This is a genomic window from Cohnella sp. GCM10012308 (assembly GCF_042649185.1).
GTDB lineage: Bacteria > Bacillota > Bacilli > Paenibacillales > Paenibacillaceae > Cohnella.
Window position 1 is genome coordinate 229,626 of sequence record NZ_JBHRYU010000001.1, and the last position, 230,686, is coordinate 460,311.

General features: G+C 59.4%; 205 protein-coding genes, 3 pseudogenes and 1 riboswitch (2 of these 209 only partly in view). Of the genes and pseudogenes, 39 read left to right on the forward strand and 169 right to left on the reverse strand.

Going from position 1 to position 230,686, the window contains the following annotated elements; genetic code table 11:
• The 10 genes from ACFOTD_RS01110 to ACFOTD_RS01155 form a co-directional block, all read right to left on the reverse strand.
• Window positions 1–1,275, reverse strand: the 5' portion of a protein-coding gene (locus ACFOTD_RS01110) for a 5'-deoxyadenosine deaminase (protein ID WP_378114896.1). Its footprint begins 69 nt before the window's first position; 1,275 of the gene's 1,344 nt are visible here — the first part of the coding sequence; the start codon lies at window positions 1,273–1,275; the stop codon falls past the left edge of the window.
• A gap of 46 nt (window positions 1,276–1,321) precedes the next feature.
• Window positions 1,322–2,935 (reverse strand): PucR family transcriptional regulator, encoded by a 1,614-nt coding sequence (locus ACFOTD_RS01115; protein WP_378114898.1) that lies wholly within the window; start codon window positions 2,933–2,935, stop codon window positions 1,322–1,324.
• Between the two features lie 291 nt (window positions 2,936–3,226).
• On the reverse strand, window positions 3,227–4,441 hold the full coding sequence (locus tag ACFOTD_RS01120) for an amidohydrolase family protein (protein WP_378114900.1): 1,215 nt from the start codon (window positions 4,439–4,441) through the stop codon (window positions 3,227–3,229).
• A 27-nt stretch (window positions 4,442–4,468) separates the two neighbouring features.
• The gene (locus ACFOTD_RS01125) at window positions 4,469–5,236 is read right to left on the reverse strand and encodes a maleate cis-trans isomerase family protein (protein WP_378114902.1); all 768 of its coding nucleotides are present in this window, start codon (window positions 5,234–5,236) and stop codon (window positions 4,469–4,471) included.
• On the reverse strand, window positions 5,233–6,591 hold the full coding sequence (locus ACFOTD_RS01130) for a RidA family protein (protein WP_378114904.1): 1,359 nt from the start codon (window positions 6,589–6,591) through the stop codon (window positions 5,233–5,235). The genes ACFOTD_RS01125 and ACFOTD_RS01130 overlap by 4 nt, the downstream gene beginning before the upstream one ends.
• 88 nt (window positions 6,592–6,679) lie before the next feature.
• A complete protein-coding gene (locus ACFOTD_RS01135; RefSeq protein WP_378114906.1) occupies window positions 6,680–7,510 on the reverse strand; it encodes an alpha/beta fold hydrolase in 831 nt (276 codons plus the stop codon).
• A gap of 14 nt (window positions 7,511–7,524) precedes the next feature.
• Entirely contained in the window at window positions 7,525–8,730 is a 1,206-nt protein-coding gene (locus ACFOTD_RS01140) for an aromatic ring-hydroxylating oxygenase subunit alpha (RefSeq protein ID WP_378114908.1), read from the reverse strand.
• Between the two features lie 54 nt (window positions 8,731–8,784).
• A complete protein-coding gene (locus ACFOTD_RS01145; RefSeq protein WP_378114910.1) occupies window positions 8,785–10,122 on the reverse strand; it encodes an amidohydrolase family protein in 1,338 nt (445 codons plus the stop codon).
• A gap of 22 nt (window positions 10,123–10,144) precedes the next feature.
• Entirely contained in the window at window positions 10,145–10,882 is a 738-nt protein-coding gene (locus ACFOTD_RS01150; RefSeq protein ID WP_378114912.1) for an SDR family NAD(P)-dependent oxidoreductase, read from the reverse strand.
• On the reverse strand, window positions 10,879–11,742 hold the full coding sequence (locus ACFOTD_RS01155; RefSeq protein WP_378114914.1) for a C45 family peptidase: 864 nt from the start codon (window positions 11,740–11,742) through the stop codon (window positions 10,879–10,881). The genes ACFOTD_RS01150 and ACFOTD_RS01155 overlap by 4 nt, the downstream gene beginning before the upstream one ends.
• A gap of 335 nt (window positions 11,743–12,077) precedes the next feature.
• On the opposite strand from ACFOTD_RS01155, the gene ACFOTD_RS01160 reads away from it, so the two are divergent.
• Window positions 12,078–12,995 (forward strand): methyl-accepting chemotaxis protein, encoded by a 918-nt coding sequence (locus tag ACFOTD_RS01160; RefSeq protein ID WP_378114916.1) that lies wholly within the window; start codon window positions 12,078–12,080, stop codon window positions 12,993–12,995.
• A 319-nt stretch (window positions 12,996–13,314) separates the two neighbouring features.
• Here the strand turns inward: ACFOTD_RS01160 and ACFOTD_RS01165 are convergent, their stop codons facing one another.
• The 17 genes from ACFOTD_RS01165 to ACFOTD_RS01245 all read right to left on the reverse strand — a co-directional run bounded on the left by ACFOTD_RS01165 (window position 13,315) and on the right by ACFOTD_RS01245 (window position 32,219).
• A complete protein-coding gene (locus ACFOTD_RS01165; RefSeq protein WP_378114918.1) occupies window positions 13,315–14,964 on the reverse strand; it encodes a helix-turn-helix domain-containing protein in 1,650 nt (549 codons plus the stop codon).
• A complete protein-coding gene (locus tag ACFOTD_RS01170; RefSeq protein WP_378114920.1) occupies window positions 14,948–15,949 on the reverse strand; it encodes an ABC transporter substrate-binding protein in 1,002 nt (333 codons plus the stop codon). Before ACFOTD_RS01170 ends, ACFOTD_RS01165 begins: the two co-directional genes overlap by 17 nt.
• Before the next feature lie 203 nt (window positions 15,950–16,152).
• On the reverse strand, window positions 16,153–17,016 hold the full coding sequence (locus ACFOTD_RS01175; protein WP_378114922.1) for a hypothetical protein: 864 nt from the start codon (window positions 17,014–17,016) through the stop codon (window positions 16,153–16,155).
• Between the two features lie 252 nt (window positions 17,017–17,268).
• A complete protein-coding gene (locus ACFOTD_RS01180) occupies window positions 17,269–18,792 on the reverse strand; it encodes a DHA2 family efflux MFS transporter permease subunit (RefSeq protein ID WP_378114924.1) in 1,524 nt (507 codons plus the stop codon).
• Entirely contained in the window at window positions 18,785–19,237 is a 453-nt protein-coding gene (locus ACFOTD_RS01185; RefSeq protein ID WP_378114926.1) for a MarR family winged helix-turn-helix transcriptional regulator, read from the reverse strand. The genes ACFOTD_RS01180 and ACFOTD_RS01185 overlap by 8 nt, the downstream gene beginning before the upstream one ends.
• Before the next feature lie 218 nt (window positions 19,238–19,455).
• The gene (ftsY, locus tag ACFOTD_RS01190) at window positions 19,456–20,454 is read right to left on the reverse strand and encodes a signal recognition particle-docking protein FtsY (RefSeq protein WP_378114928.1); all 999 of its coding nucleotides are present in this window, start codon (window positions 20,452–20,454) and stop codon (window positions 19,456–19,458) included.
• Between the two features lie 114 nt (window positions 20,455–20,568).
• Window positions 20,569–24,144 (reverse strand): chromosome segregation protein SMC, encoded by a 3,576-nt coding sequence (gene smc, locus ACFOTD_RS01195; protein ID WP_378114930.1) that lies wholly within the window; start codon window positions 24,142–24,144, stop codon window positions 20,569–20,571.
• Window positions 24,125–24,892 (reverse strand): ribonuclease III, encoded by a 768-nt coding sequence (gene rnc / locus ACFOTD_RS01200; RefSeq protein WP_378114932.1) that lies wholly within the window; start codon window positions 24,890–24,892, stop codon window positions 24,125–24,127. The genes smc and rnc overlap by 20 nt, the downstream gene beginning before the upstream one ends.
• Before the next feature lie 131 nt (window positions 24,893–25,023).
• Window positions 25,024–26,265 (reverse strand): beta-ketoacyl-ACP synthase II, encoded by a 1,242-nt coding sequence (fabF, locus tag ACFOTD_RS01205; protein WP_378114934.1) that lies wholly within the window; start codon window positions 26,263–26,265, stop codon window positions 25,024–25,026.
• Window positions 26,266–26,638: 373 nt separating this feature from the next.
• Window positions 26,639–26,872: an acyl carrier protein gene (gene acpP, locus ACFOTD_RS01210; RefSeq protein ID WP_090117455.1), complete on the reverse strand. Its 234-nt coding sequence runs from the start codon at window positions 26,870–26,872 to the stop codon at window positions 26,639–26,641.
• 132 nt (window positions 26,873–27,004) lie between these two features.
• Window positions 27,005–27,757, reverse strand: a complete 753-nt coding sequence (gene fabG / locus ACFOTD_RS01215; protein WP_378114936.1) for a 3-oxoacyl-[acyl-carrier-protein] reductase — start codon at window positions 27,755–27,757, stop codon at window positions 27,005–27,007.
• Between the two features lie 64 nt (window positions 27,758–27,821).
• Window positions 27,822–28,751 carry an ACP S-malonyltransferase gene (gene fabD, locus ACFOTD_RS01220; RefSeq protein ID WP_378114938.1) on the reverse strand — a complete coding sequence of 310 codons (930 nt, stop codon included), beginning with the start codon at window positions 28,749–28,751 and terminating at the stop codon, window positions 27,822–27,824.
• A gap of 26 nt (window positions 28,752–28,777) precedes the next feature.
• A complete protein-coding gene (locus tag ACFOTD_RS01225; protein WP_378114940.1) occupies window positions 28,778–29,764 on the reverse strand; it encodes a beta-ketoacyl-ACP synthase III in 987 nt (328 codons plus the stop codon).
• 11 nt (window positions 29,765–29,775) lie between these two features.
• A complete protein-coding gene (plsX, locus tag ACFOTD_RS01230; RefSeq protein WP_378114942.1) occupies window positions 29,776–30,765 on the reverse strand; it encodes a phosphate acyltransferase PlsX in 990 nt (329 codons plus the stop codon).
• Window positions 30,762–31,355: a transcription factor FapR gene (gene fapR, locus ACFOTD_RS01235; protein WP_378114944.1), complete on the reverse strand. Its 594-nt coding sequence runs from the start codon at window positions 31,353–31,355 to the stop codon at window positions 30,762–30,764. Before fapR ends, plsX begins: the two co-directional genes overlap by 4 nt.
• A 99-nt stretch (window positions 31,356–31,454) precedes the next feature.
• Window positions 31,455–31,628 carry a 50S ribosomal protein L32 gene (gene rpmF / locus ACFOTD_RS01240; RefSeq protein WP_090117460.1) on the reverse strand — a complete coding sequence of 58 codons (174 nt, stop codon included), beginning with the start codon at window positions 31,626–31,628 and terminating at the stop codon, window positions 31,455–31,457.
• A gap of 66 nt (window positions 31,629–31,694) precedes the next feature.
• Window positions 31,695–32,219 (reverse strand): YceD family protein, encoded by a 525-nt coding sequence (locus ACFOTD_RS01245; RefSeq protein WP_378114946.1) that lies wholly within the window; start codon window positions 32,217–32,219, stop codon window positions 31,695–31,697.
• 154 nt (window positions 32,220–32,373) lie between these two features.
• Between ACFOTD_RS01245 and ACFOTD_RS01250 the strand changes: the two genes are divergently transcribed.
• On the forward strand, window positions 32,374–33,609 hold the full coding sequence (locus ACFOTD_RS01250; protein ID WP_378114948.1) for a nucleotidyltransferase: 1,236 nt from the start codon (window positions 32,374–32,376) through the stop codon (window positions 33,607–33,609).
• 98 nt (window positions 33,610–33,707) lie between these two features.
• Here ACFOTD_RS01250 and ACFOTD_RS01255 read toward each other — a convergent pair whose 3' ends face one another.
• The gene (locus ACFOTD_RS01255) at window positions 33,708–34,163 is read right to left on the reverse strand and encodes a GNAT family N-acetyltransferase (RefSeq protein ID WP_378114950.1); all 456 of its coding nucleotides are present in this window, start codon (window positions 34,161–34,163) and stop codon (window positions 33,708–33,710) included.
• Window positions 34,164–34,354: 191 nt separating this feature from the next.
• Between ACFOTD_RS01255 and ACFOTD_RS01260 the strand changes: the two genes are divergently transcribed.
• Window positions 34,355–35,629, forward strand: coding sequence for a sporulation protein (locus tag ACFOTD_RS01260; RefSeq protein ID WP_378114952.1), 1,275 nt, complete (start codon window positions 34,355–34,357; stop codon window positions 35,627–35,629).
• A gap of 84 nt (window positions 35,630–35,713) precedes the next feature.
• On the opposite strand, the gene coaD is transcribed toward ACFOTD_RS01260, so the two are convergent.
• The 6 genes from coaD to ACFOTD_RS01290 all read right to left on the reverse strand — a co-directional run bounded on the left by coaD (window position 35,714) and on the right by ACFOTD_RS01290 (window position 39,463).
• Window positions 35,714–36,232: a pantetheine-phosphate adenylyltransferase gene (gene coaD, locus ACFOTD_RS01265; RefSeq protein WP_378114954.1), complete on the reverse strand. Its 519-nt coding sequence runs from the start codon at window positions 36,230–36,232 to the stop codon at window positions 35,714–35,716.
• Window positions 36,233–36,796 carry a 16S rRNA (guanine(966)-N(2))-methyltransferase RsmD gene (gene rsmD / locus ACFOTD_RS01270; RefSeq protein WP_378114956.1) on the reverse strand — a complete coding sequence of 188 codons (564 nt, stop codon included), beginning with the start codon at window positions 36,794–36,796 and terminating at the stop codon, window positions 36,233–36,235. It abuts the gene before it with no gap.
• Between the two features lie 548 nt (window positions 36,797–37,344).
• Complete coding sequence (locus ACFOTD_RS01275; RefSeq protein ID WP_378114958.1) at window positions 37,345–37,497, reverse strand: hypothetical protein; 153 nt, start codon at window positions 37,495–37,497, stop codon at window positions 37,345–37,347.
• Window positions 37,498–37,571: 74 nt separating this feature from the next.
• Window positions 37,572–38,453: an N-acetylmuramoyl-L-alanine amidase gene (locus tag ACFOTD_RS01280; RefSeq protein WP_378115677.1), complete on the reverse strand. Its 882-nt coding sequence runs from the start codon at window positions 38,451–38,453 to the stop codon at window positions 37,572–37,574.
• A 24-nt stretch (window positions 38,454–38,477) separates the two neighbouring features.
• On the reverse strand, window positions 38,478–39,179 hold the full coding sequence (locus ACFOTD_RS01285) for a hypothetical protein (protein ID WP_378114960.1): 702 nt from the start codon (window positions 39,177–39,179) through the stop codon (window positions 38,478–38,480).
• Window positions 39,180–39,205: 26 nt separating this feature from the next.
• Window positions 39,206–39,463 carry a hypothetical protein gene (locus tag ACFOTD_RS01290; RefSeq protein WP_378114962.1) on the reverse strand — a complete coding sequence of 86 codons (258 nt, stop codon included), beginning with the start codon at window positions 39,461–39,463 and terminating at the stop codon, window positions 39,206–39,208.
• Window positions 39,464–39,624: 161 nt separating this feature from the next.
• Between ACFOTD_RS01290 and ACFOTD_RS01295 the strand changes: the two genes are divergently transcribed.
• Window positions 39,625–39,708 (forward strand): putative holin-like toxin, encoded by an 84-nt coding sequence (locus tag ACFOTD_RS01295; protein WP_378052402.1) that lies wholly within the window; start codon window positions 39,625–39,627, stop codon window positions 39,706–39,708.
• A 268-nt stretch (window positions 39,709–39,976) separates the two neighbouring features.
• Here the strand turns inward: ACFOTD_RS01295 and ACFOTD_RS01300 are convergent, their stop codons facing one another.
• From ACFOTD_RS01300 to ACFOTD_RS01515, 44 genes are all read right to left on the reverse strand, one after another.
• Complete coding sequence (locus ACFOTD_RS01300) at window positions 39,977–40,123, reverse strand: hypothetical protein (RefSeq protein WP_378114963.1); 147 nt, start codon at window positions 40,121–40,123, stop codon at window positions 39,977–39,979.
• Complete coding sequence (locus ACFOTD_RS01305; protein ID WP_378114965.1) at window positions 40,124–44,698, reverse strand: LPD38 domain-containing protein; 4,575 nt, start codon at window positions 44,696–44,698, stop codon at window positions 40,124–40,126. It lies immediately after the preceding gene.
• A gap of 3 nt (window positions 44,699–44,701) precedes the next feature.
• On the reverse strand, window positions 44,702–45,172 hold the full coding sequence (locus tag ACFOTD_RS01310) for a glucosaminidase domain-containing protein (protein ID WP_378114967.1): 471 nt from the start codon (window positions 45,170–45,172) through the stop codon (window positions 44,702–44,704).
• Window positions 45,103–46,728: a hypothetical protein gene (locus ACFOTD_RS01315; RefSeq protein WP_378114969.1), complete on the reverse strand. Its 1,626-nt coding sequence runs from the start codon at window positions 46,726–46,728 to the stop codon at window positions 45,103–45,105. Before ACFOTD_RS01315 ends, ACFOTD_RS01310 begins: the two co-directional genes overlap by 70 nt.
• A gap of 161 nt (window positions 46,729–46,889) precedes the next feature.
• On the reverse strand, window positions 46,890–48,146 hold the full coding sequence (locus ACFOTD_RS01320; protein WP_378114971.1) for an O-antigen ligase family protein: 1,257 nt from the start codon (window positions 48,144–48,146) through the stop codon (window positions 46,890–46,892).
• 55 nt (window positions 48,147–48,201) lie between these two features.
• Window positions 48,202–50,019, reverse strand: a complete 1,818-nt coding sequence (locus tag ACFOTD_RS01325) for a hypothetical protein (protein ID WP_378114973.1) — start codon at window positions 50,017–50,019, stop codon at window positions 48,202–48,204.
• Window positions 50,020–50,035: 16 nt separating this feature from the next.
• A complete protein-coding gene (locus ACFOTD_RS01330) occupies window positions 50,036–51,826 on the reverse strand; it encodes a hypothetical protein (RefSeq protein ID WP_378114975.1) in 1,791 nt (596 codons plus the stop codon).
• A gap of 6 nt (window positions 51,827–51,832) precedes the next feature.
• Window positions 51,833–52,405, reverse strand: coding sequence for a phage adaptor protein (locus ACFOTD_RS01335; protein WP_378114977.1), 573 nt, complete (start codon window positions 52,403–52,405; stop codon window positions 51,833–51,835).
• An 11-nt stretch (window positions 52,406–52,416) separates the two neighbouring features.
• Window positions 52,417–52,698: a hypothetical protein gene (locus tag ACFOTD_RS01340; protein WP_378114979.1), complete on the reverse strand. Its 282-nt coding sequence runs from the start codon at window positions 52,696–52,698 to the stop codon at window positions 52,417–52,419.
• Between the two features lie 55 nt (window positions 52,699–52,753).
• Window positions 52,754–52,927 carry a hypothetical protein gene (locus ACFOTD_RS01345; RefSeq protein ID WP_378114981.1) on the reverse strand — a complete coding sequence of 58 codons (174 nt, stop codon included), beginning with the start codon at window positions 52,925–52,927 and terminating at the stop codon, window positions 52,754–52,756.
• A 2-nt stretch (window positions 52,928–52,929) separates the two neighbouring features.
• Window positions 52,930–53,283 carry a hypothetical protein gene (locus ACFOTD_RS01350; RefSeq protein ID WP_378114983.1) on the reverse strand — a complete coding sequence of 118 codons (354 nt, stop codon included), beginning with the start codon at window positions 53,281–53,283 and terminating at the stop codon, window positions 52,930–52,932.
• 12 nt (window positions 53,284–53,295) lie between these two features.
• On the reverse strand, window positions 53,296–54,192 hold the full coding sequence (locus ACFOTD_RS01355; protein ID WP_378114985.1) for a hypothetical protein: 897 nt from the start codon (window positions 54,190–54,192) through the stop codon (window positions 53,296–53,298).
• Window positions 54,193–54,213: 21 nt separating this feature from the next.
• On the reverse strand, window positions 54,214–54,882 hold the full coding sequence (locus tag ACFOTD_RS01360; RefSeq protein ID WP_378114987.1) for a hypothetical protein: 669 nt from the start codon (window positions 54,880–54,882) through the stop codon (window positions 54,214–54,216).
• 15 nt (window positions 54,883–54,897) lie between these two features.
• Complete coding sequence (locus tag ACFOTD_RS01365; RefSeq protein WP_378114989.1) at window positions 54,898–55,692, reverse strand: hypothetical protein; 795 nt, start codon at window positions 55,690–55,692, stop codon at window positions 54,898–54,900.
• A gap of 109 nt (window positions 55,693–55,801) precedes the next feature.
• Window positions 55,802–56,095 carry a DUF2829 domain-containing protein gene (locus ACFOTD_RS01370; protein ID WP_378114991.1) on the reverse strand — a complete coding sequence of 98 codons (294 nt, stop codon included), beginning with the start codon at window positions 56,093–56,095 and terminating at the stop codon, window positions 55,802–55,804.
• A 23-nt stretch (window positions 56,096–56,118) separates the two neighbouring features.
• The gene (locus ACFOTD_RS01375; RefSeq protein WP_378114993.1) at window positions 56,119–56,301 is read right to left on the reverse strand and encodes a hypothetical protein; all 183 of its coding nucleotides are present in this window, start codon (window positions 56,299–56,301) and stop codon (window positions 56,119–56,121) included.
• A 307-nt stretch (window positions 56,302–56,608) separates the two neighbouring features.
• The gene (locus ACFOTD_RS01380; protein WP_378114995.1) at window positions 56,609–58,492 is read right to left on the reverse strand and encodes a portal protein; all 1,884 of its coding nucleotides are present in this window, start codon (window positions 58,490–58,492) and stop codon (window positions 56,609–56,611) included.
• Between the two features lie 3 nt (window positions 58,493–58,495).
• Window positions 58,496–60,184: a terminase large subunit gene (locus tag ACFOTD_RS01385; RefSeq protein ID WP_378114997.1), complete on the reverse strand. Its 1,689-nt coding sequence runs from the start codon at window positions 60,182–60,184 to the stop codon at window positions 58,496–58,498.
• A 48-nt stretch (window positions 60,185–60,232) separates the two neighbouring features.
• The gene (locus tag ACFOTD_RS01390; protein WP_378114999.1) at window positions 60,233–60,739 is read right to left on the reverse strand and encodes a hypothetical protein; all 507 of its coding nucleotides are present in this window, start codon (window positions 60,737–60,739) and stop codon (window positions 60,233–60,235) included.
• A gap of 133 nt (window positions 60,740–60,872) precedes the next feature.
• Window positions 60,873–61,577: a hypothetical protein gene (locus ACFOTD_RS01395; RefSeq protein ID WP_378115001.1), complete on the reverse strand. Its 705-nt coding sequence runs from the start codon at window positions 61,575–61,577 to the stop codon at window positions 60,873–60,875.
• A 171-nt stretch (window positions 61,578–61,748) separates the two neighbouring features.
• On the reverse strand, window positions 61,749–62,291 hold the full coding sequence (locus ACFOTD_RS01400) for a sigma-70 family RNA polymerase sigma factor (RefSeq protein WP_378115003.1): 543 nt from the start codon (window positions 62,289–62,291) through the stop codon (window positions 61,749–61,751).
• Window positions 62,292–62,342: 51 nt separating this feature from the next.
• Window positions 62,343–63,404 (reverse strand): coiled-coil domain-containing protein, encoded by a 1,062-nt coding sequence (locus tag ACFOTD_RS01405; protein ID WP_378115005.1) that lies wholly within the window; start codon window positions 63,402–63,404, stop codon window positions 62,343–62,345.
• Complete coding sequence (locus ACFOTD_RS01410) at window positions 63,367–63,546, reverse strand: hypothetical protein (RefSeq protein ID WP_378115007.1); 180 nt, start codon at window positions 63,544–63,546, stop codon at window positions 63,367–63,369. Before ACFOTD_RS01410 ends, ACFOTD_RS01405 begins: the two co-directional genes overlap by 38 nt.
• 182 nt (window positions 63,547–63,728) lie before the next feature.
• Entirely contained in the window at window positions 63,729–64,160 is a 432-nt protein-coding gene (locus ACFOTD_RS01415) for a YopX family protein (RefSeq protein WP_378115009.1), read from the reverse strand.
• Complete coding sequence (locus ACFOTD_RS01420; RefSeq protein WP_378115010.1) at window positions 64,153–64,428, reverse strand: hypothetical protein; 276 nt, start codon at window positions 64,426–64,428, stop codon at window positions 64,153–64,155. The genes ACFOTD_RS01415 and ACFOTD_RS01420 overlap by 8 nt, the downstream gene beginning before the upstream one ends.
• 276 nt (window positions 64,429–64,704) lie before the next feature.
• Window positions 64,705–64,902 (reverse strand): hypothetical protein, encoded by a 198-nt coding sequence (locus ACFOTD_RS01425; RefSeq protein WP_378115012.1) that lies wholly within the window; start codon window positions 64,900–64,902, stop codon window positions 64,705–64,707.
• Window positions 64,895–65,626 (reverse strand): hypothetical protein, encoded by a 732-nt coding sequence (locus tag ACFOTD_RS01430; protein ID WP_378115014.1) that lies wholly within the window; start codon window positions 65,624–65,626, stop codon window positions 64,895–64,897. The genes ACFOTD_RS01425 and ACFOTD_RS01430 overlap by 8 nt, the downstream gene beginning before the upstream one ends.
• A 273-nt stretch (window positions 65,627–65,899) precedes the next feature.
• Window positions 65,900–67,120: an adenine nucleotide alpha hydrolase family protein gene (locus ACFOTD_RS01435; protein ID WP_378115016.1), complete on the reverse strand. Its 1,221-nt coding sequence runs from the start codon at window positions 67,118–67,120 to the stop codon at window positions 65,900–65,902.
• A 392-nt stretch (window positions 67,121–67,512) separates the two neighbouring features.
• A complete protein-coding gene (locus ACFOTD_RS01440; protein WP_378115018.1) occupies window positions 67,513–67,683 on the reverse strand; it encodes a hypothetical protein in 171 nt (56 codons plus the stop codon).
• On the reverse strand, window positions 67,680–67,844 hold the full coding sequence (locus ACFOTD_RS01445) for a hypothetical protein (protein ID WP_378115020.1): 165 nt from the start codon (window positions 67,842–67,844) through the stop codon (window positions 67,680–67,682). The genes ACFOTD_RS01440 and ACFOTD_RS01445 overlap by 4 nt, the downstream gene beginning before the upstream one ends.
• A gap of 3 nt (window positions 67,845–67,847) precedes the next feature.
• Window positions 67,848–68,528, reverse strand: coding sequence for a hypothetical protein (locus ACFOTD_RS01450; protein ID WP_378115022.1), 681 nt, complete (start codon window positions 68,526–68,528; stop codon window positions 67,848–67,850).
• A gap of 6 nt (window positions 68,529–68,534) precedes the next feature.
• Window positions 68,535–69,035 (reverse strand): hypothetical protein, encoded by a 501-nt coding sequence (locus ACFOTD_RS01455; protein WP_378115024.1) that lies wholly within the window; start codon window positions 69,033–69,035, stop codon window positions 68,535–68,537.
• Window positions 69,028–69,192 carry a hypothetical protein gene (locus tag ACFOTD_RS01460; protein WP_378115026.1) on the reverse strand — a complete coding sequence of 55 codons (165 nt, stop codon included), beginning with the start codon at window positions 69,190–69,192 and terminating at the stop codon, window positions 69,028–69,030. The genes ACFOTD_RS01455 and ACFOTD_RS01460 overlap by 8 nt, the downstream gene beginning before the upstream one ends.
• On the reverse strand, window positions 69,183–69,326 hold the full coding sequence (locus ACFOTD_RS01465) for a hypothetical protein (protein WP_378115028.1): 144 nt from the start codon (window positions 69,324–69,326) through the stop codon (window positions 69,183–69,185). Before ACFOTD_RS01465 ends, ACFOTD_RS01460 begins: the two co-directional genes overlap by 10 nt.
• A gap of 4 nt (window positions 69,327–69,330) precedes the next feature.
• On the reverse strand, window positions 69,331–69,531 hold the full coding sequence (locus ACFOTD_RS01470) for a hypothetical protein (protein WP_378115030.1): 201 nt from the start codon (window positions 69,529–69,531) through the stop codon (window positions 69,331–69,333).
• Entirely contained in the window at window positions 69,509–70,858 is a 1,350-nt protein-coding gene (locus tag ACFOTD_RS01475; protein ID WP_378115032.1) for a replicative DNA helicase, read from the reverse strand. The genes ACFOTD_RS01470 and ACFOTD_RS01475 overlap by 23 nt, the downstream gene beginning before the upstream one ends.
• Entirely contained in the window at window positions 70,836–71,804 is a 969-nt protein-coding gene (locus ACFOTD_RS01480; protein WP_378115034.1) for a replication protein, read from the reverse strand. The genes ACFOTD_RS01475 and ACFOTD_RS01480 overlap by 23 nt, the downstream gene beginning before the upstream one ends.
• A gap of 38 nt (window positions 71,805–71,842) precedes the next feature.
• Complete coding sequence (gene recT / locus ACFOTD_RS01485; RefSeq protein ID WP_378115036.1) at window positions 71,843–72,763, reverse strand: recombination protein RecT; 921 nt, start codon at window positions 72,761–72,763, stop codon at window positions 71,843–71,845.
• A 10-nt stretch (window positions 72,764–72,773) separates the two neighbouring features.
• A complete protein-coding gene (locus tag ACFOTD_RS01490; protein WP_378115038.1) occupies window positions 72,774–73,721 on the reverse strand; it encodes a YqaJ viral recombinase family nuclease in 948 nt (315 codons plus the stop codon).
• Window positions 73,722–74,000: 279 nt separating this feature from the next.
• Complete coding sequence (locus ACFOTD_RS01495) at window positions 74,001–74,363, reverse strand: hypothetical protein (protein WP_378115040.1); 363 nt, start codon at window positions 74,361–74,363, stop codon at window positions 74,001–74,003.
• Window positions 74,356–74,619 carry a hypothetical protein gene (locus ACFOTD_RS01500; protein ID WP_378115042.1) on the reverse strand — a complete coding sequence of 88 codons (264 nt, stop codon included), beginning with the start codon at window positions 74,617–74,619 and terminating at the stop codon, window positions 74,356–74,358. Before ACFOTD_RS01500 ends, ACFOTD_RS01495 begins: the two co-directional genes overlap by 8 nt.
• Before the next feature lie 156 nt (window positions 74,620–74,775).
• On the reverse strand, window positions 74,776–75,105 hold the full coding sequence (locus ACFOTD_RS01505; protein ID WP_378115044.1) for a helix-turn-helix domain-containing protein: 330 nt from the start codon (window positions 75,103–75,105) through the stop codon (window positions 74,776–74,778).
• A gap of 174 nt (window positions 75,106–75,279) precedes the next feature.
• On the reverse strand, window positions 75,280–75,519 hold the full coding sequence (locus tag ACFOTD_RS01510) for a helix-turn-helix domain-containing protein (RefSeq protein WP_378115046.1): 240 nt from the start codon (window positions 75,517–75,519) through the stop codon (window positions 75,280–75,282).
• Window positions 75,520–75,537: 18 nt separating this feature from the next.
• Window positions 75,538–75,768, reverse strand: a complete 231-nt coding sequence (locus ACFOTD_RS01515; RefSeq protein ID WP_378115048.1) for a helix-turn-helix domain-containing protein — start codon at window positions 75,766–75,768, stop codon at window positions 75,538–75,540.
• Window positions 75,769–75,921: 153 nt separating this feature from the next.
• Between ACFOTD_RS01515 and ACFOTD_RS01520 the strand changes: the two genes are divergently transcribed.
• Window positions 75,922–76,272 carry a helix-turn-helix domain-containing protein gene (locus ACFOTD_RS01520; protein ID WP_378115050.1) on the forward strand — a complete coding sequence of 117 codons (351 nt, stop codon included), beginning with the start codon at window positions 75,922–75,924 and terminating at the stop codon, window positions 76,270–76,272.
• Window positions 76,273–76,859: 587 nt separating this feature from the next.
• Here ACFOTD_RS01520 and ACFOTD_RS01530 read toward each other — a convergent pair.
• A complete protein-coding gene (locus tag ACFOTD_RS01530; protein ID WP_378115054.1) occupies window positions 76,860–77,174 on the reverse strand; it encodes a LytTR family transcriptional regulator DNA-binding domain-containing protein in 315 nt (104 codons plus the stop codon).
• A gap of 90 nt (window positions 77,175–77,264) precedes the next feature.
• Here ACFOTD_RS01530 and ACFOTD_RS01535 point away from each other — a divergent pair, with 90 nt between their 5' ends.
• The 7 genes from ACFOTD_RS01535 (at window position 77,265) to ACFOTD_RS01565 (ending at window position 82,914) form a co-directional block, all read left to right on the forward strand.
• Window positions 77,265–78,275 (forward strand): stalk domain-containing protein, encoded by a 1,011-nt coding sequence (locus ACFOTD_RS01535; RefSeq protein WP_378115056.1) that lies wholly within the window; start codon window positions 77,265–77,267, stop codon window positions 78,273–78,275.
• The gene (locus ACFOTD_RS01540; protein WP_378115058.1) at window positions 78,276–78,467 is read left to right on the forward strand and encodes a hypothetical protein; all 192 of its coding nucleotides are present in this window, start codon (window positions 78,276–78,278) and stop codon (window positions 78,465–78,467) included. It abuts the gene before it with no gap.
• A gap of 29 nt (window positions 78,468–78,496) precedes the next feature.
• Window positions 78,497–79,738 carry a site-specific integrase gene (locus ACFOTD_RS01545; RefSeq protein WP_378115060.1) on the forward strand — a complete coding sequence of 414 codons (1,242 nt, stop codon included), beginning with the start codon at window positions 78,497–78,499 and terminating at the stop codon, window positions 79,736–79,738.
• A gap of 249 nt (window positions 79,739–79,987) precedes the next feature.
• Entirely contained in the window at window positions 79,988–80,608 is a 621-nt protein-coding gene (locus tag ACFOTD_RS01550; RefSeq protein ID WP_378115062.1) for a hypothetical protein, read from the forward strand.
• A 218-nt stretch (window positions 80,609–80,826) separates the two neighbouring features.
• Window positions 80,827–81,432 carry a pentapeptide repeat-containing protein gene (locus ACFOTD_RS01555; RefSeq protein ID WP_378115064.1) on the forward strand — a complete coding sequence of 202 codons (606 nt, stop codon included), beginning with the start codon at window positions 80,827–80,829 and terminating at the stop codon, window positions 81,430–81,432.
• A gap of 725 nt (window positions 81,433–82,157) precedes the next feature.
• Window positions 82,158–82,673 carry a CcdC protein domain-containing protein gene (locus tag ACFOTD_RS01560; protein ID WP_378115065.1) on the forward strand — a complete coding sequence of 172 codons (516 nt, stop codon included), beginning with the start codon at window positions 82,158–82,160 and terminating at the stop codon, window positions 82,671–82,673.
• Window positions 82,674–82,722: 49 nt separating this feature from the next.
• Entirely contained in the window at window positions 82,723–82,914 is a 192-nt protein-coding gene (locus tag ACFOTD_RS01565) for a hypothetical protein (protein ID WP_378115067.1), read from the forward strand.
• A gap of 306 nt (window positions 82,915–83,220) precedes the next feature.
• On the opposite strand, the gene ACFOTD_RS01570 is transcribed toward ACFOTD_RS01565, so the two are convergent.
• Genes ACFOTD_RS01570 through ACFOTD_RS01590 form a run of 5 tightly spaced genes read right to left on the reverse strand, consistent with a single transcriptional unit; the run spans window position 83,221 to window position 86,979 of the window.
• A complete protein-coding gene (locus tag ACFOTD_RS01570) occupies window positions 83,221–84,012 on the reverse strand; it encodes a TatD family hydrolase (RefSeq protein WP_378115069.1) in 792 nt (263 codons plus the stop codon).
• The gene (locus tag ACFOTD_RS01575) at window positions 84,002–84,784 is read right to left on the reverse strand and encodes an ABC transporter ATP-binding protein (protein ID WP_378115071.1); all 783 of its coding nucleotides are present in this window, start codon (window positions 84,782–84,784) and stop codon (window positions 84,002–84,004) included. Before ACFOTD_RS01575 ends, ACFOTD_RS01570 begins: the two co-directional genes overlap by 11 nt.
• Window positions 84,781–85,554, reverse strand: coding sequence for an ABC transporter permease (locus tag ACFOTD_RS01580; protein WP_378115073.1), 774 nt, complete (start codon window positions 85,552–85,554; stop codon window positions 84,781–84,783). Before ACFOTD_RS01580 ends, ACFOTD_RS01575 begins: the two co-directional genes overlap by 4 nt.
• The gene (locus tag ACFOTD_RS01585) at window positions 85,544–85,849 is read right to left on the reverse strand and encodes a thiamine-binding protein (RefSeq protein ID WP_378115074.1); all 306 of its coding nucleotides are present in this window, start codon (window positions 85,847–85,849) and stop codon (window positions 85,544–85,546) included. The genes ACFOTD_RS01580 and ACFOTD_RS01585 overlap by 11 nt, the downstream gene beginning before the upstream one ends.
• 47 nt (window positions 85,850–85,896) lie before the next feature.
• Entirely contained in the window at window positions 85,897–86,979 is a 1,083-nt protein-coding gene (locus ACFOTD_RS01590) for an ABC transporter substrate-binding protein (RefSeq protein ID WP_378115076.1), read from the reverse strand.
• Between the two features lie 102 nt (window positions 86,980–87,081).
• Window positions 87,082–87,197: riboswitch (TPP riboswitch) on the reverse strand.
• A gap of 199 nt (window positions 87,198–87,396) precedes the next feature.
• Here ACFOTD_RS01590 and ACFOTD_RS01595 point away from each other — a divergent pair.
• Genes ACFOTD_RS01595 through ACFOTD_RS01620 form a run of 6 tightly spaced genes read left to right on the forward strand, consistent with a single transcriptional unit; the run spans window position 87,397 to window position 91,902 of the window.
• The gene (locus ACFOTD_RS01595) at window positions 87,397–87,588 is read left to right on the forward strand and encodes a hypothetical protein (protein WP_378115078.1); all 192 of its coding nucleotides are present in this window, start codon (window positions 87,397–87,399) and stop codon (window positions 87,586–87,588) included.
• Entirely contained in the window at window positions 87,585–88,526 is a 942-nt protein-coding gene (locus ACFOTD_RS01600) for a Ger(x)C family spore germination C-terminal domain-containing protein (protein WP_378115080.1), read from the forward strand. The genes ACFOTD_RS01595 and ACFOTD_RS01600 overlap by 4 nt, the downstream gene beginning before the upstream one ends.
• Window positions 88,502–89,008, forward strand: a complete 507-nt coding sequence (locus tag ACFOTD_RS01605) for a sigma-70 family RNA polymerase sigma factor (RefSeq protein WP_378115082.1) — start codon at window positions 88,502–88,504, stop codon at window positions 89,006–89,008. The genes ACFOTD_RS01600 and ACFOTD_RS01605 overlap by 25 nt, the downstream gene beginning before the upstream one ends.
• A complete protein-coding gene (locus ACFOTD_RS01610) occupies window positions 88,965–90,083 on the forward strand; it encodes a hypothetical protein (protein ID WP_378115084.1) in 1,119 nt (372 codons plus the stop codon). Before ACFOTD_RS01605 ends, ACFOTD_RS01610 begins: the two co-directional genes overlap by 44 nt.
• Window positions 90,080–91,060 carry an ABC transporter ATP-binding protein gene (locus ACFOTD_RS01615; RefSeq protein WP_378115086.1) on the forward strand — a complete coding sequence of 327 codons (981 nt, stop codon included), beginning with the start codon at window positions 90,080–90,082 and terminating at the stop codon, window positions 91,058–91,060. Before ACFOTD_RS01610 ends, ACFOTD_RS01615 begins: the two co-directional genes overlap by 4 nt.
• Window positions 91,057–91,902: an ABC transporter permease subunit gene (locus tag ACFOTD_RS01620; RefSeq protein ID WP_378115088.1), complete on the forward strand. Its 846-nt coding sequence runs from the start codon at window positions 91,057–91,059 to the stop codon at window positions 91,900–91,902. Before ACFOTD_RS01615 ends, ACFOTD_RS01620 begins: the two co-directional genes overlap by 4 nt.
• A gap of 114 nt (window positions 91,903–92,016) precedes the next feature.
• On the opposite strand, the gene ACFOTD_RS01625 is transcribed toward ACFOTD_RS01620, so the two are convergent.
• The 9 genes from ACFOTD_RS01625 to ACFOTD_RS01665 all read right to left on the reverse strand — a co-directional run bounded on the left by ACFOTD_RS01625 (window position 92,017) and on the right by ACFOTD_RS01665 (window position 108,453).
• On the reverse strand, window positions 92,017–93,954 hold the full coding sequence (locus ACFOTD_RS01625) for an FAD-dependent oxidoreductase (protein WP_378115090.1): 1,938 nt from the start codon (window positions 93,952–93,954) through the stop codon (window positions 92,017–92,019).
• Window positions 93,955–93,980: 26 nt separating this feature from the next.
• Window positions 93,981–95,306, reverse strand: coding sequence for a carbohydrate ABC transporter permease (locus ACFOTD_RS01630; RefSeq protein ID WP_378115092.1), 1,326 nt, complete (start codon window positions 95,304–95,306; stop codon window positions 93,981–93,983).
• Between the two features lie 5 nt (window positions 95,307–95,311).
• The gene (locus tag ACFOTD_RS01635; RefSeq protein WP_378115094.1) at window positions 95,312–96,187 is read right to left on the reverse strand and encodes a carbohydrate ABC transporter permease; all 876 of its coding nucleotides are present in this window, start codon (window positions 96,185–96,187) and stop codon (window positions 95,312–95,314) included.
• Window positions 96,188–96,260: 73 nt separating this feature from the next.
• On the reverse strand, window positions 96,261–97,685 hold the full coding sequence (locus ACFOTD_RS01640) for an extracellular solute-binding protein (RefSeq protein WP_378115096.1): 1,425 nt from the start codon (window positions 97,683–97,685) through the stop codon (window positions 96,261–96,263).
• Between the two features lie 128 nt (window positions 97,686–97,813).
• Window positions 97,814–99,454 (reverse strand): response regulator, encoded by a 1,641-nt coding sequence (locus ACFOTD_RS01645; RefSeq protein WP_378115098.1) that lies wholly within the window; start codon window positions 99,452–99,454, stop codon window positions 97,814–97,816.
• Window positions 99,435–101,246: a sensor histidine kinase gene (locus ACFOTD_RS01650; protein WP_378115100.1), complete on the reverse strand. Its 1,812-nt coding sequence runs from the start codon at window positions 101,244–101,246 to the stop codon at window positions 99,435–99,437. Before ACFOTD_RS01650 ends, ACFOTD_RS01645 begins: the two co-directional genes overlap by 20 nt.
• 202 nt (window positions 101,247–101,448) lie before the next feature.
• On the reverse strand, window positions 101,449–106,266 hold the full coding sequence (locus ACFOTD_RS01655; RefSeq protein WP_378115101.1) for a sugar-binding protein: 4,818 nt from the start codon (window positions 106,264–106,266) through the stop codon (window positions 101,449–101,451).
• Window positions 106,267–106,487: 221 nt separating this feature from the next.
• A complete protein-coding gene (locus tag ACFOTD_RS01660) occupies window positions 106,488–107,507 on the reverse strand; it encodes an SGNH/GDSL hydrolase family protein (protein WP_378115103.1) in 1,020 nt (339 codons plus the stop codon).
• 136 nt (window positions 107,508–107,643) lie between these two features.
• On the reverse strand, window positions 107,644–108,453 hold the full coding sequence (locus ACFOTD_RS01665) for a phytanoyl-CoA dioxygenase family protein (RefSeq protein WP_378115105.1): 810 nt from the start codon (window positions 108,451–108,453) through the stop codon (window positions 107,644–107,646).
• Window positions 108,454–108,638: 185 nt separating this feature from the next.
• Between ACFOTD_RS01665 and ACFOTD_RS01670 the strand changes: the two genes are divergently transcribed.
• A complete protein-coding gene (locus tag ACFOTD_RS01670; protein WP_378115107.1) occupies window positions 108,639–109,454 on the forward strand; it encodes a helix-turn-helix domain-containing protein in 816 nt (271 codons plus the stop codon).
• A gap of 94 nt (window positions 109,455–109,548) precedes the next feature.
• On the opposite strand, the gene ACFOTD_RS01675 is transcribed toward ACFOTD_RS01670, so the two are convergent.
• Window positions 109,549–112,905, reverse strand: a complete 3,357-nt coding sequence (locus ACFOTD_RS01675; RefSeq protein WP_378115109.1) for a DUF5107 domain-containing protein — start codon at window positions 112,903–112,905, stop codon at window positions 109,549–109,551.
• Between the two features lie 131 nt (window positions 112,906–113,036).
• Here ACFOTD_RS01675 and ACFOTD_RS01680 point away from each other — a divergent pair, with 131 nt between their 5' ends.
• Together ACFOTD_RS01680 and ACFOTD_RS01685 are read left to right on the forward strand one after the other, a co-directional pair.
• Window positions 113,037–113,924 (forward strand): AraC family transcriptional regulator, encoded by an 888-nt coding sequence (locus ACFOTD_RS01680; protein WP_378115111.1) that lies wholly within the window; start codon window positions 113,037–113,039, stop codon window positions 113,922–113,924.
• Window positions 113,925–114,209: 285 nt separating this feature from the next.
• A complete protein-coding gene (locus tag ACFOTD_RS01685) occupies window positions 114,210–115,154 on the forward strand; it encodes a transposase (RefSeq protein ID WP_378115113.1) in 945 nt (314 codons plus the stop codon).
• A gap of 437 nt (window positions 115,155–115,591) precedes the next feature.
• On the opposite strand, the gene ACFOTD_RS01690 is transcribed toward ACFOTD_RS01685, so the two are convergent.
• The 8 genes from ACFOTD_RS01690 to ACFOTD_RS01725 all read right to left on the reverse strand — a co-directional run bounded on the left by ACFOTD_RS01690 (window position 115,592) and on the right by ACFOTD_RS01725 (window position 128,316).
• Complete coding sequence (locus tag ACFOTD_RS01690) at window positions 115,592–118,411, reverse strand: golvesin C-terminal-like domain-containing protein (protein WP_378115115.1); 2,820 nt, start codon at window positions 118,409–118,411, stop codon at window positions 115,592–115,594.
• A gap of 106 nt (window positions 118,412–118,517) precedes the next feature.
• Window positions 118,518–119,300 carry a phytanoyl-CoA dioxygenase family protein gene (locus ACFOTD_RS01695; protein WP_378115679.1) on the reverse strand — a complete coding sequence of 261 codons (783 nt, stop codon included), beginning with the start codon at window positions 119,298–119,300 and terminating at the stop codon, window positions 118,518–118,520.
• Window positions 119,301–119,356: 56 nt separating this feature from the next.
• On the reverse strand, window positions 119,357–120,937 hold the full coding sequence (locus ACFOTD_RS01700; protein WP_378115117.1) for an extracellular solute-binding protein: 1,581 nt from the start codon (window positions 120,935–120,937) through the stop codon (window positions 119,357–119,359).
• A 71-nt stretch (window positions 120,938–121,008) separates the two neighbouring features.
• Complete coding sequence (locus tag ACFOTD_RS01705) at window positions 121,009–121,869, reverse strand: carbohydrate ABC transporter permease (RefSeq protein ID WP_378115118.1); 861 nt, start codon at window positions 121,867–121,869, stop codon at window positions 121,009–121,011.
• Window positions 121,863–122,765, reverse strand: coding sequence for an ABC transporter permease (locus ACFOTD_RS01710; RefSeq protein ID WP_378115120.1), 903 nt, complete (start codon window positions 122,763–122,765; stop codon window positions 121,863–121,865). The genes ACFOTD_RS01705 and ACFOTD_RS01710 overlap by 7 nt, the downstream gene beginning before the upstream one ends.
• A 127-nt stretch (window positions 122,766–122,892) precedes the next feature.
• On the reverse strand, window positions 122,893–124,638 hold the full coding sequence (locus ACFOTD_RS01715) for a cache domain-containing sensor histidine kinase (RefSeq protein WP_378115122.1): 1,746 nt from the start codon (window positions 124,636–124,638) through the stop codon (window positions 122,893–122,895).
• Window positions 124,635–126,254 carry a response regulator transcription factor gene (locus ACFOTD_RS01720; protein ID WP_378115124.1) on the reverse strand — a complete coding sequence of 540 codons (1,620 nt, stop codon included), beginning with the start codon at window positions 126,252–126,254 and terminating at the stop codon, window positions 124,635–124,637. Before ACFOTD_RS01720 ends, ACFOTD_RS01715 begins: the two co-directional genes overlap by 4 nt.
• Window positions 126,255–126,429: 175 nt before the next feature.
• Window positions 126,430–128,316 (reverse strand): beta-L-arabinofuranosidase domain-containing protein, encoded by a 1,887-nt coding sequence (locus ACFOTD_RS01725; protein ID WP_378115126.1) that lies wholly within the window; start codon window positions 128,314–128,316, stop codon window positions 126,430–126,432.
• Window positions 128,317–128,607: 291 nt separating this feature from the next.
• On the opposite strand from ACFOTD_RS01725, the gene ACFOTD_RS01730 reads away from it, so the two are divergent.
• Window positions 128,608–129,480 (forward strand): helix-turn-helix transcriptional regulator, encoded by an 873-nt coding sequence (locus ACFOTD_RS01730; RefSeq protein WP_378115128.1) that lies wholly within the window; start codon window positions 128,608–128,610, stop codon window positions 129,478–129,480.
• Window positions 129,481–129,553: 73 nt separating this feature from the next.
• Here ACFOTD_RS01730 and ACFOTD_RS01735 read toward each other — a convergent pair whose 3' ends face one another.
• Together ACFOTD_RS01735 and hepB are read right to left on the reverse strand one after the other, a co-directional pair.
• Entirely contained in the window at window positions 129,554–130,807 is a 1,254-nt protein-coding gene (locus ACFOTD_RS01735; protein WP_378115130.1) for an S-layer homology domain-containing protein, read from the reverse strand.
• A gap of 68 nt (window positions 130,808–130,875) precedes the next feature.
• Window positions 130,876–135,777, reverse strand: a complete 4,902-nt coding sequence (gene hepB, locus ACFOTD_RS01740) for a heparin/heparin-sulfate lyase HepB (protein ID WP_378115132.1) — start codon at window positions 135,775–135,777, stop codon at window positions 130,876–130,878.
• Window positions 135,778–136,053: 276 nt separating this feature from the next.
• Between hepB and ACFOTD_RS01745 the strand changes: the two genes are divergently transcribed.
• From ACFOTD_RS01745 to ACFOTD_RS01755, 3 genes are all read left to right on the forward strand, one after another.
• Window positions 136,054–137,253 (forward strand): sensor histidine kinase, encoded by a 1,200-nt coding sequence (locus tag ACFOTD_RS01745; protein WP_378115134.1) that lies wholly within the window; start codon window positions 136,054–136,056, stop codon window positions 137,251–137,253.
• Window position 137,254: 1 nt separating this feature from the next.
• Window positions 137,255–137,902, forward strand: a complete 648-nt coding sequence (locus ACFOTD_RS01750) for a response regulator (RefSeq protein ID WP_378115136.1) — start codon at window positions 137,255–137,257, stop codon at window positions 137,900–137,902.
• Between the two features lie 290 nt (window positions 137,903–138,192).
• On the forward strand, window positions 138,193–140,397 hold the full coding sequence (locus ACFOTD_RS01755; RefSeq protein WP_378115138.1) for an MMPL family transporter: 2,205 nt from the start codon (window positions 138,193–138,195) through the stop codon (window positions 140,395–140,397).
• A 64-nt stretch (window positions 140,398–140,461) separates the two neighbouring features.
• On the opposite strand, the gene ACFOTD_RS01760 is transcribed toward ACFOTD_RS01755, so the two are convergent.
• From ACFOTD_RS01760 to ACFOTD_RS01785, 6 genes and pseudogenes are all read right to left on the reverse strand, one after another.
• The gene (locus ACFOTD_RS01760; protein WP_378115139.1) at window positions 140,462–141,217 is read right to left on the reverse strand and encodes a YheC/YheD family protein; all 756 of its coding nucleotides are present in this window, start codon (window positions 141,215–141,217) and stop codon (window positions 140,462–140,464) included.
• 61 nt (window positions 141,218–141,278) lie between these two features.
• A complete protein-coding gene (locus ACFOTD_RS01765; protein WP_378115681.1) occupies window positions 141,279–141,857 on the reverse strand; it encodes a DedA family protein in 579 nt (192 codons plus the stop codon).
• A gap of 69 nt (window positions 141,858–141,926) precedes the next feature.
• Window positions 141,927–142,705, reverse strand: a pseudogene (locus ACFOTD_RS01770) (undecaprenyl-diphosphate phosphatase).
• 67 nt (window positions 142,706–142,772) lie between these two features.
• The gene (locus tag ACFOTD_RS01775; RefSeq protein ID WP_378115141.1) at window positions 142,773–143,159 is read right to left on the reverse strand and encodes a hypothetical protein; all 387 of its coding nucleotides are present in this window, start codon (window positions 143,157–143,159) and stop codon (window positions 142,773–142,775) included.
• Between the two features lie 77 nt (window positions 143,160–143,236).
• A complete protein-coding gene (locus ACFOTD_RS01780; RefSeq protein ID WP_378115143.1) occupies window positions 143,237–143,932 on the reverse strand; it encodes a response regulator transcription factor in 696 nt (231 codons plus the stop codon).
• The gene (locus tag ACFOTD_RS01785; RefSeq protein WP_378115145.1) at window positions 143,919–145,391 is read right to left on the reverse strand and encodes a sensor histidine kinase; all 1,473 of its coding nucleotides are present in this window, start codon (window positions 145,389–145,391) and stop codon (window positions 143,919–143,921) included. The genes ACFOTD_RS01780 and ACFOTD_RS01785 overlap by 14 nt, the downstream gene beginning before the upstream one ends.
• Before the next feature lie 316 nt (window positions 145,392–145,707).
• Here ACFOTD_RS01785 and ACFOTD_RS01790 point away from each other — a divergent pair, with 316 nt between their 5' ends.
• Window positions 145,708–145,911, forward strand: coding sequence for a phosphatase PAP2 family protein (locus ACFOTD_RS01790; RefSeq protein WP_378115147.1), 204 nt, complete (start codon window positions 145,708–145,710; stop codon window positions 145,909–145,911).
• A 14-nt stretch (window positions 145,912–145,925) separates the two neighbouring features.
• Here the strand turns inward: ACFOTD_RS01790 and ACFOTD_RS01795 are convergent, their stop codons facing one another.
• Both ACFOTD_RS01795 and ACFOTD_RS01800 read right to left on the reverse strand, forming a co-directional pair.
• Window positions 145,926–146,570, reverse strand: a complete 645-nt coding sequence (locus ACFOTD_RS01795; protein WP_378115149.1) for a phosphatase PAP2 family protein — start codon at window positions 146,568–146,570, stop codon at window positions 145,926–145,928.
• Window positions 146,567–147,142 carry a hypothetical protein gene (locus tag ACFOTD_RS01800; protein WP_378115151.1) on the reverse strand — a complete coding sequence of 192 codons (576 nt, stop codon included), beginning with the start codon at window positions 147,140–147,142 and terminating at the stop codon, window positions 146,567–146,569. The genes ACFOTD_RS01795 and ACFOTD_RS01800 overlap by 4 nt, the downstream gene beginning before the upstream one ends.
• Window positions 147,143–147,535: 393 nt before the next feature.
• Here ACFOTD_RS01800 and ACFOTD_RS01805 point away from each other — a divergent pair, with 393 nt between their 5' ends.
• Window positions 147,536–148,213, forward strand: coding sequence for a helix-turn-helix domain-containing protein (locus tag ACFOTD_RS01805; RefSeq protein ID WP_378115153.1), 678 nt, complete (start codon window positions 147,536–147,538; stop codon window positions 148,211–148,213).
• A gap of 93 nt (window positions 148,214–148,306) precedes the next feature.
• Here ACFOTD_RS01805 and ACFOTD_RS01810 read toward each other — a convergent pair whose 3' ends face one another.
• From ACFOTD_RS01810 to ACFOTD_RS01860, 9 genes and pseudogenes are all read right to left on the reverse strand, one after another.
• Entirely contained in the window at window positions 148,307–148,639 is a 333-nt protein-coding gene (locus ACFOTD_RS01810; protein WP_378115155.1) for a DUF6176 family protein, read from the reverse strand.
• Window positions 148,640–149,045: 406 nt separating this feature from the next.
• The gene (locus ACFOTD_RS01815; RefSeq protein ID WP_378115157.1) at window positions 149,046–150,605 is read right to left on the reverse strand and encodes a sensor histidine kinase; all 1,560 of its coding nucleotides are present in this window, start codon (window positions 150,603–150,605) and stop codon (window positions 149,046–149,048) included.
• A 349-nt stretch (window positions 150,606–150,954) separates the two neighbouring features.
• Window positions 150,955–151,932, reverse strand: a pseudogene (locus ACFOTD_RS34565) (sugar isomerase).
• Window positions 151,933–151,974: 42 nt separating this feature from the next.
• On the reverse strand, window positions 151,975–152,640 hold the full coding sequence (rpe, locus tag ACFOTD_RS01835; RefSeq protein ID WP_378115164.1) for a ribulose-phosphate 3-epimerase: 666 nt from the start codon (window positions 152,638–152,640) through the stop codon (window positions 151,975–151,977).
• Between the two features lie 26 nt (window positions 152,641–152,666).
• On the reverse strand, window positions 152,667–153,701 hold the full coding sequence (locus tag ACFOTD_RS01840; protein ID WP_378115165.1) for an alcohol dehydrogenase catalytic domain-containing protein: 1,035 nt from the start codon (window positions 153,699–153,701) through the stop codon (window positions 152,667–152,669).
• On the reverse strand, window positions 153,698–154,756 hold the full coding sequence (locus tag ACFOTD_RS01845) for a galactitol-1-phosphate 5-dehydrogenase (RefSeq protein ID WP_378115167.1): 1,059 nt from the start codon (window positions 154,754–154,756) through the stop codon (window positions 153,698–153,700). Before ACFOTD_RS01845 ends, ACFOTD_RS01840 begins: the two co-directional genes overlap by 4 nt.
• 14 nt (window positions 154,757–154,770) lie before the next feature.
• A complete protein-coding gene (locus ACFOTD_RS01850) occupies window positions 154,771–155,673 on the reverse strand; it encodes a sugar phosphate isomerase/epimerase family protein (RefSeq protein ID WP_378115169.1) in 903 nt (300 codons plus the stop codon).
• A 175-nt stretch (window positions 155,674–155,848) separates the two neighbouring features.
• Entirely contained in the window at window positions 155,849–156,976 is a 1,128-nt protein-coding gene (locus ACFOTD_RS01855; protein WP_378115171.1) for a GntR family transcriptional regulator, read from the reverse strand.
• A gap of 108 nt (window positions 156,977–157,084) precedes the next feature.
• A complete protein-coding gene (locus ACFOTD_RS01860) occupies window positions 157,085–157,753 on the reverse strand; it encodes a TetR/AcrR family transcriptional regulator C-terminal domain-containing protein (protein ID WP_378115173.1) in 669 nt (222 codons plus the stop codon).
• 98 nt (window positions 157,754–157,851) lie between these two features.
• Between ACFOTD_RS01860 and ACFOTD_RS01865 the strand changes: the two genes are divergently transcribed.
• From ACFOTD_RS01865 to ACFOTD_RS01890, 6 genes are all read left to right on the forward strand, one after another.
• A complete protein-coding gene (locus ACFOTD_RS01865) occupies window positions 157,852–158,223 on the forward strand; it encodes a VOC family protein (protein ID WP_378115175.1) in 372 nt (123 codons plus the stop codon).
• Window positions 158,224–158,769: 546 nt separating this feature from the next.
• Complete coding sequence (locus tag ACFOTD_RS01870) at window positions 158,770–158,976, forward strand: hypothetical protein (RefSeq protein ID WP_378115177.1); 207 nt, start codon at window positions 158,770–158,772, stop codon at window positions 158,974–158,976.
• A complete protein-coding gene (locus ACFOTD_RS01875) occupies window positions 158,966–160,225 on the forward strand; it encodes a DNA polymerase IV (protein ID WP_378115179.1) in 1,260 nt (419 codons plus the stop codon). The genes ACFOTD_RS01870 and ACFOTD_RS01875 overlap by 11 nt, the downstream gene beginning before the upstream one ends.
• Window positions 160,222–160,755, forward strand: a complete 534-nt coding sequence (locus ACFOTD_RS01880) for a YhjD family protein (protein WP_378115181.1) — start codon at window positions 160,222–160,224, stop codon at window positions 160,753–160,755. The genes ACFOTD_RS01875 and ACFOTD_RS01880 overlap by 4 nt, the downstream gene beginning before the upstream one ends.
• Before the next feature lie 243 nt (window positions 160,756–160,998).
• Window positions 160,999–161,688 (forward strand): SOS response-associated peptidase, encoded by a 690-nt coding sequence (locus tag ACFOTD_RS01885; RefSeq protein ID WP_378115182.1) that lies wholly within the window; start codon window positions 160,999–161,001, stop codon window positions 161,686–161,688.
• Between the two features lie 139 nt (window positions 161,689–161,827).
• Window positions 161,828–162,187, forward strand: coding sequence for a hypothetical protein (locus ACFOTD_RS01890; RefSeq protein WP_378115184.1), 360 nt, complete (start codon window positions 161,828–161,830; stop codon window positions 162,185–162,187).
• 296 nt (window positions 162,188–162,483) lie between these two features.
• On the opposite strand, the gene ACFOTD_RS01895 is transcribed toward ACFOTD_RS01890, so the two are convergent.
• From ACFOTD_RS01895 to ACFOTD_RS01915, 5 genes are all read right to left on the reverse strand, one after another.
• Window positions 162,484–162,771 carry a stage VI sporulation protein F gene (locus ACFOTD_RS01895; protein WP_282909262.1) on the reverse strand — a complete coding sequence of 96 codons (288 nt, stop codon included), beginning with the start codon at window positions 162,769–162,771 and terminating at the stop codon, window positions 162,484–162,486.
• Between the two features lie 90 nt (window positions 162,772–162,861).
• Window positions 162,862–164,931: an ATP-dependent DNA helicase RecG gene (gene recG / locus ACFOTD_RS01900; protein ID WP_378115187.1), complete on the reverse strand. Its 2,070-nt coding sequence runs from the start codon at window positions 164,929–164,931 to the stop codon at window positions 162,862–162,864.
• A gap of 43 nt (window positions 164,932–164,974) precedes the next feature.
• A complete protein-coding gene (locus ACFOTD_RS01905) occupies window positions 164,975–165,847 on the reverse strand; it encodes a DegV family protein (RefSeq protein WP_378115189.1) in 873 nt (290 codons plus the stop codon).
• An 18-nt stretch (window positions 165,848–165,865) separates the two neighbouring features.
• On the reverse strand, window positions 165,866–167,692 hold the full coding sequence (locus ACFOTD_RS01910; protein ID WP_378115191.1) for a DAK2 domain-containing protein: 1,827 nt from the start codon (window positions 167,690–167,692) through the stop codon (window positions 165,866–165,868).
• Window positions 167,693–167,799: 107 nt separating this feature from the next.
• On the reverse strand, window positions 167,800–168,159 hold the full coding sequence (locus ACFOTD_RS01915) for an Asp23/Gls24 family envelope stress response protein (protein ID WP_090115427.1): 360 nt from the start codon (window positions 168,157–168,159) through the stop codon (window positions 167,800–167,802).
• Between the two features lie 183 nt (window positions 168,160–168,342).
• Between ACFOTD_RS01915 and rpmB the strand changes: the two genes are divergently transcribed.
• A complete protein-coding gene (gene rpmB, locus ACFOTD_RS01920; protein ID WP_282909266.1) occupies window positions 168,343–168,531 on the forward strand; it encodes a 50S ribosomal protein L28 in 189 nt (62 codons plus the stop codon).
• 280 nt (window positions 168,532–168,811) lie between these two features.
• On the opposite strand, the gene spoVM is transcribed toward rpmB, so the two are convergent.
• The 20 genes and pseudogenes from spoVM to ACFOTD_RS02020 all read right to left on the reverse strand — a co-directional run bounded on the left by spoVM (window position 168,812) and on the right by ACFOTD_RS02020 (window position 193,218).
• Window positions 168,812–168,892: a stage V sporulation protein SpoVM gene (gene spoVM / locus ACFOTD_RS01925; protein ID WP_040711006.1), complete on the reverse strand. Its 81-nt coding sequence runs from the start codon at window positions 168,890–168,892 to the stop codon at window positions 168,812–168,814.
• Between the two features lie 155 nt (window positions 168,893–169,047).
• Window positions 169,048–169,695 (reverse strand): ribulose-phosphate 3-epimerase, encoded by a 648-nt coding sequence (gene rpe / locus ACFOTD_RS01930; protein ID WP_378115194.1) that lies wholly within the window; start codon window positions 169,693–169,695, stop codon window positions 169,048–169,050.
• Between the two features lie 3 nt (window positions 169,696–169,698).
• Complete coding sequence (gene rsgA, locus ACFOTD_RS01935) at window positions 169,699–170,646, reverse strand: ribosome small subunit-dependent GTPase A (protein WP_378115196.1); 948 nt, start codon at window positions 170,644–170,646, stop codon at window positions 169,699–169,701.
• A gap of 3 nt (window positions 170,647–170,649) precedes the next feature.
• Window positions 170,650–172,878: a Stk1 family PASTA domain-containing Ser/Thr kinase gene (gene pknB / locus ACFOTD_RS01940; RefSeq protein ID WP_378115198.1), complete on the reverse strand. Its 2,229-nt coding sequence runs from the start codon at window positions 172,876–172,878 to the stop codon at window positions 170,650–170,652.
• Window positions 172,875–173,642 (reverse strand): Stp1/IreP family PP2C-type Ser/Thr phosphatase, encoded by a 768-nt coding sequence (locus ACFOTD_RS01945; RefSeq protein WP_378115682.1) that lies wholly within the window; start codon window positions 173,640–173,642, stop codon window positions 172,875–172,877. Before ACFOTD_RS01945 ends, pknB begins: the two co-directional genes overlap by 4 nt.
• 5 nt (window positions 173,643–173,647) lie before the next feature.
• Window positions 173,648–174,733 (reverse strand): dual-specificity RNA methyltransferase RlmN, encoded by a 1,086-nt coding sequence (gene rlmN / locus ACFOTD_RS01950; protein WP_378115200.1) that lies wholly within the window; start codon window positions 174,731–174,733, stop codon window positions 173,648–173,650.
• Between the two features lie 151 nt (window positions 174,734–174,884).
• A pseudogene (gene rsmB / locus ACFOTD_RS01955) lies at window positions 174,885–176,249 on the reverse strand (16S rRNA (cytosine(967)-C(5))-methyltransferase RsmB); the annotation flags it as partial.
• A 299-nt stretch (window positions 176,250–176,548) separates the two neighbouring features.
• On the reverse strand, window positions 176,549–176,779 hold the full coding sequence (locus tag ACFOTD_RS01960) for a hypothetical protein (RefSeq protein ID WP_378115704.1): 231 nt from the start codon (window positions 176,777–176,779) through the stop codon (window positions 176,549–176,551).
• Window positions 176,780–177,673: 894 nt separating this feature from the next.
• Window positions 177,674–178,633 carry a methionyl-tRNA formyltransferase gene (fmt, locus tag ACFOTD_RS01965; protein ID WP_378115202.1) on the reverse strand — a complete coding sequence of 320 codons (960 nt, stop codon included), beginning with the start codon at window positions 178,631–178,633 and terminating at the stop codon, window positions 177,674–177,676.
• Window positions 178,634–178,636: 3 nt separating this feature from the next.
• Entirely contained in the window at window positions 178,637–179,128 is a 492-nt protein-coding gene (gene def, locus ACFOTD_RS01970) for a peptide deformylase (protein ID WP_378115204.1), read from the reverse strand.
• A gap of 55 nt (window positions 179,129–179,183) precedes the next feature.
• Window positions 179,184–181,694, reverse strand: a complete 2,511-nt coding sequence (gene priA / locus ACFOTD_RS01975; RefSeq protein ID WP_378115206.1) for a primosomal protein N' — start codon at window positions 181,692–181,694, stop codon at window positions 179,184–179,186.
• Complete coding sequence (gene coaBC, locus ACFOTD_RS01980; RefSeq protein ID WP_378115208.1) at window positions 181,691–182,959, reverse strand: bifunctional phosphopantothenoylcysteine decarboxylase/phosphopantothenate--cysteine ligase CoaBC; 1,269 nt, start codon at window positions 182,957–182,959, stop codon at window positions 181,691–181,693. The genes priA and coaBC overlap by 4 nt, the downstream gene beginning before the upstream one ends.
• A gap of 62 nt (window positions 182,960–183,021) precedes the next feature.
• Window positions 183,022–183,252, reverse strand: coding sequence for a DNA-directed RNA polymerase subunit omega (gene rpoZ / locus ACFOTD_RS01985; RefSeq protein ID WP_378115210.1), 231 nt, complete (start codon window positions 183,250–183,252; stop codon window positions 183,022–183,024).
• Between the two features lie 4 nt (window positions 183,253–183,256).
• Window positions 183,257–183,892 (reverse strand): guanylate kinase, encoded by a 636-nt coding sequence (gene gmk / locus ACFOTD_RS01990; protein WP_378115212.1) that lies wholly within the window; start codon window positions 183,890–183,892, stop codon window positions 183,257–183,259.
• A 13-nt stretch (window positions 183,893–183,905) separates the two neighbouring features.
• Window positions 183,906–184,166 carry an extracellular matrix/biofilm regulator RemA gene (gene remA, locus ACFOTD_RS01995; RefSeq protein WP_027084220.1) on the reverse strand — a complete coding sequence of 87 codons (261 nt, stop codon included), beginning with the start codon at window positions 184,164–184,166 and terminating at the stop codon, window positions 183,906–183,908.
• A gap of 167 nt (window positions 184,167–184,333) precedes the next feature.
• The gene (locus ACFOTD_RS02000; RefSeq protein ID WP_378115214.1) at window positions 184,334–186,247 is read right to left on the reverse strand and encodes a bifunctional homocysteine S-methyltransferase/methylenetetrahydrofolate reductase; all 1,914 of its coding nucleotides are present in this window, start codon (window positions 186,245–186,247) and stop codon (window positions 184,334–184,336) included.
• Between the two features lie 194 nt (window positions 186,248–186,441).
• Window positions 186,442–187,272 (reverse strand): diaminopimelate epimerase, encoded by an 831-nt coding sequence (gene dapF / locus ACFOTD_RS02005; protein WP_378115216.1) that lies wholly within the window; start codon window positions 187,270–187,272, stop codon window positions 186,442–186,444.
• A 166-nt stretch (window positions 187,273–187,438) separates the two neighbouring features.
• Window positions 187,439–189,022 (reverse strand): helix-turn-helix domain-containing protein, encoded by a 1,584-nt coding sequence (locus ACFOTD_RS02010; RefSeq protein WP_378115218.1) that lies wholly within the window; start codon window positions 189,020–189,022, stop codon window positions 187,439–187,441.
• An 88-nt stretch (window positions 189,023–189,110) separates the two neighbouring features.
• Window positions 189,111–190,157 carry an ABC transporter substrate-binding protein gene (locus ACFOTD_RS02015; RefSeq protein WP_378115220.1) on the reverse strand — a complete coding sequence of 349 codons (1,047 nt, stop codon included), beginning with the start codon at window positions 190,155–190,157 and terminating at the stop codon, window positions 189,111–189,113.
• 238 nt (window positions 190,158–190,395) lie between these two features.
• Entirely contained in the window at window positions 190,396–193,218 is a 2,823-nt protein-coding gene (locus tag ACFOTD_RS02020; protein WP_378115221.1) for a calcium-translocating P-type ATPase, SERCA-type, read from the reverse strand.
• A gap of 179 nt (window positions 193,219–193,397) precedes the next feature.
• Between ACFOTD_RS02020 and ACFOTD_RS02025 the strand changes: the two genes are divergently transcribed.
• Window positions 193,398–195,128, forward strand: coding sequence for an Rqc2 family fibronectin-binding protein (locus ACFOTD_RS02025; protein WP_378115223.1), 1,731 nt, complete (start codon window positions 193,398–193,400; stop codon window positions 195,126–195,128).
• Window positions 195,129–195,157: 29 nt separating this feature from the next.
• On the opposite strand, the gene ACFOTD_RS02030 is transcribed toward ACFOTD_RS02025, so the two are convergent.
• The 12 genes from ACFOTD_RS02030 to ACFOTD_RS02085 all read right to left on the reverse strand — a co-directional run bounded on the left by ACFOTD_RS02030 (window position 195,158) and on the right by ACFOTD_RS02085 (window position 216,637).
• Window positions 195,158–196,435, reverse strand: coding sequence for an alpha-L-fucosidase (locus ACFOTD_RS02030; RefSeq protein ID WP_378115225.1), 1,278 nt, complete (start codon window positions 196,433–196,435; stop codon window positions 195,158–195,160).
• A 56-nt stretch (window positions 196,436–196,491) separates the two neighbouring features.
• Window positions 196,492–197,589: a mandelate racemase/muconate lactonizing enzyme family protein gene (locus tag ACFOTD_RS02035; protein ID WP_378115227.1), complete on the reverse strand. Its 1,098-nt coding sequence runs from the start codon at window positions 197,587–197,589 to the stop codon at window positions 196,492–196,494.
• A 63-nt stretch (window positions 197,590–197,652) separates the two neighbouring features.
• Window positions 197,653–198,414, reverse strand: coding sequence for an SDR family NAD(P)-dependent oxidoreductase (locus tag ACFOTD_RS02040; RefSeq protein ID WP_378115229.1), 762 nt, complete (start codon window positions 198,412–198,414; stop codon window positions 197,653–197,655).
• A gap of 117 nt (window positions 198,415–198,531) precedes the next feature.
• The gene (locus ACFOTD_RS02045) at window positions 198,532–199,194 is read right to left on the reverse strand and encodes a GntR family transcriptional regulator (protein WP_378115231.1); all 663 of its coding nucleotides are present in this window, start codon (window positions 199,192–199,194) and stop codon (window positions 198,532–198,534) included.
• 157 nt (window positions 199,195–199,351) lie between these two features.
• The gene (locus ACFOTD_RS02050; protein ID WP_378115233.1) at window positions 199,352–200,476 is read right to left on the reverse strand and encodes an SGNH/GDSL hydrolase family protein; all 1,125 of its coding nucleotides are present in this window, start codon (window positions 200,474–200,476) and stop codon (window positions 199,352–199,354) included.
• Window positions 200,477–200,556: 80 nt separating this feature from the next.
• Entirely contained in the window at window positions 200,557–205,227 is a 4,671-nt protein-coding gene (locus ACFOTD_RS02055) for a X2-like carbohydrate binding domain-containing protein (protein WP_378115235.1), read from the reverse strand.
• 37 nt (window positions 205,228–205,264) lie between these two features.
• Window positions 205,265–207,646, reverse strand: coding sequence for a glycosyl hydrolase family 95 catalytic domain-containing protein (locus ACFOTD_RS02060; protein WP_378115237.1), 2,382 nt, complete (start codon window positions 207,644–207,646; stop codon window positions 205,265–205,267).
• A 154-nt stretch (window positions 207,647–207,800) separates the two neighbouring features.
• Window positions 207,801–209,483 carry an extracellular solute-binding protein gene (locus ACFOTD_RS02065; protein ID WP_378115239.1) on the reverse strand — a complete coding sequence of 561 codons (1,683 nt, stop codon included), beginning with the start codon at window positions 209,481–209,483 and terminating at the stop codon, window positions 207,801–207,803.
• 94 nt (window positions 209,484–209,577) lie between these two features.
• Entirely contained in the window at window positions 209,578–210,486 is a 909-nt protein-coding gene (locus ACFOTD_RS02070; RefSeq protein WP_378115241.1) for a carbohydrate ABC transporter permease, read from the reverse strand.
• A gap of 15 nt (window positions 210,487–210,501) precedes the next feature.
• Complete coding sequence (locus tag ACFOTD_RS02075) at window positions 210,502–211,479, reverse strand: ABC transporter permease (RefSeq protein ID WP_378115243.1); 978 nt, start codon at window positions 211,477–211,479, stop codon at window positions 210,502–210,504.
• 435 nt (window positions 211,480–211,914) lie between these two features.
• Window positions 211,915–214,209: an AraC family transcriptional regulator gene (locus tag ACFOTD_RS02080; RefSeq protein WP_378115245.1), complete on the reverse strand. Its 2,295-nt coding sequence runs from the start codon at window positions 214,207–214,209 to the stop codon at window positions 211,915–211,917.
• 121 nt (window positions 214,210–214,330) lie between these two features.
• A complete protein-coding gene (locus ACFOTD_RS02085) occupies window positions 214,331–216,637 on the reverse strand; it encodes a glycoside hydrolase family 95 protein (protein ID WP_378115247.1) in 2,307 nt (768 codons plus the stop codon).
• 203 nt (window positions 216,638–216,840) lie between these two features.
• On the opposite strand from ACFOTD_RS02085, the gene ACFOTD_RS02090 reads away from it, so the two are divergent.
• Window positions 216,841–217,737, forward strand: a complete 897-nt coding sequence (locus ACFOTD_RS02090; protein WP_378115249.1) for a helix-turn-helix transcriptional regulator — start codon at window positions 216,841–216,843, stop codon at window positions 217,735–217,737.
• On the opposite strand, the gene ACFOTD_RS02095 is transcribed toward ACFOTD_RS02090, so the two are convergent.
• The 8 genes from ACFOTD_RS02095 to ACFOTD_RS02130 form a co-directional block, all read right to left on the reverse strand.
• On the reverse strand, window positions 217,661–218,560 hold the full coding sequence (locus ACFOTD_RS02095) for a PHP domain-containing protein (protein ID WP_378115251.1): 900 nt from the start codon (window positions 218,558–218,560) through the stop codon (window positions 217,661–217,663). The two genes, ACFOTD_RS02090 and ACFOTD_RS02095, sit on opposite strands and share 77 nt — an antisense overlap.
• Entirely contained in the window at window positions 218,557–219,456 is a 900-nt protein-coding gene (locus tag ACFOTD_RS02100; RefSeq protein ID WP_378115253.1) for a LysR substrate-binding domain-containing protein, read from the reverse strand. The genes ACFOTD_RS02095 and ACFOTD_RS02100 overlap by 4 nt, the downstream gene beginning before the upstream one ends.
• Before the next feature lie 740 nt (window positions 219,457–220,196).
• Complete coding sequence (locus tag ACFOTD_RS02105) at window positions 220,197–220,634, reverse strand: hypothetical protein (protein ID WP_378115255.1); 438 nt, start codon at window positions 220,632–220,634, stop codon at window positions 220,197–220,199.
• Window positions 220,635–220,852: 218 nt separating this feature from the next.
• On the reverse strand, window positions 220,853–221,116 hold the full coding sequence (locus ACFOTD_RS02110) for a YlbG family protein (protein ID WP_378115257.1): 264 nt from the start codon (window positions 221,114–221,116) through the stop codon (window positions 220,853–220,855).
• 42 nt (window positions 221,117–221,158) lie between these two features.
• Window positions 221,159–221,647, reverse strand: coding sequence for a YlbF/YmcA family competence regulator (locus ACFOTD_RS02115; RefSeq protein WP_378115684.1), 489 nt, complete (start codon window positions 221,645–221,647; stop codon window positions 221,159–221,161).
• 76 nt (window positions 221,648–221,723) lie between these two features.
• Window positions 221,724–223,613 carry a helicase-associated domain-containing protein gene (locus ACFOTD_RS02120; RefSeq protein WP_378115259.1) on the reverse strand — a complete coding sequence of 630 codons (1,890 nt, stop codon included), beginning with the start codon at window positions 223,611–223,613 and terminating at the stop codon, window positions 221,724–221,726.
• Window positions 223,610–225,382, reverse strand: a complete 1,773-nt coding sequence (locus tag ACFOTD_RS02125) for a DNA repair helicase XPB (protein ID WP_378115261.1) — start codon at window positions 225,380–225,382, stop codon at window positions 223,610–223,612. The genes ACFOTD_RS02120 and ACFOTD_RS02125 overlap by 4 nt, the downstream gene beginning before the upstream one ends.
• Before the next feature lie 166 nt (window positions 225,383–225,548).
• Window positions 225,549–226,760, reverse strand: coding sequence for a M20 metallopeptidase family protein (locus ACFOTD_RS02130; RefSeq protein ID WP_378115263.1), 1,212 nt, complete (start codon window positions 226,758–226,760; stop codon window positions 225,549–225,551).
• Window positions 226,761–226,917: 157 nt separating this feature from the next.
• On the opposite strand from ACFOTD_RS02130, the gene ACFOTD_RS02135 reads away from it, so the two are divergent.
• The gene (locus tag ACFOTD_RS02135) at window positions 226,918–227,262 is read left to right on the forward strand and encodes a YugN family protein (protein ID WP_282909305.1); all 345 of its coding nucleotides are present in this window, start codon (window positions 226,918–226,920) and stop codon (window positions 227,260–227,262) included.
• Window positions 227,263–227,278: 16 nt separating this feature from the next.
• On the forward strand, window positions 227,279–228,463 hold the full coding sequence (gene ftsW, locus ACFOTD_RS02140) for a putative lipid II flippase FtsW (RefSeq protein WP_378115265.1): 1,185 nt from the start codon (window positions 227,279–227,281) through the stop codon (window positions 228,461–228,463).
• Between the two features lie 52 nt (window positions 228,464–228,515).
• Here ftsW and ACFOTD_RS02145 read toward each other — a convergent pair whose 3' ends face one another.
• On the reverse strand, window positions 228,516–228,908 hold the full coding sequence (locus tag ACFOTD_RS02145; RefSeq protein ID WP_378115266.1) for an Asp23/Gls24 family envelope stress response protein: 393 nt from the start codon (window positions 228,906–228,908) through the stop codon (window positions 228,516–228,518).
• 152 nt (window positions 228,909–229,060) lie between these two features.
• Between ACFOTD_RS02145 and cax the strand changes: the two genes are divergently transcribed.
• Entirely contained in the window at window positions 229,061–230,119 is a 1,059-nt protein-coding gene (gene cax / locus ACFOTD_RS02150) for a calcium/proton exchanger (protein WP_378115268.1), read from the forward strand.
• 67 nt (window positions 230,120–230,186) lie between these two features.
• Here cax and ACFOTD_RS02155 read toward each other — a convergent pair whose 3' ends face one another.
• Entirely contained in the window at window positions 230,187–230,486 is a 300-nt protein-coding gene (locus tag ACFOTD_RS02155) for an Fpa/YlaN family protein (protein WP_378115270.1), read from the reverse strand.
• A 160-nt stretch (window positions 230,487–230,646) separates the two neighbouring features.
• Window positions 230,647–230,686: the 3' portion of a DedA family protein gene (locus ACFOTD_RS02160; RefSeq protein ID WP_378115272.1), read on the reverse strand. 563 nt of this gene lie beyond the right edge of the window; 40 of the gene's 603 nt are visible here — the last part of the coding sequence; the start codon falls outside the window, past its right edge; the stop codon is at window positions 230,647–230,649.

A 230,686-nucleotide genomic window follows, 5' to 3' on the forward strand; every position in this document is an offset into this window, starting at 1 on the left:
GACCGTCAACACCTTCTTGCCCGACATGACAACCTTGCCGTCGATGAGCACCGTGTGTACGTCGCCGCGCGTCGCCGCGTACACGACGCGGGAGAAGATGTCGGCATCGAAGGAAGGATAAACATGAAAATCCTCCAGGTCGAGCAGCTGCAAATCCGCCTTTTTACCGATTTCGACGCTGCCGATCTCGCTCTCGAGCCCCAGCACCTCGGCCCCGCCCATCGTCGCCATTCGCAGCACCTTCCGCGCGTCCATGACCGTCGGTCCGTGCTGCACCTTTTGAACAAACGCCGCAAGGCGCATTTCCTGAAACATATCGAGGTTGTTGTTGCAAGGCGCGCCGTCGGCGCCAAGACCGACCGGTATATTCATCTCGAGCAGCGCCGGCACCTCCGCGATGCCGGAAGCCAGCTTCATGTTAGATCCGGGGCAATGCGTCACCTTCACGCCGCGCTTTTGAATGATCGCCTTTTCCGTTTCGTCGAGCCAGACGCTGTGCGCGAGGATCAGATTCGGACGGGCGAGACCGATATGATCCAGATAGACGACATTGCGCATGCCGCGTTCGGATTCGACCAGCGCGATCTCGTCCCGATTTTCCGAGGCATGGGTGTGCACTCGCACGCCGTATTCCGCAGCCAAATCCCGTACGCCGATCAACAGCTCTTCCGTGCACGAGACGACGAAGCGGGGGCAAAACGCGTATTGGATCCGTCCGTTCGCGGCACCATGCCACTTCTCCAGCAGGTCGACGCTCTCCTGAAGCGATCGCTCCGTCTTTTCCTGCAGAGCGAGCGGCACCTCCGTGCCATGATCCATCATCACCTTGCCGGAAAAGGCGCGAATCCCGCTCTCCTCGATCGCCCGAAATGCCGCGTCCGTATGGTGAACCGTCTCCATGTCGAGAATCGTCGTCGTCCCGCTCCGGATCAACTCGCCGATCCCTAGCAGCGCGGAATAATAGACCGAATCTTCGCTGTGCGCGGCTTCGAGCGGCCAGATACGTTCGCGCAGCCAATCGATCAAAGCCAGATCGTCGGCCCTGCCGCGGAACAGCGTTTGGCATAGATGGATATGCGTCTGTACGAAACCGGGCAGAAGCACCTTGCCGTCCGCCTCGATTATCTCCGCATCCGGCGCGTCGATGTCCGAGCCGATCCGTACGATCGCGCCGTCCTCGATAAGCACGTCGCCGGAGATTACTTCGTTGTCGCCGTTCATCGTCAAGATAAGGGCGCCCTTTATCCATATTTTAGAGTCCGCCTCTGATTTCATCGCAGCCGTCCTCCTCTATATAGAAGCCATTTTTCATCAATCGCCCTTAGCGCGCTTTGGCAGCCGTCCTGGACGCTTCGCCGGAGAGCATTTTCCGAAACTGAAAAACCAGCTTGAGCCGCAGCAGGTCGTTGACCCGCTTGAAATCGACGTCGAGCAGTTCGCCCAGCTTCTCGATCCGGTAGGTTGCCGTATTCCGGTGAATGAACAGTTTTTTTGCCGTCTCATTAAGCTGACCGTCGTTGTCCAGATACGTCTCGAGCGTCCGCATCATCTCTTGGACATAATCCGGATCCTTGCCCTCGAGACCGGCCAGCAGGCGGTCGCAATAAGTCACCATTCGCTGGCTGGACACTTGCTCGAAAATGTAGGCGAAATCCAGCGATTCATACCGCACCACCTCGCCTCCGAGCCCCCACTGCAAGGAGAGCCTGTGCGCTTCACCGCATTCCCGGTACGCCTCGGCCAGGTGGGCCGCTTTCTTTTTCCGGCTGCTGACCGCGGCCTTCGCGTTTCCCCGCAGCTCGCCCTTCATCCCCGCTATACAGCTTGACAGCGCTTCGGACAGCCGGTCTTCTTCGCCGACCGCATCCCGTTCCGGAAATAGGGAAAGCACCCCCTCCTCCAGCACGACATGCGTGCCCGACAACCCCTGAATTAGCGCATGGCTTAAAAATTCGTTTTTCAGCGCGTCCAGCCGTTCCTCCTGTCGTTCCCCCGGGCTCAAGGACGTACATACGGTCAGCACGCAGCGGTACGCGCCTTCGAACAAGGCCAACTCCCACTTGGCCGCATAGGACTCCAGCGATTCGTGAGACATGCCGTTGCGAAGATGGCGCTTGACCATCTGGCCGAAATCCCGCTGGATCGACAGCTCGAGATAATCCTCGTAATTGAAGTTCAAATGAAACGAGAGCAGCTCGGCAGCCTGGCTGTACAAACTCTCCTCGATCGCCGACAAATAGATGCGGGGCGTAAAAAACAGCACATGCCCCGTACAGCGCGCCGACTTCATCAGCGGTACGCCAAACGCCTGCCAGCCCTCGGTTTTGAGCCACTTGCCATGCGAGTTCCAGGGCCAGTCGGCCAACAAATCCGCGTCCGCGTTGTCCGACCCGTTGTATACCATCTGCCCGCGCGAACCGATCACGGCGATCGGCTCGCCGATCACCTCGGCTACGGTCTCGAACAGCTCCCGGACGTGATCGGAACGAAGCGCGAAACGCATGAGCCGCACCTGCTTGTCGAGCACGTCCTGCAGCATGCCGGTGTTCTTGCGCATCTCGGCGTTGAACAGCCCGTTCATCTGATCGGAGAAAGTGAATGCATACGGCAGCTCGATCAGCGGGAACCCCAATTCGTCGGCCTTGCTCACGAGCGCTTCCGGAATGGACGTCCAGAAGCGGCCAAGCTTGATGCCGAGCCCCGAAGCTCCCCGCTGATGAAGCTTGTGCAGGAAAGCAGCCGCTTCCTCCGGGTCGTCCTTGATCAAATACGCCGTCGTGAACAACATTTCGCCTTCCTTGATCCAGTCCGCGATGTCCGGGGCGTCCATCACGTTAACCGACTTCACCACCCTGGACCGGCCACTCCCTCCGGCGATCAGCTTTCCTTCCGAGAGCGGGTATACCGCCAACGCCTGTTCAACCGTCAGATGCATATTTCTCACTCCTTGGATCATGATCGAAGTCCAACGATACTTATATGTTAATATATATTACATATTAGTTCCGAATTCTTATTTTGACAATCAATAATGTTATGTTTATTAACGTTTGTTTTTGGAAACGATTGCGGCAGCCACAAAAGAAAAAAGCCCTCTCGCCGTTAAGGGCGTGGAGGACTTATCCTGTCGGTCGCTTGCAGATATCGCTGCGCAAGCCGTTCCAATCCAGTTCATGCCGGGCAAAATCATTTCTGCCAAGCTGGCGGCGCATCGATGCCGGCCGCGTCAAGTCAGCCGCACGCCTCTGCGTATCGATATACGCTCCCTTGGCCTGTCGTACACGAGATCCGCTACGCTGTCGGCCCGAATAAGCGCAAAGTCCGCGGGCGCGCCAGGGCGAAGCGTCCATCCTTCGATACCCAGCGCCTTCGCCGCATGGTCCGTGCACATGCCAAGCAGGCTGCGCGCATCCGCCGCGGTCCCCATATATGCAGTCTGCGCGAGCAGAAGCGCGATATCCAGCGGATCGCCCGTACCGAAGGGCGTAAAGGCATTGCGGACATTGTTGGTCCCGTAGCACACATTGACGCCGGCATCGAGGAGGAGGCGGACCGGCGTAATCCCCCTGCGAACGGCATGCGTATCTCCGCGTCCGTTCAAGTACAGATCGGTCGCCGGCAGCGCGAAAACGTGAATGCCCGCCTCGGCCATTCCGTCGGCGATCCGGCGCGCCCGATCCGGCGGCACCGAACCAAGCGAGGTTAGATGACCGACGCAGACGCGGCCCTCCAATCCGTAATCGCGCGTGCAGCGAATGACGTCCAAAATGGCGAGCTGCCCGGGATCGTCGGAGAAATCCAAATGAAGATCGACGGGCAAACCGGCGTCGGCGGCAAGCCTGAATACGAACGCCAGATGCTCGGCCGCATCGCGATCGTTGTAAGGTATGCCGCCTACGGCATCCGCGCCGCGACGCACGGCCTCGCGCAGCAGCCCCTCCGTTCCCGCACGGTCGAAGATCCCTTCCTGCGGGAACGCAACGAGCTGCAGCGCCATCCGTCCGGCCAATTCCTCCTTGAGCGCCAGCGCCGATTCCAAGCTGAGCAGGCCGAGCACCGGATCGATCTCGACCTGCGCGCGCAGCAGCGCCACGCCGTAAGACAGCGCACGCTCGAGCAGTCGGCGCGACCGCCTTGTCACGTCCTCGAGCGTATATTCCGGCTTGAGCGCCGCCGTCATCGCGATCGCTTCGCCGAGATTCGCCGCCGGCCGCTCTAGCCTTTCGGACAAAAAGGCTTTGTCGAGATGAACGTGCGTCTCCACGAGGCCTGGCGTAACCACATATCCCGATGCGTCCAATGCGCATCTCCCCGCCTCTGCATGGTCCGGCCCGGCAGGCAGGATCCGGAAGATCGCTCCGCCCCGTATCTCGATGTCGATCTTCTCGCCGCTTGACGGGTCCAAGGCCCCGGCGATCCAATCATAGGTTTGCGCTGCCACAGCACGTCCGCCCCCTCTTGCTGCGTTTTATCCGATTTTAAAAATGCCGCCCCATCGCTCCGCCAACGCAGGCTGCGGCACGCCAGCCATGCGAAGCGCCTGCCAGGCCGTGACTGCGACCGAATCCAGAACCGGCTTCCCCAATTCCGCTTCGATGGCGGCCGCAAGCGCGGCCCCGTCCATGTTCGTGCAGACGACGGCGACCGCGTCGACCTCGGTATCATGTGCCGCGTGCCGTATGAGCGCCTCGACCGTGTCGGCTGCGACGCAAGCGAACTGCTCGTTGACATGCAGGCCGCAGCCATGCCGTGCCGGACAAGCAAGCCCGAAGCTTGCGTATTGCGCGGCGATCGCTTCATTGACGTCATCCGTGTAAGGCGTGACCAGACCGACGCGCCGAATGCCGAGCGCTTCATAGGCATCCAACAGCGCGAGCGAGGACGTCGTCGCCGGAATGCCCGTCGCTTGCCTGATCGAATCGCAAATATCGCGGTCCCGCTCGAGACCGAGCCAGCTGCCCGACGTGCCGTTCCAGACGATCACGTCCACGAGCGCGTCCGCCAACAGCCGCGCGGCGGCTAACATCGGCTCAAGCGCGAACTGCGCGCCCGCATCTTCTTCCAGCGTGATTCGCGTGACGGGCAGCCGGGCATAGTGGACGCTCGCGCCGGCCACGCCAGCCATCAGCGCCGACGTAACCGGCTCGAGCACCGTGTTGGAGGACGGCGTCAGCATGCCGATCCGCTTGCGCCGCGGGGCCAGCCGGACGAAGGGCCGCGTCGCTTGCGGCCTCATGCTTCCTGCGGATCGTACAGCGTCAGATCCGCCATAATGCCGCAGCCGGGCACCCATAGCTCCCGGTTGATCTCGACCGCCGTCACCGCCGGCTTGTGACCGTCCGCAAACGTCTCTCCCCAGGCCTCCATCGCGCCTGCGTAAAGACTCAAGTCCGTAAAATACAGCGTGGCCTTGACGACCTGCTTCAGATCGACGCCGGCCGCATCCGCGATCCGCCTTGCCTTAAGCAGAATGTATCTCATCTGCAGCTTGCCGGGAATGCCGAAGTGCGGCAACCCCGGAGGCGGCGAAGCTTCGGCCGCAAGCCCGACGCCCGGATCGGTCGCCATCAGGCCGCTGAAAAATACAAGATCGTCCGCGCGTACCGCCGCCGGCTCCTTGCTCTTCGGCGCCCAGCCGCCGACGACCGGCCGCTTCAGATGCGCAGCCTCCGGCATAAGCAGGTCCAGGCCGATCTCGACGCGGCAGCCTCTCGCGCCGATCTCGACGCTCGGCACCAGGATGCGCGCGGGCGCTTGGGCCGGATCGGGGAACCACTTGGCCCAAGTGTCTTCGAATGCCGAGTAATCGGCCGGATCTGCCAGATAGACATACGCTTTGACCGCGAGCGCCAGGCTCGTGCCCGCTTCCTCCGCCACGCGGCTCAGCCGGTCGAGAATATAATCCGTCTGGCGCGCGCACGGCTCGTCGCCCCAGAACAGCCCGCCCGTGCGCGCCTCGGGCGCCAGGCCGACAAGCTCGCCGCCGTCGTATATTCCCGCGCCCCAATTCCCTTTCCAGTCCGATGCGAGATCGCCCGACAGGAACACCCACTTTCCCATCCGCACGCCCTCCGCGAACCCCGCCGCCGGCTTGGGCAAGCCCGGCGCGGATACTTTTTCCGGTATATCGCCGTCAAGCCTCGCCGTAAAGTCCGCCTCCACCTTGGCGCCCGCTACGAGCGTGCCGCGAACGCCGATGCCCGTGCTCGGCGGGCTAAGCTTCTTGAAGTAACGATTTTTCTCCTGCACGTAACGCTTGTTGTTAACCGTGAGATCTTGCATACGGTAGCCCGGAGACGCCATGTCGGCGACGTACCATTGATTGACGCGCACGACCTGTTCGGGCCTGGCGCCTGCCGCTTCCACGATCGCGCCGACGCGGCCGTACAACACGGCCGCCTGCTTGCCCATCGCATTTTGATAATACGGGAAAGCTTCGGGCACGATCGCCTCCGGCGCGAGCCCCGTCACCAGATCGGAGGCGGACTGCCCCGAAACGAACAACCAGTCGCCCGCCCGAATCGCCGGACTGTAGGGGACGCTCAGACGGGGCATCCCCGCCGGCCATACTTCCTGAATTTGATGCGACACGCTAGATCCGCCTCCCCGAATTGTCACTTTTCTGCCCCTCTTGTTTTGGACGGCTATCGGCGCCGCTACCGTCTAGGCCCTTTCGCCTTCAAGACAATGAAGCCAAAAACGCCGTGAGCGATGCCGCCAGGCGTTCGGGCGCCAGCTTGTGCACCTCGTGGCCGACATACGCAAGACGCTCCGTGCGTATGCCGGGATTCATCGTCCGCAGCTCCTCTTCCGCCTCCTCGGATATGAACGGCGCAAGGCCTGCGGACAGAAGCAAGGCAGGCAGGCGCAGCATGCGGTAATAAGCATGGAACGGCTCTGCGTTCATCGCCGCGTAGGACTGCTCGATCGCGGCCGTCGCGCACGATTGCAGCTCCAGCGCTTTGCGTTCGTAGTCGAAGCCGGGCGTCGTGTAATAAGCCTTAAAATCGTCGTAACGCCCTTCGTCGATCGCCCTTTTCGGCTCGAGAAACCGGGACAGCGGCAGCGGAAACGCCGAACGGCCAGGGCCCGAGAGCGGCGGGTCGACGAGCACGACGCCGTCCGCCATAGTCGGGTGCGTCGCCGCGAATGCCGCCGCGATCCGCGCGCCCATCGAATGGCCGACCAGCACGGGACGCTCCGCGTAGCCGTTCAAGCTGTTGCAGACGACCAGCAAGTCCTCTATATAATCGGCCATCCGATAGCCCGACTCCGGCTTGAACGATTGGCCTCTGCCGCGCAGGTCGAGCGCCATCGGCCGAAGATGGTCCGGCAGCTGCCTCATGAGCGGCTCGAAGGCGGATGCGTTCTCGGTAATGCCGTGCAGGAACAGCACGGGCCGCCCTTGCGGCGCGCCGCATTGCAGCAGGCGCAGACGAACGTCCCCCGCCCCGCTCAATATTGCGGTATTCACGTCGTCCGTCCCGGTACTTAGAATCGGCAGTGTCATTGGCGCCTCCCCCTTCAGGCCTTTTCCAGCTCGACGGACAGCCCCTTCGTCTCCAAGTAGTCGAGATACCGTTTCGCGAGCCATTTGTTAAGCTGCGGCAGCGTACGCTCAAGCGCCGCGTACCGTCCGCGCCTCGACAGCTTCGAGTACAGACCTTTCTGCAGCGAGGCGTTGGCCGCCAGATCCTGCGCGTTAATTTCCTGTATGCTCTCGTTGGCCTGTTCGTAACGCTCCGCAAAGTCGGGCAAGGCGACCGTTTCCGGCGGATACAGCAGTCCCGACCGGAACAGAATCTTCCCCGGGCCGTCAGGCAAAATGATATTCCAGAACACTTGGTCGGGCATCAGGCCGAGCGTCAGCATCGGCGGCACCGTCGCGATCGTCATGCGCTGGCGCTGCTGGGCGGTAAGCCCTTCGATCGGAGGGAAGTTCGCGGTCATGTCCGGCGAAAACCCGGCATCCATATGCGTAAAGCCCGTCGGGTGCATGATCTGTCCGTCTCCGTCCTCGTAATCGACGAAGCCGGCGAGCTGGCTCGGCGCGAAATCGTGAGGACCTTTATGCAGGTAATTGGTATGGTAAGGCTCGATCGACGACTCGATCATAATCTTCCAATTCCACTCGCCCTCGATATCGACGAACGGCATCGCCGTAAGCTCGTTCAGGCGATAGTTTGTCATCTCCTCGTCGAGCTTGGCGAGGGTCGGAGCAAGCGGCGGCGCATCCGGGTCGTAGTGGGCGAAAATAAACCCGTTCCATATTTCAACCTTAAGCGGCGGGAGGCTGTGGTCATGACGAAGAATGTCGAACGGCTCGATGCGGATCATTTCCGGCGCCGAGATCAGTTCGCCGTCCATTCCGTACGTCCACCAGTGAAGAGGACAGCGGAAGTTTTTGCAGTTGCCGGCGCCTTCCGCGACAAGATGGCCGCGGTGCTGGCAGACGGCGGAGATGACATGGATGCTCATGTCCTTGGCGCGCGTCACGATGATCGGGTCGTCGTTCAGCTGCAGCGTATAGTAATCGCCCGGATTCGGCACCTGCTCCTGCCGTCCCACGCACAGCCAGCTGCGGCCGAACACCGCTTCCTTTTCGAACGCGAAGAAGGAATCGCTCGTATAGCATTCGGCGGGCATGGACCGCGCCTCCTTGGTCTCCAGCAGCGAGGCGCCGAGCTCGGACAGCACTTCAAGGACGTCGTGCGTAACTTTATAAGCCATATTCGCTTCCTCCTCGATTAGAAAAAGTTGAAAGGGCGATGAACAAACCGGCCTTTATGCCGGAACGAACGGCTCGCGCAGCGCGAACAAACGCTCGGCGGCGGCCTGCGCGGACTCGCGAATCTCTTCGGCATCCGCCGTCATGAGCTTGCGGCCGAGCACGAGGGGCTTGCCGTCCACGAATACATGGCTCACGTCAGCGCCCGAGGCCGAATACACCAGATTGCTGACCGCGTTGTCGTATTTGCCACGGATAACGGGCGTCAAGTGATGCTTGCGGAAGTCGACGGCGATCAGGTCCGCCTTCTTGCCGATCTCAAGCGAGCCGATCTCGCCGTCCAGCCCGAGCGCCCGCGCGCCGTCGATCGTCGCCATCCGAAGCGCAGTCTCGGCCTTGATGACCGTCGCGTCCAAAAGGCGAGCCTTCTGCAGCAGCGGCACGAACTTCAGCTCTTCGAGCATGTCGAGATTGTTGTTCTCCTTCACGCCGTCGGTGCCGATGCCGACCGTGACGCCGAGATCGAGCAGCTCCTTGATCGGCGCGATGCCGGAGGCGAGCTTCAGATTGCTGACCGGACAGTGCGCCACCGCCGTTCCCGTACGGGCGAGCAGCTCCCGCTCCGAGTCCTGCAGCCAGACGCAGTGCGCAAGCACCGTCCGCGGCCCGAGAATGCCGCGATCGTAGAATAGCTCGACAGGCCAACGCCCCGTCGCGGCATGCAGCCGTCCGGCCATCTCGATCGATTCTTCGCCGTGGGTGTGGATGCCGGTATCGTACTTCTCGGCATAGGCGGCGGCTTTGCGGTAAGCATCCTCCGTGCAGTAGGTCAAATGCTCCAACGCGAACCACACCTGGATTCTGCCGTTTGCCGTTTTGTTGCGGTCGAGCACAAGCTGCACGTTTTTGTCCAGGGATTCGAAGTAATCCATGCCGGGCTTGTCGACCACGTAGGGCGCCAGCGTGGCGCGCAGCCCGAGCGACTCAGCCGCATCCGCGCACTTGTGCATGTACCGGTACATGTCCATCACGCAGGTCGTCCCGGACAGGAGCGCTTCGGTATAGCTGAGGCGTGCCGCGGCGAACGCGATATCCGCCGTTAAGGCGCGATGCTTCGGATCGACGTATTTGGTCAGCCATTCGAAAACAGGCAAATCCTCCGCCGTCCCCCGGATCAGTCCCGAGTGCAGATGCAAGTTAACGAGTCCCGGCAGCAGGACGTGTCCCGTCGCATCCAACCGCTCCGCGCCCGCGTATTTGCTCTCAAGCGCGACCGACGGACCGATATCCGCGATCCGCCCTTTCTCGATCAGCAAAGCGCCGTCGTGGATCACTTCATCTTCCGGATTCACCGTCACAATCGTGGCATTCGATATCAGCAAGCTGTCGTTCATCGCATCCCTCTCCCTGCCGTCGTTAATGAATTGTATATCCGCCGTCCGCCAGCATCGCGCTGCCAGTCACGAAGGACGCAAGCGGGCTGCTCAGAAAAAGAATGCAGCTCGCGATCTCCTCCGGGCGCCCGAGTCTGCCAAGCGGATGCATCGCGATCAAATCGCCAATCGTGCCCTGCGGACCGCGTTTTCCTTCGAATTGCCTGCGCAGCAGCGGCGTATCGACCGCGCCGGGGCAGATGCAGTTGACGCGAACGCCGTCCGCCGCCGTCTCCAGCGCCAGACTGCGGGTGAAGTTGACGACCGCCGCCTTGGAAGCCGTGTAGGCCGTGAAGCTGCCGGCGCCGACAAAGGCGAGCTGGGAAGCGGTATTGACGATACAGCCGCGCGAAGCTCTAAGCATGGGCAGCGCCGCTTTGCAGCACAGGAACACGCTCTTGAGATTGACGTCCATGATCCGGTCCCAAGCCGCTTCGGTCGTTTCCTCCAATCCCGCCACCAGTTCGACGCCCGCATTGTTGATCAGAATGTCAAGACCGTCCCAATGCCGCCGCAGACGCTCGAACGCATCCGCTACCGCATCGGAATCGGACAGGTCTGCCGGCAGCTGCAAATGGCCATCCGCGATACGCTCCTTCTGGAATGCGATATCGTATATGGCCGTTGACGCTCCAGCTTCTCTGAAAGCCGCCGCAGCCGCTGCGCCGATGCCGCTAGCGCCGCCGGCGATCAGCACTCTTTTGCCTGCCAGTTCCATCATGGCTCCGCCCTCCTTGCCGCAAAGTTCAAGACCTGCCATGGCGCTCTGCCCGGACGCCCGGCCGTATAATGCATCTCCAGTGTGCTAGCGTTCCAGATCAGGCCGCTGAGCGTCACGTGGGGCAGCGCCGCACCGGAACGCCCGTATACGACGCCGTCCGCGCAAATATCTCCGGGCGCCGCAGCGTCCGCTCCGGCGCCGCCCTTGCTCGCGAGCATGGATGCCAGCGTCGACAACGCCTCCTTCTGGCTGGCGCCGGAACGCACGAGCGCTTCGAGCGTGCCCCGAGCTCTGACGAGCCGAAGCTCGCGATCCGATCGGATCGCCTCGGGAAGAGCAGCCTGCTCGGCTAGCTTAAGTCCGAACGCCTGATTGCTCCGCGCGGTCCAGCCTTGCGCCGTGTCGTCGTGCCAGGCCGTATCCGCGCCCTCGTGCTCGAATACGAACAGCTTGCCTTCGCGGTCCGCGATGACATGGCTGCCGCCGACCGTCGGCTCTGCCGCCGCGCGGTAGCGCTCAAGCATGAGCGCGAGCGCTTCCTCCGCAGTGCCGCAGCGCGCCAAAGCCTCCGCTTGCACGCTCCCGCGCAGGTCGTTCATCCAAAACCGCTCTGCGGGACGGCCGTCCCGCGCGGGAAGCTCGCAGCCGAAATAGCTGCTGATGAGCGTGACGCCCCGTTCGTTCATGCCCGCGTTGATGCCCTTTTGGGGCTGGATGCCATAGGCCAGCGAGACATAGCCGCTCTCCGCGCCTGCGATGCCGTGCCAGTAGCCCACCGGGGGAGAGTCCGAGTTTTTAAATCCCAGCAATACGGCTTCGCCGTTCGCCCCCCTGCTTGCGATCGCCCCGATTGTGCACATCCGCCTGGATCCCCCCTTTCGTCCGTCTCGGCCCTGTTCTAGGCTCGGATGGCTTCGATGGATTCATTTTAGTGGCGAATTCGCAATCCAGACAACCGCATACGCGAACGTTTGTCATATTAAATAACATGAATGCTCGTTTTTCGTTGATCCGCATGACTCAGAATCATAAATCAAGTCAACTTTTCGCACATCGTTTCGACCCACTTTGGGTTTCTTGAGATTAGTTGGCTGTACCATCTACTCATTCTCGATAGAGTGTCTTATAATATAGAAGATTAATGTCATATATAATTCATAATTGTTATTTTATGTATATCCTTTAGGGGAACGCAATGATGATTGCCGCACCGTCCAGCACGCAGGTTTTAGACAGCAAGTCCGTGCTTGCCGCAATGGAGCACTCGCTCGCCATGATTCAATTCGGCACCGACGGCACCGTATTATGGGCGAACGACAACTTCGCTCGCGCGATCGGATACCGGGCGGAAGAGCTGCCCGGCATGTCGCACAAGCAATTTTGCACCGAGGCGTTCGCCGGGAGCGCCGAGTACGGACGGCTCTGGTCTAATTTGCGCGAAGGCGTCAGCTTCCAGGAGAAAATTCAGCGCGTGACCAAGGAAGGACGAATCATCTGGTTAGAAGCGACTTATATGCCTGTCGTTAGATACGGCGCCGTAGAAGCGGTTCTCAAGGTCGGCACGGATATCACCGCGCGCCAGGAAAGCGAGATTGCGCAGCTTGCGATGGAGCTCCGGCGGCTGGCGGAATGTCTGCGGACTCGCGCCGACGACGGCATCGGCAAAAGCCGCGAGGTCGCTGCGGCGATCCGTCGGATCGTGGAAGCGGCCGGTGACAACAGCCGCTTGTTCGCGGATTTGCAAAAGCAGACGGATACGATTAAAGGCGTCGTGCAGGCGATCCGGGAGATTGCCTCGCAGACGCAGCTTCTGTCGCTCAACGCAGCCATCGAGGCGGCGCATGCGGGAGAATTCGGGCTGGGCTTCGCCGTCGTCGCCCAAGAGGTGCGCAAGCTGTCCGAACAGGTCCGCGAAGCGACCAAGCAGGTGCAGTACGGCGTCAAGGAGATCGTCGCCGCCACGACCGGCATTCATGCAGGCGCCGGCCGGCTGGATGCCGCCGTGAGCGACAGCGCGCGCCTGATCGAGCAGGCGCTGCTGGAATTCGAGGGCATAGGGGGAGCCGCGCAAGATTTGGACGCCAAGGCGCGCAGCCTGACCGATTGCATGTAAGGTCGCGTCGATGATGGCGAGGTCCTACGGTTTGGCTTTAACTGGCGCTTCTTCGCCGAGGTTGGGCGCGAGACTTTGACATGCAGCTCTAACTGGAGCTTCTTCGCCCTGGCCCTGTGCTTAGCCATGCCATGAAACGCCTTGGCATACTCGGCAAGCACTTGCTACGGAAATAAAAACGGGATGAAGCCATTTTTCAAGCTTCATCCCGTTTTCGTTTAATAGGCCTTTTCTTACGCTGCGATCGGACGCCGCCTTGAAGGCGTCGGATGTGTATCTTAACGGTGCCCGTATCGCATGCCGCGAACTCATGCACGGCCTATACGCCGCTGCCGAACCACCGCGGCAGTACGCCAAGCATTCGGCCAAGGGGCTCGGCGGCATATTCGTTGACAGGTGCCTCGAAATGATCGCTGTTCGACGTCCAGTTCAACTTGCCCTCCACGACGGCGGGCAAGCTGAGCCACGCCTTGGACTTGGACAGGCGCTCCCATGACGCTTCCGCTCCGGGGTCCCGGCCTCTGTGAACGAGTATCCGGTCCGCGCCAAGGCGCGCGAGCGTATCGGGAGCGACCGCTTTTAACCAGGAGACCCCCTGCTCTCTTAATCCTTCTGGCTCGCCGAAACCCAAATCGTCGTAAAGCAGCGTTGCAGCCCGCCGGCCGCATATTTCCACGCCCCGTCCGCCGACGACGAGTACGAGCAAGGCATCGCCGCGGACGCTTTCTGTCAACCGGTCGCGCGTCGCCGCGACGGCGCGATCGTAGCGGGCCAGCCATTGCTCGCTTTCCGCGTCGCGATCCAAAAACGATGCCACCCGCCGCAGATGCGTGCGCCAATCTTCCTCCCAGTCCAACAACAGCGTAGGCGCGATTTCCCGCAGCTTGTCCTGCTCGTCTTGCGGGAAAAACGAACCGATGCCGACGATTTTATCCGGCCGCGACTGCAAGAGTACGTTCCGGTTAAATTCGTATTGATGGCTTAGCGGCGCCTTCACTTCAAAGGCATACCGGTTCCGGTAGTAATCCGTCCAATATTGGTCCGTCGGCGCGGAATAAGGAATCGTCCTGAGCGCCAGCAGCTGTCCGACGTTGACCCAGCTGTATGCGGCGATGCGTCGCTTCTGATTGCGCTGGTAGACGGCCGGAGCGATCCCGGTCTGCTTTTTGAACAGGCTGCTGAAATAACTCTCGCTCGTATAACCGATTGTCTCGGCGATCTCGCCGAGCGAGGGACCGCCGCTTTCGTTCAACAGCCGTTTGGCGTCCCGCATCCGAAGCTCCGTCCGGTATTCCACGACGCCCCTCCCGTATTTTTCCTTGAACATTCTCATGAAGTGGAACCGGCTGAGCCCCGCGACGGCGGCCAGGGCTTCAATCGTTATGTCTCCTTTGTAACGGTGCTCGAGCTCCATGCGCGCCGCCTCCAGAGCTCTTTCGGTCTGCTGCTCCCGGCAGCTCAGCGCCAGGCTCAGCAGCTCCAGCAGCACGGCTTCGCACCGGAGGCGATCCGACGGCAGTCCGGTTTTCCAGCCTGCGCCGATCGTGCCGAATAGCCGGCCGGCATCCGAAGCCGAAGGCAGCTGAACATACGGCGGAAACGGCAGCCTCGGCGGCACTGAGGTCTCGGCGCGCTGCGCCGTGTCCAAGTCGGGGGGCATAAAAGCATAAAATTCAAGCATCAGCAGCTCGGTCGGAAGCCCCGAATAGTTCGTCAGCTCGATCAGGCATCCCGGCAAGCAGACGAAAAGCGCCCCGGGCCGCAGCGCATACGACCGCCCGTCGATGACCAGTCGTCCGCCGTGCGCGTTCGACAGCAGCAGCGCAGGCGACTTCGTCTCAATGAACCGCCTTTCCGCCGGACCGCTTTGCGGCTCTTCGCGGATCGTGACGACATCCAGCAGCCGATAACAGAGCAGACCTGCAGCCTCTGGCTGCAGGTCGGAAATCCCGTTACGCATGGAGATCATTCAGCACGTCATCCATAATCAAACCGCTTGCAATCGAATTCAGATTGAACCAATAGCCTGAGTCCGCTTCAAATACTTGTCCGGCTTTTACGGCCTTCAGCGCCTTCCAGAGCGGGTTATCCACCGGGGGCGCGGCCCGTCCGGGACCGGAGATGACGAAGATATAATCGACGTCCGCGAGCTCGGCAAGCTTCTCGATCGAATACGTCTCATAATTGCCGCTCACCACGGCCGGCTGTTTGAAGCCAAGCGCCTGATACAAAGTGATGCCGCCATAGAAGTTCGGGCCGAACAGCTTATAGCCCTTCTCGTCGACGCCCTGCATCAGAACGGCGGTCTTGTCCTTCGGCAGATCGCCGAGACGCGACTTGGCATCCGCCAGCTTGTCGTCGTACTGCTTAAGTGCCGCAGCTGCGGCATCTTCGTCGTTCAGCAGCTTGCCGAGCTTCTCCAGATTGCCCCGCCAGTCCGAATCGTTGTCCGACAGCACGTACGTAGGCGCTACCTGCGCGAATTGCTCGTAGCTGCCTTCCGGCACGTATACCGGAGACAGGAAGATGATAAGGTCGGGGTTATAGGAGAGCGCCTCTTCAGGCTTTAATCCATCGTCCATTTTAAGCAAAGGAACGTCGGCGAGCCTGTCCTGCAAATATTGTTGGGGAACGCCGCCTGCGCTCCACTGCGCGACAGGCTTGATACCGAGGGCGCTGAGCGGATCCTCCAAAAACGGCGCGATGATGCGCTGTGGATGCGCCGGCACCTTTACTTCGTGTCCGGCGGCGTCGGTAAGCAAGCGGTATTCCGCCGCAATGCTCGCTTCGGCGGAGGACGCCGCTGTCGACGCAGTTGCTTCGGCTGTCGCCGCAGACGTACCGGATGCCGTTTGAGAAGCGGAAGAACCGGCGTTCGTGCTGCCGCAGGCGGCAAGCACAGCAATAAGAACGACGAGTGAAACGAATTGCGCAAAACGAATGAATCTGTTCATGTTCGAGGACCCCTATGCAATTGATATTGATTATCATTCTTACGATAGTATAAAGGCTTTGCCCGCGAATGTGAATCGTGCATTGTGCTGTCTTTTCGCAAGGCTCCGCATAATGACTGTATGGAAGGCTGTCGTTCGCATCGCATGCAAAAAGCGTCCATGACCGTTTTAGGTCATGAACGCCCTCGGCGACCGCGTTATCTTTAATAGCGCTCCAAAATCTTCGTCGTCTTAAGACCGTCCTGCGGCAAAAACCAGCCTTCGGCGATCAGCTTGTTTTTAAGCGAATCTCTTTTTGCAGACGCGGTCGCAAAGTCGTCTTCCTTAAAGGAAGCTTCGACGAGATATTCGTAACCGCTGCCCGATGCCTTGTTGATTTCCCACACTTCGATATAGAGCTTTTCGCCGTCCCATTTGCCGATCGAACGCTTGGCGCTGACCGTCCCGTAAATATGGGCGTCATGGAGAATGTCTTCCGCCCAATCACCCGATTGCCAATGCGCCAGCTTGCCCGGAATGAGATCCTCGGCGAGGTCTCTCGAATCTCCCTTGCTCGGCAGCTCCATGCCGTCATATCCGTCAAGCTCCGCGTCCTTTTTGTTGCTGAAGCTCAGCGTTTGCGACGCGTAGCCCCAATCGACCTGCGCCTCGTAGTCGTCCTCGTCCGCATCGAAGCCGTCTGCAGACGCCGCACTCAGCGCAGCCTGAATGTTGCCGCCCGCGATCGGATATCGCATTTTATACGTGACTTCGAAATCCTCGTCGCTATAAGACTCCATTTTCCGGATCCGAACGTCCCAGCCTTCGGCATTCAGATTTAGATCGTTACTGTCCAAGTACTCGACGTTCATTTTTTCGACCGTGGACGGCATGTCGAACGCGTTCAATACGGCGGTTTTCAGCTTGTGGTCCGATCCCAGCACGACGGCCGGGTCCAGATACCATTTCACCTCGTAGTCGGGCGTCGCGACGCCTGCGGCATGAACCGTTTGACCGCCGGACCATCCCGACAAGAGCGTAGATGCCCCGAGCACGGCGCAAGCCAACAGCAGCGAACTTCTTTTCACTAATAATCCCTCCTTCGATTACCGTTCCTTCCAGCAGCCGCGTATACTCGCGTCCCTGTCGGCTCGGCTCGCTTCAACTGTAACAAGCGATTATTCGAAAGGCATACGATGGGCATCAACGCCGGATCAAGCCGTTTTCGGCATTTTCTTGCTTCCCATCGATTGTATCTATAGAAGGATTAAAAGGTATAAAACAAAAAAAGCCTCGCGGGCGGGAATGAATCCCGCTCACGAGACGGTATGCTTATGCGCTTAGCGCGACGATTGGGCTTTGGATTTGGCCGCTTCGGCCGTGGCATTGCCCTCGGACTTGAGCACTTCATGGTGCGGCTTCACTTTCCGGATAAAGAAGGCCAGCACCAGAGCGGCGATCGTGATCCAGGTAGCCACGACAAACGCGTGCTGGATGCCGTAGAGCGTTGCCTCCTTGCCGATATCCGCCAATTGCGCCGCGTTTGCCTTATCCGTCGGATCGATACCGGCAGCTTTAGTAAGCGCTGCGCCTTCGTCCGCCGCTTTGTTCGTCATAATGGTCACGAGCAAGGCGGTACCGAGCGCGCCCGCAACGTTACGCAGCGTCTGCGACATGGCCGAGCCGTGCGAGTTGAGCGTCTGCGGCAGCTGGTTCATGCCTGCCGTCTGAATCGGCATCATGAGCAGCGACATGCCGAACATCCGTGCGGAGTAGATCAGAATGATATGCATATATGTCGAATCCAGCGCGATCCGGCTCAGCTCCCACGTCGTGAACGACGTGATGATGAGACCGATGACGGCCAGCCAGCGCGCGCCGATCTTGTCGAATATCATGCCCGTGATCGGCGACATGATCCCCATCAGGATCGCGCCCGGCAGCAGCAGCAGACCGGATTCGAGCGGCGTAAAGCCGCGAATGTTCTGCAGATAAATCGGCATAAGCACCATCGCGGAAAACATCGCCATCGTGATGATGACATTGATGACCGTCGTCAGCGAGTACATATCGAACTTGAATACGCGGAATTCGAGCAGCGGCTTCTTTGCGGTCAACTCCCGCCATACGAACAAAACGAGCGAGACTGCGCCGACGACCAAGCTGACGATAACGCGGGTGCTGTCCCAGCCGTCGTTGCCGGCGTCGCTGAAGCCGTACAGGATACCGCCGAATCCAAGCGTCGAGAACACGACGCCTAGCACGTCCAGCTTAGGTTTGGAGGTCTGGGTGACGTTTTTCATCGAAACGGCGCCGTAGATCAGCGAGAAAATCGCAAGCGGCAGCACGATGTAGAACAGCACGCGCCAGGAATAGTGCTCGACCACCCAGCCGGAGAGCGTTGGACCGACGGCCGGCGCGAAGATCATCGCGAGCCCCATCATGCCCATCGCCTTGCCGCGCTGCTCGATCGGGAAGATCGTCAGGAAGACGACGGACATAAGCGGCATCATGATGCCTGCGCCAACTGCCTGAATCAGGCGCCCCGTCAAAAGCGTTCCGAAGTTGGGCGCGACCGCAGCCACGACGGTGCCGACCGTGAACAATCCCATAGCGACGATATACAATTGACGCGTTGAAAATTTTGAAATCAGATAGGCGGTAACCGGAATAACGACGCCGTTGACGAGCATATAGCCCGTCACGAGCCATTGAATCGTATTGGATCCGATATGGAGATCCGCCATCATCTTCGGCAGCGCGACGTTCAGCAGCGTCTGGCTCAGCAGCGCGACGAAGGCGCCGATCAGGAGCGACGCGACGATCGGACCTCTTCTCAGGGTGGAGGCTATGGCATTACTCATCTTTATGTTCCTCTCTCGCTTTGTGTAATATTTGCACGATGCGGCCGTGAATGCGCAGCAGTTCGTTCAGATCCTGCTCGTCGAGCTCGTTGAGCGGCTCCAGCATTATTTTTCTCCGCTCGTCGATCTTTACCCACAAATCCTCGCCTTCCGGCGTCAACCGCAGCGATATCGACCGACGGTCGTTCTCCGGACGTTCCCGCGAGACAAGCTTCGCCTTGACCATGCGCTCGACGATGCCGCTTGCGGTGCTCGGACCGACGAACAGGCAATCGGCCAGCTCCGACAAGCTCATCTGCGGCTTGCTTCTGAGCGACTTCATGACGAGCAGCTGAATCGGCGTGACGCCTAGATGCTGGCCCGCACGCTGCATCGAATGGTAGAACGACTGATTGACCTCTCTAAAAGATGCAAAAAGTTCAGATATCAGCGATTGATCCTGCATCTCCCTCCCCCTTATCCGTAATATTAGGTTTGAACTTGCCCTTAGAACCATTTCCTTGCAAATGATTGCTTAACAAATAATTCGCATACGAAGTATATTAGTACTTCCGGCTTTCCGGGTCAAACCTTATATTTGCCCAAAAACGAAGAAAATCCGCAGCAAGCCGCCCTGAGGGCGGCTGCTGCGGCCGGAAGATCACGGTATTCCGCAATCGCGCTTTATTGCTCTTCGGTATTCGGTTGCTCTTCTGCCAGCCCCGCAAAAAGCGCATGCACGAACTGCTCGGCGTCAAACTGCTGCAGATCGTCCATCTTCTCGCCGAGGCCGACGAACTTGACCGGCAGCGACATCTCGCGGCGAATGGCGATAACGATGCCGCCCTTGGCCGTGCCGTCGAGCTTGGTCAGCACAAGGCCGGAGACGCCGCTCTTCTCGTCGAACAGTTTGGCTTGCTGGAGCGCATTTTGCCCCGTAGCCGCATCCAGCACGAGCAACGTTTCGTGCGGGGCGCTTGGAATCTCCCGCTGAATGACGCGGTAAATCTTGGACAGTTCCTCCATCAGGTTCGCTTTGTTCTGCAGGCGTCCGGCCGTATCGCACAGCAGGACGTCGACGCCGCGCTGCTTGGCCGCCTGTACGGCATCGTACATGACCGCCGCAGGGTCGGAGCCGGCTTGCTGGCTAATGACCTCTACGCCGACGCGCTCGCCCCAAACCTGCAGCTGCTCGATGGCGCCTGCGCGGAACGTATCGCCTGCGGCGAGCAGCACCTTCTTGCCCTCTTGCTTAAAACGGTGCGCGAGCTTGCCGATCGTCGTCGTTTTGCCGACGCCATTGACGCCGACGAACAAAATGACCGTGATGCCGCCCGGATTCATCTTAAGCTGGGACGATTCGCCGCTTTCCGTCAAAAGGCCGACCAGCTTTTCGGATAATATCGGCTGAAGCTCCGAAGGCTGCTCGATGCGGCGCTTTTTCACCTCGTCGCGAAGGTCCTCGATCAGCTCCATAACCGTGTTGACGCCGACGTCGGCGCCGATCAGAATTTCCTCGAGCTCCTCAAAAAACGCTTCGTCGATTTTTTTTCGCCGGCTGAACAGGTCGGTCACTTGTCCGACAAAGGCGTCGCGCGTCTTGGAGAGGCCTTCCTTGAACTTATTCGTTACCGCCTCGGTCTTCGAGGCGATGCTTTCCTTCAGTCGTTTAAAAAAACTCATCTTCCGTTCCTCCTGCCGGGCAGCCCGCCGCACTTCACGCTCGGCGTCCGTCCCGTCCTTCAATATGATTCTCGCCGCGAGCCTTGCATGCCGTCAGCTCAGCTCGCCAGGTTTTCACGCCGTCGCTTCCGCAGTAAATTCTTCGCTTTCTTCGAGCTTGACGGATACGAGCTTGGACACGCCGCCTTCTTCCATCGTGACGCCGTAAAGCATGTCCGCTTCCTCCATCGTGCCCTTGCGGTGCGTAACGACGATAAACTGCGTCAGCTCGGAGAAATCGCGCATATAACGCGCATACCGGGCGACGTTCGCCTCGTCCAGCGCGGCTTCGACTTCGTCGAGCACGCAGAACGGCACCGGCTTCACGTTCAGAATGGCGAACAGCAGCGCGATTGCCGTCAAAGCCCGCTCGCCGCCGGACAGCAGCTGCAGGTTTTGCAGCTTTTTGCCCGGAGGCTGGGCGACGATCTCGATGCCCGTGTCGAGCGGGCGGTCGGGCTCGCTCAAGATGAGATCCGCGCGGCCGCCGCCGAACAGCTTGGAGAAGACCACGACGAAGTGGCCGCGAATCTGGTCGAACGTCGTTCGGAAACGTCTCGACATTTCCTCGTCCATCTCGTGGATGATCGCGTGCAGCTTGCTTTTGGCTTCCATGAGGTCGTTCTTTTGCGCGTCCAGAAATTCGTAACGCTCGCTTACGCGCTTGAATTCCTCGATGGCGCCCAGGTTGACCTCACCGAGCATCGTGATCTTGCGCTTCAGTTCCCGAACGTCGTTCTGGGCGGCGGGCACGTCCTCGGGCACCGCGTATTTTTCCTTGGCCCATTCGTAGCCGATCTCGTATTCCTCGCTGAGCTTGCGCAGGAGATTGTCGAGCTCGACGTCCATCCGGTTCGAGGAGATCTCCGCCTGCCGAAGCTGGTCCTCGACTTGACGCAGCTGGCTGCGCTGCTCCCGCGTCGCGTTTTCCTTGCGCTCGAGCTCGCGCTGGCGCTGCGACCGGTCCGCGCGCCGGAATTCGATCCCTTCGGTGTATTCCTTCTTGGCGAGCCGCAGCTGGTTAAGCCGTTCGCGCTGCTGGTTCTGCTCTGCGGCGGTGCGCTCGGTATCCGCCGTATTTTGCGCAAGCGTCTCCTTCAGCTGGCGCGATTCCGCGGACATCCGCATCTCGTCGCCGCGATGGCGGCTCGACTGCTCGACGATCGATGCGCGCTCCTGCTCCATGCGCGCGATCTTCACCTTCATCTCGGTCAGCTGCGCCTGTAGCTCTTCCTTCGCGCTCGCGCTCCGCCGCTTGAACTCCTCCGCCTCGCGGATCGCGCGGGACAGGCGCTCTTCTTCGGCGGTGTGCTTGACGAGCCTGGCTTCGGCTTCGGCACGAGCGGATACCAGCTCCTTTTTCTCGCGGCCAAGCCCGCCTTCGTCGCCGCCGATGGCGGCGAGCTGCGCCTCGAGCAGCTCCCGCTCCTCGGCATGCCGCTGCCGCTGGGCCGACGCCTGCTGCTCTTCCATCCGGGCGCGTTCGCCGGATTCCCGGAGCTGCTCGATATTTTGCTGCGCCAACGCAAGCTCTTTTTTCAGGTCGTCGAATTCGGCGCGCAGCTTGATCCGCGCCTCCTCCGCCGCTTTGATCTCCTTGGCCAGCTCTTCAAGCTGGCGCTGGCGGCCGAGCAGGTTGGACGATTTGCGCGCCATGCTGCCGCCCGTCATCGAGCCGCCCGCATTGACGACGTCGCCGTCGAGCGTTACGACCCGGTAGCGGTACTGGAGCCTCGAAGCAATCCGGTTGGCATGCTCGAGCTTCTCCGCGATCATCACGTTGCCGAGCATGCTGCCGACGATGCCCGCATACCGAGACTCGAAGCTTACGAGCTCGGACGCCACGCCGACAAAGCCGTCCAGCTCCGATACGCTTCTGCGGTCGCCGTCTCCGACGTTGCGGGGCTTGATGACGTCCATCGGAAGAAACGTCGCGCGTCCCGATTGACGCTGCTTCAGGTAGCCGATCGCTGCGCGCGAGGTCGCTTCGTTTTCCATGACGATATTTTGCAGCGCCGCGCCGAGCGCGGTCTCCACCGCTACCTCCAGATGCGCGGGCACGGTCACGAGCTCGGCGACCGCGCCATGGACGCCGTGCAGATGTCCGCGCTTGGCGGCCTTCAGTACTTCCCGGACGCCGTGCTGGAAGCCGTCGTAATCGTTCGCGAGCTCCGCGATCGTATCGCGCCGCGACACGAGCGCTTCGCGCTTCTGATCCCAGCGGCGTCCCTCGCCCTGGGTCTCCTCGAGCCGCCGCTGCAGATCGGCGACGCGCGTGCCTTCCGAAATATAGCGGTCTCGCGTCTGCGCGACCGCCTGCGCGCAGGCCGCAACCCGCAGCTCAAGCTCCGCTCCGCGAAGCTTGAGCGCTTCGCGTTGCTCCTCGAGCTTGGCACGCTCGCCGGCCGTACGGGCCGACTTGCGCGCGAGCTCCTCCCGCTGCTGCTCGCAGTAGCGTATATCGTTGCGCGCCTGGGCCATCGCGTTCATCGTCTCGAACAGATCCGTTTTCAGCCGCTCTTCGGCGTCCTCGCTGCCGTCCGCGATCGCGAGCTTCAACTCTTCCTCGATCAGCTTCTTCTGGAGCGCCTCGAGCTCGCCTTCGACCTGGGCGCGGCGACTCTCGATTTTCTCCCCTTCGGCCTTGGACGCGGCGAGCCGCTCGGTCACGAGCGCCAGACTCTCATCGAGCTGCGCGCGTCCGCGTGCCAGATTCGCCATCCGCTCGGTCAGCAGCTCGCCGTAGCCTTCGCTTTTTTCGGTCTCCTCGGTCGTCCGAAGGAGCTCGTCCTGCAATCGCTCGAGCGCTTCCTCGAGCCGCTGCAGCGCCTGGCGCTCTTCTTCGAGCTGAGCGTCGTGCGCCGACACGACCGTGGACAGCTCGAGCTGTTCCTTGCGGAGCTTCTCGAGCTTGCCGTTCGTCTCCGCCCACGTTTTGTGCACGGTATCGATCTGATGGACGTACAGCGCGATTTCTTTGTTTTTGAGTTCTTCCTTCAGCAGCTTGAACGACTCTGCCTTAGCCGCCTGCTTGCGCAGCGGCTCGACCTGGCTCTCGAGCTCCACGACAAGGTCGTTGATCCGCAGCAGGTTGCCTTCGGTGTCTTCAAGCTTGCGCTGCGCTTCCTTTTTGCGCGACTTGTACTTGACGATGCCCGACGCTTCCTCGAATATGCCGCGGCGGTCCTCGGAACGCGTGCTTAAAATCTCCTCGATGCGTCCTTGTCCGATGATCGAGTAAGCTTCTTTGCCGATGCCCGTATCCATGAACAGCTCCGTGATGTCCTTCAGACGGCACGGCTGCTTGTTGATCAAATATTCGCTGTCCCCGCTCCGGTGCACGCGCCGCGTGACCGTTACTTCCGCGAATTCGAGCGGCAGCGCCTTGTCGCCGTTATCGAGCGTGAGCGACACTTCGCCAAAGTTGACCGGCTTGCGGGCATCGCTGCCGGCAAAAATAACATCCTGCATATTGCCGCCCCGTAGGCTCTTGGCGCTCTGCTCGCCGAGCACCCAGCGGATGCCGTCGGAGATATTGCTCTTGCCGCTGCCGTTCGGGCCGACGACGGCCGTGATGCCGCGGCCGAACTCTAGCTGCGTCCGGTCCGCGAACGATTTGAAGCCGGCAAGCTCAATGCCTTTCAGATACATGGGGATCCCTCACCTTTTGTCTCTCGCTGCCCGCGGCTTGCCCGCCGCCCGTCTCCGCGTCCGCCCGCAATTGGCGAAGCGCCTGCGCGGCCGACTGCTGCTCCGCTTCCTTCTTGGAGCGCCCGGCGCCTTGGCCCAGCCGCCGCTCGCCGATGCGGACCTCGACGACGAACTCCCTGTCGTGCGCCGGCCCCCGTTCCTCGAGAATCCGGTAATCGAGCGTGCCGAGACCCAGATGCTGCACGCGCTCCTGCAGCTCGGTCTTGTGGTCCTTGATCGGCGCCTGGCCTTCCTTGGGCAGATGAGCGAACAGGTGCTCGCCGAGGAAACGGTTCACTTCCACCAAACCCTGATCCAAATACAACGCGCCGACAAACGCCTCGAAGGCGTCGGCCAGCAAGGACGGGCGGTTCCGGCCGCCCGTCTGCTCCTCCCCTTTGCCGAGCAGCACGACCTGCCCGAATTCGAGCGCCTCGGCAAAACGGACAAGCGACGGCTCGCAGACGATCGCGGCTCTAAGACGCGTGAGCTCGCCCTCGGGACGGTCGGGGTACATGCGGTACAGCGCCTCCGACACGGTCAACTGAAGGACGGCGTCTCCCAGAAATTCCAGCCGCTCGTTATGTTCCACGCGCGAGCCTCGCTGCTCGTTCACATATGACGTATGGGTAAAAGCCTGCCTTAGCAGCGAGACATTGCGGAATCGAACGCCCGCTCTCTCCTGCAGCCGGTTCATGACTTCGCTCATGTACGGCATCCTCCTTCATTTCCTCCGCAATTCATGACGCTTCGTTCACCCGCCGTCTTGCGGGCGATTACGCCATATTTTAGAAAAAACGCAGGCGGCACGCCGCCTGCGTCATGGCCGAGCGCTTATATTCAAGCCTCGTATTTGCGCAAAATAACCGTGGCATTGTGTCCGCCGAAGCCGAACGAATTCGACAGCGCCACCTTCACGTCCGCTTGGCGCGGCTCGTTCGGTACGCAATCCAGGTCGCACTCCGGATCCTGGTTGTCGAGATTGATCGTCGGCGGCAGCACGCCGTTCTGGAGCGCCAGGCCGACGATGACGGCTTCGACGCCGCCTGCCGCGCCGAGCATATGGCCGGTCATCGACTTGGTCGAGCTGACGGCCAGCTTGTGCGCATGCTCGCCGAACGTGCGCTTGATTGCTTCGGTCTCGGACTTGTCGCCGACTGGCGTCGAAGTGCCGTGCGCGTTGATGTAGCCGATCTCCTCGGGCGCGATGCCCGCATCCTTGATCGCTCTGGCCATGCAGCGCGCGGCGCCGTCCGGATCCGGCTCGGTCATGTGATGGGCGTCGCCGCTCATGCCGTAACCGATCACCTCGGCGTAAATGTGCGCGCCGCGCGCGGTCGCGTGCTCGAGCGACTCCAGAATGAGAACGCCCGCGCCTTCGCCCATGACGAAGCCGTCGCGATCCGTATCGAACGGGCGGCTCGCCTTTTCAGGCTCTACGTTGCGCGTGCTCATCGCGCGCATATTGGAAAATCCGGCGACCGCGATCGGTCGGATCGTCGCCTCGGCGCCGCCGCAGATCATGACGTCGGCGTCGCCGCGCTGGATCAGCTTGTACGAATCGCCGATCGAATGCGTGCCTGTCGCGCAAGCCGTAACGGCCGTCGTGTTGGGACCCTTGGCGCCCGTGACGATCGAGATCTGGCCGCTCGCCATGTTCGCGATCATCATCGGGATAAAGAAAGGACTGACGCGGCGCGGACCCTTTTCCATCAGGATCGTATGCTGATCCTCCCATGTGCCGAGGCCGCCGATGCCGGAGCCGACGCTAACGCCGACGCGATCGGCTTCGGCGTTGACGCCGATCTCAAGACCCGAATCCTTAACGGCGCTCAGCGATGCCGCCAGGCCGAATTGCACGAAACGGTCCATTCGGCGCGCTTCTTTTTTGTCGATTCCGTGCGCTTCAGGCTCCCAGTTCTTCACTTCGGCCGCGATCTTCGTCGGATAGTCGGCCGTATCGAACGCCTCGATCATGCTCACGCCGGATTTGCCGGCGAGCAGGCTGTCCCAAAACGTATTCAAATCCGTGCCCAGGGAGGAAACGACTCCCATGCCGGTTACCACTACACGATGTGCCAAACTATGTTCACCTCTTCAGCCGATGCGTAAACGCTTGGCGCCGCCCTTGACGGACGAGCCCGTTTCGCGTAGAAATCCGGGCGATCCGGATGCGAGAAGCGTCCGAATCCCCGGAACGGATGGTAAGCAAGACTGACGAACGGATCGGCGTCCGCATGGGACGGATCCCGTCATTTATTGCAGCGATTCGTCCCGGCGGGAAGAATCGTTCTAATAAATACGGCGTCCGGCGCGGCGGGGCGCATATCCGGTTCTGTGCAGGTAGCTACGGCCCGGGACCGTCCGTACACGGATGGCCGCCGGGCCGCAGACCCTTAAATCGATGCATAATGTGGAGAAGTCCCGCTCTTCGAAGCGGGACCCGTCAGATCAGTTAGGCATGAGATTGTATGTAATTTACGACTTCTCCCACCGTAGTGATCTTCTCTGCATCCTCATCGGAGATCTCCAAGTCGAATTCGTCTTCGAGTTCCATTACCAGTTCGACGACATCAAGAGAGTCGGCGCCCAAGTCATCCTTAAAGTTCGCTTCGTTGGTGACTTCGGCCTCTTCTACGCCCAGGCGTTCGACCACGATGCGTTTAACGCGATCATATACATCGGACATCCGGTTCACCTCCCTTTTGGTATTATACGAGATAGATGGACAAAAAGCCAGCGCGTAAACGGTTCCGCGAAAGCCCCTTCTCCGTTGCGCCGCACGCCCGCGGAAGCAAGTCCGCCGGGGTACGGCAGCGTTTTACATATACATGCCGCCGTCCACATGAATCGTCTGGCCGGTCATGTAAGATGCGCTGTCGGACGCAAGGTACAGCACGCTTGACGCAATCTCCCCCGGCGTTCCCATGCGGCCGAGCGGAATGTCTTTCAGCATGGCTTCGCGGAGATCGGCGGGCAGCTTGTCGGTCATATCCGTCTCGATAAAGCCCGGCGCGACCGCGTTGACGGTGATGCCGCGCGACGCAAGCTCTCTTGCCGCGGACTTGGTCAGACCGATGACGCCGGCTTTGGCCGCGACGTAGTTCGCCTGTCCCGCGTTGCCGAGCACGCCGACGACCGAAGAGATGTTGATAATGCGGCCGTAACGCTGCTTCATCATCGGACGGGTAACCGCCTTGATACCGTTGAACACGCCCTTGAGGTTCGTCTCGATAACGGCGTCGAATTCTTCTTCCTTCATGCGCATAATCAGGTTGTCCTTCGTAATGCCGGCGTTGTTCACGAGAATGTCGAGCTTGCCGAACGCTTCGATCGCGCGCTGCACCATCGCGTCGAACTCCGCAGCTTTGCCGACGTTCGCCTGAACCAGAATCGCCTTGCGACCGAGCGCTTCGATCGCGTTCGCCGTCTCACGGGCGGCGGCTTCGCTGCCCGCGTAGTTCACGGCGACGTCGCAGCCCGCTTCGGCGAGCGCGACCGCGATCGCCCTGCCGATTCCGCGCGAAGCGCCGGTCACGAGCGCCGCCTTGCCGCTAAGATCAAACTCCGCCATATTATTACCCCTCTCGCGTTAGGCATAATCACTAGGTCCGCAGCCGCCCGAGGCGTGCCCCGTTTTAGCCGAGCTCCGCCTCGTTAACGCCGGCGGCGTTGCCCACGGATACGACCCGTACCGTCTTGTCGATCTTCTTGATCAGCCCCGCCAGCACGGTGCCAGAACCGATCTCCACGAACGTGTCGACGCCTTCGCCGATCAAATAGCGGATGCTGTCCTCCCATAGCACGGGGGAAACGACCTGCTCCACGAGCAGCTCCCGCAGACGCGCGCCCTCGCCCACCGCAGTCGCCGTCACGTTGGCGATGACCGGCACTTCGGCATCGCGGAAGGCGACTTCGTCGAGCTTGGCCGCGAGCCGGTCGGCCGCCGGACGCATGAGCGACGAGTGGAACGGGCCGCTTACGTCCAGCGGAATCACCCGCTTGGCGCCGGCTTCCTTGCCGCGCTCGACGACGGCCGCAACGCCTGCAGCCGTTCCGGATACGACGATCTGCCCCGGACAGTTGATGTTGGCTAGCTCGACTTGGGTGCCGGCGGCCGAGATATCCCGGCAGAGCGCGTCAAGCGCTTCGCGTTCGGCGCCGAGCGTCGCCGCCATCGCGCCCTGGCCGCTGGGCACGGCTTCTTCCATGAACGTGCCGCGCGCGCGGACGAGCCGGATCGCGTCGGCGAAGTCGAGGACGTTCGCCGCGACGAGCGCGCTGTATTCGCCGAGGCTGTGACCGGCAACGAAGTCAGGCCTCACGCCACGCGCCTTGAAAGCCTCGAGAAGCGCCACGCTTGTCGCAAGCAGCGCGGGCTGGGTGTTCGCCGTCTGGCGGAGCGAATCCTCCGGTCCTTCGAAGCAAAGCGCCGATACGGAAAATCCGAGCGCCCGGTCGGCAGCCTCGTACACGCGACGCGACGCTTCGAACGCTTCCGCCGCATCCTGGCCCATTCCGACCGCTTGCGCCCCTTGTCCGGGAAATACGAATGCGATTTTGCCCATGATCGTTCGTCAGCCTCCTCTATCCTTTACCAGACCAGTACCGATGCGCCCCATGTGAGGCCGCCGCCGAAGCCGACCATCGCGATCGTGTCGCCCTCTTTTACGCGGCCTTCCTCTACGGCCTCGGCCAGCGCCAGCGGGATCGAAGCCGCCGACATGTTACCGTACCGATCGATGTTGATCACGCATTTCTCCGGCGGCAGCTCGAGCCGCTCGAGCGAAGCCTGGATGATGCGGATGTTCGCCTGGTGCGGCACGAGCAGATCGATCTCGGACTTGTCCACGCCCGCCTTGCGGAGCGCTTCCTCGGCCGCATTGCCCATGATGCGCGCCGCGAACTTGAATACCTCGCGGCCGTTCATCTCGATGAAGTGACGCTTGCCGGCCAAAGTCTCGTCGGACGAAGGCTGGCGCGAGCCGCCGCCCTGAATTCGCAGGTGCGGGCCTCCGGAGCCGTCGGCCCCGAGCTCGAACGACTTGAAGCCGCGTCCTTCGGGCACTTCGCCGATGACGACGGCGCCGGCGCCGTCGCCGAACAGCACGCAGGTATTGCGGTCCGTGTAATCGGTAATCCGGGACAGCGTGTCCGCGCCGATGACGAGCGCGTACTTATACATGCCGAGCGCGATGAAGCCGGATGCGTTGGCGAGACCGTAGATGAAGCCGGAGCAAGCGGCGGACAAATCGAACGCGGCCGCCTTCTTCGCGCCAAGACGGTCCTGCAGGATGCAGGCGGTCGACGGAAAAAACATGTCCGGCGTAATCGTCGCGACGATGATCAGATCGAGCTGATCCGCCGTGATGTTCGCCGACGCCAGCGCCTTGACGGCCGCTTCGTACGCCAGATCGCTAGTCGCCTCGTGCTCGGCTGCGATGCGGCGTTCGCGGATGCCGGTGCGGCTCACGATCCATTCGTCGTTCGTCTCCACCACTTGCTCGAGCTCTTGGTTCGTCAGGCGGCGCTCCGGCGCGTACTTGCCGATGCCGAGGACGCCAACGGGAATTCCATTCATCGTCTTCTCTCTCACTTTCCGCCGAATTCTTCGGCCAATGCAGGGATGAGTCCGTTGTCGATCGCGGCTACCGTATGGCGGATCGCGTGCATCGTCGCGGTGGCGTCCGAGGAGCCGTGGCTCTTGACGACCAGCCCGTTTACGCCGAGCAGCGGCGCGCCGTTGTAAACCTTGTAATCCATCATCTTGCCGACGCGCCTGAAGTTCGGGCGAAGCACGGCTGCCGCCAGCTTGGAGCGCAGGCTGCTCGTCATCTCCGCCTTCAACAGGCCGAACACCGTCTCGGCCGCGCCCTCGATCGCCTTAAGCAAAATGTTGCCGGAAAACCCGTCGCAGACGAGCACGTCGCAGCTGCGGCTAAGCACATCGCGCGCTTCGACGTTGCCGATAAAGTGAATCGGCGCCGTCTCGAGCAGCTCGAACGCGGCTTTGCTCAGCTCATTGCCTTTGGCCGCCTCGGTGCCGACGTTAAGCAAGCCCACCTTGGGCTTCGCAAGCCCGTGCACCTTCTGCCTGTACATGCTGCCCATCAGCGCATACTGAAGCAGATGTTCCGGCTTCGCGTCCATATTGGCCCCGAGATCGAGCGTCAGGACGCCCTTGCCGTCCGTCGTCGGGAATAAAGAGGTGAGGCCCGGCCGGTCGATACCTTTGAGCCTGCCCAGCACGAGCAGTCCCGCGGCCATCAAGGCGCCGGTATTGCCCGCGGAGATCATCGCGTCTGCGGCGCCCTCCTTCACCATGCGGGCCGCCACGTTCATCGAAGCATCCGGCTTGCGGCGCACGGCTCGGACGGGTTCGTCGTCCGGCTCGATGATGTCCGCAGCCGGCACGACCGTCACGTTCGAAGGCTTGCCCGCGCCCAGCAGCGGATTTAGCGCTTCCGGCCGTCCGACGAGCAGCAGCTCCGCCTTCGGCCACTGCGAGGCCGCGGCCAGCGCGCCTTCTACCGTCGAGCGGGGCGCATGGTCGCCGCCCATCGCGTCTATGGCGATTTTCATGCCTCTCCCGCTCCTTCCTCGTCCGCAGAGCCTGCGGAGCGATAGATCACAAAGTTTCCTTGAAATACCATTTCGTCGCCGACGTAAGTGAATACCTCCACCTTCGCCTTGCCTTTCTGAACGCCGCTGGATCTCACATACGCCTTTGCGATGCACTTTTCCCCATGCCTGGCAGGACGAATGAAACGGATATCCGCCGATGCGGTCAAAGCGATCTCGTCGTTGATGACGGCTACCGCGAGCGAGTTGGCCTGCGCGAACACGTGATGCCCCCGCGCAATGCCGCTCCGGGAGAGGACGTGCTCGTCGCGGATCTCGAACATCGAGATGCCGCTCTTGTCGAGCTGCAGATCGAGGACATCCCCGATCACTTCGTGAAGCGGCAGCGATCGGACCGGGTCGTAGGAGCGCTCCGCCATCAGCTTGAGCCGCTCGCGCAGCTCGGGGATCGCCAGCTCCAGCCGGTCGAGCCGGATCGTCTGGATGCTGACCTTAAGCAAGCGGGTCAGCTCCCGGTCGGTAAGGAACGGATTGTCTTCGATGAGGCGGGCGAGCTGCTGATGGCGTTGCTTTTTGGGCATGCGTTCCATGGGCGACACCGCCTTATATGTTCATACTGATACCTGGTGCCAATCGAATATAAAGAAAAACGCGCCTTGACGCTAGTCACGCCGGGACGCGTTATTTCATTATTGCTTGATGATTTCGCGGGATTTGTACGTGCCGCAAACCTTGCACACGCGGTGCGAGATTTTCAATTCTCCGCATTGTTCGCACTTGACCAAACCCGGAACGACCAATTTGAAATGCGTCCGGCGCTTGTTTTTGCGGGCTTTGGATGTTTTGCCAAAAGGTACTGCCATGTTCCCACCTCCTTACCAGAGTCGAAAGCGAAAGCGGCCTCTATCGGCATTCCTATTTCGATGTCGTTATGAACGTTCGGAATCGAACCAGCCTTTGAGCGCCTCCAGCCTCGGATCGATCTTGATCGGCTGCGGCCGCTCGGGCTTGCCGTTCAGGTCTTCGCCGGTCTCCGGGTCGAGTCCCTTGCAGTCTTCGCTGCAGGTCGGCGACAGCGGCAGATTCAACAGCAGTTCGTCCTGCAAATAAGGCCGAAGCTCCAGCCGATCGCCGTGGAACGGTACGAAGTCCTCGTCGTCCTGCTCTCCGAGATCCGCCACTTCCTGCGAGACTTGCTTAAAGCTCTCGCTGTAAGGAATGTGAAGCGGCTCTTCGAACTTGGTCAAGCAGCGAACGCATGTCCATTCGAGATTGCAGTCCAGCTGGCCGACTACATGGACGAACTCGCCGGAAGGCTCGGCCGTGACGTCCGCTTCGAGCGGACCGGCCGGACGCACGCCGGGTACCTGTGACAGCAGATCGGCGACGTCAATCGTCTCGTGCAGCGTTAGCCTAGCCTTGGCTGCCCTCAGTTCCTGTACATTGAGCAACATATTATCACTCCAAACAAACAAAAGTAATTATAGACGCGGGACGGCGCTTTTGTCAACATTTAACGCGGCGGACGACCTTGGCGCCCCGATTGGGAATCCAATCCTTCTTTCATGTTATCATATCCTTAATTCGCGCTTCAAAGGAGCGTTCGCCATGTCCACCGTCGGCCTCGTCGTCGAATACAATCCGCTGCATAACGGTCATCTCTATCATATACAACAATCGCGCAAAATAACGGAAGCCGAATCCGTGATCGCCGTCATGAGCGGGCACTTCCTGCAGCGCGGCGAGCCGGCGATCGCGGACAAATGGTCCCGTACGGAAATGGCGCTGCGCGCGGGCTGCGATCTCGTGCTCGAGCTGCCCGTCGCCTACAGTGCCCAGCCGGCCCAGTGGTTCGCCTACGGCGCGGTCGCCGCGCTTGCCGCAACCGGCGTCTGCGACGCGCTCTGCTTCGGCAGCGAGAGCGGGGACGCAGGCGCCCTGGCGCGTATCGCAGATCGGCTGTCCGCCGAGCCCGAGTCGATGCGGCTGCGGCTTGGCGCGCTGCTGAAGGAAGGCTTGCCTTATCCGAGCGCATATGCCGCGGCCGCCCGCGAGCTGCTGGAGGCCGCGGGGGAATCGGACGCCGCGTTCGGGCTGGCGCAGCCGAACCATACGCTCGGGCTTCATTATTTGCTCGCGCTGCGCAAGCTGGGCAGTCCGATGAAGGCGCTGTCCATCCGTCGCGAAAAGTCGGACTACAATCAAACCGCGATCACCGACGCGGCCATCGCCAGCGCGACGGCGCTGCGCAAGCTTATCGGAGAAGCGGGCGGCGCGCTGGACGGCCTTGCGCCTTATGTGCCCGGCTCGACGCTGGATGTGCTGCGCAGGGAAGCGTCGGCGGGCAGGGCGCCCGTGACCTGGGAGGCTTTCGCGAGTCCGCTGTTCCATCTGCTCGGCTCGCTGCCTGCTTCGGAGCTCGCGACCTATGCCGAGGTGACCGAGGGTCTCGAGCACCGCATCAAAGGCGCGCTGCGTGAGCTGCGCTCCTGGCGCGTGGACGAATTGCTGGATCTGCTCAAGACGAAGCGGTACACGCGCACGAAGCTGCAGCGGACGCTCGCGCGCATCCTGCTCGGCCACCGGGCGGAGGACCTGAACGCCGACCGGCTGGCGGCGGGCGTGCAGTACATCCGCGTGCTCGGCTTCACGGCGCGGGGACAGGCGCTGCTGAAGCGCATGAAAAAGACGGCGGCCGTGCCTGTCGTCCAATCCGCGGCGGCCGGCGACTGGCCCTATCTGGCGATGGACGCGAGGTCCACCGCGGTATATGCCGCGGCGCTTGCCGCCTCGCGGCCCGCCGACGCCTGGCGGGACTATACGGAGCCGCCTGTAAGGGTATAACGGCGGTTCGCGCGTCCGGAGGATCTCCAGCCGCATTTCACTCAGTATCGCGATATGCTTTCCTTCGAACGATCGTAGAAAAGCGATCCGCAGCGCCGCTACAGATCCTGCGACATCCGGATCATGTCCCTGCACGGAATGCCGTTTTCGACGATCGGCTCATCGTAATGCCTCACGAAAAAGTCGACGTCTACGCCGACGATCCGGAAGCCGCATTTTTGGTAAAGCGCGAGCTGCCCGACGCCCGAATTACCCGTGCCGACCTCGATCGTACGATACCCTTCGCGCTTTGCGGTTTCGATCGCATGAAGGACGAGCGCTTTGCCGATGCCCCTCCCCTGATGACATTCGTCGACCGCGACGTTCACGAGCTCCGCCGTATCCGGCCGCGTCGGCAGCAGAACATATGCGCCCAAGGCAGTTCTCTCCACTGCTCGAGCGACGTAGCATACGCCGCGCCGCAAATATTGCTTTACCAGCTTTTCCGACGGATCGGCCAGCAATAGCAGAGTCATTGGCGGTTCTTCCCCCGGTCCTAGCGATTCGATCCTCATGCGGCCCCTCCGTTCCATATTTGGCAGTTTTCCGCGTTCAACCCGGCGGACAAGACTGGTCTATCGCCGGACGAGCATGCGTACATTGTAGCATGACCCATTGAGCGGCCATGGCCTTGTCTTGCGCGATCGCGGCGCTTCGCACCACCAGCCATCCGTTAGACCCGAATGGGCGTGAGGAGGCGGCTTAAATGCCGGAATCCGCGTCGCGCAAAAAATCGTTTCTTATCTCTATATTGCTTGGCGGCTGCGCATTGGCGCTCGTCGTCGGCATCGTGAGATCGCCGGACGAGGCGTTCCGAGCTTCGCTGGGCGGTCTTGAAATCTGGTGGAAGACCGTCTTTCCCGGCCTGCTCCCTCCGCTCATGCTCGCAGAGCTGCTCGCCGCTTCCGGACTGCTTCACGGCATCGCGGCGCTTGGCAGTCCGCTCTTCCGCCGTCTCTTCAAGCTGCCGGCGGCCGCGGGCTGGGTCGCGGCGTTCGGCTGGACGGCGGGCATGCCTGCCGGCGCTCGCGAGACGGCGCGCCTGCGGGATCGCGGCATGATTCGCGGCCGCGAAGCCGAGTCGCTGCTCCTGCTCTCTCATATGCCCAATCCTTTTCTCGTTATCGTCGTGGTGGGCAGCGGCTTTCTGCAGGCTCCCGCCTACGGCTGGGCGATCGCCGCCGGGCTGTGGGTATCGGGCATCGCTGCCGGCATCTTATGGCCACGGCTTTTCGGAAGCGCTCCGACGTTGCCTGCATCAGGGGATTCATCCGGCGAGCCGGCGCCGGACAATGAAGGCGGCGTCCTCCAGCCGGCAGGCTCCGCCCTGCGCCGGGCCTTCCGGGCCATGCAGGAGGCGCGAATCGCCGACGCGCGCCCATTCGGCAAGCAGACCGCCGATGCCGTCACGAGCGCAGTCGCCACGCTGTTCGCGATCGGCGGCCTCATGATGATGAGCGCGGTGCTGCTGCGCATTTTGCAGACCGCGCTGCCGGGCACCGACGCTTGGTTGACGATCCCCAGCCTATACGAGATGCACCTCGGCGCCTATGCTTCCGGGCGCTCGGCGTTGTTCGAGTCCGCGCCGGCCAAAGCCGCCGCGCTCATCGCGGCAGCGCTTGCCTGGAGCGGCGTCAGCGGCCTGCTCCAAGCCCGGGCCGCCTGGAGCAGCAGCCGTTTCCCCTGGTCGCGCTTTATCGCCGGCCGCCTGCTGCACGCAGCGCTCGCCATTATCGCGACTTATCCGCTCGCCCTCGCGGCCGAGCGCGGCTGGTTCGCGCCGCTCGCCCCCGCATGGCACGGCATCGCGGGCCCGATTGCGGCATCCGGACAGGCAGCCGGGCCGCTTCCTTCCGGCTGGGCGCTGCTGCCCGGCACGACGCTCGCCACGCTCGCATGCCTCGGCATTTTTGTATTGCTTGCCCTTCTCGCCGCCATCATCTCTCCTCGGCGCCGTGGCAGCGGCAAACGCCCGAAGTAACCGCCAGGCAATCGCGGCGGGCTCCAAAGCCGAATATGCAAACGGGCACCTCCGGCGAAAACGTCGCAGAAGGTGCCCGTGTCGTTAATCCCGCTTGCCGAACTTCCCCCGCAGCGCCGCCTCGACCGCAGGCGGCACAAGATCCTGCACCGCTCCGTCGAACTTGGCGATTTCCTTGACGATGCTCGAGCTGAGATAGGAATACTTGGGGTTGGTCATCATAAAAATCGTCTCGATGCCCTCGTCGAGCTGGCGGTTCGTCGAGGCCATCTGCAGCTCGTACTCGAAGTCCGTAACGGAACGAATGCCGCGGACGATTACCTGGGCTTGCTGGGACCGCATATATCTGACAAGCAGGTCCCTGAAGCTTCCGATTTCTACGTTCGGCAGATCCTTCGTCACTTCGAGAAGCAGGCTCGTCCTCTCTTCGACAGTGAACAGCGGGCTCTTGCTCGTATTGTTCAGCACCGCGACGATCAGCCTGTCGTACTGCTTGGCCGAACGCCGGATAATGTCCAGGTGTCCGAACGTGACCGGGTCGAAGCTGCCCGGGTACACCGCGATGCGATGCTCGCTTTCCGGCCGATTCGATTTGACATTCATCTAGGCTTCGCCTCCGTATCTATAGATGGATATCGCGGTTTCGCCGTACAAGGCAAGCCTTCGTCGCTCGAAGATCCCGATGCGTTCCCCGTATTCGAAGCCGGATTCATGCTCGATGACCGCCACCGTTTCCTCGCCCGCGAGTCCGCGCGCCGTCAGCTCCATCAGGAGTTCGTCGCCATTCTTCATGACATAAGGCGGATCCAGGAACACCAGGTCAAACGGCTCGCTGCCGCGCTGCTCCAGCAGCCTGATCGCCTTGACGGCGTCCTGCCGGTAAATCTCGGCCTTGTCGGCAAGGCGCGTCGCTGCCAGATTGGCGCGGACGACCTCGATGCTGCGCATGTTGGCGTCTACGAAAACGGCGCTTCCGGCGCCACGGCTGAGCGCCTCGATCCCGAGCCCGCCGGTGCCGGCGAACAGGTCGAGCACGCGCTCCCCGTCAAAGTACGGCCCGATCATGCTGAAGAGGGCTTCCTTGACCTTGTCCGTCGTCGGACGGGTCGTCTGGCCCGGCACCGCCTTGAGCGGGCGTCCTCTGGCCTCTCCGGATATGACTCTCATCTGTGATGTTCGACCCCCGCGCACATGGTATGCCTTGATTTGACAGCAAGACAGCCGCGGGTCCGCCGCGGCTTAGATGAGGCTTATGTTACCATATCCCGAAGCCGGCGGGAAGACCGTCCCGAACGCTCGGTCACCATTCGCAAATTTTCGCAATTTTTTGGCTCCGCGGCGTATATTTTCCTGACTCGCGGCGATACTGCTACTACCGGCGTCGAGAGATGCCGGGGATAACCGCGGAGAAGGCTTACGTTTCCCCATAAGTTCTTCGTCCGGTTTCTCCTCTCCCATGTGACCTCCGTCGAAAGACGGGGGTCGTTTTTTATTGACCAAAATCGCCTAAAAACCTTGATTTAACAGCATTTTATGAGCACGAGAACCAGCACGAGCAACTCGCAAAATTCGTGATTGTCCACCATTTGTCCACCAAATTCGAAAAACAAGCCTAAAAACGTCCTCATTATATACCGCGCTCACCGAATCAAGTACCTCCAGTTCGGATCAATTTTCACCGTCTGGATATCCTGCTCGTCCCAAACGATGAGGAATCAATCAGCCAGCCGGCGGAGCGTGACGCGATGGATGCCTTCCCTCAGACCAGTCTTTTTGTACAGCTCGTAAAACGTCGGCATGCGCTTGTGGGTAATCGAAAAATTTGCGAGGATGGTCAGGAGCTTTCGTTCCTTGTCTGGTATCGGCATGTTCGTCACCTCGACTATAATATACGAACAAGATACGAACATATCAAGTCCAGAAAATAGAAAAGGCCCACTCGTTAGAGTAGGCCCGTGGTAATCATGTGGTTGTAGACGATTAGGAGCTTGCGCAGCGCCTCCGCCGAATAGGGGCTGTTGGCCGAGAGCGTTTGATACAGCTCCGCGATCCGGAAGGCGATGCCCTTGCCGGTCATCAAGCCCTGGTAGTTGATCAGCGGCAATATCGGGGTGAGCTGCAGCAGCTTGGCTTCCGCTGCCGCGCCCCACGTCTTGTCCCCGAGCTTATTGTCGAGGTCTTGCACCCGGGCAGCCGCGGCGTAAGCGTGTGTGAAGTCTGCGGCGCCGCTGATGCGGTACTCGATGCGCTCTTCATAACCGGCCAGGTCCATCACTTCAGCAATCGCCAGCTCCGCGTACATGCGCGCCCACGGGAAGTTCTTGCCCGGGCAGAACGGCTTTCGCACAGGGTCGATCTGATAATGGCCGAGAACGTACTGCGGAGTCAACGCAATGCGATGCCCCCAGATCCGCTCGACCTCCGACTGGATGTATTTGTGCAGCCAGCAGCTCGTCCAGAACTGGACCTCCGTCAGCGTGCCGTCGCCTCCCTCGCTCCCGTATCCCTCATGTTCGATAGAGACACAGTACAGGTTCGGGTTCATGCCTTGCTCGCGCACGATCGGCGCGGTAGCCCGCGGTATGGCATCCGTCGTCAGGCCTTGCGTCCAGGCGGCATTCTCGATCCGCACATACTGGTGAATCACGCCGGCGCGGCTCACCCCGAATTGCGAGGACGCCTGCGCCGCCGGATTGCGGAACCAGGCGTCCATGCTGCCGATCGTGCCAGCCGAGATGTGGTCCGCGATGACCAGCGGCGTTATCTTCTTTCCTCCCCGGACGCGCGGCCCGAAATTCGTGACCTTGTCGCCCATCCATTTCATATCGATCAACGCGTCCGCCTCCCCTTAGTGCGCCTGCCGAGCGTCTGCACCTTCGGCTTCGGCGGTCTTCACGTCCTTCTTTGCTTCCGTCCAGTTGTACCCGGTGATGATCGTGGTGAGCGCGACGATCGATTCGATGGACGCTCCGAGCTTGTAAATGGCGTCCAGCACGACGAACGCGAACGCAATGGCCGTGAAGATCAGCTTCCGGCTGTTCAGCTTGTAGCCGGTCGGCAGCCCGTTAGCGTCCCGGACGACGGTCACGTACTCGTGCGCCTTGAAGTATCCGAGCAGCAGCACCGCGGCCGCCACGATGTTCGTCGGATCAATATCCAGCCCGAGCAGTTGATTCGCACCCGTCACCAAGGCACCAGCGATAATCGTCAATACGTCAGGTCGAAACCACTTTTTCATGTTCTTCATCCTCCAATTTGTGAATAGCTGGTTTTCCCGGCGTGCTGCAGACCGGGCATAAAAGAACGCCACCCAGAAGCGCAGCCGCTGCCTGGCGGTCTGTCCCCTCGAAGGTGGCGTTAAATCGTTTGATGTAGCTGCAGGGCTCCATGGCTCCACCCCAAGCGCGTGCATGATGCGACGCTGATTTTCCATGATCTCGTGCTGGTTGTCGACGTATTCCTTGTCAAGCTCCTCCGCGGCGAATAGGTAAGGCATCATCCGGCGCAGCTTGTTATTGACGGCGCGCACGCGCAGCAATGCGTACAACACCGACGCGGCCGCCGTCATCACACTGATTACCGGCTTCGAAAAAATCGTTTCAACCAGCCGGCCGACCGCACGAAAAACATCAAGAAGATCGTCGAACGTAATGGCCGCCGCCTCCTTCCATCAAAGGGCACGGGCGGTGGTAGCAGTAGGATTTTCTCCATGTCCGCCCCATGCAGGCGCCGGACCGCCTTCCTGCTCTTTCGCGTAAAGTCCGATCGCGCCGGCGGCTCGTAGAACCACAGGCGGATCGGGATGTCCGGCAGCTCTTCGCGTTCCTTTTCCATCGTGCTCACCCTTTCGTGGCAAAATAAAAGAGCCCCCTTATATTAAGGGCTCTGTTTCGTATCCATAGATTGACAGGCACAATTTATTGATATAAATTCAATGGTACAACAGCTTGGCTAAGAGGGCGGCAGGCTAATCTCCCGGAAGGGAGGTGATGCCGATGGAAGTTAAGGACGCGCTGACGCTAATGATCTCATTCGCGACGCTTGTCGTACTTATTCTTTCGTTCCATAAAAGGAAATAGACCGCCCTCGTCCAAAGGATGCGGTCTATTCCGGCCAAAACCTTAGAAGCCATACGCCCTCTTAAGGCGACTGTTGGGAAAAGGAGTCGGTTGCAGCCGGCTCTTTTTCTTTTGGAACAACTAGGAACAACTTGTAACCACATATTACACTTCCGAAGTCCGAAAGTAAACTCCTTCAATAGTTACACGCAACAATTTATTGAAGAGTTGAATAGCAATTTTATTTGTTATAAGTATCACTCCTAATTGAAAATAAAAGAGCCCCCGGTTAAGGGGACTCTTCGGCGTAGGCCGTGTCGTCGGTCTGATATTCGTATGAGTCCTGGCCGCGCCCGCTGTGACCGCCGCCCATAAGCCATAGGTTCAGGGCAAGGAATACGATCACGGTGATGATGCTCCATGCCCGCATCGACATCTACTTCGCCTCCAAGGCTTTCGCGGCTGCTTCATTCATTTTAGCATCAAGCTCGTCCATTTTCGAGCGCTTGGTGTCCGCGTCGATGTCCTTGGAATCGCGGACCGCCTTGTACCGCTTGTTCAGCTTGTTGATGGCATTGTACCCGGCCTTCATCCGCATGTATTGACGCTGCTGATCTATCGGAAGGATCTGATCGTCACGGTCAGCCGAGGCTTTCTTCTTGGAGATCTTGTCCCAGGCGTCGTAAAAATCCTCGCGCACTTGGCCGCCGCCGGACGTCGTTGCGAAGAACGAACGGAAGAACGGGCTTTCCGTCAATTTCTTTGCGGGCTCCGGCGTTTTCTTCTTGCCCGACACCTTGTCGATCACCTTGTCCACCGCATCCACACCATACTGCCCAAGGCCGGCCGTGTAGCCCTTCAGCGTGTTGTCGATGATCCGTGGGCTCGCCGCATTCGTCTCACCGAGGCCAACCTTGTCAGCAAGCTGGCCGAGTTCCTTGGCGACCTCACTCGTGTAAATGCCGTACTGATCCTTCTTCTCGTAGCGTTGTTCGCCCTGCGGCACGATCGGCGCATTCCTAAAGAACGAATGATTCGTCGTCGCCTCGAGAAGAGGAGTCAGCGCCGTGAATAACATCGGCGGCGTCACGGACTCAGCCGTCGCGCGCCCGTATTCCTCGAATGCTTCGGGATCATTCGCCTCCAGCCATTGCAACATCCGCTCGGTGCTGGTAGCAAAAAGCATGCCAGCTTCGAACGGCTTGGGGATCCGTACGAACTTTCCTCCCCCGACACCGATAACGTAGAACGAATCCTTTTGCCATTGCGGAATGTTAGCGAATGCTTGCTGGTCCTCTTCGGAAAGCTGATACTTGTTCCAAAAGTACACCAAGCTCGCCGGGAGCGCGAGCGTCGTGAACGCCCGAGTCAGGAACGATGCCTTGTTTTCCTTGAATGCCCGGACCATCTTGTCCGTACCCTGGATGCTTGCGTTAAGGAAGGCGATCGCCTTGTTTGCCTGTCGGATGTTACTTCCGGCTCTGTTGAAGTCCATGAGGTCCCGGGCAGAATATGCCGCCTCCTCAATGTCGCCAGTCTTCTTCAGTACTCGGTTGAACGTACCGATCTTGGTCGACAACTCCGATATCTCGGCGCCCTTGCGCAGCACATCCACGGTCTTTTGCACTGGCCGATAAAGCGACAACCACTTCGCCAGCTCCTTCGGGCTCGTGACGACGTTCAACGTCTTGTCCTTCAGGCTTTTCTTGAACACAGCCTCGAGCGCCTCGCGGTTCGTGTCTCGGTCGAGCGCCATCATCGTCGACATGGCGCCGCCGCTGTTCACGAATTTCTCATAGACATCCGTCTTCCGGACCGTGTGCATGAAGCCTTTCATGAAATCCAGCGGCGTGAATCCGTATTTTGTGCTGTTAACCATCGCGCCGGCCACGTCGCGGAAGGCGTTCCGGATCATGAATTCAGGTGTCAATGTGGCGCCGCCGCGGAGCACGGAGGCCATGCCGCCGAGGAAGCGCAGCAGGCTGTTCGAACTCTCATTGTCGAGCGAAAGCATCGCGTTATACAACTCTGGATCCCGGATTTTGAACGCCTGCTTGTCGCCATTCACCTTCACGAAAATAATATGCTGTGCATCATCCGATGCTCCAGGAACGTGCTCCACCCACTTGCCGGCGCCGTCGATTTTCGCCAGATCCGCGAGTTGCAGACCGACCTTGTTCTTCGCCGCGGCGTTCATAACCAGGAATGTGTTCTTGACCATAGATTCGACCGGGTTAAGGATTGATCGGTCAGATCCTTCTTCGCTCATTCGCTTCACCGGCGTCGTAACGTTTACGAATCCCGAGCTAGATCCGTAACCGCCATTTTTGAAGCCCGCGACCGCATCATCGTCGAAATAGCGTTGAAACGGTACGTAATTCGGGTACTTAGCCCGCATTTCGGCGACAACCTTCGGCGATAGCAACCCGGAGTCCACCATCAAATCGAGCAAGGCGTTATTGTACTTAACGATCTCCTGTTGCGCCTTTTGAACAACCGGATTGCTTCCCAACCGCTGGAGTACCGCGCGCGCCTGTGCTTCGCTGAACGGAACGACCTTGCCCATCTTTCTCAGATCTTCAGCATGCACAACGGCAAGGTAAGTTCCAAAGTCTTTTTCACTCATGCCGATCTTCTGCAGCGGCTTAACGATCTCCTGGAGCCCGTCCGAGATCTTGTTGCCCTGCGAGTCGAAAATGCCGCGCGTGACGGCCATCTTGGCCTGCTCGCCGACGCCGCGGCTAAGGCGTGCCATCTTGTAGATGGAATCCTTCCCGACGCCGATGGCACCGGACAGTGCTTTTTCCGCAATCTTGATCGGGTTAAGATCGTCAACGAATCGGGTGTACCAGCGATTCCAGTTCCCTTTCGCTTTGCCGCCACCTCCTTCGAAATCCACCATCCCGACCGCCTGGTCGTACTCGCCCTGGTTGATCCACGTCTGCACGTCCTGCTGCACGTTGCGCAGACCCTTGCGCACGTTCTTGGGCAGTTTGCTGTCCAGGAATGCAGAGAAATTCGGAGCGAGTTGCCGGGCTTGCTGCGGATCGGACAGGTACGTTCGCAGAAACTCAGCGACGCCTTCCTCGTGCCATTCGCTTCGAGGGTACGAGCGGTAATTATGCACGCCCTGCGTGTCCATCATATCTAGCAGTTCCTGTTCAAAGCGCCGATCGAGCAGATCGTGTTTCTTCGAGAGATGATGCCCAAGCTCGTGCGCGATCGTCTCGACGTCCTCGGCGTAACCGGTCCGTATGACGCCAGGCTGCGTTTTAAATACGCCTAGCACCTTACTTCTATCGTAACCGGTGCGTCCGGAGTCGATGACCACGCCGAGGTTCTTGCGGATCCGCTCGACGAGTTGAGCCCGGGAAATCGTCTTCGTCGGCTTGGATGTCGCCCGTGTCGGGCCCGAGCTGCGCTGCCCGGCAGGCGATGCAACCCGCGCGCGGACGTTGCCTGGAAGGCTTGGACCTGCGGGGGGGACGTTCGGCGGCGGCGCCCCCGTTGCCCCACCACCATTAACGCGCGCCTTCACTCCTTCTGGAAGCCTGCCAGCGCGCTGAAGCAGGTCGCTTTTCACCTGTTGAAGTTCCATCATGCGCTGTACATCCTCAGGAGTAGGAGTACCGCCGGAAGAATAACGCTGGTCTAGTTCCTGCAATGCCTGATCCGCCGCCTGATATTGCCGCGCCAGGGTTTCGATGTCATCAGTAGCCGCAACCGCCGGAGCCCCAGGAAGAGACGGTTCTGACGACACCTGTACCGATCCTTCGCGCGGTAAAGAACGTGCTGGCTTGACCTGCGGGGCATCATAAATACCGTATGCTCGCCGGCTTTGGTCCGAAGTTACTTGATCTTTAAGGCTCGGCCGCTTGCCTGCGAATGCAGCATCAAGATCGAACCCCTTGGATTTGGCGACGCGGCTTGCGACATCGTGCATGCTCATGTTGCTTCGGATCTCGTTCGCCAGTTGAGTCATGTCGTCGTACGACAGCTTCCGGATCTCGTTTAACGATACGTCCTCGCCCAGGTGCGGTCGAATCCACTTCGCGAGCTCGTTAGGGTTTTCGAGTGGCGGCGTCATCTGCTGGTAAACATCGTCCCGGATCGAGCCCATGATGTGGCTAAGATACGAATCGTTCGAAGCATTTCGCAGCGTCCCTGTCTGAACGGATCTATATTGACTCGGGACCTGAGAGCTCTCCAACGCATCGCGAGTCGCTTGCTCGAGTTCTGGCGCCACCGCTTTTGTGCGTTGTAAAAAACGACTGAACGCTGGCGCTAGGGCCTTCCCAACCAAGCCTAGCGCGCCGCCCGTAGCAGCACCGAATACCGCCTCGTCCTTCGCCTGCTTGAGGTCGCCCGTCTGGGCAAGCGCGTGCGATGCGCCAAGCGGAGCACCGACGGCTGCCTCGGTCAGGCCAGTCTGAATAGCCCTTCCTGCTGTCGTCCGTTCAAGAGCAGGCAATGCCCTGCTTATTACCGCGCCTGTTCCCTTCGTGAGCGTATTGACCGCCGTCAGGCCGCCGCCTGGCGTGTAAAGGCTCTGAGCAACGTCGGCCGCAGGTTTGGTTTTGTCAGCCAACCAGTCGAGTCCACGGAGCACAGGACCAATCACCGGTAGATCTCGACTTCCGCCCGCGGTTCGATATGCTTCGAGTTCTTTCTGCTCTGGGGACTTCTTTGCTTCCTTTGCCGCCTTAGCAGCGTCCGCTGCGACTACTTTTTGTCTAGTTTCTGGCGTGATCTGGCTATCGACGAACGACTTTGCTGTATTAAGCGAGTTGTTCACCGACAGGCTGCCCGCCGGCAGCATCGTCTGCAGTTGTTGCGGAGATAGCTTGTCGATCCCGAGCTCGAGGCGGCGACGCCCAACAAACGATGTCGGCACAGCAACGGCAGGAGACGTCTGGGCGCCAGGAACACGCGCGGGGGTCGCGTTAGAAGCAGCAGCCGGCTTGTCCAGACCGAGCTCCCGGCGACGTTTCTCGATAAAAGACTCTGCCACGACTCACCCTCCTAACATTGACAAGTACTTACTCACGCCGCTTATCCAGTTCTTATTGAGGCCCGTCGGATCGTTAGCAGCGCCTACAGGGGCGTACTTACGCTGGATCTGCTCGATCGTTGTCAGCCCTTGATCGTAGTAAAGTCGTTTCAGATTGCTTGCCATCGCGTCGATACCGGCCTCCAAGGAGTCGAACGACATTAGCCCGTTTTTGCCCATCATGCCCCCGACGTTGTTCTTGTTCTTCACAGCGTTAGATGTTCCGTTCCCGGTCTCGTGCATCACGATTGCTGTCATAAGGTTCGCATCAACACCGTATTTTTTTGCAGCGGCTTGAAAGAGATCTCCGGTCCCCTTGAGTACGCCGCCAAGCGCACTGTAAGAGCCGCCAGAACCGGAGCTAGTCAGTTTCCCGCGGTATTCTTCGGGACGTCTCCAGTCCACGGGATTTGATATCGATTGTAAAGCTGCCACATTTCGTATTCCGACAGCCCGGATTGTAAGATCGCCGTCTCTACCGCCTTCGCGTTCTGAAGAATGTTGTTGCTATAATCATCCTTCTTGTAAACGGCCATCGTGTCCAGGTTCTTGACCGTGGTATCATAGGCCGATGTTTTGCTGCCGCTGCTCGTCGTATCGGATTTAACCGGCGTGCCCGCAGCGATCCCGAACGCTTCCAGACCAGCCGGCGCCACCCCGGTCAACTGCCAGATATCGAACAGTCGGCTGTAGGTGGAATTCGTGTCCTGACGCGAGTTGTCCGTTGAGGTGTTGGATTGCGACAGCGCCAGTTGCGCATCGTCATAGCTGATTTGATGGTCCTGCATGGCCTTCTGCAATCCGTAGTTAAGGCCATATTGTCGAACATTCTCGTCAAATTGCTGTTGATACTGCTTGTCCGCAATGGCATCGCGTGCCTTCTGGTAAGCAAACTGCTCCTTTTGGAAGGACTGGCTCCATGATTGCTGCTGCGCTGCTTGATCGGAAGCGACGCCGGCGAGCGTGCGCGTCCCGTTGTACGTCCCGGTCAGCCCGGCTACTTGCAGGCCCATGTCGTCCTGATGGTACTGGTCTTGGATGAGGGCGTTCGCGCGAGCTGCCGCGACTTCCTTCGCCAGCGCCTGCTCGTCGAGCTCGGCGTTGTTGTTGATCGTCGCCCGGCGCTCCATGACGTCTTGAAGCGTGTTCGCCTCGGCCTGATTGATCGCGTTCAGGTTGTTCTGGCCGGCAGCCTGTAGGGCGACGTTCGCAGTCACATTGTCTCCGGACGCGAGCAGGCCCTGTTCCGCCATGATCGTCCGGAGCCGCTGCGCGCTCTGCTGGGTCGATGCGTCCGCAAGGTTTCGATTCTGGTAGGCGCTCTGTTTGGCGGTCGTCTCAACAGAGTTCAAGCCCTGCTGAGCCGTTTCACGGGCTTTTCGCAGGGCCTGAAGTTGAGCTGCGAGGCTATTGTCGTACATTTCGTTGATAAGGCTGGAGGAACCCTGTCCGTTCGAGCCGGTCGCGCCTGTTGCCCCGGTTCCACCTGTATTCTTGCTGTTAATGTATGCCTCGAGCTGCTGCGTGTTCATGCCTTGAACAAGCGATCGTTCCTGCGGATCGAGCTGGTCGTAATAGGATTGCGCGTTCTTGGCTGCCCAGAGTTTGTTTCCGGAATCGTACTGTTTCTTGCTGAATAAGATTTCATTCAGAGGGTTGCCCTTTCCACCGTAATTCGTATCAGGCGCCGGCGTGCTCGTCGTCATGCCTGTGCCTGATACGTTCGAAGATGAATTAGAGGCGTTCCCAATTACGGATCCGCCTGCTCCGGACGACGACGAACCAGCACTTCCGGATGTCTGCCCTTGTTGAGTCTGGTATGCCTGGTACAGAGGACTCGTTTCAGTTTTTTGAGCCACTGGCGCTGTAACGCCGCTCAATTGAGATTTTGCCCACGCAATCTGCCCGGCGTTTGCCGTATTCCCCGATTCCGTTTTCCCAGCCGCCAGATTGCTCAGATACTTATACTGGTTCTCAGAAACGGTCGCCAAGAATACCCCTCCTCGTCTCTGCCGTCGGGCTCGTAAGTGCGATGCCTTCGGCTGCCTTGCGCTTAATCTCCGCTTCAATCGCGGGATTCACTGCCATGATTCTCACCCCTACGAGAATAATAAAAAACCCCGCCATGGCGAGGTTTACTGTTCATCATGAACTATGCGTTATTAATTTTTCCATATTTATAATCTGCATTGCGTCTTTGAACCATGCCTGCAATAAAGCAAAATGCAGTGAAGTAAGTAAATGCTCCACCCATGATCGGCTCCATCATGAAAGTAATAAAGAAGGCCGTAAACATGGCAATAAAGAGTTTTTTAAACAGGACCGGTTGATCAGATTTTACAAATGTCCTTAGAGATAGCAGTGTGAAAACAGTGAAGATAAGCAGCAAAACGAATGGAATGATTCCGGCCTCGTATCCTACGTCCAACCATAAATTATGAGCGTAGCGAAGAGAAATAACGGTCTCCTTGTTGCCCATAGGATGTGCAAATAGCCCGCTAAAAACCTCTTTCCATGCCGTCGTTCGTGAGTCTCCAAAGATGCCTTCGTCTTCGAATCGCGACGCCAATAACGTACCTTCCCACTTTTCTTTTAGGCCTAACAGATTTCGGTTGTACAAGAACCACAAGATCATACCCAAGATAAAGAAGTTAAACATCCTAATAGCTTTTCGCGAATTAAATCCTTCTGAGAACATCCATACTGTCAGGACCGAAGCTACCGCGATTGCTAGTCCCGTTCTATTCCCGAGCTGCATAATCGTGTAGAAACTCAGTACGAATGAAATCAGGGTGAACATCTTGAATTTTCTGCTAACCTGGTAGCCCCTTGCTTTGAAGAACAAGATCGGCAACAAGGCCAAGCCTAACGACACCGTTGTATTTAGGAGTGTCGCACTTATCAAGCGGTTATCCCAAATACTTATGACGTACCTGCCCTGTAAGAACGCAGACGCTTCGTCTATACTGCCGAAGACTTTAACTGTGTTCAACAGGCTTGCAAAGCCAAATGCCACATAAGAGGCAAGAATCACAACCAAATAAAAAATGGTTTTTCTGAAATTCAGATCGCCATGAGCAACTCTTTGCCCAAAAATATAAAGAAAGACGGGAAATAGCACAAAGCAAAAAGCTTCTTTAATCCCGATGTACCCGTAAAAATACATCATTAACGAGTACATCGCGCCAAAGCTTAAAAGCACTGCGAGTGTAGAAAACATAAAAATATCCATCTTGGCTTTGACCAAGTATCTAGCTAAAATCGGAATTAAGACAAATGGCACATACTGACTGAGGCTCATGAAATCCGATACGTAGATCGCGATTAATAATCCAACGAATAAGTCCTTTTTGCTGATTCCGGTCCTTATTGAAAATGATACCGGACGTTCCTTGGCTATCCCGTACAAGATGCACACCCCTATAACTGATATAGGGGTATTTTAACATACAAGTAACTTTTTATTAATCATAAGCTTTCGTGACAGTGATAACTAAGCCGACAGGATTCACAGCAGCTGCCGTCCTATTCTGCAGGGTCACGTATAGCGTACCTGTAGATGCCGACTGCCAAATCGGCGATACCCCCAAGACGCTAACGCTCGAAATTTGATTGATATAGACATTAATTGCATCCTTGTTGTTAATCGGTCCATTGATCGTCGCGTCCGTCAGCACGATTGCGACGGTCTTCGTCTCGTTTGCAAGCAGCGAGTCGCTATAGGTGAAGCTGAACGCTTTGATCACGCCGGACGTCCGGACGTTGTTCGGGCCGGTCTTCGTGTAACCTGTAAGTACGTTCACGCCGGACGCGAACCCGGTTTGCTGGAATGCATAATCTCCAAACGAGTTAATCGTCCCCGTCCCTGTCTTCTCGTACAACTCACCGTCCGAGACATTCCCGATAAAGGCGTTGCAATCGATCTTAACCGACGAAGTTGTTAGAACGAACAGATTTCCCACCTTGGCGGGTTTGAATCCCCCACTCTTCTGTGCTGTGGTCAAGTAGAATACATTGTTCTCGACGACAAGCCCGAAGTGACTCGCGGTAACCAGCGTTTTAAGGTCGAGGTATCCGAGTGTGTTGCTTTCTAGGTAGTTCCTCGCGATCGTGCACGCCCAGCAGTTACCGAGCTGAATAGCGTATCCCGTAAGCCCTTCGATCACGTTGTTCAGGATTCGCAGGTTATGGTTTTGCTGAAAATTCGGGTCCCCTGAAGTGTTCGTTAAATTTCCGATCCCGTGCTCCCGGTTTTCGATCAGACAGTCTTTGATCGTGGTATCGATCGTCTTAAAGGCATAAAAAGCCCAGCTCTTTCCGCCGACTATATGCTCCGAATCGAACCGAACAGACTGGAAGTACCTAGTCGCCGCGTATGCAATGGTATCCACGTTGTAATACTCATTGTTGGATGACTGGAGTCGAATAATCTTGTCACAGTCCCAAATCTTGCAGCCCATGTTTGCGGTGCTTTCAAATCGGCAATTGGAAATGTTAATGTCGCCCACATCGACGTTGTCGGCTGTGAAAATGATTCCGCCGTCGTTTTTAATAATTCCGCCGCCATTGCCGATTATATAAAGCACTCTACGGTCGCCATAATCCGCTGCCTTATTAATCTTGATCGAACCTTGACCGGTAATGTCATACATTTTCCGGAGCTGAACGAATCCCTTGTTGGTAATCGCATAATCAAGAGCTGATTGCAGTTTTTGACGACTATTCCCCGAAAAGCTTTCTGGATCTATCGGCATCTGACCAGAATGCTGAAGTACAACGCCTCCGATTCCAGGGTCAGCTAGGGCGGGGTTGGATATCCCAAACCACGAACCAGTAAAATTGCCAGCTTCCGAAAGCTTTCGAACATTGGTCAATTCCGACTTGGTCACATAGTTCTGGCCGACTGAAGTACCTTGCGAGTCGATCAGATCTTTCAGCGCTTGAAGCAGAGCTTGTACGGTGCCTCCAGACAGTCCGGCGATTGCCGATGCACCGACAAAGCCAGCCCCCGAGCTCCCCTTCAAAATATCTCTGATGGATTGCAGAATCGCCTGGACAGTAGTCCCGTTCAAATCGGCAATGGTCGATGCTCCAATATTCAGGGCGCCGCTGTCTCCGGACGTGACAGCCTGCAGCGCATCGATGAGCGCATTCACGGCAAGGCGAAGTTCCTCGCCGCGGCTATCGAATTTCTCTTTGACTTCGTCTGCGGTAAGGCTGTCCGATAGGCGGTCTGCCTGGTCCGAGTGATTGAAAGTAAAGCCGTTCAGTTTTTCCAACATCGTCGAATGCTCCTCCTTATTTGACCGGGCTTCCGTAAATCGGCTCGAATGAAATTCCGAGAATCTTCAGGCTCTGGTGCGGCTTGTTGTTGACGTATTTCAACTGCATGTGCGTGATCTTCTTCAGCTTAATCTTGCTGCGCAGCACCGTCGGGAAGGCTGTCACAAGATACGTGAAATATCCGTAATCGAACTCCGCATAGCTGATCAGCGACGCACTTGCTGTCCCCTGCAGCGTGTTCGTGCCGCGCCCGTCGAGTGTGTAAATCTCAACGGTTGTCTGGATGTCTGCCTTGATGGTCGTGTAGATCCGAGGGACGTTTTTACGGATATCGAAGGCCCCCATGTCGAATTGCTTGGTCATGTAGTGCGCCTGGATGGCATCGCCGTTATCGCTGTAGGCGTCCAGCTCGTCCGGATCGGCCACACGCATTATTTCCCCGTTCGTGGTGCCGAAGTACAGCTTGCCGTCCAGGTCGAAGAAGGTAGAGACCGGCATGTTGTCGTAAAGGTACCACTCGCCGATCTGGTCCTCTGATGTCGGCTGCAAGTAATCCCAGACGTAGATCCTGCCATTCAGCGCTAAATAATACTTCTTGTCAAAGTCGAAGCCGAGCGCGCCGGCCAGTCCGGTCTCGCGCAGCAGCATACGATCGACCCGACGCGACTGGTGCGATACGTTCCGCTCGTCCCGGACGGTGCCGCCGGCGAGCATGTGCAGACCCTGCCGCGTCAGGCTCACCGGGTTATTCTCGATGATCTGGACGGACTCTGGCGCCAAGCAGCCAATCGTGTCGTTGATCGGACGGACCGGAAATGTTATGTCCGTCCCCGTGTCGTTGTAAGTCATGCCCCACTTGGAGCGTTCCTTGTCGATGACGGCCGTGTCGTACTGGACGCTCACAGCCATGATCTTCTCAGCGTTCGATCCAACCCTCTGAAAATAGTTCTCCGGGACATAATTGGGGCGGTAGATGTCCGAGCGGTAAAGCGTGTTGGCATCCGAACCCCAGAAGAAGACGCGAGTGTCATTCGTGCCACCGAAGATTTTAAACCCGGTACACTTCCGGATCTTGTCGCCATCGTTGTACGTCCTGAATGCACGGATCTTGACGTTGTTGACGCCCAATGCCGGCGCGGAAATCCATGTCACGACGCCTGTTGTGCGGTTAACCGTGAAGTCCGTCGTCTCCACCTTGTTGTACGTTAAGCCGCCGTCCGTCGAGGCCACAATGGCCGTCGCGTCGAGGCCGGTGAGGATCAGATGATACTCCGTCGCCGTCCCGTCGCCGCTGAAGCTCTGCTCAAATCCGGCCCCAAGCAGATTGCGCTGCTCGAATACCTGGCCGCCGCCCGCCGGCGAAGCGGAGATCGTAAGCGTCGGAATGTACGGGACCACATCCTGCAGCGTCGTGCCGTCAAACTGGAGGTAGTGAACGCCGTCCATGATGTAACAGAACTCGTTCATCACGAAGAACTTCACCCTGTTGCCGGACATGCTGGAAGAAAGCACGGTACCGTCCGTAAAGTCATCCGCATACTTTCGCAGCGTCGTGCCGTGCGCGACCAGAATGGCGGTACCGAACTGGAAGATGCCGAGGATCGGGCCGGCGCCCAGGCTGGCGAGCACCTCCTTGAAACCAGTACGTTTCTGCGGCGCGCCCTCGTTGTCCAGCAGCATGTTCAGCATGTCCGGCGATTCGTTGTCAGCGAGTTGCGTCGGGTCCTCAGATACGTTGAGCCCCCGGAACCGCGTGATCCGCATGGGAGTCGGCGTCCGGCGGCTCGCGGCCGGGAAGATCGGCATGATTTATCACCATCCCATCGTATTGGCGACCGTCCGCGGTCCGCTTGTGCGCCGCTTGGACAGGCCGCCTATGCCTTCGTAGTAGATGTTCAGCAGTTTGTTGCTGATCTCGCTGTTCTCGTCCGCGACTACCATGCCGCCAATGAAATACGGAATCCAGCGGTGCGTCTCCAGATCGATCTCGAACACGTACGCGTCCGGCGTGTCGTCAGCGATCGGCGTCGGATGCTTGGCATAGTAGAGCGTGAATGTGCCGTCAAGGCGCTTGTTGATCGTGAACACGCCGCCCTCGATCGTGAAGTCGTAGAATGCGCGCCCGTTGCGCTGGACGTACCGTATCGATCGGAAGTCCGCCGGCAGGTCGTAGCTGTTGTAGCCGTCCGGAAGCCCCTTCTGCTGTACGTATTCGGTCGAGCCGTCGATGGACACCTTATCGGATATTTCGCGCTGCGCGTCATCCGCCAACGCGTTCATCCGAAGCGTATAGTCCCGATTGCTCGCGACCGGGATCAGGGCGCCATTGTTGCTGTATTCGTTGATGAGCTTGATCGCCCGCGTCTTTGATTCGCCCAGGTTCATCGCTGATCACCTCACACGTCGAGGAATAGGATCGACAGGCTGGTTCCGGTCGCATTGGAGATCGCCGATAGCGTGCCGTCGACGCTCACGAAGATCGGCAGCGACTGCCCAACTGCCAGCATAAAGCCGGTAGTCGAAGACGCCGCGCCCTGCGCCTTGGGCCGGATGTAGGCCGGCTGCGTGCCAGCGTTGGAGATCAGGCAAACCCGGCCACCGATAACGATGTCCTGCGCCGTGTCCGCCAGGGTGACGACCTTCGTGTCTACGATCTGATATGCGCGTTGCAATTGCATAACCTGAACACCTCCGGAAATAGGAAAAGGGAGAGCTTCCGCCCTCCCTGGTCCGTTACTTATCTTTCATGAGTCCGTTATCTTTCAGCGTCTTGACCATGAGATTCCACAGCCGGACGGTCTCCTTGTCGGCGCCGTCTTCGGACGCCTTGATCGTTGGAATATGCTCGATCTGCTCCTTCTCGGCTGCGCCAGATCCGTCGTTAAGCGTCCACGTGATCTTGCTCACGATCAGACCCTCCTCTTGACCGCATAGCCCCACGTACCGCTCGCAAGATCCACGGTGCCGGCCGAGGCGTTATACAGCGAGATCTTGATGTTACCCGCGGACGACACGCTTGCCTGAGCCATTACGCCCTGCGTGTCGTATGGCGGATACAGTTCCACCGCATCCCCGAGAGCCGCGCCCGCAATGGCAATCGCCGACGAGACGCCGCCGACTCCGGTCGCGAGGGACGGCGGATCGAACGCAATCATGCCCGACGCCACCACATAAGGCTGCTTGACGTCGCCCGACCACGACTTCCCGGCTGGGACGTTCACGCCGTTCGGGAATGCCGTGCCCTTCTGGTCCAATCCAGACATGGTATTCCCTCCTTAGTTCGGGTTGTGGCCGTAGATCGGACGTGCGTCGGACCAGCCCATCGTGAAATCCATGTAGCCGACGAACTCGGTCACCAGGGGGTTGTCCGGCTTGTTGCGGATGACCGTCGGTGCCGTGATCTCGACCATCTTCATCATTTCCATCATGAGATCCTTATCGCCGACGGCCCATTGCTTGGCGCTAAAGCCCTTGATGACGATGTAGTTCATGTCCTTGACCGGGTTCGCGCCGTTCTCTGCGCTGTCCGGGATCAGCTTCGCGTCTTCGCCGAAGTATTCCTTTGCCTTCGGCTCGAGCTCAGGCGACACCAGAACGATGTTGTAGTCGCAGTCGAACTCAAGCCCATCGAACGTCTTAAAGCGCTGGGCCGCCGTCTGCGTCTTCGTGATCGATGCGATCGAGAACGTGTCCGTGCCCGCGTTGGAGAACGTCTCGGCGCCTTCCTCGTTCGCGATCGGGTGCGCCGTAGAGAACAGCGGTTGACCGTCAGCGCCAACGAAGCTGCCGTTCCAGCCGTTGGCGAACAGGTTGTAGAACGCCCGGAGTTGCGTCATGTGGAGCGAATCAGCCATGCGGGTGCCAGCCTTCTTGGCTTCGCCGGACATGTCGACCTTGGCGTATTTCCACTGGATCGACGCCTTCGCGGTGTACTCTTCCGGCGTATAAACCTTTTTGAAGCCGCGGTGCTGGTTCAGCTCCGGGATCGTGCTGCCGTCGTACTTCGGAACGAGTCCGTAGCCGCCGACGCCTTGCTCCTGCAGGTCGATGCGATCGATGGATTCGAAGCCGATGACCTGCTTGATGATTGCCCGTTTCTTGTCCAAACGGTCGTTGAACCACTTGGTAACGAGCGGATAGAGATCGTCCTGGTATGTGTAAATATCGAGCATATTGCCCTCCCCTTCCGCCGATTAAACGGCAACCATGGTATTTCCGAACTGATGCAGCCGGAGGATGAAGTAAACCCACTCTTGCTCGGGATCGACGCGAACGATCATGATGGACTCGCCGCCGTTTTGGGCAAGGTTCAGGTTCGTGCCGTTTGCGTTGAGATCCCATCCGAAGCTGCCGACCGGCGGAAGGACCAGTGCCTGATCGCCAACGGTTACGCCGCCCGTGAAAACACCCGTGAACGTGCCGGTCGTCTTCGTGAAGTCAGAAACGCGGTATGCCTTGCCTACGCCGTTCGTCAGCGCCGCCGACTTGCGTACCTTCAGCAAGCCACCGTTGAACTTGTCGTCGGCCGGATCCGTGATTGCCGAGTCCACCCAGGTCGTCGTATTGCCACCCGTTGCCGTGGAGATGATATTCGGCTTGCACTTGAAGACGGCCAGCGGCGAGCAGTAAACCCTGATCTTGTCGCCGTTCTCGCGTGGATTCAACAACGTGGCCGTGCCGGTGTGTTCCTCTGCAGAGACGCCGAGGTATGGATCGTCTTGGTCCGTGTCGCCGACGGCAACGACGAAGCCCTCCACGAGCTTCACGACCTCGCCTTTCTCGATGACCGTGTTCGCAGCGATCGGAAATTCTCCGATGATAGGAGCGCTGGTCACGGCAAGGCTGTATGCGTATTCGATCATGCTAAATGTGCCTCCCTATTTTTTGATGTGTCCAAGCAGTTCGGCGTATTCCTTCACCGACATGCCGTTTTGCTTGGCGAGCTTCACCTGATGGTCGTTGAGGCCGTAGGTGCCGCCCGTATGGTCGCCGCCGCCACCCTTGCCGCTCGCCGTGCTGCGGTCGTTGTTGCTCTTGATCTTGGCGATAGCAGCAGCCTCCGCGCCGCCCACGAGGTCAAGGAAGTCCTCGTATACCTCGAGCAGCGATAGGGCCGGGTTAGCGCGGCTCAGGAATTTCACGAAGCGATCGTTCTGGCCAAGCTGGTCGATGTCCACGTCGGCATGCTTTTCCTTGAACGCGGTAACCTGCTTGTTCCAGGCTTCCTCGCGAGCTTTGGCCTCGTTGGCAGCCTTTTCGCTATCTTCCTTCTCTTTCTTGATTGCCTTTAGCTCTTCCTTAACGGACTTGATGTCGGCGAGCAACTCGGGCGATGCGCCCTTCTCTTCTGCCTCTTCCTCGAGATCCTTCAGTTCCTGCGCCTTGCGCTTTTCTTCGGCCTGCTGCTTGAGCACGGCCTTTACCTCCGCAGGAGTCCCGGAGTAACCGAATGCCTTCAGATGGTCGTTGATCTCGCGCAGATCTTCGTAATCCTCCGGCTTCTTGGCGCGCGATAAGCGCTCGCCTACGATTCGGTCGACTTCCTCCTGAGTGAACGTTTTAACCGGCTGCTCCTGGCCGCCGTCGCCGTTTTCGTCTTGCCCCTCGCCTTCCCCTTCACCGAATAGCTGCAGGTTCAGTTTCAGCAAGGACTTGCGTTGTACTTTTTCCATCCTTAAACCCTCCGTAAGCCCGTCGGCTAAAGAATCCTCGTCTGTTCCGAGTTGTCACCGCCGAATGCGGTATATGAGAAAGGGCCTCCGCTGCTCTGCGGGGGCCCTGTTATTCGACGATCTGCCAGTCTTCCGACAAGATATCCGGTTGTGAGGCAAGCCATCCCGGCTGCCATTGTTGCGATGCCGTCCACATGGCGATGTATGGCTGGCTATCGAGCGGTGTATCGACGCCGATATGCTTTGCAGTACGATCGTTCACCTTCGCTCCCGGCTCCTGCGTTGAATGTGGCGGAAGCTTCAGTGACGGCATCAACACGATCCACATCCCTTTGCCGTTCCACCCTGCCCGCGCTACTTTCTTGCCTTCCTTAAGTGCCTGAATCGCTTGTCCGAAGTTCATGTTCGTCCTCCTCATGGGATCTGCTATTTTACTAACTGAACTGTCTTGTTGACGCTGGCGCTGTCTCCGTCGTGCTTGACGATCGCTGCCACGATCTGCGCGTCCGTCGGATAGGCGCCGAACACTTCCCTGCCGACCTCGAGCGGCGGTTGGAACAGCCCGCCGCTGCTCTGGGTGACGAGAACCGTAAACACGTTTTTCAGCATGCCTTGCACCCCCTAAATGGTCACGTTTGGCCCAACCAAAAAATCCCCATCATCCAATCGTAGGAGGAGGGGCTTACCGCAATCCACACAGCACCAGTATTCATAGATGCCCAGAGCGTTCTTATTAACAGGCTGACGTTTGCCGCAGCAATTAAGCAAGTATCCGTATCCAAGCGACATGTCCGGCGTGAGCGATACGCGAACGGTTACTTGCCTTTTCCCTTGCGCGCCAGCATCGCCGCCTTGATCGCCTCCATCCCCTCCCCTTTCTTGGCCTTGGGCTTTGGGTCCGTCTTCGGCTTCTTCTTCATGCCGCACCTCCCTCGATTAACTTCTGAAGCATCAGCTCTTGCTCTTGCTCGGAAGCTGCAAAGAACGCCTCCTGCTCCTCGGGAGACAGTTGCGAGATGATCGCCTCGACGTCAACGGCCGGCGCTGCTCCTGGTGCCTGCGATGCTCCCGGCTGTCCTGTCGCAGCTCCCGGCGCACTCTGCATAGCCGTCATCTGCTGCTGCATGGCGACCGCCTGCTCGATGGAAGCCTTGATGTCGTCGCTGTTCGGCAGGTCGAGAAGATCCACAATGGAGAGCACGATGCCGACATTCTCCGGCGTGATCTTTAGGTTTGCCAGTTCCTGCGTCGCGGCAAGCGTGAACGCCTTCGACCGCTTGATGCCCTCGCCGACACTGATCTCGACGTCGACCGTCGGATAGTACTGCTGTCCGTCCGGCCCGGCAGTCTTCATAGTCTCGCTGTTAAAGGTGATTGCCGTGTCCGGCTCGTTCGGCTTCTTACCGCGGATCAGGATGATGCGATCGGTATTGTAGAACTCGAGCGCCGTCCAGTCGGTCAGCTGGGCCAGCCGTTTGAAGCCCTGCGTACGGCCGGCCTTCTTCGTGCTCTTCCGCGCCTCCGCCTTCTCGTTAAGCTGCGCGATCCCCGAGCTGGTCGTGACGCGGACCGGCTCCTTGCCTTGTGAGGAATCGTAGTTGCCGTTCGCTTCCTGAATCTTGTCGCTGATGAACTGGATCATGCTCAGGATGCCGCCGTTCTGACTTAGGCCGCCAAGGCGCCGGATCGCATTGATCTTGTTTTGCTTGACGCGCACTTCCGCCCCTGGATGGTTAGGGAATACGGCCTCTTCATCCACCATCGCGCCTTCCTCGACAACGACGATGTCATTCGCCATAAACACGTCGTTCAGCAGCGCCGTGATGAACTCGCGGTTGCCGGCGTCCAGCAGGTCCTTGATCGAATCGATCTCGCCCTTGCCCCAGAAGCTCTTGCGGACCGGAATCTTGGTGTAGTGGACGAACGGGTACATCTTGTTTCCGCTGTGCCGAGTGTTCACCCAGTACTTCGGAATGTGCTTGACCTCGACGTTATTGATCTGGATCGAGCAAGCGATGTCTCCCTCGTCGTCCCGATACCAGTGTTCGAGGACCTGCAGTGTCTCGTCGTCCAGGCTCGGCGTTTGGTTGTCGTAGATCTCCGTCTCGTAATGGTTCGAGTCGGTCATGATCTTGTTCACGATCTCCCCGAATTGCCGGCGCGCCTTCCGTCTGTGCAAGCGATAGGGAAAATCGAAGTATTCGCAGTCGTCCACGTCGTAAGCAGCCGGGTCGGGGAAGATATTCGCCGGGTCCGGATTTCCGATTACGATATCGCCGACGTAGCCCGGCCCCTGAATCGAGCCGTCCCACGCTACCTTGAAAATGGCGTTTCCGAGCTCGTTCAGCGAGCGATCGTTGTTAATGTTCAGCTCGTCGATATCGTTGTTGTACCACACGAAGTTGACGACCTGCTCCCGAACCTTCGCCTTCTCGCCATCCATATCGTCGTCGCGGCCCTTGAATTGCGGCGTCGGCACAACGTCGTCGATCTGGCTCTCGACCTGCACATAAGCGTCGGGCAGCGACGGCGGATGGAAGTTGATGCCGAACTTCTCGGTAAACATCGCGGCCTGTTGCTGCGTGTATGGCTTGCCGTTGTAATAATTGTTCAGCATCTTGAATCGTTGCTGCACCGGCTCCTTCTCGATCTTGGCGAGATCGAAGTCGCGCTGCACCTGCGCCTCGCGCTGCTCTTTCGTCTCCATTCGGAACTCGAGCAGATTGCCCGTAATCTTGCCCTTCACGATCCTGGCGGCCTTGTTGATCGCCCTTCTGATTGGCCCTGCGATTGGACTCACCTCCTACACTGCTTTCTTCTTGCTTACGCCGAGCCGATCGCCGAGCTTCTTCTTCGCCGGCGGCGCCTCTTCGATGATGTACATTCGCTGCTGGTGCCGGATCTCTTGGCAGATCGCATCCGCCAGAATTGTGTCGTCGTGCTTGCCGGCCATCGCCTCGGGCTTGCCGACCTTGTTGCGCACGAACGTGAGCATCTCCGACAGAGTCGTGACGTCGTTGAACGTGTCGATCCGCTCGCGCGCCAGCGTGACGTGCTTGGAGATGATCAGCGGCCGTGTCACCGTGTCCGTGTGGAAGCCGTACGCCTTCCGGATCTGCCCCGTGAACGTGTCGGGAACCTCTCGGGTGTACTGGTTCGGGTACTGGAGTCGGTCGAGCTCCTTCACAGGGTGCAAGTCGAAATTCGTTTCGATGCCGATCAGCGCCTGATTGTAATACATGCCGAGGCAGTACATTTGCTTCGCGTACAGATCGGTGTCGAGTCGCCAGTGCCAGACAGCCGCCTGATTCCACGTCACGTTGTTCCGTACCTGCCCGCAGGAAAGGTCGTGGCCGCCCTCCGCGATGTCGCCGCCGATCACGTACGGGTGACCGCGTTGCGGCTGCTCGTAGATCGTCAGCGGCCCGCGCGGATCCACTACAAACTTGATCGAATCATTTACGATCTTTTCGTTTACATAATTGAACACGAACGTGCCGCGGACCGGCTTGGCCGCCTTGTATCGTTCCTCAAGCGATTGCTTGCGCGGAATGATCTTCTGCGCAGAATAGACCGGCGTACCGGTCTGCAGGAACGCCTCGTCGTCATTGGACGGATACTCTTGCTTGAAGCGATCCTCACGGGTAATCCCGTCCTTCTCCGGCATCTCGCTTATCTTCCAGCGTCGCCATTTGATCTGCTCGGGCGTCCAGCCGTAAGCCTCTATGCCGGCGCGTTCGTCGTCGTCGTAGACCAGCTCCTCGCCATCCTTCAGCGGCAGCTGGTATTCCGGGTGCTGATGCCAGGCGTAGAAGTGGCTCGCCCAGTTCGTAAGCCCGGCTTTGGCGTCCGTGTACGTCTGGTAGTAGAAGTTGCCGACACCGTTCGCGGTGCTCTCGATGACGATTTCGCCATCCATCGGAACGGCCTGCAGCAAGCCCGTCATGAGCGTCTCAGGGTCAGGCCAGAACGCGACCTCCGAACAGAGCAGATAGTTGATTGTCCAACCGCGGCCGAAGCCTGGCGTACCGGCGGTGCCGACTGCAATCCGGCTGTTATTGCCGACAAAGTAGTACTCCTTGCGGTTGCCGTACTTCGGCTTGTTGCGGCCGTTGTTGAGCTGCTCTTTCTTGGCTTCCGGTAGCCGGTCATACATGAGCTGGATCGTTTGGAAAAGCGTCTGCGTCGAATCGGCATCATGTGCGACGATCGCGACGGTGACGTTCTCCTCGTTGATCGCGCACTCGAAGAACCGCGCCAACGTCAGGGTGCTGAACCCGAGCTGCCGCGGCTTCAGGATGACATCGCGCAACGTCTTGTCCGCCCAGTACATAGCCTGGATCGGGTTGAAAGCCAGCGGCACGACGCGTTTATCCTTGGTCCGAATGTAGAGGCGCTCCTGAATGTACTCCTTCGGCTTACGCTCCCACTTCGGCGTGTTCTTGACCTTGGCCGATTCTTTTATCCGGTTGTGGATGTTGGCCAGCAGCACATCAGCAGCACCTCCTCCTGTCATTTCGACCGCGAATTATTCCAAAAATTATTCCTTGAGCCCGAACGTGCAGGCGCTCAGGCTTCGACCGCCGACGTTGCTGCACCATTCGTCGTCCAGTTGGTTGCGCAGGAGCGAAGCGCCGCAGCGCGGGCACTGCTTGCCGAAAAACTCGCCCGTCATCAGATCCTTGATAACCGGCTCCACATCGATGCCGACCTTAGACATGGCGCGCACCCATTTTTCCGCCGTCTTGTGGCCGTCCCAGTTCGGCGCGATCTCCAGCAGGTTGCCCAGATCGAAGTCGTCTGGAACGTGGAACGTGAAGCGCCCGTATTCAAGGCTCACGACGCGCTCCCAGCCAGGCCATGGATCAGGTTGATGCCGGTACCAGCCGCACGGCAGCCCGTGCTCGTCGACTTGGCCGATGTGATGCTTGCGTGCGATGCCATTGGAGAGCGCCGCGTACATCAGAACCAGCATGTTGCGCTCCCAGTACGCGCCGTTCTTCGTCTCCTCGGCCGACATGCCTTCCTTCCATACGAACGGTTTCATAGCCATCCGCTCACCTTCACCCTTCCGCACTTGGCGCAGGTCTTTGTCCAGAACTTCGACATGCCCGAATCGTACAGATGCGGCCTTGGCTCGGCCCAAACATGCCTGCACAGCAATCTCCGAAAAAACTGCATCATACCTGATCCATCCCCCTCATTTGTTGTTGCTGCTCGACAATGCGCTGCAAACGCGGATTACTGGCGATGCGCTGCTCGGCGATCTCGAAGGCCTCGGCGTTGGTCTCACGGAACACCTGCATGAACAGGTGGATGTACTCCTGCACAAGGTTGAACTCGAAGGCCTTCTCGCGCAGCTCCGACATAAACTTCGCGTTCTCGCGCAGCTCCCGGTTCAGCTGGGTGAGCGCGGCGATGTTCCGGCGCATCTCCTCGACGAACGCGATCTTCCAGCGTGCCAGATAGTCGGCGTCGGTGCCCTCGGTGTCCATCACCTTCTCAATCAGGGCAGCGAGCCGTCCCTCGACCATATCCGGCAGACCGTCCACGTAGACGAAGCGATCGTACAGCGCCGTCGTCGTCCGCAGCTGCAGGTCGATGATGTCGAGATCGTAGTTAACGAGCTTCTCGACGCGGCCCTCCACGCGCACGACGGCTTCCTTCTTCTTCTCGGTCGACACCGACGCGCGCGTCTGCTCGTACTTGTTGGCCTCAAGGTACCGCACGACAGCCGAGTGCGATATTTCTTCCTTGATACCATGCTTGCGAGCTTCCTCTGTGCAGGCCGCGGCGATCTGCCGGGAAGCCGTGATGCCCTGGCTGATGCAGCGAGCCACGATATGCTGAAGCTCGTAGAACTCGATCTTATTCGGCCTCGCCATCGAATCAGCTCCCTTCAGGCCGTGCCGTTACGTGTTGCGTTATTGTTTCGTTTGAGCCGATACGGATAGGGTCGAAAATAACCTGATTCCTTGTGGCTCTAAGACGGAATGCGTATCGAAACGCGTATCGTTACATCTACCTAATGGGCGTTTGCACGGCAAAAAAAGAACCTATCCCAGAAGGAATAGGTTCGTCAGCTTCGCGTGTTCGATTTTCTCCGTCGCTCGTTCAATATACGACTGGACCGTGCTTCTGCCCAATGCCAACTCCGCCCCTATCTCCTCGAATGTCATGCCGTCGGCGTGGTGAAGGATGAAGCACTGCCGCTCGCGGTTGGACAGGTCTCGCATCGCTTCATCCAGTCTGAAGCGCTCGTCGTCCGTCAGATCTCGGCTGACGCTGTCTCGTTCCACCCGGTACCGCGAGTTATGCGAATCGTACGCCTCCAGCCATGCCGGGTCCCAGCAACGCTCCTCGTAGCCACGTTCGACGCCCCGGACGCTGCCTGGCCGCCTGCCAGTCTCAAGCCACTCCGCAGCGTATTCGCATTCGCCGACCATTTCCCCGATGGTACGGCGCTCCCCCTTGTCCTGCGTGCGTGCGAGAAGCTGCTGCGTCATCTTCGCAGACCGTCGATAGTTCTCCGCGGTCGCCGCGCCCAGGTTCATAATGGTGAGTCCCTCGCGCCTCGTATACAGATGTCCGATCGCCATCGTTTCCCCGCCTCCCTGAATTGGGTAAAGCCCTCCGTAGAGGGCCCCCGATTAATATCCCGTATTGCTATATTCGAAGCTGCTGCGCGGACGTTGCTCGAGCGCTGTTACACGCAGTTCCAAGGCGGCTACCTTGGCTTCGAGCGTAGGTCCTTCAGAAGCTGCTCCTTCCGCCGCGTCTCCCACGTGTTCTTCATCCAGTCCGTCGGCGTGCTGCTCGTCCGCTGCCGGATAAAATCGCTCGTCGGTTGCGGCCGGCTCCGTCTCCTCGGCGGCGGCTGCCTCGACGTATTCCGCAGGAGGGTTGAACGTGCCGATCGTCGGCGGCAGCGGCAAAGGCGATACGTTGAACCGCTCAAGGCTCCTGTTCAACTGCTCAATACGCTCCTTATCCGCCTTCGCCTGCTTCTCCTCATCCGTTTCCTGCTTGATCGTGCTGGTCAGCTTGAGGCCTCCCCCGAAGCCCGCGCTGGCCTTTTTCTTGTATTGGGCGACCTGCGCCTCGAGCTCGTCGATCTGGCTCTTCAGGCCGGACACTTCGGCTTGTGCCTTGTCGCGATCGGCCCGGGCTTGCTCCGCCTCGGCTTGTGCCTCCTCCATCATCCGGACGGCGTTGTCGCGCTTGCCCTCGGCCTCTGCGAGTTGCTCCTGGGCGGTGATGCGGTCAGCGCGGTCACGTTGCGCTTGAGCTTCTGCGGCTTCCCTCGCGGCCGCCTCTGCGTCGTTGGCGGCTTTAAGGAATGCATTCTGCTCATTGAACCCGGCACGCTCCTCTGCCCATGCCTGCGACGCTGCGCGGTGCTCGTCCTGCACCTTGGCGAGCTCGTCGTTGCAGGTGGCGAAGGTATGCTCCTTGACCTGTTGCAGCAGATTAGTGATCTCGGCGTTCGCCGTCGTAACGCCCCACAACTCGTTGTAATCGTACGGCAGCGAGATGCTGGCGACCTCTTCGGCCTGGCGCTGCAGGCGGTCCTGCTCATCCTGTTGCGCCTTGATCTTGCCGAGCTCCTGGTCGATGATCGTCAGCCGGAACTTGTCGTCCGGGTTGTTTTCGTTCAGCGCGGCGCGTTCGATCTCAAGCCATTCTTGCTGATTTTTCAGATCCTCGCTCATCGTTCATGATCCCCTCTCCCGTTTTACGGCCTTGCAACTGTTCGATGCTGATGAACAGCGCGACGGCTCGCCCTTGCTTGTCCTGCATGATCCAGTAATCCCCGTGCTTTTCCCAGGTCGCCCCCACGTACTCTTGGCTCATATCACCGCCTCCGATATAATAGAGTTGTCAGGTCATGATGGAGCCCCCGGTGCTTGCCGGAGGCTTTTTTTATTGGTTCGCGTCCGCTTTCGCGAGGTGGTAGTAGTAGCCGTGGTACGTCTTCGGATTGCGTCGGCATCGTCCAGCCTTCCAGAGGTGATAACGGCGCTTGAGCCATCGGATCATTCCATCTCCCCCTGTTCCAGTAGATGGGGATGGGTGTGGACGTTGCCTACTAAGACGATGTGCGGCGCTGTATTATCGGACTCATTGGCATAAAGACCAATCGGCGCATCCGCCACATATTTATCCCGATGTCGTAGCTTCCAGCAGTAACCGGTGAAGACAATTTCGTTTAACCGGACTTCGCCGCCATCGTAAACGCGGTGATTTGACTCGACGATATCGCCTTCGTATACCTCGACGCCGTTTCTGTCGCTGAGTCCGGTATATTGCCCAACCGTTTTGGTATCGACCGGGATATAGTCGTTGTCCCAGCATATTGCGCATTTTACGGGCAACGTATGGGGGTCGAATGACATATCTCGGACTAAGTCTCCGCAAGCCCACTCGCCATTGTCGATCCGTTTCCCCCGGAATTTATACTCACGCATTGGTATCTTCCTTCCTGGTCTTGTCTAGAAACGTATTAAGTGCACAGATTGGATAGTGGCCATCCAGCTTTGAGCATATAAGGCATCGCCCATTGTTCAACTTGTCGATCAGTTCGAGCAGGGCAACTGCGTTATCCAGCACCCTATCCTTGGACTTTAGCTCGCCTCTCAGCGCCTCTACCTCGGCCCGGAGTACTTTTGCCTGCGCAGCCTCTTCCGCGAGCTCTGCGAACCCGCTGAGGCCCGGCCAGCTACCGTATGCTGTCATGTGTTTGGCTCCTTTAGGGATTGGAGGAAGTTAGCCATACGAATGCGGTATTCTGGGTCCATTACTGCGTAAACGGCCACTTCTTTCATGACCACCATCATTCGGGCGATTGTGGCGTCTCTCTCGGCGAGCTGGGCTTGTAGGGCGGCGATCTCTCCCAAAGCCCGCAGTGCGACATTGACCGCATGCGAAGCCATACCGCATGCTTCATGATCCCATTCGTGCCACCCGTCGAGCGTTTTGCGGTACTTTTCTAAGTCCCTCATGTCAGGGGTGTTATCGATTTGGAGTCTGCTCCTTCCGGATCGGATTATTGAGCGGCGCGCGGAACAGTACGTGATTGATGGACGAGCAGCCCATATGGTCGCAGTTGTGGTTCTCGTCGTCTTCGTCCGGGATGCCGGTTATGACGATCTCATGGTCGGACACGTATACTTCGGCATCGTCGAGACGCTGATACGGGATATTAGACATCCGTCTCTTCCTCCTCTGTGCTGGAAAATGCTGCATCGAACGCCTTCTCTATGATCGCCTGCTTTTCTGGCGGCACCGGACTGAAATCGACGGACGATATGATGTCGACACTTGGTCCGGGCTGGTCGTCCTCTGTGCTATTGATGCCGGGTCCATTCTTCAAGTTTGATAGCTCCTGCTCTGCGTCAATGGCCCTTGTCTGCCAATAGTCCCGTTCAGTCCGACATTTTTGGGTGTATCGCATCAGCGAATCCTTTGCGCTCCGCACGATATCAAGTTCCTGCTCCGCGCTGATAAGCTGTATGTCCGTCTGGGAGAGGGCTTGGCGCTTCCGGATCAGCTCGGCGACGCTGACCTTTCCCTCCTCCGGCGTGATGTCCTTGCTAGCGATATCGTCGACGTCAGCGAACAGCACGAATGAGAGATCGTAGAACAGTTCAATATTTGAGAGCCTTTCCCTGAAGTAGTGAATCCTGCGTTTGTACTTGAAGATTTCTTGAATATCGTTTCTTTCCCACATCTGCAGCAGCGCAAGTTCGATGTCCAGCGCCTCTCGGCATCCCTGTACCGGGGTGGATGGGGTGGGCGGCAGCTCCTTGATGTCTTGGATGATGGCGCGAAGCTCTCGGGCAATCTCCAAATTCACCGGATTCCCATATTCACGCTGCTGCCGCTCGCGGCTTGCGATAATGTCCAGCGCCTGCTTGTTTACCGTATCCGTCATCGAAAGGGCCTCCTCTACCAACTTTTCCGCGAGCAGTTCCTTGCCTTTTGGCGTTATAACGTAGTCGTTTTGACCACGCGAGTAAATCAGTTTGATGAGTCCGGTTCGACGAAGTTTTTCGCACCTGCGCCGTAAAACGTCGTCCCGTATGCGCCAAGAAACGCTGAATCCTTGCTGACGACACGCGATCTGTAATATCTGTCTGTCAGAGAGGGCCATCCGTATATGCCTCCTTAGGGCTTAGCCCTTTTATGATCTAGACCTGGGTCGGCCTCAAACCGATGCTACAATTGATTCGTGGTCCGGGTTCAAGGCGACTTGATAACCCTTCCCTCTTTTGTCCGGTTCCTCGTAAAATAGTCCGAGTTCCGGAGCATCTTCGAGCCACGGCTTTTCTGCGAGATCCTGCCGCCACTGATCCACGATCATGCGTTTCAGCTCTGGCGTGAACATCGTCTGTGACTCTGCGCTGTACAGCTTGCACAGTAGCCTGTGGTCGTCTTCCGCCTGTAGAAACGCCTCGTAGAGCTTCATGCGAGCCTTGACCGTGAAGGTGCCTTGTCCGTAGCAGAGTTCCTTTCCGCTGCGCATTCGTCCGGCCTTGTTTTTCGGTTCCTTATACATCTGGATCATGAGGTTCCGCAGGTCCACGAACGGTTGAAAGTAAGGATGTTTCTGCGCCATCTGCTGGGTGCTCTTGTCGATCGTCACTACCGGGCACACCACACATCCGAACCTAGCGCCGCAGGGATCGTCTGTCTTCTCGTCTGCGCCGGCTTTGCGCTTACGAAGTCCACACTCCCCGGTCGCCTCTTTGTAAAGGTTGCTGACCTCTTCTGCGTCTCCCCAGGCGTAACCGTATTGCGATGAATAGGCCCAGATGTTGTCTAAAGTGAAGTCGATGATCGGGTAAAACTCGCCGTTATCGCCGTGATAATGCTCTCCGGAAGCTTGGTGTGATTCGATGCTCTCACGCCGCTGTGTAGACTCTGACAGCCTCACACCAAGAGCGTCACGTGTTGCCATCGTGTACTTCCGCGCCAGCCGCATCGGCTTGATCTTCATGGCTTCCGTACACCACCGGTTGCGCTTGCTCTTTGGCAGCGGATAACCAAGACCCAGCACCTTGAACGGAAATGTATCCTTCGGCAGCGGCTTGACTTTGACGATCTCCACCGGCAGTCCTGACATCTCGATGAACGTCTTCATCTTCGCCAACTCTCGTTCTTTTGTCGGCTCCGTGGTGAAGTCTACGCCGGTCGACGCAGTGGTCAGGAATAGCTTGCGCGTACGTTTCTCCGGGGCGATCATGGCGACCGCTCGGAATATGACGGATGCGTTAACGGAGCTGTCCTTGCCGCCGGAATAGGCGATTTGCCACGGTCCAGGCTTGGACTCGTCTGCGTATGCCATCAGCGTTTCTAGCATTGCTTTGCTAGTTTTATCTTCGAGGTCCTTTAATTCTTCCGGTGTTAGCGGTTTGCTCTGAAACACTGCTTATCCCCCATTCCCGCGAACATGCGTTTGGTTTAGAATAGACTGAGTTGTCCCTGCTGCTGCTCGACCCATCCGTTTCGCACCCATGAGGCCGGGCAGGTTTGACGGTAATATTCTGGAACTGGTAGACCCGGCAAACGGTGCTGTAGGTCCTCAGCGGACAAATACGGGCTCTTGAGGCTTTGTTGATATCCCGCCTCGTTGTAAACCCAACAGGTGGATGTAGTAGCGTTATGTTTCAAACAATCAACTCCCGAGGTGCTATATGAGTGAACTGGCCTACCTATTTTGCTCGGAGTACGATGGGGGCGACCTTGTGCGATCCTTTGAGCGCTGGCTGATCGCCCGTCTTACCCCTCCTGATGTGATGAGGGTGGAGGTACAAGCTTTTAGGGATACGCTGGATGTGTTGGCGGCTTCTGCTCCTTAGGCTTCCGCACCGGTAGCGAGAACGGCTTCGGCGTCGGCAGACCTGCCCGGTTGGTCGCCGCCTTTACAGGAGCCGCCCGCAGGCTTTCGAGCTCCGCGGGCGTCAGCTTGTATTCGGTGATCTGGCTCATTGCTGGGTTCCGACGAAGCACATGCCTTTGTTCGTCGTCTCAACGACATCCTCTGTCTCACGGCGAACGAGGAAGATCCGGCCTTTCAGGAACAGCACCATTTCTTCCCCGATGTCCATCTCCAGCAGGTCCTTCTCGAAGGGGAATTTCGGCTGCTCCATCGCTTAAGCCGCCCCCAGGATCTTCTTCTTGCAGCGCTTCTTGTAGACACTGTAGAACTGCTGCAGCTTCGTCGAGGATACGTTCAGTCCGAATGCCTTCGGAATCGCGTGCCAAGCCAGCTCTTCAGCCTTCTTGCGCTCAATAAGCGCCGGGAAGTCGTATGGGATGTCGTCGAATTGCGGGCGCTCCGTCAGGATGAAGTTCTCCAGCGTTTGCTGGTCGACCTCGCCGTCCGGCTCCTCTTCATTCAGCTCGCCGCTCTCTTCGGCCGGCTCGTCAGCTGCCGGGTCAACGTCAGGCTCAGGATCTTGGTTCTCGTCGCCCTCCGGCTCGGGGTCGTGGTTCGGGTCTGCCTCTCCGAAAACGACTTCCTGCTGTTCGCCGTCCTCTGCCGCCTGCTCTTCCTGAACCTGAACGTCGTCGACGTCGCTGTCCTCACTGGCCGGCGTAAAGCTCTCCACCTCGCCGCGGCTGTTGATCGTGGCGACGCTGCGGCCGTTCGACGTACGCTCGATATCCATCTCCATCTGCGGATCCTCGAAAGATACGATGATCTCTTTGTCGATCGAATTCAGATACAACGCCGTGAACTGCCGGGCGATGGAGTTGCTCATGGACAGTTTGATGGTCGTCTTCGACTTGTTGCTGTTGACAGCTTCGAGGGTGGTCGTGAATTTACTCATTTGGTCTCATCCCTTCAATTTTTGAATGACTTCGGTCTGGCATTTTATAAGGCGGACCGGCTCATGAATGGCGCGCGCGATCTGCGCGAGCACGTATGCGTCGGTCACGTTGTTGCTCTTGTACTGGACGCCCCAGCGCTTGTAGACTTCGACGGCGAGAATCTCCTTCGCCGCGTTGCCGCCTGCGCCGCTGAACTTCTTTAGGGCTGACGGCGCGATCTCGATGTACTGCATGCCGGCGCGCTCGATCTCCATCCGGATGCCCCAGCCGATGCCGCCGAGCAGGAAGCCGGTTTGTGAGGCGAATCCGAAGCCCTCGATCGCGATGCGGTCGCCCTTTTGCAGCCGGCCCATCACCGCATCGATCAGGCGGGCCATGTCCTTCGCGGTCGGCTCGCGGCCGTTCAGCCCGACGCTGATTTCGATCTCGTCCCAGATCTCCCCGTCCTCGTCCAGCCGGACCAGCCCGGTCTTGGTGCTCGGGTCGATCCCGACGTAACTAGCCATCTTGGAGCGCCTGGCGGAGCTGCTCGACCGCGTACTGGTAGCAGTCGTACTCCCGGATGCAGCTCAGCTCGCCCTCCGTGGCGTCGATGTACTTCTCTGCCGCCTTCGTTTCCAAGTCGTCAATGACGCGCTTGATCGTCTCGTCGCTTACCGGCATTTCTTCCACCCCACACCGTTGATCACTTGCGACAGGCGAAACGCAGTTTCCGCAGCCGCCTTGCTCGTATGGAACCTCTTGCCGTACGTGCGTCCGTCGATCGTGATCTTGTAATAAGGCCTCGTGCCCCTCATGCTTTCACGCTCCCTCGTATCGGCCGACAACGGCCATAAATTCGGTATATCCTTCGCCCATCTCTTCCAGCGGCAATTCCGGGAAAGCGGCGCGGGCCTCGTTTGCCGTCGGGATGTACCCGGTCCGCATGTACTGATGCTTCAACCAGTCGTATAGCCACCAACGATCACGAATGATTCCGTCATGAAATAGCGAGTTGCTCATGCTCCTGATCCCCTTTCCCGGTGATGCGCTGGTAATTTTTCTCGTATTTCATCTTCACGACGCCGGTCGGGCCGTTCCGCTGCTTCGCGATGTTGACCTCCAGCACGCCCCGATCGTCCGTGTCCTGGTTGTAATACTCGTCACGGTAGAGAAGGACAATGTCGTCAGCGACCGCCGAGATGGCTGCCCCACCAAATAGGTCTGATACAAAGGGGCGCTTATTGGCCCGACCTTCGACCTCTTGCTTGACCTGGGAAAGTCCTACGACAGCGCAGTCACAATCACATGCTGCCTTCCGAAACTTCTGACAAACTCGGTGCATTGCCGATCCGCCGTTGTCGTTGCGCTCGTTCGGCTCGACGACTTCCTGCAGATAGTCGATGAGCACAAGATCGAGACCTTCCTGTCGTTTCAGCCGGCGCATTTCCGACGTGATATACTCGGCCGTCACATTGCGCTCGTCGTCGATGTGAATCTTCGTAATCGCGTCCATTTGCACCGATATCTCCTCGAGCTGGGCGTCCGTCAGGTTGCCGACTCGGATCGATTGCATCGATACCTTGGCGAGGTTCGCCATCATCCGGTTATAGTTCTGGGCCTTCGTCATCTCGAGCGAGAAGATCGCGACCTTGTGGCCTCTTCGAGAGGCGCGCATTGCGATTTCAAGCGCGAATGCCGACTTGCCCATGCTCGTCCGGGCGCCGACGACGATCAGGTCCGTACGCTGCCAGCCGAGCGTCATCCGGTCGATCTCTTGCCAGCCGGTCATGATGCCGAACGCTCTCGTCCGATCCTCGCGTTTCAGGACGAGCTGCTCGTACCACTCGACCACGTCCTTGACGCCCGTGTCCCGGTGGAACTTCCGCGGCCTAACCTCCAGCGTCAGCCGTTCGAATTCGTCCAGCGTTTCCTCGAACGATCCGCTCGAAGGGTCCTCGAAGCGCGGTCGGAACGAATTCATCAGCCTGAGCGCCTTTGCCCGGGAGTACGCTTCGACCAGACGCTGTACGTGGTCCGGGAAGTGGTGCTCGAAGATCACTGAGCTGTGCAGCTGCCGCAGGTAGGCGAATCCGCCGATCGTGTCCATCTGCTTCTCATAGCGAGCCAAGATGTTGACCGGGTCGATCACGATGCCTTCGCGGTACAACTCCTCGTACATCCGGAACAGGTTGCGGTGGTACGGGTTGACGAACATGTCCGCTCGCAGGGAGACAACCGCCTCCATCATCAGCGTCGGGTCCTTCAGGATGCTGCCGACGATGTTCTGCTCGAGCATCAAAGCCGCCGTAAACTGGTCATGCGGGTTAGCTTCCTGATGCTGCTCCAAGGGCTCTCGCGTCCTCCTCTCGCATCATGCGCGTGATCGGGTCGTCGTCGTCCAGCGGTGGACCTGACTGCGTGTTCTGCTGGCCGTTCGCCGGCTTGTCCTTATTCGTGCCGCCACGCTTCTTAAAGCCATTCAGCACGCCGTTGATATAAGCGAGCGTCTTCACCTTCGCGCGAACTGCCTCGCGCATCGCTTCAAGCAGCCATTCACCGCCGTAGGTTTCAAACTGGTCGATCAGATCCTCGCGCTCAAGCTCCGTCACGCGGCCGTCATCCGTGAAGTGATCTTCAAAGATTTTGTAAATGTGTCCGAATGAATAATCCTGGTCCCTGCTGCTGCTTGGCTCTGCTTCGTCATACAGCCTAAGTACCTTACTACTGGTACTGGTTTTAATGTCTTTACTTTCTTTAATGTCTTTAGGAGACTGGGAGGCCGCGTCCTGACTGGGCTCGTGAGCTGTGCCTGTTACTGTTTTGGTAACAAACGTGTTACTGTTTTGGTAACAACCTTGTTCCTGTTTTGGTAACTCTTCGTTTTCGTCGTCTTCGAAATTTGTTACCGTTTCAGTAACTTTTGTTCCTGATTCAGTAACACTTTGAGCGACGTTTCGAAGGAGGATTTTGTGGTATTTATCCTCGTTAAAGGTCTTCGCGATACTCACTCGCCAGGAGTCGTAGTCCTTGTTTAGGGTGTATATTTCACCGTTTATGTGAAGGACGTTCGCCATCTGGAGGTACTCCAACTCCTTCTTCACGTGCCCGCGGAGGATGCCCACGACCTCGAAATCTGATGGCCGGAGGATGGCTGATTTCTTCCGGCAGCCGTAGCTCATTCGAATAACGAGGTCCAGTATATTGCGCTGTCGTTTCGAGAAGTCGGTCTTCATAATGGCTTCGAAAAGTTCGTTCGAGAGCTTCGTAAACTGATCTGGCTGCGGATTCGCCATACCTCGCGGCCTCCTTCCCTGATTGGTTTAAAGCGAGATCAGTCGATGCCTTCAGCTACGCGGCCAAGCTCTTCACCCTCTGGATCGCCGCTCTCGTCTTGTCCTTCGCTCTCATCAACTTGCGTTGGCGTGATGTCGATGAAGTCGCCGTCAGCCTGCGAAATGTCAGAACGGACCGTTTCGTCCTTATCGACGGCGTCTGCGACCTCGATGCTGATCGGCAGCCACTTCCATCCGGACCTCGTGACAGTTTTCATGCACATCTCAGGCTCATCAGTGATCCAAGGGTTGTCCGTTCTGTTGTATTTGATGGCGTTTTGATAACCATTTGAACGATCGCGATGCTTTAAAATTTCTGCATAGGGCATGTAGTGAACCTGGTGCCCTCCGTCTTTAAACTTTGCCACCATGTAAGCACCTTTGATCGGTCCAGCATCATTCATCTTTACATCAGATCGAACGTGCCAGGGGATATGCTTCAGGCTGTCTTCAAGTCCGTAAGTAAGCTCGAGATAGTCGTTTTCGTAAACAACATGAGCGCCGATGGACTGAATATGGCCCGAGCGCCGAGCAAGGTCGATCATGCCTTTGTAGCCGATAATGAATTGAACTTCGGTGATGCCTTTCTTATTGTTTTTGAATGGGACGAAATAGCACTGCCCGAGAAGTCCCGGTTCGAGACCGAGCTGGGCCGCCTGCATGACAGCCGCCATGAGGGATGGAACGGTACATTCGAGGAGCTTAGGGTTCGTGCGGATTGTCGTCAGCGCGATTCGGCTGAGACGGTCGATGCTCATGTGCTTCGGAAGAGCTTCGGCGATCTGGCTTTTCATGCGCTCCATGTAGGCGCCGATCGTTTGCGATGGGGTTGCTGCCGGGGCGTTCCCGGTCGTGGCTGCTTGCTGTTGAAGCTTGCCTGCCAACTCGTTATTCGAGCGACTTGTATTTGCTGCTGCCATTACGTTCGCCTCACTTAATCAGGAATTTCCGGACCGGCTTGGTCACGGCGTACTTCGCAAAAATCTCAGGCTCTTCGGCCTTGAACGTCTTCGTGTCCATCCGCGTCTCGTCGTGCGACTTCCAAGTGGCGATCTTCTCGCCGTTAAGCATGATGATCTCTGCATCAGCTGCTGCGGCCTTGATGAAGTTCTTGGCAGCCTCGAGACGCTCTTCGGCGGCCTTCTTAGCGGCTTCGGCCTCGCGCAGTTCCTTCACTCGCGGCTCGTATTCGCTTGAGAGCTGCAGGATGCTATTCGGCGTACTCGTTGGATAAAGGTAGCTCAGCAGGTCCGTGGAGGCCGCGCTGCCGTCGATCATTGGAGGGTTCTGCTTCAGCACGTGATCGTGCCAGAACTGCTTCTCCATGTCGATCAGGTACTTAGAAATGCGATCGTCGCGCTCGATGTAAGTCGACTTAAATTTGAAGCCGCCGAAGCCGCCGAGCAGAACCGCGAAGTGGCCGTAATCTAATCCCATGACCGTCATGTAGTGCTGGAGTTGAATCGCGTAGTGATCGGGGATTCGATCATCGTCCCAATCCTTTTCGTTCGTCGTCGTCTTAACTTCGAGAACGCCTTTACGCTTTTGGGAATCCGTCACGATGCGGTCTACATTGCCGATCATGAAGCGATGTTCCGGATGCTGATAAAGCTTATTGGAACGCTGCACCTTCAAACCCGTGCGAAGCGAAAATTCTCTCGCAACGACGTCCTCTAACGCGTTCCCCCAGTAGGCTGCTTCGCCGGTCGTGTCTGGGATGGACTGGCCGGTCTTTTCGAGGAACACGGCGACCTTCGACTTCCACGGGTTGAGCCCGACGACGGCCGACGCATCCGAGCCGCCGATGCCGCGCGTCCGAAGCTTCAGCCATTCCTCGCGGGGTAAGCCTTTCGTTACCGCTGCTACGCTTAAAGCCATGAGGTGAAGCCTCCCTCTTGATCTGTTTGGGCCACCGTGATACGATGGCCGTACGATGTTTACCGAAGGCCCGTTCCCGCGGGCCTTTTTCTATTCCTCGCAATCGTCACAACTGCGCGGATGTCCTGGCTCTTCGCCGTCGATCAGTTCGCCGCAATGCTGGCAGAACAATCCTTCCAGCACCGCTTCAGCCGCATCTCCCATGCCTATCACCTGCCCTTCTGACGCTTGAACGCATCTGTGAGGGGCGGAACGCATTCCGCCGCCCACGGGACGATTTCAAACCAGTTTGTAGTGCCGGACTTCTTCGATTTCATAGGGGAGGCTGGAGTAGTCGATCTTTTGCTCCCGAAGAATCTTTTTGAGCTGGTACTTCACTTTGCCGAACTGAGCGATGATCTCTTCCGAATCTCCGAACATTTCAGGATCGTAGCTAATTCGCGCTGAGACGAGACGATCTTTGTAATCCTCTTTTGAACGACGAATGTCGACCTCGACTTTACTGACATGAGCGCTTATGTTACAGAACACACAAAATTCGGTATGAAGGTTAATCATGGATGCCAAGCCGCTAATATCGGCGATCATCCCGGAAATTCGCATCTTGTCCTTCGCGGACAGTTCGATTTCTTTTCTACTCATGTCGCACCGCCTGTGTTAAAATGAGCGTAACGAGACGCTTTAGCTGAGCTCTCAACTTCGGCCGCCTGGCAGGGCGGTCGTTTTCATTTGTTCGGGGCTTGTCCGGCTTGTCCAACTCCGCGATGCTGCTTCTGATAAAGTCGATCGATGCGAACCGCTGCTCCTCATCCCCGAACAGGTACGGCGCCCGGATCGCCATGTTGAGCTGGTGTTCCAGTTCCGCCCGGCGTCGCTGCTTCTGCTGCTCTACCGTCATGAGAGGTCCACCCCGATCACCGTGATGCCCGCCTCGTCGTTTGCGCAGGGCTGGCAGTAATCCCGACCGTTCAAGCGAAACTTCGCATTCCTCAACCGGCAGCCGCATTCGTAGCAGCTCGCGCCTGTCCATTCCGTCGACCGATACTTCTCCGGGTCATATCCGCCCGCGTAGGGCTCCAAACCAACCTGTGCCATTCTTCTTCTCCTTCCGTTTCATCAAGTGGACCGTTTCAAAAGTCGATTTCATATTCCGCATTGCCGTTTCGAGCTGTCGCAGCTTCTTCCATCCGTCGTTGCTGCCCGTGAAGTCCAGATTCATCAGGTCGATGCCGTTCGTCGCCGCGCACCATTCGCGCACCAGTGTGTAAGCCGGTTCTTTAATCGCGCCGGTCTCCACCTTGGCGATCGTGGACCGTTCGACGTTCAGCTTCATTGCTAATTGCTGCTGCGTCATCCCGGCGCGCTCTCGGCTGGCCTTCAGCATTTCTCCCACTCGCTGACTCATTTCTCTGTTCACCACCCTCCTGTGCTAAATCTTCACAGCGGAGGGTCTTCTGTGTGATGCTGCAAAGCCGTATGATTGCTCTAACAGATCGATCGCCTCGTACTCCCCGCCTCGCCCGCCGCCAATATCCCCCACGCGGCGGGATTTTCCCGTTCAGTGGCCTTTAAAGCGCGGCGCCGGCTCTTCCGTCATTGCGAACGGCAACCCAGCTACCGAGGCGGCTTCCTGATCCAGCACCCATTGTTCAAGCGCCGATTTCCGAAAGAAGATTTTCGACCGAACCTTGAAGTGCGGAATCTGCTTCTTGCGGACCATGTCGTACAGCATCCATGTCGAGATCTTAAGGAACGGCGCCGCCTCTTTTGGCGTCATAGATTCATCCATTACGGACATGATGTTCACCTCCTTTCGTCAGGCCGAGTGGGAATTCTGCGTTTCTAAGAACTTTTTCGAATAAAAATATGAGGGATCAAGTTTCAAACCCAACGAGCAGACTTTTTCATAGTCGTCGGTGGACATCGGCTGCGAGTTGGTCATCCACCGAGAGAACTTTTTGATGTCATAGCCTGATAATTCAGCGACAAGAGAGAACGTTAGGCCATTGGCAATGATGTATTCTCTGATGCGCTTGTTCATGTTCATATCGGACGCCTCCTTCTTAGAATCTAAGAACCATGACCTAATAATAATTCTTAGATTTTAAGATGTCAAGCCGATATTCAATGTTTCTAAGAATGTTATTCTTTGATTTCAAGAATTGGCTATACTATTTCTTAGCTAACCGGGAGGTGTGTTATGAGCGATTTAGGGAGTCGGCTGCGCTCGGCCAGGGAGAGAAAGGGACTTAAACAAACCCAGGTCAAAGACAGAACGGGGATCAATAATAAGACCCTCAGTGGATATGAGAATGGAGTCAGCGAACCAGATACAGATACGCTGATGAAACTAGCAGAAATCTATGAGGTCTCTACGGATTGGCTTATTGGCAAGAAAAATGAGAGCTATTCGCTCTCAGAAAGTAGTTTTGATCGAATTATTAAGGAAACTGAGAGTCATTATAAGGTTAACCTCCATGACGATCCGGTTGTCCTGGCTGCGATGAAAAGTTTGATTGAGTCGATTGCTCAAGCAAAATCGAAGCAGTGAATTTGCAGACTACCTTGTAGAACTCTGCTTCGCTCACGTCTATACCTTTAAGTTTTATTATCGTGTTGACGTAACATGCTTGCTGCTCGGTTAGCAAATCGACACATCTCCTTTTTACGCAGCCATTTGAAGTCAATTTTATACGAACAATTGTTCTGGTTCAATAGGAATGTGAGGGTAGGTATGGCACCCAGGGTCCGTCCCGTTAAGTGCCGATTACCCACATTGATGCGCGAACGTGGATTAGAGCCCCACGACGTCTATGCGAACCCGAGAATTGATATGACAAAGCAGCAGTTTTCCTCTTATTATACGGGGCGTCAAAAGATGTCGCTTTCGACAACAAAACTGTTTGCTGACTTTTTCGGAGTTCCTATGGACGACATTTATACCTGGAAGTACGAATGATCGCGCGTGGTGATCGGCAAAAAAACAGAGTAGATCGTTCTAGCTACTCTGCAACGGGCGGTAAAGCAATCACTTTACCAGGGCCATCACCTCCGCTAAAAATAGATGATTGGCATGATTTTAACATAGAAATTTCTGGATTGATGTCGAACCTCGCCGTAAAACCGACCGTTCGTACCCTACATTCGGTCAATTTTAAAACGATTGCGTCGAGATATATGTACCCCGCGAGAAGGTGACTCATCGTCGAACAAGGCTACTTGCTTGTCGCGATCGTAACGAAGGATCTTGTTCACTTGGACGAGATGGTTTTTATTGAGCATTTCGAATCCGCGGGAGCTGAGCAGTTCGGTATAATCCTGGAGGGATGCTAGGGGGCGGTAAACGTAATCGTGCGTATGGAATCGGATGTCGTTTCTCTCTGCTGAAATGTATAGGATATCGTCCACTTTGATGAAACTCGGCTTCCCGTTGTTGTATCCCGGAATATACATGCGATCACCTCGCGCGTAGGTTACCCGGAGACGCAGGAATTATTCAGCAAATACCTCAGCCGATGAGGAATATACTTGAGGTAATTATCCATGAAAAAGAAGATAGCAATCATCGTTGCAGCATCCATGTTATTCGGCGGAGTTGTTAGCGCGGCAAGCATGTGGGGAACTTACAAAGGTAATCCAATCATTCGGCTTACTGTAAATGGATCTCCTATTAAAACAGGTGATGTCCCTGCAATCAGCTATAACGGACGCACTATGATTCCTGTAAATCTGCTACAGCAAGCCGGAGTAACCTATACTTTCGACTCAAAGAACCAAACTGTGGATATTAAACAGCAAACTTTTGATGTCGCTAAGATCAAAAGCTATGCCGTTCTTATGGATTACTATGCTGCATTAAACACACTGGGTTCCAGATTTACACAAACCCAGTCCTTGCTCACGAATGATCTGTCTTACCTAAGAGCCAACTTAACGCCACAAGCTATCCTGACGCATTCAAATAATGCCGTTAATGACTTGGTAAATGAGTACAACCGCCTGCAGGCTTTTGAAAAAGATAAATTGGCGGTAGCCACCTCCATAAGCCAACTAGAACCAGCAATCGATCAAGCGTTGTTAGGTTATTCGTCTGCAATTGACTCTCTTAAAGCAGCTGTTACGAGTTTAGGAGCATACAATACTGACACGGATTTTTCGACTAAGTTTTTCGACAATCTCGAAAAAGCAGCAACTTCAGTATCGACAAGCGAGAACTTAGTGATGAATGGATATACGAAATATTTCAACCTGATTCAAGGAAGCACAGTGACTTATGTGCAGCCTCAGATCAATACCGCACCTGACCTGTCAACTCCAATCACAGGAGCAACTACATTTTCGACAGTAAACTCAAAGATCGATGGCGACTTTGATGGGTTTGAGAATGGTAAAATATTTAAATTGCAGAACGGACAGATATGGCAGCAAACCGATTACACATATAAATACAGTTACAAGTACGCACCAAAAGTAACGATTTATAAAGATGGAACAAAATTCAAAATGATAGTCGATGGTGTGGACAAAACGGTAACGGTTGAAAGGCTGAAATAAATGAAATCCGCCGCTCTCATCAACCACGCCTACCTCCACTCGATCCCGATAGCCGTCTGGTACGGCGAGGAATTCATGGGCTCGGGGCTGGTGAAGCAGCACACCAAGTACACCGTCGTCCTGTCCGATCATCAGCACTATTACAAGCATATATTCACGTTCAAGCTGCTCCAGCAGCCGGCCCTTCGATAAGGGCCTTTCTTATCGAAAGGAGCATCTATATGTCGAGTTGGAGGAAACGCGGCGAGAATTCATACCTGCTTATTCTTGAGTACGGCCGCGACGCCGCCGGCAACCGCATACAGCCTACCAAGACGATCCGGGTTACCGATCCGGCGCTCCTACGGGCTCCCAAGCGGTTAGAGGCTCATCTGCAACACGAACTGTCTCTGTTCAAGCTGGAGTACGAGAGCGGATCCAAGCACAAGGACGCTCGCGTCAGCTTCAAGCAGTTTACGGATGAATGGCTGGTAAAGCACGTGGACACGCTCGAAGCGAAGACTCAGACGAATTATCGCCTGCAGCTTAAGAACCGTATCCTTCCCTTCTTCGAACGCATGTGGCTGGAAGACGTGAACACTCGGAAAGTGAATGACTTCCTGGTACACCTGCGGTCTCCAGCTGCGCGTCGTGACGGCATGGGTCCGCTTAAATCGGCGACGATCGTGTACAACTATCGGGTGCTGAAAAGCATCTTTCGGTTGGCTCTGGAGGAAGGCTATATTGAGACAAATCCCATGACCGGCGTACGCAAGCCGAAGGAAGACGACCTCAAGGAAATGGAGGTGTACGACGAGAACGAGATCAAGCAGCTGTTCGCCGCGCTCGAGGACGAGCCCCCTCACATCCGGTTGATGGTGTTGCTGGCGGTTACGACGGGCATGCGCCGCGGGGAGATGACCGGACTGGAGTGGTCCCGGGTTAATTTGGAGGAAGGCTATTTGAGGGTTGAGCAATCGATTACGAAGACGGTAAACAGCAAGCCTTTAATCAAGGGGCCGAAGAACAAAACATCTTACCGGAGAATTACGCTGCCGGAAGCGATCGTCGAGGAGCTGCGAGAGTACAAGGTGGAAAACGTGCGAACGTGGGAAGGACATGACTTCGTCTTCAACCATGCCGACGGCAAGCCGCTGCACCCGAATCGCCTAACAAAGTGGTGGATTGATTTTCACCGGCGCCACGGACTAAAGCCGATCCGGCTACATGACCTGCGTCATACGAGCGTGAGCTGGATGATCTACAAGAAGATCCACCCCGAAGCGATCGCTCGCCGAACCGGACACAAGAATTCGAAAATGCAGGAGATCTACGGGCACATTTTCAAATCGGTTGAGCAGGAAACTGCCGCCGCCTTCAACGATATGATGAAGAGGCCGGAACCGGAAACTGTCCACGAGTTGTCCACTGATTGTCCACCAAATTCGCAAAACGATCCAAAAAACTCTCCAACGATTCATTAACATGTGGACAGGAATGGCGTCATTACGGCAAATCCGACACACAAATTTTAAAATGCCCTAACTGCTCCAAAAGCAAACCGCCTCATCTCCCATGTGACCTCCGTCGAAAGACGGGGGTCGTTTTTTTGCGCCGACAAGCCTCCAAAAAATGTGACCTGGGTTACAGAATCGAAATAAGTGTTCATGTTAGGTTAATGTGGGTAATACGATACAGGAAATCTATACCAATAGCGATGGAGTGTTGCGCGGATGAAAAAGAAGATTCTTTTGCTGACCCTGATTGGCCTGCTGACCGTAGGCGGCGTCGTGAGCGCCGCGAATTTATGGGGAACGTACAAAGGTTATGCGAAGATGAGAATAACGCTCGGCGGGCAGCCTATTTTGACGACGGGCACGCCGGCCATCAATTTCCAGGGCTCGACGATGCTGCCTTTGGCCGCGTTGAAAAGCGCCGGCGTTTCTTACTCTTACGACGCAAAGAAACAGACGGTCGACCTCAAGCCCGCCGGCGCCAATTTAGTCCAGGCGACCGAGGACGTCATATCGCTCGGCGGCGACGGAATCACGCTTACGAGCATCGCCAAGGAAGTGACCGCGGTCGTTTATTTCCCTGCCCTGTACGGCTTCGACGACGACTGGGCGGACATCGATCTGATCTTCAAAAAGCTCGTGCCGCTCGGCGCCGAATACATGCGCGTCGTGTACATCGACGACGACGACGAGGAGAACGTGATCGAAATTCTGACATCCGATTACGACAAGTTCTTGAAGGGCACGATTACGGACGATCAGCTTCAGCAGTTGTGGAGTACGAGCGGTCCGCTGTTCGACTCCTCCGACGATGCGAGCGCCGAAGAAAATCTCGGTTAAGGCGGGGCGGCAACTTGGAGAGATCATTACCTTTTTAAAGGATTCCCGCCATCTTAAATCGTAATTTGCAGCGCTTTAAAGACCTCCGCCAGGAGGTCTTTTTCATTTGCCGCCAGGTTAAAAATATTCCGCTTGACTTTTACTGCGGCGCGAACGGGCACTTGACAGCCGTATGCTATAGTAAAAAAGGAAATTCGTCCCCGAAAGGAGTCATGCTCTTGTTTCAATATAGTCAACAAACGTACGAAGGCGTCAGCTTCGGCAGCCAGGATCTGCGTTACGGCGAGCTGATCGGCTGTACGTTTGTCCGTTGCTCGTTCGCCCATGGCTCCATGGAGGAGATCGCGTCCGTCAAATGCCGCTTCGTGGGCTGCGATTTTCGCGGCGCTTCGCTTAACGGCTCCGTCCATACGGAATCCGCGTTCGAAAATTGCAACTTCGACGGTGCGGATTTGTTCGTTTCGAAGTTCGATCGCTGCAAAATGATGGGCTCTACGTTTTCCAACACCGTACTCGACGGCATCTCCATCCTGCAGGGCGACTGGTCCTATACGAATCTGAGGCATGCGAAGCTGGCTAAGCAGGATTTGCGCGGTATCAAATTTTACGAAGCCGACCTGGCCGGCGCGCAGCTGACCAAGGCGGATCTCAGGGACTGCGACCTGAGTATGGCCTCCCTCGCCAAAGCGGACCTGCAAGGCGCCGACGCGAGGGGCGCCAAAATGGACGGCGTCGACTTCAAGCAATTCGCCGTCTCCGGCCTGCGTATGGATCACGAGCAAGCCGTGCTTTTTTCCATCTCGCACGGCGCCAAGGTCGGTTAATTCGCAATAAGGGTCCGATCCGCAGCGTTTCGCCCAATCGTTCACAAACGCGTCATTTCATTTCCTCCGGCACCGTCCTGTATAATAGAAGCATTAAGAACTGGGCGGTGAGTCGACAGTGAACGGTCCTAAAGCGGTTGGGCTTGTGCTGGGCTATTGCCTGGCGGTATTTTTGTTTGTCTTGGTCATTTATTTGACGATTCGTTTCTCTACATGACTTGACGCGCGCTGCGCGTACGGCCGGCCCTCCTTGAGAGGAGCCGGCTTTTTTGGCGTTCCCGACGCCGCTCCGACGACGCCCGTCCGGAAATGCGTCTTTTCGTGTCGGCACCAGATTCAACCCGCCGTCTGAGGTGTAAGAAAATTATAACAATACCTTACGGAAGGAGGTGTGATGACGCATGAAGCAGCAACGTCTCTCGCTTAGGAATTACCTGGCGTTCTTAGTGACCGAGGTGTCGGAAACGATCAAGCAAGATCCGCATACCACGCCGCGTTCACGTCGCTGATTCGTCATCGCGCCTCTTCCAGGCAGACCGAAGCCGCCGGTGTCCGGCGGCTTTTTAGCGTCCAGACTGTTCGTTTCTCTATTAATAACGCCAAGACGCCAAGTCCGACGAGAGCCGAGAAAACAAACGCCATTTCAGTCCAGGGAAGGATAGACGGCTCCCCGGGTTCGTATGATAAACTAAGCGAATCAACCGATCCCGAAAGGACGATTCTTCATGAGCCAAGCCGCGCAATATGCGGTCCCTATCCTCTTGGTTGCGTTTATTTTGTATCGTCGCATCCGCCGGACGGTCGGCTTTCAGCTGCTTCGGCCGCGGAGGCTTCAGATCCGGATCGGCATCTTCTCCGTCATCGGCATCATCCTGATCGCGGCAGGATTCGTCCACCCGATCGTATTCGCCGCCGATGCCGCGGGCCTCGCCTTGGGCGGATTGCTCGCCTGGTTCGCGATCCGGCACAGCATCGTGGAAAAACGCAGCGACGGGCTCTACTACCGGACGCATGTCGTTATCGAATCGCTTGTCATCGCGCTGTTCATCGGCCGTATCGCCTACCGGTTCCTGTTCGCGATGCAGGGCGCGCAAACGGCCGCGAACGCCGGCGGCGGCGCCGACTCGTTGGAGCAGTACGGCCGCGACCCTTGGACGGCGGCCATCTTCTTCATTCTGATCGCTTATTACGCAGGCTATTACCTCTACGTGCTGCGCGCCGCTCCCAAGCGAGCCGCCTGATCGGCTGGTCGCATGCCCAAGACCGCCTGTCGCAGAAAGGACGTCGAAATTGAGAACCGCAGACCAAGTTAAGCGAAAATATCACGAGCTAGCCTCGCGCAAGCAAGCGCTCGAGGCGCTGTACGCGGAAGCGGGCGAGGAAGCCCGCCCCGAACTGCAGGCGCAGGCCGAGCGGCTGGAAGAACAGCTGTTGCTGCTCGAATGGGTGCTGAATGCGCCGTCCGGCAGTTATCACGGCTGAGGATATCGGAGACGCAGAGCAAGCCGGACGAAGCAGGCCGACGAATGAAGCACAACAAGAAAATCGGGATGAAGCGGCGTCATTAGCTGCCTCATCCCGTTTGTGTTTCTGATTCGGTTGTCCGCAGACGACACTGGCGCGAATTTTGGACCGTCGTTCGCAAGATCGCGCCGTCAATCGAGCCAAAGAGGTTCCACATAGAGCTAATTCGCAAAACCGCGACGTTAAACGAAAAAAAGAGGCTCTGCATAGAGCCCCTTGCGGAATCGGCGGTACCATTGTCTTTATCGCGGTCTTTTTATCGCGTCAAACGAAACCGTAAAATCCCGCCGTATTCAGGTCCAAAGTTTCTTCGACCGCCTTAAGCTCCATACCGCGAAGCGCCGCGATCTCGCGCGCGACCGCAAGCGTCATGGCCGGCGTCGTCTCCATCCCTAAGAACGGACCTTCGAAGGGCCAGGGGCCGTCCGTTTCCGCCATCAACTGTTCGAGCGGATAAGAAGCGGCCAGTTCCCTGATATCCGGCTCGTACAGCACGTCCGGCGTGAGCGAGATGAAGTAACCCCGCGCGGCGATCCGCGCCGTCGTCTCCGGCGCCCCCTTATACCAGTGGAAATGCGCCCTGCGCACGCCGTGGCGGTCTAATACGGCGAGCGCCTTGTCGGCATCCTCGTAGACCGCGTGCAGCGCGATCGGGCGGTCCAACTCGGCGGCGAGGCTCGCGAAAACGTCGAGCTGCGCCAAGTACGGCGCTTCGTCGAACGCTTCGCCGCCCGCCTCGGCCTCCGTCCTCGTATAGTACGGCAGGCCGACTTCGCCGATCGCAAACGCCTCTCCGGCCTCCGCGAGCCTGCGGATACGGCCGCACAGCCGCTCGAGCGCCTCCGGCCCGAGCGGCGGCTGCTCGGGGTGATGGCCGTAGGCGGGCATCACTTGACCGGGCCACGCAGCGGCGAGCAGGCGCGTCTCCTCGCAGGAATCCGGGTCCATCGAGACGGCGACGATCCCTCGCATTCCCGCTGCGAATGCCTCCGCCAGCAGCGCCTCCCGGCGCTCCGGCGGATATTGGTCGACGTGCAAATGCGCGTCATACGCCATGGCCGGCACCTCCCCGCTCCAGCAGCGCCAGCACTTCTTCCTTGAGGGCCACGAACGCCGGCTCCTTCCAGACATCCGACCGCCTCGGCCTCTCGAACGGCACCCGAATCTCCCTCAGCACGGACGCCGGCGCCTTGGACAGCACATAGATCCGGTCCGACAGCGTCAGCGCCTCCTCGATGCTGTGCGTAACGAACAACACGGAGCGCCGTTCCTCCTCCCAGAGCCGCAGCAGCCAGGTTTGCATCTCCGCCCTGGTGAGCGCGTCGAGCGCGGCGAACGGCTCGTCCAGGCACATGACGCCGCGCGGCATGAGCAGCGCCCGCAAAAACGATACGCGCTGCTGCATGCCGCCGGACAGCACCTGCGGATATTCGCTTGCCACATCGCCGAGCCCGATGCGACCAAGCCACTCCTCCGCCATCGCCGCCGCGCGCCGCCGCTCAATGCCCGCCGTCGTCAGCGCGGAAGCGATATTGGCGCCGACCGACAGCCAAGGAAACAGCGACGCCTGCTGCGGCATGTAGCTGATCTGTCCGCGCCGGCCGGTCGTCTCCGCGCCGTCGATCAGGATGCGTCCCGCATCCGGGCGTTCGACGCCGCCGATGAGGCGGAACAACGTCGACTTGCCGCTGCCGGACGGCCCGAGCAGCGTGACGAACTCGCCGTCCGCGACCGTCAGCGAAATGCCGCCGAGCACGGGATGGGCTTTTTTGCCGCGCGCGTAGCTGTGACTAATATCGATCAGTTCGAGCTTCGCTTGCCCGTTCATCGCGCTCCCCCCTCCCGTGCCGCCGGCCGCCAACGGACGACAAGGCGCTCGAGCAGCGCCGCGATGCCGTAAAAGGCGAGCGCCATGCCCACGATGCATACGATCGCGGCGAACACGCTTGTCGTATCGTAGCCCTTGGACTTGAGCACCAGGTAATAACCGATCCCCTCGCTTGCGCCGAGCCACTCCGCTACGATGGCGGCGGTGATGCTGTACGTTGCCGTAATTTTCAGACCGGAGAAAAAGTACGGCAGGGAAGCCGGCAGCTCCAGTCGCCTAAGCACCGTGAGCCGGCTTGCGCCGATCATCGCGAGGTATTCGCGCAGATGCGCATCGGCTTGTCCGAGGCCGGCCAGCATCGACCAGGCGATCGGAAAGTAGCAGACGAGCGACAGCAGCACGAGCTTCGGCGTCAGGCCGAAGCCGAACCAGATGATAAGCAGCGGCCCTAGCGCGATCAGCGGAATGTTTTGCGTGATGATAATGATCGGCGAGAGCGCGGCCCGGACGAACGGGATGAGGTGAAAAACGATGGCCGACAGCACGCCGAGCCCGATGCCGAGCCCGATGCCCTTCAGGGCCAGCTTCAGGGTCGACCCGCTCTGCGCCAGCAGCCTGTCCCGCTGCTCCCATATCCGTTCCCCGATCGCCAGCGGCGACGGCAGCGTAAAGGGCTTGATGTGCCATAGCGCTACGCTCAGCTGCCAGAGCGCCAGCACGGCAACCAACGTGCCGACCGGAAGCAGAAGGCGGCCTAGCTTACTGTCCATCGGGATATTTGCGCAGCAGATGCGCCATGGAGGCGCCGTCCGAACCGTGAACGAGCAGCTTGATCTGCGACAGGACGGACGGGCTGCCCTTTTCGAACATCGCGCGGTTCATTTCCTTCACGATATCGAGCAGCTCGTCGAGGCCGCCCTCCATCGTCGTCTCGAGCGGCCCGACCCGATAGGCGACGCCGGAAGCCTTGATGATCTCGATCGCCCGGTCGACGTACAGATGGGTATCGTCCTCCGGATTTGCGGCCTTCGGCAAAATCTGAATGCTGAGCAGCGCTTGCGACATGTCTGTTTTCCTCCTCGTTTAAGTTCTTATTTAAGATTTCGGCAAATTTAAGGTTGCGGCAAAAAGTCGTTCGTGAACATCGCGTCGTAATCCAGATCCTTCGTCAGCAGCTCGTGCTCCTTAAGAAATTCGGCGTAGCCGGACCACACTTCGCGCTTTTGCTCGCCCCAGCGCGGCGCGTCGTCCTTGTATTTCGGGCTCAGCCAAGCTTGGCTCGCCTTGACGAGGTCCGCGTTCAGGTCGGGATTGGCCTTGATCAGGATGTCCGCGGCTTCGGCCGGATGGTCGATCGCGTATTGATAGCCTTCCGACGCCCCTTCGACGAAGGCGCGGACGACGTCCGGTTTGTTCTTGATCATCTTCTCGCTCGTCGTCAGCACCGGCGTGTAATAATCGAGGCGCTTGTCGAAATCCGAGAGATAGACCATGTTCAGCCGGATCCCGCGCTGCTCGGCTTCGATGCCGGTCCAGGCGTAAAAGATCCATTCGAAGTCGATATCCTTTTGCACGGCGGTAAAAAAGTCCGCGGTGCCCGCGTTGACGAACTTGACCTTGTTCACGTCGGCGCCCTGCTTTTGCATCATAGAGCCGATAACGGCTTGTTCCGCCGGCGAGCCCCATCCGCCGTAGCTATGCCCTTCGAAGTCTTTGGGCTCCTTGATGTTTTTGTCCGCCGGGGAAGCGAAGCCCGACGTATTGTGTTGAATGATGGCGGCCAGCGAGACGATCGGCATGTCGTTCTCTCTCGCTAGGGTGAGCCCCTCCTGCGCGCCTACGCCGAAATCCGCCGCTCCCGTCGCGACCATCTGGTCCGCGCCGCTCTCCGGCGGCAGCACGATCTCGACGTCGAGTCCGCGCTTTTTCCAATAGCCCTGATCGGCCGCGGCGTACAGTCCCGTGTGGTTCGTGTTCGGCGTCCAGTCGAGCACGACCTTCACCTTGCCCAGATCGGCGGCTTGACCGCTTGATGCGGAAGCGGGTGCCGACGACGAAGCGCTCGCGCCCGGCGAAGCCGCTGCCGAACCGCTGCCTCCCTCTCCGTTCCCGTTCCCTCCGCAGCCCGCCATAATCAGCAGTGCCGCGATCGCCGCCGCGCCCTTGCCGTGCCAGCTTTTTTTGACCATTCGCATCTGTCTTTTCTCCCTCTCCATGCCTTCGCACGCAGACATTCAAAAAACGCCCCCCGTATACGGAGGGCGTCCTAAATAAGCATGGACAAAACGCGCGAATCCGATTCGCGCTTCCCGCCTCCCTACGCTGGTACTAACCAGATCAGGTTAAAGGGTCTGCATCGTTGGTGATGGGATGCACTCTCAGCCGGCCTATTCCAGCTCCCCCGGGGTTTGTTCGATTGTCGACGTACTTGGCGTTGATTGATAACGTTCCTCATTATAGCAGAAGATCGGAATCTGTCCAGCTTTTTACGCTAAGCGGCCTCGCCGGCAAGTCACCCCTTCGGCTTTTGCATAATGCTTCCGCCGCCGGCGCAACCTGTAAAAAAAAGGGCGAGGAACACGGCTTTGCTTGTCATTGGCGGCTGTAGGGACATGGTTGAAGTGAGCCGTTCTTCCCTGATTACCGGCGTCGCCCTGGAAATCGGGCATGAACGCGACATTCGGGTAACGGTAGAGGTGCTGAACGCGGCGGAGTCCATAAGCGCGGAAAACGGAAGAGGCGATGCGCCCGCGCAGCTATATATAGCGGAGGCGGATACGCTCTCTGAAGCGTCAACCGGTTGAACGAACAGTTCGACCGGTTGCTCATCGGATCGCATATGCAGGTCATCGTGGTCGACGAGCGGCTGGCGCGACTAGGACTGAACCGCTTTATGGATTTTTTCGTACGCTACCGTTATGTTCGGGAAGACGTCAATCTCGTCATTTATACCGCCGTCTTTAAAGAAGATAAGCTTGTCGGCTTCCTTCCATCCTCCGATATGAATATCGTGCTCCTCGCTAACGACAGCTTGGAGCAGACGACGGTGTCCGTTCCGCTACCGGAGAACAAAGCGTTCGCAGGCGTGCGGCTCATTCGGCTTCATGCTTCCAAGGCGGTCCGGATGCTTCACGGAAGGCCGAAAATGACGCTGAACGTACGAGGCATCGGATTCATCGTAAGCTTGGGGGCCGCCTTGCCGATCGACCAAGCATCCGGTTACATGGAGCTCGAGCGGCTGACCGAGGCTTATGTCAGGGAACGGATCGACGACACCGTTAAAAGGGTCCAGACTGATTACGCGGCGGATATATTCGGCTTCGGAGAATGGATGTACCGGCACCGATTCGGCGAATTCAAGCAACTCTCTGCAAGCTGGAACGAACTGTTCGCAAAAGGCGACCTGCAAGTCGACGTCGATATTCAGCTCGAGCGGTCCGAACTCAAAACCAATATACATAACGACATTCAATATGGATTCGTCGGCGCCGTTCCGTCGCACGAAGCGAGCACGGCCGAATTAAGCGTCCCAAGCGAACGCGGATGCTTGTTTGGCGCGCTTAACGCCTACATCTCGCAACTCGTTCTATTAGAGGCTGCTACAAAATCAAGCCGGCATCCGTCTTATCTATCGAAAGGGGGCACGGCTGCGGCATGGAGGAAGACGCGCAAGTACCCGAGCTATTTCAGCGCTTGTTCCGGGAGCATTACCCCGGCGTGGCGCGCAAGCTCTACGCATTGACCGGCGACCGCGCGGCAGCCGAGGATCTCGCGCAGGAAGTGTTTCTCAGGCTCTACCGGAACCCGCCCGAACGGTTGGAAGCCTGCGGCGCCTGGCTGCACCGGGTACTGACACGGGTGGGCTACGACTATTTGAGGCAGCGGGCGTCGGGCAAGGCTTTGCTGGAAAAGGAGACCGCCCGGATAGCGGCATGGTCGGAAGGCGCCGCCCCTTCGGGAGAGACGGAGGTTATCCGCGAATGGGAGATCGACGTGGTCCGCCGGGTGCTGCACAAGCTCTCGGACCGGGATCGCAGCGCCCTGCTGCTGCGGGAGGAAGGATACAGCTACGAAGAGATCGCCCGCCGGCTCGGGGTCAATCCCAAGATCATTGGCACGCTGCTGGCACGGGCGGAGGAGCGGCTCAAGAAGAAGTACGGTCAGGAGGAGGACGCAAGCGATGAATCACGAGGACAAACGGGCCGGCGGGAAACCGGATTTTGATCCCGGCCGGGCTTGGGCGCGGTTCGAGCGGGCTGCGGAAGGAGAACCGGTGCCGGCGTTCTGGCGGCAGTCCGAGAACGATCATTTTAATAAGGGCGGTGCTATCGATATGAAGCAGGCAAACGCAATCGGCGCGGCGCAACCGGCGCCGCTTGCCCCAGGGCCAGAGACCGGCGCAAGTCTATTAATCGGCGCGGGAGGCGGCTGGCGGACCGAAAAGCCGGCGAAGCGCAGGCTGAGGAGGCTGTCCGCCGGCGTCGCCGCGGCTGCCGTGGCCGTCGCCCTGTTCGCCACCCCGCTCGGAGACCGGACGATGGCCTCGATGCTGGACACCTTCCGCATCCATCACATGGTCGGCGTCGGGATTTCGGAAAATGACATGGCTTCTATCTCGAATCTGCTCGAGCGCGGCTCGCCTGACGGAAATCAGCGCTTCGACCTGGCCCAATACGGCACGTTAACCCAATCGGGCGGCGGCGAATCGCACGCCGTGACTTGGGATGAAGCGGAAAATCGCATTGGCGCCCCGCTGATCCGGCTTGACAGCCCGGCCGCCCCTTCCTTTCAGCCGGCCACCGTGCTGACGTTCCGGCTGAACGTCAAAGCCGTCAATCGGCTGCTGACCCGATTGGGCAGCGACACCAACCTGCCGGCGGCCGCCGACGGCAAGGCGATCACCCTCAGCATTCCGGGCGGCGTCTCCATGGAAGGCGCTTTGGCCGGCAAGCCGGCTCGTCTGCTTCAGTTCGGCAAGCCCTCGCTGACGGTCGAAGGCGGCATCGACGCGAACGTCGTTCGCGACGCGATCCTGGGTCTGCCGGTGCTGCCCGATAGCCTGCGAACCAAGCTCGCCGCCATCGGCGACTGGCAAAGTACGCTGCCGGTTCCCGTTCGCGAAGGCGCGACCGAGAGCCTTCGGCTGAACGGACGCGAGGCGATCATGACCGAAGGCGACGCCAAGCGCTTTCTGCTGTGGCTCGACGGGGACCGCATGAGCCTGCTGAGCGTCGAGACGGACGATTTCAAGACGCCGACCGACTTCCGGCGCGCGGCCGAGGCGCTTGTCGGGCCATGATGATGATCGATACGGCGGACCTAACCAAAACATACGAAGGCCGCGGCGGATGCCGCGGCGTCACCTTGCAGGTGCCGGAGGGCTGCATTTTCGGCCTGCTGGGACCGAACGGCGCCGGCAAGAGCACCTTCGTTAAAATGCTCGCCGGCCTTCACCGTCCCGATTCGGGGCGGGCCGTCATGCTGGGTCAACCGCTCGGGCGACCGGAGGCGAGGCGCAAGCTCGGGTATTTGCCCGAGCTGTTTCGCTTTCAGGACTGGCTCACGCCGGCGGAGGTACTCCGCCTCCACGGCCAGCTGGGCGGACTGCGCCCGCGGGACACGCGCTCGACCGCCTTCCGCAGCCGGGTCCGTGACACGCTGGAGCTGGTAGGTTTGGCGGATGCCGCGGACCGGCGGGTCGGCGGCTTTTCCAAGGGGATGCAGCAGCGACTGGGCCTCGCCGCGGCGCTGCTCCTCGATCCCGAGCTGGTGATCCTGGACGAACCCGCTTCGGCCCTCGATCCGGTCGGCAGGCACGAGATCCGAAACCTGCTGAAGCGGCTTCGGGCCAAAGGCGTGACGGTGTTTCTCAACACGCATCTGCTGGAGGACGTCGAAGCGCTGTGCGACCAAGCGGCCTTCCTATACGGGGGCGAGCTGCTGGCTTCGGGTCCGCTGCGCGAGCTGCTCGGCGGTGCCGGCGACGGCGGCGTCAACTGGCGATTCCAAGTAGGCGGCTGGCTGCCCGACACGCTCGCGGCGCTTGGCGAAGCCGCCGGCGAACCGTCGGTCACCTCGCTGCGGCTCGTCGAAGCCGATGCGAACGGCAACGCCGTCTTGTCCGCGCGCGTATCCGACCGCGAGCAGGCTGGCTACTTGTGTGCGCTGTTCATCCGCAGCGGCCTGACGCTGTACGAATCCGGTCCCGAGCCGAACAGCCTCGAGGATTGGTTCATCCGGATGGCCGCTTCCCGTCAAGGAGGCGACTTGCAATGACGATGTACATTTCGGCCACCTTCAAAGAGCTGACGCGCAAGCGGGTGTTTCTGGTCACGCTTATTTTAACGGCTCTCTTTCTGCTCCTGTTCGGCTTCGGGCTCAGGGAAGTGACGGGCATGACGGAAGAAGAGCCGAACCATGCCGCCAAGCAGCTGGTGGACAGCATGGTTTTTATGGTGCTCGGGCTTTTTTTCGCGCAGTTTCTGGCTTCCTTTTTCGTGCTATTCTCGTCGATGGGGACCGTCACGGGCGAGCAGGAGAACGGTCTGCTGCTGGCTGTCGCAGCCCGCCCGCTCCCCCGTTGGAAGCTCTATCTGGCCAAGTGGCTGGGACATGCCGTCTGGATCGCCGCCTACAGCGCGGTTCTGTTCGTCGCCATGGTGTGGATCGTCCACGGCGCCACCGGCCTTCATCTGTTCGTAGGCGATTGGCTGCGGGGCTTCGCCCTGTTTATTTGGATGCCGCTCTTGCTTCTCACGCTGTCCATGCTAGGTTCCGTCTATTTGCCGATGCTGGGCAACGGCATTTGCACCGCGCTGCTCTACGGGCTCGCCCTCTTCAGCGGTCTCATCGAAGGGATATCCAGCGAAGGAGGAACGCAGCTCGGCATGGAAAAATTCACCCTGCTGACCGGGCTGATCGTGCCGACGGACTCGGTCTACCGGAGAAGTCTATACGAGCTCTTGGGCGGGTCGGACTGGGCCGGACTGACGAGCACCTATTTAGGTCCTTTCTCCATCCCGACCGTTCCCTCGAACGCCTTTCTATTCTATACGGTCGTCTATGCGGCGGTGCTGCTCCTGCTCGGGTGCAGGGCGTTCAGCCGAAAAGATCTGTAGCGAAGCCCCTTCTCCGATAAAACGACTTACGCGCAAGCCCAAAGAAGACATCCGCCTCCTTTTAGGAGAGATGTCTTCTTTTTTATGCTGAATTTGAACCGCAGGCGCTTTAGGTCATCTTTGCATGCGCAGCCCTTCGCGGATGAGCGCATACAAGCTGTTCAAGAAAGTTCCTCTTGTGAGGCAGGATTCGCGGGCCAGTGCTCCATCAAGATCTTTCCCGACGGAGGCGGAGACGCCAAGCGCTCTCGATGCGACTCGCATCCACCGTGTCGCCATCGTCCCGGTCAGCACGCTTTTGTCGTGCCAATACTCCCGTGGGCCGGCTTCGTTCAACGGCAGGCGCGGCCCCATATCGATGCCGACCGGAATCAGGCGGTCCGAAGCCGGAAGTACGGGCAAGGCAAGGCATCCAGGCAAGGTACGTATCCATGCGATCAGCTTGGCGGCTTCGGATAGCGGCATGAATTCGTCCAATCCGGCTGCATAGGTCGTGAAGAACCCTTTTGCTCCAAAGTATTCCGCCGCTCGCCGCGCAGGATGATCCCAGGCCACATCTTCAAAGTAGGTAATACGCTGCTCGCTCTCGAGCAAGCCGATCTGCAGGGCGTCAATCGGAACGCGTCGTACGTCCACGTCCCTTGCGATCGCAAGGTCTGCCGCCAGGCCTGCCGCAAAACCGAGCTGCATCCAGCATGGCTCCATTCGAATGGTCCCGAATCCCATATGCGTCGCCGATACGGCGACCGGAACAAGCAAGCCGTCAATCTCCCGCGGGACAATGACGCCGTATGGGATCTGATAGATCTCCGATAGCCAGTTCAGGCCGAGGAACCCCTCAAGCGCTTTATTTCGGCCTTCCGGCTCCCGTTTTTTCGTCGCATGAGAATCGATGGGATAATCCCCGATCGCGATGCTGTCGAACTGAATCGGCGCGCGTCCCAGACCGGGGGCCAGTCGGGCATCGTTTTCGGTAAACGTGTATTCTCCCTCTACCCGCCTAGCTTCACGCACATAAAGCTGCGGCGGGAAATAATCGGAATGAATAAATTCATCTGCCGCATAGCCCCAGCTTTGCGCATCCTTGCGAAAGTGCTCCGGCAGCTCCTCATCGTGCTGAATAAACCAGAGCAGCCCTTGAATATAGTGTCGCTGACGCTCGGCAAACCGCTCCCTCGTCCGGCGATCTCCATCGGCATAAGCCTTATTCTCCTCCGGAAGGTCCGTCGAGCACATGCAGTAATGATGGTTATTGCAGTCCGTCTTGCCGTTAGGCACGTCCAGAATATTAATCACGTCGCGAACGGAGTTGACGCGCCGCTCGGCAATGTCGCTTGCCAGCGAGGCATAACGCTCGCGGTCATACGCCTGCGGTCTGGCAATCGCAATGAAGTTATCCGGGTCCTGAGTAAGGCACAGCCGGAAATTAAACGCCTGTATCCGATCGTCCCCTTCGCCCGTGCTGCCAGGATAAACTTCCTTGGACTCGTCGAAGTTCATATAGAGCTTGCCGGCGTATTCCTCGTTCCATTCGTCCCGGGATTCGCGGCCCAGCCGATAAGGAACGCCCGCCAGCTTCGCCAGATCGCCCTCGTACGTACCGTCCACGAACACGCAGCCGTCGATCTCCCGTTCCCCTTCATCGGTTTGCAGTCGAAGGCCTCGCAGGCGATTGCCTTCTACCCGCACCCCCTTGAGCTCCGTGCGCATCCGGACCTGAAGCAGGTTCTCCTTGCTCGCCATTTCTACGAGGATGCGCATGGCCACGGACGGCTCGAAGAAGAGTCCGTTATTGCATGCCTTGACCTGCTCGGAATCCTCCCCGTACCGATCGCGATAATAGACGAGCACGCGATCGGCAAATTCGCGGAAAACGGCGCCGCAAGCGTCGCGGGAGAGAATATCGGTTCTTCCCAATCCGCTCGTCAGCATGCCTCCCAGGTGACCCGTCGGTTCCAACAGCAAGGTCCTGCGGCACTGCCTTGCCGCGCCGAGCGCCGCACCGATTCCGCCCGGCGTCGCTCCATAGATGACAACCTCAAAACCGCTCATTTGACCTCTGCTCCTTTTAACGGCGATTAGCCTTTGATTCCCGTAAAATTAATCCCTTTTTCGACGAAGCGCTGAGTGGATATGAACAAGAGCAGCAGCGGAATCAGAGACAGGATGCCGCTCGCGCTGATCCAGTTCGGCCGCACGATGGTGTTCCGGTTGGTCGTCTGCTGCATGTCGTTCATGGCGACCGGGAACGTCCAGTTTTCCGGCGACTTCGTCACGATATAAGGCCACATGAACTCGTTCCATACGGGCAGGAAGGTCATGACCCCCACGATCGTGAATACGGGGATCGACATCGGCATGACGATCCGCAGGAACGTTCTGAATTCCGTCGCCCCGTCGATCCGCGCGGCCTGCAGCAATTCCTTGGGCAGCTGATCGAAGAAGCCCTTGAACAGAAAGATGACGAAGCCCCAGGCGAAATGCGGCAGAATAATCGCCCAAAGGGTGTCGCTCAAATGCAAGTTCTTGATCAGGATATATTGAGGAATCAAGGTCGATACCCCCGGGATCATAATGGTCGCCAGGAAAAACATCAGCAGCGAGAACCTCAGACGATTGCTCCGAATAAGCTGGGACAAGGCATAGCTGCCGATGCCTGCGAAGATCAGCTGCCAGAAGATGACGGCGAACGTGACGATGCCGCTGTTGATAAAGTAACGGTAGAACCCCAGCTCGCCCGCATTTCCCGACGCCATACGCTGCAAGCTTGCGAAGCTATCGAACAGCCGCATCGGGTTGCGGGAATGCTCGATGCTCGTAATTTCCCCCGCCAACACGTCATGGGCCGCGAAGAAATCGCGATAAAGCTTCGCCACCTCATGGCTTGAGGAGGCGCCCGGCGCCTTGGCGGGCTTGGATGCCGGCCCGTACCACGCGAAGTCGCTCAGCTTTCTGTCCGCGATGGTCGCAAGCTTCAGCTTCATCACCTGGTCGTTGACGACCCGGGTAGGAACGACGGACATCTGGCCTACATAGAATTGAGCCGAAGTGGTCTTCGCCCGGAACAGCCGTTTGCCGTCCTTCGTCCCTTCTACGGTAATCTCGCCGATGTTGCTGCGGATTAAGGCCGCCCACGGAAACCAGATCGCCTCCATCGCGTCTTTTTTGTAAAAGTCCTCTTCCTTGCTATCGACGCCGGTATAATCGATCGTAACGGTAAGGGTATGAGGCACGGACGGCATAAATTTGGGGCTTGGAGATTGAATCGACTCGTTGTCCATCATGGAAGTGAGGAACAGCCACACGAGAGGCAGCGTGCCGAACACGAGGAAAAAGATCGTCACGGCATAGGAGGTAACTTTAAGTCCCTTCTCGCCCTTCTCGGAGATGCGGTTGGATGGCATGCGGATCAGTCCTCCTCCCTCTGCAGCCTGAATTGAATGACGGTGAGCACGGCGATGACAAGAAACATGAAAAACGAGAGTGCCGCCGACATGCCGAAATTCGATTGCTCGAAGGCGGAGCGCTGAATGAGCAAGGATACGACGAGCGAAGCGTCCGCGGGACCGCCCTTCGTCAGAATGAAGATATTGTCGAACGCGAGCAGCGCGCCGGACATGAACGAGATGAATTGGATGAGGATGACAAACCGAATGTTGGGTAGAACGAGGAACAGGATGCGGCGCCACGGACCGCAGCCGTCGATCTTGGCCGATTCGAACAATTCCGAAGGGATCGACTTGATCGCGGCATAGTACAGCAGCACGCCGATTCCGCCGCTGGCGAAGAACCCCGGCAGGACGATCGCGAACTTGGTCATGGCGATATCGTTGAGCCAGCCGTAGGGACCGAGCCCGATCTTGCCGAGCAGGTAATTGAACAGTCCGCTGTCGGGGTTGTACATCCACTTCCACAGCAGCGCGCCGGCCACGACCGGCAGGATGCTCGGAATTTGATACAGCACCCTGTACACCGCGTTCGCCCTGCGAATCTCGCTGAGGAAGAGCGCTTGAACGATCGGAACCCAGAACGTTAGCGCGACGGACAGCAGGAAAATAATAAAGGTATTCTTTAACGCGAGCCAGAACGTCGACGTCTTCAAAAAGACGAAATAGTTTTCCAATCCTACGAACTTGCCGGGCGGATTCACGATATCGTAGTTAAACAAACTGATCTGAACGGCCGAGAAAATCAGATAATATTTAAACACGATAAAGACGACAACGGACGGCAGTAAAAACAAGACCGGCGTCCACCGAATGCGGAATCGATTTTCGAGCTTCATCTATTCACCGCCTGCAAAAGAATAAATGCCGGGATCTCCATGATGGAAACCCCGACATTTTAACAATCCGTCCTTATTTGCTGGATTTGCTCAGGATATCCTTATTGTACTTGTCGATTACTTCCTTCTGCGCCAATTGCTCGGCCGCCTTCAGTTCCGTCAGCGGATCCGCGTTTTTATCGAGCAGAATCTTCTGGATCGGCTTTACCACGTAAGGACTCAGGCTCGATTTCAAGTAGTATTCCAATTGCTGTGTCTCGGCCGCCTTGCGGATGGCGCTTAAGAAATCGGTCGGCATCCCCTCGATATAATTCGTCGGATCCACGTCCTTGACGACGGTGAACGGATTGACGCCGAGACCGTTGTCTTTGTTGAACTGCAAACGGGACTCGATGGTTTCTTTGGACGACATGAACATGATGTATTCGAAGGCCGCTTGCCGCTTCTCAGGGGACGCCGACGGGCTGATGGCCCAGAAGCTGCCGCCTACCTGGGACGGGCCTACGCCCGCGGGACCTACCGGGTAGGGCATGAAGCCGATTTCGTTCGGATCCATCCCTTGGCTGACGAAGGCGTTGTAGGCGTCGGAAGCGCCGAGGATCATCGCCGATTTGCCGCTGTAAAAATCCTTGTTATTCTCTTCGTAAGATTGAAGCACGTTGCTCTGAACGACTTGATGCGTCCACTTCAAGTCCTTGTAATACTGAAGGGCTTTGACGGCCGCTTCCGAAGTGAAGGCCAGCTTGACGGTTCCGTCCGGCTGCAGCTCCGTCAAATCTCCGCCTGCCTGCCAGACGTAATATTCGAAGTGCCAGTCGCCCCAGTCCATGCCGAGAATATCGAATCCGACGGTCCCCGGATTTTTCTCTTGCACGGTCTTGGCCGTCGCGGCGAATTCGTCCCAAGTGGTCGGAAGGCTCGCGATTCCGGCGTTCGCGAACAGCTTTTTGTTGTAATACACGCCGGTCGAATACATCGTAAAGGGCACGCCATAGATTTTGCCGTCCCGGGTGGCCATGTTGAAGGCGCCGTCGATAAAGCGATCTTTGTCGGGCGAGGCGCTGACCAAATCCGTGATGTCCGCCACGATGCCCGCTTGAACGTATTCTTGCATCTTAGGGAAGGAGGGCCGGAACACCTCCGGCTGCTCGCCGCCTGCGACCGCTGCCAAAAATTTCTCTGACGTTTGCGTCTCGTCCTCGTGAATGACTTTGATGTTCGGATGAGCGTCGTCGAACTTGGCCTGAAGCTCTTCGGTAACCGCTTTGTTCGAGGCATCCGGCGCCGGCTTATCCCAGACCTTAATCTCGACGATAGCCGCTTCTTTCGAAGGCGCCGTCGAATTCGTCGCCGCCGGAGCGCTGGCGCTCGACTGATCCGTCGGCTGAGCCGCCGGATCGTCCCCGTTATTGGAACCGCACGCCGCCAGCATGCCGAAGGCTAACGACATCGTTAACATCGCAGCCCCTTTTTGTTTAGAACCCCTATAACGCTTCATTCCATAAACCTCCTGTGACAAGTGGTTGTTTTACATCTTCATCATAAGGGTTGGAAACTTCTAGCTGAATAGAAATAATAAACCATTCGGATATGAGAATTTCAACTAAATGGCAGGCTCTCCCCCGATCATCCGCCCTCTTTCCCCGAGGAAGCCGCCCCCTTCAAGCGATACTGAATCGGGGTCGTGCCCGTCGACTTCCGGAACACGCTGCTGAAGTATGCCGCGTCGGGGAAACCGACCAGGACGGCTATTTCTTGAATCTGCAGCTCTGTCTTTTTCAAGAGCTGTTCGGCTTTGCGAATCCGTTCGTCCGTCATATAGCTGACGAAGCTGCTCTTGAACCTCTCTTTAAACCGTCTGGAGAAATAATTCGGATGGATATAGAAGCGATCCGCGATCGTCTGCAGGCTGATCGGCTCGTGCAGGTTATTGTCGATATAGAGCTTGATCTCGTCCATCAGGTCGGGATTCGATGAATGCCGCATTCGGCTTAAGTGCTCGATCAAATTATTCGTCATTCCCGCGAGCTTGCCCGCGATCTCCGTCCAGTCCTCCGCCCCGTGGAGCCAGCTCAGCATATCGTCGACTTCACCGATAATCCATTCCGGGATGCTCGCCTGAAGGAGGAGATATTTGCGATAGAGGAGATAAAAATCGATGCAGAAGCTCTCTAATTGATTAAAGCTGGACGACTCGATTTGAACGAGAGCTTCGATACGGCGGCCGAGCCACTTGGTCAGAGCCGACGCGTTGCCGTCGTTTAAAAGATGAAATACGAGTCGCTCGTCCTCTTCCGCGAGGATCGAGCATCCGTTCCTCATGCCGCCGGCTGCCTGCGGCATCCCGTAAACTTGATTGCGTCCATGGAGGATCCGATCCCGCAGCGCTTGCTTCGCTTGCTGATAGGACTGATGGATCTGGCCGATATTCCGCACAGGCATGCCGATGCCGACGGTCGCCTCCACCTTGAGATAGCGGTTAATGCCCGTCATCGCCTCTTCAAGCTCCCGCTTCATGGCGGAGCGTTCGATGGACTGCCCGTCCCCAAGCACATAGACGAGCTCTTTGTCATAGATCGAATGACGGAACAGCGTTCCTTGGCGGTCAGAGGATTCGAGCATCTGGGAGATGACGTTCGAGATTGCGAATCGAAGCAGCGCTTCATCCCCTTTGAGGAAGGAACGATGGGGCAGGCCGGGCAGCTCGACTTCGAACACGACCACCACGAATTCGCGACAAGAGACGTTCATGGCGGCCAGCTTCTCGTCCTGCTCGACGGCAGCGCTTTCGCCCCCCTGCTGGATCAGCTTGGTCAACAGCCGTTCGCGCGAGGTCTCTTCGCTTTTTTTCTGAAGCTGTTGAAGCTCGTCGCCCATTGACGAATGCCGTCGGTCCTGCTCGATCTTCGCCATGATTCGAATCAGGCAGCCCCGAAGCTCTTCGGGATCGACCGGCTTCAGCAGGTAATCGGCGACGCCGTACTGAATGCCTCTTTTGGCGAATTCGAATTCCTCGTATCCGCTGACTAGAATGAATTGCAGCTTCTCGTCCAGCTTTTTGGCCTCGCGGATAAAATCGAGTCCGTTCATCTCCGGCATTCGAATATCCGTGACGACGATGTCCGGACGCCATTCGGCCAGTCGTCGCAAGCCTTCGAGTCCGTCCGCGGCTTCGCCGATCTCCTCGATCGGCAGTCCCATTCGCTCGATGACCCGAACAAGACCTTGCCGCAGCAAAGGCTCGTCTTCAATAAGGAGCACCTTCATCCGTCCGCTCCTCCTCTCCCAGTTTTCTTAGCGTAATAACGACTAACGTCCCTTGCTCCTGTTCGCTGGATATCGTCAGCCCGTAAGCGCTCCCGTATAAAAGCTTGATGCGATGCTGCACGTTCATGAGCCCGATGGAAGACGGCGGATTCGAGTCCCGGCGCTGCTGGAAGTCCTGGCTCAGCAGCATGTTCAACTCATCCAATCTTGCCGTCGCGATCGGCGGGCCGTTGTTCCATACGGAGAGATAGATCTCTTGATCGGTTCGGCTCCAGCCGCGGATTCGCAATTCGCTCTGAGCGGAAACTTTATCGAAGACATGCACGAAGCAGTTCTCGACCACGGGCTGGATCAACAGCTTCGGGATGGCAATGCCGTACAACGCCTCCTCGACCTCGATCGCGTATTTAAACCGACTTCCGTATCGCTGCTGCTGAATGTAGAGATACAACTCGATCTGCCGCAACTCCAACTGCATCGTCGACATTCTGTCGGTGCCGATGTTGTAGCGGAACATCTTCGCCAACGACCGGCTGATGAGACTGATTCGATCGTCCTCGTGAAGCGTAGCGAGACTATCGATAATGCCCAACGTGTTGTATAAAAAATGAGGATTGATCTGGGATTGAAGCGACTTGATTTCCGCCTCTTTGCGGACCAGATCGGCCTCGTATACTTTCAGGATCAGCGACTTGATTTCCTCGGCCATATGATTGAAACGATGGATGATGTATCCGGTCTCGTCTTTGGAGCGAATAGGGAGCGTAATATCGTAGTCGCCCTTCTCGACGGCCAGAATGCCTTTCTTAAGCTCCTTGAGCGGAGTGAGAATTCGCGAAGACAACACACTTGCGATCAGCATGGCGCCCATTAAGCAGGCCATTCCGATAAAAATCGTATCCCGCGCCAATCCGTTCACCTTTTTGAGCAGGGTGCGAACGTCGACGATGCCGATCAGGACCCAAGACGTATTTGCCAAGGGCTGGGAGACGTACAGCACCTTAGCGTCCCCATGGCGTTCGAGCGGCTTGCCCAGCAAGGAGAGATCGTCCGCTATTCGGACCGTCTCCGTATTGGAGTCCGCCAGCAGGAAGTCTACGCCTTCCGTCTCTCCGAGACCCGCCAGCCATTGACTCAGATGCTCGTAGGACAGCTGGACCATCAGGACGCCGATGATGGGGAACTTGGAGAGCGCGCTGATCTTCTTCACCGCCTGTACGAACGTAAGCGTGCTCGCTTCCTGACCCGTGCGACGGTCGAACGCGATCGAGGGCACCCATACGCCTTTTCCGTCGTTCGCGATCGCCACTTTCTTCAACGCCTCGAAGTCGGGCACGTCGGTGTTATTGAGATTGCCTTTGATCAGGCGATTGCCTTCGAGCTGGGTGACCACAATGAATTCCACGGCGGAATGATCCGTCACGAACTGGCTGAAGTTGCCGGAGAACTCGCCATAGGCCACAGGATCGGAGCCTAACGTTTGCACGAAGCTTTGGAATCTCGGATCCGAGAAGTAGTTCCATGCGGTACTCTTGATGTTCGCCATCTGCGTCTCCAGGTTGGATGCCGATTGCGAGCTGAACATCTCCATGTTCTGGATTTCGCGCTGCTTAATGTCTGAGGAAGTATGGGAATAGGAATAGAGGCCAAGCGTCGATACCGTTACCGTGATAATAGCGAATAAGGCGAGCAGCATTTTGCGGAACAGGGAGCGCGCGACGTAAGCGAATACGTCCATCGTCCGCTTTTTGACCGATTGGATCAACGAGAATATCGCCATCGCCCCCAGCATGCATTTTTCTCTATTGTTCGTGATCGTTCTGTCTAATCCTGCAAAGGGGGCCCTTTCCAACTATAGATTCAGCGTAATTGTATAGCGTTAAAAAAAAAGCGAGAATGGAAAATCTACACTTCCTCGCTATGAATATTTTAACGTGAACGCAAAAAGGCGGCCGAGGGAGCATTCCCTCGCACCGCCGTTGTTCCGCTTGGCGTTAGACCCCGCTTACCTTGAAGTTATCCACATAAACCCGGTGATCCCGCTGAAAAGTTGATCCGATCAGGGCGGCTGCATAGGCCGTCGCGTTGTTGGTGAAGCCGGCCGTCGCGAAGCTGTAATCGCTCGTGCTTCCCGTGAAGGTTACGTCGGAGATCGCGCCGCTTGCGGTATTCACCGTATAGGCGAGATGGAGAAAGCCGCTCTCCGGATTCCATGCGCCGGTATACGCGATCGAGGATCCGACGGACTGCCCGTTCACCTTCAGGGTGATCGCTCCCGTCCGATTGTCGATGCTTAGGCCCGTAAAAGAAGTCTCCACGATATCGCCGCCGCTCCAGGAAGGAAGGGCGGCATAGAATCCGAGCCCCACGTGCTCGTAAGCTTTAACCGGGAACGAAAGGTCCGCTTCGATGCGCAGGCGCGCCGGCTTGGCATAGGTGCCAGCGCTGCCGAGCGGAATGGCGATCGCGCCCTTGGCATTGCCGCCAGCGTTCATCTGCGCTTGCGGTGCGGGAGCGCCTGAGCCGGTGTTGACGAAGGCGGAAAAATTGCCGTTCGAAGGGAAATTGAGCAACGTCCAGGTTCCCCCGGGAAGGTTGGCCGCGTCCGGCGATCTGCCGGCGAGCGTACTCCCGTTGCTTCCGCCAAACGTGTCGGAGATCAAGACGACGGCTTGAACCGTCACCGCCACGTTCGCGGTCAAGCCTCCATAAGCGGCTTGCACGACGGACGTACCCGCCGATACCGCCGTAATCGTCCCTGTCGCATCGACGGCGGCTACCGCCGGATCGCTGCTCGACCAAGCGATCTGAACGCCGCTCATGGCTGCGTTATTCTGATCGTAGACCGCTGCCGTTACGGAAGCCGTACCGCCGACAGGCAAGGCGACGGCTGCCGGGTCGACCGCGATCGACGCCGGTTCGGAGATGTCCGCTCCAACGTTCGTCCGGTCCGTTAAGATCAAATCTCCGAAAAGCTCCGGATTTTTACTAAGGCCGATCCCGCTCATGTATTCCATCCATCCGCGTCTGCCCGTTCCGTCATTATCGTTGACCAGGAAGGAGAATCCGATCGCGTTCGCAGCGGACGGCGTCATGCCGGCCGGCAGTATATCCGACCAGTCGATCGCCATCTCGTAGACGGTTTGGGTACCTTCGCGATGGACCGCGACCGAGGAATTCTGCAGGTTATTGCCGCCGATGCCGCCTCTTTTCATGACCGCGTTCGTCTCCGAATTCAAGGCGATGCTGTTCTCGCTCCATCCCAGCTTACCAGGTTCGATAGAGCGGCCCGGATCGATCGCGAACTGGATGGAGTCGCCTTTCCAGGAATCCCCCGGCGGGTTGTTGTTAAGGTGGGTATTGTCCGTCACGCGGACGGCCAGGTACAGATGCTCCGCGTCCCACTTCGTATAGGCGTCGGCGCTTAAGTCCGCCGTTCCTCCCCAATCGGACATGAGCCGGACCTGCGAGGCCTGATCGAGCGCGAACGATTCCGCATGGCTCCACTCCGCGCTGCCCAGGACGCCATCGATCACGATCGGCTGGTTCGCCTTCACCGCCGTCAGGGCGCTCATATTCCGTTCGATGAGCTGCGAGAACCCGTCGTCCCGGTCTACCCGCACCTTGACGGGAAGCGGCGTGTCCTTGCTCAGGGACGACGCTGGAATCGCGACGGTCGCGCCGGAATTCGGCGCGATCGGTCCGAAGGCGAACGTTCCGGCCATCGAAGCCGGCTCCAGCACCGTCACGGTGCCTCCGCTCATCGTCGCAAGCGAATTCTGATTGTCGATCGTGACTGCCAGATCCCATCCGTCGCCCGCTGCGTTCACGACGGGGGAGGCATGCACGACGACCGCCTCCTTCATCCGGAATTCGAGCGTCAGGCTGCCGTAACGTTCCCCCGCCGAACCGATCGGATTGATTCTCGCGATGCCATCGGAAGAGGTCTCCGGGGCTCTCACGGTTAAGACGTCCGTCGCCGATCCGGAGCTGTAGGCGCTTCCCGAGACCAACTGCCAGCCGAGAGGCAGCACGGACTCATAAGTACCGGAGAGCGACTGGGCCCCGCCTGCCCGCGTGACCGTGATCTGAACCTCTTCACCGGGCGCTGCCGTAACGACCGATGCATTCGCCGTGTACGTCGGCGTATCCAGAACGGGAGCCGCGGCGAAGTTCCCGATGAGGTAGACGGGAGCTTCGGAAATCGTGAACGTCGTCGTCCCGTCGATCGTATCGAAGGAACGGGCATTGCCGAACAGATCCGTCAGTACGACCTGGGCGCTTCCCGTATGCAAGCCGATTTGCTTGTCGACATTCGACCAGAGCACGACGATATCCTGGTTGTCGGACGCCCGGTGGAACTTATACGCCCTGACGTCGCCGTCCGCCAAGCTGTAAGCTTGAACGAAGGAGGCGCCGCCCAGCAGGTCCGATACGGCATTCAGCCCGACGAACGAAGGCTTAGGCGAATTGTCGACGTAGAGCAAGCCTTGGCTGCATTCATAGAAGGTCCCGTCGGTGCAATCGTTCAGAAAATCGTACCAATAAATTTTGTCGATCAACGTGTCGTTCGCCAGATTGGTCACGTACAATTGAGCCGCGTAGGAAGCCGAGTCAATCTCCGTAACCCCTCCCCACTTCTGATCCATCGTCGGCCAGCCGATCTCGGTCAGCCACAATTCAATCTCCTTCGTAAGCCCGTGGTTCGTTTGATAAGCTTGGATATAGTCCTTCAAATCCTGGAATTCTGCGATCGTCCCTCCTTTTTCGGGATTATGCGAAGGATATACGTGGAAAGACATCGCGTCCAGATATTGCGTGGCGCCAAGATCTACCAGCTGCTTCAGCCAAGGCTCGTCGTAGTTCAGCGTTACGCCGCCGACGACCTTCATGCTCGGATTGACGCCCTTGATGGTCGTATAAGCGTTCTGCAAAATGGCCAGATACTGCGCCGGCGTCAATTGCGTGCTCAACTCATTGCCGATCTCAAAAGCGTTCACTTTGCCCTGCAGGCTCGTCACCGTCTGCTGGATGGCAACGGGATCGGTGCTCGTCACGATAAACGTACTTAATCCGTTGGCGGTCGCATTGTCGATGTAGGTCGTCGGATTGCCCGCGACATAGCCGTCGCGAATCGATACGGCGCCCGTCTGGACGGCAAGCGGCAGCCGGACGTCCGAGCCCCCGTACGCTTTGCTGAAGTGCGTGTTCAATCCCAGAAAGGAATGCACGGGCTTGCCCGTCAGATCGGCGATCGTGCCGATGTGAATGTTTTCATGGAGCTTAATCGTACCGTCCGCATTGACCGCGTCTACGGATACGGTGTAGGTCCCTTTATCCAAAATGCCGAAGTTCAGCGGCTTGACGAAGCCCTTCTGCATTGGATTGAGACTGACCTGAAACGCGCCGTCACCCACGACGGCATTGGCATCGTCAAGAAGGTTGTACGTCACGTCCAGCGTTCTGCCCGAATTGAATTGGTTGTCGAAAACCAAATTGACGGCCGAAGCTTCCGTCTCCTTAAAGACGCTGCCCGTCTTCACTTGCGCTCCCCGCATGGACACGGTAGGAATCAACTCCACCTCCACTTTGGAGAAGCAGATCGGGACGCTCGTCTCGATCCGGAAGTCGGCGCCATTATTCAGACGGTTGCCGAATTGCGCATCGTCGACGATGTATGTCGCCTGCTTCCAAGTGTTGCTGCCTTTCAGCAAGGTCAGATCCGTATAGGCGTACTGGGTCAGCGTGGAATCGTAGGCCAGCTTGAAGCCCTTTTCGCCCGTCACGGCGCTGTCGTAGTAATCTACCGTCACCTTGACCTTATTTTTGCCGCCGTAAATATAATTGTCGGACACCTTGAAATAAATGTAATGCGCGCTGGCAGCCGGATTCGTCTGCCAACCGGTGATGCCGCTATAGGTCTGGATGGTCTTGGCGTTCGTATCTCCGGCAAATGGCGTCAATCCGTTTTCCTGTACGGCAGCGCCCAGGATTGCGGTTGCCGGACCGGTAAACGGCGTCACGGTGACGGGAACGGTTTTCGCTAAAGCGCCGTTCTTTGCCGTGACGACGGCGGTTCCTGCTTGCAAGGCCGTGATCTTGCCCGTGCTGTCGACCGTGGCGACCGACGTATTGCTGCTGGAATAGCTGACGGCAAGCTTGTTCATCAGGTACCCGTTCTGGTCCGTCACGGCTGCGGCGATCGTTCTTGTCGTGCCGATCGGCAGGCTGACGCTTGCCGGGACCGCTTGAACCCCCGTCGCCACGGAAGTTGCCGCGCTCTTCCCCACGGTGACGCTTCCGAACAGAATGGGAACGGAGGTATCGATTCGGATGTCTGCTCCGTTTTCCCTGTTCGCGAGGTTCGCGTCCTTCAAAGAGTAGGTGACCGTCTTCCATGTGTTGCTGCCGGTCAGATACGTCTTGGGAACGTTATAATCCCAAGCGTTCGATACCGAATCGTAAGAGAAGCCGAAGGTGTTGTTCGCGATGTCGGCGCTGTCGTAATACTCGAACGCGACCGTAACCGCGTTCGTTCCGCCATTGATGAAGGCATCCTGCACATTCAGGTAAATATATTTCTCCCCGCCGGCCGGATCGGTTCTCCAACCGGACTTGCCTTGTACCGTCTCTTTAACGACGCCTCCCGGGCCGTCTCCGCTCCATGCCGTAATCCCGTTCTCCGTATTCGTCTCTCCCAGCGCGATGCTGACCGGGCCCGGTACCGGATCCGCGCTTGCGTAAGACGGGACGATCGCGACAACGATCATCAATGCGAGCAACAATGATACAACGGACTTCCTCTTCATCATACCCCACCTTCCTCATCATTAGGTTAGATGCAATTTCAGTATAATGACGAGGAGCAAAGCACCCTATGAATATCCTAATGAAAGCGCTATTAAATATTGAACGTGTCCGGAAAACGCACCTATCGCCCTGCTAATAACGCGTTTGAAACTATATCGTCACGCAAAAGAAAAACCCGCGGAATCGCCTGCCGCGGGTTTACTTCTATCCTTATACAACGACGCTAGCTGAAAAATCGCTTCGCATGGCGATGCAGCTCGACGGCGTAATGGCCGAAGCCCTCTTCGGTCGGGTGCACGCCGTCCGCGAACAAATATGGCGATCCGGGCACGAGACCGGTGCCGTCGACGACATGGACATGGCCTCCGGCTCCGTCTGCGCTTGCGACAGCGTCCGCGATCGTCCGCCGAACGTCGGACAGCGTTCCCGCGGCTTTGCGTTCGTCTTGATGATGCGCCCAGATCGGCGTAATAACGAGAATCGGAACCCCGTCATAGCGGGTCGCGATCTTGGTCAACAACGCTCCCGCATCGGCAGCGATCTCTTCCGACGATCTGTCCTTTGCCCAATCGTTGACGCCGTACGCGACCGTGATCAGATCCGGTTCATAGGGCAGCGCGGGATCGAAGCTATCCGGATCGAAGTCGTGCTGGCCGACGCCTTGATTGAGCAGCTCCGCGTCAAGCAGCCTTGCCAGACGGACGGGATAGGCGCCTGCCGGATTGCGACTGTCGAAGCCTTGCGTGATCGAATCCCCCAAGCTTAGCAGTCTGCGTGAAGACCGCTCCGACGCGGGTGCGACGGAAGCGCCGGGCGACAAGCGGACGCCGGCGACCGACAGCCGGGAGAACTGCGACAAATAAATCTCGACCTTATTCGATTCGCCGGCCTCTCCGGTCGGCGGAAGCAGGAAGCGGAACGTCGCCGAGCGGGGCAAGGCGCCGAGCGGCTCGCATGTCTGAAGGCTTGTCCACCGGCCGTTAACCGCTGCCATCGCTTGCGCGTAGTCGCGGACCGTGCCTTCCACCATCACGTCCAACTCCAGCCATTCGGCATCCGTCTGCAACACGAGACAGATGCCGGCCGGACATTGAGAACGAAGACGGTAAGCTTCGTTGCTGCTGAAGTGCGCGAGTTGACGCTCGGTGAACCGAACGGGCTGCACGCCGTAAGATGTCTGCTTCAATGCGAGCAAATTGCGATAATAGGCGGGGTCTGTCCAAAAAGCGGTTGCTTGGCTCATTTTCGTCTCCTTGGGTTATAAGCAATGAAATGGTATGTTATGGCATTATAACATCCTTTTCAGCCTTAAGCCTTATTTACCCCCTTGAAACGACGCTTCGCCGCAGTCCTTCGCGCTCCGCCGGGGCGCGCCGCCCTCAATGCGGATACATCGTCTCGAATTCGACGCCGCAAGGTCCCCCGTCGGCATTCAGATCCAGCTCCACTTCCGTCCCGTCTGCATGATATAGCGGCCGGTAATATTGGCCGATTGCCGTAGCGGACGCGTTGGCATAATGGCAGATGAACGCCCGGCGGAATCGGTCCTTCGTCTTGTTGCGATACGATCCGTGAATCAGATTCCCGTTAAAAAATAGTACGTCCCCAGGCTCCATGACGACCGGCATCGCCTTTTGGTCCTTTGGCGGCTTCACGAAATGGGTCGTGAACGACTCCTTCGCATCGGCGTGCTCCGGACATACGATCTCGTAATCGTGCGTCTTCGGCACGACCAGCATGCCGCCGTTCTCCTCGTTCGCCTCGTCGACCGCGGTCCAGGCGGCGATACAGTTGCCCGGCTCCACCTTCAAGTAAAAGTTGTCCTGATGCAGCGCCTGGCCTTTGGCCCCGGGCGGCTTGTAGTAAAACATGCTTTGCGCGGCCAGCGGCGGCTCCTCGTACAAATCCTCCAATACGGCTAACACCGGCTGATGCAGCATATACCTTTTAGCCGTGTCGTTAAAGCGGTGCGGGTGCATGACCCGCGGGTACCTTTTTAGCGGTTCGTCTTCGCCTGCGTTCATATCGGGCTCGTAATAGCCCGGCACGCCCGTGCGGCCGATGTCTTGGAAGGTATCCTTGATTTCTTGAAGCTGCTGCGGATTATATAGCCCTCTTACGATAAGAAAGCCTTCGTTTTCGAACTTGTTTTTCTGCTCCTCGGTCAAGCTCTGAAGCGCATAAGCCATGCCTTCTCCTCCTCCGAATCGGATATGCTTTTCTTCCGTTCCTACAGGTTCAGTATATTTTTTTCGCGCTCGAACGGGGAGTAGCAATCCTGCTTTTCACTCACACGATTCTGCTATCCGCTGGATATATGGCCCGCTGCGCGCTATGCTGGAAGCAACACGTCTGCTGCAAGGAGAGATATTTGATGGAAAAGTTCGACAAGCCGTCTCAGTACAGCGGGTTTTCCTCCGGCATCATTCTTTCGGGACATTTTCAGGTCGACGACAGCTACGTTACCAGCCGGCCGCAAGGGATGGAAGATTGTCTGATCGCTTATACGCTAGGCGGCAGCGGCTATTTCGAGGTGCCCGGCAATCGGAAAAATTGCGCGCCCGGCGATATCGTACTGCTCGGTCCCGGCACGCCGCATACGTACGGTACGACAAAAGGAGGGGATTGGAACTTCGTATGGGCGCATTTTGCCGCCAGGTCGATCGGGGACAAGCTGCTGCCGGCCGAGCCTTTATCCGTTCATTCGCTGGAACCCGGCTCCGTGCAAACGAGAATATACGAGGCCTTCCGGCGGATTCTCTCCGACGCCAGAGAAAGAAGCGAATACTGGCACGACCTGTGCCTGAATTCGCTGCGCGAAATTTTAATGCTGCTGGCGCAAAGACAGAGCCGCAAGCTCGATCCGCGGGTCGTGGATGCCATCCATTTTTTGTCGGTGCATATGCGGAGTCCCGTTCAAATCGAGACGATGTCGAAGGCGATCGGGCTGTCTTCCTCCCGCTTGTCGCATTTGTTTAAAGCGCAAACGGGCCTTTCCGTCATCGATGCGCTCAACCGGATGCGAATCCGTCAGGCGGCCCTGCTTCTGGAGCATACGGATCGCAGCGCCGCGGAGGTCGCCTACGATGTCGGTTTTCATAATTACAACCACTTTATGAATCAATTCCGAAAATGGGCCGGCACGAATCCGAGCGCATTCAGAAAGCAGGAGCGACCGGACAGCGTATGAGCGTTCTTTATGCAGCAACGGCAAAAAGAGCGGATCGCCCGCTCTTCTTGCGTTCCAAACCTTTGGTGCGCCGCATGTACCAGGCCGGCGATGATTAACGGCCGACCAGCGCCAGGTGAACGCGCGCGCCCTGATGATTGACATCGTGAGCCGCCACCGCCTCGAGCTCCGCCTTCGCTTCTTCTTCGCGTCCGAGTCCGAGCAGACCGAGTCCTCTCATATACCGGCAATGAACCAAATTCCGTTTGCCCAGATCGTCCTCGAACACCAGAAAGTCCGGCAGCGATACGGCAAAGTAATCGAAATTCACATCATCGTTCAGATGCCGCTCGGCATAATCGATCAGCTTGTTGAAGCGCCTTTTCGCCTCGTTCTCGTTCCCGAGCTTGCGCCAGGCCAGCCCCTGGTAGAAAATCATATCCGGCGGCTGGTCGTTATAATACATCGCGCTCGCCGGTTCCTCGAGTCCTTGCGAAGCGCTGCGATAGCTTGCGGTTGCCTGTTCGGACATCCCGAGGCCTTCATAGGCAAGTCCCAGATAATAATGGATGTTGTTCTCCTGCGCGCCCTCGAGCTTGCCCTCCCCCAGATTTTCGGGATAAACGAGCGCTGCCTGCAAATGGGTTGTCGCGTCCTCGTAGCGCCCCGCGGCAAGATCGAGCTTCGCGGACTCGACATGCGCCAGCACATGCTGTCCCGTCGCCTTGCCCTCTCCGCCCTCCCAGGGATGGAAGCGGCGCGCCTCGAGCGCCAGAAGCGCTTCGTCTTGGCGGCCCATCCCATTGAGCAGCGAGACGAACTCCAGGTACAGATCGTCGCGTCGGTCGACCTTGTCCTTGTGCGGCTGCAGCTTCTCGATGCGCTGTTCCGGGGCGAAGCCCAGCCTCTTATGCAGCTGGTCGAGTTCAAAAAGCACGCGCGCATCGTCCTGGTCAAGCGCATACGCCCGCTCGAGCGAGGCGAGCGCGCGGTCGGCGTCGCCCAGCTTATTGAAGTAAGCGAGCGCCAGATTGCGATGGACGGTCGGGAAGCCGTCGTTCGACGCGCGCGACGCTTCCCAGGCCGCGATCGCGTCTTGGTGGCGCTTCTTGTCATACAGCCAGTTGCCCAAGTAATAGTTCGCCTTGTCGTCAGCCGCGTCTGCGCGGATCGCGCTCTCCAGCACAAGCAGGTCGAACAGGCTGTTCGGGAAGCAGTACGCAGGGTTCGCCGCGCGTCCGGCCTTCCGATATTCATCGGCGAGTGTCGCATCGCCGGACGCTTCGTGCAGATAGCCGAGCGCGTAGTGCACCATCGGATACGCCTCGGCCGCGGCATCGGGCGCGATACGGTTCAGCACCTCGATCGCTTCCTCATTCAGGCCAGCGGACGCATAATCGCCGGCCAGGCTGAGGCTATTGTGCGGGTCGCCTCGCATCAGCCGTATCAGCGCCTCGCGGGCCAAGGCCGCATCGGCCCGATCGCCTGCCGCGCTCAAGGCGAGAATTCGCTCGTTGGCCGCGCCAAAATCGGCGACGTCGATCGTCAGCGTCTCCGCCGCATAGCCGGCCGCTTCTGCCAGGCGTCCCATTCTGCGCAGCATCGCCGCCTTTAAGTGGCGCGCCTTGTAGTTGCGGGCGTTGCGTACGATCGAGCGCTCGGTCAGCTCCAGCGCTTCGTCATAGACGCCCTTGGCGGCGGCAATCTGCGCGAGCGTGAAGTAGCCGGCATCCTGCCAGGCCGCAGACCAGGTTGACTTGTACAAGGCTGCGTACGCTTCCTTGTCCTTGCCCTGCAGCTTCAGCGCCAAACCGAGTTGATAAAGAGCTTCGCCGTCGTACGGGTTCGGATTGCGCCACAGGAGCGATTTGACCGCCGTTTTAAAATGCCGCTCCGCCTCTTCGAACAGGCCGCGGCGCAACAGCAGCGTCCCGTAAGCGACGTTGATCCGGATATCCGACGGATCCCGCTTCAAGCCTTCGAGGTAATACGACTCCGGCTCGAACGTCGCGTGACGGTACTGCTCGAGATGCAAGCCCGCCAAGTACAGCTGCTCGTTCGTGCGCAGCTCCTGCGGCTCGGGCAGCGGCTTGGCGGCCTCCGGCACTTCCTCGATGGAAGGCGCTGCGGGACGGTACGCTACCAGCACGCGCCCCTCCGCGCTCACGATCGATACGGTCAAGTCATGCGGACGGTCGTCCTCATCCAACGACACGACGGTCTTAAACGTCGCCATCGGAGAAAGCGTCACAATCTCTCGAAAGTAGACGCGCTTCCTGCCGCGCAGCTCGACGACTGCGCCTTCGAAAAGGGACGTCGCATAAGCCGACGCCGTCGCTTCTCGCGCCTTCTCGTCGACTTCAAGATTAACGGCCGCGTCGACGGTGGCGTTTTTAACGACGCCGATATCTTTATAGGGCATGAAGTATTGCTTGAACGACTTCTCTTCGTATGGCGCGAGCCAGGTGAAGTCCGGCTGGTTGTCCGTGTATACGCCCGTCATGAGCTCGATATAAGGCCCGTCTTCATCCGTCAGGTTGCGGTCCCACGCTTGCCCGAACTCGCCGTTGCCCCAGGTCCACTGCTTTTTGCCCGGGGACACATGGCGGTTGGCGACGTGCAGCAAGCCCGCGCGAACGCCATGATCGTAGCCGCCGACGAAATTGTAATCCGACTTGTACGCCATATACGACGTCGGCACGGGGATGTTGCGGTAGCGCGAAATGTCCACGCCGGCCGAATAATCCATCTTGTAGTACGTGCCGGTGGCGATCGGAAACCGCGATACGTCGCGCTTGCCGTGATCGAACACGGCCGTTACGTCGGGCGGGAATACGGATTGCGTATGGTCGTTAACCGCGACGGCGGGGTTCGCCCACCATAGGAACGTCTGCGGCTCGGGCGTGCGGTTGTACAGCTGCGCGGAGATCTCCAGATAAGCTTTGCCCGGATGCAGCGTAAAGCCGGCCGTCACCTTCGTGCCGTACATGCGATCGATTTCGCTCACCCATACCGTGGCGGCGCCGTCCTCGCGCGCCTCGAGCTTGTATTCGACCGGGCCGTACGTGTTCGGACGATGGTGCTGGGGCCAGTTGAACTCGATGCCGCCGGAGATCCACGGACCGGCCAGACCGACGAGCGCCGGCTTGATTACGCGGTTATAGTAGACGAAGTCGTAGTCGTTCGTTTTGTCGAGCGCGCGGTAAATGCGGCCGCCGAGCTCGGGCATGATCTCGATGCGAAGATATTCGTTTTCCAGAATGGCGAGCCGATAGCGCTGCGGCTTCTTGTCGTCCTCGATTTTGTCGACGACCGGATGCGGATACACGCGGCCGGAGCTTCCCTGGTACACGCGTTTCTCCAGAAACATGGGATTGCGGTCCGGCGCGCCGATGCCGTAGGTCGGAATGGAGACGTCCGCTTCCCAGATGCGTACGGCATGCTGTTCCGCAGTAGCAGTTACTTGTTTCAAAATAATTCCCCCTTCCTTATGCTAGCTTCACTTTACGACAGACCATGCCACTCGCCAATGAACGTAATTCGGTTTATGATGGATCATATTCGGATTTTCGTTAGCGAACGCCATTGAGTGGGGGTAATGTGATGGATGCCGTTCAGAAGCCAGAGGGCTTTCCCGAAGAAAAGCTGCTCGTGCTGCCTGACTACCTTGCCTCCGAGCTGGCGGGCTTCGAGCTGACCAAAAATTTCTACGTGAGCAATATCGGTTACTTCCCCCGCGCGCGTCATCATTATCGCGAACGTCCGGAGGGATGCGACTCGCATATCGTCATTTATTGCGCGGAAGGAGCCGGATGGATCGAGCAAGACGGTAGAACGGATACGTTGACCGAGCGTCATCTGGCTGTCATTCCCGCCGGAGCGCCCCATCGCTACGGCGCTTCCGAGGAGGCGCCATGGAGCATATACTGGTTTCACCTGCGAGGCGGGCAGGTAGGCGCTCATCTGGCGCTTTACGGGCTGGCCGGTCAACCGATCCCGATGCCAGCCGCCCTTGGAGCCGGCTTCGCGGAGAGCTTCGAGCGATGCTACGGCCTGCTGGCCGACAAGCCCTACTCGCTGCCCGCGCAGGTCCATGTCTCCCTGACGCTTGGGCAGCTGCTCGGCGCGATCGGCTTAAGCGCGTCAGGATCTCCCCGCCATCGCAAGCGCGAAGAGGATCTGTCGCGGGCGATTCGCTTCATGAACGACCGTCTGCATGTTACCGTTACGCTCCCCGAGCTAGCTAAGCATGCCGGCCTGTCCAAACAGCACCTCATCCACCTGTTTAAGCAGGAGACGGGCTTTCCGCCGATCGATTATTATTTGCGCCTGAAAATGCAAAAAGCTAGCCAGCTGCTGAGCCTGACCGGTCTGTCCGTCAAAGAAATCGCCGCGGCCGTCGGATTCGGAGACCCGTATTACTTTTCGCGCATGTTCAAAAAGCTGATGGGTACATCGCCAACCGATTATCGAAGGGTGCCGAAGGGCTGAGCGGACCGGGCGTGCTTCTTCCGGCTAAAGACACCTGTCTTTCCGCCGTTTTAACGATATCCCCTTCGGTAAGGTCCGCAAGGTCCGCAAGGATCGCAGCCTCGCCATGCTAGTCATTCATCTCAGCGCTTATGCTCATTTTAGCTGTATGACCTCGGTTGACACTGTCGCCCCCCCCACCGCTGACTATTCACGCTCCCCTTAAAACATTTTCGTCCCTTGTACATCGCTTCATTTTTCGTTTATAATAAGAACAAATGTTCCTGTTAAAGGAGAGACAGCTCTGTGCCCAGTCGTATTTCGATTCTGGATTCAATGCCGGTTTATCGTCAGGACGACTGCGAGGGCGCTCTTTTCGCCGCCAAGTGGCCCCATGGTTTTCGCTGCCCCCGCTGCGCGCATTCTCAATATTATGAGGTGTCGTCTCGCGGGCGACGGCTTTTCGAATGCCGCTCCTGCTGCCATCAGACCTCACTAACGGCCGGCACGGCGTTGGAGGGCTCCCGCACGCCGCTCACCAAGTGGTTCCATGCGATGTACTTGATGCAGCTCGGCATCAGCGCCAAGCTTCTGGCCGAGCTGATCCAGGTGACGTACAAGACCGCGTGGCTGATCAACCATAAGCTTCGTCACGCCATCGGCCAATGGGATCGCGATCGTCCGCTCGAAGGGGCCGTACACCTGCTTGGGGAAATTTACGGCTACGAATACCACCGTCATCTTGGCAGCTCCCACGCCCAAGAGTCATTAAAGCCCCAGCCGGTCGTGGTAGGCGCCTCTCTCAATGAAGCGGAGCAACTCGTTCATCTTAAAATGAAAGCCGTCGACGGGCCGGAAGGAAGCGATACGGCTAGAAGAGGATTGACGGACGGCGAGGAAGCCGCGGAGCGATTTGTGCAAAAACATGTCTTCGGCGGGCTTCCTGCCGGACATGTGACAAGGCTCGAGCGCGGCCACCATGGACGGACGGCTCTACATATCGCCTGGCGGGAAGCGGTGCGCTGGCTTTCCTGGACGTTCGGCGGAATAGGCCCGAAGCATCTTCAGGCCTATTTGAACGAGTTCTCTTTTCGCCTGTCATGCCGAGCTACAGCATTGGCCGAGCTCATCGGATGCTGCGGTACGACAAGCAGAATTACCTACCGGGGCCTGGTTGGACCTAGATCCGGCATACGTCCGTTAAAGTGGGGTTACAGGCGTCCCATGCAACCTAATCGTCGTGCCATGTAGGCGCGAAGCGTCGGGTGCAACCCTCCTCGCTTTTCAGCTTGCCTTTTCGAACGGGATATTCCATCGCGAGCGGAAACGATATGAAATGGATTTGATTTGATGGATTGGACTTGAGCGTAGTGGTGGATTTGACTGGGAGCTGCGTACCCATACCGTCTCGAACCTGACAGAACGACCTGACGCAACAACTTGACGCAACAGCCTGACACACCGACGTGACGCAACAACATGACGCAAGGGGATATCGTTCAAACGCTGCAAAAAGCGATGGACGCCCCAGCATAAAGTCTGGCATAGGTTCCTCTCGGGGCATAATCGCTAGCTCCGGTCGAACGTGCCTCGGATCGAGCGATTGCAGCGGAAAAGCGCATGCAAGCGCAGACCGCCGGCCAGCGCTCGCGCCTGACCGGCGGTCCGTATTGGACACAGGTGAATTTTTAATCTGAAGCCAGCAGATTAAGCGTCAGCTCCGACGTCCTTCCGCTCCGGCTGGTCGCCGCAAGCTTGATTGTGTTGGTCCCTTCCGTCAGATTAAGCGGAACTTGGAATACGTTCACATAGCGCGTTCCGTATGGCGTCGTCTGCGCTGCGCCGTTCAGCTTAACCTCCAGCTTGACGCCCTCGTTCGCTTGGCCCGTTAACAGGTAGCTCCCGGTTTGAACGTGGCTTCCGTCCGTTTCGTCCAGAGCAACGACGGGATCTGCGGTGCCGTTCGAAGGGACGGGATTATGCGTCGCGCCGAACGGATCCGCGGAAGCTAACGAGAATTTAACGGCGTCGGCGATCGTATACTCGGTCGTGGACGCCGACGTTATTTTTACATACTGGTCTGTCCCGGCTTCAAACGGGTAGGCGCCGATCCATACCCATTGATTGCCGTTCGTCTTCTGATTCACGGTTTTTGTCGTATCGGTACCGCCGTCGTATCCGATCTCCAGGCGTGCGGACGAGGCGCGGTCCGCGCTTGCATTCCACAGCATATAGACGTTGTACTCGCCTGGAATCGTCACGTATGGCGTCCACGTCGCCTTCTTATTGGCCAGCTTGTTGCTGTGAACATAGTCTGCGCCGAAGCGTGATGCCGAATAGCTGCTGGATACCCAGCCCGCATCCGCGACGAATCCGCTGTCCTGATTGTCTACGATAATGTCCAGCGGAACCTCCGGATCAGCAGGTTGTTCGGCGCCCTGGTGCACGGCTTCCAGTCCGGCATTGGTCGTTTTCATAATGTCGATCATATCTGCGTACGGCTGATCCTGCTGATTGACCAGGCCGATGTTGAAGTTCTCGCCGTCCTTCCGTCCGGTCACGGCCTGATCGTAGTAGGAGAACCACCCGGAGCCGACAAAGAGCGGGTTATTCAGTTGACCTTCCGCAAAGGCTTTGTAGCTGAGCCCCCGGTCCGCGACAGTCGGAACGCTCGTTGCCGCATTGACCGCGGACAGACCGTGCTGGGTCGTGCTGAACGTATGCTCCAGGTTAAGCAGCGGCTTGCCATAGTCCTGATAGCGTGCCATCCAATTCGGATCGTTCGTATAATTGTCGACCGAGAACGCGTCTACGTAAGCCATCGATGCCGCATCCCAATCAAGGCTGGTACGCCAGGTCGGCACGACCGACGAGCCCAGAAATAAATGATTCGTATCGTAACGCGCGATAATCGCTCTGACCGTAGAGTAATAGGTTCTGGACGCAAGCTTGATAAAGGCCGATACGTCGGCGGAAGGAACCTTGGACAGCGTGATCGGAACCGCTTTCAAATCCTCGAACGAAGCCGCGTTCGTCCCCAGTATTTGATTGGTCTCCGCGAGATCCTGATTATGCCGCTCGGCGAACAGCTCGACGAACTTTGCCTTTGCGGGCGAATCCGCGCCGAAACCCAGCACCTTCGCGACGATGTCGGCGTTCCAACCCGCCTCGTTATCATACGTATAACCGATAAGCCAGGGATCGCTGGCCGCCGACTGGAGCTGCGTCTGAAGCGAAGCCTCGATCGTCGATTCGGCCTGCGGATCGAAAACGTCGTACGTCCAATCGATTCTTTTCAGCGTGGGCGGGTCCTGCAGAACCATCAGGTAAGGAAACGTAAGCGTGTTCGGCTTCGACCACTTGCTGAATGCGTTAAAGCCCCAGTCGATCAGCCGCTTTTTCGTGATATCCTCCCACTTCGCTTCATAGTCGGAGCCGTATTTTTTCATGATATTCGTCGTCAAAAGACTTACCCGTTCGCCGTTGGCGTCATTGGAATAAGCATCCGCATAGAGGGTCGGGTCGGGGAGCTCCTCGAACACCCGTCGAGGCGTACCGTCCGATTTTTTGAGCGGCGTCCCGTACCCCCACTCCCAAATGCTGGCGGCATCGACGCCTTTCATAATAAACGGATACCCGTCCGGCGTAATAAACCACCAAATGCCGTCGATCTGCTGAAGCCTGAAATAACCGCTCGCGGTCTGTCTCTCCAGCGCTTTGATTCCGCCGTACGGATCGTAAATATCCGAATCCAGCTCGACGTCCGCAAGCGCGGCGGCTTCTGTCGCATATTCCTGCTGCAGCTGCGCGTCGGTCGTCACCTTGCCCGGCCAATCGTCATAGATCCACTGCCCGTACCGGTCCGCCATCAGGCCGTCCTTTTTCATCTCGTCCTGCAGCTCCGTTAGCGTCAATGCGGGCCCGGGACTTTGCCCTTCGTCTCCGACGCCCCGATAGATCTGCACCTCGCTCAGCGGAATGTGCTGGTAAGCATGCGACCGCTTCATGTCGATGACGATAAACCGGGCGACGGCATCGTGAAGCGGAAAGTTCACGGCGTAATTGAGCGCGGTACCGGTTCTGACATGCTTCCCGGCCAGATAATAATAATCCGTATTCGCCTCCGGCCGGTATTTGACGACGATCTCCTTGAACCCCCAATAGCTGTTCGGAGAATTCATGACGACGTTGATGCGGTCCAGCGGATAGTCTTTAAGCAGATCGATAACGACCTGCACCGTTCCCGGCAAGCTGCCGTTGCCCATCCATCCCGCATAGGTCGTCGCCGATCCGTCGAGCAGCTTGCCCGTAGAAGCAGGGATGATCCCCGTTGCGTTGTAGTCCGGAGAATTGCCTCCATTGGGCGCGAGACTGAAATAATAGTTGCCGGTCCGGAGCACGGCTCCGGGCTGTTCGCCATGAATGCTGGCGGTCGGAACAAGAAATGCGGCTGCCAATACGAAAGCCAAAAGGAGCGGCCAAAAACGAAACGTATGCCGAGTTTCCATGATGTTCGCCTCCCCAAAATGACTTGCACAAGCAAAGGATAAAAAAAGAAAGCACGGTAGACGGGATTCGTCTGCAGCGCTTTCTACGAATAAAACTGCGGGTTATTCAGACCTGGTATAGCGCCTTGAGCGGCACCATGGATTCTTGCGGGACATAATATTTGAACTTGTCGTCGCTGATGCTGCCGAGAAGCTGGCGGCGGATCGGATCTGCGTCCTCGAGCAGCTTGCCTGAGGCTTGATGATAATCGATCGGCCGCATCCAAAGCGGACTGTAGCCCATGAACAGCTGGCGGCGGGTAAACGAGGACGTATTGGGAGCGCCGGCATGCCATACGTTTTGCGCGAACAGGAACACGTCCCCGGGCTTGCCGCACAGCTGCATTTCATCCTCGAGCTCGAGATTTACGTCTTTATGGTTTGGGTCAAATGGCTTCCTGTGACTTCCCGGTATCAGCTTCGTATTGCCCCGGTTCGGCTCCGACATATCGCTCAGCACATAGCAGGCCTTAATATAGTACGTCGCGGTCAGTCCGCTCGTTTTAGGGAACTGGGGATGCGGACCGTCCTGATGCCAATCGATAAAGCTGTTCGTCGCCGTTTTCTTCAGCTCGGGATTCGGCTTTCTCACGGTAAGATGCGAGATATGGAGCTGGATATTGTAGCCGAGCAGGTTGACGACCAGCGGCAGGACCGTCGGCTCGTCGATCAGAGACAGAAATTCCGGATGGCGCTCCACGCTGTTATAAATATTGTAGGACAGACTTTCCTCTTCCTCCGCCAAGACGGCGTCCACCGCCTCGTTCAGCCGCCTGACCCGCGCCTCGTCCAGCACGCCCGGCAGCAGCAGATAGCCCTGTTCCTCGAACTGCCTCTTCAGCGCCGGCATATCCGGCTGCTTGCGGTCGATCTCTTGATTCACTTCGCTTGCACCTCCGCTCTTATTCATTTGTTTCCGTAGCCGAGCGCGGCGAGCTGCTCCTGGGCCGCATCCATGAACAGCTTATATTTCATCGTCGTTTCGAGGGTTTTGAGGAACTTGTCGTATTCGCCCAGGTCACGCTGCCCGTACGCGAACTTCGCGAGCTCTTCCTTGATATAACGGTCTGCGTCGGAGGCGACATAATCCTCGGGCAGATCGACGAACCCGTTCAGCGTTTGAATGCGCGGCTGATCGTTGGCAAATTTGATAAATGCGGCCTGCGGCACGAATTTCGACTGCAAATAAGCCATTTCGGGACGGCCCGTGAACTGGTACAGCCACGAGTAGCCGACTTCGCCCGCCTTATCCGTCATGACGACTTTGTCGCCGTCCTTCGTATAATGCGTCCCTTCGACGCCGAACTGCACGAGCATCGATCCGCCTGCCGGATCGGACACATAGTTCAGCAGATCGAATACGCGCTGCAGTTTCTCAGGATCCTTCTCGAGCGCCTTCGGAATCGCGTACCGTCCCGGCGTATTGCCGATTTCCCAGGCTCCGTCGAACTTTCCGGCAGGGCCGGCCGGCGGCTCGATCTGAATCCATTCCGCTTTCGGGTTAACGGCTTTGATCTGCTCGATCATGTTTTCCTTCGTCATGTTCGGCCAATCGATCCAGATGATGCCGGCCTGGCCCTTGAACGCCTTCTCCTGATGCTGCATCGCCGTATTGGCAAGCAGCTCCGGATCGACGGAGCCCGTCGCGATCATATCCTTGATGAAGGCGAGCGCATCCTTCATGGCCGGATCGTACAGCGCGTTTACGAGCTTGCCGTCCTTTTCATAGACCGAGCCCGGCGTACCGACGCCGAAGGCGCCGAATACCGGCGCGAACGCCCCGTTCAACTCGGCCCCCGTCAGACCGAACGTATCCTTTTTGCCGTTCTTGTCCGGATCGTCGTTCGTAAAGGCCGCCGCTACGGCCTTCAGGTCTTCGATGGTCTTGGGCACTTCCAGTCCCAGGTTGTCGAGCCAATCCTTGCGGATGAAGTACGTGTTGTAGGGAATTTGCGAGCTTTTGGATATCGCGTAAACCTTGCCGCCGACCGCCCCTTTCTTGACGTTTTCCTCGCCGATAAAATCGGTCACCTGCTTCAGCCGGTCCATATAGGGCGTCAAGTCCAGCAGCAAGCCCTGTTTGGAAAACTCGATCAGCTGCTGCCTGTCGAGCGCGAACAAATCCGGGAAGTTGCCGGAGGCCATCCGGACGTTCAGCTGATTTTTGTAGTCGTCGCCGGAGGCGTATACGGTCAGGTTAAAATCGACGTTCAGCGCTTTGTCCAGTTCCTTCTTGATGATGTCCTGATCGGGCGGAGGAAGATTGTTGCCGGTCTCGATCACTTCCAGCTTGATCTTTTTGTCGGTATTGGCGCTGGCAGTGGGCGATGCGGAATCCGTGTTTGGCGGATTCGATGCGGACGACGGGCTTGCAGGCGACGAGGAGGCTTCGCTTCCGCCTCCGTTGCCGCACCCTGAGACGACGGCGCCGAGCAACGCGAAGGACGTCAACAGAGCGGACGCCCGTTTGATTGATTTCGAGGACATGGCGAACCCCTTTCATACGCTATATTGGAGCGGCCTCCATCCGTCTGGCCAGTAACCGGACGGCGACCGGGTCACCCTTTGATCGAGCCGAGCAGCATGCCTTTGGTGAAGTACTTCTGGATAAACGGATACACGACGAGCACCGGCAGGCTGGCGATCATGACGGAAGCCATCTGCATGGTTTGCGTGGGCGTAATATTTTCGGCATTTTCAAGCGGCTGCTGGCTTTGCATTAAAATTTCTCGCACGATCACCTGCAGCGGGAACAGCGTCCGGTCGGTCACGTAGAAGATCGCCTGGAAAAACTCGTTCCAGTGGCCGACAAGATAAAACAAGCCGACGGTCATAATGACGGGTACCGAAAGCGGCGCGACGATCCGGCACAGGATGCGGAACTCCTTGGCCCCGTCGAGGCGCGCGGATTCGAACAGCTCCTCGGGCAGACCCTCGAAAAAGCTTTTCATGATCAGGACGTTAAAGCTCCATATCGCATTCGGCAAAATCATCGCCCAGATCGAATCGATCAGGCCGACGTTTTTGACGATCAGATAAGTCGGGATCAGGCCGCCGCTAAAAATCAGCGTGAAGACGATCATCAGCAAAATGAGCCGGCGGCCGGGCAAGTTTTTGCGGCTGAGCGGATACGCCATCAGGCCCGTCAATGCAAGGTTGACGGCGGTGCCGACCACGGTGATCAGCACGGTGATTTTAAACGCCTGCGGCAGATTCGACTGCGTCAGCAGCGTTTTGTAAGCGGAAAACGTTACGTCCCTGGGGATAAGAATAAATCCCCCGTTGCGCAGCACCTCGCCGAAAGGCGTGATCGATACGGAGATGACGTACAAGATCGGGAATATGGCCAGCAGGGCGCAAAATACGAGTACGGCGTACATGAAGATGTTGAACAATCTGTCATCCAGGCCTTTTACCATATCCCTTCCCCCCATCTCTTGGCCACGTTGTTTGCAAACAGGACAAGCGCCATGCCGATCAGCGATTTGAACAACCCGACCGCGGAGGCAAGACTGAAATTCAGCTGCTGCAGACCCGTGCGGTACACCCAGGTGTCCAAGATGTCGGCGACCGGATACACCTGGATATTGTAGAGAATATAAATCTGGTCGAAGCCGGCGTCGAGCAGATGGCCGAGCTTTAAAATAAACAGTAAAACGATGACGCTGCGGATACCGGGGATCGTAATATGCCAGATCATCCGTAGCCGGCCTGCGCCGTCCACTCTTGCCGCCTCGTACAGCGTCGGATCGATGCCCGCCATGGCCGCCAGGTAGATAATCGCTCCCCAGCCCAGATTTTGCCAAACCTCCGATCCGACCAGCACGCTGCGAAACGTCTCGGTCGACGTCAGGAAAGGATAGGAGCTGCCGCCGGCCTCGACGAGCCACCGGTTCACGATGCCGCCGTTTTGAGAGAACAGCGCGATCAAGATTCCGAAAATGATCACCCAGGACAGAAAATGCGGCATATAGGTCAGCGTCTGAACGATGGACCGCAGCCAGCGAACCCGGCACTCGTTCAGCAGCAGCGCGAGCAGAATCGGCGGGATCGTGCCCCAGACGAGCTTGTATAGGCTGATCAGCAGCGTATTCCGCAGCAATTCCCCGAAGTAGGGCGACTCGTAGAACGTCTGGAAATGCTTGTACCAGGGATTCGCCCAGGGGCTGTGCAAAATGCCGTCCGTCATCGAAAAATCCTTGAAAGCGATCACCATGCCGTACATCGGGAGGTACCGAAAGACGAGATAAAATATTACGCCGGGCAGCAGCATGACATAAAAGGGCCAATATTTTCGCAGGACAGTAAGGGCCATACGATCCTCCTTTCAGATGGCTCGGCTTGGATGTAAGCGTTATCTGAAATTAGTGTATGACAAACCCCGCCTCTCCGGTTATGCACAAAAACCGTAAAAATGTTCGACTTTCCAACCTGTACGCATTTTAGCTTTGGAAGGACAGCGGAAGCTCGACGCGCACGACGGTGCCGACGCCCTTCCGTCCGCCGATGCGCAAACCGTACGGCGCGCCGAAGTGGATGCGGATCCGTTCGTGAACGTTCGCGAGGCCGATGCCGGTAAAAGAATGCCGGGAAGGCTCGGCGGCCTGCTTGCGGTAGACGGCCCGAATGTCGCTCCGGTCCATGCCGATGCCGTCGTCGCGGACGTACAGCCGCAGCCGCCCGTCGTGCACGTTCCCTTTTACGACGACGCTCCCTCCGCTCTTCGGGGCGAGGCCGTGGAACAAAGCGTTTTCGACGAGCGGCTGCAAGGTAAGCTTCAACAGTCGCAGCTGCAGCAGCTGCGGCTCAATCTCGATCCGGCAGCCGTACTTGGCGCCGTAACGTACCTGCTGGATGTGCATGTACATGCGAAGGCCTTCGAGCTCCTCCTCCAGGGTGACGAATTCGCTCTGCCTGTCGAAGCTGAAGGTGAGCAGGCCGACCAGCGAACGGATCGTCTGCCTGACATCGTCGATCTTCTGCTGCTTGGCCATGCTGCTGATGCAAGCGAGCGTATTGTACAAAAAATGGGGCGCGATCTGGCTGCGCAGCATCTTCAGCTCGTATTCCTTCTTTTTTTCCTCCGCGCGCCTGGTCTCAAGCAGCAAATGCTGGATCCGCGCGAGCATCGCGTTCAGGCTTCTCGCGAGCTTGCCGATCTCGTCGCGGCGGTCCTCGGGCAGCCTGGAGACGACCTGGAAGTCATGCAGACGGTCCATCTTGTTCGCCAGTCCCCGGATTGGCCTCGTCAGCGTCCGCGACAGCATATAGGCGCTGAAAAGCAATATCACGACCCACAGCATGGTCGCATTGCGGTAATTGCCGTAGAGCGGCTGCAAATCCTTGTAGAAGCTGTCTTCCGGAATAAAAGCGATCAGCGACCAGCCCAGCCGGTTTTTCGCCGATTTCACGGCGATGAGCCGTTCCCCGTTTACGGTCATGTCGTCCGCTCCGGTTTTAAGGCCCGGCAGCTTCGCCGTGAACGCGGGGAGCAGCTCGGGCGGATAGGTTCCCGGCATGACGGGCAGGAGCCGTTCGCCCGCCTCCATGCGGTTAATGACGTTGCCGTTTGCGGTAACCAGCGTGAAGGCTTGATAGATCAGCGGCGAGATGCGGGATACGAGAAGATCGAGTCCGAGCTCGGCAATGATGACGCCCTGCACTTCATTGTTCCGGTCTTTGACCGGCATCATATAGGCGAGCGTACGGCCTGACAGCGGAGAAATGTACGGTTCGCTTACCTGGATCGAGCCATAATTGTCAAGCGCCTGCGCGTACAGCGCCTCTAGATGGGGATTTCCGATAATATCGTAATTGACTTGGGTATTGGAAAGAACTTTGCCGTCGCTCCGCACGAAGTACAGCGTCCGCACGACCGAGCTGTTGTAATCGGCGAAGCTCTGCAGCGTGCGCACCGCCTCCGTTTCGCTGCCGGATTCCAGCAGGTCCTGTCTCGTCGAGAGCAGCAGCAAAATGTTTTCGACGTTGTCCAGGGTCGCGTCGATGTATTGATTCGTCCTCGCCACGAGCAGCTCCGCATCCTTCGTGACCTGATCCTTCAGCAGCGTCTCCGCTTCGCTCAGGTTGCTCCAGGCGAGCAACAGAAACAGCAGCAGCGTGACCGTGAACAAATAAAAAAACTGCTTCGTGGCGATCCCCATATGGCTAAACCGGGCGATAAGCTTCATGTCCGGTCCTCCCTCCCGTCTCCGCCTCGTTCGGCCGGATACCCCAGACGCTTCACGTCGGTCGGCGCCGCCCCCGCCCAGTTGCGGAACGTGGACGTAAAGTAGCGATAGTTCGGAATGCCTACGGCTTCCGCAACTTCATACACCTTCAAGTCGGTTTCCCGCAGCAGCTTCAGCGCTTTCTCCATCCGGAGCCGAAGCACGAACTGATGCACCGATTCCCCGGTTTCTTCCTTGAACAGCCTGCCGAAATACTCGGGCCCGAGGCCAATCTGCGCGGCGACGATCGGCAGCGACAGCGGCTGCCGCAAATGCGCCTGAATCCAGCTCCGCGCTTCGAAGATCTCGCGGCGCGGTCCGGCTTCCGGGGACGAGCCCACAAGGCCGGCCCAACGGGTCTCAAGCTCGCCCCAGTCCAAGGCGCCGACGAGATCGCCATGCGGATCGGGCCGGCCCGGCCGCGATCGCGCTAGCCACTCGGTCGTCCAGCCGGCGAGCCACCGCTTGAGGGCGGCCGGACGAAAACGGCGACCGGCGCACCACGGAGCGACATCGTCCTTCATCGTCCGCAACAGACGGTCGGCATTCATCCCGGCTTGGCCGAGCAATCCGGACAAATGTCGCCGATGCGCGGGCTCCAGCTCGGAGAGCGGCTTGGGCGAGCCTATTTTTATCCTTGGCGAGGAGACTGCGTCGTAAAAATCCGCCTCCCGCCACCAGGACGCGGCCGCAAGAAGCGCCCAAACGTCCGCTCGGCTCACGGCCAAACCGCCCACCGTCGCCGATAGCCCGATGCGGCGCTTCCCGACCGGCGCCCCCTCCTTGCCTTCTGCTTCGGCCGGCAGCGGTCCGAGCAGTCGTTCCAGGCGCAGCCCGACCGCCTCGGGCTCCTCGGCTTCCGAGAACCACAAGGCGTATTCGCCGCTTCTCATCGGAAACCAGGTCTTGCAAGACGGCGTACGCCGTTCGAAATCGAGCAGCGCCTCCTGAACGGACTCCTGCGCGCTCTGGAGCTCGTCCTCCGTAGCCGTCAGCCAGAGCAGGACAAGCCGCAAAGATTGCCGCTCGTCGGAGAAGCCTAAAAGCGTCCAATCTTCGGGCGCGATGTCGGCCTGCGCCGTCCGACGCTCTCTGCCGTTTGCGTCGAAGCGCTCCTTCAACTGCATCTCCAATCTTTTCGCCGCCTTCAGCTTGCGGAGCATCATTTCTCTGCCCAAGTGTATCCGCTCCCGCTGCAGTTTCTCGCCGGCCTTTCGAAGCGCCCGCTTCAGCTCTTCCTCGTCCAGCGACACCTTCAGGATGTAATCCGACGCGCCGAGCGCGATCGCTTCCCTCGCATATCCGAAGTCGCTATGGCACGTCAGTAGTATAATCTGCGTGACGGGATGGCTTTTGCGCAGCTCCCGGATAAAGGTTAAGCCGTCCATGATCGGCATCGTAATATCGGTCACGACGATGTCCGGCGAATGCTTCGCGCATAGAGACAGCGCCTCCTCGCCATTTTCCGCCTCGCCGATCAGCGTCGCGCCGCAGGTCTCCCACGGAAACGCGCGCAGCTCCTCGCGGATCGGATATTCGTCGTCCACAATTAATACGCCAATCGGTCTCATCGTCATATTCGCTCGAAGCCTCCCGCCCTCTCTCCTGTTTATATTTTTATGCGGGATATCTCCCGAAATGGCAAAAGCAAACAGGACGACGCAGACTATTGTCCGTTTCGTCCCGTTTGCGATTGAGATTGAGATTGAGATTGAGATTGCGATTAAGATCGAGATTGAAATTGTAATTTCCTTACTTATGGCGCCTTGCTTCCAGCGGGTGTCCGATCACTGGAAATTCTCCGATTCTCAGCTTGGCGCTTCCATACGGAACGAGTTCCAGCTCCGCGATCGGTCGGCCCTCCGCATTCGGGTGCAGCGGCGGCGTACCCGCGCTGTTGCCCTCCATCTTCCAATCGCGGATCAGCTGTCCTTTCGTCTTGAGACGCACGGGCGATTGGCCGGCGCCGAACGGCTGATAGGCGACATCGGCCGTTTCGACCGCGAACTCGCTGCCGGACAACAAGCCGTATTTCCAAGAAGAACCGGGGTAAATCTCCCAGTCGTGGAATCGCTCCCGCTTCGTAAGAAGCTGCCAGTTCTCCTGGATCGGCAGCGCGTAGACGAGCGGCCCCCTTTCGACGCTTGCCGCGTATAAATTGCGCGTGACCGTCTTAACCGTCATCGGCAGGCGCAGCGTCAAGCGGTCGCCGCTCTCCCAATGGCGCGTCACTGCGGCATAGCCGCTCTTGACCTCAAGTTCGATGCGCTCGCCGTTCACCGTCAGCGTCGGATTCTCGCACCACGCGGGAATCCGAAGCGAAATGCCGAAGGCAGCCGGATCGCTCAGTTTAAGCGAGATCTCGACCGATTCGCGGAACGGGTAGCTGCCGGAAACCTCGAGTTCCGCGACTGCGACGCGCCCTGCTCCCACTTCCGCCTTCACCGTGCAAGGCGCGTAGGAGATCGCCGCCAGTCCGCCGGCGCGGTCAGCCATCCACAGATGCGAGACGAATTTCGGCCACCCCTGGTGCATATTCGCCGTGCAGCAGCCGAAGTGCGGCTCCAGTCCGAATACGTTCGCGTCGGCGCCGTTGCTCCAAGCGCGCGGCGCGACGTTACACATCATCTGGTTCACCTGCTGGTCGTACTGGTGGGACGTCCAGTCGCTGGAGATCGCCGCGGGCAAGGCGTTAAACGCGACCTTCTCCAGAATGTCCCCGAACCGGCCATCCCCGAACACGCGGGCGAGCTGCTCCATGGAGAACATATACTCCACGACGGCGCACAACTCGACGCCCTGGCTCGGATGCGTGCCGGACAGCCATTCGTCGCCGGAGAACATGCCATGGGCCTGCCCGTGGTAGGTCATCAGGCTGTCGATGCCGCGGTGCGCGGCTTCTTTTTCCCTCGCGTCTCCCGTAAGCTCGTAGCGCACGCCCGGCGCCTTGATGCCCATCGCGACGTTAACGACGTGTGTCTTCAAATCCCACTGCTCGACCTTCCGCCAGAACGGAAAGTCGCGGAACACTTCGGTCCAGCCCGTCGTCTGTCCGGCTACGATCTCGGCGAGCTCCAGCAAAAACGCGTCCTGCGTCCTTCGATGCAGCCACTGGATGCTCAGCAGCATCTCCATGCCGCGGGCCTCCGCCCACTCCAGCAAGGGCTGCCCTTCGATCGTCTTGCGCGCATAACGGAAAAACGACGTCATAAACGGGACGACCCGCGGATCCGCCGTGGCTTCCGCATATTGCGTCATCACCTTCAGCATGATCATGTATGGCCACCAGTCATGATTCTTGTCCACGCCGCTCGCCAATTCCCTCATTTGCGGACCGAACGAGCCGTCCTCCCGCTGACTGGCGAGCGACCATTCGATCCAGCGCTTTGCTTTGGCGATCAGCAGCTCGTCCTCGAGCTGGTATGCGAGCGGGAGCAATCCGTCCAAATAATATGGACCCCGTTCCCAGCTCTCTCCCTTGCCCCCGAGCCAGCCGTTATCAGGCCCGACGTCCGCCCAGTGTTCGTCCAGATGCCCGGTTAGTCCGTCCGCTTGAATGCGCAATTGATCGCGCAGCCACTCGCGGGGTTTGATGGCGCCGAGCGGTAACGCTTCGAATGCGGCATAGGTTTCTGTCAAAGGTCTTGCACCTCGCTTGTCTTCGATTTCGTCTTCGATTTCGTCTTCGATTTCGTCTTCGATTTCGTCTTCGATTTCGTCTTCGGTTTCGGATTCGTCTTCGGATCTCTCGCATCGCGTTTCGACGACTTGAATATAGCACGCTTCTTCGATGCAAGCCGATAGCCTAACGCACACAAAAATTGTCCGATCGCAACCTTATCTGTGCGATTGCAGACTTGCCCTCTCCTTTTCTTTATACTGTTTAAAAGGCAAAATAGAAGAACGATCATCTGCACTGGAGGGTACCGAATGTTCCAATTCATCTCTCCGCCCTTGCCGCACTTCATCTACTGCGGAGAAGACACTTATCCTGCAGGCGGGCGGCACTCCGACCGATCGGGCATCGGCGTGTTCGATCTGCTGATCGTGACGGACGGATGTCTCTATATGGCCGAGGAATCGGCAGCGATCGAGATTCCTGCGGGCTCGTTCGCTCTGCTGCGGCCGGACCGCGCGCATCGGTCGACGGGGCCTTGCCTGGAAGAAACCCATTTTTTCTGGGTCCACTTCCAGACGCTCGGCAGCTGGCACGAAACGGACCGGGAGCTGGCGCTCGCCGATCTGCGACCCACCGATCTTCACTCCGACGACGCACTTTACGAGATTCACCGGTTCGCGTATTATTTGCCGCGTTCCGGGAAGCTGGCGTCGCCGGATGCCGCCTATGTCTGGTTGCGGCGGCTGCTGTCCTTGCAGGCGGACGCCTCGTCGCCTTCGCAATGGCGGCAGCAGCTCGTCTTCCAGGAACTGCTGCTGCGCCTGCAAGAAGACACGACGATGCCCGAGCGCGACTCCTACCTGACGATCGCCGAAGAAGCCGCGGCTTATTTGCGCCGGAATTACCGGGACGCGTTGACGTACAAGTCGATGTCGGAGTCGCTTCATTTCCATTCCAACTATGTGTCCCTCTGCATGAAGCGCGCCTTCGGTTATACGCCGCTCGAGTATTTGACGCGCTACCGCATCGAACAAGCCAAGCGGCTGCTGATCGATACGAACGAATCCGTCGGACGCATCGCCGAGGAGACCGGCTTCGGCTCGTTTCCTTACTTCGTCCGCTGCTTCGGCAGAGAGGTCGGCACGACGCCCAAGGCGTTCCGGATGCGATTCCGGCAAGGCTGAACCGGACGCAAAAAAGCCTCGATCGAAACGGTCGAGGCTGATGAAGCCGGTAAGCGAAGACGGCGTTGCTGCGTTAATCCTCTATTTCAAGCGAAAATTCAAGACTCTTGTCAAGCATCCGCATGATCATGAGCAGCGACTCCAGTCTGGTCGCATGCGATCCCGGCCTGAAAGACCCGTCTGCATCGCCTTTGACGATTCCCCTATCGGATAACGCATCGATGGCACGCTCCGCCCAACTGCCTGGAACATCTTTGAACTTGGCCGGGTTTTGGACCGAACTCGTATTCATTACGCTCGAAAGCATGGATGCGATCTCTGCCCTTGTAATCATCTGATCGGGCTTAAAGGACCCGTCCAGGTAACCGTTTATAATGCCGCTTGCTTTTAAGGCGTTGATCTCATTGGCCGCCCAATGTCCATCGACATCTTCAAAACCAGAAACGCTCGCGGCCGATAAACCAAACGCCTTTGCGAACATGCTCGCAAATTCCGCTCTCGTTACAGAAGCATCCGCGCGGAACGCTCCGTCCGCGTATCCCTTAACGATTCCGAACCTTGCGGCTATCCCGATCGTTGCTGCATACCTCGCTTGAGCAGGCACGTCTTTAAACGCAACGGTCTGTGCGGAATCTGCTTTTTGGGCGAGCGCCTTAATCGCATCCAGGTTTATTTTGTCATTCAAAAACGGTAATGGCGCTGATGACGGCGCGGACGTTGGCGTCGGTATCGGCGTTGTCGACGGGGCCGGCGTTGTCGTCGGGGCCGGCGTTGTCGTCGGGGCCGGCGTCGAAGTCGATGCGGCCGTTGGCGTAGCTTCGGGCGTCGGGCTCTGCCGACCGCCGTCCACGGCAGCAACCGCGCCTGCCCCGCTTGAAACGACAGTTGCGGCTAACTGGGAATTCACAAGCTTCAAACTTAAAAGTTTGATCTCAGCCGCTCCCTCTGCGATCGCTTTAAATGTAATCGTAGTCAATGTCACGCTGCCGCTCTTTCCCGCTGTCTGACCGATTTGCGTATGCGCAATTTGAACGGTGCCGTCTTTCACGACAGGGTCCGTAGCGAATCCGGCGCTGCCGCTGTCCGCGCGCTCAAACCGCAAACGCTTGTCATCGTAACTTAAATTCAGTTCGAAGGCGTACACATCGTTCAAATCCGCTCCCTTCACGGTAACCTGAAACGTATCGTTCACCGTCGGGGCAGCGCTGGTCATCGATAGCGAAAAACGAGGATTCTGCTCCGCGAATGCGGCTTTCGGAGGCAAACGCCAGACGCTGAATATGCACAGCAACAAAGCCAGTTTAAATATCAGCATTTTTCGTTGCACGGCTCGTTCATCCTCTCGAAAAAAGATAGGGGAGGGCATCCTGCACCCGTCCCCAAAGCGCGTTTCACTTACATGTTTCTGGCGACTGCCGCCAAATCGACAATGTCTATCTTGCCGTCTCCGTCCAAGTCTGCCAGCCGATAGACGCTCCAATTCGCATCGGCGGATGTTTTCCCATAGTAAGCGGCCGCCATAGCCAAGTCGCCGATACTCACTTTCCCATCTCCGTTCACGTCGCCTGCAATCGTCATCACTTGTACGCTGTAGACGGTTTCGTCGCTTAACGCGGTTTCGATCCCGTTCTCGTCCGCGACAATGACATTGCTTGCGGAAATGACGCTAAGCCCCGGCTGGACAGCCGTTTTGGCCTTGAAATGCAGCACCAGCAGCGGCGTCGTTCCCGATACTTCGTTGCCCGCTCCCGTGCTTGCCGTAATGATTCGCACCTGGCCGGGCGTTACGGTTTGCGCCAGAATCGACAGCCCGCTCCTTAGCGGCGCCGCAGAAAGAAATTCGACCTTCGCGGCATCGTAATAGAAGGTCTGCTCCTGCGCGTACGCGGCTTGCGTAACGCTGCTTAGGCCGTAGGTCACGTCGAACGGCTGGCCCGCCAAGACGCTCGAGGTCCCGGTTAAAGTGCTTGTAATCCGCGCGGCAGCGGCGACCTGAAAATGGAGCGACTTCAAAGATTCTACATTCTCGGCCCGATCGATGCTGCGATACTCGAAATCATAGCTTCCCTCGCCATAGGGCGGAATGGAGCCCGTATCGATCACCCACGGTCCGTCGTTTACCCGATACTCCGTCTTCGCAACGCCCGAAGCATTATCGCTTGCAGTCAAGCTTACCGTTACGCTTGACGCGTACCGCCCGTCGTTGCCGTCGGGCGAAGCTGGACTTAACGTCCCTGTCGTAACGGGAGCTGTTTTATCAATGTTGCTTACCGTATAGCCGGTCACATCGGACGCATTTCCTCCCGCGCTTGTTCCTCTTGCATACACGGTGTCGTTGCCGGTTACGACGATCGGAGCCGTATATGCCGTCCAGATGCCGCTGGCGCCCAATTTATATTCTTTGATCTCCGCCTCGGCAGGGTAGTCGATCGTTACGAGAACGTCCGCGTTCGTCGGCTCCGTTACATTAGCGGTAAAGATCGCGTCTGCAGGCGCCGAATCGTCCGTAACGGAAGTCAACGTGTAGGTCGTTCCCGCGGCGCCGTTGAAGCTGAGCACATTGCCTTCCTTCGTGACGGTTCCGAACCGGGTCTCGCCGTCATGCTTGATTTTCCACTTGCCCGGCGCGAGATCGGTCACGATGAATTGCGTGTCGTTAGCGCCCGCATAGACGGCGAACGCGACCGACCCCGACAACCGTTTGCCCGTTTTGCTGAACAGGACCGCTTTATCGGCAAGCTGTACCCCCACAAGCGCAGGGGCGTCCAGCTTCTGTACGGGCAGCGGCTGCTTGTCGCCGTCCATGACCTGCATGACGTTCAGGAACAAATCCTCTTTCGCCGGCGTACCCGGCGAAAGCTGGATGCGCCATGCGCCCGGTTCCTCGGTGTTGCTCGGATTGGAAGGAACGACTGGATAATTGGTGCCGAACACGTCGAATTCGTGCCCCGGACCGCCGACTTTTTCGATGACGGCATTGGAAGCTGCAGGCAGCAGCGTTTGATTGACCAGCTTGCCGCTGTCGCCATGCTCCGTACGCTTTATCGTCGCCGTCTTCGTCGCTTCGTCGATGACCGGCTCCTCCATGCTGTGCAGCAGCCAGTACTTCTTGAAGTTCGGATCGGAGGAGACGACCCGGTCGAAGACGATCATCGCCGCCGGATTCGTCGAATCCTTCAAGTTGAGAAACATCATCGAACGCTGGTACTGCTCCATTTTGGCCGTATAGGCGCTCGTCAGATCGCCCTTGATGTAGCTGTAATCCGGCGCGATCGGATCGGGCCCGAACGCATGTCCCTGCACTTCCCCGAATTTGTAGTTGCTGCCGAATACGTCCTGCAGCGTCTGCGCGTCGGTTCCGTTATGCGCCGGCCCCGTATCCCGCCAGCGCTGGCCGCCGTCGTTGCCGACCGTGCCTTCGCTCGGATCGTATACGAGCATCGAATTATGGGCGATCGTGCGCTTGTTGTAATATTGGTCGTGCGGACCGAAATAGTCGCTTACCGAGCCGTCCGGCGTTTTACCGGAATAAATGCCCGAATCGATCGCCAGGCCGCCTTTGTAATAAATCTGGAAGCTGCCGAAATCCATATGCTCATGATTGCCGAACCGACGGTTGCCGATCTTCATCTCGGCGATCACGCTAGGCGACTGGTGCGTCGTCGTGGACACGTCGTCCCAGCCCGTCCGCGCGACCATCGATGCTTCCGGATCGTTAAAGTAATGCGTCAGCGGAAGCGTATTCGGCGGCTCGGCTTCGGCAGCCGTATTCCCGTCCAGCAACAGAATTTCATAGATCGGCATCTCGTTCGGTACATACGTCTCCATAAATTCGTTTTTGATGTAGGGATCGTCAAAAAGGGAAGCGGCAAGCATCGCGAGCGGCTGGGTGCGCCACACCGCGTTCAGCGGCGTATATACGGAATTGAATTCGTCTCCGTCCCGCATGATTTGTCCATCCGGCCTGCGCGTGTACATTTGCTTGTATATCACCTTGCTCTGCGCGATGGAGAACGGGCTGGGCAGACCCATCCTGGTGAAAATCGTCGTTGCCCACAGCTCCGTGCTGTAGCGGGTCGATCCGTAAGCTTCGCCCTGATGGTGGGAATCGGAGCCGTAAAAATAATCGCGTACCGGTACGGCCTTGTTAAGAAACTCGGGAACGACCCGATTATAAACATTCGGGTACTCGTCGTAAATTGCGACCGCCGCGCCCAGCAAATAACGGAACAGCTGATCCTCGGCGCCGTGCCCCGTTCCCAGCGCGTATTCAAACACTTTGGGGCCGGTGTCGTAATATCGCATCTCCATATCTCCTGCGAAACGCAGAATGGCGTCTTTAAAATGGACCTTCTGCTCGTTCGTGAGCAAAGGATAGCACCAGTCGTAAACGAGGGAGACCATCTCCAGAAGCTGACCGGTCTTGTTGTTGTAGTCATAGGCTTTATATTGAACGGTGTCCACGATCGCGATCGCCGTATCTACGGCATTCTGGCCTTGGGCGACGCTTTGCTCCGGATCCAGCATATAAGCGAAAGCGTTGGCGTTCACCTGCGACAGCAAGCTGAGGATAATATTGCTCTGACCGGCGGGCGCCGGCGGCAGAGCCCCTCCGCCCATTCCGAGATCGACAAGCCTCCAGTTGGCGTTGTCCGCGGACACGAGAATGTCGAACAAGTAGACGCGGCTCGTGTCATAGTTAAATATAATGTCGAGCGATTGGACGGAAGCCGCAGTTCCAAGGTCGAAGGTGATGGTTCCCATCAGGTCAAAGTTACAGTACAGCGTGTTCACGTCTTTATCGATCGCCTTCTCCGGCGCAAACTCGCTTGAATTCGAGCATACGGCGCTGCTGGTCGCGCCTTGTATGGGCACCTCTTCCCGTCCGCCGCCTGAACCTTCCTTGAAGACCTCGAGTTCCCTGATCGCCAACGTATTTGACCCTGTGCTTCCGCGGCTTACAAGACGCACATAGCGGGCTTCCTCCGCGGCCGGAAACGCGAACGTCTGCATTTCGTTTTCCGTGGCCGTCAGACTGCTTCGCGACGTATAGCCCTGCGTGTTGCGCTGTTCTTCCAGATTGGCAAAAAGAGGCTGAAAGAACGGCAGCGATTGCTTGGCCAGAATTCCTGGAATATCCTCGCTTCGGACGAACAGTCTGGGGTGACCGCCGCTTGGCTTGGGCATCGATGCAGTCGTATATACGGTTGGCTCGGCCGGAACCTGAACATCGGCGTCCAAAACCGCCTCGTCGTACACGTAAACCGGTTCTCGCGTCGTTACGTAACCGGACTTCTCCACGGTGACAAAATAACGATCTGGCAGCGCGACCGCCGGGAAGGCGTAGCGCCCGTCGGCGCCGGTCGTAACGCTGGTCGCTACCGCCGCGCTTGCCGTATGATCGGTCTCTTTATAGAGGCTGACCTTCGCGCCCTGGAGCGGCCCGCCGTGCGCAAGCTCCGTTACGGTACCGGAGATCGAACGCGGGACGGAGGCAGGATCCTGTGACAGCTGAATGTTCAAAGGAGCGTTTGATCCTTCTGCCACTTGAACCTGGACGACTTGCGTTACGAATCCGGTCCGCACGGCCCGAATGACATAGGCGCCAGGATCCATATTCGACAACGCGTACGAGCCGTCCTCTCCGCTGGTCGCGCTTGCGATCGCATTCGCGAATGCGGTATCCGTCGCCCGGTACAGACTCAATTTCACCGAAGGCACGGGGGTTCCCGCGCCTTGCTGCGTCACCGTTCCCTTCAAGGTCGTAAGCTTCTCCAGCTTGACATCGTCAAAATATACTTTTCCCGTTTGCGTCAAACCCGTGATCAGGCGGACCCTGACGGAAGCCGTATTTGCGGGCGCCTGCAGCGAGACGGTCATCTCGCTCCATTTGCCGGCGCCTCCGGCTACCCCTACCCGATTATCCTTGATCGACTGGCCTTGCGAATTGTCAAAAGCAATTACGAGCACGCCGTACGCATTCGTCTCGTAATATGCGTTTACCGTGACTTTGTACAGTTCCCCCGCAACCGCAGGAACGGGTGCCGAATTTACGCCAAAATAGCCGTCGGCTTTCGTATCGTCCAATAGAAGACTGTTGGTCCCGGAATGGACCGTCGTTGAGACGACCTGTGCCGGATTGTCGGGCCACAGCTGCTGCCAGCTCGTGAGACCGCTTTCAAAACCCGGATTGGCAATCGTCACGGGAGACGCGGCCTCTGCAGCGGGCGCTGCCATTACGGGAAGCAGACTGACGGTTAGCAATAATGCCAAGATTCGGGTTACGACTTTATACATGATCCTGTCCTCCTTCATAAAGGCTCGGTGATGCGTTGCGAAAATAGCCGGAATGCATTCGAATCGGGATGCGCCGCTATGTAGCTCCTCCTATCATCTCCTTCGCGCTTACAGAGGCTGCCGGTTGACATGAACATCGTACAGTACGCCATTTCCTCATGAAAGAATGCAGAACTATGATTATGAGCGGAAAATTATGCTTTATCCTGCATGCGATCGATATGGTATAGTTAGATCAATTTGCGGCGAAAGTCACCTTGGAGGAGGCATCCGGACATGACGGCAAGCAGGGATCGGTCCAAGCGTTCGGCGAGATCGCCGATCCTGAAGATGAGCCGCGGTCCGATCATCGGCTGGATTGCCATCGCCTTCGGCGGAACGCTCGTCGTGCAGTCCATCGCCTCCCTGCAGCTCGTTCACGTTCTGTTTTACAATGGCCTGATCCTGCTTCACGCCTCCTTGATCTGGCATGCCGATTCGCTTACGAACAAGCGGCCCTGGTTATACGTGATCGTACAGTCGCTGCTCGTAAACGGCGCTGCGCTGCTCGTTCCCGATGGCTCCCCGCTGTTATTGGCCGCCCTGAGCCCGATCGTCGTCGGGCAGAGCTTCGTGATTTTCCCCGACAAAAAAGGCTATATTTTCACCTTTGCCATGAATCTGCTATTGTTCATCGCCACGACGATCGGCACGAGCGGCGCCGAGCGTTTGCCCTTTTACTTCGCCTGGTACATTCCGATGTGCGTCGTCATTCTCGGGATGACAAATCTCGCGGTCAAGCAGCTTCAGTCGCAGTTTCGCACGCAAGCTTTTTTGACCGAGCTGGAGGTTACCCATCAGCGCGTGGAGGAACTGACGCTTGTCAACGAGCGGCAGCGGATGGCACGGGATCTTCACGATACGCTCGCGCAAGGGCTGGCCGGGCTGATCATGCAGCTCGAGGCCGCCGATGCCCACCTCTCGTCGGATCGTGCCGGGCGGGCGCAGGAGATCGTCCGTCAAGCGATGGGCCGCGCGCGCAGGACGATGGCCGACGCCAGAGGCGTCATCGACGATCTCCGTTCGCTGGCGCTGCCCGTCGTAGACTTCGTTCAAGCCGTCTCGGAGGAGATCGAATATTTCCGCCAGCATAGCAGCCTTCGCGTTCATCTCGAGCTCATGGCGCCGATTCCTTTGTCCAAGCTGTTGTCCGAGCATGCGCTTCACATTGTCAGAGAATGCCTGACCAACGCGGACAAGCATGCGGAGGCGAGCGACGCATGGATCCGGATCCGCAAAATGGACAACATGCTGCATATCGACATCCGGGACGACGGGAAGGGCTTCGACAAAGCCACAATCGGCGGAAATTTGGGACACTACGGATTGGTAGGCATTCAGGAGCGCGTGCGCATCATCGGCGGCTCCTTCGAGATCGACAGCGATGCGCAAGGCACGCGCATACGGATACAGGCTCCGCTGCCGGAAGGAGAATGACATGAGCTGCAAAGTGATGATCGTGGACGATCATTTTTACATTCGGGAGGGCTTGAAGCTTATCCTGGAAACCGAGCCTGCGTATGAAGTTCAATTCGAGGCGGCCGACGGCCTCGAAGCGCTGGAGCAGCTTGGCATCGCGAGGCCCGACGTCATCCTGATGGACCTCAACATGCCGCGCCTTGGCGGCTTGGAGACGATTCGGGAGATGCGCTCGAGAGGGATCGACGTCCCCGTCATCATCTTGACCACCTACAATGAAGACGAGCTGATGCTCCGCGGCCTGGAGCTGGGCGCTAAAGGCTACTTGCTCAAGGATACCGGCCGAGAAGCGTTGTTTCGCACGCTGGACTCCGCGCTGCGGGGCGAGACGCTCCTTCAGCCGGAGATTCTCGCCAGAGTATTCGCAGCCAAACAGGTAAAGGCGGCGATCCCCGAGCCGCAGCCTGCCGTTCCGCTGTCGGAAAAAGAACGGTTTGTCCTGAAGGCGATCGCGCAAGGACTGCGCAACAAGGAAATCGCGTTCGAACTCGGTATCGCCGAGCGAACTGTCAAAGCCCATCTGACGAGCCTGTACAACAAACTCGGCGTCGACAACCGCGCGCAAGCGGTCGCCGTGGCGGCGGAGCGAGGGCTCGATCGCAAGTGATTCAAGGCGTATTTGGCAGCTCGCGCTGCCGAATGCGTCTTTTTTATGCCGTATCCCCTTTTGCGTCTCATGCACTCGCAACCCTTCTGCTCTACTGATTTCTACCGTTCTGCCTTTCTGCCTTTCTGCCTTTCTGCCTTTCTGTTTTTCCGCCTTTCTGTTTTTCCGCCTTTCTGCCGTTCTGCCCTTTTTGCCCGAAAGGGCATGCCCTTCCGTACGATTTCGGCTCCGCGAATCCGCCGTATGATGGACATCATCAAGCAGATTTGATTCGCGAAAGGAAGAGATCGATGGCAAACGTATTGTACAAGCTCGGAAAGTGGTCGTTCCGCAAACGGAAAACCGTATTGCTCGGAACGCTGCTGCTCGTAGTCGCCGTCCTTGCGGCCGGCATATCGATGGGTTCGGCGTTCGAAGGGGGCATGGACATTCCCGGCACGAAGTCGGAGAAGGCCATGAGCGTGATGGAAAATTCGTTCGGCAGCTCGTCTGCGGGCAGCGGTTCGATACACGTGATTTACAAAGCGGGCGAAAACCAGACGCTCGATTCGGAGTCGGTAAAAAAGCTCGTGCAAGCGACCGAACAGGAGATGGCCAAGGACCCGGATGTCGCCTCGATCACGACGGTCTATGAGGCAAAAACGATCAGCCAGAACGGGCGAATCGGCTATTCGAACGTCACGTACAAGGCCGCCGCGGCCGACGTGTCCCAAGCCTCCCTTGACCGATTGACGGCGGCGATCGAGACGCCCAATGCGAAAGGCTTGCAGACCGAGCTCGGCGGGGGCTCCATTGCCTTGAGCAAAGTATCGGCGGGCGGCATCTCCGAAGGAATCGGCATCGTCGTCGCCTTCGTCATCCTGATGGTGACGTTCGGCTCGTTCGTCGCTGCGGGCCTGCCGATCTTGACCGCGATCATTGCGCTCGCCGTCGGCATTATGCTCATCTTCATCGGCTCGCACTACGCTTCCGCCCCTTCCTTCTCGTTGTCGCTGGCCGGCATGCTCGGGCTTGCCGTCGGCATCGACTACGGTTTGTTCATCATCTCGCGCTTCCGCCACAATCTGGAGACGGGCATGACGCGCGAAGAAGCGGCGGCGGTCGCGAACGCGACGGCCGGAAGCGCGGTCATCTTCGCAGGGCTCACGGTCATCATCGCGCTGGCCGGTCTTACCGTTACCGGCATTCCGTTCCTCGGGGCGATGGGCATCGCCGGCGCCGTGACGGTCCTCATGTCCGTTATCGTATCCCTGTTCTGTATTCCTGCGCTGCTCGGCAGCGCCAAGAAGCTGTTCGCGCCGAAAAAAACGAAGCGCTGGCAGGCCGATCGCAGGCTCGCCAAGCTGAAGTCCGAGTCCAACCGCTGGGGACGCTTCGTCACCCGATATCCGCTGCCGGTCCTCGTCGTCTCCGTGCTTCTGCTTGGCCTGATCAGCTTGCCGGCGCTGCATTTGCATACCGGCCTTCCGAACAGCGGCTCCAAGTCGAGCGATCTGACGGAACGCCGCGCTTACGACCTCATGGCCGAAGGCTTCGGTCCCGGCGTTAACGGCCCGCTCCTTATCGTCGCGCAAGCCGATGCATCGGTCGGCGACAAGGCGGCCGCGATTGCCGAGGCGACGAAGGGCTTAAGCGGCCTGGACAACGTCGCCTCCGTCACGCCGCCGCAGATGAACGCGGCCGGCGACACGGCGCTGCTCACCGTGCTGCCGAAGACCGGGCCGGAGGACGCCGAGACGGACAAGCTGGTCAATACGATCCGCCAGCAAGCCGCGCACATCCTGGCCGCCGATCACGTGGAACTGATGGTCACGGGCTCGACCGCGATCAACGTCGACATTTCGGACAAATTAAACGAAGCGCTGCCGGAATTCGCGGCTTTGATCGTAGGGCTGGCCATTCTTTTGCTGGCCATCGTCTTCCGCTCGCTGCTGGTCCCGCTCAAGGCGGTCGCCGGCTACCTCCTGACGCTCACGGCCACGCTCGGCTTCGTCGTATTCGTCGTCCAGGACGGGAACGGAATCGGCCTCTTCGGCATTCCGGAGCCCGCGCCGGTGCTCAATTTCCTGCCGGTGCTGGTCGCGGGGATTTTATTCGGTCTTGCGATGGACTACGAGGTATTCCTCGTCAGCGGGATGCGCGAGCATTACGTCCATCACCGTCATCCGAAAAAAGCGATCCTGTCCGGTCTGAAAAACAGCGGCAAAATCGTCACGGCCGCCGGCCTGATCATGGTATCGGTATTCGCGAGCTTTATTTTCGCGGAGGATACGATCGTCAAGTCGATGGGACTCGCCCTCGCCTTTGGCATCCTCTTCGACGCCTTTATCGTGCGGCTGATGATCGTCCCGGCCGCCATGACGCTGCTCGGCAAGTCCGCCTGGTACTTCCCGAAGTGGCTCGACCGGATTCTGCCCAAGATCGACGTCGAAGGAGTGTCGCTGCGCAAACAAGAAGCCGAGCCGCAGGAGACGCTGCGTAAGGCCGTGCATTAAATCGTTCAATAAGGCTTCGCGCAAAGTAAAGGCTCCGGAGCATAAATGCTCCGGAGCCAAACGCTTATCTCCCATAAGACTTCTGGTATCGACGGATTTTCCTAAAGACCGCCCGATTGGCATGCTTGAGGAAAATGTAAGGGTCCGGGCTCGTATTGACCTCGAGGATCCATGGCTTCAGCGTTTTGTCCATTGCGATATCCAGCCCGATCTCCGAAATGCCCGGGAACGATTTTCTGAGCGAGCGACCGGTCTGCACGCCCAGCCCGGCCAATGCCTTCAGCTTGGCGTCGACGTCTTTGATATGAGGTTTTAGCAGCGCCTCTGCGGAATGTACGCTTCCTCCGTTGTGATAGTTCGTCACGATTTTGCCTTTGGCGGCCGCTCTGCCGATGATGCCTGTCGTCTCCCACCGCTTCTGCGGCGAATATTGAGTCATCACGCGCAGATCGAACCGGTTGCCTTTATGCTTCAGCAGATGAATGCCGCGCTGGACTAGATAGGCTTTTTTCCCGGTTTCTTTGCGCAGCGCGCGGTACAAGGCATCATAAGCGGCATATTGGACAACTTTGCGGCCCGCTTGGTACCGGTAGCCTTTCTTGTCCTTTCCCACTCGCATGACGCCTTTTCCGTAAGAACCGTGTACAGGCTTCACATAGACCATCCCGTAGAGATTCAGCATGCGCATTAAACTTCCGCCGGTCATTTTTGCCGTGGCTGGCAAAAACCTCGATACATGTTTATTTCTTTGAAGCGCGATCGTTTTCGCCCACTTGCTGGTTACGCGACGGATCATCTTTTCGCCCCTCACCTTGTTCATTCATGATTTCCTCATCCTATTCGGACTTCCGTGCGCCGCATTGGACCGATGTACCTGAAGATCATATTCCCCCGTTATTTTGTGTAGATTGGTCCCGCCGGCGCTTGACCAGCCACCATGCGATCGCGCAGACCGTCGCCGCGGCCAATAGATAGCTGACGGGGTGCATAAACTTCTCCACGGCGTCCCAATGGTCCCCGAGCCTGTATCCGAGATAGACCAGCGCTATGTTCCAAGACATACATCCTAAAAACGTGAAGAGCACGAACTTACCCGCGTTCATCCTTGCGATGCCGGCGGGCAGCGAGATGAACGTACGAATAAAGGGCAGCATCCGCGTCAAGAAAACCATTCGCTGGCCGTACTTGTCGAACCACCGCTGGGCGTGATCCATATGCTTCTCGTTAAACAAGATGTATTTGCCATAACGTTCGAGGAGTCGCCTCCCTCCGATCGCCCCGGCATAGTAAGCAATCACGGAGCCGATCAGGTTACCGAGAACGCCGGCAGCGACCGCTTGTGCAAAAGTCAGACTGTGCTGCGCAACCAGAACGCCGCCGCTCAGCATCAGAACCTCGCTGGGGATCGGAATACATGCGCTCTCCAGCACCATGCCGACAAAAATGCCCCATACGCCCATCGCCGCAATTAAATGGAACGCACTGTCTGTAATCCAGTTCAAGACCTGCTGCAATTTTTATTCACCTCATTACGCGCCGCCGTTTATGGTTAAATAAATGAAGAAAACGATAGCCAAGGCGAAACGATAATAGGCGAACGGCGCAAGCTTGAATCGTTCAAGCAGCTTCAAGAACGCGAGGACAGCCAGAAAAGCGACTGCGAACGCGACGATGAAGCCGACTGCAAAAAAGCCGAAGTCCGATGACGTCAAGGTGGAGTAGCTTTTTAACAATTCGTAGCCGCACGGTAGCTTACTCCCGTAAGCAGTCCGCCGGCGATCGTCGCCCCCGACCTTGAAAATCCCGGCCACAGCGACAGGCACTGATACATGCCAATGATCGCGGCTTGCCTGTAACTAAGTTGATCCATGCCTTCGGCTTGAACCGCCGGCTGTCGTTTTTGGCCGAATATCATGAATACCCCGCCGAGAATGAGCCCGACGAGCACCGTGTAGGGCGAGAATAAATACGATTTAATAAACGAATGCAAGATTAATCCAAGAACCATGGCGGGCAAACATGCCAGGATGACATGGATGAGATTTAACTTGGACGAGGAATGCTGCTGAGATCCGGCCGGGGATTCGATTCCGGCTAATCCGAATAAATTCAAGATGCGCCGCCAATAGATGACGGCCACTGCAAGAATCGCCCCCAATTGGATGACGATTTCGAACGTATCCGCTTTATCCCCCGCAAATCCGAGCAATTTGCCCGTCAATATAAGATGCCCCGTCGAAGACACCGGCAGAAATTCCGTTAATCCTTCTACGATTCCCTGAATGATTGCAATCCCGATATTTTGCATGAACAGCATACGCTCCTTTTGCTAAATTGACGATGAAGCATCGATCAGATATCTTTTAAACCATGCTTCATGCATTCGCCTGATTCAACGAGTCAAGCGAATCTTGCAAGACGCTCTGACATTTGCCTTCGTTCGGCTTTTTCGCTCGTGTCGCCGCCAGGACATCGTCGATCGTTCCGTCGATTTGGGTCCACGTTTTTCGATCGATTTTTCTTAGCTTAGGCGCTGCCTGGTCCCAATCATGCTCCAATTGATTCGCGTCGGTTTTCGCCGTAGCGACATCGCCTGTATTCACGGCCTGAAGCATCTCATTCTCGATCGTTCTTTTGGATTCGTTTCGATTAAGCGTCATATGATTTCCTCCTTCAGCATCGGGCGCGTGTCCTATGTTAAAGGTAAAAAATAAACAATTTCTTAACTGAGGATTATTTTTAAAATTGATTTTCGACTTCATGCACATCGATTTCCCAAGCGGAAGCAACGAAAAAAACCATCCGAATGCGATTCGGATGGTTCCAGGGAACTGAACCGTTACAGACGAAAACGGTAACCCGCTCCCCACACCGTCTCAATGTAAGCAGGCGTCGAAGCGTCCTTCTCGATTTTCTCCCGCAGCTTGCGAATGTGGACGGTGACCGTCTGGGTGTCCCCCATCGCATCGATGCCCCAGAGGCGGTCGAACAGATGATCCTTGCTGAACACCTGATTCGGGTGCTGCGCAAGGAAGTAGAGCAGGTCGAACTCCTTGGTCGTAAGCGCGACCTCTTCCTCCCGGATAAAAGCCTGCCTGGTATTCGCATTGATTCGCAGCTCGCCGAGCTCCATATCGCCGGTTGTCGCATTGCGTCCGGTCAGTCTGTCGTAACGGGCAAGATGCGACTTCACGCGCGCCACCAGCTCGGCCGGCCTAAAGGGCTTGCCGATGTAGTCGTCCGCGCCAAGACCCAACCCGCGAATGACATCGATGTCTTCCCTGCGCGCAGTTACCATCAGAATCGGGACGTCGGACACCTCTCTGAGCGCCTTGCACACCTCGAAGCCGCTGAGCTTCGGCAGCATGACGTCCAGGACGATCAGGTCAAATTTTCCCGACATCCCAAGCTGCAGCCCTTTTTCGCCGTTATCGGCCAACACCGTCCGATAGCCGCTCATCTCCAGATAGTCCCGCTGCAGCTCGGCGATGCTCGGCTCGTCCTCCACGATCAGAATCGTCTTACTCAGCGCCATCCGCCGCACCTCCTTCGATCGGAACCGTCAGGATGACCCGCGTTCCTTCCCCTTCCACGCTCTCCGCCCGTATATCGCCTTCATGAGCCATCATGATCTGCCTGGCGATGGCCAGCCCCAATCCGCTGCCGCCCGTACGCGAATTCCGCGACATCTCGGCGCGATAGAAACGATCGAAGATGTGGGGCAGCGCATCCGCCGGAATCCCGCCTCCATTGTCTTCGATGACAATCGTGGCTTGACCGTTTTCCGTGTGGGCGGACAGCCGGATCGAGGGCTTCGCTTTGTCCATGTACTTCAAGCTGTTTTGGATGACGTTGCCGAGGACGCGCTTGAAGGAATCCGGATCGACCCGGACGAGGACGGACGCCTGTACTTCGAAGTTTGTCAGAAGTTCAACGCCGTTTTTTTCGAGCTCGAATCGAAGATCGTCCGACCAATCGTTCAGCAGGCTGCGGACAGACATGGGCTGCATGCGGAAGGGAACCTTTTGCATGTCCAGCTTGGAATACAAGAACAGCTCGTCGATGAGTTTATCCAGTTCGTCCGCTTTGGAAGCGATCGTTTTCATATATCGGTCATGCTTCTCCTGCGTATCGGCGATGCCTTCCAAAATGCCGTCGACATAGCCTTTTATTGCGGTAATCGGCGTTTTAAGATCATGGGATATATTCGTGATGAGTTCTTTACGATTTTTCTCGTACTGCATTTGCAGCAAAATCGACTCCTTCAGCCTGACCCGCATGATTTCAAAAGTGACGCCGAGCTGTCCGATTTCGTCTTTGCCTTTGACTTCGATCGGTACATCGAGCGCCCCCTCCGAAAAACGGCCTGCGGCTTGGCGCAGCGCGAGGAGGGGCCGAATGATGCGGGTGGACATGTAATAGGTCAAGACGATATTCGTCAAAAGCAAGGCGGCAATGGCCGCAATGAACAGAACCGGAAACCACCTCTTTGCAAAATGAACGAGCGGATCGATTTTCGTAAGCAGAAACAAGCTGACCGGCTCGTCGTCAGCCCCTTTTAAATCGTACCGCACGATCTGATACCAATCATTATTGTTTATTTTTATCGTCGACGCTTTGTGGAAACCGGCATGTTCATAGGGAGGCAAGCCTGACACCAGGGCGGGAATGTTCTCTATTTCCTTTGAAGCGAAGATCGCCTGATTTTCCTCGCGGACATAAATGGAGATTTGCCGCGAAGCGAGTTCGGCGGACAAATCTTGCAAATAAGAGTCGTCCGTCAGCAGCTGTGGATGCTGCATAAGCGTTTGCTTAACCAAGTGATGATAATCGCCTTCCTCGATGCCCTCGATTTTAGACTCATAAAACGATTTGATGCTTTTGGCGTCCCCCCTGAAAACGATAAGCAGCAGTCCCGAGATCAGCACGAGAAACATTAGCGGGATAATCAGCATCGCCGCGTAGGACCAGAGCAGTTTCCAACGGATCGACATAACGGCTCCTCCCTCCCTTCTCCATCCGACGATAAGCCATAAATCTAAAGCCGACATTTCGCTTTTATTAACGAATGATTAAACGATATCATTACGCCGGTTATCGATATAAACTTTGCGGTTCTCTCCGCCTGTGCCGCACTACTGGTCGGCTCGCTTGTCATTTCTCCATCCGTCCAGCATCCAAGACCGTTATTCACGCACCAGGTCCATCAGCTGGTCTCGCACGCCGCGGACTATTCGTTCCCGAGCGATCACGCGACGCTTGCCTTTTCAATCGCGTTCAGCGTGCTCCTCGTCAAGCGCAGAACCTTGGATGTTACTGCTAGTTCTTGCGATTGTCACCGGCTTCAGCCGGGTCTATGTGGGCTTTCACTATCCGGGAGATATCGCGGGGGCTGCCGCTCTATCCTTTGTCGCAGCCATCGCGATCCATCTGCTTCGCGACCGTCTGGACGCAATCCCCGAGCGTCTGATCAAGGTGTACGGCAGGTTATTGAGAGTTGCCCCTCGCCGATGACAAGCCGATCGGACTTATCCGCGACGAGCCGACCGGTCGTACCTGCGATAAATGCCGATCGACGCGGCGATCCAGAAGCCGCTGGCCAGATACCCGGCGAACACGTCGCTCGGATAGTGGACGCCCAAATAAATGCGGCTGATTCCGATTAGCAAGATTAGCGCGCAGCAAGCCGTCAGGAGCATCGTTCTCCCCCACCAGACGGGGACATGCTTCCAGAGCAAATAGGTTAAAATACCGTACAGGCTGAACGCCCCCATGGAGTGCCCGCTCGGAAAGCTGAAGCCGGTCTCCTGAATGAGCCGATGGAGATCCGGCCGGGCCCGGTGGAATAGCAGCTTGAGCGTGACGTTCAGCAGCGCGGAGCCGGCTACGACAAAAACGAACAAAATCAATTCTCTCCGATGCTTTAATCCGAAATATAAAAAAGCGACGATCGCCAAAGTGATCAACGTGACAGGCAGGCCCGCACCTATAAACGCAAAAAACTTCAAGAAGCCCGTGAGCCCAGGGGCTTCTTTTTCTTGAAACCAGTCGATGATCGACCGGTCCAAAGATTCAATCTTATGATAACCGACAAGTGCGGCAACGAGGCCGAATCCGGCCGCGAATAAGATGCTTAGCAGCAGGGCCGCACTAAGTTTCACGGTAAACTTCAATGCTTCTTTCCCCCGTTTCGTCTAACCGCCCCCGCAATGACAAGCGAGATAAGAACCACTCCGATGCCGACTGTCCAAAACCGCCGAGACCGCAAGCCGTTATCGCCGAATTGCTGCAGGCGATTATTTTTTAATGCCAGCTTGGCCAGTCGCGCATCCTCTTCGGCAATGCTGAACGCGTACGTTCTTTTCATTAGCATTCCCTGGTTCTTGACATCTACGTCGGCTTCATAATCTCCCGCCGCAAGCGGTCTGTCGACGCGCAAACGGATCGTCTGCAGCTGTCCCGGCCGGAGGACCGGTGCACGATCCGGCTTAGCCAAAGCTTTTTTGTGATAAACGTAAGCGTTTTGCCTGCCGGAGTAAGCTCTTTTCAAAGTGACCGCGATCTTGGGTTCGAGCGTGTATCCGCCTCCGTTTTTGAGCAGCAAGCGGATGACAGGCAGACCTGTCGGCTCATATTCGTAGTGAAATGATTCGACGGAAAGCGACTGGGACGCACTCGCGCTGGCGGACACGCTCGGGATCGTCAGCGGTAGACATCCTATAAATATAACGCCGAGCTTCCTCATTGTCATTTCTCCTCGCCCGCAGATCCCTAACTGTAACCGCGAACGATAAACCCGCCATGAAGCGTTTATTAAGCGTTTATTAACCGCCGGTCCGAAGGCAAATAATAGTTCTTGCTCTAAAAGAAAGGAGCGCCTGTAAAAACGACGTCCTCCTGCGATGCGGCAGATCGCGCCTTCCTTGCGGTTTTGATTCGTCCGTATTGATGCCCGCTCCCGAACGGAACCTCTTTCGTCCGCCAGCATTCCATCCTTTGGTCAATTGTCGACTTTTTTGTGATAAAATAAAGAAAATGATGCTCGCTGGAAACGGAGAAGACCGGGTTTATTCCGATCCGTACGGGGGTAATTACCCTATGCTTATTTTTCCTTGGCAGGAGAAAGGAGGTGTTGGCCGTGAAGCGCAACGAAGAAGACGTGCTTCTTCTCCAGGCGATGAAGGATACGCAGGACAAACGAATGTTTCAACGCTATCAGGTCGTTTTTATGTACAAGAACGGGTATTCGGTCAAAGACATTCAAGGCGTCTCCCAGCTTAGCGAGAAGACGATCTACACGTATATCCGCTCGTACGAGCAATCCGGCCTGGAGGGACTGTCCATCGGAAGCTCGCCCGGGGCGCCTCGCAAGCTGACGGCAGACCAGGAGGCCCGCTTGATTCATTTGATCACGTCCAAGCAGCCAAGCGAGCTCGCGCTTGCCGAGCAAGACAAGTGGACGCTCAAGCTCGTATCGACTTTGATCGAGCGCGAGTTCAGCCAGACGTACACGCCTAGAGGAACGTCAAGGCTGCTGCAGGATCTGGGGCTCGTCTATTCGGATCCCAGAACGGCGCAGGCGCTTGGCGATAAAAAGAAAAGCCGCCCCCACCGCACGATTCGCATCCCCACGATTTTCCTCGTGCATAAGCCCCAAACGGACAGCGACTCGCATCTGCGGTTCATCGAGAACACGCTGCAGCTGCATCCGACGGGACGAATCGCGCTTATGCTCGGTCCGGAGGAACGCACGGAACCGAACGGCGAGGAAGATCTGTATGAGCTTATGTATTACCATCCCATAGGCAGACCGTAAATCGGACGCTGTCCGGCGCCCTGCCCTGTCATCAAGAGGTTGCCCCCGGTCGCTTCGCGACTGCGGGACAGCCTCTTTTGAATCGCCGGTCTTTTAGGGGAGCCGGCCTGCGTCGAACAGAACTTCGAGCGATTGGACGCTGTCCCACGTTTTCTGAAGCATTTCGATCGCTTCCGTATCGACGGGAATCGCGCTGCCGCCCTCCCGTTCCTCCGGCGCTTCGTCGGCAGAATTGCTCCTCGTATAGAAGATGATATGGTCCGCGTCTTCGCCCTTCTCCAGGAAAATCGACTCGACCACAATATTTTCGCTTCTCATCGTCTCGTAGACGAATTCCATCTTGTTCACCTGCATATCTTTGACGAAATCTATGAATTCCTGGGTCATTCCCGGCTTGATTTTCACTTTCAGACATTGGACTTCCACGATAATCCCACCTCTCTACTTGAATGGCGAGCGCTTGAACGAGGTCAATCTGGTGTATTTAATTCTAAAATTAACCTTTCGTCTGCGGGATGAAACCGAAGCCTTGCGGCCGGCGCTTTGCGCCGATCCATGCGATCCCTTGCGATTCAACCGGTGCCCGTCGCTGCCGGGCGCCGATATCGCGCTTTACTTTGAACCAATGATTTACCTGCTAGCGCACGTTTCATTTCTTATCGCAAGGCCTTTTCTCAACCTTTTTACGTTCATTATTGTAAAAGGGATTCGTTCATCAAGCAAAGCTAGAACGAACCGCCCGCCTCGCTCCTCGCCCGGACGTCCCCCTCCCGCCCGGGCGCGCGGTCCATCCGCAAGCGGCAGGCCTTGCGGACGCGTGGCGGTCGTTCCATCAATCAGAAGCAAATTTGTGTTTGCCGACACGCACCGAAAAAACGAAAACCGTGCCGGGTGCGCCGGACGGTTCTACGCGGATGCTTCCTTCCATGAGCTCGCACAAGGTTTTGCAGATCGATAGTCCTAATCCGCTGCCGCCATACTTGCGGGGCGTCGAGCCCCGCGCTTGAGAAAACGGCAGAAACAGCCGATCGATCTCATCGGCGGGAATGCCGATGCCGGTATCCTTCACTATGAATTCGAGCGCGAGCCGGTCGTCCGTCTCCTCGAGCAGGCGCACCTCGATATAGATGCCGCCCGTTTCCGTGAATTTTACCGCATTGCCGATCAGATTGATAAGAATCTGCTGCAGCCGGGACCGATCACCCCGGAGAAGTTCGGGAATGCCGGGCTCGACGGCCACCGTATATGCAAGTCGTTTTTCCCGTATTTGGGCCGTGAACAGCTCCCCGACCTGGTCAAGACAGTCCCCCAGCACAAAGAGCTCCTGCTCCAGCTCCATTCGGCCGGCCTCGAACCGCGACAAATCGAGTACGTCGTTGACGATTTGCATGAGCGTATTGCCGTTTTTAGCCATGAGCTCGGCCAGCTCGGCCTGCTCGGACGTCAGTCCCGATTCCCGCAGCAGATCCAGCACGCCGATGAAACCGTTAAGCGGGGTACGGACCTCGTGGCTCATAAACGTTAAAAATTCCATTCTCGCCTGGGAGGTGCGTTCCGCCGCTTCCTTCGCTTCGATTAACGCCCGCTCCGCTTGTTTGCGGCTCGTAATATCGCGCACGGTGCAAGCCAGCAGTCCCGAATGGTCGGCGGCCATGCCCCAATGCATCTCGGAGGGAAAAGATGTGCCGTTCTTGCGACGCGTCTCCATCTCGAGCAGCTTGCCGAACGGCGGGTCCAAAGGTTCGACCGCGCTGACGGCGGACGGGAAGAGCAGCGATACATTCAGGCCGTTCAGTTCTTCCTTGTCGTACCCCGTCATGCGCGCGGCAGCAAGATTCGTCTCCAGAATGACGCCCGCCCCATCGAGAACAAGCATAGCATCGATCGAGGTGTCCATCACCGTGCGCGCCTGCGCCTCTGCTCTCGCGAGCTGCTCGCCGGAGCGCGCGAGCTGCCGGCTCAAGCCCTCCAGCTCCCGCGCCTGCAGACTCATTTTCCTCCGGGCATCCTGCAAACTTACAAGGCACTGAATCCTGGCTTTGAGCACATTCGGAATGATCGGCTTCGATATATAATCGAAGGCGCCCAGGGAGCGGTCTGCCGCCAAATCCCCGGCATCCGCCCCGGCGCCGGAGATGAAGATGACCGGAATATGTTCAAATCTGCTATCGGACTTGATATTGCCCGCCGTCTCGCCTTGATTCGTGCCGGACATTTGAACGTCGATCAGAATGACGGCAATCTCCTCGCGCTGCAAAAAGCGTGCCGCTTCGGTCCCTGAGCCTGCGCGGACGAAGCGGTACGGTTCTCCGTCAAGAGCGGCTTCGATCGCAAGCGAATACGCCGGATCATCGGCGACGACCAGGATGTTCGCGGAATAGTCCCTTTCCACCTTTTTCCCTCCCTTGCTGTGTATTGGCGTTCTATATGTCTGAATGCCGTTCGCCTTCATCCTTGAAGCGGCATGCGGATCAACCGGACATTCTGGAGAAACATGTTAGCTTATTTGTAGAATTAATTCCCATTTCCATATTATACGGGGTTAAGAATGCAGGTTCAATGCGATATTTAATTAAGATTCAAAAGAATTGTGTAATTAACATTTACCTATCATACTTCTGCGCCATTCGTCATATCGACCGCCATCGACCGCAAAAATCCCCGATCAATGGTTTGATCGGGGATTGCGGTTACAGACGTTATGCGACTTCATCATGCTGTTGGCCGACCGGTTCGCTACATTAGCCTCTTGCGAGCATCTTGTCCAACAAACCGCTGCCGTAAAATGCCTTCATCGGATCGGCCGGCAGGCCATTTTCTTCGCGGAACGCTTCAAGCAGCGGCGTTACGTCCTGCTCGAAAGCGCTTCGCACCGCATGCTCGGCGCCGAGCACGTCCTGGCGTTCCTGCGCAGATCTGACCTCTTCGGGGTTGATCAACAGCGCCTTGGCAAACTGGGTCTGCACATTAAGCACCGAACGGATCATAGCGGGGATCTTCTCTTCGATGTTATGGCTCTGGTCGATCATGTACGCGATTCCTGCGGCTTACGGCCCGAGCTTATTCGCCATATTAAACGCCATGCCCCAATCCGCGAGATCGGTATGATAGAAGGCCGGCTCGTAAAACTTGTACTCGATCAGCATCCGCATGCCGGGAGCGAGCTGCGCATACACCTCCTGCAGGCACTCCTGCATCCAGTTGACGCGCTGCCGGATCGGCGCTTGGCCGGGATAATTCGTGCCGTCCGCGAACCACAAGCTCAGCGCGTCGGAGCCGACCGCTTTGGCGATGTCAACGCATTCGAGCAGATGCTCGGTGGCCTTGCGCCGGACGTCCGCAACGCTGTTCGCGACGCTGCCGAGCCGGTACGCTTCCTCCTGGAACAGGTTCGGATTCACCGCGCCGATCCGCAAGCCTTTGTGCTCGGCATAACGCCTCAGCTCCGCGTAGTCTTCCGTCCGGTCCCACGGGATGTGGATGGCCATTGCGGGACATGCCCCCGTAAATTTGTGAACGATTGCCGCATCGTCGATCTTCTCGAACGGCGTTCGCGCCGCGCCGCGGCAGTGGAACGTCTTGAAGCGCGTTCCCTGGTCCGCATAGCCCCACGAAGGCGTCTCGATGGCGAGCTTTTTTAGAGAAGACTTCACTTCCGCAAGATCAATGCCTCGGCTGCGTTGCTTTTCTTCAAACCAGGCATACGCCCGATCGCCCATTTTAACCGTTCTCCTTTTCAACTAACAACGTCTTGCTGGGCGCTAAACAATGACTTCCCTCAATGACCGGGTCAGCCCCAGCAAGTCCGCACCTGGCTTAAAAATGCTCGACGTTCCCGCCACGAAAATATCCGCGCCGGCCTGCCGCATTTTTTTTGCGTTTTCCATGCTCACATTGCCGTCTACTTCAATCTCGATGTGCCCGCATTTTTGGTCCTCGAGGTACCGCTTGAGCCGCGCGATCTTTTGCAGGGTAGCCGGAACCAGCTTCTGTCCCGCGAAGCCCGGATTCACCGTCATGACCAGAATCATGTCCACGTCGTCGAGCACGTCCTCGATCGACAGGAACGAGGTCGACGGATTGAGCGCCACCGACGCTCTTGCGCCGAGCGACTTGATCTGCTGCAGCGTCCGCTGCAGATGCGGCGTCGATTCCTGGTGCACGGATACGACATCTCCCTCCTGCACGGGGAACAAATGCAGATGACGCTCCGGGTGCTCCACCATGAGATGGAAATCGAGCGGTACGCGCGTCGCATGACGGACGGCCAGGACAAAATCCGGACCCAGCGTGAAATTCGGAACGAACGCCCCGTCCATAATATCGACGTGAAGATAGTCGACGCCCGCCCGGTCCAGCGTGAAAAGCGTCTTCTCGAGATGCAGGAAGTCGGCGCACATTAGGGACGGCGATATTTTCCCCCTCATCGGTCGGGTCCCTCCGCTCTCCGCCGTCAAGGCTTGATGATGACGCGCATACCCGCATGACTCTCCGCCATCGCGATGGCATCGGCGATCGATGTCAGCGGATAACGGTGCGAGATATACTTGTTCATATCGATGATGCCGGCATTGATCAGCTCGACCGCCTTCTGATGGTGGCGCGGCAGCGAGCCGTGGGCGCCATGAACGAACAGTTCCTTGTAGTGAATGATGTTCGTGTCCAGCGTCACCAAGGATCGACCCTTCGGGAGGCCGCCAAAGAAATTGATCCGCGCGCGATTTTTAGCCATATGAATCGCATCGACCTGGGCTTCGGGCGACGGGTTGCACGTGATAACGACATCTGCGCCAAGTCCGCCCGTCTCCTCCAGGACACGCTCGATCGCGTTTTCCTCCAAGGAACAAATATAAGCGTGCGCGCCGAGCCGCTTGGCCATCTCGAGTCTGGGCCGGGAGCGGTTGACAAGCAGCACGCGCGCGCCCATCTTGAGCGCGACCTCGACCAGCATGCAGCCGATCGGACCGGCGCCAATCACGACGACCGTATCCCCGATGGAGACGTTCGACAGCTCGAGGCCGTTGAGCACGCAGGCCATCGGCTCCGCCAGCGCGGCTTCGTCATAGGTGATATGATCTGCGATCTTATGGATCGGGCCGTAATTGACGACCGTCTTGTTCAGCAAGACGTATTCGGCGAAGCTGCCCGCGAACTGATAGCCGAGCGCGTAGTTGATCTGGCAGTTATTGCCCATGCCTGCTTCGCAGAAGACGCACGCGCCGCAGGGGACGTCGGCGCCGAGCGATACGCGGTCTCCCTCGGCGAACTTCGTCACATTGCGGCCCACCTTCACGATGCGGCCCGCCGCCTCGTGCCCGAGCGTTTGGGGCAATGCGACCCGGCTGTTGCCGTGGCGGAAAATGCGGATATCCGAACCGCAGATGCCGACGGCTTCCACTTTCATCAGCATGCTGTCGTCATCCGGCTCCGGCAGCTGCACCTCTTTAATCGTCATTCGTTCAAGCGCTTCCAATACGGCGGCTTTCATGGCCGATCTTCCCCCTCGCTGTTGCAAAACATGACTTTGTTAAAAAAAGCGCGCCGGTCCCGCATCGTCTCCAAAACGTCGTTAAGCCCATCCAGCGCTACCCGGTGCGTGACGAGCGGCTTTAAATCGATGCGACCGGCGGCCATCGCCTCGACGACCAGCTTCCATTCGTTTTTCGGCAGACTCGCATACCCGGAATTCCAGGTTCCCTTCAGCGTCAGCTGCTTGCGCAAAATCTCCCAGTACCCGCTCTGCGAGAGCTTCATCTCGCCGGCCGGATTGCCCATCAGGACGACGCGGCCAAAGCTCCGGGCGGCCTTCACGCATACCTCGAGGGAGGAGGAGCCTCCCGCGCCTTCTACGGCAACGTCGACGCCTCGCCCCGTCGCCCGGCGCACCCGCTCGGCCGCGTCTTCATCCAGCGCATTCACCGTATCTGCAAAGCCTAATGAACGCGCAAACGCCAGCTTGGCCGGATCGATATCGGACAACAGCACCCTCGAAGCCCCCCAGGCGTATGCCCACTTGGCCAGCATCAGGCCGATGGGCCCGGCGCCGCTGATCAGCACCTGGTCGCCGATATCGATCCCCGCCTGCCGGAGTGCATGGAGAGCGACCGCGGCCGGCTCCGTCATGGCGAGTTCTTCGTATGTCAGGCTATCCGGCGCCGCCAAGACGTTCCACACAGGCGCGGCGATATATTCGGCGAAAGCGCCATCGCGCCTCGAGCCCATGTAATCGTATCGCTCGCACTGCGCATACTCTCCGATCTCGCACGCCGCGCAGCCGCGGCACGGGATGAGGGGAAATACGACAGCCTTGCGGCCGATAAGTGCCGGGTCGCATCCTACGCCTACGCTGACAACTCTCCCTGAAAATTCATGTCCCGGAATAGTAGGAAAGCTGTAGGTGCCTTTCGTAAAAACGCGCGGAATATCGGATCCGCATACGCCGCATGCCTTTACCTGTATCAGCACCTCGCCCCCGCGGGGCGTCGGCCGTTCGACCTCTTCGATCCGCAGGTCGCCGACGGCGTGGAGCACAGCCGCTTTCATCGCCAACTCCTCCCTCATTGCGCGATGAACCGACGCCAATACGCGACGGACTCCCGGTGATCCTGAATGATCCGGAACTCCGTCGACCAGGCTTCGCGATGCGAAATCTCAAAGACGATTTCGGCCTCCGTTGCGCCCGATTGCTCGATCGCGGCCAGCAGCGGCTCGCCGTGAATAATTCCCAGCTTGTTGTACTCCTCCGTAAACGGCCAGTGCCGGCTGTGATCCTTCTCCGTCTGTTGAATATGAATGATGGGCGACACGCTTCCGAGCTCCCTGACCCAGCGGTAAGGATCGCGGTCGTCGGGATGCGGCGCATGGCCGACATCGAGACATAGCTTGAACGGGATGCCTGCCCCGTCGTTCAGCCGCGCCAGCAGCTCCCGCGTATCCGCAACGGTATTGGCCATCTCGCGGGGAATGGACATCGGCTCGAAGAGCAGATGGTCCATGCCCAGATCCTTGCAGTACCAGCTAAGCTCCTGCCAGTTTTTGATGCCTTCGTTTACGAGATATTCCCGGCGGGCCGGATCGTCGTAATCGGCGAACGTAAGGATGCCGAAGTGACTTCCGGTCGACCTCGCTCCCAGATCGACGGACACGCGGGCGAATTTCTTGAACCAATCCAGCCATGCCTTACGCGTATCGGCGTCAGGGTGCATAAAGTGATTGACGCGCGTAAAGGCGCTGGTGAACGTGCTTGTCACATTCAGTCCGTACTGCTGCGTACTGCGGTTGATCCGTTCGACCTGCTCGCGGATGATCGGATCGGGAAGAAAGACGTTCAGAAGATCGGCGACGAATTGGACATTTTTAATGCCCAGCTCTTCGGCCACAATTCGGGTCCATACCTCAGGCTCCACATACTTGTTGATGGCAAAGCCCAGATTGATGCCAAGCTTCAAATCACGTTTCACTGAATCACCTCTGATACATTTATTTAATATTAATACTATTATGTATCACTAATACATTCAATGTTTTTTTTTAACTAAATAGCTGCGCACGGGAAATTTGTACGAACGCAAAAAAACAAGCCAACGCCGATGAAACCATCGGGTCGGCTTGCGTAAGACGGAACGATATAATAATTCATGAACGGCCGGCATAGCACTTCACGCTCTCCCGGACAATCAAGGTCGTGGGATGCTGCACGGAAGGCGGCGTATGCTCCGGATCGCGGATTCGCTGCATTAATAGCGAAACGGCGGCCTCGCCCAGCGGCCCGGGCGGTTTGCGTATGGTCGTGATGGGGACGATCGCGCGTATCGCGGCCGACGAGTCGGTAAATCCGGCGACGGACAGCCGGCCCGGCACGTCGATGCCCGCACGAACGCAAGTGTTGATCGCGAGATTGGCGAGCAGATCGTTGGCGCAGAAGACGGCGCTCATCTCCGGATGCTCGCTCAGAAAGGCGCGCAGCTCTGACCGTCTCCTCCCCTCGTCCGCATCCGACGCATCTGCGCATATGTAGCTCAACGGCTTGGAGAATGGAATTCCGCGGTCCAACAGCGCTTGAAGATAGCCATGATATCGCTCTTCCCAGCTCATAATGCCTTCGATATCCTCCGTGATGAAGCCGATCTGCCGATGCCCTTGGTCGATCAGCCATGAGGTCATATCGTAGGCGCCCTGATAGTGGTCGTGAGATACGCTCGTGATATCGATCTCCCGGAACGCCCGGTCGACGATGACGATTGGAAAACGGAAAAGATGGAGCCGGAGAACCTCGTTGCTGCAGGCCTTGCGCTGGCCGGGAAACCAAATCATCCCGCCGATCTCCGGCATGGAAGCCGCTTCCTTGATCATCTCCTCTTCCTTCTCCGGCTCGCCGCCGGAAATATGAAGAGAAATGTCCGCCCCCTGCCGCTTGCCCGCCCGTATAGCGGCTTCTACGATCTTGCCGGTATAGTCGTCGATCGCCGGCAGCACGAGGGCCAGCTTCAGCGCGACGCCGACGCTGCGGCTGCCGCCATCAGGCGTCTCGGACAAAAATGTGCCGCGCCTGGGCATACGATATACGATGCCTTCCTTGGCAAGCGCGGCCAGCGCTTCCTTGCTCGTTCTCGTGCTTACGCCGAACAGGGCGGCCAGCTCGACCTCCGAAGGCAGCGGATCGTGCGGCCGAAGACGGCGTTCTTCGATCAGCTCTACAATTTTCAGCCGCATTTGTTCATACAAGGCGAGAGGGCCCTTCACAAGCTTCTTCTCCGCGTCCATCCCTTTACTCCTTCACTCGCATTGGCAGCAGCTCTGATACGTATTAATAAATACTAATACATTCGAGGAGTCCCGTCAAAGGATGGGGCTTGGTCCCTCCCATCAATTCTACTGCAGCTTAACCGCCAGCCCCTCTGTCAAAACATCAAGACCGAACTCGAACTCCTTCTCCCAATCGGAATTCGTCGTGTACGACGCCAAACGGATTACCGTAGGAAACTCCTCTGCAGGCAGTTGACTGTAATATTGGTTATAGCGTTCGCTTAGCTCCGCATTCGAGACAGCACCCTGCTCGGCATTCAACCGCAGCCTTACCTCTTCCCCTACATATCCGAGCACGTAATTCTTCAAAATCGAAGCTACCCAAGGCACCTGCTGGTCCGGAAATCCAACAGATGACAATAAGGCGTATAGCTTCTCTACCTGCTTAAGACGATCATAGCCCGAGGCTATACTGGAATTGAACAGATCCACAGTATCCCGGTGCGAGAGTAGGATCTTGCGGAAAGCCTTCCCCCAGAGCCCCAGCTGTTCCCTCCAAGGAAGAGATGATTCCGGCCATTCCATGGAACTGCTTATTCGATCGGCCAGCAATCCCATGAGCTGGTCCTTGTCTTGGATATGATAATAAAGCGACGCGGTTTTCACCTGTAGCTTGTTCGCGATTTTATTCATGCTTAATTCTTTAAGACCGATCTCGTCCAGCAATTGCAACGCGGCCTGGATAATTCTTGTCTGGTCCAGCGGAATATTGGTCGTACGAGCTTTCCTTGCCAACGAGCTCACCCTTTCACTTGACAAGTATAGCACAGGAGCTTATTCTAAACCCATTAGATTAATCTAATACCATTAGAATAATAGAGGAGCAGTAGAAAATGAAGCTCAACCACCTGAACTTATGCGTAAACCATATGTCGGAGGCAGTTGCCCTTTTCGCTGATATTTTCGATTTTGAGCTTGTAGATCGAAAAGGGGACGCGATTTCAGTTATGAAGGACGAGGCGGGGTTTACTCTTGTCTTAAGCCGGTTGGCAACCTTCGGCGGCGAGATTCCGACTTACCCCGAGGGGTTCCATGTCGGATTCTACGTGGACACGAAGGAAGAAGTAGATGGATTTTTCCTTAGGCTTATGTCTGCAGGACTGGCTGGCAAGGAAGGTGGTCCGAAGCCGATGCGCGGCGGTTACACGCTCTACTTCAAGGCGCTTGACGGCATTTTGTTCGAGATTACTTCGTTCGCCGTCTAAACCCGACATAAATGATGGCATACCAACATCCCCGCGTAGCTGGTGGGCGCCGCGGGTTTTGTTTTATTTAACTTAATTTAATCGTTTGGCAAATACGCGAAATGAATGAAGCGCTGCGAATTAGCGTAGCGAATCGGTGACGCCGCTAGGTCTGACTCGCGCCTTGCACTACGGCTACGGATAAATACGTATCTCCTTGATCTGCGAGGTGCCGTTCCGGGCGCTGGTTATTCTCATTCACCGCAGTAAAACAACATCCCCGCAATTTGTGTCTCTTCATGTCCTCAGGGAAGTATTTCATACATTAAAATGCATATTATCTGTATACCTGACTATTCACTTTCCAAAATCTCGGAAATTTTCTCGGCAATTATGACGCCGCTCGCCACGCCCCCTCTACTTCGTCCACCACGGACGACCCCCCCCCGCTTACGATCGGACAACCGGTATATTTTAGCCCTTGTAAGGGAACGCTAGTTCGTATTAATATAAGAACAAATGTTCTGTAATTAACCTCGTCTCTCCGAGGCTCAAGGAGGAATCGCCATGCCGGTCAATATCGAAAAGTACGTCGGGCAAAGCGTGGAAATTATTTACGAGGATAGCAAGGGGCGCTTGACGCAGCGGGTCGTCGCCGTATTCTCGGTGCGCGGGGGCAAGGTGCGCGTGCTCGATTGGGGGAAGCGGGCTTTCCGCACGCTGTCGGCGAGCCGCATCCTGGGCGCCAAGCCGGTGAAGCACCATGCCTCATGAGCGAACCATTTTTCTGATCGACGGCCAGTCCTTTTACGCTTCCATCGAAAAGGCGCGCCATCCCGGCCTGATGAACAAGCCGGTCGCCGTCGGCGATCCCTCCCGGCGCTCCGGCATCATCCTCGCCGCCTGCCCGATCGCCAAGGCCAAGGGCGTCACGACGGCCGAGCGGGTCGGCGAGGCGCTGGCCAAGTGCCCGGATCTGATCGTCATCCGCCCGCGGATGCAGACTTACATCGGCATCTCGCTGTTCATGACGCAGATCTACGAAGCGTTCACGGATCAGGTCGAGCCGTACAGCATCGACGAGCAGTTCCTCGACGTCACGGGCTCGATCCCCGCTTACGGGCCGCCGGAGCTAATCGCCGAGTTGATCCAGAATCACGTGAAGCTCTCCACCAATATCAATGTCCGCGTCGGCGTCGGCCCGACGAAGATTCTCGCGAAGATGGCGCTGGACAATTATGCGAAAAAAACGCCCGAGGGCGTATCCGAGCTTTCCTTCGACAAGCTGGAGAACACCCTTTGGGATCTCCCCGTTCACAATATGTTCATGGTCGGTTCCCGCATGACGCGCCACTTCACCCGCATGGGGCTCGCCAAGATCGGAGACATCGCGCGTCTCGAGCTGGGCGACTTCAAGCGGCGGATGCGCCGCGAGATGAAAAAGCAGAGCGACATCCAGGCGGAATATTACTGGCAGACCGCGCGGGGCATCGATCCGAGCCCCGTCGTAGCGGGCATCCGCCACAAGCTCAAGTCGATCAGCCACGGCAAGGCGCTCCGCAGCGGCCTGTACCGCAAGCTAGAGGATATCGAGGTCGTCCTGCTCGAGCTCGTCGTCGAGGTATGCCGCCGCACGCGCCGTCACAAGTGCAGAGGCAGCGTCGTCTCGGTCGGGGCGGCGGAGACGGACGGGACGCGTTCGTCCTGGTTCGGACGCCAGACCCAGCTGCTGCAGCCGACCGCGCTCACCCACGAGGTAGCCGCCGCGGCGCTGAAGCTGCTCCGCGAGCATTGGAGCGGCATGCCGGTCAGCCGCCTGACCATCTCGCTCGGCGGGCTGTCGGACGAGGGCGTCGACCAGCTCGACCTGTTCGAGGACCGGCAGGCCATCTTGCGGATGGAGCGGGCGACGGATTACATCAAGGACCGTTACGGGAGCGATGCCATCATGCGGGCCTCCTCGCTGCTAGAAGCCGGCGTCGCACGGGAACGGGCCGAGCAGATCGGGGGACATTACAAATGAGCAAACTCGACGGCAACGACCGCTGGAACGCCAAGCTGTTGCTCACCGAACATCACGAGCAGTACGAAGAAGAGCATGCCGTCACCCCCAAGACGACCGGCCATCCGACCGCCGACGAGCTGCGGATGGTCCGCGACGCCATCGTGCTGCCGCATATGCTCACGATGGTCCAGCGGGCCATGGAGGAGGGCGAGCGTTCGGGCAATCTGCTGAGCCGGGTGACCCTGACCGGTGCTCAGGTCGTGCTCAACCTGATTACGCGGGACCTCCACGAGCTTCGCCGGGAACTGAGCAGCCGGCGCATCCGGCTGCTGAACAGCGACGAGCAGGTCGACCTCGTCATTTACCATCGCTACATATGCCGCGGCTACGAGGAACGCTTCGGCATCGTCCGGGAGGTGCTCCGCTCGGAGATCAGCATGCAGCTCGCGCGGTATCTGGGCGAGATCACGCGGCATCTGCGGCAGCTCGACAGCAAGGAGGCGAGGGAAGCCCGCCGCTCCCCCGTCGCCGCCAAAGGGACGAATTAAGGACGGCTCGCGCTACGCTTAGTCGTCAATTAGTGGCCGCATTAGTGGCGCGGCGGGGGGCGTCTCGTCCGCGCCGTGGTGCGTCCGATCAATCGGGCTCGCACCGCGTATCGCAGACGCCTCTTGATCGGCCCGCCTTCCTTGGCGCCTCTCGCTCTCTCCGCTTCGCATCGGGCCGCCGTTGCGGTATACTACTTCCCAAAGAGGCCTTGCTTGGCGCGAAAAGAAAGAGGGTTGCACGCGATGTGCGGACGTTACACGATTACGATTTCGTTCGAGGAACTGCTCGCTTATTATGCGGCCGACGACGCTGCCAGCTCGCCCTACGGCCCCCGGTACAATATCGCGCCGGGACAGATGGTTCCGGCAATCGTGAACGACGGCACTCGCAACCGGCTCGGCCTGCTCAAGTGGGGGCTTGTGCCGCCTTGGGCCGAGGACCCGAAGGTCGGCAGCAAGATGCTGAATGCCCGGGTCGAGACCGTCGCGGAGCGGCCGGCCTTCCGCGAGGCGCTGCGCCGCAAGCGCTGCCTCGTACCGGCCGACGGCTACTACGAATGGCGGCAGACCGCGGACGGCAAGCGCCCCATGCGCATCCGCCGCAAGGATAGCGCTCTGTTCAGCATGGCCGCCATCTACGAATCTTGGACCGCTCCTGACGGATCGAGACTGAGCACATGCGCCATTTTAACCGCGCCGGCACGGGGCCATCTCGCGGACATCCACGATCGCGTGCCGATTATCCTTAATCGTCAGAACGAGGCGGCGTGGCTCAATCGGAGCATCCAACGTTCCGACGAGGTGCTGCAGCTGGCGATCCCGCTGGATCCGGCAGAGCTGGTCGCAGTCCCTGCCAACCACCGGGTCGGCAACGTGGCCAACGACGATCCCGGCTGCCTCGAGGCGGAGGACGAGCAAGGCGAGCTGTTCTGACGCTCGCGCGAATGCCAAAAAGACCCTGATTCCCGCATTCGTATCGGGAGTCTGGGTCTTTTTGGGCTGAGGGCCGAGCATCGCCTGCTCTAGGGAAGGCGATAGTCCCATTGGGCCGCGGTATGAAGCATCGTCTGCTATGCAGAAGGCGATCGGTCCCTTTGCGCCGCGGCACGACGCACCGCCTGCTATGCAGGAGGCGATCGCGCCTATCGCGCCGCCGCACCGCGCATCGCCTGCCGTGGTGCAGGCGATCGTGCCTTTCGCGCCGCCGCACCGCGCATCGCCTGCCGCAGTGCAGGCGATCGCGCCTATCAGGCCGCAGCACCGCGCATCGCCTGCCGTGGTGCAGGCGATCGCGCCTATCGCGCCGCAGCACAGCGCATCGCCTGCCGTAGTGCAGGCGATCGCGCCTATCGCGCCGCCGCACCGCGCATCGCCTGCCGTAGTGCAGGCGATCGCGCCTATCGCGCGCAGCACAGCGCATCGCCTGCCGTAGTGCAGGCGATCGCGCCTATCGCGCCGCCGCACCGCGCATCGCCTGCCGTGGTGCTGGCGATCGCGCCTATCAGGCCACAGCACAGCGCATCGCCTGCCGTAGTGCAGGCGATCGCGCCTATCGCGCCGCCGCACCGCGCATCGCCTGCCGTAGTGCAGGCGATCGCGCCTATCGCGCCGCAGCACAGCGCATCGCCTGCCGTAGTGCAGGCGATCGCGCCTATCGCGCCGCAGCACCGCGCATCGCCTGCCGTAGTGCAGGCGATGCTGCCTTCCAACGGCTCTCGCCGCCCCTCGTTACCGGAACATCGCCCACAGCTTGATCAGATGGAGCGTGCTCTTCGGATCGATCTTCTGCGCGATGACGAAGTTTACGAGCTGCTCCTCCTGCAGATCGGTCAGCGGCTCGCCAAGCACTTTGGCGGACGACTTGACGAGGCGTTTTACTTTGGGCCGATCCTGCAGATCGCTTTTCGTCACCCCGTCCAGCAGCGCCTTGACTCTATCCTTCGTGGCCGGATTTTTCATCTTCACCTTGACGCGTTCCACCAGATCCGGCCGAATGCCGAACTTTTGCCAACTCACGGCTGCCCACTTCCCTTCGCGAGGCTCCTATATTGTATGCGGCAGCCGAAGGGAAATGTCTGCGCAAATAATCGCCCCGCAAAGACGAGCCTAATCCAGCGGCTCGCTGTAGTCCGGCGCCTCGCGCCGCAAGTAGTCGCGCAGCCCCGCGTACGCCTGCGCCGTCCAGAACGACGGCTCGGCCGTGAGCGCGGCCGCGTCGTCGCGCGCCTGCTCGAGCGTCTCGAAGTCGTTCATCAGGTTCGCGAGCCTGAACTCCGGCACCCCGCTCTGCTTCGTCCCGAAAAACTCGCCGGGCCCCCGCAGCTCAAGATCCCGCCGCGCGATCTCGAAGCCGTCATCCGTATCCGTCATCGCCTGCATCCGCTCGAGTCCGTTCTCCGACTTCGGATCGGCGATCAGGACGCAGTACGACTGATGGTCGCTTCGCCCGACCCGGCCACGCAGCTGGTGCAGCTGCGAGAGTCCGAAGCGGTCCGCGTCCATTACGATCATAAGCGTGGCGTTCGGCACGTCGACGCCAACCTCGACGACCGTCGTCGAGACGAGCACCGCCATTTCGTTCGCCGCGAACCGCCCCATCGCCGCGTCCTTCTCCGCCGACGTCATCCGTCCGTGCAGCAGCCCGATCTCAAGCTCGGGCATCGCCTGCCGCAGCTGCATGTGCAGATCGATCGCGTTTTGCACGTCCAGCTTTTCCGATTCCTCGATGAGCGGGCAGATGAAAAAGGTTTGCCGCCCGAGCTCCGCTTCCCGGCAAATGAAGCCGAGCACGCGGTCCATCTTGTCCTGTTTGACCCAGTAGGTCAGGATCGGCTTGCGTCCCTTGGGCCGTTCCCCGATCGTCGACACGTCCATGTCGCCGAACACGGTGATGGCGAGCGTGCGCGGGATCGGCGTCGCCGTCATCATGAGCACGTCGGGATTCAGTCCCTTGCGTCTCAAAATACTGCGTTGATTGACGCCGAAACGATGCTGCTCGTCCGTCACGACGAGCCCGAGCCGCCGGAAAAAGACGTCCTCCTGAATCAGCGCATGCGTGCCGATCACGATATCGATGAGTCCCATCTGCAGCGATGCCAGAAGGTCCCGCCGCTCCCGCGCCCCGCGACTCCCGGTGAGCAGCGCGACTTGAATGCCGTAGGGCTCGAACAGCTTCCCCAACGACTTGGCATGCTGCTCCGCCAAAATCTCCGTCGGCACCATGAGCGCGCCCTGGCAGCCGTCTTTGACCGTCGCGTACAGCGCCATCGCGGCCACGACCGTCTTGCCCGAGCCGACGTCGCCCTGCAGCAGCCGGTTCATCGCGTACGGCCGCTTCATATCGCGCGTGATCTCGTTGACGACGGTCTTCTGCGCCTCGGTCAGCTCGAACGGCAGATTCGCCGCGAACGCGCGAATATCGTCGCTGCTGATCTTGTGCGCGATGCCGTCGGGCGCCTTGCGGTTCATCGCGCGGTAAGCCTGCAGCCGCAGCTCGAACAAGAATAGCTCCTCGTACACCATGCGGCGGCGGGCTTCCTGGCCCTCGTGCGTATTTTCCGGCTGATGGATTCGGCGAATCGCTTCGCGCCGGGGCATCAGGCTGTGCCTGCCCAGCAGCTCCGGCGGCAGCAGCTCGGGGATCATCGCCCCGTACTGCGCCAATGCCAGCTCGATGCGCTGCCGCACCCACGCCTGCGTCAGACTGCCGCCGATCGAATACACGGGCTGCAGCGTCCCCGTGCGGCCGGCCCCCTTGTCCGGGAACTCCGACTCCGCCACCGTGAGCTGCCTCCGCCGCTGGTCCCATTTTCCCGTCAGGACGATATCCCGCCCGACCTCGATCTGATCCTTCAAAAACGCGCGGTTGAACCAGACGGCCGTCAGCAGCATCCCCTCCACCGTAACCCGGCAGAGCAGGCGCGACTTGCCCCCGAACCGCTGCAGCGACGGCGGCGTCTCAATCCGTCCCTGCACCGTGATTTTTTCCCCGTCCTTTACTTCGACCAAAGGCCGCAGCCGATAGTCCTCGTAACGGAACGGATAATACTCGATCAGCTCGCCGACCGTAGAAACACCCAAGGCGTGAAGCTCCCCCGCCTTGGGGGCGCTCACGCCTTTGATCTTCGTGATCGGTATGGCGAACAGATCCGTCTCTTCCGCCGATCGATCGGCCATCCTCCATCAACTCCGAATCGCGCCGTCGGCCGGACGATCGTCCCTAGACGATATGGCCCGAGCCGGCGGGAAATACAAACAAGCCTGCGGTTCCGGGACCGGCGTGCGTGCCGATCACCGATCCGATCTCCGAGCGGTGGAAGCCTGCGACGTTGAACCGGCTCCGAAGCACCTCGACGAGATCGTTGGCAGCTTCGACGTCGCCCGGCGTATCGACTACCGCGAGATCGATCGCCGCTCCCGCCCCGAAGTCGGACTCCAGCAGTTCGACGATCCGCGCGACGGCGCGTTTCTGTCCTCTGACCTTGTCGATCGGGAAAATAACGCCGTCGTCGCCGATCGTCAGGATCGGCTTAATGCTCAGCAGCGTGCCGAAGATCGCCGCCGCTTTGCCGATCCGGCCGCCTTTTTGCAAATATTCAAGCGTGTTCACGAGGAAATACAGCCGCATCTCCTTGCGCAGCCGCAGCACCTCCGCGGCGACCTCTTCCGGGGAAGCGCCCTGCACGGCCAGCTCGGCGGCGGACACCACGAGCGCTCCGTATCCGTAAGAGGCCGACCTCGAGTCGACAACGGTAACCTTGCTCTCGTCGTCCAGCATCGACCTCGCGATCGTGGCCGATTGATAGGTGCCGCTCATCGCCGAGGACAGATGCACCGATACGACCGAATGGCCCTCTGCGATGAGCCGCTCGTACACCTCGAGAAACTGCGCCGGCGAAGGCTGTGAGGTCGTAGGCAAAGCGCTCGAGTTCTTCAGCTTGTCGTAAAATTGGGCGGGCGAAAGCGTCACGTTGTCCAGGTAGCTCTCTTCGCCGAAAATGACGCGCAGCGGCACCATCTCGATGCCCAGCCGCTCCCGCGTCGCCTGCGGGATGTCCGACGTGCTGTCCGTTACCAAAACAACCTTGCTCATCGTAGCCACCTCCCGCGTCTAATCCGACTTTTCCACCAAAATCAGGTACGGATACAAATGCTGTCCGCCCTCGTGCCGCTCCACTTCCGCATCCGGATAAGCTTCGCCGAGCCAGGCTACAAGCCCTGCGGTGTCGCCTTCCTCGGCCCCTTCGCCGGACAGCAGCATGACCGTCTCGTCGCCGCTCGCGAGCATCCGCTCCAGCAGGCTTCTGGCCGCAGCCGGCACCGTCGCCTCGGAGGCGACGATCTGTTTGTCCAAAATGCCGATATACTCGCCGCCGCGAATGTCGATGCCGTCCATGACGGTATCCCGGACGGCTCGCGTGACCGAGCCGGTCAGCACCCGGTCGATCGCCCGCAGCATGCGGTCCTCGTTGACGGACGCCGGCTGCTCCTCCTGGAACGCCAGCATCGCGGCCAGTCCCTGCGGAATGCTGCGCGTCGGCACGACCGTCACGGGCCGATCCGCCAGCTCCTGCGCCTGCTTCGCGGCCATCAGGATGTTAGCGTTGTTCGGCAATACGAAGATATGGTCCGCCGCAAGCGACGAGATCGCCTGCACCAGGTCCTCCGTGCTGGGGTTCATGCTCTGTCCGCCCGAGATGATCGCGTCCACGCCGAGACTGCGGAACAGCTCGTCGTTGCCCGCGCCCACGCTGACCGCGACGACGCCGTAGTCGGCCATCTCGAAGGCGGCGGGATGCGCCGGCTCGATCGCCTGCGAAGCCGCCTCCGCGGCTCTCAGCTCGGGCATGTCGGGAATGCCCGACGCCGCCTCTAGCCCCATCGGATCGGACGTCTCGCCAGCCGCTTCCGCCGCCGACGCAGGATGCAGCAGCTCGCGGTGCTGGTCGCGCATGTTCAGGATATGGAAATTCGTCAGCTCGCCGTATGAGACTGCGGCATTGAGCACGTCTCCGGGACGGCGGGAGTGCACGTGAACCTTGACGATATCGCCGTCCGCGATCAGGATGATCGAATCCCCGTCCCGCTCGAGCGCCCTGCGGAAGGACGCTTCGGAAAACGCGGTGCGTCCCTGCAGACGAATGAAAAACTCCATATCGTACGGAAACTGAATCGACTCGGTCGCAATCCTCGACTGCGCCGACGACGCATGGGCCGCGGCCGCAACTTGAGCCGGCACGGGCGATGACGAGGCGGAGGCAACCGGGGCGTACGACGTCCAGCCTCCCGCGTAAGGCGCTGCCGCTCCGGCGCCTTGCCGCTGCGCGTTCAGGTACTGCACGAAGCCTTCATAAATGCATACAAGTCCCTGTCCGCCGGAATCGACGACGCCCACCTGCTTCAGCACCGGCAGCATATCGGGCGTGCGCGCCAGCGTCTCGGCCGCTTTGTCGAGCACTTCGCCCATCCACTCGGCGATATCCTCGGTACGCTTCGCGATCGATTCGCCGTGCCTCGCCGCTTCGCGCGCGACGGTCAGAATGGTGCCTTCGACGGGCTTGACTACCGCCTTGTAAGCGGTATCAACTCCTTGCCTTAAGGCGGCTGCGAACAGCGGCACGGTGATCTCCCGCTGGCCGGCGACCGCACGTGCGAACCCGCGGAACAGCTGCGACAAAATAACGCCCGAGTTGCCGCGCGCGCCCATCAGAAGCCCTTTCGACAGCACTTCCGCAGCGCGGCCGATCTCGGTCGAAGGTTTATTTTTTAATTCGGCCACGCCGGCCGTCATCGTCAAGTTCATGTTGGTACCCGTATCGCCGTCCGGAACGGGGAATACGTTAAGCGCGTTGATCAGCTCCGCCTGCTGCGAGAGCCGCTCTGCGCCTGCCAGCACCATGGCGGTCCAGTCGGTTCCGTTTAAAAGCTTCGTAGTCAATAAAATTCCCCTTTTCGAAGGCGCGACGCCGGCCTCTCCGGCAGGAGAGCCCGGCAAGCCAAGGTGAGATCGGATAATCGCGCAAGTGGTTACGATCCGGTCTTCGCCTAGCGAATGACGCGCACGCCCTGAACGAAAATGTTCAGACGGTCCACGGCAATCCCGACGACTTCCTCCAGCACGTACTTTACTTTGGATTGGATATTGTGAGCGACCTCCGAGATCTTCGTGCCGTAGCTGACGATCACGTATAGATCCAGATGGAGCTCTTCCCCTTCGCGGCGCACTTCGACGCCCCGCGCGAGATTCTCGCGGCCGAGCAGCTCGGCGATCCCGTCCTTCAATTGCTTCCTGGAGGCCATACCGACGAGGCCGTAGCAGTCGAGCGCCGCCGAACCTGCGATGACGGCGATGACCTGATCGGCCACGTCGATTTTGCCATTTTCCGTCGATAGCTGCATAGGCATGGCCACACGCTCCTTTGGCGGTTCTCGAACGCCGTCCGCATAGACGGCTTCATAGGTGAACCTTTTCCCATTGTACTATAAAAAAGAATCGGTTTGAAGTCAGCCGATGACATTGCAAGGCGACTAGGCCTGTGTTATGATAGGAAAAGTGTGTGTAAGGTCTGGTCAGGGAGGTGGATTTACATGGCTCGCAAATGTTATATCACGGGGAAGAAGCCGGGTGCCGGCAACAACGTTTCCCACGCCAACAATCATAACAAACGCTCTTGGGGAGTCAACGTGCAGAAGGTTCGCATTTTGGTGAACGGCAAGCCGAAGCGCGTTTACGTCAGCACTCGCGCCCTGAAGTCCGGCAAAGTCGTTCGTGTATAATTAACTGCCCGTTCGCTTCGGCGGACGACAGCCCATGGCAAAAGCACCTGGACATCCAGGTGCTTTTTGTTTTGCCGCGCCATATCCGCATGCGAGAATGCTCGCGATAATCATCCATCAAAAACCTTTCCGCCGGCGCGGCGTACGCCCGGGCCGTCCGGCCGCAGCCGGCGCTGGGCGCCGCGAGGCGTCCCGGATCGCCCGCTCATGGCGGGGCTGCCCGTTCCGGGGACGGGGACACGAGCCTTGCAAGGCCGCGGGATCCATCACCCGGGAGGCGTCAGCTTTTCTGAAACGTATTGAGGATCGCTTTGACGAATCCGCCCAAGAACTTCGGCAGCTTGATGGTGTAAAACTTCATCGTTCCCACCCCTCCTCCGGTCCGATGCGTTGCCCGCGGCCCTACGGGCCTTGCATGGGGCGGCGCAACGCCCGAAGGCGCGCGCTGTTGATAAAGGTTATGCACGCGCGGAGTTGTCCTATTCCTTGGGGCAAAACGAAAGGGACCGACCGAAGTCAGTCCCTGAGCGATGCGATGGCAGCGGCGCGATCCGCGTGCCCGAATACGTAATTGCCGGCGACGAGCACGTCCGCGCCCGCTTCGCGCACAAGCTTGGAAGTCTCGGCGTTGATGCCCCCGTCCACTTGGATGTGGACGTCGCCCCGCCCGCGCGCGATAAGCGTCTGCCGAAGCTGGCGAATCTTGGACAGCATCCCGGAAATGAAGGATTGCCCGCCGAAACCCGGGTTAACCGTCATGATGAGAACGAGGTCGACATCGTCGAGGACGTAGTCGAGGACGGACAGCGGCGTATGCGGGTTGAGCGCGACGCCAGCTCCCTTCCCAAGCTCCCGAATCGCATGCACGGTCCGGTGCAAATGCGTGCTCGCTTCGGCATGGACCGTGATCCGGTCCGCGCCGGCCGCCGCGACGTCCGCGAGCAGCCGATCCGGGGTCTCGACCATGAGATGCGCGTCGAAGGTTAATTCCGTATAGGAACGGATCGCCGCGACCACGGGCGGCCCGAAGGTCAGATTCGGAACGTACTGCCCGTCCATAATATCGATGTGAATCCAGTCCGCGCCGGCGGCTTCCGCGACACGAACCTCCTCGCCGAGCCGAGCGAAGTCGGCCGACAAGATCGATGGTGCGATAATTGCCATGTGCTAGTACCTCCGCGCTTTTTCTTTCCATTCGTTCATGAATTCCTTGTAGTGGCGGTACCGGGTCTCCGCGATGCCTCCGGCCTCCAGCTCGGACAGCACCGCGCAGCCGGGCTCGTGAATGTGCGTGCAGCCCCTGAACTTGCAGCCCTGCGCGAGCTCTCGAAACTCTCGGAAGCACGAACCGATCTCGTCGATCCCAAGCTCCTGAAAATCCAGTTGGCTGAATCCCGGCGTATCCGCCACGAATCCCCCGTCCGGCAGCTCGACGAGCTCCACGTGACGCGTCGTATGCTTGCCCCGGCCGAGCTTTTCGCTGATATCGTTCGTTTCCATCTTCAGGCCCGGCACGAGCGCATTAAGAAGCGAGGACTTGCCGACGCCCGATTGGCCCGCGAATACGTTGACATGATCGGCCAGCAGGCCGCGCAGCTCTTCGAGGCCGGTACCCTGGCGGGCGCTGACGGCGAGCACCCGGTATCCGATCCCCTCGTAGAGCGCCACCGCGTCGTCGATATCGCGGCCGATCCTTCCTGCGTCTTCGGACCGCTCGGCCGCGTCGAGCTTGGTCAGCACGATGAGCGCATCCATGCCCGCATGCTCGATATGCACGAGAAATTTGTCGAGCAACTGCAAATTGAGCTCCGGCCGGATGACCGAAAACACGAGCACAGCCTGGTCCGCGTTAGCGACGGGCGGCCGGATCAGCGACGAGGATCTGGGCAAAATGCCATTGACCGCGCCTTCTCCGTTTTCCGTCTCTTCGTAGATGACTCTGTCCCCGACAAGCGGGGATTCGCCCCGTTTTTTGAAAATGCCGCGCGCTCTGCATTGAAGCGTGACTTCGCGCTCGTCGTCCCGCACGTAATAATAACCGCTGAGCGCCTTGACGATAATGCCATGACGCTCCGCCGCATTCGATCGCGCCGCGCCGCTGCCGCTTTTTTTCATCGGCTAGCCTCGACCGTTCGCCTTGCCGTTGCCATTTCCATTTCCATTTCCATTGCCGTTACCATTACCGTTTCCGTTGCCATTTCCGTTACCCCGTCCCACTGAAGCATTCTCGTTGCCTGCATCGGTTCCACCGTCGTTCGTGCCCTCGCTGCCCGGATCAACCTGCGTCGTCGCGTCCTCCGATGGCGACTCCGAAGGTGGCGGCGTGATCTCTTCGGACGGGGTGGGCGTAGGCTCCGGCGTAGGCGTCTCGTCCGCGTACGGGACCCGGATCCGATCCAGGAACTGATCGTCGCGGTACACCGTAATCTGGCCTTCCTTGTCCGGCGACACGACGAGCTTGATCGGGAACGTCTGCGTCGTCTTGATCTTTTTCGTGCCCCACTCGCTATCGCCGCGGGCATCGGTCAGCAAAATCTTGACCGTGCTCGTCTGCCCCTCGACCGCCGGCGACACCGTTACGTTCCAGGTTTTCTCCTTGGCGTCCGCAGGATATCCGCTGCTGATCCAGATCGTGACTTCCGTTCCCGGCGTCACCAATTCGTTCTGCTCTGCCGGGAACTGCTTGAACACCTTGCCCTTGGTCGTGTAGCTCGGCTCCTGGAGCACCTTGTCGTTCGGCAGGGACAGATTGTTCTTGGTCAACTCCGCCCGCGCCTCGGACAGCGACATGCCGATCAGATTCGGCATCGCGAACGATTCGGGACCTTTGCTGACGCTGAGCGTGATCGTATCCTTGTCCGGATCGTACGTACCGCCGGGCGCCGGCGACTGACTGAGCACCGTACCAGCGGGGACCTCTTTGTCGTACTTCTCGACCTTTTCGACGTTGTTGGCCCCTTGCGCCTTCAGCGCCTCGACGGCATCGTCGTACAGTTTGCCGGTATAGTCGTCCAGCGTCGGCAATTCCTTGCCCAGGCTCACCGTCAAGGTGATGAGCGATCCGCTCTTGACCGGCATGTCCTGCTTGCTCTGCCTGATAACGAGATCCTTTTCCACCGTCTCGCTCGGCTCGTACATGATCGGATCCGCAACTTTGAGGCCCGCCTTTTCGAGGTCCGCGGTTGCGGCGTCGAGCTTCTCGCCCACGACGGTCGGCACCTGCACGTCCGGCGACACCAGTTGTCCCTTCAACGCGAAGATGGCCCAGATGAGAATAGCGATCAAAATGGCGGCGATGACGCCGAATACGGCGGGCAGTACCCACTTTTTGCGTTTGCGCTTATCGGCGGCGCCTCTTTGCGGCTGTTCGCCTTCGAGCGACCCGCTTTTCCTCGCGCTTCCTTTCCCGGCCAGCGTCTCGTCCGCGGAAGAGCGCATCTCCGGACGGATCGCCGGAATGACACGCGTCTGCTCCTCTTCATCGGCATCGCTCGGGAAGCGTACTTTGGGTTCGTTCAACCGCTGAGGCTGCAGACAGGTCGCCAGATCGTCGAGCATATCCTGCGCAGAGGAATATCGTTCTAACGGATTTTTGCGCATGGCGCGCAAAATAACGTTCTCCACGCTCTGCGGAATCGACGGATTGACGAGACGCGGGTCCTCGAACGGCTCCTGCAGATGCTTGAGCGCGACGCTGATCGGACTCTCCCCGAGAAAGGGAAGGCGGCCCGTCAACATCTGATACAGCACGATGCCGAGCGAATAAATGTCCGATTTCTCGCCGGTGGCCACGCCTTTGGCATGCTCCGGGGAAAAATAATGAACCGAGCCGACGACGGAGCCGGTCTGCGTGATCGTCGACGACGTGGCGGCGCGCGCGATGCCGAAGTCCGTCACCTTCACCCGGCCGTTCGTGCCGATCAGGATATTGTGCGGCTTGATGTCGCGGTGAATGATCTGACTTTGGTGCGCATGGTCGAGCGCGTCGCAGATCTGCGACGAGATGCGAACGGCCTCGTTAACCGGCAAAGGCGCCCGTTCCCGGATAATCTCGTTCAGGTTCGCGCCGTCGATATACTCCATGACGATATAATGGGTATCTTCTTCTTGGCCTACGTCGTAAATGCTGACGATATTCGGGTGGGAAAGCGCGGCCGCCGACTGGGCTTCGCGCCGGAAACGGCGCACGAACTCGTCGTCGTGCATGAACTGCTGCCGGAGCACCTTGACCGCGACGAATCGGTTCAGCAAAATGTCGCGGGCCTTGTACACGAGCGCCATGCCTCCGCCGCCCACGCGGCTGAGCAGCTCATACCTGCCGCCCAACAAATGTCCGATCGCAGTCATGATGTTCCTCCATCCCGCGTCCCGGTCCCCGTCTCGTATTCGATCAGGGCGACCGTCACGTTGTCGTCGCCGCCGGCGGTAAGCGCCAGCGCGATCAGACGGTCGGCGATCTGATCCAGGGTGACGCCTTCAGTATTCATCGTATCGAGTATAAGGGCTTTGTCTACCAGCGCGCTCAAGCCGTCGCTGCAGATCAGGAGGCGATCGCCGGGCAGCATATCGATGCGCTGCAAGTCGACGGACACTTCCGCGTCGGTGCCGAGCGCGCGCGTAAGTACGTTGCGCCGGGGGTGATTCGCCGCTTCCTCCCGGCTGAGCTGGCCCGAACGGGTAAGCTCGTTGACGAGGGTATGGTCGTCCGTCAGCTGCTCGATGGCGCCGCCTCTGATCCGATAGGCGCGGCTGTCGCCGATATGGCCGATCAGACCCTCCTGCTCGTCAAGAAGGGCAACGACGACCGTCGTGCCCATGTTATGATATTGGGGATGCGTCGAGGCGGCTTCGAATACGGCGGCGTTCGCCGCAAGCACGATCGCCTTGAGCTTCTCCTCCGCCTCAAAAGCCGAGACGACGCCCTCCCATGCGGACAGCGACTTCGACAGGCTGTCGACCGCCAGCGTACTGGCGACGTCGCCTGCGTTGTGTCCGCCCATGCCGTCCGCCACCGCGGCGGCCGTAAGGCCGCCCGGCGTCTTGCCGACCCAAGCCCTGTCTTCGTTCAGTTGCCTGACTCGTCCGATATGACTGCGTACAGCCGTCTTCAACCCCGTCACCTCGCCTGCTTCTCCATGTGCTTCGCCCGCAGCTGGCCGCATGCCGCCGCGATATCGTGCCCCTGCTCCCTGCGGATGGTCGCGTTGATATTCTTGCGCTCGAGGATGCGGTGAAACTCGAAGATATCGTCGCGCGGCGTGCGGACGTAATCACGCTCGGGAACGTAGTTGACGGGAATCAGGTTCACGTGGCACAGCATGCCCTGCAGCACCTCGGCCAGCTGTTCCGCATGCTCGGGACGGTCGTTGACGCTGCCGATAAGCGCGTACTCGAACGTGATGCGGCGTCCCGTTTTCTCGATATAATATTTGCAGGCGTTCATTACTTCCTCGAACGGGTACCGCCTGTTGACCGGCATGAGCTTCGAGCGCAGCTCGTCGTTCGGCGCATGGATCGAGATCGCCAGATTGATCTGCGTATTCTCGTCCGCGAACTTTAAAATGTTCGGGACGATGCCGCTCGTCGATACGGTAATATGGCGCTGCCCGATGTTGAGCCCCTTAGGATGGGTCATCGTCCGCAGGAACGTCATCGTCGGCTCGTAATTCTCGAACGGCTCGCCCGAGCCCATAATCACGATGCTCGACACGCGCTCGTTCTCGGGATCCAGCAGCTGCTGCGCCTTGACGACCTGCGCGATGATCTCGCCGGCCGTCAGGTTGCGCTTGAGGCCGCCCAGCGTCGATGCGCAAAACGTGCAGCCGATCCGGCAGCCGACCTGCGTCGTCACGCAGACGCTGTTGCCGTAGTTATGCCGCATGATAACCGTTTCGATCGCGTGGTTGTCGGCCAGGCCGAACAAAAATTTGACCGTCCCGTCTTTCGATTGAAGCTTCGTAATCTCGGTCAGGGTGACGAAGTTGAAGGCGGCCGCGAGCTTCTCGCGCAGCGCCTTCGGCAGGTTCGTCATCTCCTCGAACGTGCTTACCCGCTTCACGTACAGCCAATCGTAAATCTGGCCGGCGCGGAAAGCGGGCTCTCCCGAGGACTTCACCCAGTCCTGAAGCTGATCCAGCGTATAGTCGTAAATAAAAGGCTTCCCGTCAGCGGGAACGTAATCTTTATTTTTTAATCCAATCAAGGATAGTCACCACCATTCGCTCTATTTTACCATAAACGCCGCCTTCGCAGTAGAAGGCGGCCGATCGCGCTTGATGAAGGCGCGGTGCTTGAACGAAACCACGGCTCGAAGCTCCCGCGCCGCTCCTTCATCGTATAGGAAGCGCCGTCCGTCAATCCGTTCTGACGAGCCGGGCGATAAAGAAACCGTCGCTTCCGAAGTGCTGGGGCAGCAGCTGCGCCATGCCCGAGAAATCGCCGCCTGCGACGCCCGCGTCGCGAAGCGGCGCGAGCGTCTCTTCGGGCCAGGCCGGATCGAGCTTGAAGTCCGGGCGGGATTTCAGGAAATCGCGCACCGCTTCTTCGTTTTCCTCCGGCGCAATCGTGCAGGTGCTGTAGACGAGCCGGCCGCCCGGCTTCACCATGCGCGAAGCCGATTCGAGCAGCCGGCGCTGCAGCGCCGCGAGGCTTGCGACGTCTTCTTCGGTCTTGTTCCATTTAATCTCCGGCTTGCGCCTAATGACGCCAAGCCCGGAGCACGGCGCGTCGAGAAGCACGACGTCCATCGAACCCGGCGCAAGACGCTCGGGCAGCGACAGCGCGTCGGATACGTTCGTGACGACGTTCGGCAGACCGAGCCGGTCAGCCTGTTCACGAATGAGCGCTTCCTTGTGCGGATGCACGTCGTTGGCGGTTACCCTGCCTTGGCCGCCCATCCGCTCGGCCAAGTGAGCGGCCTTGCCGCCGGGCGCGGCGCAGCAGTCGAGCACGTTCATGCCGGGCTGCGGATCGCAGACGGCGGCCACGAGCATCGAGCTCTCGTCCTGCACCGACAGGCGGCCGGATGCATACCACGGCGTCTGCGCGAGGCTGCCGGCGCGCGCCGCCACGATGCCGTCGGGCGACAGCTTCGACGGCTCGGCGTAGATGCCCGCGCCCGCGAGCTCCGCGAGCAGCGCGTCGCGCGTGCCGCGCAGCCGGTTCGCGCGCACGGACATGTGCGGCGGCTCGTTGCCCGCCGCCATGAGCGCCTCGGCGCCGGCTTCGCCGTAGGCGGCGATCCAACGCTCGGCCAGCCACAGCGGATAGCTGTGGGCGAGCGAGAGCCGCTCGGCCGCTGGCAGATCCGCCGGCAGGGGCGGCGCCACGCCTTCGCGCAGCAGGGCGCGCAGCGTGCCGTTCACGAGGCCGGCGATGCCGCCGTGGCCGCGTTTCTTCGCGATGCGCACGGCTTCATCGGTGACGGCATGCGCCGGCACGCGGTCGAGCCAGCGCAGCTGGTAGTAGCTGAGTCGCAGCAGGCATCGGACCCACGGCTCGACCTTGTTCGGCCAGCCCTTGACGCGGGCCGCCAGCACATGATCGATCGTCAGCCGGCGTTGTATCGTGCCGTAGACAAGCTCGGTCGCGAGCGCCGCATCCGGCCGGGACAGGCCGGCATCGGTCAGCACGCGGTTCAGCTCCAAGCCGCTGAAGGCGCCCTGCTCTTCGACGCGCAGCAGCACGCGCAGCGCGACCTCGCGCGCCGTCTGCGGCTTGCGGGCCGCCGGCGGGTTCGATGGTTTGGCTGTAGCGGCCGGGCGCCGACCAGGCTGCTGGCCGGGGCGTTGGCCGGACCGTTGCGCTGATCCGGACCTTGACGGCGGCGAGGAACGTTGCGCAGATGCCGGCTGCTGCGCAGAGTTAGGCCGCTGCCCAGATGCCGGCTGTTGCGCGGAGGTCGGCCGTTGCGCGGGCCCGGATCGTTTTACCGATGCCGGCTGCTGCGCAGAGTTAGGCCGTTGCCCAGATGCCGGCTGTTGCGCGGAGGTCGGCCGTTGCGCGGACCCGGACCGTTTTACCGATGCCGGTTGCTGCGCGAAGGTCGGCTGTTGCGCCGGCGCGGGACGCTGATGGGACCGCGGCGCGGACGCTTGACCGGCACTTTGAGCAGGCCGCCCGTCACGGTTCCGGGCAAATGATTGGCCCGAACCTTGCCCGGGCCGCCCGCCGCGTTTCTCGCCGGAGGAAGCTTGCCCGGAATTTTGACCGGCTCTCCCCTGAGCGGCCACGCCTTGCGAACGGCCATTGCCGCCGCGATAGGACGCTCCCCCTCTCTCTCCCCTTTCGCCCGACGGCTTGCCGCCCGAGCCTGCAGGTTGGGCCTTTGCCCGGCTTGAAGACGTCGTCTTTGGGGGTTGATTCGGATTTATGGGTTGACTCATTTTCACACCTCTTTGATCTGCTCCCCGCGGGAGCTCAAACGAGCCGACGGACGCGCGGTGCTGCCTGTTTCTAGCATGCCCGCTCGCATCGCTCTCATTTCATGCATTCAAATATAGCACAAAGTGCGCAAAGGTTCATATGAATGACCATAATATTGCATTTAAGAGGCGGAGCGGAAAATTCGCATCTTCCAAGAAGAAAACCTCGGATAGCGAGGGAAGCGGTTGCAACAGGCCGGCTTCGCTCTGTTAGCTCCCTTTTGCGCTTATCGTTACAGAGTTATACGGTATCCCCGCACAATTACGCTCGCAGCCAAAGTTTCATCCGAAGTTACGCGGTTTTTCCGCACAACTGCCCTCGCAGCCAAAGTTTCATACGGAGCTACGCGGTTTTTCCGCACATCTGTCCTCGCATCCGCTCCCCGCGAAGCCTCCCCAGTCCGATACCGTCGCGCGTATGAGCCACTATTTCGTGAAGTAATGTATCTCTTATCCACCGCTACTCCTAAAAACATACGCCGCGAACAGCTAACTAAACATCTACAGAGACGAAGGATCGGACCGAGCGTCCGTTATTCTTGTTCATGCCGCTATGCGAGGCCCGTTCGCGGACACAGGGGCCGCTATTTGCGGGATTTCCGGCCTTTTTATCCTCTTCCCGACTCAATAACGTCGCTCCAGTCCGAAACTATCGTAAGCGGAACGTTATTTAGAAAATAGCTTATCTCGTGTCCGACCATAAAAAAAACGACGCCCGGTTAACCGAGCGTCGTTCCCGGGGCCAGCCTGGCCCCTCTCGCATAGTCCGCGGCCGACAGCCGCTTCTTGCCCGCCGGCTGCACCTCCGTCAGCACGACGCTGCCGTCGCCGGAGCGCACGCGGATGCCGAAGGCGCCGCTGTCAAGCACCGTGCCGGGCACGGCCGCCTTCCAGTCCGCCGCAAGCTTCGCGTCCGCATCCTCGGGCACGGCGATGCCCCACACCTTGAACACCTCGCCGCCGAGCAGCGTGAACGCGCCCGCCATTGGAGACAAGCCCCGCACGCGGTCGAACAGCTGCCGCGACGCGGCGCCGAAGTCGAGCCGCTCGTCGTCCCGCGTCAGGTTCGGCGCATAGGTCGACAGCGCGTCGTCCTGCGGCTCGCGGGGCGCGTCGCCCGCGATCAGCCGCGGCAGCCACTCGCCGAGCAGCTCGGCCCCGGCCACGCTGAGCTTGTCGAACATCGTGCCCGACGTGTCGGCATCGGTGATCGGCAGCTCGACGCGGGCGATCATATCGCCCGTGTCGAGGCCTTCGGCCATGAACATCAGCGTGACGCCCGTCGACTTTTCCCCGTCGATGACCGAGCGCTGGATCGGCGCCCCGCCGCGGTAGCGCGGCAGCAGCGAGCCGTGCACGTTCACGCAGCCGAGACGCGGAATGTCGAGCAGCGACTTGGGCAGAATCTGCCCGTAGGCCGCCGTCACGATCAGATCCGGCGCCAGCTCGCGCACCGCCTCGACCGCTTCCGGCGCGCGCATCCGCTCCGGCTGCAGCACCGGCAGGCCGCGCTCAAGCGCAAACGCCTTGACCGGCGGCGGCGTCAGCTCGCGCTTGCGCCCCTTGGGCCGGTCCGGCTGGGAGACGACCGCGACCACCTGGACGTCCTCGCGCTCTAGCAACAGGCGCAGGGAAGGTACGGCGAAGTCCGGCGTTCCCATGAATACGATTCGGGTCATGCCTTACGCCTCGCCCTCTTCTGCCGGCTCAGGCGCGCGGCGCTCGTAGATCGATTCGGCGAGGTCGATGAAGAGAACGCCGTTCAAGTGGTCGATTTCGTGCAGAAACGCTCTTGCGAGCAGCTCCGTGCCCTCGAATTCCACCGGGCTGCCGTTGCGGTCCTGCCCCTTCACCTTTACCTTCAGCGGGCGGCGCACGTCGCCTTGGAGCCCCGGGATGCTGAGGCAGCCTTCCGGTCCGAATTGCTCGCCCTCGGAGGAAACGACCTCCGGATTAACCAGCTCGATCAGGCCGTGCTCCTCGTCCGCGTCGACCACGATCACGCGCTTGGAGACGCCCACCTGGGGCGCCGCCAGACCGACGCCGTCGGCATCGTACATCGTGTCCGCCATATCGTCGAGCAGCTTGTGCAGATTGGCGTTGAACTTCGTTACTTCCTGCGCTCTCTCGCGCAGCACGTCATCAGGATGCTTCACGATCAATCGAATCGCCACGCCATCCCCACCTTTCAGTCTATATCTAATATAAAATGCCGATAAACATGCGTGCTTAAAGCATCATCTGCGGATCGACGTCCACGCCGAGCTGCACGCCATGGCGCTTTGCGCCTTCCTGAAGTTCCTTGAGCACCTCGGCCGTCCAGCCGGGCACGTCGGGATTTCCCTGATATTTTATCATACATTGAAAACGGTAGCGATCCTTGAGCCGCGCGATCGGCGACGGCACGGGGCCGAGCACCTCGACGGCAATCCCGCCAGGGCCCGGCCTGCCGTCCGCCTTCGCGCCGGCCGCAGCCGCCCGCTCGCGCATCTTGGCCGTGAACGTCTGCCCCATGGACAGCAGCAGCGGCACCTGCTCGTGCGTCAGTGTAAGCGTGAGCAGCCGCCCGTAGGGCGGGTAGCCGAGCGCGCGGCGATGCCGGAGCTCCTGATGCGAGAACCCGCGGTAGTCGTGCCGCTCGACGGACGCGATCGACGCGTGCTCGGGCTCATACGTCTGAACGATGACCTCTCCGGGGAGCTCGTGCCTGCCGGCGCGGCCCGCCACCTGCGTGAGCAGCTGGAACGTCCGCTCCGCCGCCCGAAAATCCGGCAGCCGGAGCGCGGCATCTGCGGCAAGCACGCCGACCAGCGTTACGTAAGGAAAATCGAGCCCCTTAGCGACCATTTGCGTGCCGAGAAGCACGTCCGCCCGGCGCTCGCGGAATTCCGTCAGCCAGCGCTCGTGCGAGCCCTTCTCCGTCGTCGTATCGACGTCCATTCGAATGACGCGGATGCCGGGAAACGTCGCGGCCAGCGCCTCTTCCACCTTTTGCGTACCCGTTCCGAAAAAACGGATATGCGGGCTGGCGCACGAAGGACAAGCTTCCGGCTCCCGCTCAGAATAGCCGCAATAGTGGCAGCGCAAATTGCGCGAGCCCCGGTGGTAGGTCAGCGCGATGTCGCAGTGCGGACACGAAGCCGTGTACCCGCAGGAGCGGCACATGACGAACGTCGCATAGCCGCGCCGGTTGAGCAGCAGCACCGTCTGCTCGCCGCGCGCGAGCCGCTCGCGCAGCGCATCCGCAAGCGCGCGGCTGAACATCGCGCGGTTGCCGAGCCGCAGCTCCTCGCGCATGTCGATAATGGTAACGCGCGGCAGCGGACGGTCCGCGACCCGCTGAGGCAGCGGCACGTAGACGGGCACGACCTCTTCCCCGCGTCCGCCGATGCCCGGCGCGATCTCGATCGCCGCGCCGTACGTCTCGAGCGACGGCGTCGCCGAGCCGAGCACGACGGCCGCGCCGTGCCGCTGCCCGCGCCGGACCGCGACATCGCGCGCGTGATACTTCGGACTCTCTTCCTGCTTGTAGGTCGTCTCGTGCTCCTCGTCGATGATGATGAGCCCGAGCCGGGAAAAAGGCGCAAAAATGGCGGAACGCGCGCCGACAGCCACGGTGGCTCTTCCCTCGCGGATCTTGCGCCATTCGTCGTACCGCTCGCCGCTCGACAGCCGGCTGTGCAGCACGGCGACCCGCGCGCCGAACCTGCTCTTGAAGCGCTCCACCATTTGCGGCGTAAGCGCGATCTCCGGCACGAGCACGATCGCTTCGCGTCCCTGCCGCAGCGCCTTTTCGATCGATTGCAGGTACAGTTCGGTCTTGCCGCTGCCGGTCACCCCGTGCAGCAGAAATACGCGGTGCGCCTCGCGGTCGACGGCATCGGCGATCGGCGCGAACGCCTGCTGCTGAGCGGGCGTAAGCGCGAGGGGAACAGACGGCTCAAAATTGCGTCCGGCGTACGGATCACGCTGCACGGTCACCGGCGCGAGCTCGATCAGCCCTTTGTCGGCCAGGCTGCGGATGACCGCCGTCGTCGTGCCGGCCGCTTCGGCCAGCGCCTGCTGGGCGATCGGCTCGCGGTTCGCGAGCAAATACGCGAGCACGTCGCGCTGCTTGGCCGCCCGGCTCGGCAGCTCGAGCAATGCGCTTCGCAGCTCGGCCTCCGACGGCGGCACGACCGTCAGCACGGTCTTGACCGACAGGCGGTCCTCCACCTGCTGCCGTTCCTCCAGCTTGCCCTCCGTCAGCCAACGTTTGACGGCCGCTACGCGTTCAGGATGCTGCTGGAGCAGCTGCGACAGCTTGAGCGTGCCTTGCCGCTCCAGCGCCTCGAGCAGCTCGGGCTGCTCGAAACGGTCCAGGGGCGTCCACTCCGCGTTCGGCGCCGCCGAGATATACTTCTCTGCCTTTCCCTTCAGCGCGGCTGGCAGCATCGCCTGGAGCGCGACGGTGAGCGGGCACAGCCAGCGCTCGCTCATCCAGATCCCCAGCTCCACGAGCTCGGGCGACAAGGGCGGGACGGCGTCGAGCACGTCCGCGATCGGCTTCAGCCGCCGGCGGTCGACCTCCGAATCCTCCGGCAGCTCGAGCACGATCCCCTGGAGCGTCCGGCCGCCAAAGGGTACCGCAACCCGGCTGCCGATCTCGACCCAGCCATCCAGATGCGCGGGTATCGCGTAGTCGAACGGCCGGTCCGCGTCGCGGGTCGGCAAGTCTACGCTGATCCTGGCGACGTTCATGCCCGCGGGCCCCCTCCTTCGCCTTCGCCGGCGCGCAGACCGGGCGCGCGCGCAAGCGCGACCCGCCAGATGCGGCCCGCGGCCTCCCGCTTGGACTGGAGCGGCAGCGATTCGACGAGGCCTTCGGCGCCGTACAGATTCAAAATGTTCGTATCTGTCCCGAAGCCCGCGCCATCGCGGGTAACGTCGTTCGCGGCAATCAAGTCGCAGCGCTTGCGGCGAAGCTTGTCCAGCGCGTAGCGTTCGACGTCGCTCGTCTCCGCGGCAAACCCGATAATATAAGGCTTGTCCTTGCCTGCGCCGCCGCCTTCATGCTTCCAGTCGCCGATCGCCTGCAAAATGTCCGGGTTGCGGACGAGCTCGAGCGTCAGCTTGTCCGGCCCCTTTTTCATCTTGACCTTCTCGCGCTGCACCGGCCGGTAGTCCGCGACCGCCGCCGCCTTGATGACGACATCCATGGCGGGAAGCCGCGCCAGGACGGCGTCGTACATCTCCTGCGCCGACTCGACCCGCACGACCTCGGCGCCAGGCGGCGGCTCAAGCTCCGTCCGCGCCCAGACGACGGTCACGTCCGCGCCAAGCGCGCGCGCCTCCTCGGCGAGCGCAAAGCCCATTTTGCCGGACGAGTCGTTCGTGATGTAGCGGACCGGATCGAGACGCTCGATCGTACCGCCGGCCGTAATAAGCACGCGTTTGCCGGCAAGCGGCTTAGGACCTGCGAGCAGCTCGACGACGACCTGCACGATCTCGTCGGGCTCGGCTAGCCTGCCCTTGCCGACGTAGCCGCAAGCGAGCTGGCCGGTGCCTGATTCGACGAAGCGCACCCCGCGCCTCGCGAGCGTGTCGAGATTTTCCTGCACGGCCGGATGTGCCAGCATATGCACGTTCATGGCGGGCGCGATCAGCACCGGCGCCGTCGTCGCGAGCAGCGTCGTGCTCAGCATGTCGTCGGCGATTCCGTGCGCAAGCTTCGCGATGCTATTGGCGGTTGCCGGAGCGACCACGACCAGGTCGGCCGCGTCCGCCCAGTCGATATGCTGCACGACCGCCGCATCCCGCTCGTCGAATACGTCCGTCGCCACCGGATGCCGCGACAACGTCTGTAGCGTCAGCGGCGCGATAAACTTCGTCGCCCCTTCGGTCATGATGACGCGAACGCTTGCGCCAAGCGAGACGAGACGGCTGCACAGCGTGGCCGCCTTGTATGCCGCGATTCCGCCCGTGATGCCAAGTATGATGGTTTTGCCCGAGAGCGAATGGTTCATCTAGAGCGCCCCTCCCTCACGATTCTGAAAAAAAAACAACCTCGAAGGGTTGTTTGCAGCGTTTATGCTTGATCTTCTTCTTCGGCCAGTTCTTCTTCCGTGATCGCTTCGACCGTGATGTAGTCCTTGAAAATCTCTTCGAGCGCAACGCCTACGAACTTGTGAGACTTGGGCGCGTGCAGCTTGCTGGTCTGTCCCTCGCGCAGCGACCGCGCGCGCTTGGAAGCCGCCACGACCAATGTGTACTTGCTGTCAACCTTGCGGACGAGCTCGTCAATCGATGGGTATAGCATCTAATCACCTCTCCGGTATATTCTGCTTTTCGCGCAGGCCCTCAAGCTCGACGAACAGCTCGTGCAGGAAGCGCTCGCGCTTGCAATGCTCGGCGACCATAATGCTCTCGATCCGGCGGCAAGCCGCGTCGATCTCGTCATTGACCACTGCGTAATGGTAATGCTCCAGCAAATTCATCTCTTCGACGGCGACGGACAGACGATGATCGATAGTCGCCTGCGTCTCCGTGCCGCGACCCGTGAGCCGGTCCTTCAGCTGCTGAAGGGACGGCGGAAGCAGGAATACGAGGACGCCCTCGGGAAACTTCTCCCGAACCTTGACGGCGCCTTGGACCTCGATCTCCAAAATGATGTCCTTGCCCTCGGATAGCGTCTTCTCGACGAAATCGCGCGGCGTGCCGTAGTAGTTGCCTACGTACTCGGCATGCTCGAGCAGGGCGTCGCGTTCGATCATATCCTTGAATTGCTCGCGCGTCCTGAAAAAATAATTGACGCCGTCGATCTCGCCGGCCCGCGGCGCCCGCGTCGTCGCCGAGACGGAATAGGTCAGGTCGGGCAGCTTGCGGCGCAGCGCCGCGCACACCGTACCCTTGCCGACGCCCGACGGGCCGGACAACACGATCAGCAAACCTCTGTTCATGGACTTCCCCGATTCATTCGTCATGTTCGTCGTCTTTGGTGGACAGGCGATGCGCCACCGTCTCCGGCTGGACCGCGGACAGTATCACGTGATCGCTGTCCGTAATAATGACGGCGCGCGTGCGGCGTCCGTACGTCGCGTCGATCAGCATATGCCGATCGCGCGCTTCTTGAATGATCCGCTTGATCGGCGCGGACTCGGGACTCACGATGGAGATGATCCGATTCGCCGATACGATGTTGCCGAATCCGATGTTGATGAGCTTAATCGCCATGCCACTATTCCCTCCGGTCCATGTCTTGCTGGCAGCGGCCGGATGATGCCGGATAGGCACCATTGTTGCCACTCGCGCGCTTCCGCATACCGCAATCGATGGAATACGCTTGGCACCGTCCGCGTACGGCGTGAGGAGAACGCCGGTTCGCGGCAGGCCATATTGATTCATTTTACTTGATAATCGTTGGTCGGACAAGAGGCGCAGCCGCAATTGTCGGCATGAACGCCGCTTTTCTCCTTGACGTAACGCGTCAGCTCGACCGTCATCTCATAATGAAGGAACGGCGTCATGAGATAGATGCCGTTAAAATGCTTCATCGCCGCGTCCAGCAGCTCCTTGGCGACCGCGATCCCTTCAGCCTTTCCTTCTGCCCCTTCGAGACCGCGCATCCGCTCGCGGACGGCGTCGGACAACTGGATGCCGGGCACCTCGTTGTGCAAATATTCGGCGTTGCGCCCGTTCGCCAGCGGGAAAATGCCGAGGAAGATCGGCACGTCCAGATGCTTGGTCGCCTCGGCGATCCGCTCGATCAGCCCGGCGTCGTACACCGGCTGCGTCATGATGTAGTCCGCGCCGGCGGCCACCTTCTTTTCGAGCCGCTGCACCGCCTTGTCGAGATGCTTGACGTTCGGGTTGAACGCCGCGCCGATGACGAACTTCGCCTTCTGCTTGAGCGCGCGGCCGGAGAAGGCGACGCCTTCGTTCAGCTGCTTGATCATCTTGATGATCTCGAACGATGTCAGATCGTACACCGAGCTCGAGCCCGGCAGGTCGCCGAACTTCGCAGGGTCTCCCGTGACGGCGAGCACATGGTCGATGCCGAGCGCGTCGAAGCCCATCATATGCGATTGCGTGCCGATCAGGTTGCGGTCGCGGCAGGCGATGTGCACGAGCGGCCGGATGCCGACGCGCTCCTGGACAAGCGCGCCGAGCGCCATGTTGCTCATGCGCGTGACCGCGAGCGAATTGTCCGCCATCGTCAGCGCGTCGGCGCCCGCGTCGCGGAGCGCGGCGGCGCCGTCCATGAAGCGGCCGATGTCGAGATCCTTGGGCGGATCGAGCTCGACGATGACGGTGTGGCGCCGGCGGGCGAGCTGAGCGATGTTCGCCGGCTCGCCCTTGCCGCCGTCCGCCGATTCGGCGTGCTGCCGGGAAGGCGCAGCGACGACCTCGGCGGCCGTAGCTGGCCGCAGCGACTCCGCCAACGACGGCGCATAGCCGCGCAAGGCAGCGGCGATCTCCGCGATATGCGCCGGCGTCGTCCCGCAGCAGCCGCCGAACAGACGGACGCCGTTGTCCGCGAACGCCCTGGCGTTCTCGCCGAAGTAGGCCGGCGAAGCGGAATAGACGACCCGGCCGTCCTCGTAATCCGGCAGGCCGGCGTTCGGGAAGGCGCTGAGCGGCAGCCCGAGATCGAGCGGAATATTCTGAACGGCGCGCAAAATGCCGTTCGGGCCGCTGCGGCAGTTGAAGCCGACGACGTCGGCTCCCTCGTCCTTAAGCCGGCGAAGCGCCTCGCCCATCGGCACCCCGTCGCGCGTCACCGCGGGATCGTCTACGGCGAACTGGCAGACGACCGGCAGATCGCCCAGCTTGCGCGCGATGCGCAGCGCCAGCATCAGCTCGTCGAGCTCGAAAAACGTCTCGAGCAAAATGCCGTCCGCGCCGGCCCCGACCAGCGCGCCGATCTGTTCCTCGTAGTCGCGGGCAATCTCCGCCGTCCGCGCGTTTTTGCGCTGGCCGGCCCGGATCGCGCCTACAGCGCCAAGCACGTAGGCGTCGCCGCCGCCTGCCTGCCGCGCGAGCGCGACGCCGGCCGCATTGATTTCGGCGGTACGCTTTTCAAGGCCGAACCGCACCAGGTTGCCATGCTGCGCGGCGAACGTATTGGTCTCGAGGACTTCCGCGCCGGCGGCCGCATAACGGCGGTGAACCTCCAGGATCATCTCGGGCTTGATCAGGTTGTATTCTTCGAACGCGACGCCGATCGGGAATCCCAGCTGGTAGAGGTAGGTTCCCATCGCCCCGTCGCCGACGAGCGGCCGCTGGCTCAGCGCTGTGCGAAAATCCGGTTTCAAGAGGCTTCCCATCCTATCTATGTCATAAATGATTGTACGCAGAATCGTTCTATTAATGTAGCACACTTCTTCCCGCGCGGAAATGGCGGGAGCGACACGGCACCCGTAAATCCCTTTAAAAACAGAGAAGAACCCGGACAAGTCCGGGTTCCCGAAAAGCGGATGACGGCGGCCGATGGGCCGCCGCGTCTTCGTCAGACCGTACCGGTGTACACCGCTTCGGCCGGACCGGTCATGTAGACGCGGTTGTTATCCTCGATCCACTCGATAAACAGGTCGCCGCCGGCGAGCGAGACGGTCGCGGAGCGGCCGGTCAATCCGTTCAACACGGACGAGACGAGCGTCGCGCAGGCGCCGGTGCCGCAGGCGAGCGTCGGACCCGCGCCGCGCTCCCAGACGCGCATGTCGACTTGCTCGGCCGAGTTGACCTTCGCGAATTCGACGTTGATCTTGCGCGGGAACAGCGGATGCGTCTCGAGCTTCGGTCCCCAGGTCGCCAGATCGAAGCCGACCGCGTCGTCCACGTAGATGACGGCATGCGGATTGCCCATCGAGACGGCGGTGAACTTGAACTCGCGTCCGTCGATCTCGACCGATTGTCCGATGACGGGATTGGCCTCGATCGTCGTCGGCACGTCGAGCCCGTTCAGGATCGGCTCGCCCATGTCGACGCGGACGCGGCGGACGCTGCCGTCCTCGACCTCGAGCTGCACGGGCTGCACGCCGGCGCCCAGCGTCTCGATCGTGATCGCTTCGCGGTCGATCAGACGGTTGTCGTACACGTACTTGGCGACGCAGCGGATGGCGTTGCCGCACTGCTCGGCTTCCGAGCCGTCCGAATTGATGATGCGCATTTTGAAGTCCGCGCGCTCCGACGGCAGAATATAGACGAGACCGTCGGCGCCGATGCCGAAGTACCGGTTGCAGAGCTCGACGGCACGCTCGGCCGCGTCGGCGGGCAGCGACGGTTCGCCGTGCACCACGATGAAGTCGTTGCCGAGGCCGTGCATTTTCGTAAATTGCATAGGGGTTAGCCCTCCTGATATGAAGTTCGGGGTCGGACCTGTCCTTCCGTGTCCCTATCATACCGCACCGGAACTCCGCTGCGCATACAGGATTCGCAATTTAGTTTGTACTTTTCCGCATCGAAATGCGGCCGTAAGCATGCCTGCCGTAAGCCTCCAGAAGCCTCTACATGCCGCCGCGTCCAAGCAGACGTTCCATCTCGCTCAGATGGCCCTCCAGCGTGATCGGGTTGTAGTTGCCCCAGGAATCGTTCATCACGTATGCCCGGCCCTCGGCCACCGCCTTGAGACCGTTCCAATGCGGCGTGCGCAATATATAGCGTCCCGATGCCTCCTCGGACAGCCCTCCGGCGTCAGGCAAAGCAAGACAGACCAGGTCGCCGGCGTAGCGGGGCAGGTCCTCCAGCGCGATGCGCACCCAGTTCGCGGCCTTCGTCCCCGAGATGAGCGCGCGGACGGGCTCCGGCGCTTCATAGCCGAGCCCCCGGTAGAGCGTGTGGCCGAAGTGCCGGTCCAGATAAACGAACAGGCCTCCGTGGTGAAAAACGAATGCCGTCGCCGTGCGGCTCCCCGGGGCGGCGTCTCCCAAGCGGCTGCGCGTCTCCCTTGCCTTCGTCTCGTAACCTGAGATCCAGCGTTCCGCCGCCTCTCTTCTGCCGAGCAAATCTCCCATTCGGCGCAGCCGCGTGTATACATCTTCGTCCCAGGCAAATTCGAAGGCCGGGGCGACGCTTCCGAGCGCCGCCGACTGCGAGGACGTCAGATAGCTGGGGAAAACGATCAGGTCGGGCCTAAGCGAAGTGAGGCGCTGCGGGTCCGGCGGACTCTCCACGGCGTCCACGCCTTGCGCGGCGTCTCCGAACAGCGGCAGCACCTCGGGACTCGAGGCGACGGGCTTGATGCCGAGCGCCAGCAGTTCGCCCGTGTATTGAATGGCGTACACGCGGGGACTGTCCGACATGCGCAGGCGGTAGTCGCTGGGCGCGACGCCCGTCGCGCGCTTGAATGCCCGGCTGAAGTAATATTCGTCCCTATAGCCGGAGCGCTGCGCGATGTCCCGGACGCGCAGCCGCGTCTCGAGCATGAGCCGCTTGGCATGACTGATACGGAGATCCGCGAGATACGCGGACGGACTGCGGCCGGTCAGCGCCTTGAACCTGGCGCCGAACTGCCAGCGGCTAAGCCCCGCTCGCTCGGCCAGCGCGTCCAGGTCGACCGGATCCACGAAGGACCGCTCCAGCGCGGTCACGGCCAGCCGCAGCTGCGCGCCGTCGTCTTCGGCGAGCCGTCCGGCGGCGCGCAGCGCGTTCAGCAGCATCTGCTGGCCATCGATGCCGGCCTGCATCCGGCGGAGCGGGTCGGCCGACCGCCAATCGGTCAACGCGCGTCCAAGCTCTCCCCAGGACCCTCCGCCGCTCGCTTTGGCTACGTTTCGCGATCCCGGCCAAGGTCCGTTGTCCCCGGGGGACACGAGCGCGAAGCGCAGCTCGTATCCCCGCAAGCCGTTCCCTTCGGCGCCGGTCAGCGCAAATTCCGCACCGGGCGCGGCGATCAGGCAATCGCCCGGAGACAGCGCGCCGGCTTCGTTCTCCGCGAGATAACGCCCGTTACCGCGGACGATGGCCAGCAGCCTTAGATCCGGCGATGCCGGCGCGACAACCTCGCCTTCAACCGCCGCTTCGCCGATATGCGCCAGCACGGCTGCGGGCGCCGGGCCGCCTTGGCGGACACCCCGAATCATGAACGACATCGCGCGCACTCCATTTTAATTGATAATTATTATCAATCAATTATAGCAGGCGCGATGCCTTTTGTCCGCAGTTTCGAGAGGGTCCGGCTTATGGCGCGAGCAGCTTCGCAGCCTCGTCCAGCTGCCATTCCAGCGTGAGCGGGTCGTTCAAGCCCCAACGGACGGGAACGACGTACGCATGGCCCGACTTGACCGCCGGAAGCGTGCTCCAGATCGGGCTGTCCTTGAGCGCCTGCAGCGTATCCTCGCTGCCCGCGGACTGGACGAGCAGGATGCGGTCGCCGGCGTAGTCCGGCAGCTTTTCGATCGAGATTTCCTTCCACAGCTCCGTACCGCCCGCGAAGGCATCCCCCACGGACTTCGGCATGACGAAGCCAAGCGAATCGTATAACGTAACGCCTACCCGCGCCGGACCGTATACGTACAGCTTTTTGTCGCCGTATAATACGAACGCCGTCGCGGTCTCCCCCTCGGAGATCGCGCTCTTCAGCTTATCCCGGGTCTGTGCGGCCTTGTCCTCGTATGCGGCAATCCAGGCGTCGGCCGCATCGGCGCGCCCCACCAAATCGCCGAGGGTCCGCAGGCGCGTAAACTCGTCCGTACCGTACGCGATGGCGACCGTCGGCGCGATCTTGGACAGCTGATCCAGATCGCCCTTCTCGACGAAGTCCGGCACGACGATCAGATCGGGCGCCAGCGCGATGAGCTTTTCGGCGTTCGGCACAAGATCCGCGCCCCCAACGTCCTCGATCCCGCTCAGCTGCTCCTCGGAGAGCGATTGCTTGGCATTCACATGGTTGGTCCCGATCATCGGCTGGCCGAGCGCGACCATCTCGGAAGCAAAGTAGTGCGCGACCAGCTTCGCGGGCTTGACCGGAATCTCGACCTGCCGGCCTACTGCGTCCGTATACGTTCGAGTGGCGGCTGCCGCAGCAGGCGATGCGGCGGCAGTCGATGCATCGGTGGTAGATGAAGCGGCGGAAGACGATGCGGACGCAGATGGCGAGGCTGCGGCAGAAGACGCGCCAGTGGCGCCCGCCTCGGCATTCCCCCCGTTATTTCCGCAAGCGGTCAGAGCCGACCCCAGCATCAATCCAATCCCAAGCAGCGCGACAGTCCATTTCTTTGTTTTCATTTCCGACAGATCCCCTTCACTATGAATGATAATCATTCTCATATGAGTCGGAATCAGTCTACCGCATGCAAGGTCGGCGAACAATGGACAATTCGACAGCGCCGGATGGACAAAATGAGAAAAGCCCGCCCCTCGCGCAAGAAGAACGCGTTCGGGACAGGCTGCAGGCTGGTCTATCGTTAGGAAGAAGCGGCAGCAAAACGAATCGGTTTAATCGGCTGTCCGGCAGCGAACGCGATCAGCGGGCGATCGTCTTGACCGGACCTGCGCCGCGGCCGCCGTACGAGATGCGTCCGCCTGAGCGGCGGCGGCGCGAAGACCCCCATACGCTGCCGATGCCCATCGCGAAGGTCGGAATGCCGGCGGCCACGAAGACGAGCGCCCAGTCGCGAAGGTTAAGCGGCACGGTCTTGAAGATCGGCTGCAGCGGCTCGAAATACAGGACGGCGAGCAGGAGCAGCAGCGAGGACAGCACCGCCAGCACGAGGAATTTGTTCTCGAAAAAGCGGCGGTGGAAAATCGAGCGCGAGCTCCGGCAGTCGAACACGTGGATCAGCTGCGCCATGACAAGCGTAGCGAACGCGACGCTCTGCGCGTGGACGAGCGTCGCGGCATCCGCGTCGCGTCCGCCGAGGGCGAGAATGAACGCAGCCAGCGTGCAGGCGCCGATCAGCACGCCGCGGCTGACGATCTTCCAGCCGAGACGCCGCGCGAAAATGTTCTCCTTGGCCGAGCGGGGCTTGTGCCGCATCAGGTCGCTCTCGGCCTGATCGACGCCGAGCGCCATCGCGGGCAGCCCGTCGGTGACCAGGTTTACCCATAATATCTGGATCGGGATGAGCGGCAGCGGCAGCGCCGCCATCATCGCGAAAAACATGACGAGAATTTCGCCGACGTTCGAAGCCAGCAAATAGCGGATGAACTTGCGGATATTTTCATAGATGCCTCTGCCCTCTTCGACCGCCGCGACGATCGACGAGAAGTTGTCGTCGGCCAGTACGAGCGCCGATGCCTCCTTGGTCACGTCCGTTCCGGCTATGCCCATCGCGATGCCGATGTCCGCCGCTTTGACGGCTGGCGCGTCGTTCACGCCGTCCCCCGTCATGGCGACGACGTGGCCGCGCCGCTGAAGCGACTGCACGATGCGCAGCTTGTGCTCCGGCGATACGCGGGCATAGACGTAGACGTCGTCCGAAATCTTGTCGAGCTGGTCGTCGGTCATGCCGGCCAGCTCCGCGCCGCTGACCGCCTTGCCGTCCCTAGGCAAAATGCCGAGCGTGCGCGCGATCGCTTCCGCCGTCATCTGGTGGTCGCCGGTAATCATCACCGTCTTGATGCCCGCGGCCTTGCACTTCGCGATCGCGCCCGGCACCTCGCGGCGCGGCGGGTCCATCATGCCGCCGAGGCCCGCAAAGACAAGCCCTTCCTCCGCCTGATCCTCGGAATCGCAATTCTCTCCGCCCTTCGCCTCCCGATAGGCGAAACCGAGCACGCGCAGCGCCTCGCCGCCCATCGCCTCGTTCGCGCGCAGCACCTTCTGCCGGAGCGTCCCCGTAAACGGCACGACCTTGCCGTCCCACAGCACGTAGGCGCAGCGGTCGATCAGCATGTCCGGCGCGCCCTTCGTGCAGATCAGCCTGCCGCCCTGGTGCGACACGAGCACCGACATCCGCTTGCGCTCCGCGTCGAACGGGAATTCCTTCACGCGCGGATACAGCGCCTCGAGCGAAGCCCGCGGCAGCCCCGACTTGGCAGCGAGCGCCAGCAGCGCGCCTTCCGTCGGGTCCCCCTTTACCATCCAGTCGGCGTCCTCGGGCGCTTCCTCCTCGCTGCGCTCCGCCTTGCGGCCCCGGGCATCTCCGCCGCGGTCGGCCTTGGCCAGCTCCGCGTTGTTGCAAAGCGCGGCGACCTGAATCAGCCTTCTAAGCGAGGCGTCTCCCTTGACGTCGATCGCGTTCCCGCGCTCGAGCAGTTGGCCCGAAGGCCCGTAGCCTTCGCCGGTGACGTCGATGTCCCTGCCGCCGGTCCAAACCTTGGTGACGGTCATCTTGTTCTGCGTGAGCGTACCCGTCTTGTCGGAGCAGATGACGGACGCGCAGCCGAGCGTCTCGACCGAAGGCAGCTTGCGAACGATCGCCTTGCGCCGGATCATGCGCTGCACGCCGAGCGCGAGCGCGATCGTGACGATCGCGGGCAAGCCCTCGGGAATGGCGGCGACGGCGAGGCTGACGCCGGCCAGGAACATGCCGTACAGCGGCTGGCCGTGCAGCACGCCCGCGACGACGACAAGCACGGTGAGCGCCAGGGCGACGACGATCAAAATTTTGCCAAGCTGCTCCAGCCGGTGCTGCAGCGGGGTCTCGGCCTCTTCCGTCTGCTGGATGAGGTCGGCGATCTTGCCCATCTCGGTGCTCATGCCGGTGCGCACGACGACGCCCCGTGCGGTACCGCGCGTCACCATCGTGCCGAGATAAGCGCAGTTTTTGCGGTCGCCGAGCGGCAGCTCCCCCGCATAGAGCGGCATGGACTGCTTGGCCGCCGGGACGGACTCCCCGGTGAGCGCGGCCTCCTCGATCGTGCATTGGCTGCTCTGCACGAGACGCAGGTCCGCCGGCACGCGGTCGCCGCTCTCGAGCAGGACGAGATCGCCCGGTACCAGATCGCTGGCGGGAACGACCTGGAGGCTGCCGCCGCGGATGACCTTCGCGCTCGGCGCGGACAGTTCCTTGAGCGCTCTCAGCGAACGCTCCGCCCTGAATTCCTGATAGAAGCCGAGCACGCCGTTCAAGACGATGATGGCGATGATCGTGAGCGCGTCCAGCATCTCGCCGAGCAGTCCCGATACGACCGTCGCCCCGGCCAGTACGAGCACCATAAAATCCTTGAATTGATTGAGCAGCAGCTTGATCGGAGACTCCCTGCGTTTCTCCGCCAGCTCGTTTTTCCCGTGTCCCGCCAGCCTCTCCTGCGCGGCGCTAGGCGCCAGCCCTTCCTTCGTGTTCGTCTGGAGCAATACGGCTAGCTCGTCTTCGCTTAGCTGATGCCAGGCCTTCCCTTCCACGACGGGTTCCTCCTCCCGGATATCGCCCTCCGGACGAAGCCGGACAGCCTATTAGCCTATGTCTATTCGGCCAAGCCCGGAAATATCCCCTTGTCCGTCTCCTTTCCCTTTGGGACCATCTGTGGCATCATAAAGTAACGGAATTTCCGAAAAACGCACCGGTCAGGAGTCATGCCTTTATGTCACTCGACGGCATCGTCGTACGCGCGCTCGTCCACGAGCTGAAAGAGATCGTCGGCGCCCGCATCGCCAAAATCTATCAACCGACCGAAAACGAGGTCGTCCTGCATATCCGCGGCCAGGGCTTCGGCCGCAAGCTGCTGCTGTCCGCGCATCCTTCGATGCCGAGGCTTCATTATACGGAGCAGCCCTGGGCCAACCCCCAGGAGCCGCCGATGTTCTGCATGCTGCTGCGCAAGCACTGCGAAGGCGGCATTATCGAAGCGGTGCGCCAGCTCGGCGCCGAGCGGATCGTCGAGATCGACGTCCGGCACCGGGACGAGCTCGGAGACCTGTCGCTCAAGCGGCTCGTCCTCGAGATCATGGGCCGCCACAGCAATCTGGTGCTGCTCGACCCGGCGACCGGCGTCGTCCATGACAGTATCCGTCACGTGACGCCCGCCATCAGCAGCTACCGGGTCGTGCTGCCGGGCGTCCGTTACGTGTCTCCCCCGGCCCAGGACAAGCAAAACCCGCTGGAAGCGACCGCGGCCGACGTCTCGGCGGCGCTGGCTCAAGCGGCCGGCTCCACGCCCGCAGCCGCCTTGGTCGAAGCCTTCACGGGACTCAGCCCGCTGCTCGCCAAGGAGATCGCATACCGCGCCGGCGGCCGCGAAGCCGACGTGCCGGCCGCCTTCACCGCATTGATGGCCGATGCCGCCGCCCATCGCTACGCGCCCGCCATCGCGGAAGAGCCTTCCGGCAAGACCCAGTTCCACGCGCTGCCGCTGTCGCATGTGCAGGGCGAGGCGCGCGGCTGCGATTCCATGCACGCTTGCATTGAGTCCTATTATATCGACAAGGCAGAGCGCGATCTCGTCCGCCAGCGGACTGTCGATCTGACCCGCTTGCTGCAAAACGAGACGGCCAAAAACGTCAAAAAACTGGAGAAGCTTCGCCAGACGCTCCAGGAAGCCGAAGGCGCGGACAAGTACCGCCGGCTCGGCGAGCTGCTGACCGCGCATTTGTACGCGATGAGCAAAGGGGATAAGCAGGTCGAGGTGACCGATTATTACGAGGAAGACCAGCCGACGGTCCGGGTTCAGCTGGACCCGCTGCTGACGCCGAACGAGAACGCCCAACGCTATTTCCGCAAGTATACGAAAATGAAAAACAGCCGAGACGTCGTGACCGAGCAGATCGAAGAAACGGAGCGCGAGATCGCCTATCTCGAATCGGTGCTGCAGGGGCTCGATACGGCCTCGCCGGCGGATATCGAGGAGATCCGCGCGGAGCTGACGGAACAAGGCTACATTCGCGCGCGCGGCAGCCGCAAAGGCGACCGCGGCAAGAAAAAAAACGACCGGCCCGCCATCCTCTGCTATACGTCCAGCGAGGGCGTGCCGATCTATGTAGGCAAAAACAATACGCAAAACGATTACGTGACCAACCGTCTGGGCCAGCCGAGCGATACATGGCTTCACACCAAAGACATGCCAGGCTCGCACGTGCTCATCCGAGCCGTAGAATACGGCGAGCAGACGCTCAAGGAAGCGGCCATGCTGGCCGCATACTACAGCAAGGGCAAGGAGTCGAGCCTCGTGCCGGTCGATTATACGAAAATCCGCTTCGTTCGCAAGCCGAGCGGCGCGAAGCCCGGCTTTGTCATTTACGAGGGGCAGAAGACGCTGTTCATCACGCCCGACGAGTCGCTCGTGCACAATCTCGCCAGCGTCGTCAAAAAGGCGTAAGCCCCTCCACGCGAGGGCCGGATCGCGAATCAGCGGCGCTTGGACGGCCAGACCGGACGGTCCTCGAATTCGACTGCCACGACCGTGTTCCAATCGTCCAGCAGCGCTTGCGGCAGGTCGATCGAGAGCCGCCGGACGCTGTGATGCCCGTCGACGCCGCCCGAGAACCCGTTGATGACTTCCGTCCGGTAATTCAGAGCTTCGCCTGTTCTGACCAGTCTGACGCCCCGGACCCGGCCGCCCATCTCGCGCAGCTCGAGCGGGAACCTGGGGATATCCCTGACATGCAAATAGACCGTATTCTCTTTGACGGTCGTCGGACCGTAAAACGCCGGAGGAAAATGCTCCGGCGTCCTTTGCGTGCCGTAAATGCCCTCTCCGGAATGCCGAAGCCACGCGCCGATCGCTTCAAGCCGCGCGAGCGCGGGCTCCGGCCAGGCGCCGTCCGGCCGCGGGCCGACGTTCAGGAGCAGATTGCCTCCTTTGGTCGAGACCTCGAGCAGCGTGTCGAGCAGCGCCACGGACGGCTTGTACGTGTCGGGATCGGAATGATAGGCCCATTGATGGTTCATCGTCATGCACGTCTCCCACCACGCCTCCGGGGGGTGCAGCGGCACGAACTGCTCGGGCGTCTCGTAATCGCCGGCATCGGGCAGCCTGTCGTTAATGACGAGATGCGGCTGCAGGTTCAGCATCATCCGCTTCACCTCGTGGCTGCGCCAGCGGTCCGCGCCGAACCCCGGCACGTCGAACCAGATCAAATCGATGCGCCCGTAGCCCGTCAGCAGCTCCCGGAGCTGCTCTGCGAAGCGCTGGTGAAACGACCACCAGCGCAGCGGATCGTATACGTTCGGCTTCGGCGACGCCAGCCAGGGCGCGATCGGAATCGTCGCGAAGTCGGGGTCGTGCCAGTCGATCGTCGTGAAGTAGAGACCGACCTTAAGCCCCGCTTCTCTCATCGCTTCGACGTACGGCGCGATCAGGTCGCGCTTCGGCCCCCGCCGCACGGCGTTGTAATCCGTCGTTTTTGTGTCGAACAGGCAAAACCCGTCATGGTGCTTGGCGGTCAGGACGACGTATTTGGCGCCGGCATCCTTGGCCGCGCGCGCCCAAGCTTTGGGATCGTAGTTTTCCGGATTGAATTCATCGGCCAGCGCCTCGTAGGCTTCGACGCCGATCGCCTGGTCGCTCTTGTCGAGCAGCGGCCACGACGCTTCGATCTCCCTCAGCGAATACGGCCCCCAGTGGATAAAAAGGCCGAATCTCGCTTCGTCGAACCACTGCGCTTCCGGATGCGTCGCTCTCATGCGCTCAAGTCGCTCCTCCCGATGCGGCAACGCGCAAGCTTGCGCTCCGCAATCGCTTATTTAACGCGATACTCCTCAAAATAGCGGGGCAAAATCGTCGTGGACGCGCCGGGCAGCTCGGGCAGCTTGTAAAATCCGTTCGCCACCTCGATCGGCTCCTCGAAAATATGCCGGATCCACGGGATGTATTCGAGCATGACCGCGTTGGGCGTCGCCGCCACGAGATGCTGGTGAATCTGTCCCATATCCCCGACGTGCGGGCAGACCGGCAGGTCGTATGCGGCGGCCAGGCCCGCGACTTGCAGCCATTCGGTCACCCCGGCTACCCGCGTCACGTCCACCTGGACGTATTCGACGGCGCCCTGCGCGATGTAATCGCGGAACGCGTATTTGTTGTACACATGCTCGCCGAGCGCGATCGGTACGTTTAATTCGTCTGCCAGCTTGCGGTGACCCGGGATATCGTCCGGATTTAGCGGCTCCTCCAGCCAGATCAGGTCGAACTGCTCCAGCTTTTTGCCCCAGGTCATCGCCGTCGTGATGTTCCACTGCTGGTTGACGTCGATCATGAGCCCCGCTTCGTCGCCGATCGCTTTGCGGACCGCCTGCACCCTGTCGAAGTCCTCGCGCGGGTCCGGCTTGCCCACCTTCATTTTCACGGCCGTGAAGCCCTGCTCCAGCATCGCCGTCATGTCCGCGATCAACCGCTCCTTGCTCCAGTTGAGCCAGCCGCCGTTCGTATTGTAGGCTTTGATCTTGTCAGGCTTGTGCCCGCCGAGGTATTGCCAGAGCGGTTTGCCGGCCACTTTGGACATAATGTCCCACAGCGCGACGTCAACGGCCGCAAGCGCCATATGCGTAATGCCCGCGCGTCCGATCCAGTGCATCGGCCCGAAGCGGAGATCGTCCCAAATACGTCTGACCATAAAAGGGTCTCTGCCGATGAGCGCGGGCGCATAATAGCGGTCGATCGTGTCTGCGATCATTTCGTCGCCCTTGGCGGTCGTTCCGGTATAGCCGTAACCGACGATACCTTCGTCCGTCTCGATGCGGACGCCGGTGACGCCCCAGTGCGTCGCGACGTTAATGGCGTCGGTGATGGGCGGAGTGATCGGCACGTGCAAAATGAAGCTTTCGGCTTTTGTAATTTTCATGAATATCCTCCTAGTTTAAAAGTGCGGCATTGGGACTCGTGCTCCCGCTCCTTGCAGCCCGTATCAATAGCCGAGCGAGGCGCCGCCGTCGACGGGCAGCGCGACGCCGGTGATGAATCTGGCGCCTTCCGAGGCGAGGAACAGGGCGGCGTCCGCGATCTCCTCGGAGGAGGCCGGCCGCCCGAGCGGATGCATGTCGTTTAGCAGCCGGGACGTCGCGTTGGGATCCGGCTGCCGAAGCCGCCATTGCTCCAGCAGCGGCGTCATGACGCCGGCGGGACACAGGCAATTCACGCGGACACCGTCCGGCGCGTAATCGAGAGCCAGCGACTTCGTCATCGCGATGACCGCTCCTTTGGTAGACGCGTAGACGGCGTTCTGCTTCTGGCCGACGAGACCGTTCAGCGAGGCCATATTCACGATGTTGCCCTTCGAGCGGCGCAGCGCGGGGATCGCATGCTTGATCGTCAGGTACACGCTCTTCAAATTGATGGAGATGACGCGCGTCCACTCCTCCTCGCTTACCTCTTCAAGCGGCTTGGGCAATATCGTCGCCGCATTGTTGAGCAGTACGTCGATCCTGCCGTAAGTTTGCAAGATCTCCTCCACGGCACGCGCGACATCCGCTTCCGACGAGACGTCTGCGCGCACGGCGAAGGCTCGCCCGCCTTCGGCCGCGATCGCATCCGCGACGCGCCGGCCGTTGTCGGCGTCGATATCGACCACCGCGACGATCGCGCCTTCGGACGCGAATCGCCGGGCTGCCACCTCGCCGATACCCGAAGCGCCTCCCGTAATGAGACATACCTTCTCGTTTAGCAGCATGAGCCTATCCTGCCTCTCTCCGGTTGCTGTCGGTTTTATAAAAATAATAAATCATGTATGATTTTAAAAGTATCATACATGATTCAATCCGTAAAGGGGAATCGTTCCCCGTTTGGTCTAGGAAAAACTGTCGCGCAAACGCTGATGCGCGTACTGCAAATGCCGCTCCAAGGCGACTGCTGCTTCGTCCGTTTCGTCTGCGAGCAGCGCGTTCAAAATACGGACGTGCTCCTCCCTTTCGTCCGCGAGCGCGATCGTAAAGTTCAGCAAGTTCAAATAACGGTAAATCCGCTCGATCAACGACACGACCATACGCTGCAAATTCTCGTTGTCGGCGTAAGCCAATATCGTACCGTGCAGCCCTTCGTTCATTTTGAACATGCGGGTTGCGGACTCCTGGCCCGCGTCCGCCTCGTCTTGCGGGGCCGTCGTCTCGGCCAGAATCCGGCGAAGCCGATCCTTCGGAATGCGAGCTGCCGCTTTGCGCAGCGCGAGCGTCTCCAGAGACAGGCGGATCTCGAAGATCTCGTCGATGTCCTTGGCGTTCATGGCCGCCACGAACATGCCTTTAAACGGGACGACGGATACGAGTCCCTCGGAAGAGAGCCGCGAGAGCGCCTCGCGGATCGGAATATTGCTGACGCCGAGGTCTCTCGCCAGCTTGTCGATATTGATTTTGTCTCCCGCCGACATTTCGTGGGACAGAATGCGTTTTTTAAGCAGCGCGTACAGCTCGTCGGCGAGTACGTATCGGTTCAGGGACGGTGGATTGTCCGGCATGGGCTCACCCTTTTCTGCGTTTGCTTCATTTTATCATACACGATACATGCCGTGCGTCTGGTTTAAGACCTCTCGTCTAAGCTTTACTTGGACAGATCTAATGAAAGAACCCGGATGATCGGATGAAAGAAGTCGGATGGTCGGCCGGCAGAAGCGCTCAGCAAGATAGCAGCTTCAGAATTCGCAGTCCCGCGCCCTTGCTGCGCGGGTCCGCGCGGCCCGTCGGCCGGACCGTCACGGCGATCCGGCCCGGGCGTTCGCGCCCCGGCAGCCAAAACGGTATGGGCCGGTAGGCCAGTTCGCACCATTCGTCGAACAGGTCGACTTCCTTGAACGCGCCGCCGTCCACGCTGTATTCGAAGCTGCCCGTATCCGGTCCGCACAGCAGGACGATACCCGCGCGCCAGCCGTCGACCGTGAAGGACAAGGCGGCGTCTTCGCTTAAGGCGCGCAGGTGCGACGTGTCGTAACGCCAGTTCATAAGCGGCAGGCCTTCGAGCGTATCGCGGGAAAAGCCCCGCGTGTCATCCGCTTCGTCCGGTGCGGCCATGCCGGCGAATTCGCAGTTGCTCTCTTCGAGCGGGGCGGGAAGAGAGCTTTGCTGCCCTTCTTCAGGCGGATCGGAGGACGGGAGACTCGCGTCCAGCGCTTCCTTCAGATAGCTGCGCATGAACCCGGCATACAGCGCGTGCCCTTCGTCGTTCGGATGGACGAGGTCGCCGGCCAGCGCGCCCCAGTCCGCCTCTGCGGCATCGATCGCCGCGCGGACGCCGGCTGCGAAATTAACCGACGGGATCGCGTAATGCGCGGCCACCTCTTCGTGCACGGCGATGTTGAAAGGGATGCCCGGCGTCAGGTTTTTGTCCGCCGCCGTATAGACAAAGCAAATGTCGGCCGTCGGCGCATGCCTGCGGGCCTGCCTGACGATGCCTTCCATGCCGCGGAGCGACTCCGCCCGGTCTTCCCCGTCGTTGACGGCGAACTCGACGAACAGCAGATCGATCGGTCCCGTGCTCCATACGTGTTCCTGCAGCCGCGCCGCGCCGAAGGACGAGTCGGTACCGCCGACGCCGGCGTTGATAAGGCAGACGCGACCTGCGCCGAAGCGAGCGGCAAGATATTCCCCCGTGAGCGCGCGCCAGCTCGCCTTGTCTCCGTCGGACGCGCCCGCGCCCTCGGTGATGGATCCGCCCAGAAAGGCGACCGCGAGCGGCAAGCCGGCTTCCGCGCGGCGCTTGAACCGCTGCAGCCCTGCCCGGCGTTGAAACAGTGAAATAGCCATTTTGTCATGTCCTCCTTAGAAAAGCGGGACCCTTCCGGATAGGAAGAGTCCCGCGCTTGTCGGTTCGCTATGCAGCTCGGTCAGTCTGCGGAAGCTTCGAGCAGGTCGGCCAGCGCCCAGTGTCCGGCAGGTACGTCGGACCACTTGGAGACGCCCCCCGCCTGTGCGGGCTCGCGGCCCAGCACGCGGTTCAGCAGCGTAACCGCTTCTGCGCGCGTCAGCGCCTGGCCGGGACGGAACGTACCGTCCGCGTAGCCGCCGATCCAGCCTGCGCCCTGCGCTTGCTTGATCGCAGCCTCGGCCCAGCTGCCGGCCGTATCGCCGAATCCGGCGCCCGGCGATCCCGAAGGCTGCGCGAGCTTCACGGCCAGCGCCGCCATCTCGGCGCGCGTGACCGCCTGATCCGGGCGGAACGTGCCGTCCGCGTAGCCGTTCATAAGTCCCAGCTTGCCCACGGCAGCGATGTCTGCCGCGGCCCAATGGCTTGCGGACACGTCCGCGTAGGACTTGGCTTGCCCGCCGGCCGTGCTGCTCGGATCCGCTGCGAGTCTCGCGACGATCGTCGCGATCTGCGCCCGCGTCAGCGCGGCGCCGGGTCTGAAAGTACCGTCCGCAAAGCCTTGAATGTAAGCTTTATGGGCGGCTGCCGGCTGATCGCTCAGCTTCAGCAGCGTGAAGGTGCTGAATTTGTTCACGGTAATCTTAAATCCTTTGCCGGTGCCCAGATCGACGATCTCGCCATGCTTCAGTTCGGTCGAACCGTCGCCGTGCTCGACGAAGACGCCCAGTCGGTTCGCGCCGGAGCCGACGGCTTCGCCGAGCGGCAGCACGATATCGACGTCTTGACCCTGCAAGTTCGTATCGATCGACAGCGGGCGTCCGACGGCAGCCGTGTTATCGCCGTACGCGGCCTTGACGACGCTCGATGCGTTCGCGCGGCTTTGCGCGGCCGACCGGTCCGCCTCGCTTTTCAGCGGCTTGATCGTAAAGACGAGATCCGCGCCGCCTGCCGGAAGCGAAGCTGCCGGAATAACGATTGTCGCTCCGCCGATCGTAAGCGCCAGGTCAAGCTTGCCGTCCGCGAGCAGCTTGGCGATGTCTGCCGGAATCGTCACTTGGGTCTCGGATACTTCATCCTTGGCATCGGGAACGGCAAGCGTAATCGATGTCGCGCCCGCAGCAGCCTGCTTGGCGATCGCATCCTTGACCGCCGCGCCCGAGAAGGACAATTCGTCCCGCTTCGTCCCGCCTGCGAGTGTCGTTCTTCTAACGTCTACGGAAACCTGTGCGCTGCCGGAGCCGCCGCCGACGCTGCCTTGCACTTTTTCAGGCGCAGGCGTCGCAGTCGCAGGACCGGACGGCGTCTGCGGCACGATATCCGCGCCAGCTACCGTATACGCAAGACCGTCTGCGAGCAGCAGCTCGCCCGATTTCTTAACGACCTTGACCGTATGCGAGCCGCTCGTCAGCCCGTCGAGATGGAATACGTTTTGCTGCAGCTTGAGCGTATCGCTCTCGGCGCTGCCCGTTCCTTTGGATACGCCGTCCACGAAGACTTCGAACTCGCCTTGCGAAGGACCGGTCGGCATGCGCAGCGCGAATCCCGTTCCTTTGAACGTATAGCTGTAAGCATCGCCGTTTTGCGTCGCATAATGGATATCGCTGAACGCATCGCCCTTGAAGCTGAACGAAAGCTTCGTCGCGCCGGCAGGCAACCCGGCCAGATAAGCCGAGCGAAGCGTCACCGTATCGCCGGTCACCGTGTAGTCGGTGCCCGCCGACAACGTCGCATTGCCGTTTTTAACGGTCGCCAGGCTGCCGCCGTCGCGGAGCAAGGTAACGTTCGCGTCCGCCGGCTGCGCCGGGTCGAACCCGATCTCCTCTTCGCCGAGCAGGCTCGGCTTCTCGATCCGAAGCGCGTCAAGCAGCATGAACTGGCCGTTTTTCTTGACCGCCTTCAGCGTATGCTGGCCGTTGGTCAGCCCGGAGACGCTGTACACGGTCTGGAAGCCCTGACGAACCTCGCTGCGCGTGTCGACCGTCGAGACGAGCTGCCCGTCCAGGTATACTTCCATTTCGCCCTGGGAATTGTCTTTTTCAGTGACGATACCGACTCCCGTGCCCGAGAACACGTAAGTAAACGAATCGCCGTTGTTTTCCGTAAACTGCACGTCGCCTTGATAATCGCCGTACGGACGGCCGCTGTTGTTGTTCCACGAGCCGCTGTAAGCGATGCCTGCATCGCTATTGTTTACGAGCACGTAACGAAGGCCGGACGTATCGGTTACGTTAACCGTCAGCGTCTGCGAAGCGCCGCCGCTGAACGCGAACGCCAGCTGAGCGGCACCGACCGGCAGATCGGCCAGGTACGACTTCTTGATCGTCACCGTCGTACCCGCGACGGTATAATCCGTGCCCGCCGACAGCTCGTCGTCTCCGTTCGCGATGCCGGCCAGCGTATTGCCGTTCAGCGTCAGCGTCGTCGCGACGTCGGTTTGGTTCGCGGGCTTCTTATCGAAGGAAGCCGTCTTCGGGTTGATCGCGCTGCTCTGTCCGCTGATCGCGACCCCCTTGGTCTCCGAATCGCCGCCCGCAAAGGAGAAGGCTAGCGTAGCGTCGCCCGCGGCAAGCCCTGCAAAGACATCCTTTTTGACCGTAACCGTGCCGTTCGATATGGAGTAGTCCGCGGGACTTGCGAGCGTATTGCCGTTCAGCGTCACGCTCTTCAGATAGCGCGCGTCGACCTTCAGCGCTGTCGTGACGTCCGCCGGATGCTCCGAGTCGAACGAGACTGCCGCCGAATCGATCAGATGCTCGACATGCACCTTCAGCGCATCCAGCAGCGCATAGCCGCCGGACTGCTTCACGCCTTTCACCGTATGCGTCGCGCCGTCAAGCCCGTCGATCCGGTAGACGGTCTGCTGCACCGAGCGTCCGTCGTTATTGTGCGTGTCCGCCGTGCCCTGAAGCGTGCCGTCCAGGTAGATGTCTACATTACCCTGCGACCCTTCCTTTTCGGTAATATAGTCGACGCCCGTGCCCTTGAACGTCAGTTGAAACGCATTGCCGTTTCCTTCCGTCCAGTGGACGTCGTTCGAATAATCGCCGAGGCCGCGGCCGTCGCTGTCGTTCCAGCCTCCGTTATACTGCACGTCCGCATCGTCGTCGTTCACCACGTAATAATGATCCGCGGCCGTTAACGCCTCCGCGTTCGCCGCATGAACTTGCGCAAGGCCGGCTTCCTGCGGTGCCACAGCCGTCAGGCCGGGCGCCGCGCTGCCGACGTTCACCGTCAGATCCTGCGACTCGGCCGACACTTCCTTGCCGCCGTTGCGCGTCCAATCTCCTTCGTAGACGAAACCGGTGTCATCGTCGTTCACGAAGGACGTTCCGCTTTGCGCTGTTACCTTGAACAAGCGCGAAGCATGCGGATCGACGCTTTCCGCCGTATAGCCCTTCTCGAACGCGCCGAGCTCGCTGTGACTCCACAGATCGCGCACCGTCGCCGGACCGTCCAGCCCGATATCGCTCCAGTTGACGGCGATCGACTCGGCTTTCGTGCCGAGGTTGAACACGGCGACATTATAAGTGCCGTCTCCGTTGTTCGCATACCATACCTGCTGGCTCGTCGCCGTCGATACGGGATGCGCCGGGCGTCCCGCCTGATCGACGGCGATCACCTCGTCGTTGGTCAAGAGCTGGAGGCCGTAGCTGTCCAGGCGCGTCAGATCGTTGCCCGTATACAGCGGCGCCGCCGATACGGCCCAGAACGTCATCGCCGTCTGGCGCTCGTCCTTGGTCAGGCCGTCCATCGCGCCGTTGCCGACGTTCAGGGAGTCGAAGTCGTTCCAGCCGGTGCGCGGCCCCGCGTCGCGCCACCAGATCGCGGCGTCCGGGAACAGCCGGGCGATGTTGGCCCACTGCGTCAGCCCGACCTTCGGGTCGTAGGATTCGACGTCCCAGTTGACGCGCCAGCCGTTGGCGTACTTTTTCCACAGGTCTGCATAGTTATGGTCGAGCGCCCAGGACAGCTCGAACCAGATTTTGTTGCGGGCAAGCGCCTTGGACCAGGCAGCCACGTCGTCCCGCGCGTCGATCGTCGTGTCGTTGTGGCCGGAGCCCGGCGTCACGCTGTCGAACTTGACGAAGTCGATGCCCCAGGAGCCGAGCAGGTCGGCGATCGAATCGATGTAGGCCTGCGCGCAATCCGGATTCGTGTTGAAATCGATCTTGTAGCCGATGTTCCAGTAGTCCGCGTACTGGATCGGCTGCTTCGTGATGTCGCGGATATGACAGCTCTCCGTGCCGTAGATCGGCAGGTTGGCTTCATAAGCGGCGGGAGACAGGCCGGGAATCAGGTAGATGCCGATCTTCTGTCCGTTGGCGTGAACGTAGTCGATAACGTTCTGGAAGCCGTCCGGGTACAGCGTCTCGCTCGGGATCGGACGGGCGTATTCGTCCATGCCGCCGTTCCAGCCGGCATCGATGTTGATATAGTTGTAACCGTGCGCCTGCAGCTTTTCGTGCATCGCATCGGACATTTGCTTGATCTTCGCCGCCGACGTCCAGTTGCCCGAAGGGCCGTCGTACACCTGCATACTGTAGCTGCTCCAACCCATATAAGGCTTCTGCGCCAGCTCTTTGTCTGCTGCGGCGGCCCGGTTCGCGCCAGGCGCTACGAGGCCGAACTGCGCGACGATCGCGCCGGCGAGCAGCAGGGCGAGACCTTTTTTCTTAAAAGTACGATGCAAACGGACCAGCTCCTTATCGAGTGATAAAATTCAAGCTTTAAGCAGGCGTCAGCCGGAGCGCGGTTCCCGCCGGAACATGCCGCTCCAGCAGCGCGCCGGACATCCTTTCCTCGGTATCTCCCTCCTGCCGAACGACGACTTCGCCAGGCCACGGATTGTGCAACCGAAGGGTGGCGCCGGCCTCGCTGGCGATTTCCACCCATTGCACGGCGCCCTTTTCGAAGGAAGCGCTTACGAGGAAGCCGCCGACGGCCCGCAGCGTAGCGAACGAAGCCGGCAGATGCTTGGGCCAGTTGGGGAACAGCCGCAGGACGCCGTTGTAGCTCTGCAGGAGGCACTCGTTGATGACTGCGGGCAGCGCGAAATTTTCGAACCAGATTCCCATTTGCCCCATGTAGTCGAACGGCGTCGTATCCGAATACCGGCCACCGGCCTCGAGCAGTTTGTCGGTGCAGGTGCCGTTGGGCAGCATACAGTAATCGATTTGCCGTTTGAACCGTTCGAGATCGAGCATGCCGAGGCGGGCGCCGGCCATCGCGTAAAACACCAAATCGTTGCCGCCCTCGTTGCGATGGTTGAGGTAGCTGTTCGCCGCGACCGCATAGTCGTCCGGGTGCGAATGCAGGCCGTGGTCCTCGCCGGGGAACACCGTGGCGACGCCGTTCGGCACGTTATACACAACCTCCGGATCCTCGCCCGGTACAGAGACGAACACAGGCCCCCGCGCCGATGCTGCGGTCGGATAGTCGGGGAAATGCGCCAGCACCTCTTCCACCTCCGCGAGCAGTTCCGCTTCTTTCTCCATCCGCCCGAGCGCCGCGCAAGCTTGCCCGAAGGCGCGGAACACGAACTTCGTCAGCGTCAGATCGACGATGCAATCCCGGTTCAACCGAAAGCCCGGCGTCAGCTCGTACAGCTCCGGCGCGACGGTTGGATAAACGTGATAGCGATCGTCGCCCCAAGCCTCGCCCCGCGCGTCCGGCCGTTTCATGTAATCGACCATAAACAATGTCGCGTCGCGGATCGGGCCGAATGCGCGACCGGCCAGAAAATCAAGGTCCATCGTGTACAGGTAATGCCACCATAGGCTTTGCACGGTCCATGGCGTCTCGCAAATCTCCCAGCCCCAGTGCGGAACGGGATAAGGCATCATGCTCATCTCGACCGGGTAGGCGGAATGCGGATAGTACGCCCCGCGCAGGCCGTAATATTCGCTCGCCCATTTCCGGCTGACCGGACCGATCCGTTCGACCATATCCACGTAAGCGAGATGCTTGTCGGCATGGTTGCTGGAAAAGGCCAGCCAGAACGGCTGCTGTGTATTGTAGTTCATATGGTAGTCGCCGTGCCATTCCGAGCCGATCTTGCCGTAGCTCCAGTTGGCGAACAAGCCCGGACAAATGGCGTCCGGCGAGACGGCGCAGTTGAAAAAGTACAGGTTGCGGTACCAGATCCGCTCGAGAAAAGCGTCGCCGAGCGCTACGCCGGATCGCGACCAGAAGCGCGACCAGCTGTCCGTCGCCTGGGCGAATGCGCTTGCAAATCCGGGTTCGCCGTCTTTTGGGGGCGCTTCCGGTTCCGGCACTTCGGCGTCGAGTCCTTCGTCGAGCGCGACGCGCACCTCGATCCTGCCATCCGCCGTTAACGGGTTCAGCAGCCCTTCCCATGAGGTCGCGCCTGCCTGCAGGGCGGCTGCCGGTTCGAACGTCGCCGTCAGGCGGAAGGCACGGTCGCGGGTCCCTCCGGCACGTTCCGGTTCCTCGCCGACCGCAGCGGGCAGACGCTGGCGAAAGGCCATCAGCCCCCGCGATGCATCGATATAGGACTTCGGGGCGGGCAGCTCTTGCGGCGTCTCGGGATCGGCGATCAGCTTGACGCGGTTGAATACGATCGGTACGTCCTCCGATCCGCCATCGGCCATAAGCGCCAGTCGCAGCGCGTCCACATCTTGCTCGACGAACGTCAAAAGCTGTACTTGCTTGCCGTCCGCGAGCAAATCGATCTCGCACATGCCGTCGTGAATGCGCAGCGTGTGGCCGAGCACCTCGACCCGCCGCCGGTCGAAGCCGAGCAGGAGCGAGCCGCAGGGCATCGGGCGCGGATACGGCCTGGCGTAATTTTCGGCCGCTGTCTCCACATAATCGCGATACCAGGGATCCTCGGAAAGCGAGCCGTAATGCGCGGGAATCTCCTTGAGCCTCGCGAACAGGCGCTCGAAGGTGCCAATCTTTTCTTTGTTGTTTTCCGCGATGCGGATGTCCCATACGTTGTTATGTCCGAAGTGAATGACGATCGCGTCGGGCCGGGCGGTGACGACGGCGCCGAGCTTCCCGTTGCCGAGCAGCGCGCCTTCAAAAAAGGTCGCGGCCGGACGGTCGTAACGTATACTGTGGGCGGCTGCCCGTTCCAAGACGTTCAAGCGGTGTCCCCCATAGATCGAATGATGCACTGCTTATGCGGTTTCAGAAGCCCGCCTCCCCTCGAATTTCAATTCCGGGCATGACGAGCCAGGCCTTCCGGCTTTGCGGCCAGAAGGCCTGTGCTGCGCGTTGCTATGCAGGCCTGGTTCGCTCTTACTTCGCGGCCTTGTCGTACGCTTGCTGCAGGATTTCCAGGTAGCGGTCCAGCTTCAGGTCCTTCAGACCCTTCACGTAGCTGTCCCAGTCTTTGTTCAGGTCGAGGTTGCCCGTGATGAATTGAAGCTCGCTGCGCTCGATGTAGTTTTTGAGGTTCGTTTGCAGAATGCTGGCTTCGTCGGTCAGCGACGGATCGATCCACAGCGACCAGAGCGGGAACAGTTCCTTCGGCTCGTGGCCTTGATACTCAAGGGTCGCTTGGTACAGTCTGCGCTCATAGCCGGCCGAATCGTAGATGTCCGTCGCGGAGACGAAGCTGTCGCGGTATTCCTTCGGTTGGTAGAAGTGCGCGACGCCGCTCCAGCCCGCATTGCGCGGCGCTTCGCCTTCGGTCGCAGGGATCGGCTTGAACTGTGCCTTGACGCTCTCGTCCAGGGCTACGTCGTCCGGACCCGGCTTCTCCCAATCGATGCCTTCCATGCCGGATGCGCCGTTCGTCTGGCCTTCAGGCGTGAACAGGTAGTCGACCATCTTGATCAGCGCGACTTGCGCTTCCTTGCTTGCCTTGTTCGTAATGACGAACTTGGCGCCCGGATCGACGCCGCCGCCGTCGTGCGTCGCGAACGAACCGTTCGGGCCGGTCAGCGGAGGCAGCGCGTCGTAGTCTGCGGAGAAACGGTTGCCTTTATCGATGTTGACGAAGATGGCGGGGTGCATGCCCGCGCCGGCGCCGAGAATTTGCGCGTCGCCGTTCTCGCCGATTTTCTTGAACGCTTCGGCGTTTTGCGTGAACGCGCCCGGATCGATCAGCTTCTCGTCGTACAGCGACTTGATGTAGGCGAGGCCTTCCTTCCATTCCGGCGTAGTCGCCGCGGACACGACCTTGCCGTCCTTCAGATTCAGGTAGTTGCGGTCGTCGTCATAGACGAAGCCGTTCATCAGGTAAGGCACGACGCGTACGCCGAAGTCTTCGATCGAACCGCTCAGCGGAACTTCGTCCTGCTTGCCGTTGCCGTTCGGATCTTTTGTCTTGAACGCTTCGAGCATCGCCTTGAACTCTTCGGTCGTCTTCGGCGGCTCGATGCCGAGCTGCTTCATCCACTTGGTGTTGACCCACATTTTGTTCGGATACGAGCAGTGGAAGCACTGCGTGTAAGACACGAGGCCGTAGATGTTGCCGTCCGGCGCCGTGATGTACTGCTTCAGGTCGGGATGGGCTTCCATCGCCGCCTTGATGTTCGGGCCGTACTGGTCGATCAGGTCGTTCAGCGGGATGACGACGCCTTGCTTGCCATACTTGAGCAGATCCGCTTGCGAGAAGTGATCGATATAAGAAGGCAGGATGTAGGCGTCCGGATAGTCGCCGCTCGCGAGCGAGATCTGGCGTTTTTCCTTCGCGCCGTCGGACGGGTTCAGCTGCCAGTCGAACTTGATGTTGAATTTATCTTCGATAAACTTGGAAAATTTATTCGTCGTCAGATCGATGCCGGATTCCTGGATCGAGAACACCTTGATCGGCACCGTCGCGGCGGCGGAAGCCGAAGCGCTTCCCGATGCGGATGCGGATGAGGACGAGGCGCCGCCGGAGGAGGCGGACGAATTGTCGTTTTTGGCGCAGGCCGCGAGTGCCATGCTAAGGGCGATGACGATCGCCAGAAGACTTACGATTCTCTTTTTCAAGTGGGTCGCTCCCTTTTCTTGGATAGTTGCATAATAAGATTGCGGCAGCGTGCTACATACGCATCCCCCCTCTCACATTCGCCGCCGGCTTCCGTTATCCCTTCACGGAACCGACCAGCATGCCCTGTACGAAATGACGCTGCACGAACGGGTAGATGACGAGCACGGGCAGCGTCGCTACGACGATAAGCGAATACTTGAGCAGCTCGGACAGCTGCTGCCGCTCGACCATTTTCATCGCGTCCATCATGCCGGAGCTGTTGTTCTGGATGATGATGCTTCGCAGCACGAGCTGCAGCGGAAACAGGTTCGCGGACTTGAGGTAGATCAGCGCATCGAAGTAAGCATTCCACTGACCGACGGCGTACATGAGCACCAGCACCGCAAGAATCGGCTTGGAGAGCGGGACGACGACGCTGCGCATGAAGCGCAGGTCGCTGCAGCCGTCGATCTCGGCGGCCTCGGCCAGCTCTTCGGGAATCGAAGCCTGGAAAAACGTGCGGGCGATGATCACCTGCCACACCCAGATCGCGTTCGGGATGAGCAGCGCCCACCGGGTATCGATCAGATGGAGCGACTTGACGACCATGTACGTAGGAATCAGACCGCCGCTGAAAATCATCGTGAAGGTGACGATCATCATGATGGCATTGCGTCCGAAAAACGTTTTGCGCGACAGCGGGTAGGCGATCATCACCGTCAGCACGACGCTGATCAGCGTGCCCGCAGCCGTGTAGAAGATCGAATTGCCGTATCCCGTCAGAATGGCCGGCGTGTTGAACAACGTCTCGAAGCCCTTGAAGGAGATATCGACCGGCCACAGGAAGACGCGTCCCGATGTGACGGCGGCGGGGCTGCTGATCGAGCTGCTGAGAATGTAAATGAGGGGATACAGGACGGCGATCAGCACGATCGTGAGGATCGTGTAGACGACGGCCATGAACAGGCGGTCGCCCGTCGATTCCCGGATCGTCGTTCGTTTGGTTGCTGCTTGTGCTTGCATGTTCGAATCTCCTTTCTACCAGATGCTGTTGCTCGTAAGGCGTTTGGCGATGCCGTTGACCAGGAGCAGCAGCACCAGATTAATGACCGAGTTGAACAGGCCGACCGCTGTGGCGAAGCTGTAGTTGGCGTTGAGCAGGCCGATGCTGTAAACGTAAGTCGCGATAATTTCCGAGGTCGACTGGTTCAGCGGATTTTGCAGCAGGTATACCTTTTCGAAGCCGATTGCCATCACGTTGCCGACGTTCAGGATCAGAATGACGACGATCGTGGGCAGGATGCCAGGCAGGTCGACATGAACGATCTTTTGGAAACGGGATGCGCCGTCCACCTTGGCAGCCTCGTAAAGCGTCGGATCGATGCCCGCCAGCGCTGCCAGATAGATGACCGCGGAGTAGCCGGCCGTCTGCCAGATGTCGGACCAGACATAGATCGAACGGAACATGCCGGGCTCGCCGAGGAAATTGATCGAATCGAAGCCCAGATGGTTCAGGGCGACATTGGCGAAGCCGAGTCTGGGTGCCAGGAACAGCATGATGATCGACACCATGACGACCGTCGAGATAAAGTAAGGCGCGAACGTCACGAGCTGCACGATGCGCTTGAAGCGGCCGCTGCGAATCTCGTTCAGCATGAGCGCGAGCAGGATCGGGATCGGGAAGCCCGCCAGCAGCAGGTAGCCGCTCAGCAGGATCGTATTGCGGATCAGATCCCAGAAGATCGGGTTATCGAAAAAGAGCTTGAAGTTTTTCATTCCCACCCAGGGACTGCCCCAGATTCCCTTGATGACGTTGTAATCTTTGAAGGCGAGCACGGCGTTCGCCATCGGATAGTACTTAAAGATTAAAAAGAACAAAAGCGGCGGCAGGACGACCAGGTACAGCTGCCAATGTTTCTTGAAGCTTTTCCTGGCTTCGAGCGTCCGGCTCCTTTTCGTCCGCTTGCGGATCGGCTGCGGTTGCGCCTTGCCTTCCCATGCGATTTCTCCATCCATCGTCGACGATCCCCTCCTATCGTTCCCTAGCGCCGATTTGCTTGGCAGCGCTTTCTACAGGTCCGATGATAGCGCAACCAAAACGCCGTTCGGAAGGTACAAATCGGTATTTCAGCGTACCAAAAACCCGATTTCGGGGAGCCGATTCGCCTTAGAACGGCCCATTTTCCCTGATAGGACGCGGGGACGGGCCTTCGGAATACGGTACGGTCGATCGGGAGAGCGGCGTATGCCCTTTTGCGCGATATCGGCGGAGATGAGCGCCCGACGTTCTTCGTTTCGGACACCGGTGCGAAAACCGCCCCTCTTCCCACAAATAGCGGCTTTACGGTCCGGCTACCCCGAACGATTTCTCGGGCTATGCTGCGCTCAGCGCAAAAAACCGCCAGAGGATTCCCTCTGACGGCCGATTAAGGCAAACTTCTTCCTATTATTTTAATCAAAAGACTGTCTATACGCGCTTGGCGATACGCCCGACACCCGCTTGAACGCCCGGCGGAACGAATGCGAGCTGTTATAGCCGACCTTGTACGCGATCTCGTCGATCGTAGAGCCCCGGTCCCGCAGCAGCTCGGCCGCATGATCCATGCGGATTTTCTCCAGGTAGTCGGACAGGTTCGTTCCGGTGACGTCCTTGAACAGCTGCGAAATGTATTTCTCCGGCCGCTCCACTTGCTCGGCGACCTTATACAGCGTAAGTTCGGCGTCGGCGTACTTCTCCGCGATGTATTTTTTGATCTCCTCCACCGTCTTGTGATGCAGATCGTTTTTCTTCGCGGACACGACGCCGCACAGCGTATCGGTAATTTGCCCGATCTCGTCGCGCACCGCCTCCAGCGAATCCGTCTCCTGGATGGCGAGCGTCCGGTTTTTGACCGTTTCGAACGATTCGGCGGACTGGAACGTCTTCTGGTCGAGCACTTTAAGGAGCGTTCCTTTTAATTCGCCGATCAGCTGCCGCTTCATGTCCGGCGAGAGCTCCCGGCTCTCGGCGTTGCGCGCGAGCAGCTCCTCCACCATCCGGCGCGCCTCTTCCCGCTCGCCCGCCCTGATCGTGCCGATGAGCCGAAGCTCCGTCTCCAGCGGATAATAATACGTCGCGCTCGTAGGCAGGATGTCGCGATGCCGCAAAATGTCCTTGCGTACGGCGTAATCCGCGTATTCAAGCGTCTCCCGCGCCTGCTCGCAGGAGCGGCTAACCTCAAGGGCCGTGCCGAAGCATTCGCCGAACGCGGCGGTAACGGAAATTTTGTACTCTTCGAACAACCGCGCTGCGAGCGGCCGCAGCAGGCTCTCGATCTCGCGCTCCCCCGCTTCCTCCGGCTGCTCAGGCAAATAACCGAACAATGCGGCCACCCGGTCCGAGCCCATGTCCGTCATCTGCAAGTCGGGGAACAGCTCGCGCAGGTTTTGCTTGACGAGCAACCGCGCGGCGTTCAATTCGTTCAAGATCTCGACCGTGTCCAGCCCGGCGTAACCTTCGACGCGCAAAATGCCGACGGCGCCCGAGGCAAATCCGAACCTAAGGCCGGCTTGGTCAGCCGCGGCTTCTGCCTCGTCGCGCGTCTGGAATTCGCCGGCGAGCAGCCGCTTCAGATAAGCGTCCTGTACGAGCGGGAGCTGCCGGTCGAGCTCGCTTTGCAGCCATTTGTTGTTGGTCAGCATGTTGGCGACGTTGCCGTGTAGAAAATCGTAGGCGTTGCCGAGCGGCGGCTGGTCCTTGGCGAATTGGTCGCGGAATACGCCGAGCAGCCGGTTGATCGGCGCGCTGTTCCGGTAAGACAACACGATGCCTGCCAGCAATCCGACGACCAGCGCGACCGCCGTTACCGTCCAGGTAATGAATTTAATATGATTTGCGTTTTCCATCAGCACGGCCTTTGGGATGCCTGCGCGGTACGTCCATCCCGTCTTGTCCGACTGGATGGCGATGACCAGATCGTCGCCGTAAAATTGACTCTGTTTGTCCGCAAGCAAACCTTCCGTACCGTTCAGCTCCACGATCTCTTTTTCCTCGATGCCTTGCCGGCTGATCGTCTTGCCTTCGCGGTCGCTGATGTACGTCCAGCCGCCGTAACGGTCCTTCAGTCCCGTCATCAGGCTCTGAATCGTCTTCTCGTCGATGATGACGACGACGGTAGCCGGAGAGACCTCGTTAAAGCTGTCGAGTGGAAGCGATTGCATGTACGAAATGACGGACGTCTGGCCATCGCCGTCTTCGAACGGGCTGAGCGGCAGAATCTCCCGGCTGTGAGGCTTGTTTAATATCGTATTGCGCCAGTCGTCGAGCGTCATATTGCGATAATGCGCGGTCTCGTAATAATGCTCGGGACGGAAATAGGCGGAGCCCGGCGTCAGAACGACGTTGTAGTTGCGCAGATATATGTAGTAGTTCCGCAAAAAGTCGTTGGTCTGTCCGAAAACCATGACGCTTCGCAGCACGTTCCAGATGCTGTACAGATTGACGTCGCCGTCGCTCTTTTTCTCGTTCATCAGCACGAACAGATCCTGATTCAGCGCCAGCTGCCGGGTGAACCCCTCGACCTCGGCCATTCTGCGCTCCAGCAGCTGCTGCGCGTTCTGAAGCTGGGTGACGCCGTTCTCGATCGAGATCGTCTGCGTAACTTCGATCGAGGTCCGGTAGGACATATACCCCGCGATGCTGGGCAGGATCAGGATGACGAGATAGGAGAGCAGAAAGTTCCGGTAGATCCTCGAATGCTTCGGCAACGTCCGACCCCCCTTTTTCTAGTAGCACCATTATACACGAAAGACAACTACCGTTCCGCCGAAATAAGCGGCCCCGTAGTTGTCATAGCCTCGTGTCCTATAATTCTCTTGGCTGTGCCTGCTAAGTCAGAAGCTCGACGTCCAGGACGATCGCTTCGTCGGCCTGCAGGTTCAAAGGAAGCTCGCGGTTCCCGTACCGCAGCTTAGCTTGCAGTGCGGAACCCGCCCGAATCGTCGCGCTCGTCAGCGCGCCGCCCGACCAGGCGAGATCGACCTCCGCGTTGCCCCTGGCCCGGAGCCCCCGGATGCTGCCGGTATGCCAACTCGCCGGAAGCGCGGGCAGCAGATCGATGGCCCCGCCGCGGCTTTGCATAAGCATCTCCGCGAAGGCGGCCGTCCCGCCGAAGTTGCCGTCCGCGACGAAGATATTGCTCTCCGCACCCGCGATCCCGGCCTTGGAATAGGTCAGCAGATTGTCGAAGCAGAGCCGTCCGACCAGATAGGACAGCTGGCGCAGCGCCAATTCTCCTTCGCCGAGCCTCGCGAAGCCGCCTGCGAACAGCGCGAGCGTGAACTCCACGTCCTCGAGCTCTGCGGCGTCCATCCGGTTCGCGAGCGTACGCTTCGCCGCTTCGGCGAGCTCCGGCGTGTCGCGCGGGCTCACCTGGGCGCCTGGGAAAAGCGCGTGCAGGTGCGATACGTGCCTGTGGTCCGGCTGCGCCTCGCCGTAGTCCTCCAGCCATTCCTGCAGCTGGCCGCCTGCGCCGATCTGAAGCGGGGGCAGCAAGCGCTGTGCCTCGCGAAGCCGGGCTTGAAGGTCGGCGTCCGTGCCGAGCCGCTCGGCGGAGGCCAGACAAAACGCGAACAGATCGCGCACGAGCACCTGATCCAGCGTCGCGCCCATCGACAGCGCGTAGCTGCGCTCGCGCGCCTTCCCTGCGTAGAAGCTGTTCTCCGGGGAATTGGAGGGGCCGGTCACGAGCCAGCCCTTCTCGGGATGAACGCTCATATAGTCCAGGAAAAAGAGCGCCGCTTCCTTGAGCACCGGATACGCGCTCCGCCGCAGGAAGTCGTCGTCGAGCCCATATTCGTAATGGACGCGCAATTGCTCGGCGAGCCACAAGCCGCCCGTCACGTTCAGCCCCCACGAATAATGCCATCCCGGCGCGGTAAAGCCCCAAGCATTGGAAAATACGTGCGCGACCCATCCCGGCGCGGCGTAAAAGTCGCGGGCGGTTCGGCGTCCCGCCTCGGCCAGCCGCTCTACGTAGCGCAGCAGCGGAAGATGACACTCGGCCAGGTTCGCCGCCTCCGTCGGGAAGTAATTCATCTCGGTATTGATATCGAGATGATAGTCGCAGCTCCATGCCATGCGGTTTGCCTCGCCGTCGTTCCAGATGCCCTGCAGGTGAAGCGGCAGCGTCGAATCCTCGCGCGAGCCGGCGATTGTCAGATAGCGTCCGTATTGGAAAAACAGCGCGAACAAGCCCGGATCGTCCGCCCCTTCGCGCAAACGGCTCATCCGCTCGTCGGTCGGCAGGAGCCTGCCCTCCCGGCTGCCGGCGAGGGAAGCCTCTACGCGGCCGAACAGCCCGCGATAATCGGCGATATGATCCTCTCGCACCTTCGCGTACCCCTTGGCAACGGCCCGCCCGACGGCGGCCGAGGCTTCGGTGCGCCAGCCCTCGTCTTCCCTGCCGTAATCCGTGCTTGCGGCGACGTAAATCCACGCCTCGTCGGCCCCCTCGACGACCAACCGACCGCCGCGTGCAGTTATTTGCCCGCCGCGCGCGACGACCTGAACGCGCCCTTCGGCCCTTACGCCGCATTGGCCGTCGCTGTGCATCGTCTCCGTCGCACGGCCGGCGAAGGTCAAGACGCCCGATGCGGGGTCCGCCGCGCAAGCGAAGCGCTCCGTGCGGCCCTCGAGCGCCAGCGCGAAGGATACGCCGCCCGGCCTGGCGCTTGTCAGACGGCCCGCGATTACGCCGTCCGGATGGCTCGCCAGCGCTTCGCGTCGGATGCCCGTCTCATCCTCGCATGCGAACCCGTATATCGCGGTCTCCAGATCGAGCTCTCGCGTCACGCCCCCGCCGCAAGCGTCGGGGAATTCAACGATCAGGTCGCACATCGGCATATTCGTGCCGAAGTTCCCTTTTTCCGATTGCAGCAACTCCGCGGCCCGCTCCTCGCCGGCGGCATAGTCACCGCTCCAGAAATGGCTTCTGAGCGCTTCAAGATCGGCCTTGTCCCGCGGCGCGAACGGCGTCTCTTCCGGCTTGCCCGACCAATAAGTCACCTCGGTCAGGCTCCAGACCTCGCGCGCGGCATCCCCGTAAAGAACGGCGCCCATTTTTCCGTTGCCGAGCGGCAGCCCCTGCTTCCAGCCGTCCGCGCCCTTGTCGTACCACAGCTTCGTATCGCTCATCGTCCGTTCACCCTTCGCGTTTCTATCGCTTCTGCCCATGGCCTCATTGCGATTTCATTTGTTTGATCATCCGCATTATTCCGCGGACGCTTTTCTTATCGTCATCGATATCGTACCATGAGAATAGCCTTTCGTATTTGTTAGCGCATCCACTAATTTGACGATTTATCCGGTCATTTTCTTTTTTCATGGGAGGTTTGAAGATGAAAAAGCTGTCCGAAATGACGCCATACCTTGGCGATCTGATGCCTTACGTCTACGACGGCAGCGCAAACGAAGGGCTTCGGGTATGCAGCGTTTATGCGATGCATCTGTTCCCGGAGGGTGGTGGGGAAATGGAGATCGAGGGCGTCCGGCATCCGCTCGACAAGCGTGCGCTCGTATTTCTGCGGCCCGGCCAGCCGCATGCGTTCCATATTTCGCCGGAGCGGCCGCTCTCATCGTTCAATTTGTATTTTGACCTGTGGGATGCCAAGGCCCCCGTGTCGCTTAACCGTATTTTTATCTACGCGCCCGAGCCCTTCCGGCTGGACGCCGTCTCCGTCGCCAGTCCATGCGCGGAGCTTGACGCCCTTCCCGGCGTCTCGTCGCTTCAGGACGACCCGCAGCTCTACGAGGAGCTGCTGCGGATCGTCAGGGTATACGAACAATCCCGCTACTATCGCAGCGAGATTCTGAACAGCATGATATACGCTTGGATGCTGAATTGGTACAACGCGCGCCATACGCGGCGGCCAAGCGATTACCGGATCGTGAAGCTGCTGGAGCGTCTCGAACGGGACCCGGGCCGGCGCGAAAGCGTCGGCGAATGGTGGGAGATGTGCGGGCTAAGCCGTACGTACTTTCACGAGCTGTTCCTGCGGGAAACGGGATTCACGCCAAAAGCCTATCAGCATCGCCTGCGGATGCGAAGAGCGGCGATTCTGCTGCGGGAGAGCGACCTTACGATCACCGCCGTCGCGGACAAGCTCGGCTATCCGTCGATCCATCCGTTTACGCGGCACTTCGGCGCCTACTACGGCGTCAGTCCGATGCAGTACCGTCGTCGCCCCGCGAACCCGACAGGCGTGCCTCCCGCCGATCCTTCGCCCGGTCTCTAAGCGCGCGGACGACGTCCGCATCCGCCGAGCGCCAGCCGATCGGACCGTGATACACCCTTCCCTTGCGCTCGCCGTGAAAATCCGATCCGCCAGTCGCGATGACGCCGTATCGCTGCGCCATAGCCGCGTAACGGCGCTCGTCCTCGGCCGTATGGTCCGAATGATACGCCTCGATGCCGTCCGCGACGCCTTCCCGCAGCAGCGCTTCGACGGCATCGTCCGCGCCGTACAGCCCGGGATGGGCAATGACGGCGGCGCCGCCTGCCTCGTGAATCCAGGCAATCGCTTCGGCCGGCGCGATGCGCGGCGGCAGAACGTATGCCGGCTTGCCCTCCGCCAGATAGCGGTCGAACGCCTCCTGCAGCGAGTCCACCGCCCCGATCCGGACCAGCGCTTCGGCAATGTGCGGCCGGCCGACCGTCTCGTCCGGGCCTCTGTCCCGTCCCGCCGCGTCCAGCACCGTCTCCCAGGTAAGGCGCACGCCGAGCTCGTTAAGCCTCGCTACGATCAGCTCGTTGCGCGAATCCCGCACGCGGCGCTGGGAAGCGAGCCGCGAGAGAAACAACGGATCGCGATCGTTCGAAAAATAGCCTAAAATATGAATGTCCTGTCCGTCCTGCGCGGTGCTGATCTCGACGCCCGGCACGACCTCGATGCCGTAGGTATCCGCCGCTTGCCGGGCCTCGTCCAGCCCGGCCACCGTATCGTGATCGGTGATGCCGATGGCCGAGAGGCCCGCCTCCGCCGCCATGCGGACGTTTTCAGATGGCTTGTGAAGACCGTCCGATGCGGTCGTATGCGTATGCAGGTCCGCTTTTTTCAAGCTTGAATCCCCCTTAAGTAATCTAGCAGCGACGCGCCTGCGATCGGCAGGTCCGACGATTGCTGGCGGACCGCGTAAAATTGCCGGCGAAACGAAACGCCCCGGATCTTCACCGGCGCGAGCAGCGAGAGCGCAGCTTCGTGCCGGATCGTCCATACCGAAACGAAGGACAGCCCCAGTCCGGCCTCGACGGCCGACTTCACGGCGCCCGTGCTTCCAAAGTCGCTCACGACCCGCAGATCGGAAGGATGCGCGCCGTGCCTGAGGAGCTCCTCCTCCATGACCTGCCGCGTCCCCGATCCCGTTTCCCGCAGCACCATCGGCTCCTTGAGCACTTCTTCCAGCTCGACCTCGCTGCGCGCAGCGAACGGGTGCCCCGCCGGCACGACGAGCACGAGCTCGTCGTTCATGACCGGCTCGGCGATCAGCCCCGGCCCTTCCGCCCGCCCTTCGACCAGGCCGAAGGCGAGACCGTGGTTCTCGATCTCCTCGATAATCTCCGCCGTGTTGATGATGCGCATGCTGAGCGACAGATCGGGATATCGCCTCAGAAAAGGCGCGAGCAGCCGCGGCAGCACGTATTCGCCGATCGTCAGGCTGGCGGCGAACTTGAGCCGGCCCTTAAGCTGTTCGGCGTGCGCGACCATGACCGCGTCCGTCTCCCGCATCAGCTCCATCGCCTTGCGCGCTTGGGGCAGCAAAGCGCGGCCGGCATCGGTCAGCTCCAGCTTCTTGGCGGACCTTCGGAACAGCTTGGCTCCGAACCGCTCCTCGAGCGCCTGAATCTGCATCGTCACCGCGGGCTGCGTCATATGCAGCGTCTGGGCGGCGGCGGAAAAGCTCCCCCTTTCCGCCACTGCGTAAAAGGTGTGGAGTTGATGCACGTTCAACGCCATAATTTTCGAATTCCCGCCTTCCGAACATTTGAATGCATTATAACATAATCGGCCGCGGCGATCTCGGTCCCGTCAACCGCCGGCTTTGCCCGCGCAAATAATACATGTATAAAAGCGTCAGGGAATATCTCTAATTCTCTGGCGGTACTTTAAGGTTTCCTGCGAATCTAAGACAAACCGCCAGGGGACGATCGCCCTGACGGTTCGGTTCTTTTAAGTTTGGCGGATATTCGAAACCGGGGTCGCGCGGAATGCCTGCCGACGGCTCGTTCGACAGTCTCTCCGACAGCCTCTCTGACTGCCTCGCTGACTGCCTCTCTGACAGTCTCTCCGACAGCCTCTACGACAGCCTCTACGACAGCCTCTCCAATGGGTCGCTTATCGTCACCCGCTCCGTCCTTTCGCCGCAATGCCTGCAAATATACATCTTTTTGGGCCGATATCGCCTCGTTTGAACAGGATAGCTGCAAAAGCGCAGTTATTTTCCTTCGCCCGCCCGATTTCCGGCTTGCGCTTTGCATTTGCCTGCATATTTGCAGGCATTTCTTCAAGGGTCGCGCGTCGGCAGAAAATGCATGTACATATGCAGGCTTTCGTTCTGCCACACCTCCGAAATGCGCCGATACGCCGAAGTCACGCTTACCTCTCCGTAAACTACCGCCCAAATTTATATGTTCTGCCTTGCAAAAAAAAGCATGCCTCGCGGCATGCCTTAATATGAATAGGTTTAGCGACCACGTTTAGCGACGTTTGCGGTTGTTCTTGATCAGCGTCATGCGTCGAGAATGACGCAGCCAGGAATAATACGTCTTCAAGTCCCGCAGCTCCATCGTCTCCGACATTCTGCCGAGGAAGGTAACGACGATCATTTTGTGGAGCGGATTGCCGATCAGATCGACTTCCTTCTCGGAGACGGAGAACTCCGCCACGAACACGAGGTCGTCGTCGATCGTGTAGACGTCCTCTTCGTTGCGATAGTAAGATACGACGCGTCCTTCTTTCAGACACTGCCACAAAAACTCGGCGATATCGGAAAAGCCCGTCTTTTCGGATTCGACGCGGTCGGTCCAACGTACGCGAGCATGATTCGTAATGATGATATCCGCGACTTTTTTATCCCCAAGCTCAACGAAAAAAGGATCGTAGGTGCTCCAACGCTCCGTTTGCTTGTCTTTCACGGGACTTCCCTCCCTTGCTCGCATGAGCCAAAAGGCCTATTAAGGGTTTGAGATGTTAGGCATATATATACATTCTATCGCAATTATTCCCGTACATTCAACATTAAAAAAAATAGATTCCAAACTTTACATTTTTTTAATATTCCGACCCCTTCGCGGCCTATAAAAAAGAGCGCCGCCCGGTCGCCGGCGCGGCGCTCCAATCGCTTGCATCTCGCTCAGAGCCCGTAAAACCGGGTCTTGTCCGGCACGTTGCTCTCATACTCGGTCTTGATCTCGCCCCGGTAGGAGCGCTCGATCTTGCGGACGTATGGCAGCCGCTGCAGATTGCGTACCGTATCCTCCGAGGATTCCGCGTCCATGTAGAGGACGGCGTAATTCATCTTGCGAGACATATAGTGCAGGCTGCCGTACTTGTCCAGCGCTCGCGCCGCCTTCCAGTCGCTGAACCATACGATGTAACCGATCCTTTCGGCGAACATGACGCTCCTCCGTTCTGCAAGCCGGCCGAAGCCGGCGTCGTATTATCCGCAGCCGCCGCTGCCGCAGGAGCAGCTGCCGCCGTTGCCGCAGCCCGATGCCTTGGGGTTCGGATCGTTGTCCGGTACCTTGATCGTCTCGGACACCGAATGCGCGATCAGCAGCGAAACTTCGTGAAGCAGCAGGTCGACCGCGCGTTCCGCTTCCTTGAACCGGCGGACCGATTCGATCTCCTCGAGCTTCGCCTCGGCCTCGTACACGCGATCCAGCGCCTCGTTGTAATCGGGGTGAAAGCGGCCGAACCGCTCGCACTCGCTGAACTTGTCCTTGGCCTTGATAAACTCGCGGATGCGAAGCTGCGCTTCGCCGCTGCGCTCCACGGAGCGCTTCCAGTATACGTAATCCTCCGTCAACGCGGAGTGCTTTATCAGATCTCCCAGCTCGAAGGCGCGTGCCGCGATCGCCGTAAGGTCGGTCGCGGGATCCGGCGAATATCCGACGGACGCCTCCGCCGCAGGGAGGGATTTAACCATGGTCAAGACTTAACCACCTGCCCCTTTATGCGCTTGGGATACATCCACTATCATATCACATATTCGCAGCGAGGGGTCAAGTGATCGGCCGGGACGTATCGGCGCGCTCCGCTTCCGGAAGCGATATCATGAGCGGGCCGATCTCCCCGGCTTCGAGAACGATCGGGTTCCCGTCCGGCACGGGTCTGCCGCTGCCGGCCTCCCGGACGAACGGTCTGCCCCAGACGCGCCAGCCGCCTTCCTCGCAAGGCACGACCCGCTCCGGCGCGAAGTCGATCCATGCGTTATCCTTGCTCAGCCGCAATCCGGCGCGCCAGCCGATCGCCCGCTCTACGAGCTCTTTGCGCGTCGAGGCATGATAGGCTGCGGGCTGCCGCAGCCAGCCGACTGGGACGCCTTCCGCGCCGGGATAGAGCCTGCGCGAGAGCATCGGCGGCCTGGCGTCCCAGACGCAGGCTTGTCCGGCTGCGCCAGCACGACCGGCCGCGCCGCCGCCCGCGAAGAAATCGTCGTCGAGCGGCCTGCCGGCGCTCTTGGGACGGCCTTTGTCACCGCCCGCATCCGGCTGCCCGATTGACGGATCCCGCAGCGTTTCCGATGGGAACGCAGCTGCGGAAGGCGACGCCGGCTGCGCCTCCCGGACCGCGGGCGACGCGCTGAACCAATCGCGCAGCGCGATGTCCACGGCGCCGGGCAGCGGCGCGCCGGAGCCGCGTTCAAGCGCGGATCGCGCCTGCTCGAGGCTCGTTCCTTGCGCATGCGCCCGGCGGCAAGCTTCCGCATCGATCCGGTAGACGGCGACGACGTCCTCGGACAGGCGGCGCGCCAGCAGCTCGAGCGCCCAGCGGGCGCCGGGCGGCACTTCCGGCGGCACGATCGCCTCGAGGTCGGGCATGAGCTCATAGCGGTCGTAGCCTTCGTTGCCGTCAGCCGTCGCCTTCAGCCTGGCGGGGTCCGGCTCGATGATCCATCGCAAGGCCGCGCCTGCGGCCCCGCTTCCCGTCTCCATCCAGCCGGCGGCCCTCAGAAACCGGATCCAGGCCTCCACAGCGGCGGCGGCCTCGGCCGTCGGCAGCGCCTTCGCGACATCTGACGCCAGGTACCAGCGCATCGGCGCCAGATCGCGCAGCGACTCCGCAGCCAGCCACGCGCCCGGCTCATCCGCCGCGAGCAGGCAATCCGCGGCGCGCTCGAGAAGGCGCTGCTCCGCTTCGGCGGCGGGCAGAGCCAGCCATGCCTGCGCGGCATCGTCCGGCTCCGCCGCGATCGCTTGTCCGCGCCGCCTCAGCATGCCGATCGCGCTGCCCAGACGGAGCGCGAGGACGGCCGATGCGGGCAGCCCCTCCCATGCCGGGGGCACGGCCTGCGGCGGGATGTCATCGGGCGCGAGGCGCATGGCGGACGCCGCTTTGGCCGCCTCCTGCTTGCGCGGCGCTCCCTTGGCCGTGAGCGGCAGGCCCGTCCTCCGGATCGCCGACCAGGCGGCGATCAGCTCGTGGGACAGCGGCGAAGCGGCGGCGTCGCAGCCGTCCATCCATGCGTCCTCGGGCAGCGGCTCGGATCGCAGCGGGAGGAGCAGCCTGCGCCACGCGGCGCACATATCCGCGGGCACGAGCAGCAGCCGGTCTCCCCACGGCCGGTCCATCGCGAACACGATGCCGTCGCGCCGAAGCAGCTGGACGGCGAGCCGCAGCTCGGCTCCCGTCCAGCCGAAAGGCGGCCGGCCGCCTTCCGTCGCGAGCTTCTCCTCCGGGAACGGCGCCGGACCGAAGCGCTTGACGATTAGCGCAAGCGTATCCCGTGCGAGCGCCGGCGCCGCTTCGGCCCACTCGGCGGCGCGCGCCGGATCCGCCAGCACCTCTTGCAGCCCCTTGCCTCTTGCCAGCCTTCCGGCCGTCCAGGGGCTTTCGCGCAGCCAGGCGAGGGCGGCTTCGGGCAGCTCGCCGACGATTTCCCGCGTATTCATCGCGCGTCTTCCTTGTCCGTCATCTCCGGCGGATCCTCGCCGTCCGCCCAGCGCCGCACTTCGTATCGGTAGCCCTGCTGGACCAGAAACTGCTGCCTGCGGCGCGCGTATTCGACCTCGTCCGTGTGCTCGCTCACGAGCGAATAGAACGAGGCCGCTCTCCCGTTCTCCTTGGGCCGCAGGATGCGCCCGAGACGCTGCGCCTCCTCCTGCCGCGACCCGAAGCTGCCGGAGATCTGGACCGCGACGGCGGCCTCCGGCAAGTCGACCGCGAAGTTCGCGACCTTTGACAGCGCCAGCGCGCGCAGATCGCCCCTGTTGAAGCGGTCGAACAGTTCCTGCCGTTCCCGGTGCGGCATGTCGCCCGTCACGAGCGGCAGCTCAAGCTCCCGGGACACGCTCCGGAGCTGATCGAGATATTGTCCGATGACGAGCGCCTGCTCGCCCTCGTGACGAGCCAGCAGCGCGCGGACGACCTCGGCCTTGCGCGGATTCTCGCCCGCGATCCGGCTGCGCGCGCGGGCGGCGGCGTCCGCGTACCGCTCGGCGCAGGCTGCGCCCATCGGCACGCGCACCTCGCTGCAGAAGGCTTCGGCGATCCAGCCCGCCTCCTCCAGGCTTTTCCACGGCGCCTCGTAAGCCTTCGGCCCGACAAGCGCGAACACGTCGCCCTCTCGGCCGTCTTCGCGCACGAGCGTCGCGGTCAGCCCGAGCCGGCGAGTCGCCTGCAGCTCCGCGGTCAAGCGAAAAACGGGTGCCGGCAGCAGGTGCACCTCGTCGTATATGATCAATCCCCAATTGCGGTCCTGAAACAACCGCCAATGCGCGTTGCCGCCTCCCCCGCCGCGGCTGGTCAGCACCTGGTAAGTGGCGACCGTTACGGGACGCACTTCCTTGCGTTCCCCGGTATAGACCCCGATTTGTTGTTCGCCGAGCGTCGTCGCGCGCTGCAGCTCGCGGATCCACTGGGTGACCGACACCGTATTGGGCGTCAAGATCAGCGTCTCGCAGGCAAGCCGCGCGACCGCGCCGATGCCTACCCATGTCTTGCCGGCGCCGCAGGGCAGCACGACGACGCCGCTGCCGCCGGCGACGGCCGGAGCGGCAGCGCCGGTCGCGGCGGTATCACTGGCAGCTTCCGCAACGGATGCGGCTTCGTCTTGCTTGCCGAGCAGCGCATCGACGGCCGCTTGCTGATAATCGCGCAAGGCTGGCGCCGCGCCGCCGCGGCGCAGCGTCATCGGCAGCGGCTCGCCGCTTCTGTAGCCGGCATCGTCGATGACCGGGTAACCGGCCAGCGCCAGCTCGCGCTTAAGCCAGCCTCTGGCATCGGGACGAACGACCGCATGGCTGCCGTCCGCCGACAGAGTCAGCCAGCCGGATACCGTCTTGAGCGACGCGACGGCGGCAAGCAGCGCGGGCTCCTGCGCGCGCAGGCGGAGCTCTCCCTCCTGCACGCCGAGCCGCAGCTGCCCATATCTGGCGAACTGCGCCGCGAGATCGCGCTCCAGCGCGGCCGGCACGCCGTATCTGGACAGCGTGCGCAGGCTGCCCAGGGCGCGTGCGGCCGTCCAGCCGGAAGCCGCCGCGTTCCACACGGTGACGGGCGTGATGCGGTACGTGTGAAGATGCCCGGGCCGCTTCTTAAGCTCCGCGATCGCGCGCAGCAGCGTTTGCGCTTCGCCGAAGCCCGGCAGCCGTTCGTCCAGCAGCAGCGTGCCGTCCGATTGCGCGATGATCGGCGCGGCGGACGTGCGTGACAGCGTCATTGGGCGATCGCCTCCTTTTTATACCAAGGATGCCCCGAACCCGGCGTTTATAAGCAACGTCTCCCCGAACCGCGTTCCCCGAAAACAAAAACAAGCCGCCCCTTCTCGCTTAGCGCGAAAAGAGCAGCCTGTTTGTCCTTGCCGAAGGCGTCTTGCTCCCCTAACGTTACGCCTCGGCCGTATCCGCCGCGGCATCGTCAGCCACCGCGATCAGCAGCTTAATCGCATGCCTTATCGCGCGTTCGTCGATATCGAAGCCCGGGTGATGGTGCGGCGCGGACGAACCGTCAGCACGGCCTGCGCCGACGAAGAAAAAGCAGCCGGGTCTCTCTTGCAAGTAATAGGAAAAATCCTCGCCCGCCATGATGCGTTCGCACTCGCGAACCTCGCCTTCGTCATGCGCCTCCGCGGCGACGCGCAGGACGCGAGCCGCTTCCAGCGGATCGTTCACGACCGGCGGGTAGCCTTCGTAAAATTCGAACGTATAATCGACCCCGTGCTGCCCGCAGGCGTGACGGATGATGTCGTCCATCCGGCTGCGCACGAGCTCGCGGACGCGCGGGTCGAAGCTGCGAACGGTGCCGCTCAGCTTGCAGTTGTCCGCGATGACGTTGCGCGCCGTGCCGGCGCGGAACTGCCCGATCGACAGCACCGCGGCCTCCAGCGGATCGACGCTGCGCGAGACGACGGTCTGCAGGGCGACGACCAGGTGGGCGCCCGCGACCAGCGCGTCCCTGGCCTCGTGCGGCAGCCCGCCATGGCCGCCGCGGCCGCGGATCTCGATCTCGAACTCGTCTGGCTCGGCCATTAGCGGGCCCGGCCGGGTCGCGATCGTGCCGACGGGCAGCGGCGTCCACAAATGGATGCCGTATATGACGTCCACCCCGTCCAGCGCGCCGTCCGCGATCATGCCGACCGCGCCGCCGGGGAGCACCTCCTCGGCCGGCTGGAACAAGAATACGCGCGTCCCTGCCGTGGCCTCCCGGTTGTCCGCATAATACTTGGCTGCCGCCAGCAGCTGCGCGGTATGTCCGTCGTGTCCGCAGGCATGCATGACGCCGGGGACGGTTGACGCATACGCGACGTCCTTGGCGTCCTGAATGGGCAGCGCGTCGATGTCGGCGCGCAAGGCGACGGTTCTGCCGGGCAGCCCCCCCACCAGCTTGGCGATGACGCCCGTACCGGACGCTCCGCGCCTGACGTCGAGCCCCCAGGACTCCAGCAGATCTGCGATCATCGCCGCGGTATTCGTTTCCTTGAAGGACAGCTCGGGATGCTTGTGCAGATGCCTGCGCCATTCGACGGCTTGCCCGTGCAGCAAATGCAATTGTTGTTCATCGATTCCCACAGCGTCCGTCTCCTCTCCATGGCTCTTCATTGTTTTCTATTGTAACAGATCGCGCCCCGATCCGACACGCCGCCGGCCTCTTCCGACGCTTGCGGCAGGGCGGAAGAACGCTTGCAGAAGGTGTCCAAACCGTCTATGATGGAGGGTGGAAACAAGCCTTGCCGCATTTTTAAAGGAGGAACTTGGGATGTTAATTGAAAATACCGGATTGAACGGAACGCAGATCGATCTGGCTACGCTGGACGAATCGGCCGAAAAAGTGGGCTTCATCCGCTGGCAGTGGGAATATACGCGCGCTACATACGATTTGAAGCTGACCGACGCAGGCACGAACAGCGACTACTTCCTGCGCTTCAGCACGCGCGCCGTCGAAGGCCGGCTGGAGAATCCGGACGCGATCCTGGCGATCGAAGCGGTCTATATCGGACGCGCGACGTTCCCGCACGGCCTGGAGTACGAGTCTCCGGTGCCACAGCCCATCCTCAACACCGCTACCCTGCGCCTGAACGAGCTCAGACAGCTGCTCGCTTGACCTTCCGGAGCGACAGATGAAGACCTCCGAAGGCTCGCGGGGCGCACCCGACTTTCTGCTGATGATTTTGACGCTGGCGCTGGTCGGTTTCGGTCTGGTCATGGTTTTCAGCGCGAGCTCCAGCATGGCCGGGGCGACGGAGAAGTTCGGCAACGACGCGCTATACTTCACCAAGCGGCAGTTCATGTTTGCGGGACTCGGCACGTTCCTGATGCTCGTCATCATGAACGTGCCGTACGCCAAGTTCAAGAAGCTCTTTTTGCCCCTTATGCTATTCACGATCATGCTGCTCATCATGGTGCCGTTTTTCTCGGCGATCAACGGCGCGAGCAGCTGGATTCGCTTCGCGGGGGTAGGCATTCAGCCCACGGAGCTGGCCAAGCTCGCCGTGATCCTGTATCTGTCGGCGATTATCACGAAGAAGCAGGACAAGTTCCGCGAATTCAAGCGGGGACTGCTCCCCGTCATGATCGTGGTGGGCTTTATCGTCGGCCTGATCATTTTGCAGCCCGACTTCGGCTCGAGCGTCATCCTGCTGCTTACGGCGACGATCATTATCGTCGCGGGCGGCGCCAACCTGAAGCAAGTGCTGTTGTCCGCAGTCGTCCTCGGCGGTCTGGCCGCGCTCGTGATCAGCATCTACTTCCTCGCCACCGGACACGACGGCGGATATCGGATGGAGCGGATTACCGCATACCGCGATCCGTTCTCGGATCCGCAAGGCAACGGCCTGCAGTTGCTCCGTTCGCTCGAGGCGTTCGGTCACGGCGGCTTCTGGGGCGCGGGCCTCGGCAACAGCGTGCAGAAGCTGTTTTATTTGCCCGAAGCCTATAACGACTTCATCTTTTCGGTCATCGCGGAAGAGCTCGGCTTTTTCGGCGTGACGCTATTTTTAATTTTTTACATGCTGTTCCTCTGGCGTGCGCTGATCGTCTCGCTGCGCTGCCCCGACATTTACGGCACGCTCGTGGGCGTCGGCCTCGTATCGCTCATCGGCATTCAGGCGCTTATCAATATGGGCGGCGTCAGCAACGCGATTCCGATGACGGGGGTCACGCTGCCGTTCATCAGTTACGGGGGCTCCTCGCTATTGTCCCTGATGATCGGGATGGGCATCCTGCTCAGCATTTCCAGAGAGTACAACCGGGCCTTGGTCCAGCGCCCGGAACCACGCAAAAAAAGCGCGTCGCTGCACGTATGAGCAGCGATGCGCTTTTTTTGTTGCCTTTATGCTTTATGTATTGGCGCCGCGTTCACTTGACCCGAACGGTGAGCGCTTCTTCCTGTTCGGCGCCGGCTTCGTCCTTGAAGGCGACCCCTTCGACCTTGACGTTCACTTCGACGACGCGCAGGCCCGTCATATTCTCTACGGCTTCGCGTACGTTCTCTTGAAGGCGGCGGCCGACTTCCTGGATCGGGCTGCCATAAAGCACGACGATGCGCAGATCGATGGCGGCCTCGAGTTGACCGACTTCGACGGATACGCCCTTCTGCGCGTTTTTGCCGCTCAGACGCTTGGCCAGGCCCTCGGACATCCCGCCGGACATTGCAGCGACGCCGGGCGTCTCCAGCGCGGCCAGGCCGGCGATCGTCGCGACGACGTCGTCGGAGATTCGTATGAGGCCTTCTTGCAGTTGTTCGCTCATCCGCGGACCACGCTCCCGTTAAGATATTGACTACATTGTAATGGAAGATGAAGGCTCGCGCAACCAATTGGGTATTGTACAAGTAGGTCCGCATTGGATATATTAAGAAATGCCGGTCCGATACATATTTTTCCGACGCGAGGTGTCCCCATTTGAAAAAGCTGTTTTTCCCGCTCTTGGCCGTCTTTTTCGTGCTAAGCGCCATCGCGCATTATGCGCACATGAACACGGTGTTCCAGTTTGTCGTATCGGCGATCGCGGTCGTATTCGTCGCAGGCTTTCTCGGCAAGTCGACGGAAGCCGTCTCCCATTATGCCGGACAACGACTTGGCGGATTTCTCAACGCGACGTTCGGCAATGCGGCAGAGCTCATCATCGCCATTTTCCTTGTCAAGGAAGGCCTGTTCGAAATGGTAAAGGCGAGTCTCACCGGCTCCATTATCGGCAACCTGCTGCTAGTTCTGGGCGCCAGCGCGTTTGCCGGCGGGCTCAAGTTCAAGGAGCAGAAGTTCAACGTCCATCTGGCTGGTCAGAACGCTTCGCTTATGCTGCTTGCCGTAATCGCGCTGTTCGTGCCGGCGATCTTCGTCAAAACGGAGCATATCGGCGGTACCGACGCGTTCAGGATGAGCGAGATCGTCGCCGGCCTCCTCATCGTCGCCTACGTCGGCTGGCTGATCTATTCGATGATCACGCACAAAAGCTTCCTGGAAGATCACGCGGACACGCAGGCCGCTCACGGCGAGGTCCCTACCTGGTCCAAGAGCCGCTCCATCCTGTTCTTGGTTGTTGCAACCGTGATGGTCGCCTTCGTCAGCGAATGGCTGGTCGGCACGCTTCATACGTTCACCGCCGATTACGGCATGTCCGAGCTGTTCGTAGGCGCGTTTATCGTAGCCATCATCGGCAACGCGGCCGAACACAGCGCTGCGATCATGCTCGCCATGAAAAACAAAATGGGCGCAGCCGTCGAGATCGCCGTAGGCAGCAGTCTCCAGATCGCCCTGTTCGTCGCCCCGGTTCTCGTCTTCGTCAGCCTCCTGTTCACGGAGCAGATGGACCTGATCTTCACCACCGTCGAGATCGCGGCGATCGCCGTGGCGGCGCTGATCACGACCTCGGTATCGCGCGACGGGTCCACGACCTGGTACGAAGGCAAGCTGCTGCTCCTTGTCTATATCATGCTCGGCGTCGCTTTTTACTTTATCTAAGCAAAAAAAAAGAAAGACCCTTTCTCTCGGCAGCCGGCCGAAAGAAAGGGTCTTTTTGCGTAAACAATCAGGCGTCGAGCTCGGCCTTCTGCGCCATTGCTTCGTATAACAGCGCCAGGTTGCGCTCCAATTGGCTGATCAGTTGCTTGCCTTCCGCTTCTTCTACGAGACCCGCACGTACCGCAAAATCGACCGCCCGAGAAAAGCCGTACATTTGAGTGTCCAGCACTTCTTCATAAAGCGGGCATTTGCGGGTCGCCAGGTTCTCCATTTGGATGGCGATCAGTTTCTCGATCTTGCCGGCGTCGTCCTGAAGGAGGCGAAGCGCCTTCTCGTTCAGATTCAACATGACATCCGATGAAGCCATTCCCACTCCCCCTGTGCCAATCATGCCGATTCAATTACAAACGGCAAAGCCGCCTTTTATACGCGATATAATGCTTCACTACTCATATTAGACGAAAAGCGGCCCAAGCACAAGGACGGGAAGGAGAAAGAAGGCGGCAGGCGCCAGCAAAAAGATCGCTTCAGCCGTTATTCCGCCGCAGCGAGAAGCGCCTGACAAGA

Excerpts from the sequence above, each read along its gene's own strand:
- ACFOTD_RS01115 (WP_378114898.1), bottom strand. The coding sequence starts at position 2,935 with ATGCATCTGACGGTTGAACAGGCGTTGGCGGTATACCCGCTCTCGGAA.
- ACFOTD_RS01125 (WP_378114902.1), bottom strand. The coding sequence starts at position 5,236 with ATGAGGCCGCAAGCGACGCGGCCCTTCGTCCGGCTGGCCCCGCGGCGC.
- ACFOTD_RS01135 (WP_378114906.1), bottom strand. The coding sequence starts at position 7,510 with ATGACACTGCCGATTCTAAGTACCGGGACGGACGACGTGAATACCGCA.
- ACFOTD_RS01140 (WP_378114908.1), bottom strand. The coding sequence starts at position 8,730 with ATGGCTTATAAAGTTACGCACGACGTCCTTGAAGTGCTGTCCGAGCTC.
- ACFOTD_RS01145 (WP_378114910.1), bottom strand. The coding sequence starts at position 10,122 with ATGAACGACAGCTTGCTGATATCGAATGCCACGATTGTGACGGTGAAT.
- ACFOTD_RS01150 (WP_378114912.1), bottom strand. The coding sequence starts at position 10,882 with ATGATGGAACTGGCAGGCAAAAGAGTGCTGATCGCCGGCGGCGCTAGC.
- ACFOTD_RS01155 (WP_378114914.1), bottom strand. The coding sequence starts at position 11,742 with ATGTGCACAATCGGGGCGATCGCAAGCAGGGGGGCGAACGGCGAAGCC.
- ACFOTD_RS01160 (WP_378114916.1), top strand. The coding sequence starts at position 12,078 with ATGATGATTGCCGCACCGTCCAGCACGCAGGTTTTAGACAGCAAGTCC.
- ACFOTD_RS01165 (WP_378114918.1), bottom strand. The coding sequence starts at position 14,964 with ATGATCTCCATGCGTAACGGGATTTCCGACCTGCAGCCAGAGGCTGCA.
- ACFOTD_RS01170 (WP_378114920.1), bottom strand. The coding sequence starts at position 15,949 with ATGAACAGATTCATTCGTTTTGCGCAATTCGTTTCACTCGTCGTTCTT.
- ACFOTD_RS01180 (WP_378114924.1), bottom strand. The coding sequence starts at position 18,792 with ATGAGTAATGCCATAGCCTCCACCCTGAGAAGAGGTCCGATCGTCGCG.
- ACFOTD_RS01185 (WP_378114926.1), bottom strand. The coding sequence starts at position 19,237 with ATGCAGGATCAATCGCTGATATCTGAACTTTTTGCATCTTTTAGAGAG.
- ftsY (WP_378114928.1), bottom strand. The coding sequence starts at position 20,454 with ATGAGTTTTTTTAAACGACTGAAGGAAAGCATCGCCTCGAAGACCGAG.
- smc (WP_378114930.1), bottom strand. The coding sequence starts at position 24,144 with ATGTATCTGAAAGGCATTGAGCTTGCCGGCTTCAAATCGTTCGCGGAC.
- rnc (WP_378114932.1), bottom strand. The coding sequence starts at position 24,892 with ATGAGCGAAGTCATGAACCGGCTGCAGGAGAGAGCGGGCGTTCGATTC.
- acpP (WP_090117455.1), bottom strand. The coding sequence starts at position 26,872 with ATGTCCGATGTATATGATCGCGTTAAACGCATCGTGGTCGAACGCCTG.
- fabG (WP_378114936.1), bottom strand. The coding sequence starts at position 27,757 with ATGGCGGAGTTTGATCTTAGCGGCAAGGCGGCGCTCGTGACCGGCGCT.
- fabD (WP_378114938.1), bottom strand. The coding sequence starts at position 28,751 with ATGGGCAAAATCGCATTCGTATTTCCCGGACAAGGGGCGCAAGCGGTC.
- ACFOTD_RS01225 (WP_378114940.1), bottom strand. The coding sequence starts at position 29,764 with ATGAATGGAATTCCCGTTGGCGTCCTCGGCATCGGCAAGTACGCGCCG.
- plsX (WP_378114942.1), bottom strand. The coding sequence starts at position 30,765 with ATGAAAATCGCCATAGACGCGATGGGCGGCGACCATGCGCCCCGCTCG.
- fapR (WP_378114944.1), bottom strand. The coding sequence starts at position 31,355 with ATGGAACGCATGCCCAAAAAGCAACGCCATCAGCAGCTCGCCCGCCTC.
- rpmF (WP_090117460.1), bottom strand. The coding sequence starts at position 31,628 with ATGGCAGTACCTTTTGGCAAAACATCCAAAGCCCGCAAAAACAAGCGC.
- ACFOTD_RS01245 (WP_378114946.1), bottom strand. The coding sequence starts at position 32,219 with ATGTTGCTCAATGTACAGGAACTGAGGGCAGCCAAGGCTAGGCTAACG.
- ACFOTD_RS01250 (WP_378114948.1), top strand. The coding sequence starts at position 32,374 with ATGTCCACCGTCGGCCTCGTCGTCGAATACAATCCGCTGCATAACGGT.
- ACFOTD_RS01255 (WP_378114950.1), bottom strand. The coding sequence starts at position 34,163 with ATGAGGATCGAATCGCTAGGACCGGGGGAAGAACCGCCAATGACTCTG.
- ACFOTD_RS01260 (WP_378114952.1), top strand. The coding sequence starts at position 34,355 with ATGCCGGAATCCGCGTCGCGCAAAAAATCGTTTCTTATCTCTATATTG.
- coaD (WP_378114954.1), bottom strand. The coding sequence starts at position 36,232 with ATGAATGTCAAATCGAATCGGCCGGAAAGCGAGCATCGCATCGCGGTG.
- rsmD (WP_378114956.1), bottom strand. The coding sequence starts at position 36,796 with ATGAGAGTCATATCCGGAGAGGCCAGAGGACGCCCGCTCAAGGCGGTG.
- ACFOTD_RS01275 (WP_378114958.1), bottom strand. The coding sequence starts at position 37,497 with ATGCCGATACCAGACAAGGAACGAAAGCTCCTGACCATCCTCGCAAAT.
- ACFOTD_RS01280 (WP_378115677.1), bottom strand. The coding sequence starts at position 38,453 with ATGAAATGGATGGGCGACAAGGTCACGAATTTCGGGCCGCGCGTCCGG.
- ACFOTD_RS01290 (WP_378114962.1), bottom strand. The coding sequence starts at position 39,463 with ATGGAAAAGGAACGCGAAGAGCTGCCGGACATCCCGATCCGCCTGTGG.
- ACFOTD_RS01295 (WP_378052402.1), top strand. The coding sequence starts at position 39,625 with ATGGAAGTTAAGGACGCGCTGACGCTAATGATCTCATTCGCGACGCTT.
- ACFOTD_RS01300 (WP_378114963.1), bottom strand. The coding sequence starts at position 40,123 with ATGTCGATGCGGGCATGGAGCATCATCACCGTGATCGTATTCCTTGCC.
- ACFOTD_RS01325 (WP_378114973.1), bottom strand. The coding sequence starts at position 50,019 with ATGTTGGAAAAACTGAACGGCTTTACTTTCAATCACTCGGACCAGGCA.
- ACFOTD_RS01330 (WP_378114975.1), bottom strand. The coding sequence starts at position 51,826 with ATGCCGATCTTCCCGGCCGCGAGCCGCCGGACGCCGACTCCCATGCGG.
- ACFOTD_RS01335 (WP_378114977.1), bottom strand. The coding sequence starts at position 52,405 with ATGAACCTGGGCGAATCAAAGACGCGGGCGATCAAGCTCATCAACGAA.
- ACFOTD_RS01340 (WP_378114979.1), bottom strand. The coding sequence starts at position 52,698 with ATGCAATTGCAACGCGCATATCAGATCGTAGACACGAAGGTCGTCACC.
- ACFOTD_RS01350 (WP_378114983.1), bottom strand. The coding sequence starts at position 53,283 with ATGTCTGGATTGGACCAGAAGGGCACGGCATTCCCGAACGGCGTGAAC.
- ACFOTD_RS01355 (WP_378114985.1), bottom strand. The coding sequence starts at position 54,192 with ATGCTCGATATTTACACATACCAGGACGATCTCTATCCGCTCGTTACC.
- ACFOTD_RS01360 (WP_378114987.1), bottom strand. The coding sequence starts at position 54,882 with ATGATCGAATACGCATACAGCCTTGCCGTGACCAGCGCTCCTATCATC.
- ACFOTD_RS01365 (WP_378114989.1), bottom strand. The coding sequence starts at position 55,692 with ATGGAAAAAGTACAACGCAAGTCCTTGCTGAAACTGAACCTGCAGCTA.
- ACFOTD_RS01370 (WP_378114991.1), bottom strand. The coding sequence starts at position 56,095 with ATGAACTTCGGACAAGCGATTCAGGCACTTAAGGAAGGCAAGAAAGTA.
- ACFOTD_RS01375 (WP_378114993.1), bottom strand. The coding sequence starts at position 56,301 with ATGCTGAAAAACGTGTTTACGGTTCTCGTCACCCAGAGCAGCGGCGGG.
- ACFOTD_RS01390 (WP_378114999.1), bottom strand. The coding sequence starts at position 60,739 with ATGAAACCGTTCGTATGGAAGGAAGGCATGTCGGCCGAGGAGACGAAG.
- ACFOTD_RS01395 (WP_378115001.1), bottom strand. The coding sequence starts at position 61,577 with ATGGCGAGGCCGAATAAGATCGAGTTCTACGAGCTTCAGCATATCGTG.
- ACFOTD_RS01400 (WP_378115003.1), bottom strand. The coding sequence starts at position 62,291 with ATGGCGATCGGACATCTGTATACGAGGCGCGAGGGACTCACCATTATG.
- ACFOTD_RS01405 (WP_378115005.1), bottom strand. The coding sequence starts at position 63,404 with ATGAGCGAGGATCTGAAAAATCAGCAAGAATGGCTTGAGATCGAACGC.
- ACFOTD_RS01410 (WP_378115007.1), bottom strand. The coding sequence starts at position 63,546 with ATGAGCCAAGAGTACGTGGGGGCGACCTGGGAAAAGCACGGGGATTAC.
- ACFOTD_RS01415 (WP_378115009.1), bottom strand. The coding sequence starts at position 64,160 with ATGCGTGAGTATAAATTCCGGGGGAAACGGATCGACAATGGCGAGTGG.
- ACFOTD_RS01420 (WP_378115010.1), bottom strand. The coding sequence starts at position 64,428 with ATGACAGCATACGGTAGCTGGCCGGGCCTCAGCGGGTTCGCAGAGCTC.
- ACFOTD_RS01425 (WP_378115012.1), bottom strand. The coding sequence starts at position 64,902 with ATGTCTAATATCCCGTATCAGCGTCTCGACGATGCCGAAGTATACGTG.
- ACFOTD_RS01430 (WP_378115014.1), bottom strand. The coding sequence starts at position 65,626 with ATGACGGATACGGTAAACAAGCAGGCGCTGGACATTATCGCAAGCCGC.
- ACFOTD_RS01440 (WP_378115018.1), bottom strand. The coding sequence starts at position 67,683 with ATGAGCCAGATCACCGAATACAAGCTGACGCCCGCGGAGCTCGAAAGC.
- ACFOTD_RS01445 (WP_378115020.1), bottom strand. The coding sequence starts at position 67,844 with ATGGAGCAGCCGAAATTCCCCTTCGAGAAGGACCTGCTGGAGATGGAC.
- ACFOTD_RS01450 (WP_378115022.1), bottom strand. The coding sequence starts at position 68,528 with ATGAGTAAATTCACGACCACCCTCGAAGCTGTCAACAGCAACAAGTCG.
- ACFOTD_RS01455 (WP_378115024.1), bottom strand. The coding sequence starts at position 69,035 with ATGGCTAGTTACGTCGGGATCGACCCGAGCACCAAGACCGGGCTGGTC.
- ACFOTD_RS01460 (WP_378115026.1), bottom strand. The coding sequence starts at position 69,192 with ATGCCGGTAAGCGACGAGACGATCAAGCGCGTCATTGACGACTTGGAA.
- ACFOTD_RS01465 (WP_378115028.1), bottom strand. The coding sequence starts at position 69,326 with ATGAGGGGCACGAGGCCTTATTACAAGATCACGATCGACGGACGCACG.
- ACFOTD_RS01470 (WP_378115030.1), bottom strand. The coding sequence starts at position 69,531 with ATGAGCAACTCGCTATTTCATGACGGAATCATTCGTGATCGTTGGTGG.
- ACFOTD_RS01480 (WP_378115034.1), bottom strand. The coding sequence starts at position 71,804 with ATGGCGAATCCGCAGCCAGATCAGTTTACGAAGCTCTCGAACGAACTT.
- recT (WP_378115036.1), bottom strand. The coding sequence starts at position 72,763 with ATGGCAGCAGCAAATACAAGTCGCTCGAATAACGAGTTGGCAGGCAAG.
- ACFOTD_RS01490 (WP_378115038.1), bottom strand. The coding sequence starts at position 73,721 with ATGGCTTTAAGCGTAGCAGCGGTAACGAAAGGCTTACCCCGCGAGGAA.
- ACFOTD_RS01495 (WP_378115040.1), bottom strand. The coding sequence starts at position 74,363 with ATGAGTAGAAAAGAAATCGAACTGTCCGCGAAGGACAAGATGCGAATT.
- ACFOTD_RS01500 (WP_378115042.1), bottom strand. The coding sequence starts at position 74,619 with ATGACGGTAGAGCAGCAGAAGCAGCGACGCCGGGCGGAACTGGAACAC.
- ACFOTD_RS01505 (WP_378115044.1), bottom strand. The coding sequence starts at position 75,105 with ATGCTGAAGGCCAGCCGAGAGCGCGCCGGGATGACGCAGCAGCAATTA.
- ACFOTD_RS01510 (WP_378115046.1), bottom strand. The coding sequence starts at position 75,519 with ATGTCCGTAATGGATGAATCTATGACGCCAAAAGAGGCGGCGCCGTTC.
- ACFOTD_RS01515 (WP_378115048.1), bottom strand. The coding sequence starts at position 75,768 with ATGAACATGAACAAGCGCATCAGAGAATACATCATTGCCAATGGCCTA.
- ACFOTD_RS01520 (WP_378115050.1), top strand. The coding sequence starts at position 75,922 with ATGAGCGATTTAGGGAGTCGGCTGCGCTCGGCCAGGGAGAGAAAGGGA.
- ACFOTD_RS01530 (WP_378115054.1), bottom strand. The coding sequence starts at position 77,174 with ATGTATATTCCGGGATACAACAACGGGAAGCCGAGTTTCATCAAAGTG.
- ACFOTD_RS01535 (WP_378115056.1), top strand. The coding sequence starts at position 77,265 with ATGAAAAAGAAGATAGCAATCATCGTTGCAGCATCCATGTTATTCGGC.
- ACFOTD_RS01540 (WP_378115058.1), top strand. The coding sequence starts at position 78,276 with ATGAAATCCGCCGCTCTCATCAACCACGCCTACCTCCACTCGATCCCG.
- ACFOTD_RS01545 (WP_378115060.1), top strand. The coding sequence starts at position 78,497 with ATGTCGAGTTGGAGGAAACGCGGCGAGAATTCATACCTGCTTATTCTT.
- ACFOTD_RS01550 (WP_378115062.1), top strand. The coding sequence starts at position 79,988 with ATGAAAAAGAAGATTCTTTTGCTGACCCTGATTGGCCTGCTGACCGTA.
- ACFOTD_RS01560 (WP_378115065.1), top strand. The coding sequence starts at position 82,158 with ATGAGCCAAGCCGCGCAATATGCGGTCCCTATCCTCTTGGTTGCGTTT.
- ACFOTD_RS01570 (WP_378115069.1), bottom strand. The coding sequence starts at position 84,012 with ATGGCGTATGACGCGCATTTGCACGTCGACCAATATCCGCCGGAGCGC.
- ACFOTD_RS01575 (WP_378115071.1), bottom strand. The coding sequence starts at position 84,784 with ATGAACGGGCAAGCGAAGCTCGAACTGATCGATATTAGTCACAGCTAC.
- ACFOTD_RS01580 (WP_378115073.1), bottom strand. The coding sequence starts at position 85,554 with ATGGACAGTAAGCTAGGCCGCCTTCTGCTTCCGGTCGGCACGTTGGTT.
- ACFOTD_RS01585 (WP_378115074.1), bottom strand. The coding sequence starts at position 85,849 with ATGTCGCAAGCGCTGCTCAGCATTCAGATTTTGCCGAAGGCCGCAAAT.
- ACFOTD_RS01590 (WP_378115076.1), bottom strand. The coding sequence starts at position 86,979 with ATGCGAATGGTCAAAAAAAGCTGGCACGGCAAGGGCGCGGCGGCGATC.
- ACFOTD_RS01595 (WP_378115078.1), top strand. The coding sequence starts at position 87,397 with ATGGTTGAAGTGAGCCGTTCTTCCCTGATTACCGGCGTCGCCCTGGAA.
- ACFOTD_RS01610 (WP_378115084.1), top strand. The coding sequence starts at position 88,965 with ATGAATCACGAGGACAAACGGGCCGGCGGGAAACCGGATTTTGATCCC.
- ACFOTD_RS01615 (WP_378115086.1), top strand. The coding sequence starts at position 90,080 with ATGATGATGATCGATACGGCGGACCTAACCAAAACATACGAAGGCCGC.
- ACFOTD_RS01620 (WP_378115088.1), top strand. The coding sequence starts at position 91,057 with ATGACGATGTACATTTCGGCCACCTTCAAAGAGCTGACGCGCAAGCGG.
- ACFOTD_RS01625 (WP_378115090.1), bottom strand. The coding sequence starts at position 93,954 with ATGAGCGGTTTTGAGGTTGTCATCTATGGAGCGACGCCGGGCGGAATC.
- ACFOTD_RS01630 (WP_378115092.1), bottom strand. The coding sequence starts at position 95,306 with ATGCCATCCAACCGCATCTCCGAGAAGGGCGAGAAGGGACTTAAAGTT.
- ACFOTD_RS01635 (WP_378115094.1), bottom strand. The coding sequence starts at position 96,187 with ATGAAGCTCGAAAATCGATTCCGCATTCGGTGGACGCCGGTCTTGTTT.
- ACFOTD_RS01640 (WP_378115096.1), bottom strand. The coding sequence starts at position 97,685 with ATGAAGCGTTATAGGGGTTCTAAACAAAAAGGGGCTGCGATGTTAACG.
- ACFOTD_RS01645 (WP_378115098.1), bottom strand. The coding sequence starts at position 99,454 with ATGAAGGTGCTCCTTATTGAAGACGAGCCTTTGCTGCGGCAAGGTCTT.
- ACFOTD_RS01650 (WP_378115100.1), bottom strand. The coding sequence starts at position 101,246 with ATGCTGGGGGCGATGGCGATATTCTCGTTGATCCAATCGGTCAAAAAG.
- ACFOTD_RS01655 (WP_378115101.1), bottom strand. The coding sequence starts at position 106,266 with ATGATGAAGAGGAAGTCCGTTGTATCATTGTTGCTCGCATTGATGATC.
- ACFOTD_RS01660 (WP_378115103.1), bottom strand. The coding sequence starts at position 107,507 with ATGAGCCAAGCAACCGCTTTTTGGACAGACCCCGCCTATTATCGCAAT.
- ACFOTD_RS01665 (WP_378115105.1), bottom strand. The coding sequence starts at position 108,453 with ATGGCTTATGCGCTTCAGAGCTTGACCGAGGAGCAGAAAAACAAGTTC.
- ACFOTD_RS01670 (WP_378115107.1), top strand. The coding sequence starts at position 108,639 with ATGGAAAAGTTCGACAAGCCGTCTCAGTACAGCGGGTTTTCCTCCGGC.
- ACFOTD_RS01680 (WP_378115111.1), top strand. The coding sequence starts at position 113,037 with ATGGATGCCGTTCAGAAGCCAGAGGGCTTTCCCGAAGAAAAGCTGCTC.
- ACFOTD_RS01690 (WP_378115115.1), bottom strand. The coding sequence starts at position 118,411 with ATGGAAACTCGGCATACGTTTCGTTTTTGGCCGCTCCTTTTGGCTTTC.
- ACFOTD_RS01695 (WP_378115679.1), bottom strand. The coding sequence starts at position 119,300 with ATGCCGGCGCTGAAGAGGCAGTTCGAGGAACAGGGCTATCTGCTGCTG.
- ACFOTD_RS01700 (WP_378115117.1), bottom strand. The coding sequence starts at position 120,937 with ATGTCCTCGAAATCAATCAAACGGGCGTCCGCTCTGTTGACGTCCTTC.
- ACFOTD_RS01705 (WP_378115118.1), bottom strand. The coding sequence starts at position 121,869 with ATGGTAAAAGGCCTGGATGACAGATTGTTCAACATCTTCATGTACGCC.
- ACFOTD_RS01710 (WP_378115120.1), bottom strand. The coding sequence starts at position 122,765 with ATGGCCCTTACTGTCCTGCGAAAATATTGGCCCTTTTATGTCATGCTG.
- ACFOTD_RS01715 (WP_378115122.1), bottom strand. The coding sequence starts at position 124,638 with ATGAAGCTTATCGCCCGGTTTAGCCATATGGGGATCGCCACGAAGCAG.
- ACFOTD_RS01720 (WP_378115124.1), bottom strand. The coding sequence starts at position 126,254 with ATGACGATGAGACCGATTGGCGTATTAATTGTGGACGACGAATATCCG.
- ACFOTD_RS01730 (WP_378115128.1), top strand. The coding sequence starts at position 128,608 with ATGTTCCAATTCATCTCTCCGCCCTTGCCGCACTTCATCTACTGCGGA.
- hepB (WP_378115132.1), bottom strand. The coding sequence starts at position 135,777 with ATGTATAAAGTCGTAACCCGAATCTTGGCATTATTGCTAACCGTCAGT.
- ACFOTD_RS01745 (WP_378115134.1), top strand. The coding sequence starts at position 136,054 with ATGACGGCAAGCAGGGATCGGTCCAAGCGTTCGGCGAGATCGCCGATC.
- ACFOTD_RS01750 (WP_378115136.1), top strand. The coding sequence starts at position 137,255 with ATGAGCTGCAAAGTGATGATCGTGGACGATCATTTTTACATTCGGGAG.
- ACFOTD_RS01755 (WP_378115138.1), top strand. The coding sequence starts at position 138,193 with ATGGCAAACGTATTGTACAAGCTCGGAAAGTGGTCGTTCCGCAAACGG.
- ACFOTD_RS01760 (WP_378115139.1), bottom strand. The coding sequence starts at position 141,217 with ATGAACAAGGTGAGGGGCGAAAAGATGATCCGTCGCGTAACCAGCAAG.
- ACFOTD_RS01765 (WP_378115681.1), bottom strand. The coding sequence starts at position 141,857 with ATGGGCGTATGGGGCATTTTTGTCGGCATGGTGCTGGAGAGCGCATGT.
- ACFOTD_RS01775 (WP_378115141.1), bottom strand. The coding sequence starts at position 143,159 with ATGAAGTCGAAAATCAATTTTAAAAATAATCCTCAGTTAAGAAATTGT.
- ACFOTD_RS01780 (WP_378115143.1), bottom strand. The coding sequence starts at position 143,932 with ATGGCGCTGAGTAAGACGATTCTGATCGTGGAGGACGAGCCGAGCATC.
- ACFOTD_RS01785 (WP_378115145.1), bottom strand. The coding sequence starts at position 145,391 with ATGTCGATCCGTTGGAAACTGCTCTGGTCCTACGCGGCGATGCTGATT.
- ACFOTD_RS01790 (WP_378115147.1), top strand. The coding sequence starts at position 145,708 with ATGTTACTGCTAGTTCTTGCGATTGTCACCGGCTTCAGCCGGGTCTAT.
- ACFOTD_RS01800 (WP_378115151.1), bottom strand. The coding sequence starts at position 147,142 with ATGAGGAAGCTCGGCGTTATATTTATAGGATGTCTACCGCTGACGATC.
- rpe (WP_378115164.1), bottom strand. The coding sequence starts at position 152,640 with ATGAGGGGGAAAATATCGCCGTCCCTAATGTGCGCCGACTTCCTGCAT.
- ACFOTD_RS01840 (WP_378115165.1), bottom strand. The coding sequence starts at position 153,701 with ATGAAAGCCGCCGTATTGGAAGCGCTTGAACGAATGACGATTAAAGAG.
- ACFOTD_RS01845 (WP_378115167.1), bottom strand. The coding sequence starts at position 154,756 with ATGAAAGCGGCTGTGCTCCACGCCGTCGGCGACCTGCGGATCGAAGAG.
- ACFOTD_RS01855 (WP_378115171.1), bottom strand. The coding sequence starts at position 156,976 with ATGGACGCGGAGAAGAAGCTTGTGAAGGGCCCTCTCGCCTTGTATGAA.
- ACFOTD_RS01865 (WP_378115175.1), top strand. The coding sequence starts at position 157,852 with ATGAAGCTCAACCACCTGAACTTATGCGTAAACCATATGTCGGAGGCA.
- ACFOTD_RS01870 (WP_378115177.1), top strand. The coding sequence starts at position 158,770 with ATGCCGGTCAATATCGAAAAGTACGTCGGGCAAAGCGTGGAAATTATT.
- ACFOTD_RS01875 (WP_378115179.1), top strand. The coding sequence starts at position 158,966 with ATGCCTCATGAGCGAACCATTTTTCTGATCGACGGCCAGTCCTTTTAC.
- ACFOTD_RS01880 (WP_378115181.1), top strand. The coding sequence starts at position 160,222 with ATGAGCAAACTCGACGGCAACGACCGCTGGAACGCCAAGCTGTTGCTC.
- ACFOTD_RS01885 (WP_378115182.1), top strand. The coding sequence starts at position 160,999 with ATGTGCGGACGTTACACGATTACGATTTCGTTCGAGGAACTGCTCGCT.
- ACFOTD_RS01890 (WP_378115184.1), top strand. The coding sequence starts at position 161,828 with ATGCAGAAGGCGATCGGTCCCTTTGCGCCGCGGCACGACGCACCGCCT.
- recG (WP_378115187.1), bottom strand. The coding sequence starts at position 164,931 with ATGGCCGATCGATCGGCGGAAGAGACGGATCTGTTCGCCATACCGATC.
- ACFOTD_RS01905 (WP_378115189.1), bottom strand. The coding sequence starts at position 165,847 with ATGAGCAAGGTTGTTTTGGTAACGGACAGCACGTCGGACATCCCGCAG.
- ACFOTD_RS01915 (WP_090115427.1), bottom strand. The coding sequence starts at position 168,159 with ATGCCTATGCAGCTATCGACGGAAAATGGCAAAATCGACGTGGCCGAT.
- rpmB (WP_282909266.1), top strand. The coding sequence starts at position 168,343 with ATGGCTCGCAAATGTTATATCACGGGGAAGAAGCCGGGTGCCGGCAAC.
- spoVM (WP_040711006.1), bottom strand. The coding sequence starts at position 168,892 with ATGAAGTTTTACACCATCAAGCTGCCGAAGTTCTTGGGCGGATTCGTC.
- rpe (WP_378115194.1), bottom strand. The coding sequence starts at position 169,695 with ATGGCAATTATCGCACCATCGATCTTGTCGGCCGACTTCGCTCGGCTC.
- rsgA (WP_378115196.1), bottom strand. The coding sequence starts at position 170,646 with ATGAAAAAAAGCGGCAGCGGCGCGGCGCGATCGAATGCGGCGGAGCGT.
- pknB (WP_378115198.1), bottom strand. The coding sequence starts at position 172,878 with ATGACTGCGATCGGACATTTGTTGGGCGGCAGGTATGAGCTGCTCAGC.
- ACFOTD_RS01960 (WP_378115704.1), bottom strand. The coding sequence starts at position 176,779 with ATGGCCGTTCGCAAGGCGTGGCCGCTCAGGGGAGAGCCGGTCAAAATT.
- fmt (WP_378115202.1), bottom strand. The coding sequence starts at position 178,633 with ATGACCCGAATCGTATTCATGGGAACGCCGGACTTCGCCGTACCTTCC.
- priA (WP_378115206.1), bottom strand. The coding sequence starts at position 181,694 with ATGAACGTCGCCAGGATCAGCGTAGACTTGCCGACCCGCGACGCGGAC.
- coaBC (WP_378115208.1), bottom strand. The coding sequence starts at position 182,959 with ATGAACCATTCGCTCTCGGGCAAAACCATCATACTTGGCATCACGGGC.
- rpoZ (WP_378115210.1), bottom strand. The coding sequence starts at position 183,252 with ATGCTATACCCATCGATTGACGAGCTCGTCCGCAAGGTTGACAGCAAG.
- gmk (WP_378115212.1), bottom strand. The coding sequence starts at position 183,892 with ATGAACAGAGGTTTGCTGATCGTGTTGTCCGGCCCGTCGGGCGTCGGC.
- remA (WP_027084220.1), bottom strand. The coding sequence starts at position 184,166 with ATGGCGATTAAGCTCATCAACATCGGATTCGGCAACATCGTATCGGCG.
- dapF (WP_378115216.1), bottom strand. The coding sequence starts at position 187,272 with ATGCAATTTACGAAAATGCACGGCCTCGGCAACGACTTCATCGTGGTG.
- ACFOTD_RS02010 (WP_378115218.1), bottom strand. The coding sequence starts at position 189,022 with ATGTCGTTCATGATTCGGGGTGTCCGCCAAGGCGGCCCGGCGCCCGCA.
- ACFOTD_RS02015 (WP_378115220.1), bottom strand. The coding sequence starts at position 190,157 with ATGAAAACAAAGAAATGGACTGTCGCGCTGCTTGGGATTGGATTGATG.
- ACFOTD_RS02025 (WP_378115223.1), top strand. The coding sequence starts at position 193,398 with ATGTCACTCGACGGCATCGTCGTACGCGCGCTCGTCCACGAGCTGAAA.
- ACFOTD_RS02030 (WP_378115225.1), bottom strand. The coding sequence starts at position 196,435 with ATGAGAGCGACGCATCCGGAAGCGCAGTGGTTCGACGAAGCGAGATTC.
- ACFOTD_RS02035 (WP_378115227.1), bottom strand. The coding sequence starts at position 197,589 with ATGAAAATTACAAAAGCCGAAAGCTTCATTTTGCACGTGCCGATCACT.
- ACFOTD_RS02040 (WP_378115229.1), bottom strand. The coding sequence starts at position 198,414 with ATGCTGCTAAACGAGAAGGTATGTCTCATTACGGGAGGCGCTTCGGGT.
- ACFOTD_RS02045 (WP_378115231.1), bottom strand. The coding sequence starts at position 199,194 with ATGCCGGACAATCCACCGTCCCTGAACCGATACGTACTCGCCGACGAG.
- ACFOTD_RS02050 (WP_378115233.1), bottom strand. The coding sequence starts at position 200,476 with ATGGCTATTTCACTGTTTCAACGCCGGGCAGGGCTGCAGCGGTTCAAG.
- ACFOTD_RS02070 (WP_378115241.1), bottom strand. The coding sequence starts at position 210,486 with ATGCAAGCACAAGCAGCAACCAAACGAACGACGATCCGGGAATCGACG.
- ACFOTD_RS02075 (WP_378115243.1), bottom strand. The coding sequence starts at position 211,479 with ATGGATGGAGAAATCGCATGGGAAGGCAAGGCGCAACCGCAGCCGATC.
- ACFOTD_RS02085 (WP_378115247.1), bottom strand. The coding sequence starts at position 216,637 with ATGAGCGATACGAAGCTGTGGTACGACAAGGGCGCGGACGGCTGGAAG.
- ACFOTD_RS02090 (WP_378115249.1), top strand. The coding sequence starts at position 216,841 with ATGAAAAAGCTGTCCGAAATGACGCCATACCTTGGCGATCTGATGCCT.
- ACFOTD_RS02100 (WP_378115253.1), bottom strand. The coding sequence starts at position 219,456 with ATGGCGTTGAACGTGCATCAACTCCACACCTTTTACGCAGTGGCGGAA.
- ACFOTD_RS02110 (WP_378115257.1), bottom strand. The coding sequence starts at position 221,116 with ATGTTCGCCGAAAGGATCGGTTACATCGTATGGTTCAGCGACTGGAAG.
- ACFOTD_RS02115 (WP_378115684.1), bottom strand. The coding sequence starts at position 221,647 with ATGGTTAAATCCCTCCCTGCGGCGGAGGCGTCCGTCGGATATTCGCCG.
- ACFOTD_RS02120 (WP_378115259.1), bottom strand. The coding sequence starts at position 223,613 with ATGAATACGCGGGAAATCGTCGGCGAGCTGCCCGAAGCCGCCCTCGCC.
- ACFOTD_RS02125 (WP_378115261.1), bottom strand. The coding sequence starts at position 225,382 with ATGACGCTGTCACGCACGTCCGCCGCGCCGATCATCGCGCAATCGGAC.
- ACFOTD_RS02130 (WP_378115263.1), bottom strand. The coding sequence starts at position 226,760 with ATGAAGAGCCATGGAGAGGAGACGGACGCTGTGGGAATCGATGAACAA.
- ACFOTD_RS02135 (WP_282909305.1), top strand. The coding sequence starts at position 226,918 with ATGTTAATTGAAAATACCGGATTGAACGGAACGCAGATCGATCTGGCT.
- ftsW (WP_378115265.1), top strand. The coding sequence starts at position 227,279 with ATGAAGACCTCCGAAGGCTCGCGGGGCGCACCCGACTTTCTGCTGATG.
- ACFOTD_RS02145 (WP_378115266.1), bottom strand. The coding sequence starts at position 228,908 with ATGAGCGAACAACTGCAAGAAGGCCTCATACGAATCTCCGACGACGTC.
- ACFOTD_RS02155 (WP_378115270.1), bottom strand. The coding sequence starts at position 230,486 with ATGGCTTCATCGGATGTCATGTTGAATCTGAACGAGAAGGCGCTTCGC.